This window comes from Stenotrophomonas beteli, from assembly GCF_001431665.1.
Classification (GTDB): Bacteria; Pseudomonadota; Gammaproteobacteria; order Xanthomonadales; family Xanthomonadaceae; genus Stenotrophomonas; species Stenotrophomonas beteli.
Genome location: NZ_LLXV01000055.1, coordinates 114,707 through 277,841, shown reverse-complemented (window position 1 = coordinate 277,841; position 163,135 = coordinate 114,707). Strand labels below are relative to the sequence as shown.

Genomic DNA, 163,135 nt, shown 5'->3' with positions numbered 1-163,135 from the left:
GCCGCGGCCAAGCCCCCATGGGTGAGGGCGCTGTGCTTGCGAAGCACTGCTTCGCAAGCGCCCGAACGCACAGCCGCCAGCGGCTGGGCCGGACCGCGGAGCGGGGTTGACGGCGTCTCCCGCAACCGCCCCCCCCCGCCAAACCACGGAATGCCCACTGTTGCTGTTGCTGTTGCTTCTGAGGTTGCCGGCCAGCGGCCGGCACTACTGCGGGTCGCGGGTGATGTGGATGTCGGTCGGCGTCGACAGCGGTATGTTCCGCTCGGCCAGGATCTGCAGCAGGCTGAAGTACAGATCGCTGCGGGTGGCATAGACCTGTCGCGGGCTGGCCACGTAGGCAAAGCTGTTGATGGTGATCTGGCCACCGCCGATGCCGTCGATGTAGACCGTCGGCGCGGGTTGTTTCAGCACGTTGGTATGTGCGCCGTAGGCCTCCAGCAGCGCCTCGCGCAGGGAGCCGACATCGGTACTGGGCGGCACCGCGAACTGGATCTGGATGCGGCCCTGGTTGTTGCCCATCGTCATGTTGCGCACGGTCTTGGTGACCAGCTCGGAGTTGGGCACGATCAACGTCGACTTGTCGCCCACCTGGATCTCGGTCGAACGCAGGCTGATGCGGCGGATGTCGCCCTCCTGGTCGCCCAGCTTCACCCAATCGCCGATCTTCACCGGCCGCTCGGCCAGCAGGATCAGGCCGGAGACGAAGTTCTGGGTGATCACCTGCAGGCCGAAACCAATACCCACCGACAGCGCGCTGACCAGCAACGCAAGCTTGCTCAGCTGCAGGCCCATGGCCGACAGCGCCCAGATCACCGCGATGATGATGCCCACGTAACGGGCAACGGTACTCACCGAATTGCGTGCGCCCAGGTCCAGCTCGGTCTTGGGCAGGTAGGTGTCGGTCAGCCAGCGCTGGACCAGCTGGGTGATCGCCAGGCCGGCCAGCAGCACCAGCACCGCCAGCACGATCCGTACCGGCTCCAGCTTCGTGCCACCGACATCGAATCCGGAGGTGAACAGCGAAAAGAAGCGCTCGACCACCGCACCGATGTTGCCGAACGGCGCCACCAGCGCCAGCAGTGCCAGCAGCACCACAATCGTGCGCAGCGCGGCCGACAGCAGTACGCCGGCCTGCTCCAGCCGCGACACACTCAGGCCGGTGCTGAGCAGGATGGTCTGGCCGACCTTGCTGTCGGCGTTGAGCATCCAGGTGCTCAGGTCATCGACGAACTTGAACAGCAGGGTCGCGGCCAGCACCACGATGCTGCCGCCGATCAGCTGCTGGTTCACGAACTTGGCAAGATTCAGGTAGCCCAGCAGGGTAGCGATGATGGCCGCCACCACTGCGATGTTGCCCGCTACCCGCGCCAGCACCAGCCAGCTGCTGCGCCGCACCGGCGTACTCGCGCCGAGGCCGTCGGCCTGTGCCTCCAGCTTGGCCTCGGCCTCGGCGGTCTGCCGGCGGTGCAGGCGCGCCAGGGTCACCAGCATGGCCATGATCAGGCCGAGGTAGGTCAGGGCAATCAGGCCGTCCAGCGCCACGGTGGTGACGTCGCTGGTACGCGTGGCCTGATCGAGCGCGACCAGCACCGTGCTCAGCCAGGCCAGCGCCGCCGCGCCCCAGGCGTACTTGCGCAGCTTCAGCGCGGCGGTGTCATCCAGGTTCAACAGCCGCCATGACGGGCGCTTGGGCACCAGCATGCAGGCACTGAGCGCGGCAATGAAGGCCGCGCGGAAGGTGGCGGTCTCCAGGCCGTCCGCCACCACCTGCAACCGCGGCGCGATCGCATCGATGGCATCCAGCGCCGCCATCAGCACCACCACGGCATAACCCGGCAGCAGCGTGCCCACCAGCAACAGCCACATGGCCAGGCCGGAGCGGCGCAGACGGCCGTCAGGGGCGCGCTCGGACGCGGCAAACCGCCGCCCCAGCGCGCGCAGCCACAGCCGCAGCGGGAACATCATCACCAGCGCAGCCAGCAGGCCCAGCAGCGGCGTGCCCCATCCATGGGTGCGGATGCCGGCGGCCAGCGTGTCGCGCCCCTGCTCGGCCAATGGCGCAACGCGGGCGATATCGATCGGCAGGCGCTCGGCCACCTTGCTCCACAACGCCGGCGACAACGGCGAGGCGACCTTCTGGCCCAGCTCTTCGGTACGTTGCGCGGTGCGCTGCTGCTCGATATCGGCGGCCAACTGCTGCGCGCGCACGGCAATGGCCTTGGCCTGCGCGACCGAAGCGGCCAGGCCGTCGCGCTGCTTGGTGATGGTGCGTCGTTGCGCGGCCAGTTCCGGCGGTTCAATAGTGCCTTCCGCAGGCGTGCCCAGCTGCGCCAGCTGTTCGCTGATCCGATCCAGCTGCGGCTGCAGCGCCTTCTCCAGCGCTTCGGCATCGCGCCGAGCCTGCGAGGCGTTTTCGGACAGCATCGCCAGCGTCTCGATCGCCTCTGCATCGCCACGCTTGCGCTCGACGTCCTTCAGGCTCGCATCGATGTCCGCCAGCTGCTGCTTCGGCGTAGGGTCCTCATCCTGCGCCAGCACCGGCGCGGACAGCAGGAAAACGCTGCACAGCAGCAGGGCCAGCCAGGGCCCGCGTTTACGGATCAATTGCAGGAAGGAAGACAAGCCAGCCACACCGGTTCGCGCGGACCACCGCGCCTGCGCGCGACTATACGGCAGCGGCGGTAAAGGGCGGATGCGCAACAGCGGCATCGAGCCGCTCGATCCGCCCCATCGGCAGTCCTCAGTACTTCAGGCGCAGCTCTTCCACCGTGGGCTGTTGCAGCGCGTACCAGTCCTGGAACTCCTCCTCGGTGATCTCATCGGGCGCATACACGGCCACCGGATGCCAGTCGTGGTCGGTCGGCAGCGGCTGGCGCGGCCCGGCGCGCAGGCTGTAGCTGACGCCCTCGTAATCGACCAGGTCATCGACCTGCGGCCACTGTTCGCGCGCGAACGCGGATTCACTCTTCAACAGGATCACCTGGTACATCGGCACCTCCACCTCGGTTGGATCAGGAAAACACGGCGCTGGCGGCAGGATACCGCCGTGCCGATGACAACGGGCATTGCGCAGGGGCGACGCAACGTTCTGGACGCGGCCATCGCCCCGGCTTCACCCGCCCATGGCGAGCCCATCGGCATCGTGGAGGCCCACCCCTGCCACCACTGCCGATGACCGACCACCCGCCGCTGAAGACCGTTGCCGACCTCAAGCTGCCGCGCTACCTGGGCACCTGGTACGAGATTGCCCGCCTGCCGATGCGCCACGAGCCGGAAGGCTGCACCGACGTATCGGCGCACTACACCCTGCTCGACAACGGCAATGTCGGCGTCACCAACCGCTGCCGCATGGATGGCGAGATCGAAGAAGCTACCGGCGAGGCCTGTGCCGTCGACAACGACAGCGCGCGCCTGGAGGTCAGCTTCCTGCCCAAGGGCCTGCGCTGGCTGCCGTTCGCCAAGGGCGACTACTGGGTGATCCAGATCGCCCCGGACTACAGCGTCTCACTGGTCGGCAGTCCCGATCGCAAGTACCTGTGGCTGCTGGCGCGCGAGCCGCGCCTGGATGCGACCGTGCAGGACCATTATCTGGCCGCAGCGCGCCTGCAGGGCTTCGATCTGTCCGAACTGATCCAGACCCCGCACACCGGCCACCCCACCGCCTGACCCGCTCATGGACCTCAAGAGTGGCTACCCCTGGTGGGCAGTGCGCAACGGGCTGCTGCAGGCCTTTCCCCCGCTGGAGCAGGATCTGCGCTGCGACGTGCTGGTGGTCGGTGGCGGCATCACCGGTGCGCTGATCGCCGACGAGCTGTCCCACCATGGCCACGAGGTGGCCGTGATCGAGCAGCGCGACATCGGCTGGGGCAGCACGGCCGCGAGCACCGCGCTGCTGCAGTACGAGATCGATACCCACCTGCTGGAACTGGCCCAGCGCTATGGCCAGGACGCTGCCGCCCTGGCCTACCTGGCCTGTGCCGATGCGATCCCGGCACTGGGTAAGGTGGCACGCGGGCTGAAGGACGTGGACTTCCGGCAGATGGACAGCCTGTACCTGGCCAGCCGCCATCGCGACGTGCCGCGCCTGATGGCCGAAGGTGCTGCGCGCCGTGGCATTGGGCTGGACGCCCGCTGGCTGGACCGCAAAGCGCTTCGCGAGCGTTTCGACGTGGATGCCGGCGGCGCCCTGCTGACCCGCCAGGCCGCCCGGGTCGATCCCTACTGTCTGACCTACGGCCTGCTCAACAGAGTGCGCCGCCGCGGCGGCCACGTGCATGACCGCACCGTGCTGCACACGCTCAAGCCTGGCGCGCAGGGGGTAACCGCGATGACCGAGGCCGGCGCCACGGTCCGTGCCCGCCACGTGGTCCTGGCCATGGGCTACGCCAACCAGCGCTGGCTGGAACAGCGGGTCGCGCGCAACCGCAGCAGCTATGCCTTCATCACCGATCCCATCGAAGCGGACGTGCTCGGCAGGCTTCGCAACACGATGGTTTGGGAAAGCGCCCGACCGTACCTGTACCTGCGCGCCACCGGCGACCGTCGCCTGCTGGTGGGTGGGCTGGACGACGCCATCGATATCCCCGCCCGGCGCGACCGGCGCGTGCAGCGCAAGGCCGAAAAGCTGATGGATCAGCTCCTGCACTGGTTCCCGCGGCTGGACCCGGTGCCCGCCTTTTCCTGGGCCGGCACCTTCGCCGAAACCGCCGACGGCCTGCCGTTCTTCGGCCCGCACGCGCAATGGGGCCCGCGGGTGCATTTCGCCATGGCCTACGGCGGCAATGGCATTACCTATTCGATGATCGGCGCGCAGCTGCTGCGGGCCGGGATCGAGCGGCGCAGGCACGCGCTGGAAGGGCTGTTCGGGTTCGGCCGGTTGCCATAGCGCCCGCCTCTTGTAGAGTCGAGCCATGCTCGACTGCTGTTGGCAGATGCAATCGAGCATGGCTCGACGCTACGGGGCACCGACAGGCATCATTCAAGCAACCCCTGCTAGCGTCGGCCTGTACCGCCGCGAATTGCGTGGCCACCTGTCCGCTGGAGCGCCGTCATGATCCGCCCCCTGACCCTGCTGCTGTGCCTGGCCCTGCCGGGAACCGTGCTGGCCCAGTCCGCCGCTGGCGCCACCGCGCCGCAGGCCGCCGGCCTGGACCTGACCCTGCCGCAGGCGCCGATGCGCTACCTCAACGATCCGTCCGTGCAGCAGGATCCGCCCGGTACCTATTACGGCGACAAGAGCGGCCCGCGCGTGCACGACGATGCGAAGATCGCCGACGTGACCGACGACAAGGTCAAGGTGTCCGGCAGCTTCACTACCGGCATCGGCTATTCCAAGGGCGGCGGCAACAGCCACTACAACGCGGCCACGCTGAACCTGAGCAAGAACTACACCACCGATGAAGGCAAGACCCACGGGGTCAACCTCAACATCCACGTCAGTGAAGGCAAGGGCCCGGGCTTCTTCGGCCCCTATGGCGGCTACTACGGCCGTGGTCCGGGCTGGGATTACCCGCCGCCGTACGGCTGGTAAGCCAGCCCCTGTAGAGCCAAGCCCATGCTCGGCTACGGTTGGCCGCAAAGCCGAGCATGGGCTCGGCTCTACAGAGGCCAACGTCAATCCAGCCAGCCATCGCGCTCGCTGTGCAGGATGCGGCCGTCGTAGCCGCTCAGGCGCACCTCTACCTTCTGGTTGCGGGCATTGCGGGCTTCCAGCGACCAGGTCGCACCATCGCGTTCCAGCGAATGGATCTCGCGCAGGCCATGCGACTGCGCCCGTGCCAGCACCTGCTCGGTAGTCAGCAGCGCGCGGCCGCTGTGCTCATCGAAAATCTCGCCGCTTTTCGGATCCACATAGACCTCGCTGAAGCGGCCATCGGCGCGGCTCACGTCGGCCTCCCACAGGCCATCTTCGCGTTCAATCTCGTGGATCTGGGTGTAGCCGGCCTTGCGCAGGGCCTGTTCGGCCTGGGCCAGGCCCAGCGGCGCGGCCTGCACGGCCGGCGCGAGCAGCAGGGCGGCAACGGTGGCCAGGGTGAGCGACTTCAACATGGGGTTCTCCTGTTCGTGGCCGGACCATCCCGGCAACGCCACGATGCCCGCCCGGGTTAACAGCGCCCTAGCCACGGCTGTTAGCCAACGGTTAGTCGCCATCGGCACACTCGCGCCCGTTCCCCTTCTCTTCCGGCGTGCGCGATGCTCTCCACCCTGCCCTTGCTGCTGGCCCTCTCTGGCCCCCTGGTCGCGGTCGCGCCCATGCAGGACCCTGCCCAGCAGGTCGCACGCCGCGCGGTGCAGGAGGGCCGCTACGTGCCGCTGGAAGGCGTGGTCCGCGATGCTCTGCGGCGCTACCCCGGGCAGCTGCTGGAAGTGGAGCTGGACGACGGCGTCTACGAGGTGGAGATCCTGCGTGGTGACGGCGTGGTGGTGGAGCTGGACTATGATGCGCGCAATGGAAAGCTGCTGAAGACGGAGCTGGACGACTGATGCGTATCCTGCTGGTCGAGGACGATGCCGCGCTGGTGCAACGGCTGGTGCCGTTGCTGGAACAGGCCGGCTATGTGGTGGCGACAGCGCCCGACGGGCGCCAGGCCGAGGAGATCGGCCAGATCGAGGAACTGCAGGCGGCCATCGTCGATCTCGGCCTGCCTGGGCTCGATGGGCTGAGCGTGATCGAGCGCTGGCGCGGCAACGGACGCCACTTCCCGGTGCTGGTGCTGACCGCGCGCGGGCGCTGGCACGACAAACTGGCCGGCTTCGATGCCGGCGCCGACGACTACCTCACCAAACCCTTCCAGGCCGACGAGCTGGTGCTGCGCCTGCGCGCGCTGATCCGCCGCAGCCACGGCCACGCCAGCCCGCGCCTGCACTGCGGCCCGTTGCAGCTGGACGTCAACGGCGGGCGCTTCGAGCTGGACGGCCAGCCGTTGGCACTCAGCCCGCAGGAATTCCGCCTGCTCAGCTATTTCATCCACCACGCCGGCCAGGTGATCGGCCGCGACCGGTTGGGCGAGCAGGTCTTCGAGGGTGGCCTGGATCCGGATTCCAACGCGCTGGATGTCCTGCTGGGGCGGGTGCGCCGCAAGCTCGGCGCCGAGCTGATCCAGACCGTGCGTGGCCAGGGCTGGCGGCTGGCCGCGCCATGACCCGGCAACCCTCACTGCGGCGCCGCCTGCTGCTGGCCGGCGGCCTCGGCCTGATCCTGGTCTCGGTGCTGGCCAGCGCCCTGCTGGGCGAACTGTTCAAGCGAAGCGCGCGCGACCGCCTCGACCACGAACTGCAGCAGGACATGCTGACCCTGGTGGCGCAGATGGAAGTGTCCGCCGACGGCCAGCTGCAGCTGCGCCAGGAACCGAACGACGCGCGCTTCCAGCGGGTGTTCTCCGGCGCCTACTGGCAGATCGCCGATGCCGGCGGGCGGGTGCTGCTGCAGTCACGCTCGCTGTGGGACCAGACGCTGGCCGCCGCTGCCGATGGCGCGGCAGAACGCAACCTGCCCGGGCCGATGCAGCAGTCGCTGCGGGCCAGGGTGCAGCAGGTACGCCTGCCGCGCGCACAGGCGCCGTTCGTCGCCGTGGTCGCCAACGACCGCAGCGCCCTGGACGCCGACGTCGCCACCTTCCGCCAGCGCAGCTTCATCGCCCTGGGCGTGCTGGTGGCCGCGTGGCTAGCGGTGCTGGCCAGCCAGATCCAGTTCGGCCTGCGCCCGCTGCGCGGGCTGGGCCAGCAACTCGAGCGCATCCGCCGCGGCGAGGCCGAACGCATCGACCGTGACCGGCTGGACCGCGAGATCGTGCCGCTGGCCGATGAGCTTGATGCCCTGCTCGATCACCACCAGCGCATGGTCGCGCGCGCGCGCAGCAGTGCCGAAGACCTGGCGCATGCACTGAAGACGCCGTTGAGCGTGCTGGCGGCCGAGGCCCAGGGAGAAGGCCGCGACTGGCGGCGCACCCTGCACGAGCAGAGCGCACGCATGCGTGCCAGCATCGACCGCTATCTGGCCGCCGGGCTGGCGGTGGACCATCGGCAGCGCAGCGAGGTGGCCCCGGCCGCCGAGGCCTTGTGCCGGCTGATGACCCGCGTGCATGCCGGGCGCCACATCCGCTTCCACATGGATGTTGCCCCGGGCCTCACCTTTGCCGGCGCCAGCACCGATCTGGAAGAAATGCTGGGCAACCTGCTGGACAACGCCGGCAAGTGGGCGCGCAGCGAGGTGCGCCTGCGCGCGCTGGCCCAGCAGGATCGCCTGCATATCGAAGTGCGCGACGACGGCCCCGGGCTGGACAAGGCGAAGCTGGAAAGCGTGCTGCAACGTGGCGTGCGCCTGGACGAACGCGTGGAAGGCAGCGGCCTGGGCCTGGCGATTGCGGCCGAGATCGCCGCCAGCCATGGCGGTTCACTGCGGCTGTCGAACGAGAACCCGGGGCTGCGCGCGCGGCTGGAACTGCCGCTGGCGGGGTGATCGCCGGGCGCGGCCAGAACAGCAGCCGAGCGTGGGCTCGGCTCTACACAGGGCATCAACGCGGCGCATATTCCTGTAGCGCCGAGCCGGTGCCCGGCTCAGCGGTGGTGCATCCACCAGCAGTCGATCGCGTCCAGCACGATGTGGATGATCAGACCGATACCCACCAGCCGCGTCTTCTTCGGCACGCACAGGCCCGCGTAGACCGCGATGGCTGGCGCGGTATGCAGTGGGTGGAAACCGATGCTGCAGCGGTTCGGCGCGTAGATCGGGTCGGCCAGCAGATGGTCCAGGTCGATGATCCAGCCCAGCAGCATCAACAACCACGCCGAGGCGAAACGCTTGCGCCAGAACAGCCATGCCAACAGGGCTGGCACGGCGGCATGCAGGAACAGGTGGAAGATCGCGCGTGCGCTCATGGCAGCGGTAGCGCCGGGCCAGGCCCGGCGTTCCCTTGGAGATCAGACCAGCGGTTCGTCGGACAGGTAGGTATAACCGGTCAGGCCCGCTTCCAGCGCCTGCGACAGTTCCTGCGCCCGTTGCGGCGAAAGGCCGGCCGCCGCCACGCGCTGGGCATAGGCCGCACGCAGGTCGTCCAGCTTGTACCCCACGTAGTCCAGCATCACGTCGGTGGTATCGCCACGGCGCTGCTGGGTGATCGCGTAGCCATCGGCATCGGCCAGCACTTCCACCGCGTCGGTATCGCCGAACAGGTTGTGGATGTCGCCCAGGATTTCCTGGTAGGCGCCGACCATGAAGAAACCGATGCGGTAGCTTTCACCGTGCTTGATCGCGTGCAGCGGCAACGAGCTGTCCAGGCTCTCGTTCTCGACGTAGGTCTTGACCATGCCGTCCGAATCGCAGGTCATGTCGGCGATGATGCCGCGACGGTCCGGCGTTTCGTTCAGGCGCTCGATCGGCACGATCGGGAACACCTGGTCGATCGCCCACGCATCGGGAATCGACTCGAACACGCTGAAGTTGACGAAGTACTTGTCGACCAGGCGCTCGTTCAGCTCATCCAGCGCCGGGCGATGGCTCTTCTCGTCATAGCTCAGGCGCGCGCGCACGCCGTGGGCGATGGCATAGAACAGATCGTCGATGCGCGCACGCTGCGGCAGGTCGATCTGGCCCAGCGCGTAGCTGGCCAGGCCTTCGGCGTGGAAGTGCTGCGCTTCCTGGAACAGTTCCACCGCCGGGCGCACGTCCAGTTCCTCATGGATCTCGCGCAGGTGACGGATCGCCGCCGGCTCGTCGTCGTGCTGGTCCGGCACGCGGCCTTCCTGCGCCTGCTCCACTTCAGAGACATTGGCGATCAGCACCGCGTGGTGCGCGGTCATCGCGCGGCCGCACTCGGTGACGATACGCGGCGGGGTCAGGCCATGTTCTTCGCAGGCGTTGGCCAGCGGCTGCACGATGTTGCTGGCATAGGAATGCAGGCCGTAGTTGATCGAGCAGAAGCTGCGCGAACGGGTGCCTTCATAGTCCACGCCCAGGCCGCCACCCACATCGACGTGGGTGATCTTCGCGCCCAGCTGTGACAGCTCGACGAAATAGCGGGTGGCTTCGCGCATGCCGTTGGCGATGTCGCGCACGTTGGAAATCTGCGAGCCCATGTGGAAGTGCAGCAGGCTCAGGCAGTCGGCGTACTCGGTATCGCGCAGCGACTTCCACAGGTCCAGCAGCTGGCGCGGGGACAGGCCGAACTTGGCCTTGTCGCCACCGCTGTTCTGCCACTTGCCGGCGCCCAGCGAGGCCAGGCGCATGCGCACGCCCAGGCCCGGCTTCACGTCCAGTGCCTTGGATTCCTCCAGCACCAGCTTCAGCTCGGACGGCTTCTCGATGACGATGAAGGTCTGCAGGCCCAGCTTGCGGCCGATCAGGGCCAGGCGGATGTACTCGCGGTCCTTGTAACCGTTGCAGACAATCAGGCCACCGGGGCGCGACAGCGCCAGCACCGCCATCAGCTCGGGCTTGCTGCCCGCCTCCAGGCCGAAGCCCTCACCATGGTGGCTGGCCAGGGTGCCGGCCACGCCGCGGTGCTGGTTCACCTTGATCGGGTAGACCGCGGTGTAGCCGCCGCTGTAGTCCCAGTCCTGCTGGGCCTGGGCGAAGGCCGCCTGCAGCTTGCCCAGGCGCTGGCCGAGGATGTCCGGGAAGCGCACCAGCAGCGGCAGCTTGGCACCGGCCGCGCGCGCGGCGTCCACCACCTTGGGCAGCGACACCACCGGGCCATCGGCCCCGGTCGGTCTCACCACCATGTGCCCAGCCTGATCCACATCGAAATAACCATCCGCCCAATGCGGGATCGAGTAGGTCTTGCGGGCTTGGTCGAGGGACCAATCGGTCATTGCAGTCGGCCTTGTGGCAAATAAAAGGGGGGGCATGATAACGCCTATATGCCCACAGGTTCGTTATCATGCGCGCCCGCGCCCGTGGCAGGTCTGAACCTGAACGGGCCGATCCGTCCGGATGTGGCATCTGTGCCACGCGGCCCCGCCCGCCAGCCCGGCTTTACCCCCTCCGAACAGGACCGTACTTCCATGACTGACAGCAACAACTGGTACATCGAACACTTCGAGCGCACCGGCTCGGCCATCGGCTACCGCATCACCGGCAAGCTGGACGAGGTGCAGTCGCCGTTCCAGAAGATCGAAATCTTCCAGACCACCGACTGGGGCAACCTGATGACCATCGACGGGGCCATCATGCTGACCAGCAAGGACAACTTCTTCTACCACGAGATGATCAGCCACCCGGTGCTGTTCACCCACGCCGCACCCAAGCGCGTGGTGATCATCGGTGGCGGCGACTGCGGCACCCTGCGCGAAGTGCTCAAGCACAGCGGCGTGGAGAGCGTGACCCAGTGCGATATCGACGAGCAGGTGACGGTGATGGCGCGCAAGCACTTCCCGGAACTGTGCGACTCCAACGACGACGCCCGCGCCGAGCTGCTGTTCGACGACGGCGTGGCCTACATGGCCAACTGCCCGGCCGGCAGCGTGGACGTGGTGATCGTCGATTCGACCGACCCGGTCGGCCCCGGCGAAGGCCTGTTCAACAAGGCCTTCTACGAGAGCTGCTTCAAGGCCCTGAAGGACGACGGCATCCTGGTGCAGCAGTCCGAGTCGCCGCTGATGCAGCTGGAACTGATCAACGAAATGCGCGCCGAGATGGGCAAGGCCGGCTTCGGTTCGTTCAAGACCCTGCCGTTCCCGCAGCCGTGCTACCCCACCGGCTGGTGGAGCGTGACCATGGCGCGCAAGGGCGAAAGCGGCTTCGACTTCCGCCAGGCGGACTCGGCCGCCAAGACCTTCAACACCCTGTACTACACCGCCGCGCTGCATACCGGCGTGCTGGTGACCCCGCCGTTCGTTCAGGCGGCACTGAAGGGCTGATCCAAACAAGAAACCCGCGCTGGCAGCAGCGCGGGTTTCTGCGTTCTGTAGAGCCGAGCCCATGCTCGGCTGCTCTTCGGACAGGTTGCGATAAATCAAGCCGAGCATAGGCTCGGCTCTACAGTCACAGCGCCCAGATACCGGCAATCACCGCCACCACCAGGCCCCACTTGATCACCTGGTAGGCCACCACGCTGCGCTCGCGCAGCGCCTTGGCCTTCAGGCGCACCTTGTACAGGCCACCGAAGGCCTTGTTGACGCCACCGGTCGGGTCACCCGGCAGGTTCGGCGAGGCGCCACCGGCCAGCAGCGTGGCCGCCACCGCGCGGTTGAACAGCCCCGGCAGGCCGAAGCGCAGCGGGCGGGCGATGTCGCAGAACAGAATCACGCGGTCCTGGTCGGTCTCGTTGTGCGCATGGTGGATGTAGGTCTCGTCGAACATCATCCACTCACCATCGCGCCAGCTCTTCTTCACCCCGTCCACCACGATGTAGCAGCCATCGTCGTTGGGCGTGCTCAGGCCCAGGTGCAGGCGCAGCGAACCGGCGAACGGATCGCGGTGCGGGCGCAGTTCGCTGCCCGGCGGCAGCTGCGCGAACATCGCCGCGCGCACATCGGGAATGGATTCGATCAGCGCCACGGTCTTCGGGCACATGGCCTTGGCCGACGGGTGCGACGGGCCGTACCACTTCAGGTAGAAGCGCTTCCAGCCACGGCGGAAGAACGAATTGAAGCCGGCATCGTTGTAGCTGCTGGAGGCGGCGATCTTCTGCGCATCGCGCAGCGCCAGCGCCTCGTCGCGGATCACCTGCCAGTTCTGGCGCAGCGGCTCCAGCTGCGGCAGCTCCTTGCCCGGGTCCAGGAACGGCGTGGTCGGCACCTTCGAGAACAGGTACATGATCACGTTGATCGGGGCCATGAAACTGGAATGGTCCAGCAGCTGGCGCGACCAGCGCGCACGCACCTTGCCGCGGAAATGGATGTACAGCACGCAGGCGACGAACAGCACTGCAAGGACGATCTTGATGGTCAAAGCACTTTCCTCCAGCCGTGGCCGGAACGGGAAACGGGGGGCGATGCACGGCCTGGCGGCCAGCACCGGTGGGGAACGCGGCAGGGAGCGGGGACGTGCCGAAGGGGGGCGGCCGCCGATGTCGCGGATTAACAGCTTATGGTCGGCAGGGCGTGCGCCGGGGTCAAGCGGGGCGTGCGCCGCATTCAGCCCAGCGCCCTCGGGGTGCCGGCGATTCGACGCAAGTGATTGATCATCAATGACCTGCAGGACAAGTGAGACATAATTGTCCGATCAGGCGCGACGAACTGTTCCAGCCACGACCCCGACATTTCTCCGACAAATCGTGGAATACCGAACTGGCGGGTACTAAAATTAACGAAAGCTTAGTAACTCCCTGTAACACCGGTTCGCTTGACGCTCTGCGCCACCCACCGGGTCGTCCGAGACCCCGACATGTATCTTCCTGCCCTGCCCCCCTCCTCCTGCGGCGATGACGCCGCCGGCCCGCTGCTGCTCAAGCGCGGCGAACGCTTCCTCGCCCCCGATGTCTATCGCACCTGCCTGGACGGGCGCGAGGCGGTGGTCAAGGATTACTCCCGCTATCGCGGCACCCCGGTCTCGCTGATCGCCCGGCTGATGGTGCGCCGCGAGGCGCGCATGCTGCAGCGCCTGGGCGGGTGGAAGCACGCCCCGGCCCTGCTCGGTACCCTGGGCGGGCTGGCGCTGGGCATGGAGTTCATCCCCGGCCAGACCCTGAGCACGGCACAGGCCGTCGGCAACGAGGTGTTCGAGCAGCTGCAGCACGCGCTCAGCCGCCTGCACGCCGCCGGCATCACCCACAACGACCTGCACGGCACCAACGTGGTGGTCAGCGGTGGCGTACCGGTGCTGCTGGACTTCACCTCGGCCTGGCGCGCCCCGCGCTGGCTGCGGCGCAACCCGCTGAGCCGGCAGATGCGCCGCAGCGACATGAAGAACCTGCTGAAGATCCGCCAGCGCGTGACCGGCCAGGCGCCGAGTGCCGCACAAGCCGCACTGGTGGCCGACCCGGGCTGGGTGGCCGCTGTGCGCCAGGGCTGGAAGCGGTTCTATACGTGGGCCAAGCGCCGGTAAATGCTTTGCTTTGGTAGGGGTCGAGCTTGCTCGACCGCACTACCTGCATCACGCGAAATGCAGCCGAGCATAGGCTCGGCTCTACAACATGCCGCCGAACGGGTTACAGCGCGTCCGCGTCCAGTTCACCGGTACGGATACGCACCACGCTGCCCAGATCGTACACGAACACCTTGCCATCGCCGATCTTGCCGGTGCCGGCTGCCTTCACGATGGCTTCGACCACAGCCTCCACCTGGTCGTCGGTCACCGCCACTTCCAGCTTCACCTTGGGCAGGAAATCGACCACGTATTCCGCCCCCCGGTACAGCTCGGTATGGCCCTTCTGGCGACCGAAGCCCTTCACTTCCGTCACCGTGATCCCGGTAACCCCGCGCTCGGCCAGCGCTTCGCGCACGTCGTCGAGCTTGAACGGCTTGATCACCGCCATGACCATCTTCATCGTCGATCTCCTGTATTCCGGCGTGGAGGATAGCGCCTGAACGCGGCCCGTGCGAAACCCCTGCCGCCTGTTCGCAGCCCCGGGGCCGGCAGTATCCTTAGGCCTGAACGCCCTGCCCGCGCAGGATGCACGGGCCCTACCCCCACGGAGCACACCATGATCGACCTGAACCAAATCGATGACCTGGCGCGTCGCCTCAGCGACATGGTGCCGCCGGGCCTGCGCGAATCGCGCGAGGAACTGCAGGCCACCTTCAAGAGCGCGCTGCAGGCAGGCCTGGCCAAGCTCGACCTGGTCACCCGCGAGGAGTTCGAAGTGCAGCGCGCCGTGCTGCTGAAGACCCGCGAAAAGCTGGACGCGCTGGAAAAGGCCGTACGCGAGCTGGAAGGCCGCAGCGCCGCAGAATGAAAAAAGGAGGCGCACGGCGCCTCCCACTTACAGAGTATTTCGCGTATGGGGCCTTGCCGCAAGGCCCTTGCGGCGCCCTAGACTCGCCGGCCTGTCAATCCGGCAGGACAGTGAGGGGCAGTGCCGATGGCACAGGACACCGAATGGACACCCGTTACGCATGACACCTGCGACCAGGTCGCCGGGCCGTTCTATCACGGCACCCGCGCCGATCTGCCGTTGGGCGAGTTGCTGAGCGCGGGCTTCACGTCCAACTATCGCGACAGCGTGGTGATGAACCACATCTACTTCACCACGATTGCCAAAGGCGCCGGGCTGGCCGCGGAAATGGCCCGGGGTGAAGGGCGGCCGCGTGTGTACATCGTCGAGCCGACCGGTCCGTTTGAGGACGATCCGAACGTGACCAACAAGAAGTTTCCCGGCAACCCGACGCGGTCGTACCGAAGTGCGCAGCCGCTGCGGATTGTGGGGGAGATTACCGAGTGGGAGCTCTACGACGCGGAGTTCATCCGGCAGTTGAAGGCGTTTGTTGCTTCGGGCAGTGGGGAGATCATCAACTGATGAGCGCTTGGCGCGGGGCCGTGGGCTCTTCGTCATCGGCATCGTAGATGTCCAGCCCGAGTTCGATGCCGCGCTGCCCCAGGGCGAGCAGCGCACGCGGCGAGAGCGAGACACCATCGTTGCCGCTGCCCATGAAAAGGCCACAGAACAGGTTCGGCCGGAACGGTGCCAGAGACTGCCATGCAGCGAGATCGCCGGTGAGCTGATCGAGGATCTCGAAGATCTGCGCTTCCAGATCCTCAGGCTCACGCCGTGCCGCACTGAGTCGCCAGCTTCCAGTGCTGGCAATGCGCAGGGTGCCGGGTTGGCTGCCTGTGAATTGCTGGCTCTTGTGATGCGAAGCGGTTGGGCTCGCGCCGAGCAAGGCAGTGATCGCGGCTGGAACGAGGTCATCCCCGAAGAACCGGAGGGTTACCAGGGAGTGATCGAATACGGTCATCTGGTTCTCAGTGGCGTGCGCTCTGTTGATGTTGGCTTTCGGCCAGGAGCGCACGCATGACGTCATATCTTCCAGACTTCGCTTCCCGACGGAAAGTCACCTCTATCGACGTCCGTCAGGAACAGAACTAACTTGTATCCAACGAGTCGAGAATAGACGAGCCTGAGCTTGGCCAAAGCTGCGATCAATGATCCGTCAGGCCGCTCGACAAGATCGGAGTACTACTTCTCGCACTCCGGTTGCGATCGCGCAAGCTCAGGCACTAACGCCAGACCCTGATCCTTGAGATCGAAACAGTCTTCCATCTTAAGAAGTAGCTCCCCATCTGCTTCCGCCAGTACCGTCCTGGGCCGAAAGCAAACCTATGCACTGCTGGCCGATCTGCCAAGCTCTAAGGCACCGTTCTCGGCGGATAGCTGCCGCCGCCCCCCACTACATCCATTTAGGCCAACCCGCAAAGTGGTATCTGAACGCCAAGAACTCTGTGGCCCGAGAGCCCGACTATCGGCTTAGTATGGGCATCAACGCCTCAGGAGGCTGATATGCCCAAGTTCGTCAAAGGAGGTCCCGTCGTTCCAGATGAGCTGGTTCAGTCGCTTGAGGATGATCGTGTAGTGATCTTCTGTGGTGCGGGCATCTCAATGGGGGCTGGGCTCCCGAGCTATGTAGGCTTGGTCAAGTACTGCTATGAGGACCTTGCCGAGACCCTCCCTCCAACGAAGGCATCAGATTGGCTCTGGCCCGATCGTATGCTGGGGAGTCTCGAGGGCAAGTTCGGAAGAGCGCAGGTACGAGACGCTGTCCGCAGATGTCTTTCTGCGGCGCCAACTTCGCTAGACATGCACAAAGCCATTCTTCGACTCGCGAAGCTGCGTGGCGAAGCTGGTGTTCGGCTCGTTACGACGAACTTCGATACATTGTTTGAGCAAGCAAGCACCACATGGAAGTTCGGCAAGGACCTTCACTCTGGGCCCATCCTACCAATCCCGCGCAACGACAAGGCAGTAACCTGGCGCAGCGTGGTCTACTTGCATGGGCGACTGGACGAAGCGGGTGCCAACGAGCATCTTGTCATGACGAGTGCTGATTTCGGGCGCTCCTATTTGACCGATGCATGGGCTGCAAGATTCGTCGCTAGGCTCTTTAGCGACTTCACTGTGCTCTTCATTGGATACAGCCTTAACGATCCCGTGCTTCGTTACATGACGGATGCCTTTGCCGCCGAGAACTCATCGTCGCGCGTGGCGTCCAAGCGCTCGCCGGCATATATCTTTGTGCCGCACAAGGGAAGAGGGGATCCGGACGATACACCCTACGGCCATCGTAATCTCAGGCCAATTTTCTACCGAGAAACCAAAGATCATCGGCATCTTCGGAACACGATCATCGGGTGGGCCGATGCTCGGGAAGACTACCTCAAGAACACGCTCGGTCTAATCGCACGGACTGCTCCTAAGCGCCCATCCACCATCAACCCAAGCGATGTCGCGAACCTCGTCTGGGCTGTGTGTGGGCGATCAAGTGACGCAGGCCATGGAGCCAAGGTATTCGCAGACATGAGGACGCCCCCACCCATTGAATGGTTTGACGAGTTCGAGCTTCGTGAGATTGACATTCTGGCAATCCACGAGAAAGCGGAAAAAGCGGCGCGAGACGAGGGCGATTACCCACCTCCCTACCCGAGTCTGATCATTGAACCGCTGTTCCCTCGGGTGCATGACGCTCGCCTCGCACGACTGCCGCCGCAATCGGAGCATTTGGCGCGCTGGCTCGCACAGCTCATTGGCGACTACGGCCTAGCGTCACGTGTGATTCAAAAGCTAGCCAACCATAGAATCTTGCACCCGTTCCTGGTGCAGCAAATTCGGATATCTCTTTCTCAGACGACTGACATAAAGCCCGGACTGTCGAAGCTCTGGAGACTGATCGTATCCCCCTCTGAGGATACCTTGGCGCTAGGGCGGCTGTTCCCCTTCGGGTTGAAGGTACCCGAGACGGTCACCGAAGGACATGAAGCTTTGGCATTCAAGGTCGATCTGCTCGCAGCGCTACGTCCATCCATATCGCTCTCGCAACCATTCAAGTCGTCGCGCCCTGACTTCAATCCGAGTTCCGAGGGCGAAGAAGAGAAATCGAGAGGGACACGATTGTCCGAAGTGGTCAACGCGGAGTTAACTATTCCTGGCGATGCCCAGGTTGATCACCTCGTTAAACGAATCCTGGCGCACAAAGACTCCGCCGTCTTTGCAGCATCTATCCTAAACGAGCTCACCGTGCTACTGAGGCGAACTGGCGACCTATTCGGCCTTATCGAGAAAGCACCCGCGGGGACCGACATCTCCGTCTTTCACCGTCCTTCTATCGTTCCGCACGCGCAGAACCGCGACTACGAGAATTGGACTCTGATAATCACGCTGATCTGGCATGGCTGGCAGCACATTGACTCGGTTGATCCAGTCGCGAGTCGCCGATTCATCGGCGAGTGGCTCAGCAGCGAGATCATCGTTCTTCGCAGGCTGGGTATTGCTGCGCTTAACCACACCGCTGAATTCACTTGGCACGAAAAGATGGAGCATCTCCTCAATGGCTAGTGCACCTGCACTTTGGGAGCCCTCGGCAAGGAAGGAGGTCTATGACCTCTTGGTCGCGTTATGGCCCCGCTTGGAAGAAGAGGATCGTACTACCTTGATAATGCGGATCGTGGGTGGCCCACCGACATGGATGTACGACCATCTGTCCCAGGCTGATAGAGATCAGCTCTGCGCGCGGCGCGTATTCGAGCAATTGCGGATCATGCAACGCTCAGACCCTGAACGGCCACATGCCGCGCTGGAAGCGGAGCTTGCACGCTTGCGCAACATCTATCCTCAGTGGGATGTCGCTCCAGGCGATCAGGCCCACTTCCCGTTCTACAGCCAGTCAGGCTGGCGCACTCCAGACTCCGTGGACGACGAAGTACGACTGCAGTCCATGACCGCGGCTGAGATTGTCGAAGAACTAATTACGGGTTCGCGGGAAGATGCGCTTGATGACTGGCGACAAATGGTCGCGAGCGACTGGGATAGGATGATGGCGGTGCTTCGAGGCGTGACGGAGCGAACCGGGCACGACTCCGAACTCTGGACGGCGACGCTCTGGGGGCTTCGCACTAAGGCTGCGACCCCAACATCCGGCGAGGATGTGCTTAGCCTGGTCGCTGGCATGGACGACCAGGTGGCACGTGATCCCAGTGTTTCTGCGGCCGCCGCATATTTATTGGAGTCGGCGGCTTCCTCCGCGCAGTTTTCCGAAATGTCGCAGGAAGACTTTTGGCGGGCATTTGACGCTGTGTTGCCAGGTGTCGCTCAGGACGATGCCAATTCGCGCCATCCAGAAGATCACGACTGGGTCGCTGTCGCCATCAACACATCAATGGGCAACCTGACACTTGCCTTTCTCAACGCTTTGTTCGCCCGGCGTCAGGTAGTCGGTGGAGGTATCCCAGCGGATCTGACTGAGCGATTTTTCAATCTACTCGGGACCGGGGAGGCACGCCACCGTCCTGCCCGCATCGTCTTTGCCTCGCGTCTTTCCTATATCTTTGCGATTGATCCCGATCTCACGCGCTTGCATCTTCTACCCAACTTCATGTGGGACCGTGACGAAACCGAAGCTCTCGCAGCTTGGCAGGGATTTGGTTGGCAACCTCACCTCGATCCATTGCTATGGAACGAGATCAGGACGGACTTCCTTGCCTGCTTCCAAGAGGATCGGATCAGTCAACTGGGTAGGACCGTTGGCTCTCTGGCCCAGGCTTTGGCTGCCGCTGGGCTCTACATCGGACTTGACGATTTACCCCGCCAGGCTACACAGAATGCTATCAGCCGGATGGATCCTGAGACCCGTGCGGGCATGCTGCACTGGATCGTGGGTGCGCTTCGACGAGCGGAAGGCCGAGAAGTTGGTCCGGACGCGGTTTGGACTGAGAAGGTAAAGCCTTGGATACTGAGGTTCTGGCCCCGTGACCCAAAGATCAAGAGCACTGCAGAAGCCCGTCCGTGGGTAGAGATGGCGCTTGCAACGAGCGATGCATTCGAGGACGCCGTAGCGACAGTGGAGAAGTTCATACGCCCAGACAATAGCGACTTCGTACTCGGTGAGCTGGCGGCCTCAGGACATGTGGACGCGCACCCGCGGCTTGCGTTGAGGCTTATGGATGCATTTCTTTCACCAAATGGTCAGTTCTGGTCCTTCGAAGAGTTGAGAGTCGTGTTAGACAGAATCTTGGCTTCGGACCCCACGCTTCGCGATGAGCCAGCTTTTGTTCGATGGGATGGCTTTGAACGAGCCCGCGCTTAGCGATTGCGGGCGTGGCTGACAAGCGAATTGTATTGCTGACACCAAATGTGGAGCTCGTGAATCTGTTGCGTGGACGTGTCCGCCTTTCGTTGGGGGCAGCAAGTGGAGCTAAGGTGCCCCTCCGGCACCGGACTACGTCCACTCTTGGCAGAGGAACGGACAGTCTCAAAGCCCAGGTCAATCCGCTCCACGAAATGGGCCCGACTTGAAAGGACTGCCAGGCTCACCCCCGATACTCCAGCGTTACATAGCTACGGCCGGCAGCCTTCTCCAGCAGGACAATCAGCCGATCATTGAGCTTAAGGTAGCTTGGGAGGCTGCGACCGACACCAATGAGGCGGATCTGGGAATACTCACCAAATCCGGCAGTGCCATGATAGATCTCGGCCTCATACCGCTCCCCATGCGGGAGCGTGACTAAGACCAGCTTGTGATCGAGTTCGAGGCGGAGCAATTCATCATGGGCAAGCTGACTCTTTGGGATGGTGATTGGATGGCCAGAAGCGTGCAGAAACGATCGGTTTGCCGTGAACTCGAAGCTCGCCACATGTCCTCCAATGAGGCGCAAGGCCGAAGTAAAGCCGGGCCGTGAAACGGCCTCGGCTTGAATGAACTGTCAGGCTTTGCCCGATGCAATTTCGGCCTTGAGTCTCTCGACAGTTGGCTCCCCCCAGTCACGGGGATGCTTGATAACGACCCGGCCACCATTGCCAATTCGTTCTGCCAGCTCGGCAAGAGATCTGGCATGACGTTCGGGCCAGCCATTGGCCGAGGCAAGAGCCTCTACAGTTGCATGGGTTAACGGTACTCCTTCCGCATGGAGTGCCTTGAACAGCTCCTTGGCACGGGCCTCATCCAGCGGGTGGGTGATACCTGTTGCAACATTGACAGTGGAGGTCAATACACCGATGGAGCGTTCCAATAGTTCAGACAATTTCTGCTCTCCAATTAGGACCAATCATCATTTAGGTGGACCCGTAGGTCCAGTCATGCAGACTACCCTCAGAGCATCGCGTGAGGGCTTTCGCCTCGATGATGCTCGATCTTAGGGCGACTGAGTGCAACCAACAAGCCAGCGTATTGCCGGACCCAGCGTCCCGCTCAATGACCATTCAAACCTCGCACGGGCAATAGTCTGGACGCCCATCTTGGGTTGACGGCAGCACTGACCATCCGGCACCGAGTGCCTGGCCGCCAACAGCTGGAAACCTGTTGCTCGCTGGCTGGCCCCCGCCTTGGTTAAGAATCGGGTTTCGCTGCCCGGCCCTGTTCGAGATTCACGGACATCACAGAATGTCGGGCGCAGGACCGACGAGGAAGTCCCCCCCCCCTTGTAATCCCGGTAGCAGAGGGCATACGCTAGCTTCGGCGCCCGCCCTGCTTGCACACGAGCAAAAACAGGCCGTATCCCATGATCGACTCTACTTCTGGCCAGCTGCCGGGGAATTAAACGTGTGCACCAGACCCGGATCGGCTTGGCCGCCGAGGACGAGTCATGAACATCAAGCAATATGCGTTTCAGGTCCATGCGCACCTTCGGGCGCAGGGCTCCACGTCGCTAACCCGTAGCCAGATTCACGAACTGCTGGCGGCAGCCGCTGGCTTTTCTACTCATGCCGCATTCCATCACCAGGCCACATGGTGCGACGTCGCTTGGCGCGATACCGGGCTCGTGGTGGATGGAGGCAGGATCATCCAGCGATGTCTGCAGTTTGGGATCTCACCCGAGGAGGCAAAGCGCGTAGCCCCGTGCTTGGCCAACTTCCTCGAGGCATCCGGCTACGCGCCGGTGCGTTTTGACGAGATCATTGCGGCGCTGGCGAGCGATGAAGGCGAGTGGATGGAGATTGACGAGAGGGAGTCGCCTGTCGTCGACACGTGGATCTCGACCATCCTGATCAGCCGCATGCAGCAAGACTTTGATGCGTTGCGTGGCGAGCTCCCTCTGCTGCTCGAGGGATTGGAGGCGGCCGCGGCGCGGGGCGTTGCCGCAGCGCACTTGGCAACGGCGTACGTGCTCGATGCGTATGGCGATCTGCCAGAAGAAGACGGCCACCGTTTCGGTCGTGAGCTGCGTCGCCGTGGCCAGTGGTCGACCGAGCCCGTGAGTTTCGCGGAGATCGCCGAAGGTATAGACAGCTTCACTCGGATAGTGGCCAAGCATCGGTACCACCTCCTTGAGGCTGCACGGGGCAAGGACAGGCGTGCCCTGTTGCTCACGGCGGAGCGCTACGGAGATCCCGGTGTGCTCGAGCTTGAGCCGTCGGATGACATGGATCCGTATGAAATGGCTGACTTGGCCGATGCGAATGGTCGACCCGAGCTGGCCTATCAGTGGCTGGCCATACGCGCGCGATCGGGAGACGTAGCTGCCATGCGTACGCTTATTGAGGATCGCGACGAATCGCCGTTCCGCGCTTGGGTCTGGATGCATCTTTCGCGCATGCTGGGTCGAGACCTGAGCCAGGATCGATTTGAAGCGATCAACGAATTCGGTAGGCCGTACGACGACGATGTCGGCGGGCCAGCGTATGTAGGGGGAGACGACGGAATCGAGCTGGAGCCCCTTGCAGCCGATGAGAACAAGCGCGCCGAAGAGGAGGCTGCTCAGCTGTTCGCCGAAATCGAAGAGCACTACGAATTGAATTGATCACGCCCGGTCATGGGCAGGCTCCTGCTGAAGGGGCCTGCCCGTGATCTTGCGGCAGGCATGCCTAGCCGGAACGCAGCAACGATCCGATGAAGAACACCGACGCCAGTGCCGCCCAGGACAGTACCGCGATGGTGATCAGCAGCACCTTCCGATGCATCACCTGCGCCTCCTGCCGATAGGGCGCCTTGCGGTCGTACGGCCTGACCAGCCCCGACAGTTCACCCGGGATGCTCAGCGCCCCCAACAGCAACAGGGCGAGCACGCAGAACCCGAACACCGTTCCGACATCACCCACCCGGGCGACGTCGGCGGGGGCATGGGATTGGCTGACAAGAGCTTCGAAGAACACCCCAACCCAGTCGGCCAAGAGCGCGGCCATGATTGCGACGAACCCCAGATGGCTGAAAAGATGCACCCAGAAGCGGGCCGGCAGTTTCATCGCGTGTGGTCCTTCTTGCGGTCACCGGTCACCTTGATCATTGTCTTCACTCTCCGTGTTGCGCAGCCGCTTGCCGCGAAGATGCCTGTGGCCGCGCTGCTCGCCTCGCATAAAACTGCGCCCTCATGACGGACGTCGGCGCTACCCTTGGCAGCGTTCCAGCGGCCACTCAATCCGAGTCCCAATAGCGATTGAAGCTATCTGTTTTCAGATCGTAAAGAAAGAATGACGGACTGCCGGCGAATCGGAAATAGTCGAGCGCCTGGGTGCGGCTGCATACCCTGCCGTCAGCATCGGCGCGATCCAGCGCGTTGTAGTGGTGGCACCCGGGGACGCGTACGTCCAGCGCCATGATGTCATACGCGTCCTCAACTTCATGCTCGACAGGAATGCGGCAGTCAGCCGGGGCGCTTGGGTCCTTCGTTGCCCGATAGGCCGTCAGCCCTGAGCGGTGCGGTTTGGCCAGAAAGAAGCAGTGGGCAGGACGCTACTTGAATTATCTCGTGCCCACCCATCAAAGCGCGGGACGCGTCTTCGTTTCGCCCGAGCCCCGGCGCACCAGATACAGCGCCACCAGGAATGGCCACAGCGAGTTGATCGATGAGAACAGGCGCTGGGTCAGCCCCCGGTACCCCTCAGGATCCGCGCCCACCAGGTTCAACCAGAGATAGAGGATGCCCGCGATGCTCGCCATAGCAGTCACAGCGTACGCCCTCCGGTCGGCAGACCACGCGCTCAACTCGATGTGCGACATCGCCGGTGCAATGATGTTGGCGATACCGATGGCGTAGAATCCGTGCATCGGATGACCCATGGGCCAGAGCCCGTTGGTCAGCATCGAAACGCCAAAAATCATCCAGCAGATCGCGCCTACGGCAATGCGGCGCCCGGATTCGCGCCATACCCCAATGGAGAACACCACGAACCCGACGCCGGAGCCGATGGCGGCGATCCTGCCGCAGATGCTTGCGAGCGTGGGCGCCTGCAGCAGCTCGCTGGCGTGCTGCGCAAGCGGGTTGTAACCCGGTGCGAATACGGCGGCAACGCTGGTCCAGAACAGGAACCACGGAAAGCGGGACCAGACCCGAGCAGAGAAGCAGTCGGCTGCGGCGTGGCACGTGCAGTGATCCTTGTTTTGGCCGGCGCCAGTGGGTGGAATCCATTCGAAAGCTGCAGAACCTTGCTGCTGCGGGCAGGACAGAGCCGAGTGACTACAGCGGTCGTCAGATTGTGCGCGGTGCGCGGTAGCGTCAATGGGTGGAAAGTCACTCCCGCGTGGAGGCGAAGTACGCGGCATCCATCAGCGGCCGTTGGACCAATGCTGTCGCATTTGCCGCACCCAGCGTCACTTCCGGACCGTTTTGACGACTCCGTTGCAGAAGTTCCGTTCCGCCAGGCACGCCAAGGCTCTCGCCTCTTCCGGTGCGATGCGACAATGCCAAAAACGTCTCGGGATTTGGCGTCATTGACCCCAACCCGTTGGCATTCCGCATAACAGCAGGTAATCGTTACTGCGCCACCGTGCATCGGTGGTCGGAACTCAAGAACCGGATTGCTGGACATAAGTTTGCGCCTGCCAGGCGGCTATGGCCGGCGCGGCGTGGGGGCCATGCACGCCGGCTTTGTCTAGCAACCGGTCTTCGAGCCACGCCCCGTCCAGCGCGAACGGTCAAGCCTTTCCCGATCAAGCCATCCGATCCTTAGACCGGTTAGACCTGTCCCCTCTCCTGCACCCCTGTATGGAACGGGCACTTGGATCCTGCAGAACGCCGCGCTGACGGTGCTGAAGTAGTCGACCGTAGTAGAGACGAACCAATGCTTCCGCACTGCCTTGAACTGGGTACTTTCTGTCGGACTAGGAGGCTATGACGTGTTACTCGATCAGCATCTTTCTCCCCGCACCATCACGATGATCACGACCTATGGCTGCACCGCTGAGTGTCGCCAGTGCTGCTTCGAGTCCAGCCCACGGGTCAAAGGCCGCCTATCTCTTGAGGCGATGACGCAGGCCATATCTGACGCCAAACGGAGCTTTCCATCCCTGCTCATGGCGGTGTTCAGCGGCGGCGAGGCTACGATGCTCAAAGCGGATCTGACGGCTGCCATCGCGCATGCAACCCAGGAGGGCCTTTCCACCAGAATCGTCAGTAACGGTTCGTGGGGAAAGACGCTCGCAGGCGCACGCAGAAAGATCGCCGAACTGGCAGGTGCTGGGCTTAGAGAGCTGAATCTGAGCACGGGCAAGGACCACCAGGAGTGGGTTTCAGCCAAGAGCATCATGCATTGCGCCGTTGCCGCCGCCGAGCATGGATTGTTCTGCCTGATCACTATCGAAGCAGATGTTGAGGGGAGCCCACACTTCCGCGCGGTGGTGGAGCAGAAGGAGGTTCAAGCGCTGGTTCGGGACAGGAGGATCGTCATTCAGTCCAACTCATGGATGCCATTCCAGGAGAACAGTGACGTACGCGTCGGCACAGTCGCGAAGCAAGCGCTGCGCAAAGGATGCGATCAGATCTTCGACAACATCGTTGTTACGCCCTACGGCGAGGTCTCTGCATGCTGTGGTCTGGCACTGGAGCACATTCCCGAAATGAAGCTTGGCAACGTCCAGAACGCGTCGGCCTCGGAGATCTATCGGCGACAGACAGGCGATTTTCTCAAGTACTGGATTCACGTGGACGGTCCGTACCGGATTGTCGAGCAGCTTCTTCCCGGCGACACCGTAGGGAATCTTCTGAAGGATGTTGTACATATCTGCCAGGCCTGCGTGATCCTCCACAAGAACGAGAACGTGCGCGCTCGTCTGCGGGAAGGGCACAGGGAATTCATGTCCTCAGTGATGACCCGCTTCTTCCTGGCCAAAGCCGTTGATGCGGCCGGCCTGAAACTCACCCCAAGCGAACCTGCCAAGGAGGCATTGCAATGAAGCGTCGTCGTTTCATCCAGTCCGCCCTCGTTGCCGCGACAGTGGCACCCGCTACAGCCGGGGCAACTGTGTCCAGCGCCGGCAAGCGGCTCTATGGAAAGCCCGGGAGCCTGACAGGTGGGTCCCACGGAGCCGACCGCCTTTTGCTGCCCATTTCGCGGGCTGGAGTTCCAGCTGAGGGTTGGCTTGAGTACGCTCGATTCAGCGCGCTCATTGAAGATCTGCTTCTGGATCGCACGGCCAGTGACGACTTCAACCGAGATCCTTCTGCGTTCCTGAAGACTCGAGGAATGGATGGCTCAGAGCTGGTGAAGAGTGATGTCAACGTGGCGCTGTTGGTCGCGATGTCTCAATCTGAAGTCAAGCAAGCGGTCCAGGATAGGGACTACCGCGCAGTAGTTTCCTATCTTCAGGCAGCCGGGACGTTCTCCCCTGTGTCCACTGATGCACTGACACAGAGGGTCGTTCAGATCATTCAGCGGAATAGGGATTCGATTGCAAACGGGCTCGAACTGACACCAGGCGCCAAGCTGGATCTGAAGACCTACAGAACGTTGCTGGCCACCTCGGGAGGCGGCGCCACGCCATTGGACACTGCGGCGCTGGCCTCTCTCAGTGACAGCAGCAGCACGCCCGAGGTTCTCGGCGCTTTCGCCGTGGTCGTCGCTGCCGTCGTCGCCGCCGTGGGTGTCCATTCAGCGGTTGTTGCCTTCACGCTTGCGGCCATCGTATCCAGCGTGTTGGTCAACGGTGGCGGCGAGGATAACGAGGAGAGCAGGACGGCTCGCCCGTACGGCGAGCTCCTGCAACGCACGGATCCGGGAGCCCGGCAGAACCTCGAGGTCGCGGCCCGCTTGGCGCGGCTTACTGGTTCGGCAGGGATATACGAATTGACCAAGGACCACTTGGCCAGAGCCGAACTTGGTGCGTTCTTTGCCGCGATGAAGGAACAGCATCTGCTCGACTACGACGACGGAGAATTGCCTGATCTGGTTGAAGCGACGCTGCTCCACACCGAAAAGTCATTGGGGCGTTAGCTAGGAGATCCGAACCGATGCAATGTACGATTCCCATCTCATTGTTCACCCGCGGCGTGCTCCTTCAGGAACTTGTTCCCGTCGCTTTTCTCTTTACCTGCGCCGTAGGCTTGGCATTCTACGGCGGCCTGGAGCCAAGGAAGAAGGCAGTCGGAATTGCCGTCCTTTGCGCTATCGGCTTGGCGATGTCAGCCTCGACGGTCATGCTGGCCGTGCGCTCGAAGGTGGTGGTCGACAGAAGTGGTGTCAACCTGCATGCAGGCTTCTGGAGCGCTCATCTCCAACGTGGCTCACTGATTGATATCCAGGCAACCGACCAGATTGGTGCTTCCTTGCGCAAACGCACCAACGGCATGAGCTCGCAAGGAATCAATGCAGGCTGGTTCCAGGATCCAAGCGGGCGGAAGATTTTTGCAATATCTTCTGGCGCCACGCGTGTGCTGGTGCCGACAACCGCCGGGTTCAGCCTGGTACTGGATCGGTCGACATACGATGAGCTGAAGCGATGTGGGGTTACCGCAAGCGACCGCTAGGCGTTGCATCATCGTCATCTGACTACGTGGCTATCGTACCAGGGCAAGGGGATGGATATTCATCCCCTCATCCGCCTTCCGGCACTGTATCGCTTTCCACCGACAGCTCGAGCAAATGCTGTTCCCGCCGCCTCGGGATGGACCCAGGTCGCCAGCCGGAAGGACTCCGTCAAAGACTCCATTGGTAATCCCCCTAGCCGCTTCACCCGCAATTCCCGATGGTTCGCCATAACACACCTGCAGCACCATCAAGCGTCCCTCTGCAGGAAGCAACACATGAGCCTGGCGCTGGTCCACAGCCGCGCCCGCGCCGGGGTTGATGCCCCATTGGTGCGGGTGGAAGTGCATCTTTCCGGTGGCCTGCCCGCCACCCAGATCGTGGGCCTGGCCGAAACCAGCGTGCGTGAATCGCGCGAGCGAGTACGTGCCGCCCTGCTCTGTGCGCGCTTCGATTTCCCGCAGCGGCGCATCACCTTGAATCTCGCACCCGCCGATCTGCCCAAGGAAGGCGGGCGCTACGACCTGGCCATCGCACTGGGCATCCTCGCGGCCAGCGGACAGATCGATCCACAGTCGCTGCTGCAGTACGAGTTCCTGGGCGAGTTGGGGCTGACCGGAGAACTACGCCCGGTGGCCGGTGCATTACCGGCCGCGATTGCAGCCGCCGACGCCGGGCGCATCCTGGTGGTACCCCCGGGCAATGCCGCCGAAGCAGCGCTGGCCGAGCACGCCGATGTGCGGGTGGCGCGCACGCTGCTGGAGTGCTGCGCCGGACTGGGCAACCCGCGCCTGTTGCCACCCGTGGAACGCGTGGACACCACACCGCTGCCGCTGCCCGATCTGGCCGACGTGCGCGGGCAGGCGCATGCGCGGCGCGCGTTGGAGGTGGCTGCGGCCGGTGGCCATCATCTGCTGCTGATCGGCAGCCCCGGCTGCGGCAAGACGCTGCTGGCCTCGCGCCTGCCCGGGCTGCTGCCGGATACCGAAGAAGCCGAAGCACTGCAGCTGGCTGCAATTGTGTCGGTGAGTGGCGAGGGATTGGACCCGAAGCGTTGGCGGCAACGGCCGTTCCGCGCTCCCCACCACAGTGCGAGCGCGGCGGCGCTGGTGGGCGGCGGCAACCCGCCCTGCCCCGGCGAGATATCGCTGGCCCATCACGGCGTGCTGTTCCTGGATGAACTGCCCGAGTGGAACCGCAGCGCGCTGGAGACGCTGCGCGAGCCGCTGGAGTCGGGCCATATCCGAATTTCCCGTGCGGCGCGCAGTGTGCAGTACCCGGCCCGCTTCCAGCTGGTGGCGGCGATGAACCCGTGCCCCTGCGGGTGGGCCGGTGACCGCAGCAATCGCTGCCTGTGCAGTGAAGAGCGCATCAACCGCTATCGTGCGCGGGTGTCAGGGCCGCTGCTGGATCGCATCGACCTGCACATCAGTGTGGCGCGCATGGATGCGGTGGAGCTGCGCGAGAGCACGCCGCTGGGGGAGCCCAGTGCTGCGGTACGTGCACGAGTGGAAGCCGCCCATGCCATGCAGCAGGTGCGTGGCGGGCTCAATGCGCATCTGCCGCCCGCGGCGCTGCGGGCATGCACGCGACTGAGCGAGGCCGATCAGGACTTGTTGGAGCAGGCGATTGAACGCCTGCAACTGTCCGCGCGGGCGATGCACCGGATTCTGCGGGTGGCGCGCACGATTGCAGATCTGGCCGGTTGCGAGGTTATCCAGACTGCGCATCTGGCTGAGGCGATCGGGTATCGGCAGTTGGATCGAGGAAAGCCGGGGGTGTAACAAAGGATCACGTCAGGATGAAGGAGGCACGCCGCGTCTCGTCAAACTGCAGCCTTTTTACTGGCAGAACGCCGACGCTAGGCAGAAGCCTACGACTGTGCCGTTCCCATATCTCCGCCGGCCCTGCGGCACCAGCTTCCACGGCAAGGACGCGATACATCGGCGCGTAGTCATCCCGTTCGTCCTCGAACGGACAGTCGAGCACCCAGTGCTTTGATGCGCTATCGGTCACCAGCATCAGCCGTGGCAGGTCGTGGAATCCGCGGTACGCGAGGATGCGATATTGCCCCGGAAGAAGATCCATCGGAATTCCCTGCAGATGTGCGGGTCAGCGGCCGCGCCCGAACAATACGCCTCGCCGAGCCAGCACCGCCACCCGACGGCTGACCAGCGCGTGGAGCTCCGCCAGCTCCGACGCCCGGCCAGCCGTCATGTTGTCGCCGAAGAGCACCCGCGACAGTCCCGCCGCCTCGCTGTCCTCCGGGTGCTGCCAGCGGTCGCGATAGACCTTCTGGCACACCAACCACGCCTGCGGCAGCCCACCGCCGGGCAGCGGGCGGACCACGCGTTCGTAGACGTGCCAGAACTGGTATTCGGCCCGCAGGTCGATCGCAGGCGCCACGGACAGCGCCTGCCGGGGCCGTCCCGGGCCCCGGATGCCGAACAGCGGTGATTGCGTGTGGTGCTGTGCCATGCCAACAGGATGACGCAGCAACATTGTGGGAACCTTGCGTCGCCGCCAGAAAATCCCTGTTGATTGCGCAAGGCAGGGGTCGGGGGTCAGAGCCCTTTGCTGTGCAAAGGGATCTGACCCCGATCACGGGATGGCAGCGGGGTCGGATCCCTTTGCGCAGCAAAGGGCTCTGACCCAGTCCCTGGTTGCCTCAGAACGCCATCGAGGTACTGAACATCAGCTGCCGGGGCGCACTGCGCTGCAGGGTCTGGTAATCGCCCGAGAACGACGAGCCGGCAATGGTGGCGGTGCCGATGTTGTGGCGGTTGAACAGGTTGCTCACATCCAGCCGCAGCTCCAGCCCGGGCACCGCGCTATCCGCACCAAACCGGTAGGCGGCATAGGTGTTGACCTGCCAGAACGTGGGAACGCGGATGTCGTTCTCGTAGGTGAAGGGCTGGCGCAGGTACGAGGTGCTTGTGGCACCGAAGCGCCAGTCGCCGAAGTGCGCGGAAAGATCACTCACCAGCGAGATCTGCGGGTAGCCCGGCTGGGCGTTGCGCTTGATCGGGTACACCGTGTCGCCCACCACGAAATCGCTGTCGTAGTACGAACGGGCCACGGCCACGCCCTGGTAGAACTGCAGGTGGTCGGTGAGGTCGGCGGTGATGCCCAGGTCGGCGCCGATCACATGCATCTTCGGCATCAGCCGCACGGTATTGATCTGCGCGAACTGGGTGCCGATGGCCGCCGACAACAGGCGGTTGCGGATATCGTTGTAGAACACGTCGCCAGTGATCGTCAGCCGGTCGAAGCGATGCGATGCGCCCACGGTCAGGTTCCAGTTCTTCTCCGGGCGCAGCGTGCCGGCCACGCGGTCGAATTCCTCCTGGTCGGTGATGGTCCACGCCGAGGCGGTGTAGCCGATGTTGCCGCGCTGGGCCACGCGGTAGCCGTTCATCGTGTTGGCCAGGTCGATGAAGGCATCGGTGGATTCAGTCGGGCTCCAGAACAGCGAGACGTGTGGCAGGAAGTTGCTCCTGGCGCGCAGCGTGCCGTTCACCGGCCGGTCCTCGGCATCGCCGAGGCCGCCACCGCGGGTGCGGAAATCCACGGCCTTGAAGCCGACGCCGAGCTTCAGCGTGTCATTCAGCACGATGTCGTCCTGCAGGTAGAACTGGCGCGAGCGGGTCACCCAGCTTGAGGCGTTGTCGGTCTTGAACGCCGGCCCATACACATCGAATGGCCCGGTGGCCTTCAGCGGCGGACCCTCGCCCAGCAGCGGCTGCTGGTACCACTCGGTCCTGGCTGCGGCCTTGCTCTTCTCCTGCCAGAAACCGGCGGTGAACGTATGCGCACCGGCTTCGAACTGCACATTGAACATGCCGCCCAACCGGTTCAGGCGAGGCGTCTGCACCTGCTCGGAGAAGGGTGCACCGTTGGGTGACGGCACGGTGGGGTCGGTCAGCGTGGCCTGGGTGTGGCTGTTGGCGTTGTACAGCTGCACGTTGCCGCTCAGCGCCGGGTTGATCTGGAAGCGATGATTGATCGAGGACACGCGGTCGCGGGTGCTCTGGCCGGTGTCGTAGGGAATCAGCCCCGACAGTTCGCCACAGGTATAGGCGCCGCAGGGCTTGTCTGCGTTCTCCGGCGAGGCCACATAGTACGCGCGGGCGTAATCCGGGTAGAAGCTGTCGGCCTTCCAGCCCAGCTTGCGGATCATGTCGAAGGAGATGTTGTTGTAGCCCCAGACCTTGGCCTTGCTGTCAGAGAGGAACACAGTGAAATCGCCCCAGGCCACATCCTGCTGCAGCTTCAGGTCGCCGCGCAGGAAGTGCTGGGTGCCACCGCCCTGGTACTTGTCGGCCGACACGCGCTGCAGGTCGACCAGCACTTTCGGGCCCTGCGCGCCCAGCTGGCCGCTCTGCCCGGATACGGTGGTGACCAAGGTGCTGTTGCTGCCCACACCCTGCTTCACGCGCAGGCTGGGCGTGTCCTGCAGCTCGCGCAGGCGGTATTCCAGGCTGCCGCCGTTGACGCTGCTGGAAAACACGCTGACCGGTGCGCCGCCGGGGCTGACCGTGATCGCGCCGATGCCATCGGGCACGCCCACGTTCACCACGCTGGTGCCGGTGAGCGAGAGGAAGCCGTTGTCGTTCAGCGGCACGCCTTCGAAGGTGATGCCCATTTCATTCATGCGGAAGCCGCGCACGAACAGGCTGGTGGCCGAGATATCCAGGCCCAGCCCATCGGTGGCGGTGTAGCTGGCGCCGGGCACCTGCTTGAGCATGGCCAGGCCGTTGTTGCCGGTGACCATGGCATCGAGGTCTTCGGCCTTGATGATGTAGCGGTTCGGGCCTACCACCTGGGTCGGTGCAACGGCGGCACCGCGCGGTGTGGCGATGACCTGCAGGGCGTTCAGGGTGGTGGGCGTGTCGTGCGCGGTGTCCGCCGATCCGGCAGCATGGACCGGTGCGGCGATGGCGGTGAGGATCGCCAGCGCCAGGCGCGTCGTGGGTGGGTTGTTCATGGACAGATCCAGCGTGCAGTGGGGAAAGACGGCGCGAGCGCACGCCCAGCGCGGCGCGGCACCGGTGTCGGTGCGCTGGCTGGTGATGCGATGGCGTTGGGGGGTGACGGCGCAGTGCGCGCCGGTCAGCGACGGAGGAAAACGATCCTCAGCCGCTCAATGCGATGGCGTGATTTCGACGTGCGGAATTCTTGCATCGCACTGCCGCACTCGCCATTGCACCGTGGTACAGCGCCGATGGCGATGGGGATGGATGGGCTATACGTGGGTATAGCCTGGCGCTTGCCGTCGGCGTATGCCAACCAGGGTTGGCTGCTACCTGGGCGGATGGGACCTGGTAGAGGCCGACCTTGGTCGGCACTTGCCGTTTGCGTGTACCAACCAAGGTTGGCACCTACCAGAAGATGGCCGCGCGATTTACCGCAGCACGAAGCGCTCAATGGCGCGGGCCACGCCGTCATCGGCATTGCTGCTGGTTTCAAACCGCGCCACGGCCTTCACCACATCGATGGCATTGCCCATCGCCACGCTGGTGCCGGCGTACTGCAGCATGGTCAGGTCGTTCTCCTGGTCGCCGATGGCCATCACGTTGGCGCGGTCGATGCCCAGATGCTCGGCCAGCTTCTGCAGGCTCGGCCCCTTGCCGGCGCGGTGGTCGAACACTTCCAGGAAGAACGGTGCGCTTTTCAGCACGGCAAAACGCTCGGTCAGCGCGCTGGGCAGGCGCGCGATGGCCGCGTCCAGCACCTCGGGCGCATCGATCATCATCAGCTTGATGAAGGACATCGATCGGTCCATGTCGGCCACCCGGCGGTAGGACAGCGGCATCCGCGAGAGATGCGAGTCGGCCACGGTGTAGTCGCTGATGTCCTGGTTGGGGGTGTAGATGCGCTGGCTGTCCAGCGCCTGGAAGTGCACCCCCAGTTCGCGCGCCACCTGCTCGCAGAACAGGAAGTCATCGAAGCTGAGCGGATACTCGACCACGGTTTCGCGCGTGCCGATGCGCTGCACCAGGCCGCCGTTGCAGGCGATGCAGTAGTCGTCGTCGCCGGTGATGCCCAGTTCGTGCAGGAACGGGGCCAGGCCGGGAACCGGGCGGCCGCTGGTCAGCACGATGTGCACGCCCAGCGCGCGCGCCTGTGCGATGGCCTGTTTGGCCCGTGCAGTGAGCGTGTGGGCCGGGTCCAGCAGGGTGCCATCCATATCGATGGCGACCAGTTCGATGGTCGATTGCCTGCGGCCCATGTCCATTGCGTTGCACTCGTGCGGGGCGGGCCAGTTTAGCGCCTCATGCCCGGTTCACCTCTTTGCCCACATTGGCCGGGATACTTCAGGGGCCTGTGCGTCCCCCACCGCAGGACGGCCCCCCTGACCGCCCTTCCCTAAGCCCTTTCGACGCATGACCTACCGTGCCCCCGACCCCAACGACACCGCGCCACTGGCCCAGCAGATCGAGCAGATGATCGACGAACTGCCCGGCGAACGGGTCAGTGTCGGCACCCTGCTCAGCGCCTTGGGCGATGAGGGCCTGCTGCTGGTGGTGATCCTGCTTTCGGCCATCTTCATCATCCCGGTGTCGATTCCCGGGCTGAGCACGGTGTTTGGCGCCTCGATCCTGCTGATCGGCCTGAGCCGGCTGCGCAACCGCCCGCTGTGGGTGCCGCGGAAGCTGGCACGCCGCGAGATCGCCACCGAAACGCTGAAGACCAACCTCGGCCGCGCGTTGAAGTGGGTGCATCGCATGGAGCGGCTGTCGCGGCCGATGCGGCTGGCGGTGATGGTGCGTTCGAGGAAGATGATGCGCCTGAACAACCTGGCGCTGGTGGTGGCTACGCTGCTGCTGATGGCGCCGGCCGGCCCGATTCCCTTCAGCAATACGCTGCCGGCGCTGGCGCTGATGTCCTTCGCCATTGGTTTCATCCAGCGCGACGGCGCGGCGGTGGCGGCCGGTTACGCCTTCGTGGTGGCCACGGTGGTGTACTTCGGCGTGCTGCTGGGCGGCGTGGGCTTTGCCGCCGAATCGGTGTTCAGCGGGTTCCGGGCACGCTGAACCCGGTGGTTGAGCCGACGGGGTGGAGTCGAAGGGAGAGTCGACTGTTAGTCGACTGTTCTTCGCTGCTCACAGGAAAAGCACGCGCTGCGCGCGCGAGTCGACTGACAGTCGACTCTACCGGATGTCCTTCGGCCATGGCTCAATGCTACACAGCTACTTGGCCGACACCCGCCACACCACATCGCCTACGTCGTCGGCCACCAGCAACGCGCCCTCGGCGTCCATCGCCATGCCTACCGGTGCGCCCATCAGGGTCTTCTCGTCCTTCGAGACGAAGCCACTCACCACGGTCTGTGGCCGCCCGGTCGGCTTGCCGTCCTTGAACGGCACATGCACCACCTCGTAGCCGCTCAATGGCGAGCGGTCCCAGCTGCCGTGTTCACCGATGAAGGCACCGCCGTGGTACTGCGCGGGCAGCGCCTGGCCGGTATAGAACAGCAGGCCCAGCGGTGCCACGTGCGAGCCGATGGCGTAGTCCGGCACGATCGCCTTGGCCACCAGGTCGGGGCGCTGCGGCTGCACGCGCTCATCCACATGCTGGCCGTAGTAGCTGTAGGGCCAGCCGTAGAAGCCGTCTTCCTTCACCGAGGTCAGGTAATCGGGAACCAGGTCGGCACCGATCTCGTCGCGCTCGTTGGCCACTGCCCACAGCGTGCCGGTGCTTGGCTCCCAGTCCAGGCCGGTCGGGTTGCGGATGCCCGAGGCGAAAATTCGGCTGCCACGGGTGGCCACGTCCACTTCCAGCACCACCGCACGCCGGTACTCCACCGCCAGGCCGTTCTCGGTGATGTTGCTGTTGGAACCCACGCCCACGTACAGCTTGCGGCCATCGCGGCTGGCCAGCAGTTCCTTGGTCCAGTGGTGATTGATGGTGCTGGGCAGGTCGGTGAACTCGCGGCCCTTGTCGGACATGCGGGTTTCGCCGGGCACGTAATGGAACTGCACGATGTTGCCGGTGTTGGCCACGTACAGGGTGTCACCGATGAGCTGGATGCCGAACGGCGAATGCAGGCCCTCGATGTAGACGTGCTGGGTCCAGGTGTTGGTGCCGGGCGTGCGGCGCAGCAGGGTGACCCGGTTGCCGCCCTTGCCGGCCTTGCCCGAGCGCGCCTTCACCTTGCCGGCGATCCATTGCTTGGGCGTAGTGACCGGCTCTTCGCCGGGGCCGTTGCCCTCCACCACCAGCACATCGCCGTTGGGCAGGGCCAGCAGTCGGCGCGGATGCTGCAGGTTGGCGGCGATGCGCTCGATCTTCAGGCCCTCGGCCACCGTGGGCGATTGGCCCTCGGCCCAGCCGACGCCCTTGGGCACCTGCATGGGCGGCATCAGGAAATTCTGCGGTGCCGGCAGCGGCGGCTTCGCGCCGGACTGGTCAGAGGGGTGGTACTCGGCCTTGCCCGCGCAGGCGGACAGCATCACCGCCAACGAAAGCACCGCCACGGTGGGCAGGAAGAGCTTAGCCATGACGACCTCCATGCCGCACCGGCGGCTGCAGCGACAGCAGGATGAGCCCCAGCGCGATCAGCGCCACGGTCAGCGCTGAAAGGATCGTGCCCGGCACGGCCACGGCGTAGGCGTCGCGGCTGTGCACGAAGGCGTTCCAGATGGCCAGCGCCACCGCCACCAGGTTGAGGAAGAAGTCGATGCGATCGATGCCGGTGGCACTGCCGTTGCGGCGCCAGACCGCGAACAGGTTGATCAGGCGCGGCACGATGGCGATCAGCAGGCCGAAGGTGATCAGCCAGGCGGCGGCCTTGCCCCACATCACCTCGGCGCTGTTGAGGTAGATCGCATCGAAGATCAGGGCGCCGACAAAGAACCCGAACGGAATCGGGTTCAACAGGCTGAACAGGGTGGTGCCAAGGCCGCGATGGGCCTGGGCCAGGGGATTGACCATCATCGTGCTCCGATGCGGAAGGATGCACGGGCTGTAGTAGCACAGTCGGATGTGACGCCACGCGATGAGACCCGGTAGCGCCACGCCATGCGTGGATGCGGGCCACCAACAGAAATGTGTAGTCGTTATTACCGAGTGTCATGAGTGTTTGTGACGCACTTCGCACATCGAAACATCCGTGCCTGTTCGACGTAGGGGGGAGCTCGTGGTGCTGCGTTTGGCTCGTTGCGATGGGGCAGTTCCGCCCCGCCGTCCTGCCATGCCGATTCACAACAGAAGGATTCGTGTATGAAGCGACACACGCAACGCTCCGTGCCACCGCGCTCCGCGCGCCTGGCCCTTGCCACCGCCCTGGTGCTGGGCAGCCTGGCCGTTACCGCCCAGGCCCAGCAGGCCGATCCGCTGGCCTCGATCCAGTGGCATCTGCTCAATACCGGGCAGACGGTGCCGGCCGACACGCTGCCGGTGGCCGGCAACGATCTGAACGTGGATGGCCTGTTCCGCAATGGCATCCGCGGCCAGGGTGTCACCATCGCCATCGTCGATGACGGCCTGCAGATCGCCCACCCGGACCTGGCCGCGAACGTGGCGGCGGTGGCCGGCAAGAACTTCGCCAACGGGTCCAACAACCCGACACCGTCCAACCCCGACGCCGACAACCACGGCACCATGGTCGGCGGCATCGCCGGCGCGGTGGGCGCCAACAACCGCGGCGTGCGCGGCGTGGCCCCGGCGGCGACGCTGAAAGGCTTCAACCCGATTTCGAGTTCGGCCCAGGGCAACCAGCAGAGCAACATCGAGTACGCCTGGTGGGATGGCGCCGAATCGGCCGATGTGCAGGTGTTCAACAACAGCTGGGGCGCCGGCCCGGGCAATCCGAACCTGCCCTTCGCCTACAGCCAGAACGACATCAGCGCCTACGAGCAGGCCCTGTCGGGCACCCGCGGTGGTCGTGGTGGCATCTACGTGAAGTCGGCCGGCAACAACCACAACAACGGCACGCTCTCCACCGGCCAGGACATCTGCACCGCCGACACCAAGAACCGCAACACCGGCTGCGTGCCCGCCGGGCGTGACCCGCGCAACAACCTGTTCAACGTGATCACCGTGGGTGCGGTGCGCGCCGACGGTGTACGTTCGTCCTATTCCTCCACCGGTTCGGCGCTGTGGGTGTCGGCCTTCGGCGGTGAGTACGGCCTGCAGGCGCAGTACGCGCCAGGGCTGGTGGCGCGTGCCTACGACCCGGCCATCGTCACCACCGACGTGACCGGATGCGCACAGGGCAGCAACAAGAACACCAACCGCCAGAACACGCTGGACAGCAATCAGTCGGCCATCGACAGCACCTGCAATTACACGGCCAAGATGAACGGCACGTCCGCTTCGGCACCGATGGTGTCCGGTGTGGCTGCGCTGGTACTGGAAACCAATCCGAACCTTTCCTACCGCGATGTGAAGTACATCCTGGCCACGACCGCCACCCGCACCGACCCGAACCGGGCGGCGGTGACGCTGGCCGATGGCCGCGTGCTGGTGCCGGGCTGGACGGTGAACGCCGCCGGACGCGCCTACAGCAACTGGTACGGCTTCGGTGTGGTCAACGCCGCGCGTGCGGTGCAGGTGGCGGAGAACTTCCAGTCGCTCGGTGCGCTGGTGGACAGCGGCTGGCGCACCACAACGCGTACGGTGGCCATCGGCAACACCTCGGCCGCCGCCGCGCGCCTGACCTTCCAGCTGGCCAATGGCGCGCGCAACATCGAGAGCGTGCAGCTGGGCTTCCGCGTCAACCACAGCAACACCCGCCAGCTGCAGTTCGTGCTGATCTCGCCCAGTGGCACGCGCAGCGTGGTGCAGCCGGCGTTCACCGCCATCGGCTCGGGCACCAATGGTGTACAGCGCAACTTCACCAGCTGGGACCTGTTGTCCAGCAATGCCTTCCTGGATGAGAGCGCCACCGGCACCTGGACGCTGGAAGTCACCGACATGGGGCAGGCCGCGAACGCTGCATCGCGTGGCAACCTCGAATTCTTCAAGATCCGCGTTCTGGGGCACTGATGATGAAGACGACCATTCTGTTGAGCACCCTCGCCTTCGCGGCGATCACCTCCACCGCCTGGGCACAGAGCTCCGGCCAGGCCCCCGCTGCCAGGACCCTGTCGACCGTGGACGCACAGGCACTGAAGGCCGAAGCCACCGGCCGTAGTTTCGATGTGGGCGGCAACCGCTTCCGCCTGGCACCGTCGGCCACCGTGCAGCCAGCCGGTGGTGGCCAGTTCAGGATCACCCCGGCCGCGGACGCCGCTGCGGCAACCACCGGCGCCCGCAGCAAGCGCTCTCTCGATGCCGGCGGCACCGGTGCGGCGGCGCGGCTGGATGCCGGTGCCGGCAAGTTCGCCGCAGCGGTGTCCAACGACGGCGCGCCGGTGGTGGCGACGTCGCGGGTCAAGGTGTTCTTCACCGATGCGGCCTCGGCGCAGCGTGCGGCGACTGCCACCGGAGGCACCGTGGTGAAGGTGTCCAAGGCCTCCGGCCGGGCGATCGTCGAGTACCCCTCGGTGAACGCGGCGCTGGATGCAACCACCACGCTGCTGTCGACCGCCGGCATCAAGGCGGCCGAGCCGGATGTGGTGCAGTGGGAAGAAACCAGGTAAGGCGTTGAGTGGTGCCCCCGGCTGGTTGGCTCTCCTGGCCGGCCGGGGGATTGGTCCTGCGAGGGGCGGCGAGCATGTAGAGCCGAGCCTATGCTCGGCTGCGGTCTGCAGGATGCACGGTGAGCGTTGAGCCGAGCATAGGCTCGGCTCTACAGCTGTGCCAACCAAGGTTGGCACCCACCGGCGTCAGCGCGCGGCGAGTGTGCCGGTGTGCTTGAGGCTGCAGCTGGCCAGTGCATCGTTGCCAGCAGCCGGATGGGCCGGTTCCAGCAGCAGGCGCTGCACATCGGAGAACAGCCTCTCCACCGGCATGCCGTAGGGTGCGAACAGGCGCAGGCGGCCCTGGCGATCGAACACGTAGCCGCCGGCGATGTGGCTCATCGTGTAGGTATCGGGCAGCTGGCCCGGTTCCTTCTCGTAGAACGCCTTGAAGTCACTGGCCATTGCCACCAGCTGCGCTTCGTTGCCGACCAGTGCGATGGCCTTCGGATCGAACGCTTCCACATAGGTGCGCGCGACCTCAGGCGTGTCGCGTGCCGGATCGACACTGACGAACACCACCTGCAGCTGGTCGGCATCCTTGCCCATCAGGTGCTTGACCTGGCCCAGCTCGACCATGGTGGTCGGGCACACATCCGGGCAGCTGGTGAAGCCGAAGAACAGGTAGGTCACCTGGCCCTGCAGGTCCTTCGGGCCATGCACGGTGCCGTGGCTGTCGGGCATCGACCAGTGCTGGCCAAGTTCTTCGCAGGCGATGTCCCTGGCGTAGAAGTCCATGCGCGACTGCGCGCTGCAGCCGGCCAGCAGGCCGAGCAGCAGGCCGAGCAGCAGGCCTGCGGCCAGGCGCAGGCCACGTTGGGGGAACGCAATGCCTTTCACGGTTCGCAGGCTCAGTTGATCATCATGTGGTAGTGCATGCTCCAGATGATCCAGACCGACAGTGCGACGACGATGAACAGGATCACCAGGGTGAACACGAAGCTGGCCAGGTTCCAGCCGCCTTCGGACTTGCGGTCCATGTGCAGGAAGAACACCAGCTGCACCAGGATCTGCGCGACCGCAAAGCCGACCAGCAGGAACAGCGTGAGCGGCCGCGACAGCACCGGATTCATCACCAGCGCGAACGGCACCACGGTCAGCAGCGCGCACAGCACGAAGCCGATCAGGTAGGACTTGGTGGAGCCGTGCGCATTGCCGGCGCGCGAGGTTTCGACGTGGGCCATGTCAGAAGGCTCCGATCAGGTAGACGAAGGTGAAGACGCAGATCCACACCAGGTCCAGGAAGTGCCAGAACAGGCTCAGGCACGACACGCGGGTGATGTTGGTCGGGGTCAGGCCACGGCGGTACACCTGGTGCATGACCACCGCCATCCAGACCAGGCCGCTGGCCACGTGCAGGCCGTGGGTGGCGACCAGCGCGAAGAACGCCGACAGGTAGGCACTGGTGCTCGGGCCCGCGCCTTCGTGGATCAGGTGCGAGAACTCGTAGATCTCCATGCCGATGAACGAGGCACCGAGCACGAAGGTCACGCCCAGCCAGCGCAGTACCGCCGATGCATCGTGGCGGTGCATCGCCAGCACGGCCTGGCCGTAGGTGATGCTGGACACCAGCAGCAGGAAGGTCTCGGTCATCACGAACGGCAGCGAGAACAGCTCCTTGCCGGTCGGTCCGCCGGCGTAGGCGGTGCTGAGCACCGCGTACGAGGCGAACAGCGAGCCGAACAGCACCAGGTCGGACATGAGGTACACCCACATGCCGAACACCTTCATGCCACCCTGTTCATGGGCGTGGTCGTGCGCGGGGTGGTCCTCGTGCGCCTGCGTGTCGCTGGCCAGCTCCGGGCGGGTCAACAGGTTCATGCGCGTACCTCCTTCAGCTTGGCCAGGTTGGCCGCTTCGGTGCGCGCCACCTCTTCGGAACTGACGTAGTAGTCCACGTCCTCGTCGTAGGACCGCACGATCAGGGTCACGATCATCGCGATGAAGCTGGCCGCGGCCATCCACCAGATGTGCCAGACCAGGGCGAAGCACAGCACCAGGATCCAGAGGTTGAGGATCAGCGGCACGCCGGTGTTCTTCGGCATGTGGATCGGTGCGTACGTCTTCGGCGGCGGCGGCAGGCCACGCTTCTTCGCTTCGTGGAAGGCGTCCAGCTCATCGGCCTTGGGCACCACGGCGAAGTTGTAGAACGGCGGCGGCGATGGCGTGGCCCATTCCAGCGTGCGTGCATTCCACGGGTCGCCGGTCAGGTCCAGGTTGCGCTTGCGGTCGCGCACGCTCACGTAGATCTGCACCAGCATCAGGATGATGCCCGCGAACACGAACAGCGCGCCGATGAAGGCAGCGATCAGGTACGGCGTCCACGCCGGGTTGTCGTACTGGTTCATGCGGCGGGTCATGCCCATGAAGCCGAGCATGTACAGCGGCATGAAGGCCAGGTAGAAACCGATCACCCAGCACGCGAACGACCACTTGCCCAGGCGCTCGTTGAGGGTGAAGCCGAACACCTTCGGGAACCAGTAGGCGAAGCCGGCCAGGTAGCCGAACAGCGCGCCGCCGATGATGGTGTTGTGGAAGTGCGCGACCAGGAACAGGCTGTTGTGCAGCAGGAAGTCCGCGCCCGGAATGGCCAGCAGCACACCGGTCATGCCACCGATGGTGAAGGTGACCAGGAACGCGATCGTCCACAGCATCGGCACGCTGAACTCGACCCGGCCGCCGTACATGGTGAACAACCAGGTGAAGATCTTCACGCCGGTGGGAATGGCGATGATCATCGTCATGATGCCGAAGAAGGCATTGACGCTGGCACCGGAGCCCATGGTGAAGAAGTGGTGCAGCCAGACGATGAACGACAGGATGCCGATCGCCAGCGTGGCGCCGACCATCGACTTGTAGCCGAACAGCTTCTTGCGCGCGAACGTGGCGGTGACTTCAGAGAAGATGCCAAACGCCGGCAGCACCAGGATGTACACCTCCGGATGGCCCCAGGCCCACACCAGGTTCACGTACATCATCGGGTTTCCGCCCAACGTGTTGGTGTAGAAGTTGAAGTCCAGGTAGCGGTCCAGGGTGAGCGCGCCCAGCGCCACGGTCAGGATCGGGAACGCGGCGATGATGATCACGCTGGTGACCAGCACGGTCCAGGTGAACACCGGCATCTTCATCAGCGTCATGCCCGGCGCACGCATGCGCAGGATGGTGATGAACAGGTTGACGCCGGTCAGCAGGGTGCCGATGCCCGACGCCTGCAACGCCCAGATGTAGTAGTCCACGCCCACGCCTGGACTGAACTCGATGCCCGACAGCGGCGGATAGGCCACCCAGCCGGTCATGGCGAATTCGCCAACGCCCAGCGAGATCATCATCAGCGCGGCGCCGACCACGAAGATCCAGAAGCTGAAGGCGTTGAGGAACGGGAACGCCATGTCGCGCGCGCCGATCTGCAGCGGCACGATGATGTTCATCAAGCCGACTACGAACGGAGTGGCCACGAAGAAGATCATGATCACGCCATGCGCGGTGAAGATCTGGTCGTAATGTTCCGGTGGCAGGAAGCCATCACTGCCCGGCCCGGCCGCGGCCAGCTGCGCGCGCATCATCAGCGCGTCGGCGAAGCCACGCACCAGCATGACCAGCGCCACCACCACGTACATGATGCCGATCTTCTTGTGGTCCACAGTGGTGAACCAGTCGCGCCACAGCAGGCCCCACAGCTTGAAGTACGTCACCGCGCCAAGCAGCGCGAGGCCGCCCAGCACCATCGCCGCCAAGGTGACCACGACGATCGGCTCGTGCAGTGGCACGGCCTCCCACGTCAATTTGCCCAACATGTTCGTTACTCCTGGGAAACCTGGACGCCAGCGGCAGCGCCAGCCGGGGCCGCGGCAGTGGTGTTCTCACCGACACCGATGAACTGGTCGATGACTTTCTTGAACAACAGCGGTTCAACGCTGGAGAAGTGCTGCACCGGTGCGTTCTTCGACGGCGCGGCCAACGCCTTGAACTGCGTAAAGCTGAGCGCGTCCGGTGCGCTGCGCACCTCGGCCACCCAACGTTCGAAGTCTTCGTTGCTGCTGGCGGTGGCGATGAACTTCATGTTCGAGAAGCCATGCCCGCTGTAATTGCCGGACATGCCGCGGAACTGGCCCGGCTCGTTGGCGATCAGGTGCAGCTGGGTGCGCATGCCGGCCATCGCGTAGATCTGCCCCCCCAGCTGCGGGATGAAGAAGGTATTCATCGTCGAGTTGGAAGTGATGTTGAACGCCAGCGGGCGGTTGGCCGGGAAGTTGAGCTGGTTGACCGTGGCGATGCCCAGGTCCGGGTACACGAACACCCACTTCCAGTCGGTGGCGATCACGTCCACGTGCAGCGGTTCACCGGCGACCTCCAGCGGCTTGTACGGGTCCAGCGCGTGGGTGGACTTCCACACGATCACCGCCAGCACCGCGATGATGATCAACGGCACGCCCCAGACCACGATCTCCACCTTGGTGGAGTGCGACCAGTCCGGGGTGTATTTCGCTTTGGTGTTGCCGGCGCGGTAACGCCACGCGAACACGAAGGTCAGCACGATGGCCGGTATCACCACGATCAGCATCAGGCCGATGCAGATCAGGATCAGGTCGCGCTGGGCGAGCCCAACCATGCCCTTCGAATCCAGCAGCACCCAGTCACAGCCCGACAGGCCGACGCAGGCCAGGGCGACCAGCGCCAGGCGGATGCGGTTCCAGCAGATATTCATTGGAGGTCAACCCTGTTGAAGAAGCGCGCTTGACCGGCTCGCCTGCGCGCAGCGCCCGGGCGTGGAGCGGCTACACTGTGGGTACGAGGCCGCCTACAAGAAGGCGATCCACTCCAATCAAGCCCATACAAGATACATCATTGTATGGACTTGTGCACCTGCACGTATGGAAAACCTGACCGATGACACCACCTGCCGCCGGCCGCCGCCTGAAACACCCCAATCGCACCTGGGTCCGCCCCTTCCGCGAGGGCGCCGGCCCGCTGTACCTGCAGATTGCCCAGCAGGTGCGCGAGGCGGTCGATGACGGCGTGCTGCGCCCGGGCGACCGCCTGCCGCCGCAGCGCGACCTGGCCCAGCAGGTGGGCGTGGACCTGACCACGGTCACCCGCGCCTTCGCCGAGCTGCGCCAGGCCGGCCTGCTCGATGCGCAGGGCGCCGGCGGTACCTTCATCGCGCTGTCGGCCGGCAACCGCAGCACCTCGGTGGACCTGAGCATGAACATCCCGCCGCTGCTGGGCAGCGCGCCGTTCGCACAGGGCATGGAGGCCGGTTTCCAGCACCTGGGCCAGCAGCTGGGCCAGGGCGAACTGATGAGCTACCACGTCGGCGCCGGCACCCGCGAGGACCGCGCCGCTGCGGTGCAGTGGCTGGCGCCGATGCTGGGCACGGTGGGTGCCGACCAGGTGGTGATCTGCCCCGGCGCGCAGACCGCGCTGTGCGCGCTGATCCTGGCCCGCACCCAGCCGGGCGAGCTGATCGCCGCCGAGCAGCTGACCTACCCGGGCCTGCTGGCTGCCGCGCGCGTGCTGCAGCGGGGCGTGGTGCCGGTGGCAATGGACGCCGAAGGCATGCTGCCCGAAGCGCTCGAAGAGGCTTGCCAGCTGCGTCGCCCACGCCTGCTGTACCTGGTGCCGACCATCCAGAACCCGACCACCGCGACGATGTCGGCACAGCGCCGGCAGGCGCTGCTGGCGGTCGCGAAGCGCCACGATCTGACCGTGATCGAAGACGATCCCTACTGGTTGCTGGCCGGCGACGCCGCCCCGCCGCTGGCCGCCCATCGCGACGCCGGCTGCCCGGTCTACTACATCTCCACCCTGTCCAAGTGCCTGGCCCCGGGCCTGCGCACCGCCTACCTGGTGGTGCCGGCCGGCGAACCGATGGAACCGGTGCTGGACGCCCTGCGTGCGATCGCGCTGATGCCGACCCAATCGATGGTGGCGGTGGCCTCGCAGTGGATCCGCAGCGGCCAGGCCCAGGACATGGTGCAGCGCTTCCAGCAGGAGCTGCGCGAGCGCCAGGCCATTGCCGCGCAGTACCTGCCGTCCCGCGCGCGGGCGCACCCGGCGGGCCTGCACGTATGGCTGCCGCTGCCGCCGCGGCTGGACCAGTACCGGCTGATCCAGGCCGCACAGGAACAGGGCCTGGGCATCGCCAGCTCGGACGCCTTCAGCGTGGAAGAGCCGCCGCCGGGCAACGCGATCCGCCTGTCGCTGGGCGGCGCGGTCGACCAGGGCGCGCTGGCCGGGGCGCTGGGCAAGCTGAACGAGATTCTGTCTGAAGCCCCCGAGGCCCGGTACAACGCCATCGTCTGAACCGGGTGCATGGCGCTTCATCCATACACGATGATATTTTGTATGCAATGTATGGATGAAGGGACGTGCATCGATGCGCGCCGAGAAACTGAAGTTCCATCTGGTGATGGCCGGGTGCGGTGGCTTTGTAGTGCTGATGCTGGCCGCGCTGGCCTGGGTCTGCCTGCAGCCGCAGACCGTGGATGTGCAGGCCGCCGAACGCCACGCCATCGAGCAGTGCGAGCAGCGCAGCGAGGATCCATCGCGTAGCGGGATCCAGCGCCGTGCGCAGGCCGACTCCTGCCGCGAGATGCGCAAGCAGTACGTGCACAAGTTCGGCCGGGAAGATTCCTGATGGGCGCAGCCGCGCCGCGCCGCCGCTGGCTGCTGTCGACGATGATCGCCCTCGCCTGCCTGTTCATGGCCGGCGTCGCAGCTGCGCTGTGGCAGTACTTCGGCTACAGCGCGCAGTCCACGTTCACCGAACAGGCCATCGTCTTCGACGATTCGCAGCTGCGCCTGCCGGCCGATCTGGCCGGTGATACCGGCCGCATCCGCGTGGTGCATTTCTGGGACCCGGCCTGCGGCGTGTGCAACCGCGAGACCGGTGCGCACCTGAGCTACCTGATCAGCATGTACCGCCGGGCCGGCATCGACTTCTATGCCATCCGCCGCCCGGGTACGCAGGGCGAGCTGCCCGAGCCGCTGCGCAACAAGGTGATCAACCTGCCGACCATCGATGGCATCGAACACATCCCGGCCAGCCCCGCCGTGGCGATCTGGGACCGGCAGGGCCACCTCGCCTACGCCGGCCCGTACAGCATCGGCATGGTCTGCAACTCGGCCAACAGCTTCGTCGAACCGTTGCTGGACAGACTGGCACGCGGCGAGACCGTGCGCCCGAAAGGACTGCTTGCCGTGGGCTGCTACTGCCCCTGGCAGGCCCAGCGCTGAGGACGCGCAATGACATCACTGACGCTGGCCGGCACGGCCGCTGCAAACAACAACGGCGGTCACCTGCCCGAACCGACCGATGGTTATGGACAGGCTTCCGCCGTTGGAAGCAACGATACGCCCCGACATGCTCCGTACATGCCGCGACCGGATGTCGCAGCCCGCGAATGGGTGCAGGACGTGCTCGCCCACAGCGGGCCGATCTACCTGCGCATCGTCAACTCGCTGGAACGCACGGTGCGCCGCGGCGGCCTCGCACCGGGACAGCGCCTGCCTTCGCAGCGCGCGTTGGCGCAGCAGCTCGGCATCGACCTGACCACGGTGACACGGGCCTTCGATGAAGCACGCAAGCGCGGCCTGATCGAAGCCCGTGGACCCCAGGGCAGTTTCATCGCACCGCCCAAGGCTGGCTTCGACCAGGTGGTGGACCTGAGCATGAACGTACCGCCAGTGCCCGACGCCGATGCGCTGGCCGAGATGCTGCGCCGTGGCGCCGCCGCCGTGCTTGCACGCAGCAACGCGCCGAACCTGATGACCTATCACCTGGGCGGTGGCAATCCCACTGATCGTCACGCCGCAGCGCGCTGGCTGCGACCCATGCTGGGAATGGTGGACGACGCCTGCCTGCTGCTGACCGAAGGTGCACAGGTGGCGCTGGCCGCGATCCTGGTCAGCCAGGGCCGCGATGGCGATACGATCCTCTGCGATGCGCTGGTCTATCCGGGCCTGCTGCAGGCCGCAGCGGCGCTGGGACGCCGGCTGCTGCCGGTGGAAGGTGACGAACACGGGATGTGCCCTGAAGCGCTGGTGCGGCATGCACGCAGCAGCGGCGCACGGCTGGTCTATCTCAACCCCACCTGCCAGAACCCGACCGCGCTGACCCTGCCCTTGCAGCGGCGGGAGGCACTGGCGCGGGTGGTGGAACGCGAGGGCCTGCTGGCGATCGAGGACGATCCTTACTGGCACCTCGCCGAGGAAGCACCGACACCGCTGGCGGCGCTGGCACCGCGCCATGTGTTCTACGTAGCAACGCTGTCGAAGGTGATCAGCCCCGGCCTGCGCACCGCCTTCGTGCACTGCCCGAGTGCCGCACACGCCGAAGCGATGACGGCTTCCTTGCGCGCGACGCGACTGATGGGTCATCCGCTGGTGTCGGCGCTGGCCAGCCAGCTGCTGCTGGATGGTTCGGCGCAGTCGCTGCTGGCCCAGGTACGCACCGAGGCACGCGAACGCATGCGCATGGCGCGCTACCTGCTGGCGCCATCGCTGCTGCAGCGGGCTGAAGGGCTGCATGCCTGGTGCCGGGTGCCAGCGCCGTGGACCGATGCCACGCTGGTGCGTACCGCACAGTTGCAGGGCCTGGCGATTGCGCCGTCGTCGGCGTTCTGTCCGCCGGGGGTATCGCATCAGAGCGGTGTGCGTTTGTCGCTGGGGCTGGCCGCGGATCGCCGGCAGCTGGAAGGTGCGTTGCGGCGTATTGACCGCTTGCTGTTGTCGGACGCGTTGCCGGCGATCGAGCGGTAGCGCCGGGCCATGCCCGGCCGAAGATTCGCCGGCACGGTCGGAATGTGCCAACCAAGGTTGGCACCCACCAAAGCAGGGTCAGTCCAGAGCGGAAAGAGCCTGCACCAGCGCATCCATCTGCTCCGGCCGGGTGAACACCGACGGCGTCACCCGCACGCAGGCGCCGGAGTCCAAGCCGTCGCGATGGGTGGTGAATATCCGATGTTCATCAAGCAGGCGCTTCTGCAGGGCGATGTTGTCTGCCACGCTGGCGTGGCCACGCAGTCGGAAGCTGGCCAACGCGCTGGCCAGCGCCGGATCCGGCGAGGACAGCACTTCGATGTGCGCCATCTGCCGCGCGGGCAGGGTCCAGCGCTCGCGGAGGTAGCGCAGGCGTGCCTGCTTGTTGATCGCGCCGATACGCCGGTGCAGGGCAATCGCCTCCGGCAGCGCCAGGTACGCGGCAAAGTTGACCGTGCCGGTATGCACGCGGCTGCCGACGCGGCCATCATCGGTTTCACCCATGTACGGGTCGAGGTCCGCCACACGGCCCCGCCGCACGTACATGGCGCCGACGCCGACCGGCGCACCGATCCACTTGTGCAGGTTGATGCCAACGAAATCGGCCTTGAGCTGTGGCACTGCATAGTCGATCTGGCCAAATCCATGGGCGGCGTCGACAATCACGTCAATACCGCGTGCGCGCGCACGTTCGGCGATCTCCGCCACCGGCAGCACCAGCCCGTGGCGATGGCTGACCTGGGTCAGCAGCACCAGCTTCAGGCGCGGCAGGCGCGCGAACGCGGCCTCGTAGGCCTGCAGGATCTGCGCGTGGTCGGGCACCGCCGGCAGCGCGATGCGCTCGACCTGCACGCCACGGCGCTGCTGCAGCCAGCGCATCGCGCCGATCATGCTGTCGTAGTCGATGTCGGCGTACAGCACCTGGTCGCCGGGCTGCAGGCGGTTGTAGCCGCCGATCAGCGCCAGCATCGCCTCGGTGGCGCCGCGGGTCAGTGCGATCTCGTCGGCGCCCACGCCCAGCAGTTCGGCCACCTGCCGCTGCACCGCCATGTACTGCGCCGGGAATTGGCGACGGCCATACCACGCGTTGCCACGGTTCACCTCGGCCGTGTGGTGCTGGTAGCTGTCCAGCGTCTCGCGCCCCATCGCGCCCCAGTAGCCGTTCTCCAGGTGGTTCACTTCATCGGTGATGTCGAAGTGGCTGGCCACGGCGGACCAGTAGCCTTCATCGCGGGCCAGCACGTCCGGCGCCACGGTCGTTGCGGGAATCTGCATGGGCGCAGCGTAACGCGTGGCCGCCATGGCCGGCAGTGAAGACAGTGCGGCCGCGGCCGGCAGCAAGGTGCCGGCACGCAGCAGGGAGCGGCGGGTACCGTCCATCAGAAGCTCAGCCGGTACTGCGCGTACAGGTTGGCGCCATCGGTGTCGTACGGTGCGTTGCGCGAGTAAACCAGGCCGCGGCTGGCCTGGAAGATCGCCTCATCCGGATAGCGGTCGAGCACGTTGTCGGCACCCACGCGCAGGCTGTGGTGTTCGTTGATGCGATAGCCCACCGCCAGGTCGAGGAAGCTCATCGCACCAAAGCGCTGGTAGATGTCGCCCACCGCGTTGCCGCTGGCGTCGGTCCAGGCACCGTAGTAGCGCATGCGCGCCATCAGCGACCATGCGCCGATGTCCCAGCTGCCGGTGAGGCTGCCCTTGTGCTCGGGCAGGCGATCTTCGAACAGCACGCGCTGGGTCTCGTTGGTGGCCACCGAAGTGCTGCCGTTATCCACCCCCGTACGGTTGTAGTTGTAGGCCAGGGTCAGGGTCATGCGGCCGGCGCCGAGGTCGCGCAGGTAGTTGCCGACCACGTCCACGCCGGTGGTGGTGGTATCGAAGTCGTTGGTGAAGTAGTTCACCGAGGTATAGCCCATCGGATTCGGCGTGCCGGCCGGAATGGCGAAGCTGGCCGACTGGCTGAAGCGGTCGGTGAGCTTGATCTGGTAGACGTCCACCGAGCCGGACAGCCCCAGGTCTGTGCGCCAGGTCAGGCCCAGCGACGCGGTACGCGATTCCTCCGGCTTCAGCGGCCTGGCACCGAGCAGCTGGGCCAGCGGATCGTTCGGCGACAAGCGGCCACTGGTGAAGATCTGCAGCGTGCGCGTGTCCAGGCCCTGGGTGGTGCTGGTGGTGCTGAGCTGCGCCGGCGTGGGTGCACGGAAGCCGCTGGACACGGTGCCGCGCAGGGCCACGTCCGGGGTGATCGCGAAACGCGCCGAGAGCTTGCCGTCCAGCGTGCTGCCGAAGCTGGAGAAATCCTCGTAGCGGCTGGCCGCACCGATGCTCCAGCGCTCGCCCAGCGGCACTTCCATATCCACGTAGGCGGCCGTGCTGCGCTGGCTCCAGTGCCCGGCCTGGCTGGCCGAGAAACCCGGTGCGCCATTGGAATTGGCCTCCAGGCCCGCCACGGCGCCCGGACCCACCGCGTACGAGGCCGGGTCACCGGCGCGCACCTGGTAGGTCTCCTGGCGGAACTCGCCACCGAAGGCGACGTTGATCGGCCTGGACAGCCCGCCCACCTCCCATTCGTAGTTGAAATCGGCGTTGGCATTCTTCTCGGTCTGGGTCAGGCGGCCGAGATCGAAGTCGGTCGGGCTGGCCGGGCCGAGCGAGGCGTTGATCGAATTCTTCAGGCTGTAGTCGATGGCGTTGCGGCCATACGACGCGCTGACATCCCAGCGCAGCTTCGGGGTGATCTCGCCACGCAGGCCACCGACCAGTTGCAGGTCGTTCTGGACGTTGCCGTACTGCGGGCTGAAACCCACCGGATAGACCGAACGCAGGTTCCAGCCGGGGAAGATCACCGTGGTACGGTAGGCACCGGTGGTGGTGTCCGGATTGCGCCAGTTGAAATCGCTGACGCCATCGCTGTGGCTGTACAGGCCGAACGCATACAACTCCAGCGTGTCGCTGGCATTGGCCTTCACGTTGAAGCCGACGCGGCGGCTTTCCAGTTCCGGCTGGCCCCAGCGCTGCACCGGGTTGGGCACGTCCAGATCCGGGTGCGCAGCCTGGAAGGCGATCGCGTCCGGGCGCTGGCGGGTGCGCGAGGTAGCGTCGGAGTTGGACGATTCGGCGAACAACACCAGGCTGCCATAGTCGCCCAGCGACCAGCCGGTGCGTGCACTGAAATCACGCGACGCACCATCGCCCTGCGCGTACTGCGAGTAGCCGGCGGTGATCTCGGTACCGGGGCCGTCTTCAAGGATGATGTTGATGACACCGGCAATCGCATCCGAGCCGTACTGCGCCGACGCACCATCACGCAGCACTTCGATGCGCTTGATCGCACTGGTCGGAATCTGTGCCAGGTCGGCCGCCTGCGCACCGCGGTTGCCGAGCAGCGCGCTGCGGTGGAAGCGGCGGCCGTTGACCAGCACCAGGGTCTGGTCCGGCGACAGGCCACGCAAGGTGGCCGGGCGCACGAATACCTGGCCATCCGCCATTGGCAGGCGCTGCACCACGAACGACGGCACCAGCTGCGCCAGCACGTCCTTCAGGTCGGTGGATTCAACGGACCTGATGTCTTCCTTGGTGAACACGTCCACCGGCGCCAGCGTTTCGAACTGGGTACGGTTGGAGGCACGGGTACCGGTGACCAGCATCGCATCGAGCTGGGTCGGCGCGGCGCGGCTGCCGCTGCTGGCGTCGACCGCATCGGCCTCCGCTGCGATCGCGCCTCCTGCGCTGGCCATGGAAAGGGCAAGGAGGATGGAACGCGAAAGCTTCGAACGATGCACGGCGGGGCTCCGGGAGGACACGACAGGGCCGGCGCCTGTGCGGACCGCGCAGGGCTGGACAAGGCGCGCAGTCTCGGCGCGATCTGTGAAGAAGGCATGACGTCAGTACGACAGCTTGATGCGCCAACCAAGGCTGGCCCTACCAGAACCCCTCAGCAGATCCGCGCCATGCGTGCATGGCGAGCGCCGCCGCAAGCCCCGTTCCCGCTTACACGGCCAGCCGTTGCCGCCGTCACCCGGAATCGAGGCGGGCCGGCTGCGCCGTTCGCAACGGAACGAACAACATGGCGGCGAACCCCACCAGGGCGGGGCTGGACATGATCCAGATGCCCCGGTTGCGAATCCCGATCCCCATGAAGTCGGCCTGCAGATCGCCGATCCACTGCAGATGCGTCGGCCGGGCGCCACTGGCCGGGCATCCCACGTCGTCGCTCGCATCTGCCTGGCTCTGGGCCTGGTCGGTGATGCGCACATTGCCGCCGCTGCCCAGGCAGGCGCAAAGCCCCGGCAGCGCAAGAACTGCTAAACGTCGTGCCGCTCGATCCGCTACTGTTCCCGGCATCGGCTTCAGGGAACGACAGGATGAGCGCGGCAGGCAAGGCGTTGTGGTACATGGAAACCCATGCGGATTCGCCGCTGGCACTGGCCGACATCGCGGCGGCAGCGGGGCTTTCACCGTTCCATCTGTCACGCCTGTTCCAGGCCCGCACCGGCATCTCGGTGGTGCGCTACCTGCGTGGGAGGCGCCTGAGCACTGCCGCGCAGCGGCTGGCCGATGGTGCGACTGACATCCTGCAGGTGGCACTCGCTGCGGGCTACAGCACCCATGCCGCATTCACCCGTGCCTTCTGCGAACAGTTCGGGCAGACGCCGGAGCGGGTCCGCGAACACGGGATCGATGGATTGGCACTGGTGCAGGCGATCCGCGTGGACGATGCGCCGGTCGCGTGCACGGAAGCCCCGCGCCTGCTCGACACCCCCGCCTTCCAGGTTGCCGGCATCGGCATGCGCCACACCCGGGACAGCAGCGGTGCGATCCCCGGCCAGTGGGTGCAGCTCAACCGCGAATGGCCAACGCCCGCCCCGGTCAGCTTCGGCGTGTGCTGCAACAGCGATGACGACGGTGGCTTTGACTACGTCGCGGCACTGCCGGCCAGCGCGCTGCCGGCGGTACCCGCGCACTGGCAACGGGTCACGGTGCCGGCGCGCCGCTATCTGGTGGCCTGGCACGGCGGGCACATCTCCAGCGTCCGTTCAACCTGGTTCTGGCTGCTGGACCACTACCTGCCCGGCTCCGGCCTGAGCCTGGCCGACGCACCGGATCTGGAACGCTACGACACCCGCTTCGATGAGCACACCGGCCACGGCGGCGTGGAAATCTGGTTGCCGGTGGACGAACGCCCTCGCTGACATGGAGTTGAAGATGCGCATGAAGGCCACTGTGCTGGGAATGATCCTGATCGGCCTGGCGACCGCCGCGGCCGCCCACGGAACCGGGGTGGCCGGCGAACGCCATGGCACCACGACCGTGGTCAGCGCCGCGGTGCGCGATGTACAGCATCGCAACGCGCTGCGCTACACGGTCTGGTACCCGGCGCAGGCCGGCAGCCGTGAAACCGCGCTGACCATCGGGCCGCCCGACGCGCCGCTGTTCGACGCGGGACGTGCAGCACCGGACGCACCGGTTGCGGGCCATCGCCTGCCTACCCTGCTGCTCTCGCATGGAAATGGCGGTAGCGCGCGCATGATGGGCTGGTTGGGCACGGCGCTGGCGCGCGCCGGGTATCTGGTGATCGCGGTCGATCATCCCGGCAACAACGGTGCCGACGAAATGACCTTGAACGGAAGCATGCTGAGCTGGCTGCGCGCTGATGATCTGCGCGCTGCGCTGGCGGCGGTACAGGCCGACCCGGTGCTCGGCGCACACGTCGATCGCGGTCGATTGGGCGTGGTCGGGTTCTCGGCCGGTGGCTACACCGCGCTGCTGGCGGCAGGTGCACGACCCGACCTGCAACGGCTGCTGGCGTTCTGCCATGCACATCCGGATGACGGCGTCTGCCGGCCCCAGCAGGAGGCCGCCTCGCACACGTTGGAAGCGCGCCTGGCCGCCGCGGCCTCCCCTGCGCTGGCCCCCTGGATCTCCCACGCTGACGACGCGCGCGCCCTTCCCGGCGTGCGCGCGGTGTTCCTGCTGGCACCCGCGATCATGCAGGCGTTCGCGCCAGAGCAGCTGTCCTCGTTGCAGGTGCCGGTGTCGATCGTGCTGGGCGCGGCGGACGAGGTTGCCCCACCGACGAGCAACGGCGAAGCGGCGAAGGCATTGATTCCGGGTGCGACGTTGATACGCCTGGCGGATGTCGGCCACTACGATTTCCTGTCCACCTGTACGGCTGCCGACGTGCAACAGCTACCGGCGCTGTGCACCGCTGCGACGCCAAGGGTGGAAACCCACCAGCGGACGGTGGATGCAGCGACCGGGTTCTTCGAAGCGGCGCTGCGAGAGCCGCGCGATGACGAACCGTTGCATCCACGGTGACGCGTGCGCAATCCCTGCAGGATTAAACTCGGCGCATGCGCTCCATGGAGGATCGATCATGCGCCTGCTCCACCTGACCCTGCCGGTGTCCGACGTGGCCACCGTCGCCGCGTACTTCCACGACGTGCTGCAGCAGCGCGTGGTCGGGAACCACGTGCACATCGGCTGGAGCACCCTCGAACTGCAACCGGCTGACGGGCGTCCAGTCGGCGGCGTGCACCTGGCTTTCAATGTGCCCGACAACCGCTTCAGCGAGGCGATAACCTGGCTGCGCGAGCGCACGCCGTTGCAGCGCACTCCTGCCGGGCAGGATTACTTCGCGCTGCAGAGCAGCTGGCAGTCGCAGTCGGTGTACTTCACCGGCCCCGACGGCCTGATCCTGGAACTGATCGGTCGCCGCCGCCTGCCGGCCAGTCCGCGCGAAGGCCCTTTCCACGGCAGCGAGCTGACCTGCCTGAGCGAAGTTGGCCTGCCCAGCCATGATGTCGATGCGGTGCGCGAGCAGTGCCGCCTGCGCTTCGGCCTGCTGCCGATCAGCCCACCGTCTCCGCAGTTCGCACCCATGGGCGACGACGAGGGCCTGCTGATCGTGGTGGCGGCCGATCGCCGCTGGTTCCCGGAACAGAAGGACCTGCCCAATGCACAGGGCCTGCAGCTTCAGGTCGGCGATGTGGCGGGCCCCGGTGTTGTGGACGACGTTGCGCTGGGGTGGCGGGTACAGGCGGCCTGAACTACCAGCTGCCCGATGCGCCGCCACCACCGCTGCGGCCGCCGCCCCCGGACCAACTGCTGGAACCGCTGGAGGATGAACTCGACGATGCGCTGCTGGACGCGCTGCGTTGACTACCGGATGCGCGCCGGCCACTGCGCGCCCTGTCGGCCGGCAGCAGGGTGAAGATCCACACGAAATACAGCACCAGCGTGCCCGCACTCCAGCCGATCGTTGCCGCAAGGCGCGCGGCCGGCTCGGCCCGGTCAATGGCCAGCAGTGCGCAGAGGGCGTAGCCGGCGCTCAGCAGCAGCAACACGGCGAAGCGTACCGCGAAGCTGCTGCGATCCTTGTGCCAGCGCGCGCGGCCGGCCTGTACAACGAAGAACACCAGCATCGCGGCAATGCCCACAGCCAGGTCCAGCAGCGTGTGCAGGGCCAGGCTGGGTGGCAACCGGCCCCGCAGCAGCATCAGCACGAAGAAGGCCGCACTGACCGCAAGCAGGCCCAGCAAGACCCAGCGCAGGCCTCGACTGCGGCGCCAGCACCAGCCGAGCACGCTCGCCACCGGTACGCACAGCGCCAGCACGAAGCAGAGCGCCGCCAGCGCAGCTCGGGGCGCCCACAGCGCCGCCGCCAGCATTCCCATGGCCACGACGGCGGTCACCAGCATCGGGCGGCCCCAGGCCGGCAACCGCTTCGGGCGGGCCTGCGGCGGGGCGGCCGCACGCGATGTTGCGCGCCGGCGCTCGCGATGCCGGCGCGCGAAATCGTCCGCCGTCTTTGCCACGGGCGGCGAGGACGGCGAACGCCAGAGACCGGCGAGGAAGCCGGCCAGCAACGTCAGTGCAACCACCGAATCCGCGCTGCGCCAGTCCGGCGGCAACACGTTGCGTGCCGACGGGTCTTCCCACTCCGGCAGCGCCTCGCCGTCGATCAGCGCGACCACGACCTTGGTGCCCTCCAGCAGGCCCTGGTCGAGGTCGCCTTCGCGGAAGCGCGGCACGATGGCCTTGTCGATGATGCGCGCGGCATAGGCATCGGGAATCGCCCCTTCCAGGCCGTAGCCGGTCTGGATGCGCACACGGCGGTCCTGCACGGCCACCAGCAGCAACACGCCATCATCGACACCGGCGCGGCCCAGCTGCCACTGCTCGAACACGCGCTGTGCATAAGCTTCAATGCCCTCGTCGCCAACGTGGTCGACCACCAGCACCTGCAGCTGCGCGCCGGTGCGCGCCTGCAGCTGCAGCGCCTGCGTACGCAGCGTATTGCGGGTGTCCGCCGACAGCGCATGGGCGGTGTCCACCACCGGATCATCCAGCGCAGGCACCGCAACGGCGGCCATCCCCCCCATCGGCAACAGGCACAGCAGCAGCAACAGCCATGCCCTGGCCCGGGTCCACCCCGCCCACCGCAGCCCGCTCATGCGCCCTGCCCTTGCTCGATCCGCGCGTGCAATGCCCGCAGCCGTCCGGCCAACTGGTTGAACACCTGCAGGTCGGCCTCCACCAGGGCCGGCCAATCCGGCGCCTGCCCCAGCAGTTGTGCCACCTGCTCGTTCGGCGCGCGATCAAAGCCTTCGCCCAGCACGCTGAGGTAGCGCTGGCGGAAGCGCTCCGGGTCGCGCTGATCCTGCACATAGAGCTGCACCGCCAGCAGGCCCGCATACAGGTAATTGACCAGATAGTTAGGGTCGTCGTACATCAGGCGCTTTCCGATCCAGCCGTTGCGCAGCTGCGGATAGCGCTCCGGATCCTGACCGAAGCGCGCCAGCACCCGGCCGGTCAACGCGTCCAGGTCATCGGCGGTACCCAGCGTGTTGTCGGCCACGCCCTGGTAGATCGACTGCTCCAGCTGCGCCTCTTCGGAAGAGGTGAACAGCTGCAGCACCATATCGTCCAGCAGGGATTTCAGGTAATAGGCCTTGGCCCGCGGGTCCTCTGCCTGCTGGTACAGCTGGTCGCGGAAGCGCAGCTCGTTGTAGATGGCGAAGGCCTCGGTCAGCCACGGGCTGCCGTTGCGCTGCAGCGGCGAGGCATGGCCGCGCTGCATCCACTCACCGTGCATGGCATGACCGGCTTCATGGGCGATTTCGACATCGCTTTCCAGATCACCCCTGCGCACCCCGACGTACAGCAGCGCCGGCGCGCCAGGAGCATTCACTGCGAACGCATCCTGGCTGCGATTGCCCTGCCCGGTAGCGAGGTCTATGCGCCGGTTGGCCGGATCGAGCAACGCGCGCAGCTCCGCGACATACGCCGGCCCGAGATTCTGCATCGCCTCTGCGGCGTTGTCGCGCAACTGCACCAGCGTCAGCACCGGCGGCGTGTAACCGGCGTCGGGCACCGTGATATCCCAGATCTGCGGTGCATCGATGCCGGACTGTGCCGCGTGGCGCAGCAGCATGTTCTGGTAGGCGCGACGATCCCCTGCATGGCGTTCGATCGCCTGCAGCGTCGCGTCCACCGCCAATGTATCCAGGCCCATGCGCTGGTAGCCGCGCACTGGCGCGGAGCCCTCCCCCTGCAGGCGCGCGGTCGCATCGTTCACCTGCACCAGCCCCAGCAGCACCGAGGCCATCGGCTCGCGGCGCGAGTGCAGGCCCTGCCAGTAGCCCTTCCAACCGGCCTCGCGCAGCGTGCGGTCGCGATGCTGGGCCAGTGCCTGTCTGTCGCGCCCGGTATCCCAATGCAGCCCGTCACGTTCGATCTGCGGGTACTCGGCCGTGCGCAGGATCTGCCCACGCAGGCGCGCGAAGCTGTCCAGCGCAGGATCGGCCAAGGCATCCACGGCCTGGTCCAGCGCGGGATTGGCCGGAGCGGCGGCCTCCTTCTGCGCGCGCGTGCGAAGGAAGCCATAGGGCCGCGTCCAGGCAGCGTCCGCAGGCGCCTGGCGCAGCGCGGCGCGGGCGGTACGGGCGATGCGGCTGCACAGCCCCATCACCTCGTCCAGCGCCTGCGCCGGACGATGATCGCGCGCATTGCGGGCGGCCTGCAGGTGCAGGTAGCTGTGGTGGCGCAGGCACTGCGCTTCCATCGCCTCGGCCTGCTGGAAGCGCTCCGCAGGTGCGATGCCGGTCGCATGCTGCAGGGTCTCCAGCTGCTTGCCCAATGCATCACGCGCAGACTGTTCAGCCGTGGCGTTGCCAAAGAGGGCGCGATCGTCGGCACGCACCGACTGCGCACGGAGGCCGGTGCAAGGCAGCATCGCCAGCAGCACGGCAATGGCGGTGGCGGTGCGAATCCTGCGAGCCTGCATCGGCGTCTCCCTGCCTGGTCCAGGCTTCAAGCCTAGCAGCCAGCCACTTTCCCTGCCTGTGCCGGGTCAGGCATCAGATCGCCTCATCCTCGCGCCTGACCAGCGTCCAGCACGGCGCCCGCGCGAAGGTATACGTCTGCTGGTCACTGCTGTCCGGTGTGCGGATCTGCACCTGGCGCTGTCCATCGGCCAGCGCGCTGACCTGCAGCTCGCGCCCCTGCCCGGCCAGTGCGGCCGGATCGGGCATCACCGGCCATTCGACGTCCGCCAGCGCCAGACGGCTCTCCACCTTGCGCGGTTCGGGCTCAGCCTCGGGGTCGATGTAACTGTCCAGCAGTGGATCGGCGGTGGCTTTCTCCTGCAGCGCGATCTCGCTGCCGAAGTGCGTCAGGAAGGCATCGAACTCCGGGTACGGGCAGCCCGCGCTCGAGCGCGCCGGTGCAGGCTGCACCACGGCCGCCGTGGTCGCCGGCGCCGCTGCGGCGGATGAGGCTTCAGCGGGAAGCGCCTGCGGTGCAGGCGTGCAGGCCGCCGCACCCAGCCCTGCGGCAAGCACCAGTACAGCGGATGCGCGAAAGCGACGCATGGGATCATCCTGAATCCGGTCCGGTCGCCCCATGCTACCGCGCGCCCTACACTTGCAGCCTTCCGCCTGTCCGAGACCGCCCATGCATCGCGTGCTGCTCCTGATCGGCCTGCTGCTGCCCGCACTGTGGCCGGCTGTGGCGATGGCCATCGACCTCCGCGAAGGCGACCTGCTGTTCGTTACTGCCGGCCACAGCGGCCTGAGCGCGGCCATCGACGATGCCACCGGCAAGCAGGGATCGCCCAGTTTCGATCACGTCGCACTGATCGCCTCCGCGCCGAAGGGCTGGAACGTGCTGCATGCCGATGAGAAAGGATCGCGCCGGCAGTCGCTGTCCGATTTCCGCCAGGACGCGCGCGCAAAGCAGCGTCAGATCGTGGTCTATCGCCTGCGCGCGCCGCAGCAGGCCGCCATCAAGGATGCGGTCGCGACCGCGCGCACGATGCTGGGCAAGCCGTACAACACGTCATATGTGTTGAACGAGGACAGCTACTACTGCTCGGACTTCATCGAACGCGCGTTCCGCGCGCACCACGTGTTCGCGTTGCAGCCGATGAACTTCCGCAATGCGCAGACCGGGCAGATCGCCCAGCACTGGGTCGACCTGTACCGCGGCATGGGCATGGAGGTGCCGCAGGATCAGCCCGGCACTAATCCAAACGACATGTCGGCGGCACCGGTGCTGCAGCGCATCGGCGTGCTGGAATAAGCGAAGCCCCGCACAGGGCGGGGCTTCATCGGTCACACCGCGCGTGCGGCGCGGTCATTCTTCTTCGTCGTGGCCGCCCTGCTGCTGGTTCTGGTTGCGCTTCTGCTGTTCCTGCTGCTGTTGCTGCTGCTGGTCGCGGCCACGGCCCTGCTGCTGATCCTGCTGGTTCTGCTGGCCCTGCTGCTTCTGGTTCGGGTTCTGGTTCTGGTTCTGCTGTGCCATGTCCGATCTCCAAAGCCACACGCGGAATGCGGTGGACGTGGCCATCGTCTGCAGCGGTTGGTTAATCACGCGTGGGTGCGCGGCTACATCCATGTGTACACGCGTGAATGAACACGCACAGGCCCTTGTGGCACAAGCCACTGAAGGATTCATGCGGGTTCGGCATGTGCTGATGCCCGGGTCAGCCGGATACCCATTCATGGCATCCGGGAGCGAAAACACGCGCTGAACGGGCTGGCTTCAGGGCATCACCGGCGGCACATAGGCCAGGGTCATGCCCAGCAGCCACAGCAGGCCCAGCACCAGCGGGATGTGCACCAGCAGCTGGATGAAAGTGAAGCCCACGATGTCGCGAGCCTTCAGCCCCAGCACACCCAGCAGCGGCAGCATCCAGAACGGGTTGATCAGGTTCGGCAGCGCTTCGGCCGCGTTGTAGACCTGCACCGCCCAGCCCAGGTGCGCCTTCAGTTCGTTGGCGGCCTGCATCACGTACGGCGCTTCGATGATCCACTTGCCGCCACCGGACGGCACGAAGAAACCCAGTACCGCTGAGTACACGCCCATCACCAGCGCGAAGGTATCGGTGCTGGCCACGTGCACGAACAGGCTCGACAGCCGGTGCGCCAACGTCTGCCCATCGCCGCCGGCAGCGTGGGTGAGGATCATTGCGATGCCGCCGTACAGCGGGAACTGGATCAGCACGCCGGTGGTGCTCGGCACCGCTTTGGCCACCGCGTTGAGGAAGCTGCGCGGCCGCCAGTGCAGCAGCAGGCCCAACGAGATGAACAGGAAGTTGTAGGTGTTGAGGTTGGCGATGGCGGTGATCACCGGCTTGTTGGCGAACTCGTTGAACAGCCAGCCGAACGCCAGCAGCGAGAGCAGCACGGTCAGCAGCGGGCTGTACTCCAGCCATTCGCCCGGGCGCGTGCGGCGCTGCAGCGGCTCCGCCTCCGCCTGCGCGGCGCCGGGGAACTCCTCGGCCGTGCGCGCACTACCGGCAGCCGGCGCGGTGAGCCAGGCAATCAGCAGCGAGACCAGGATCAATGCCGCGGTCAGTGCGATCGACTGCCACAGGAAGATGGTTTCGGTGAAGGGCAACACGCCCGTGATCTCCACCAGCCCCGGCGGCATGCTGGCCGGATTGGCCTGCAACTGTGCGGCCGACGAACTCAGGCCCATCGCCCACACCGCGCCCAGCCCCAGGTAGGCCGACGCGCCGGCGGCGCGGTAATCCATGTGCAGTTCGGTGCGGCGGGCCAGCGCCCGCACCAGCAGGCCACCGAACACCAGCGAGAAACCCCAGCTGAGCAGCGAGGCCAGCATGCTGACCAGGCCCACGTACACCACCGCGCCACGACCGGTGCGCGGGACCCGTGCCAGGAAGTCGATGAAGCGCGCGACCACCGGCGCGGTGGCCACGGCGTAGCCGCCGATGACCACGAAGGCCATCTGCATGGTGAAGGGAATGAGGCTCCAGAAACCGTCACCGAAGGCGCTGGCGGTCGCCTGCGGGGTCGAGCCGAAGCCCATCGCCGCCAATGCGACGATGACCACGCCCAACACCGCGAACACGTACGCATCGGGGAACCATTTTTCCGCCCAGGCGGCCGAGCGCAGCGCAGCGCGCGCCATCCAGCCGTCCTGTACTGCTGCCGTCGAGGCCATCGCCTACCCTCCCAGGTTCGATGGCCCGATTCTGGGCGGTGGTGCGCGGGCTGTCAGCCACCTATTGGTCGTAGGTGGCGGGATACCTGGCGCTGCGCGCCGCCGCCCGAGCATGGGCTCGGGCGCTACGGATATCCGGTTTCGGGGTGGCCACCTGTAGAGCCGAGTCCACGCTCGGCTGCGCTTCTCAGCGCAGCGCCAGATCCACGGCGAGGCCGGCAAACAACGCGGCGCCGACCCAGTTGTTGTGCAGGAACGCCTTGAAGCAGGGGCCGCGCTCGCGGTTGCGGCAGATCCAGAATTCGTAAACCACCAGCACAGTGGCCACCGCCACGCCGGCCAGGTAGTAGCCGCCCAGGCCACCGCGCACGCCCACCAGGGCCATGGTGGCCAGGAACAGCGCGTACAACACGCCCTGGATGACCAGGTCCAGGTCGCCAAACAGGATCGCGGTCGAGTGCGAGCCCATCTTCAGGTCGTCCTCGCGATCGACCATGGCGTACCAGGTGTCGTAGGCGGTAGACCACAGGATGTTGCCGGCATACAGCAGCCAGCCCAGCATCGGCACCTCGCCCTGCACGGCGGCGAACGCCATCGGGATGCCCCAGCCGAACGACATGCCCAGGTAGACCTGCGGCAGATGGGTGTAGCGCTTCAGGTACGGGTAGCTGGCGGCCAGGAACACGCCGATGAAGCTCAGGCCGATGGTCAGCCCGTTCAGGGTCAGCACCAGGCCAAATGCCACCAGCATCAGTATGGCAAACAGGGCGAGCGCGGCGCGGCCGCTGATCGCGCCGGTGGCCAGCGGACGCGCCTTGGTGCGCTCCACATGCGGGTCGAGCCAGCGGTCGGCGTAGTCGTTGATGACGCAACCGGCCGAGCGGGTCAACCACACGCCAGCGGTGAACACGAACAGCGTCCACAGCGGCGGCAGGCCGCCGGCAGCCAGCCACAACGCCCACCAGGTGGGCCACAGCAGCAGCAGCGTGCCGATCGGGCGATCAGCGCGCATCAGACTCCAGTAATGCCGCCAACGCGGCGTCGCCGGCGACTGCGGCGAAGTGAGGGGGGTATCAGCCATGGCGATAGGATACTCCTGCCCCTCTGCGAGGGCTTTGCCGGTGGGGGGAGATTTGTTCGGCGAAACTGGATAGAATGCCCCTCCCGCACCGCCTCATGGCGCTGCGATGCCCGCCCCGGCACTGGCCGGTGGTGCGGCGGTTCTACAACGCGCCCGTAGCTCAGCCGGATAGAGTAGTGGCTTCCGAAGCCATTGGTCGGGGGTTCGAATCCCTCCGGGCGCGCCATCTTCTTGTCGGCTTCGGCCTGCCAATCACCGGGCAGATTCGCCCGCGCATGTCTCCGTTCTCAGTTTATGAGTCCCGCAGGGCGCAGAATGTGATTCTGTACTCCAGCTCCATTCGGATTGAGTAGACTCGGCGCCATGGGTATCGCCTTGCCAGCACAGGACAGCCTCGGCGTCGGTCTCTATTCCTACGCCGATGCTGCGCGCTTCATTGGCGGCAGTTCGTCGGAACTGCGCCGGTGGCTGAAAGGCTACCAGGGTCGGAAGCACGGGAATCCGAAAGCCCACCCTCCCCTGTGGAAGTCGCAATGGGCCGATTCAGAGATCGACGGCATTGGCTTTCGCGATCTGATCGAGCTGCGCTTCGTCCGCACATTCGTCGCATGTGGCGTGCCACTCAACCTGGTGCGGCGAACCATTGTCGAGCTGAACGAGCGGCTCGGTAAGGAGTACCCCTTCACCAGCACGAGCTTCAAGACCGATGGGCGCCGCATTTTCATGGAGCTCGTGGGCGACAGCGGCGATGCCGCACTGGTGGACGTGGTGAAGCGCCAGGACGTGATGCGCAAGGTCATCGCACCTTCGCTGCGTGACGGCATCGAACTGGGCATCGATGATCGTGCCGAACGATGGTTCCCACTGAAGGGATCCCGTGCGGTGGTATTTGATCCACAGCGCAGTTTTGGTCAGCCCATCCTTGCCGAATCGGGCGTTCCTACCATCGCCATTGTCGAGGCGCTGCGCGCCGAAGGTGGCGACGAGCGTCGCGTGGCCAGGCTGTATGACCTATCTCTGACTGCAGTGAAGAAAGCACTGCAGTTCGAGAATCGAGCCGCGCCTTGAAGGCGCAGATCGATGAGAATCTTCCGCCCGCGCTGGCCCGGGCCATCGACGCCATTGCAGGAACGGACGAACACGAAGTCTTCCACGTAAGGGAGTTCGTGATGCCCGGCACTACTGACCTGGAGCTCTTCGACGCGGCCACTCAGCGTGGCATCCGCGTACACGTTACCCAGGATCATCATCATCGCAAGCCCGCAGAGCGCGAGGCGATCGCACGCCTCGGCCTGACCGTATTCGTTCTGGCCAAGGGCTGGAGCACGTTCAATCACTACGAGCGCGCAGCGCGGCTTCTGGAGTGGTGGCCCAAGATGATGCAGCAGGCCGAACTCGTGCAACCTGGTGCAATGTTCCGCGTACCGCATGCCAGGGCGTCCGGGGGACGGCTGACGCAGATCAAGGTGTCACGGTAACCGCTTCGCGCGTCAACCCTCATCATCCGTGAAACCATGCTGTGCACGCAGCATCGGGTCGGTCTCGATCATGAACATATGGAACAGGTGTTTATGGTCCCGCGACCAGCTCCCCTGCAACAGACGCCACGACGCCACATCCACGCGCGGCAGCTTCCGTTCCAAGTAGTAGACACGGCTGCCATCGCCCGAGAAGTGTCCGTCCAGCAGCCGCCAGCGCGGTTGATCCACGCCGGGCAGAGGCTTCCCGTCGCAGTAGACGCTGCTGTCGTCAACGGCGTACAGCGGGTCCTGCGGGATTGTCTGCAGCAGGTCGCCGCGCAGGCAATGCTTCATGCGTCGGCCGCAGTACCAGCCGCCGTGATCGTCGGCACCGTAGCCGCCGCCCATACTGCGGAAAGTCGCGCAATTGGCTTCGGCCAAGGCTTTCAGCGAAGTCTCGTATTCGAAGTAGACATTGCGCTTGTCCAGCCAGTAATCGCCGCACTGGCGGAAGCTGTCGCGGTCAATCGCAGGCAGGCGCGTCCAGGCGTGGTAGATGGCGTGCGAATCGCGCGCGATGAAATAGTGTTCGGGGATGAACTCGAAACTGGCCGCGTCGGCCTTGCGCAGCAACCGACCCTGGTGGAAGACCTGGCCTTCGTGGATTCGCCAGAATTCCGTGCCGTAGGGGCCGACGAATCGCTGGTCAGGAAGTTCGCTGATCTTCTGCCATGGCATGGTATGGGGCTCCGCCAACGGTGGGGCCGCTAGTTTAATGCGGTCCGCGAGAAAGACAGCCGGGCATGGGTTCGGCTCTACGGGTGCCAATGCACCGATGCAGACAGTAACGCCGGGCATGGCCCGGCGTTGGCTTCAAAGCAGTCGAGCATGGCTCGACTCTACAAGAGCAGATCAGTACCTGCCATCGAACGCGAAGATCGGCTTGCGCTGCTTCCATGCGCCGGCGGTGAAGTCCGGGAACTCCAGCGTCTGGAAACCGTTGGCGATCGACTGCTCGCTCAGTGGCGTGATTGCACTCCAGGTCACTGCGTCGTAGATATCGATCGGCATCGGTGCCTTGGCCTTCAGTGCTTCAACGAAGGCATGAATGACGAACCAGTCCATGCCACCGTGGCCGGCGCTGGCGGCGGTGTCGGCATTCTGTTTCCACAGCGGGTGCTCGTATTCGTCCTGGTACTTCTTGAACTCTTCCCACTGGTGCGGCGGGCTGCGGCCTTCGATGTGGATCGAATGGTTCACGTCCATCCACAGGCCCTTGGTGCCCTGCACGCGGAAGCCCATCGAATACGGGCGCGGCAACGAGGTGTCGTGCTGCAGCAGGATGGTTTCGCCGTTCTCGCAGGCCAGGGTGGTGGTCACGATGTCGCCGAGCTTGAACTTCACCTGGGTGCTGGGGTGGGTGGTGCCACCACTCTTGGCCACGGTGTAGTCGTGCAGGCCGCGCGCCTTGGTCGCGAACGCATTGATATGGGTGAAGCGGTTGCCACGGTTGATGCCGGTGTACATCGCGCACGGGCCGATGCCGTGGCTGGGGTACAGCTCGCCGTTGCGCTGCACCGAATGCTCGGTGCGCCAACGCGCTTCGCTCCAGCCCTTGGGGCCGAATTCCACGCCGCTGTCGTACGGCTGGTTTGGGTCGCCGGAGTTGAACTTCACGCCGCGCAGGTCGTGCTGGTAGCCGGCCTGCAGGTGGACCAGCTCGCCGAACAGGCCCTGGCGCACCATCTGCAGCGCGGCCATCACGTCGCGGCGGTAGCAGACGTTTTCCAGCAGCATGTACGGCGTGCCGGTGCTCAGCTGGGTCTTCAGCACATCCCAGTGATCCTGCAGGGTGATGCCGGCCACCACTTCGCAGCCCACGGCCACGCCGGCCTGCATCGCGGCAATCGCCATCGGCGCGTGGTACTCCCACGGCGTGGCGATGATCACGCCGTCGATGCCCTTCTGCTCCAGCAGGCGATTCCACGCGGTGGTGTCCCGGTCCTGGCCGTAGGTCTTCGGTGCCGGCTTGCCGGCCTTGGCCACCATCTCCATGGCGCGGCCGAGCATGATCGGCTCGATATCGCACAGCGCGACGACTTCCACGTCGTCGCGGCGAACCAGTTCCTTCAGCAGCACCAGGCCGCGCATGCCGGTACCGATCATGGCCAGGCGCACCTTGCGCCCGCGAGCCCAGGCCGGGGTCTGCGGCAGCAGGCTGCTGGCAGCGACTGCGGCACTGGCCGCGATGAATTCCCTACGCTTCATGGCAAACATCTCTCCTCTTGGCAGCGTGCCGGCCGCAGCCGGCACGCCAGGTCACGCAAACGGAATTACTTGAAACGGTAGCCGATGGTCACACTGTAACCACGGCCGAAGATGGTTGCGTAGTCACTGGAGTCACCCAGGAAGCTGTTCGGATCGTAGAACGGCAGGCGATTGAACAGGTTCTTGACGGTAAAGCTCAGGTTCCACGCATCATCCGGGCGCCAGGTGACGCTCATGTTGGCGGTCCACCACGACGGCGCACCATCACACTTGCTCTTCTGCAGGGCCAGGTAGCCGCCGGTGCAGGTTTCCTTGTTGTTGCTCTCTTCGTCGATCTGGTCGGTGGCCCACTTGGTGCCACCGACATAATTGACGAACATGCTGGTGGTGACCTGCTTGTAGGTCCAGTCCGCGTTGAGCGTGGCACGCAGGCGCGGGTTGTTGTAATAGCCCACAACATCGCCGTAGTACCAGCCGCTGGCTTCATCCATGTAGAAGCGGTTGCGGTTGGCGATGGTGGCGGCCAGGCCGAGGTTCAGGTTGCCCCAGTCACCCAGCGGGAAGCGGCTGCGCGCATCGATGTCGAAGCCGTCGATCAGGGTCTTGCCGCGGTTCTTGTACTGGCCCACCACGCTGGCGACGTTGCCGGCCGAGTAGCCCGGCAGCACCGACGGGCAGCTCACGCCGCTGGCCGGGTCCGAGCACATCGAGGCCAGCTGCGCCAGGTTGGCGCGATCGCTGTCGGTGATTGGAGAGCGCGACATCGAGATGATGTCTTCCATGCGGCGGTAATCCGGCGCGACGATTTCATTGTCACGGTAGATGAACCAGTAGTCGGCCGACACCGACAGCCAGGTCGCCGGCTCATAGACGAAGCCGAGGGTGGCGATCTTTGCCTTCTCCGGCTTCAGGTCCTTGTTCGGCTGGGTCATGCGGGCAACGGTGCGGCTGCAGTCGACGTTCAGCAGGTTCTTGCCCAGGTCGACATCACCCGGCCGCTGCGACTTCAGCAACAGGTTGGCGATGGCGTTGGTCTCGTTGCAGCGCAGCTCGTCACGGAAGCCGCCCAGCTGCGCGAACACGCCACCATTGCCGGACTCGGCCAGGCTGGGTGCACGGAAGCCGGTGGAGTACGTGCCGCGCAGCATCAACTGGTCGAACGCCTGGTACTTGAAGCCGATCTTCGGTGCCACGTTGGCGCTGAAGTTCGGGTACTTGTCCACGCGCACCGCCGCATCCAGTTCCAGCTTGTCGGTGATCGGTGCCACGGTCTCGGCAAACAGCGCATAGGTGTTGCGCTTGCCATCGAACCACGAACCACCCTGCTGGGTGATCAGGCCGTTGGCAGCATCGGCATTGCCCGGGGTGTAGAAGGTTTCGCGGCTGGCGTTGAAGCCGAATGCCGCGCGCATCTCACCGGCCGGCAGCTGGAACAGCGGGCCTTCGATCTTGCCGTCCAGGGTGTGCAGGCGGGTCCACGACTGGATGTCGAAGGTCGGGAACGCTTCGCGGATCAGCGCGGCGTTGGCTTCGCTGATCTCGCCGAACTTGTACGCCGGATGGTCGGAGATGATCACGCGGCCGGTGCCCGGATCGATCGTGTACGGGCCGAAGGCCTTCTCGAAGCCCTTGGTGTTGACGTTGATCGTCTGGTAGGTGGTGGAGTGGGTACCGGCACTGGCGAACGCGGTTTCCCAGTTCCAGTCACCGCGGTTGCCACGCGCGCCGGCCAGCACGCGGTAGCTCTTGTCGGTATTGCGCTGGCCGAAATAGTTCGGGCCGGCATCCTGCAGCAGGTAGTTCAGGCCGACCACACCGCCCATCATCGCCTTCATCTGCGGGCTGGCGTGGTTGTACTCGTTGTTCGGGCCCAGGAACGGGTACAGGAACTGGTTGACGGTGTTGCCGGTATTGCGCGAAAACCAGCTGGTCGGGTTGCCGGTGGTGGTGCCGTAGGTGCGCGGCGTGCCGCCGTTGGCGCGCAGGTCGATGTCGGTGTAGGTCGCCTCAGCGAAGATCTCGGTGCTGTCACCGACCAGGAAGGTGCCGTTGAGGTAGGCGGTGTTGCGCTCGGACTTGGCACCGGCGTCGATCTCGTTGTTCATCCAGGTTTCCCAGACGCAACGCGGGCCGGCCGCTTCACTGGTCAGCACGTTCCTGCAGCCCGGCGCAGCTTCCTGCACGCGGCGGCCGGTGACCGGGTCGAAGGCGAAGTAGGTGCCCGGGTTGAACTCGCCAGGCTTGCTGCCCACGCCCAGGCGCAGGTTGTTGAGGTAGTTAGGGTTGTTGACGTAGTACTGGTCGGGGCGCTTGTCGTAGAAATCGCTCAGCGGGATCGCGTCGCGGCGGTACATGTTCACCGCGCCGTAGATGTTGAAGCGGTTCTCGGCCAGGTCACCAAAACCTGCGGTGATGCTGGCCTGGCGCTCTCCGTAGGAATCGATGCGCGACGAAGTGTCGTTGGTGAAGTTGATCTCGGCACCCTGGAAGTTGCGCTTGGTGATCACGTTGATCACGCCGGCCACCGCGTCGGTGCCGTAGACCGCCGAGGCGCCGTCGGTCAGCACTTCCATGCGCTCGATGGCCGCCGCCGGGATCGCATCGATGTTGACGAACTGGGTCTGGAAGCCGGCCGGCGCGCCGTAGTACGACAGGCGACGGCCGTTCAGCAGCACCAGCGTGCCCTGCGCGCCCAGGCCACGCAGGTTGGCCTGCGAGGCACCGTCGGAACCGGTAAACAGCGAACGCGCATCCTGCTGCGCCGGGCGTGCGGCTGGCAGGTTGTCGAGCACCTGCAGCAGCGTGCGCGCGCCCATGTTCTGGATGTCCTGCTTGCTGATCACCTGCACCGGCGAGGCGGTTTCAACGTCGGTGCGGCGGATGTTGGAACCGGTGACCTCGATGCGGGCCAGGTCGGTGGCGTTGTCCTTGCTGTCCTGGGCGAAGGCGGGAACGGCGACCGACAGCAGCGCGCCGGCGATGGCCAGCGACAGCGGAGCGATCGAACGACAGGGGGGGCGGTGGTGGCGAGCGGGCAACATCGGGGTTCTCTCCTGGCAGGGGTGCAGCGCGATAAGTGGGCGCGTAGGCGTTCGGCGGGCAAAACGCTCCCGGGCCACGGCCGTCAGGGCCGCAGTCGGAATGGGCGGGGGAGGAGCGGTGTTACGTGGGGGTCATGGGGCGACGATGCTGGCGGAGTCGCCCTCCTGGCCGATCAGCACGGCGTTGGCCCAGTTGGCACAGACCTGGGCGGGTTGGCTGCCCTGCGCGCCCAGCGTGCGCAGGCTCAGTGTGGAAAGGCCACGGATGTCCAGCTCCGGCTTGACTACGCCGGGCGCCTTCACCAGGCCGCTGTCGTACAGCAGGCGGTTGTCGCCCCAGACCTGGAACTGCAGGCCACCGGCGTTGCGGCAGGCGTCATCGATGCCAAGATCGGCGCGCAGCAGGTGCCAGCCGCCCTGCAGGCGCAGGTCGATGCGGCTGTTGGCGCCAACACCCAGGCCCCGGCGGAACTGCAGGCCGTTCATGCGCATGCCGGCGTCGCCACGGAACGACTGGTCCGCGCGCAGCTGGCTGGCCAGCGCGGCCGGCACCGGCAGTTCGGAGAGATAGCGCTGCCGGGCCGGTCGTTCTGGTTCCTGGTGTTCAAGGATGTGGAAGGTGGACAGTGCGATCGGGCCGACGTCGCGCGGCTGCAGTGCGTCGAACGCGCGGGCGCTGCCCTGGGCAGCGGTCACCATCGGGTCGGTGCTGCTGGCACCGTCGCCTTCCGGGTTCTGCACGCTCAGCACGCGGAAACGCAGCAGGCGGCCGGCATGGGCCGGGAAGTCGATGCGCTGCACGCCTTCCTTCAATTGCAGGCGGCCACGCGCGATCGGCTCGCCCCACTCGCCGTTGCTGTCGCCCAGGTACACCTCGTAATCGCGCACCTGGCCGTGCTTCCAGTTCTTGTCGTTGCGCGGCGCGATGTCGATGCCATCGATCATCTTCCGCTCGCCGAAGCCGATCACCCATTCGTGGGCGCCGGTGCGCACGGCCTGGTTGCGCACGCTGCGGAACCAGGTGGCCGGATCGTCGTCGAAGGCGTTCTCCAGCGCGTGGCCGGGCTCTTCAGCCGGGCGGTTGACCACCAGCAGGCTGTCGGCCGGCAGTTCGCGGCCCAGCACCGGGGCGGCCGGATAGGCATCATCGACGGCTGCGGCAGCGACTGCAAAGTCCAACTGCAGTTGCAGCGGCTGGCGGATGTCCTGGGTGGCGGTACGCACGTGCAGCGTGCCACGGCGTTCCTTGGCATCGAAGTACCAGCCTTCGCTGGCGTTGTTGAACGCTGCCGCATCGGCCAGCACCGGCAGCGCGCGCCCCCCGGCCTGCACCGCACGCGGCGCCTGGCGGCTGAGCACGCGCAGGCCATATCGGCGCTGCGCGAGCTGACCGTTGTACTGGCCCTGCACCGGGTCGATCTGCACCTGCACCGGGCCACTGCCCTGCACCGGCGCCTGCACGCGGATCTGCTGCGTGCTCGACTCGCCCTGCTGGTAGCGGCGCGTGTTGCCATCGTCTTCGTACAACGTGTACTGCGAGTCGCCCTGCGGGTACAGGTCGAACGTCACCTCGTCGAGCGGTTTCTCGCCGTCGAACAGCATCGACGGGTACATCGGCAGGATCGCACCGGCCCGCACGAACAGTGGCAGCGTGGCCAGGTCCACCTGGCGGTCGAGCTGGCGGCCGCCGGCGCCGGCCTGCACGCGGCGGCCATCCCAGTAGTCGATCCAGCCGCCGGCCGGCAGGTGGATGTCGCGGCGCCAGCCACGGCTGGCCGCCTGGCTGCGGTACACCGGCGCGACCAGCAGGTCGCGGCCGAGCAGGAACTGGTACTTGTAGGTCTCATCCTGCGCATGCGGATCGCGCGGGTTGTCCCACATCAGGCCACGCACCGGCGGTGCACCGGTCTGCGCGGCCTCGTGCACCAGCCCATACATGTACGGGGTCAGGCGCATCTTCAGCTTCAGGTAGTCGCGGTTGATGCTGCGGTAGGGCTCGTCGTACCACCATGGATGCTTGCGCGCGTTCGACGACCAGCCGCTCATGCCCATCAGCACCGGGGTGAACGCCTTCCACTGCAGGTCGCGGGTAAAGGTCTCGGCGCTACCGCCGAAGATCGCATCGACGTCGCCGCTGGCGTAAGCCATGCCGGACAGTCCCGAACCAACCAGGGTCGGCACGTGCCAGCGGATGTAATCCCAGCTGCTGCTCTGGTCGCCGGTCCACGCCACCGCGTAGCGCTGGATGCCGGCCCAGCCCATCACCGTCCACAGGAACGGACGCGAATCGGAGTTGTCGAGGATGCCGTTGAACGCCTGGCGGTTGGCGTCCATCGCAAACTGGTAGCCCTTGCCGGTCCAGGCCACGTCCAGCTTCTGCACGCGGCTGCCAGCCTTGCCCACTTCCCAGGCAATCTTGTCGACGCCGTTCTCGGTCCACAGGCCGGTGCGGAAGCCGTACTTCGCCAGGCCTTGCACGGTCTCGGGCAGCTGCTTGTAGCCGCAGCCGTAGCCATCGTTGGGCAGGATCCAGCCGCCGGGCATGTCATTGGCGCGGTACTGCTTGGCCACGCTGTTGATCACATCCGGCGTGGTGCCGGTCGGGCCGTCGCTCCAGCCTTCGGGCACGGTGCCGGGCTTCTTGGCGTTGTCACCGTCGTTGTAGCAGTCGGCATCGCCGTAGGACAGCGCCCAGCGCGCGACCATGTTCGGGCGGCCGGTCAGCTGGGTATAGCGCTCGATCAGCTTGGGCAGATCCGCGCCGACGAAGTAATAGGCATCGAAACGGTCTTCGCGATGCAGCAGCGTGGCCTGGTCGGGCTGGCGGAGGTCGTAGCTGCCATCGCTCCAGGTGTTGCGCAGCATGCCCCAACCACGGCTGCTGAGCAGCATCGGCGCCGGGCTCGGGCGGTCACCCTCTTCCCAGCCGCCGGAATAGGACACCTCCAGCTCGCGGCCCTTGAACTGGTAACGGCCATTCTGCTGGCCACCACCGAAGTAGCCCTCATCGGCCTGCGAGGACAGCACCTGCACGCTCTGCGTGGCATCCAGGTCCAGCGGCTGCAGCTCCTGCCACAGCGCGGTGGGCTGGCCGTTGTCCAGGCGTTCCAGGCGCATGCGCAGCGGCTGCCGCTGTACATGCAGGACCAGCGCGTCGGTACGCAGGCGGATTTCCTGTGCATCTTCTTCCAGCTGCGCCTGCACGTTCGCCTTGGGCTGCGGCAGCACGATCGGTGCCGCCTTGTCGCCGGCACCGGTCAGCGTGCCGTTGCGGCCGGCCTGCACGCGGATGATGTCGGTCGCCGGCAGTTCGATGCGGATGCGTGCGCCCTTGTCGGTCTGCAGGTCCCAGCCCTGCACGCCGTCGCGGCTGGCGCTGGCGGCAACCGAACGCAGGTTGCCGACCGGTTCGGCGTGGGCCGACGTGGACGCCAGCATCAATGCCGGCCACAGGGCCAGCAGCAGCGGCGAGCGACGAACGCAGTTTTCCACGCGGACTCCCAACCCGTTCACCGGGCGTTTCGAAAGCGATTGGGCCGACTCTAGGGCAGCGATTCGAAAGATGTCAACAAATTGAAAGGAAAAAGGAAGATATATTCCCTTGAAACGAAAGTTGTTGCGTTGCAATACTTTGTGTAACCGCTTGCAGAAGCGTGTTAAGCATTGTGCGATACGGCATGCGGCCGCTTCTTTCGTTTTCTGGACCGCGTTGGGCAGGACGAAATCGACGTCGTATTTTCTTTCTTTTTGCTTTCGGTATTTGACATTTCGAAAGAAAACGCAGATGGTGCGCTGGCCCAACTGGAACCTCCGAATGGACGTCACCCTGCTTTCCGATGTGTCCGCCTGGCAGCGCCTGGGCGGAGCCGATACCGCAACCGAAATCGCCCAGCAGCCCGCGCTGTGGGACACCCTCGCCCAGGACCTGTCGCGTGCCCGCGACCGCCTGCAGGCCTTCCTCGGCGACAGCCTCAACGATCCCAAGCAGCGGGTGTTGTTCACCGGCGCCGGCAGCTCCGGCTTCATCGCCGAAATGGTGGCCGATGCGATCAATGCGCAGTGGCCGGCCGAGGTGCGTGTGGTGCACACCACCAGCCTGCTGACCCATCCGGCGCTGTACCTGCAGCGCGATCGCCCGACCCTGCTGGTGTCGTTCGGCCGCAGCGGTTCCAGCCCGGAAAGCGTGGCGGCGGTGGACCGCGTGCGCAGCGACGTGGCTGATGCGCGCTTCCTCGACATCACCTGCAACGCCGATGGCGAACTGGCCCGCCGCGGTGCCGGCCGTGCCGATACCTGCACCCTGCTGATGCCGTCGGCCAGCTGCGACCGCGCCTTTGCCATGACCAGCAGCCTGACCTGCATGCTGCTGGCCGCACTGACCGTGTTTGATCGTTCGCCGTGGGATGCGCGCGTGGCGCGCCTGAAGCAGATCGCCGGCCTCGCCCGCGAAGGCCTGACGCAGTGGGATGCCCCGGTGGCGGCACTGGCGCAGCGCCCATTCAACCGCATCATCTACCTCGGCAGCGGCCCGCTGGAAGCGCTGGCACGCGAGTGCGCGCTGAAGGTGCTGGAGCTGACCGCCGGCCGCGTGCTGGCACTGGCCAACACGCCGCTGGGCTTCCGTCATGGCCCGAAGTCGACGCTGGATGGCAACACCCTGGTGGTGGTGCTGCGCAGCGTGCAGCCGCTGGCGCGCCGCTACGAACAGGACCTGCTGGAAGAGCTGCGCCGCGACGGCGTGGCCGGCCAGGTGCTGGCAATCGGCCCGCATTCGGACATCGGTGCCGATGACGACTACACCCTCACCGTGCCGTCGCTGGACGATCCGTGGCTGGCACCGGTGTGGCTGGGCTTTGCGCAGCTGTTTGCTCTGCAGCGCTCGGCCGCGCTGGGCCTGACCCCGGACAACCCGTTCCCGGACGGCACCGTCAACCGCGTCGTCAAGGGCGTCACCATCCATCATGGCTGAGCTGATCGCCAACGCCTGCTATGGCATCGACATCGGCGGCACCAAGATCGAACTGGTGGCGTGCGATGCGGCGTTGCAGGTCACCTGGCGCCGCCGCGTAGGTACCCCGCAAGGGGACTACGAAGGCTTCCTGCAGGCAGTGGTGGCGCTGGTGGCCGAGGCCGATGCCGCACTTGGCCGCAGCGATGCGGCCATTGGCATCGCCCTGCCCGGCGTACGTGACCGCCGCAGTGGCCGCCAGCTCAGCGCGAACGTGCCCGCACTGACCGGCCAATGCGTGGCGCAGGATCTGCAGGCGCGGCTGCAACGCCCGCTGCACTTCGGCAACGACCTGCAGTGCTTTGCCTTGTCTGAAGCGCACGGCGGTGCGGCTGACGGTTACCCCAGCATGTTCGGCGCCATCCTCGGCACTGGCGCCGGCGGCGGCTTCTGCCTGCAGGGCCGGCTGCTGTCCGGCTTCAACGGCCTGGCCGGCGAATGGGGCCACTGGAGCGTGCCCGGCCATCTGCTGCAGCGTCACGGCTTGCCGCTGCTGGACTGTGGCTGCGGCCTGCAGGGCTGCGTAGAGCGCTATGTATCCGGCAGCGGGTTGGCGATGATCGAACGCCACCTCGGCGGCACTGCCGCCGATGCCAGCGCGGTGATCACACTGGCCCAAGCCGGCGATGCACGTGCGCGCCAGGCGCTGGACATCCACCGCGACCTGCTTGGCCACAGCCTGGCCGCGCTGGTGCTGGCGCTGGACCCGCACGTGATCGTGCTCGGCGGCGGCCTCTCGCAGTACGCACCGCTGTACCAGCAGCTGCCGGCCGCCATCGCCGCCCACCTGTTCAACGGCGTGCAGGTACCGCCGATCGTGCCGCCGCGCTTCGGCGATGCCGGCGGCGCACGCGGTGCCGCCCTGCTCGCCTGCCAACCTTCGTTTTCCTGATTGACCGGAGCTGACCATGTCCCCGCTGCAGACCCTGCTTGCTTCCCACCGCGCCGGCGCCAATGTCGGCCTGTACAGCGTCTGCTGCAGCAACGAGCAGGTACTGCGCGCGGCCATGCACGTGGCGCTGGCGCACGGCACCGTGCTGCTGGTCGAGGCCACCTCCAACCAGGTCGACCAGTTCGGCGGCTACACCGGCATGACCCCGCCGCAGTACCGCGATTACGTCGGCACGCTGGCCGATGAGGAAGGCTTCCCGCGCGAGCGGCTGATCCTGGGCGGTGACCACCTCGGCCCGAATGCCTGGCAGAAGCGCCCGGCGGCCGAAGCGATGGCCCATGCGCGCGTGCTGATCGAAACCTACGTCGCCGCCGGCTTCCACAAGATCCACCTGGATTGCAGCATGTCCTGCGCCGATGACCCGGTGCCGCTGCCCGATGCCATTGTCGCTGCGCGCTCGGCCGAGCTGGCCGTGATTGCCGAACGCACCGCCGCCGAACAGGGCCTGCCACCGCCGGTCTACGTGATCGGTACCGAAGTGCCGATTCCCGGTGGTGAGGCTTCGCTGGCCGAGGGCCTGCAGGTGACCACGCCGGCCGCCGCCGCGCAGACTCTGGCCATCCACCAGCAGGCGTTCGATACACCGCAGCTGCGCGATGCGTGGCAGCGGGTGATCGCGATGGTGGTGCAGCCGGGCGTGGACTTCGACCACAGCAGCGTGCACGAGTACGACGCCGCTGCCGCCAGCACGCTGGCCGACTTCCTCGAACAGCAGCCGCGCATCGTGTTCGAAGCGCACTCCACCGACTACCAGCGCGAAAGCGGCCTGCACGCGCTGGTGCGCGACCACTTCGCCATCCTCAAGCTCGGCCCGGCGGCGACCTTCGCCTACCGCGAGGCGCTGTTCGCGCTGGCCGCGATCGAATCGGCACTGCTGCCCGCAGCGCAGTGCTCGCGCCTGCCGCAGGTGCTGGACGAGGTGATGGTGGCGCAGCCGAAGTACTGGCAGTCCTACTACCAGGGCGATGACGCCGCGCTGCGCCTGCTGCGCAGCTATTCCTTCAGTGACCGCTGCCGCTACTACTGGGGCGAGCCGGCGCTGCTGCAGGCGGTGCAGACCCTGTTCGCCAACCTGGAACAGCACGCGCCGCCGCTGGTGCTGCTCAGCCAGTACCTGCCGGAACAGTACCGTGCCGTGCGCGAGGGCACCCTGGCCAACACGCCCGCGGCGCTGGTGCAGCACCGCATCGGCCTGTGCCTGGGCGAATACGCCCGTGCGTGCAGCGCCAATCAGGCCGGAACCCGCGCACATGCCGCACACTCGGCTGCCGCGGCTGCGGCGAACGGCTAATCTCTACCTTTCCCCGCGAAACCGAGAATGGCCATGCGCAACACCCGCTCCCGCCGGCAACAGATCCTGCAGCTGCTGATCGAGCACGGCTCGGTGCAGGTGGCCGATCTGGTCGAGCGCTTCGGCGTGTCGGCGGTGACCATCCGCGCCGACCTGACCCACTTCGAGGCGCAGGGCCTGGCCCACCGCACCCACGGCGGCGCCACCCTGGTGCGCACGCCGCCGCAGGAACAGGACATCCACGAAAAGGACGCGCTGAACCTGCCGCTGAAGGAATCGATCGGTGCGTGTGCCGCACGCCTGGTACGGCCCGGCGACAACATCATCATCGATTCCGGGTCGACCACGATGACGCTGGCCCGCCACCTGCGCGCGCATCGCGATGTGACGGTGATGACCAACGGGCTGAACATCGCCTGGGAACTGGCCAACGCGCCCGGCGTCAACGTGCTGCTGACCGGCGGCCTGCTGCGCCAGCAGTCGCTGTCGCTGCAGGGCAGCCAGGCCGAGGCCAGCCTCAACTCGTACAGCTTCGACACCCTGTTCCTGGGCGTGGATGGACTGGACCTTCAGTTCGGCCTGACCACCCACGACGAGGCCGAAGCCCGCCTCAACCACCGCATGGTCGAGCGCGCGCGCCGCGTCGTGGTGCTCACCGATGCCTCCAAGTTCGGTCGTGTCAGCCTGCACCGCATCGCCCGGCTGGACCAGATCCACACCATCATCACCGACGCCGGCATCGACGACGCGACCCGTGAGGGCCTGCAGCGCCTGGGCATTGAAGTGATCATCGCCGAGCCACCCGCATGACCGACACCCGCTCCCTCCACGGCCGCATCCTCACCCCGCTGGGCTGGCGCCGCGGCCAGGTTCATTTCGATTCGCATGTGCGCCAGCTGCAGGTGGATGACCACAGCGGCGCAGACGACCTGCAGCTGCCGGTGATCCTGCCCGGTTTCATCGACCTGCACGTGCATGGCGCGGCCGGTGTGGACCTGATGCAGGGTGGGGACGCGGCGCGCACCATCGCCCGCACCCATCTGCGCTTCGGTACCACCACGCTGCTGGCCACCACCATGACCGCCGGCCTGGACGAGATCGAGCACGCGCTGCAGGGGGTGGCCGCAGCCATGGCCACGCCCGACGCCGATGCGGCGTGCATCGCCGGCGTGCATCTGGAAGGCCCCTTCATCAGCCCGCAGCGATTGGGCGCGCAGCCCGATCGCACGATCGAGGCGACGCTGGCGCTGGTGCAACAACTGCATGCGCTGGCGCCGATCCGGGTGATGACGCTGGCGCCGGAGATCGGCGAACATACCGCATTGATTCCCGCCCTGGCGGCGGTGGGCATCCGCGTGCAGCTCGGGCACAGCGCGGGCACCTACGAAGAAGGCGTGGCTGCACTGCAGGCGGGCGCGTCCGGGTTCACCCACCTGTTCAACGGCATGACCGGCGTCGACCACTATCGCCCAGGCATCGCTGCGGCCGCGCTGGCGCATGCGCAGTACGCCGAGATCATTCCCGACCTGCAGCACATCCACCCCGGCGTGATCCGCCTGGCCGCGCGCGCGATTCCGCGCCTGTACGCGGTGACCGATGCCACTGCCGCCACCGGCATGCCCGATGGCGAGTACGCACTGGGCGAGCAGCGCGTGCACAAGTGTGGTGGTTGCGTGCGCCTGGCCACCGGCTCGCTGGCCGGCAGCGCGCTGACCATGGACCAGGCACTGCGCAACCTGGTGCGCGTCGGCCTGGAGCTGGCCGATGCCTCGCAGCGTGTTTCCACCTTCCCGGCCGATTACCTGGGCCTGGGCGATCGCGGCCGCATCGCGCCTGACGCCCGCGCCGACCTGGTGGTGCTGGATGCCGAACTGCGCCTGCAGCAGGTGGTGGTGGGCGGGCGCGTAGTCGATTTGTAGAGTCGAGCCATGCTCGACTCACCGCGCAGCGCGCGCTGCGGGGAACCTCGATATCGGACTGAAGATCAGTCGAGCATGGCTCGACTTACAGAAAGCAATCCGCACCGAAACGCCTCCTGGGATATGCCGATGACTGCAAGCACCGCTCCGCGCTGGCCCGTACGTTACCTGCTCTTCATCGGCGGCCTCGGCGGCCTGCTGTACGGCATTGACATCGGCATCATCGCCGGCGCCCTGCCCTATCTTGAAGCAACTGCAAGCCACGCCTGGCAGCTCAGCAGCCAGCAGCTCGGCTTCGTGGTGGCGGCGGTACTGCTGGGCAGCGTGCTGTCCTCGCTGTTCGCCGGCATGGTCGCCGACCTGATCGGCCGCCGCGGAGCGATGCTGCTGGCCGGCCTGCTGTTCACCGCCTCGATTCCGATCATGGCGCTGGCCTCGGGGTATACACCGCTGCTGCTGGGCCGCCTGCTGCAGGGCGTCAGCGGTGGCCTGATCGGCGTGGTGGTGCCGCTGTACCTGGCCGAAGTCCTCAGCCCCGAGCGCCGCGGTCGTGGCGCGGCGATGTTCCAGCTGCTGCTGACCATCGGCCTGGTGCTGGCCGCACTGATCGGGCTGTACCACGCACATGCAGTGGACGCCGCCGCCGAAGCGGTACGTTCGCTGCCGGTCGCACAGCAGGCACAGGAACTGTTCACGGTGAAGGATCACGCCTGGCGCACCATCTTCTGGAGCTGCCTGGCGCCAGGCCTGCTGTTCTGCGCCGGCATCTTCTGGCTCTCCGAATCGCCGCGCTGGCTGGTGCGGCGCGGTCGCATCGACGACGCCCGCCGCAGCCTGCAACGCGTGTTGCCGGCGGCGCAGGTGGAGACCACGCTGGCGCAGATTCTGGCGCCGGAATCGAGCAGCAGCGATGGCAGGCGCGACCCGCTGCTCAGCCGCCGCTACGTGGTGCCGTTCGTGCTGGCCTGCGTGGTGCTGGCCTGCACCCAGGCCACCGGCATCAACTCGGTGCTGGCCTACGCGGTGAACATCCTCAACCAGGCCGGCCTGTCCGGCTCGGTCGCCAACGGCGCCGACGTGGCGATCAAGCTGCTCAACGCGGTGATGACCGTGGTGGCGCTGCTGCTGGTCGACCGCAAGGGCCGCAAATTCCTGCTGATGCTCGGCAGCGGTGGCATCTGCGTAGCCCTGCTGGCCGCAGCGGCATTGTTCTTCCAGGCCGAACGTGGCCGCGCCGACGTGCAGCCGCAACTGCAGGCGGCGGTCAGCGCCGATGGCCTGCAGCTGGTGCTGGATGACGCGCAGTGGCAGCGTCTGGGCGGCGGCATCGACAATGAAGGCCGGCCCATGCAACTGACGGTGTCATACGCCTATGACGATTTCACCAATGTGCGCGCCCTGCGCAGCGACAACCTGACCGACCGCGAGCTGCGCATCGAACGCGCCGGTACCGTGCAGCCGGACAGCGTGATCGGTGCCTTCTTCCGCAAGCTCCATCTGAACCCGTTCGCCGACCCCGCCAGCGCCGCCCAGGCGCCGCTGCGCATCGAACAGGCTCGCATCGGTCCGGTGCCGCCGCCGGCACACGGCTGGGCCGTGGCCGCCTGTATCCTGGTATTCGTCGCGTTCTTCGCGGTCGGCCCCGGCGTCTGCGTGTGGCTGGCGTTGTCGGAGCTGATGCCCAACCGCATCCGTTCCAACGGCATGAGCATCGCACTGCTGATCAACCAGTTCGTGTCGACCACCATCGCCGCCATCTTCCTGCCTACGGTGGGCCACTACGGCTACGCCAGCATGTTCGTGTTCTGGGCGGCATGTACTTTTGTGTTCTTCCTGGTGGCCGCGTTGTGGCTGCCGGAAACCAAGGGCAAGTCACTGGAGGAGATCGAAGCGCGGTTTGCGGCGAAGCGCGGTTGAGTAGCGCGTCGTAAATGCACAGCCTGTTTCCCGGGAGTTTGTCGCGAACAGCCTGATCTGATGTCGGCAAGCGTGATGCACTCCACAGGAATGGGCTAACACGCCGCCAGTGGTGGCTTCCTGCCCAACAGTTCTCCCACTACCCAGGGGGATCCTGCATGGGCACGGAAGCCGCTGTTGTCGCACTGGCGCGGGCGATCACACTCGACGCCCGCCAACCCCGCTTGCTGCGTCTGCAGGGATTGCAAGAGGCGTGGGTCGTCGAACGCTTCGAAGGCATCGAATCGGTGTGCGGCGACAACCGCCTGCAGATCGACTGCCTGTCCACCGACGCGTTCCTGGACCTGGAGCCGTGGCTGGAACAGCCGCTGACCCTGCAGCTGCGCCAGGCCGACGGCGCGCTGCGCCAGTTGCACGGGCTGTGCACCGAAGCGGCGCAGCTGGGCAGCGACGGCGGCCTGGCCCGCTACCGCCTGATCCTCGAACCGTGGACCGCGCTGCTGCGCCTGCGTCGCAACGCGGTGATCTTCCAGGACCTGGATACCCGCGCGATCTGCGAACAGATCTTCGCCGACTACCCGCAGGCGGTGTTCCGCTTCGACGTGCAGGCCGAACTGCCGGCGCGCGCGATCACCACCCAGTACCGCGTCGTCACCCGCCTGCTGGCCGAGGCCGGCCTGGCCTGGCGCATCGAGCAGGCGCAGGGCGATGAGGCCAATGCGCGAGCGCAAGGGATGGCAGGCTGGTTGGGTGGACCGTGGGCACTAACCAACGGCGATCTTAGCGTTGCAACTCCAGAGCTAGCCCAAGAAGAGGCTTTCAGGACTGATTCGACGCATGTGCACCATATCCATATAAGCACAGGAACCGACCAGCCGTGAACATGACCGTACTCTCTCTAGTTGTAGCACTTGCAGGCGCGCAGATGGATTTTGATCGACTACCCGGAAATGCACTCGGCCCCATCAACTGCCCGGAACCACCCGCTACCATCCGTACTGTGGAAGGACGCATCTATGAGTGCCGGCCCGAGGAAGGCCAGGATCCGTATGTTGACGTCACTCCGCCAGACGAGCGCGCTCACTGGAACCTTCCCTTTGGTTCGATAGCACCTCCGCCTTATGGAACAGGCAGCTATCACCCTCCTGCGGACTGGCCCTATCGCGCCATCATTTCCCACGGCAATCCGGCGGCGCACAATCGAGAGTACTTCTACATCTTTGACCGGGAAGGTGTGGTCATTGATTCGAACGAGCCTAACGCAATTGGCGATCAATTGATGGAGATTCGCGTCTCTGGCATCCGCCTCTGGCCCACTGCGAATGTCTACTACCTGATGCCGTCATTAGGCTCTGAAACAAGGCTTGGACAGATACGCTCCGCCGGTCGAACGGGCGATCCTGGAGCGTACGCATACGTAGTTGACGGCGGAATGCTCTGCCCGGCCCTGGACGAAAGCTACATCACCGACTGGCCGCTACCGAGGGCAGATCCATCGCCGTCGCGTCAGTACATCAATGGTCACTGCGCCAGGGCCTATCGGATGACGTCGCGATTTTCCGAGGACGACGTTCGCAATCCACGCTACTACACCTACCCGGGATTCAAGGCCGGTGGACTCGATCTTCTATGGAGCTTCCAGCGCCACGACGAGCCGGAGCGTCCTGTCCTCGACCGAAAAGGAGAATGTGTCGCCCTCTGCACGCACCTTCCCGCTCCTACCGCTCCACCGGCGCAGCCCCGGTGATGTGCTTCTCCAGCGCCTTGGCATCACCATCGTTCAAGCCACTCAGATTCATCGATTCAGAGAACGGTCCCTGCACCGTCGCCACCATCAGCACCCGGCCATCCACGCTGATCGCGATGCGCTGGCCGACCATCGCCGCCGTCCCATCGTGAATGCGCTGGTGCGCCTCGGCTCGATAGCGGATCTGCAACGCCGTCTGGCCGTAATCATCCTGCACAGAGCGCACATCGGCGATGTCCGCGCTGCTGGCAATCGGGGGCTCTCGCAGGGCCAATGTCTCGTCACGCCACCGCGCCGGCGCGCCCTTGCCGGCAGCGTCGACTGCGCTCAGGCGCACATCCACACCGGGAAGTGGCGGGCGATCCGGCTCCACCGGGGCGCTGGGCGTGGCCGCCGGCATGCAGCCGGCCAGCACCAGCGCCACCGCCAGCAACACCGCACGCGCGGGCCTCATTTCAGCTTTCGCAGCTTGAACGCCACCAGCACCTGCAGCAGCCCGTACAGCAGGCTGCCGATGCCGATCCACAGCGTGGTCACCGCCACGCCTGCATACGGATTGGCGGCAAACAGCAGGCCCAGCACCACCGCCAGCACACCGCTGAGAATCAGCAGCCACTCACCCTGGATCTGCTTGCGCACGCGGATCGCGAACACGATGCGATAGATGCCGGCCACCAGCAGCCACGCCGCCAGGAACAGCACCAGCACGCTGGCGGTGGCCAGCGGATTGATCACCGCCAGGATGCCGAATCCCAGCGAGGCGATGGCATACAGCGCCAGCCAGCCACGCGAAGCGCCGCTACCGCCGCTGATCAGTGCGAACAGGCTGATGACACCTTCAACGATGGCCATCACCCCCAGCGTCCACGCCAGTGCCATCGCTGCCGACAGCGGCCGGCCAATGGCAACGATGCCGAAGCCCAGTGCGACGAGCCCATACAGCAGCAGGATCCACCAGCTGCGCCCAACTGCCGACAGCAAGGGAGACAAGGGGGAATTCATGGCCACTCCTTCGATCCGGAATCGGTCCCATCCTAGCCGCTCCGCATGAAAGCGGCGATCACGGCACCCGCGCGCAGACCCACACGCGTACCTCGCCAGCGCCCGCCAGGCGCAGCGTCTCGGCAATCTCCATGACAGTGCTGCCCGTGGTCATCACATCGTCCACTACGGTCAACCGTGCAGGCACTGGCCCGCGTACATCGAAGGCATCGAACAGGTTCTCCCGGCGCTGTTCGGCGCTGCGCTCGGACTGCGGAGCGGTGTGCCGACGCCGGTATAGGCCATGCCAGACCGGCATCGGCAGCAGGCGGCACAGTTCCGCGGCCTGGTTGTAGCCGCGCTGGCGCAACCGACGATGGTGCAGCGGCACCGGCACCAACGGTGGGCATGACCAGGGCGGCGGTGCGCGCTGCATCAGCTGTGCCAGCAGGCGGCCTGCCGCCAGATCCTGGCGGAACTTGTAGCGCACCAGCAGCTGATCCACAGGTGGCAGGTACAGCAGGCTGGCATGCGTGGCGGCCTGGGGCGGTACCTCCTCGCGGCAGGTGCCGCAGACGATCAACGCGGTGTCGGGCAACGGCAACGCGCAGCGCAGGCAGGCCCGGCCGGACCAGGGCAGCCCGGCCAGGCAGGCATCACAGAGATCAAGTCCATCGTGGCCCGGGTCGCCGCAGACCAGGCAGCGCAACGGCATGAGCAGATGAAGCAGCGTGTGGAACATGCCGTGGAGGGCGTTGGTGGGCGACAGGCGCATGGCCCAGCCTTCCATGACATCACGCGCGCAACCATCGGCAGACGCCGCATCCCGCTGTCAGGCCGCTCTGCCAATGCCATCGGTGAGTGCCTGGTCGACACTCCCTCGATGCGACTAGCTCGCGCGGTCGCGCTCTACCGCTGGCGCCATCAGCACTTCCGCCAACCCCCGATAGATCGGCACCCGGCACACCAGTCCGGACACGCCGCGGGCAATCAGCACCGTGGCCAGGATCGGCAGCAGCAGATCGCCACTGTCGGTCAGCTCCAGCGAGATCACCGCCGAGGTCAGGGGCGCCTGGGTAACGCCGGTGAGGTACGCACACATGCCCAGCAGTACGAACGCGCGCGGATCCACGCCGGGCATCAGCACCGCGAGGTTGTGGCCCAGTCCCGCGCCGACCGCCAGCGCCGGCGAGAACAGGCCGCCGGGAATTCCGGCCACGTATGACGCGAGGTTGGCCAACAGCTTCATCAACCCGAACTCATGGCCGACCGTGGCCTGGCCCTGCACCAGGCTGCGCGCCTGCTCGTAGCCGGTGCCGAACGCGCCTTCACCGAAGGCCAGGGCCAGCAGCACCACCACCAGACCGCAGCCTGCGGCCAACAGAACCGGATGCCGCTGCCGCAGGTGCCCGAGCCAACGCGGGCGGCCCGCCGCACTGGCCAGCACAGCACGCGCGAACAGGCCGCCCAGCAAGCCCGCCACCACGCCGCACAGCAGGATGGCCAGCCAGCCCTGGCCCAGCGGCAGGCGCGCGCTCACATGGCCGAAGTAGGTGTAGTTGCCGAGCAGGCCCAGCGACACCACGCCACCGACGATCACCGCGGTCAGCAGGGTGCCGGAGAAGCGATGCTCGAAGCGGCCGCTGAGTTCTTCGATGGCAAACACAATGCCGGCCAACGGCGTATTGAATGCGGCGGCGATACCGGCAGCACCACCTGCCAGCAGGAAGTGCGAGAGCTCGCGGGGATCCTTGAAACCGAACCCGCGGCCGAACAGGTACATCAGGCTGGCGCCCACGTGCACCGTGGGCCCCTCGCGCCCGACCGACGCGCCGCCGAGCAGCGACAATGACGTCAGCAACAGCTTGCCGGCCGAGACGGCAGGCGAAAGATGGGTCCTGCGGAACGACTCATCGGGCTTGTCCAGCGCGGCGATGACCTGCGGAATGCCACTGCCGCGGGTGGGTTTCAGCACACCGGCGGTCAACCAGGCCAACAGCGCGAAGATGCCCGGCGTGAGCAGCAGGGCCCACCACGGCGAGTGCGCGGTGATGCGCTGGAACAGGTGAAAGGCCGCGTCGCTGGCCTTGGCGAACAGGATCGCCACCAGCGCGACGGCCACGGCGCCGCCCCAGAGCGCGGCACGGCGGCGCCAGGATTCACTCAGGACCAGCGTGGTGATGCGGTCGCGGAGTCGGTGAAGACCAATCATGGGAGAGAGTCTGCGCGCCAGCGCTTGCGTTGGGCAGCGGCCACTGTGGCCGGACGCATTGCAGGATGCGGTGAAAAGTGGCGCATCCGCCGAATCCGCAACAGGATCGAAATGTAAACCTATCGTCAAACATTATGGTTGACAGCCCGAACAAGCCCACCCACACTGCCGCCCTCGCTCTACTCGTACCCAAGGTCCCGCCATGGCCGCCGCCATCCGCCACGACTGGCAACACGACGAACTGCAGGCGCTGTTCGAGCTGCCGTTCCCCGAGCTGCTATTCCGCGCCGCTGCGGTCCATCGCGAGCACTTCGACCCTGCCCAGGTACAGGTCTCCACGCTGCTGTCGGTGAAAACCGGCGGCTGCCCTGAAGACTGCGCGTACTGCCCGCAGGCACAGCGCTACACCACCGGGGTGAACGCGCAGAAGCTGATGGACACCGACGCGGTGTTGGCCAAGGCGCGCCAGGCCAAGGCCGCCGGTGCCTCGCGCTTCTGCATGGGCGCGGCGTGGCGTTCGCCGAAGGACCGCGACATTCCGAAGGTGGCGGCGATGATCGCCGGGGTGAAGGCGCTGGGCCTGGAAACCTGCGCCACGCTGGGCATGCTCAGCGGCGAGCAGGCACGTGCGCTGAAGGACGCCGGCCTGGACTACTACAACCACAACCTCGACACCGCGCCGGACTACTACGATTCGATCATCCACACGCGCCAGTACCGGGACCGCCTGGATACGCTGGAACACGTGCGCGATGCCGGCCTGAAGACCTGCTGCGGCGGCATCGTCGGCATGGGCGAGACGCGCGCGCAGCGCGTCGGCCTGCTGCTGGCGCTGGCCACGCTGCCGGCGCACCCCGATTCGGTGCCGATCAACAAGCTGGTGCAGGTGGCGGGCACGCCGCTGCATGGCAGTCCCGAGCTGGATCCGTTCGAGTTCGTGCGCATGATCGCCGTGGCGCGCATCGTCATGCCGCGCGCGATGGTGCGGCTGTCGGCCGGGCGCGAGGCGATGAGTGACGAACTGCAGGCGCTGTGCTTCCTGGCCGGTGCCAATTCGATCTTCTACGGCGACAAGCTGCTGACCACCGGCAACCCGGAAAGCGAACGCGACCTGGCCCTGTTCGCCCGGCTCGGCCTGCAGCCGATGGCGGTACAGGTGGATGCCGAAGGCCATGACCACGGCGGCACCGTGCACACCGATATCAGTGCCGATACGCCCGGCTGTGGCTGCGCTCACGCGGCCTGAGACGGGCCGCAAGCAGGCGCCGCGGCAACGCGCTACCCTAGCCGCCCCGTCGACGCATTCAGCCGCCATGGCCCGCCCCGACCTGACCGCCCGTCTCCACGCCCAGCGCGCCCTGCGCGATGCCCAAGGCCGACGCCGCGCGCGGCGTACGGTCAGCCGCCGTGACGGCGTCCGCCTGGAAGTGGACGGCCAGTGGCTGACCGGCTTCTGCAGCAACGACTATCTGGGCCTGGCCCAGCAGTTCAGTGTGGTCAACGCACTGCAGGACGCCGCCGCGCGCGAGGGCGCCGGTGCCGGTGCTTCGCACCTGGTCTGCGGCCACCACGCAATGCACGACGCGCTGGAACGCGAGGTGGCCGAGTGGCTGGGCTACCCGCGTGCGCTGCTGTTCGGCAGTGGCTTCGCCGCCAACCTGGCGGTGCAGCAGGCGCTGCTGAGCGAAGAGAGCGACGTGTGCGTGCAGGACAAGCTCAACCACGCCAGCCTGCTGGATGCGACACGGTTGGCCGGTGCGCGCCTGCGCCGCTATCCGCATCTGGATGCGGAAGGGGCGATGCGCCAGCTCAAGCACGCGCCCGATGGCGCGGCGATGCTGGCCACCGATGGTGTCTTCAGCATGGATGGCGACATCGCACCGCTGCGCGCTTTGTCGCTCGTGGCACGCCTGCAGCAGGCGCTGTTCTACGTCGATGATGCGCACGGCGTGGGCGTAGTCGGCGACGGCCGTGGCGCAGTGGCTGCCGCCGGGCTGGGCGTGGACGACGTTCCGCTGCAACTGGTGACGCTGGGCAAGGCGCTGGGCGGTTCCGGCGCACTGGTGCTGGGCCGCGACGACCTGATCGAACATCTGGCCGAGACCGCGCGCCCGTACGTCTACACCACCGCCCTGCCACCGGCGATGGCTGCCGCTGCACTGGAAGCGGTGCGCCTGGCGCGCCGTGACAACTGGCGCCGTTCGAAACTGACCGATCTGATCGCGCTGTTCCGCGGCGAAGCCCGTCGCCATGGCCTGGATCTCATGGCCTCGGAAACGCCGATCCAGCCGCTGCTGTGTGGTGACGATCATCGCGCTGTGGCGATGTCCAAGGCACTGGAACAGGCCGGCTGGCTGGTCGGCGCCATCCGCCCGCCGACCGTGCCGGAGGGCAAGGCACGGCTGCGCGTCACCCTGTCCGCGCTGCACACGCCGGAACAGGTGCGCGGCCTGGTCGAAGCCATCGCCAGCGCGCGCGACCGCGTGGCCCTGCCCACGCGCGAACCCGCGCCGCCGCCACTGCCCGCCTTTGCCTGAGTCTGCTGTCGTTCCCCCATGCATATCGAAGTGACCGGCCAGGGGCCGGACCTGGTACTGATCCACGGCTGGGCCCTGCAGGGCGGCGTGTTCGCGCCGCTGGTCGAACGCCTGGCGGATCGGTTCACCCTGCATCGTGTCGACCTGCCCGGTCACGGCCATAGCCGCGAAGACACCACGCCGCTGCGCCTGCCATTCGTGGTCAACGCCATTGCCGCGGCCACGCCGCCGGCGGTGTGGTGCGGCTGGTCACTGGGCGGCCTGTTCGCACTGCACGCCGCCGCGACGCTTCCGAAGGTGCGCGGGCTGGCGATGATTGCGGCCACGCCGCGGTTCGTGCGTGGCCAGGACTGGCCGCATGCGGTGGAACCGGCGGTGTTCGAGCAGTTCGGGCGCGAGCTGGCCACTGATTTCGGCGGCACCCTGGAGCGCTTCCTGGCACTGGACGTGTTGGGTTCGGCGCATGCCCGCGAGGAACTGCGCACGCTGCGCCAGCGCCTGGTCGAGCGCGGCGCGCCAACCGAACGCGCCTTGCAGGACGGCCTGCGCCTGCTGGAAAGCACCGATCTGCGCGGCGCGCTGCCGACGCTGGGCAGACCCAGCCTGTGGATCGCCGGCCAGCGCGACCGCCTGGTCTCACCGGCGGCGATGAACGCGGCGGCGGCGCTGGCCCCCGGCGCGCAGGCGCTGACCATCGCCCACGGCGGCCACGCGCCCTTCCTCGGCCATGCCGACGAGGTGGCCGCCGCCCTGCAACACTTCGTTGCCGGCCTGTCACCGGCCGATGGCGGACAATGAGCGCCCTCCTAACTCGCCAGGACTGACGCATGGATCTGGGTATCACTGGCCGCTGGGCACTGGTCTGCGGCGCCAGCAAGGGGCTCGGCCTGGGCTGCGCGCGTGCGCTGGTGCGCGAGGGCGTGAACGTGGTGATCGTGGCCCGGGGCGAAACCGCCCTGCAGGCCGCCGCTGAAGCACTGCGCGCCCTGCCCGGCGCCGCCGAAGTCCGCGTGGTCGCCGCCGACGTGACCACCGAGACCGGCCGCTCCGCAGCGCTCGCCGCGTGCCCGCAGGTGGACATCCTGGTCAACAACGCCGGTGGCCCGCCACCCGGCGATTTCCGCAGCTTCGAGCGCGATGACTGGATCGCCGCACTGGACGCCAACATGCTGGCACCGATCGCGCTGATCCGGGCCACCGTGGACGCGATGATCGAGCGCGGCTTCGGCCGTATCGTCAACATCACCTCGTCGGCAGTGAAAGCGCCGATCGACATCCTGGCACTGTCCAACGGCGCGCGCAGCGGACTGACCGGTTTTGTCGCCGGCCTGTCGCGCCGCACTGTGGCCCACAACGTCACGATCAACAACCTGCTGCCCGGCCAGTTCGACACCGACCGCCTGCGTGCCAACTTCGCCCACAGTGCGGGCAGGGACGGCGACGCGGGTGAAGTGGCCGAGCGCCGCCGCCAGCAGATTCCCGCCGGCCGCTTCGGCACGCCGGACGAATTCGGCGCCGCCTGCGCCTTCCTGTGCAGTGCGCAGGCCGGCTACCTCACCGGGCAGAACCTGCTGATCGATGGCGGCGCCTACCCCGGTACGTTCTAAGAGACTCTCGCAATGCCGTCCCACTTCGATGCCCGCCATGTCCGCCGCGCGTTTGCCCGCGCCGCCAGCAGCTACGACGCCGCCGCCGCCCTGCAGCGCGAGGTGCAGTCGCGGTTGATCGAATCGTTGGACTACCTGGAGGCGCGCAAGCCGGAGGTGGTGCTCGATATCGGTGCCGGCACCGGCCACGCCAGTGCGCTGATGAAGAAGCGCTGGCCGAAGGCGCAGGTGATTGCCCTGGACGTGGCGTTGCCCATGCTGGACCAGGCCAAGCGCCAGGCCGGCTGGTGGAAGCCGTTCCAGCGCCTGTGCGGCGATGCCGCCGCGCTGCCGCTGGCCGACAACAGCGTGGACGTGATCTTCAGCAACCTGTGCCTGCAGTGGGTGGACGACCTGCCGGCGGTGTTTGCCGGATTCCGTCGCGTGCTCAAGCCCGGTGGCCTGCTGCTGTGCTCGACCTTCGGCCCGGAAACGCTGGTCGAGCTCAACGAGGCCTTCGCCGCCGCCGATGAGCGCCCGCACGTGAGCCGCTTCGCGCAGATCGCGCAGTTCGGCGATGCGTTGATGATGGCCGGTTTCCGCGACCCGGTGCTGGACCGCGACCTGTTCACCCTGACCTATGACGACCTGCCTTCGCTGATGCGCGAACTGCGTGCGATGGGTGCCACCAACGCCCGCGTGGACCGCCGCCATACGCTGACCGGGCGCGGTCGTTTCGCCGCTGCTGCGGCGGCGTACGAACCGATGCGCCGCGCCGACGGCAAGCTGCCCAGCAGCTGGGAAGTGATCTATGCCCACGCCTGGGCGCCGGACCCGGGTGCGCCGATCCGCGAAGGCGGGCATGACGTGGCCTCGGTGCCGGTGTCGGCGATTCCGATCCGGCGCAAGCAGACCTGATCGCGCTACCGCCGGTCACGCGCCGACCCAGGTCGGCACCGACCCTGATGCAGGCTCCCGCCTCAGGTATTGGCCGGTGAACTCAGCGGCGGGCGCACCAGGTCGCGGTGGAAGAAGTAGATCTCCTGCACCAGGAAGCGCCAGCTGGTGTGGAAGCTGCGGAAGCGCGTGCTGGGCGTGGACGAGGCCAGCGCATCGATGCCCAGCGCCCTGCTCAGGCGCAGTGCGCGCGCCATGTGCAACGGGTCGCTGACGATGATCACCCGGCGCAGATGGCGCTGGTCCATCAGCCGCTTGGCTTCGACCAGGTTCTGCACCGTGTTGCGCGAAGCGGTCTCGATCAGGATCGCGTCGTCCGGCACGCCGTGCTTGAGCGCGTAGCGGCGTGCCACCTGCGACTCGGAGAAGCGCGCACCGGTGCCGCCATAGCCACCGGTGAAAATCAGCAGCGGCGCGTAGCGGGCCTCATACAGGTCCAGTCCATGGCGGATACGCTCCTCGAACACCGGCGACGGCTTGGCGTCATACGCCGCAGCACCCAGCACGATGATGGCGTCGGCCTTGGCCGCCTGGTCACGCTCACCGATCCAGACGATCCAGGCCGTCACACCCAGCAGCCAGATCACCAGCACCACGAACAGCCGCCAGATCCAGCCCAGCAGGCCGGTACGCCGTCGCTGCCGGTCGCGGCTCATGGCGCGCCCCAACGCAGTGCGGGCAGGTCGACATTGCCGCCGGACAACACCAGCCCCACGCGCAGCCCCGCAAAGCGCTGCGGCTGCGCCAGTACCGCTGCCAGCACGGTGGCCGAAGACGGTTCCACCACCTGCTTGAGGACCTCCCACAGCAGGCGCATCGCCGCCATCGTGGCCGCGTCATCGACCACGATCACCTCGGCACCTGCCGCGCGCAGCAGCGCGAAATTGGGCGCGCCGATCAGGGTGCGCAGGCCGTCGCAGATCGTGTCCGGGGTGAATGCGCCCTGGCGCTCGCCGGCGGCCAGCGAGCGTGCCGTGTCATCGGCACCGGCCGGTTCGGCCAGCACCAGCCGGGTCTGCGGGCTGGCGTGCTGCAGGGCCAGGGCGGTGCCGCTGGCCAGCCCTCCGCCGCCCACCGGAACCACCAGCACGTCGAATGGACCGTCGCTGTGCAGCAGTTCCAGTGCGGCGGTGCCCTGTCCGGCCATGACGGCCGGGTCGGCATAGGGATGGACCAGGGTTGCGCCGGTATCGGCCTGCACTCTGGCGCAGGTGGCCTCACGGTCGGCGATGGTCGGCGGGCAGCGCCAGAGCGTGGCGCCGTGGCGGGCGATGTTGGCCAGCTTGGCCGCCACCGCCCCGTCCGGCACCACCACATGGCAGGGAATGCCCCGGGTGCGTGCGGCCAGCGCCAGGGCCGCGCCGTGGTTGCCGGAGGAATGAGTGACCACGCCGGCACGGGCGCGATCGGCATCCAGCGACCACACCGCATTGCACGCGCCGCGGAACTTGAATGCGCCGCCGCGCTGCAGATGCTCGGCCTTGAACGCCAGCTGCGCGCCGGCCAGCGCATCGAGCGTGCGCGAGCGCAGCACCGGGGTCACGCTGGCGTGCGGCGCGATCCGCGCAGCGGCAGCCAGGACATCGTCGGCACGGGGCAACAGTGAATCGCTCATGACGCAAGATTAACGTATGGCTCCCCGCTGGCGACCCCGGCACAGGTCATGCCAGCATGAGGGCCTTCACCTCCATTCATCCTGATGGGTGAAGTTAAGGGCTGATTCAATGCCTGCGCACGAAGCTGACCGCACAACCCGTCCTCTGGGGGGACCCACCATGAAAACGCGCCTGATGCTTGCCGGTGGCCTGATGCTGGCACTGACCGGCTGCACCACTTACGACTATGTCGGCGGTGGCCGCAGCGGCAGCTACTACCACGGTGCGCCGTCGGTGGAGTACCGCTACCCGGCCGGCTATCCCTACAACTACGGCTATCCGTACTACGGCGGCTATGGCGGCTACTACGGCGGCTATGGCAATCCGTACTACTCGCGCCCGATCTACCGCCCGCCGCACAATCACCGCCCGCCGCCGCGCCCACCCGGCAACGGCGGCGAGAACCGTCCGCCGCCGTCGCGGCCGTCGTACAACGGTGGCTCGCCGTGGCGGAACATGGATTCGATGCGTCGCCCGCCACAGTCGAACGTCCAGCCATCGGCACCGCCGCCGCAGGCCCGGCCGGCGCCGGCGCCCAGCGCGCCGAGGATGAACGGTTCCCCCTGGCGGAACATGGATCGTGGGACGCAGCGCACAGTTGAGCGCTGAACCGTCTTGCATTTCACACGGTCCAAGCCGCAATCTACGGGGACAGTGACGGCCCGCGTCACAAAGTGACAAAAACGACACGGGCCGCCGCAAAAAGCTCTACGTCGATATCCGACAGGAACATCTGGATCCCCCCTGTTCCGGCCCTGTCGGATGTCGGCACCTCTGATGGCAGACGGCCCCGCAATGCGGGGCCGTTTGTTTTGCCGGGTCGGCAACCGGCGAGAGCCCCCGCGTCAGTGGATCCACGCCATGCGTGATGGGGCCTTTCCGACAGCCCAAAAAAACAGGGCCGGACAGTCCCCCGACTGCCGGCCCTCTGCTCCCCCACCGTGCGCCTGTACCGGCCCCTGTTCCAATTCCGGTCACGGGCGCCCGCGGCGCCAGCCACGGTGGGTGCTATTGGGTTATCTGCAAAAAACCCGCCAACTTTAGCGCTGATTTCCGCGCCGGCCCGATGGCGCCGGCGCGTTACCCCCGATTGGCGCTAAAATCGCCACCCCGGCGCCACCTCCGGTCGCGCCCGCCCCCAGCTGAACAGCCCCCATGAACCCGTCCTTCCATCGTTACGACGTCATCGTCATCGGCGGTGGCCACGCCGGCACCGAAGCCGCGCTGGCCGCGGCCCGCACCGGCGTGCGCACCCTGCTGCTGACCCACAACATCGAAACGGTGGGCGCGATGAGCTGCAATCCGGCCATCGGCGGGATCGGCAAGGGCCATCTGGTCAAGGAGATCGACGCGCTGGGCGGCGCGATGGCGCATGCCGCCGACCGCGCCGGCATCCAGTGGCGCACCCTCAATGCCTCCAAGGGCCCGGCCGTGCGCGCCACCCGCTGCCAGGCCGACCGCAACCTGTACCGCATGGCGATCCGCGCCATTGTCGAAGGCCAGGCCAACCTGACCGTATTCCAGGCTGCCGTCGATGACCTGGTCATCGAAGGCGACGCCGTGCGCGGGGTCATCACCCAGACCGGCCTGCGCTTCGATGCCGAGGCCGTGGTGCTGACTGCTGGCACCTTCCTGGCCGGCAAGATCCATGTCGGCCCGACCCAGTACGCCGCAGGCCGCATGGGCGACCCGCCGGCCACCACGCTGGCCGCGCGCCTGCGCGAGCGTCCGTTCCAGGTGGACCGCCTGAAGACCGGCACGCCGCCACGCATCGATGGCCGCTCGCTGGACTACAGCATGATGGATGAGCAGCCGGGCGATTCGCCGCGGCCGGTGATGTCCTTCCTCGGCTCGGTGGACGAGCATCCGCAGCAGGTCAGCTGCTGGATCACCCACACCACCGAGCAGACCCACCAGATCATCCGCGACGCGCTGCACCGCTCACCGCTGTACAGCGGCCAGATCGAGGGCATTGGCCCGCGCTACTGCCCGTCGATCGAAGACAAGGTGGTGCGTTTTGCCGAGAAGGCCAGCCACCAGATCTTCGTCGAACCCGAAGGCCTGGGCATCGTCGAGATCTACCCCAACGGCATCTCCACCTCACTGCCGTTCGATGTGCAGCTGGAGATGGTACGCAGCATCGTCGGCTTCCAGAACGCGCACATCACCCGCCCCGGCTACGCGATCGAGTACGACTTCTTCGACCCGCGCGGGCTGAAGGCCTCGCTGGAAACCAAGCTGGTCAACGGCCTGTTCTTCGCCGGCCAGATCAACGGCACCACCGGCTATGAAGAAGCCGCCGCGCAGGGCCTGCTGGCCGGCCTCAACGCTGCCCGCCAGGTACGCGGGCTGGACGGCTGGTGCCCGCGCCGCGACGAGGCGTACCTGGGCGTGCTGGTGGATGACCTGATCACCCACGGCACCAACGAACCGTACCGCATGTTCACCAGCCGCGCCGAGTACCGCCTGCAGTTGCGCGAGGACAATGCCGACCAGCGCCTGACCCCGGCCGGCCGCGAAATGGGCCTGGTCGATGACCGCCGCTGGAGCGCGTTCGAAACCAAGCAGGCCGCCGTCGCCGCCGAGCGCGCGCGCCTGGGCGCGCTGTGGGCGACCCCGGCCAATGCACTGGGCCGCGAGGTACAGGAAACGCTGGGCGTGGCGGTCAGCCGCGAAACCAATGTGCTGGACCTGATCAAGCGCCCCGAGCTGGACTACGCGCAGCTGATGCAGGTGCCGTCGCTGGGCCCGGCCGTGGCCGACGGCAAAGTGGCCGAGCAGGTGGAGATCGGCGTGAAGTACGCCGGCTACCTGGACCGCCAGCGCGAGGAGATCGAGCGCCAGCAGCGGCATGAAGCCACGCCGATTGCCGAAGCCTTCGATTACGCAACGGTGCGGGGGCTGTCAGCCGAGGCCCTGCAAAAGCTGGAGCGCGTGCGCCCGCAGACCATCGGCCAGGCGCAGCGCATCCCGGGCATGACCCCGGCGGCGATCTCGCTGCTGCTGGTGCATCTGGAGCGCGCGCGCCGCGGCCGCGTGGCGTAGGCAATCGGACCTGTTCCTGGCAGGCGCCGCCCAAGGTTGGCGCCGACCAGAGCGAACGCACGCGTTACCGTGCGTCCGCGCCGCCGCCCAGCACCTTGAACAACGTTACCCGGTTGCCCGCCTCCTGCTGCTGCAGCGCGATCAGATCCTGCTGCGCGGCATACAGGCTGCGCTGCGCATCCAGCGCCTGCAGATAGCCGTCCAGCCCGGTGCGGTAACGCGCATCGGCCAGCGTGTAGCTGCGCTGGCTGGCGGCCACCAATGCGCGTTGCGCATCCATCTGCGCGCGCAGGTGATCACGCGTGGCCAGCGCATCGGCCACTTCGCTGAAGGCCTGCTGGATCGCCTTCTCGTACTGCGCGATGCCGATGTCCTTGCCGATCTTCGAGGCATCCAGCGAGGCCTTCAGTGCACCGGCATGGAAGATCGGCGCGGTGATGCTGGGCGCGAACGACCAGCCACGGGTGCCGGCCGAGAACAGCGTCGACAACGCGGTGGAACTGTGGCCGTAGTTGGCGGTCAACGCCAGCGTCGGGAAGAATGCGGCGCGCGCGGCACCGATATCGGCGTTGGCTGCCTGCAATGCATGCTCGGCGGACAGCACGTCCGGGCGCTGCAGCAACACGCTGGACGGCAGGTTGGCGGGCAGCGGCGCCAGTGCGACGCTGCCATCCAGCGCCTGCGCAGTTGGCAGCAGGGCCGGATCCAGCGGCGCCCCCACCAACAGCTGCAATGCATCGCGATCCCGCGCCTGCTGGGTCTGCAGCTTCGCCAGCGCCCCGCGCGCGGCTTCCACGCTGGTCTGCACCTGCGACAGGTCCAGGCCCGAGGCCAGCCCCTGTGCATGGCGGGCCTCGGTGCGCTGCAGCGTCTGCTGCTGGCTGTCCAGGGTTTGTTGCGTGAATGCCAGCGACTGCTCATCGGCGGCCAGCGCCAGCCAGGCCGTGGCCACTTCGGCGACCAGGCTGGTGCGCGCCGCCCGCTGGTTCTCGGCGCTGGCCAGCCAGTTCTGCAGGGCCTCGTTCTTCAGGCTGCGGATACGCCCGAACAGGTCCAGCTCCCAGCTGCTGATGCCCACCTGCACGGCATCGGATTCGGTCACCTGGGTGGCGCCGGTTTCGCTGCTGGCATCGCTCATCCGCGCACGGGTGACGCTGCCGCTGGCATCCACCGACGGCAGCAGCGCCGCACGCTGGATGCGGTACTGCGCGCGCTCCTTCTCCACCTGCAGCACCGCCACCCGCAGGTCGCGGTTGTTCTGCAGCGCTAGCGCGATGACCTGCTGCAGGCGCGGTTCGAGGAACACCTCGCGCCAGGCCGGCATCGCCAGCGCCGGCTCGGCCTCGCCGGTGGCCGCATTGCCGAACTGCACCGGCACCGGTGCCTCGGGCCGCTGGTAATGCGGCGCCATGCTCACGCAGCCACCCAGCACCGTGGTGATCATTGCGGCCACCAGGGCGCGCAGCAGCATCGGCTTCATGGGCTTGCCTCCGGTACAGCGGCGTGGGCCGGCGCGCGGCCCGGGAACATCCGCCGCACCAGCAGGTAGAACAGCGGCACGAAGAACATGCCCAGCACCATCGAGGCGACCGTACCGCCGGCCACGCCGGTGCCCAGCGAGCGGCGCGCGGCCGAACCGGCGCCGGTGGCGAACACCAGCGGCAGCACACCCATCAGGAACGCCAGCGAAGTCATCACGATCGGCCGCAGCCGCAGGTAGACCGCCTGCAGGATCGCCTCGCGGGTGCTCCTGCCCTGTTGTTCGAGGATGCGCGCGAACTCGACGATCAGGATGCCGTTCTTCGCTGCCAGACCAATCGTGGTCAACAGGCCGACCTGGAAGTACACATCGTTGTTGAGGCCACGCAGGTTCATCATCAGCACCGCACCGAACACGCCCACCGGCACCGCCAGCATCACCGCGAACGGCACCGCCCAGCTTTCGTACAGCGCGGCCAGGCAGAGGAACACGAACAGCAGCGAGATGGCGTACAGCATCGGCGCCTGGTTGCCCGACAACTGTTCCTGGTAGGCCATGTCCGACCAGGCATGGCTGAAGCCTTCCGGCAGCGTGTCGGCCAGGCGTGCGATCTCGGCCATCGCCTCGCCGGAGCTGACGCCCGGCGCCGGCTGGCCGGTGACCTCCATCGCCGAGACGCCGTTGTAGCGCTGCAATGCCGCCGGTGCGCTGGTCCAGTGCGCACTGACCAGCGACGACAGCGGCACCATCTGCCCGGCCTGGTTGCGCACGCTCCAGCGCTCGATGTCCTGCGGCTGCATGCGCGCTTCGGCGGTGCCCTGGATGAATACCTTCTTGATGCGGCCCTTGTAGATGAAGTTGTTGACGAAGTCGCCGCCCAGCGCTGCGTTCAAGGTGTCATTGATGTCCTGCGGATTCACGCCCATCGCCTGCGCCTTGGCGTCGTCCACCTTCACCGCGTACACCGGCGCGTCTTCCAGGCTGGCGTAGCGCACGTTGACCAGCTTCGGGTCGCTGGCGGCCTTCTTCAGCAGTGTGTTGCGCGCGGCCACTGCGGCGGCATGGCCGGCACCGCCTTCGTCCTGCAGTTCCAGGGTGAAACCGCCGGCATCGCCCAGGCCGAGGATGGCCGGTGGCGAGGTGATGAACACCTGCGCATCGGGCACGCTGGCCATGGCCCGGGTGAGTCGTGCGGCGATGGTATCGGCGTCATCCTTGCGGTCGTCCCAGTCCTTCAGGCGGATGAACGCCTGGCCGACGTTCTGGCCACTGCCGGTAACACTGAAACCTGCGGTGGCCTGGATCGACAGCACGCTGTCGTCCTTCACCGCGACGGCACTCAGACGATCCATCACCGCCCGCGTCTGCTCCAGCGTGGAACCGGCCGGCAGCTTCACCAGCGCGTTGAGCATGCCCTGGTCCTCATCGGGCAGGAACGCGCCGGGCAGGTGCCACAGCAACAGGCCGGTGGCCACGCTCAGCACCAGGTAGAACACCACGCCCAGCGTGCGCCGGCCGAGGAAGCCATCCACACGTCGCCGCAGGCCGTTGGAGGTGCGTTCGAAACGGTGGTTGAACCCGATGAAGAACTTGCCCAGCAGGCTGGGCTCGCCCCCGTGGTCGCCATGCGGATGGCCGCCCTTGGGAATCTGGTGCAGGATGCTGCCGCACAGCGCCGGGGTGATGGTCATCGCCACCAGCACCGACAGGATCATCGCCGCAGCAATCGTCACCGAGAACTGGCGGTAGATCACGCCGGTGACACCGCTGAAGAACGCCATCGGCAGGAACACCGCAGTCAGCACCAGCACGATGCCGACCAGCGCGCCGGTGATCTGGCCCATCGCCTTCAGCGTGGCTGGCTTCGGCGCCAGCCCTTCGAAGGCCATCACCCGCTCCACGTTCTCCACCACCACGATGGCATCGTCCACCAGCAGGCCGATGGCCAGCACCAGCGCGAACATGGTCAGGGTATTGATCGAATAGCCGAAGGCGGCCAGCACGCCGAAGGTGCCCAGCAGCACCACCGGCACCGCGATGGTCGGGATCAGCGTGGCCCGCCAGTTCTGCAGGAACAGGTACATGACCAGCACCACCAGGATGATCGCTTCGATCAGGGTGATCACCACTTCCTTCAGCGAAATGGTCACAAATGGCGTGGTGGTGAACGCCACGTGGTAGCTGTAGCCGTGCGGCCAGTACTTCTGCAGCTGCTGCAGCCGGGTCTCGATGGCCTTGGAGACGGCGATCGCGTTGGCACCGGCATTGAGTTCAATGCCCAGCGACGCCGACGGCTTGCCGTTGAACGTGCTGATGCTGTCATAGCTTTCCGGCCCCAGGCCGATCGTCGCCACGTCGCCCAGGTGCACCACGCTGCCATTGGCATCGGCCTTGAGCACCACCTGCGCGAACTGCTCGGGCGTGTGCAGGCGGCTGCGCGCGGTCACGGTCGCGTCCAGCTGCTGGCCCTTCAATGCCGGCTGGCCGCCCAGCTCACCGGCCGATACGTCGGTGTTCTGCGCCTGCAGTGCGCTCTCGATGTCCGACGGCATCAGTGCGTACTGGCGCATCTTCTCCGGGTCCAGCCAGATGCGCATGGCGTATTCCTGGCCGATCGGCTGGATGTTGCCGACGCCGCTGACACGGCTGATCTGGTCGTCGATGCGCGCTTCCATGAAGTTGGCGACATCGAAGTTGTCCATGCTGCCGTCTTCGCTGGTGAACGACAGCACCTCGAAGATCGAACCACTGGACTTGGTGATGGTCAGGCCGTTCTGCTGCACGGCCTGCGGCAACGTGGCCATCGCCGCCTGCAGCTGGTTCTGCACCTGCACCTGGGCGGTGTCCGGGTTGGTACCGGTGGCGAACACCAGGTTGACCTGCGCCGAGCCATCGGAGGCACTGGTCGAGGTCATGTACATCAAGTGGTCCAGGCTCTGCTGCGACTGCTCGATGACCTGGGTGACCGCGTTCTCCACGGTCTGCGACGAGGCGCCGGTGTAGGTGGCGCGGATGGTGATGGTGGGCGGGGCGATCTGCGGGTAGCGGTCCACCGGCAGGATCAGGATCGCCAGCAGGCCGAGCAGGCTGACCGCGATGGCGATCACCCAGGCGAAGATCGGCCGGTCGATGAAGAAACGAACCATGCGCGGCAGGCCTCAGTGCGACGTTTCGTCGGTGTTGCCGTTCGGCTCGATCGCGGGCATGGCAGCCAGCTGCGCGGTAGTGGCCGCCACCGCCTTGACCTGCTGGCCGAGCGATACCGCACTACCGTTGCTGACGATCACCCGCTCGCCGGCCTTCAGCCCCTGCGTGATCTGCCACTGGTTGCCGACCACCTGGCCGGTGCTGACCCGGCGCTCGACCACATGGTCCCCGGCATCAAGCAGGCGCAGCAGCGGCTCGCCGCGTTCATTGCGCAGCACCGCCTTCTGCGGCACCAGCAGCGCGCGCGCGTCGGTGGCCATCGGCAGCACCGCCTTCAGGTACATGCCCGGCAGCAGCAGGCCCTCCGGATTGGGGATGACCGCGCGCAGCACCACGTTGCCGGTACCCGGATCCACCGCGCTGCCGACGAACTCCAGCGTGCCTTCATGCGCATAGGTGCTGCCGTCCTCCAGCAGCACCTTCACCTGCGCCTTGCCATCGATGGCCTTCACCAGGCCCGCATCGAGCTGCCTGCGCAGCGCCAGCATCTGCGTGCTGGACTGGGTGACATCCAGGTACACCGGGTCCAGCCGCTGGATGGTGGCCAGCGCGGCGTCCTGGCCGGCGGTAACCAGCGCGCCGGCGGTAACGCTGGAGGTGCCGATGCGGCCCGCGATCGGTGCGGTCACCCGGGTGTAGCCAAGGTTGATGCGCGCAGCCTGCAATGCAGCGCGCGCGGCGATCACGTTGGCCTGCGCCTGCTTCAGCGCCGAGGTGGCATCGTCGGCGTCCTGCTTGCTCGCTGCATCCATGCTCGCCAGCGCGCGGGTGCGCTCGGCCTTCGGTTGCGCCGACAGCACGGTGGCCTCGGCCTGCGCCAATTGGCCACGCGCGGTATCGAAGGCGGCCTGGTAGGGCGCCGGGTCGATCTGGTACAGCAGCTGGCCGGCGCTGACCTGCTGACCTTCGGTGAACAACCGCTGGCGGACCAGCCCACCGATCTGCGGCCGCACCTCGGACACTTCGAACGGCACCGCCCGGCCCGGCAGCGTCTGCTGCAACGCCAGCGGCCGCGCAGTTGCGGTAATCACGCGCACCTCGGGCATGGCCGGAGCGTCGGGCCTGCCCGCCGAGCAGGCCGCCAGGGCCAGCAGCAGGGGCAACAGCAGCGGTCGGGAAGAACGGAAAAGCGGGCACAGGAGTGGCATGGGGGGCGTGGGGGCCTTGCGTTGACCCCGGCACGCTGCCGTGAAACTGTGCAGAGAATATGGAGATTGTGCGGCCGGCTCAGCTGGCGCTTGCTTTCAGCGCTGCATGCGCCGCTAATGGCCCGGCAATGGCGAAGATTCGACTCACATCCGGCCTGACCGCGAAGACCTTCCTCGCGATCTTCACCGCCTGCCTGCTGGTGCTGGCAGTGAACGGCATTGCCAGCCGCGTGGCCTTCCAGACCGGCTTCCTGGATTACCTCAACGACCAGGGCGACCTGCGCATGCAGCGCCTGATGCCGCACCTGCAGCGCGAGTTCCGCGAGCACGGCGGCTGGGAGCAGCTGCGCGGCAACGCCGATCGCTGGGCACGCATGTTGCGGCCGGATCTGGGCCATGCCCACGAAGGCCCGGTGCCACCGCTGTCGGACCAGACCGGCGTGCCTTCGCGGCTGGGCCTGTTCGATGCGCAGCACCACTGGGTGGCCGGCAACCCCGACGCCACCAGCGATGACGAGCCGCATGCGGTGCAGGTGGATGGGCAGACCGTGGGCTGGCTGGGCATGGTGCCGTTCCAGACCGTCATCGCCACCAACGATCTGAACTTCTACAACACCCAGGTGCGCGCCTGGTGGGTGATCGGCATCTCACTGCTGCTGGTGACCGTGCTGCTGGCCTGGCTGGTCTCGCGCGCGCTGCGGCAGCGCCTGGCCAAGCTGGCCGCAGCCACGCACCGTCTGGCCGCCGGCGACTACGCCACCCGCATCGAGCGCACCAGCGATGATGAACTGGACGCGCTGGTGAACGACTTCAACCGGATGGCACAGGCGCTGGACGATACCGAACGCAACCGCCGGGCCTTCATTGCCGACATCTCGCATGAGCTGCGCACGCCATTGGCAGTGGTGCGCGCCGAGCTGGAGGCGATCGAAGATGGCATCCGTCCGCTGGACCGGGCCAACCTTGGCGCCCTGCAGGGCGAGATCCGCCAGCTGGGCAAGCTGGTGGACGATCTGCACGACCTGTCGATGACCCAGTCCGGCGGCCTGGCGTACCGCTTCGCGCCGCTGGACCTGGGCGCGCTGCTGCGCAGTGAACTCAATGGCATGCGTGTGCGCTTGGCCACTGCGGGACTGGCGCTGGAGGAAGCGCTGCCAGAGGGCCCGCTGCGGGTTTCCGGCGATGAGCGGCGGCTGCAGCAGGTGCTGGCCAACCTGCTGGAAAATGCGCTGCGCTACACCCACGCCGGTGGCCGCGTACTCGTGCAGGCAGCGCGCGTGCCGGCCGGCGTGCAGCTGATCGTGGAAGACACCGCACCGGGCGTGCCGGCCGACAAGTGCGCCCTGCTGTTCGAGCGCTTCTACCGCGTGGAAAGTTCGCGCAACCGCGCCAGTGGCGGCAGCGGGCTGGGCCTGGCGATCAGCCACAACATCATCCTCGCCCACCACGGCCACATCCACGCCGAGCCGTCGCCACTGGGCGGCCTGCGCGTGGTCATCATCCTGCCGGAGGCTGCATGAGCACGTCGCCCGCCGACGCCGCGAAGATCCTGATCGTCGAGGACGAGCCGCGCCTGGCCTCGGTGCTGCGCGACTACCTGGCCGCGGCCGGCATGGCCAGCCACTGGGTGGACGACGGTGGCCAGGTGATCGAGGCGTTTGCGCACTACCAGCCGGACCTGGTGCTGATGGACCTGATGCTGCCGCAGCGCGATGGCGTGGACCTGTGCCGCGAACTGCGCGCCAGCAGCGATGTGCCGGTGATCATGGTGACCGCGCGGGTGGAGGAAATCGATCGCCTGCTGGGCCTGGAGATCGGTGCCGACGACTACATCTGCAAGCCGTTCAGCCCACGCGAGGTCGTGGCGCGGGTGGTGGCGGTCCTGCGCCGCTACCGCCCCGATCCGGCCACGCGTGCCAGGGCCGGCCTGTGCATCGACGAGCCGGCCGCGCGCGCCACCTGGAACGGCAAGGGGCTGGACCTGACCCCGGTGGAGTACCGCCTGCTGCGCACGCTGCTGGCCACGCCCGGGCGGATCTGGGCGCGTGATGAACTGCTCGACCGGCTGTACCTGGATCATCGGGTGGTGGTCGACCGCACCGTCGACAGCCACGTGCGCAACCTGCGCCGCAAGCTGGCCGACGCCGGCATGGACGAAGATCCGATCCGTTCGGTGTATGGCATGGGTTACAGCTACGAGCCCTAGCTGGCAGGCACCACCGCGCGATTCGCACGCGGCGTACGGACCCCGCAGGTATCATCGGCGCGAATGCCCTGATTTCCGGAGACGCCGATGAACCCGCTGCGCCCCTTCCGCGACACGTTGCCCGTCCTCGGCGAGCGTGTGTACATCGACCCGGCCTGCACCATCATCGGTGACGTGGAGCTGGCCGAAGACGTGTCGGTGTGGCCGGGCACGATCATCCGCGGCGATGTCAATTACGTGCGCATCGGCGCGCGCACCAACGTGCAGGACGGCACCATCATCCACGTCAGCCACCACAGCCCGTACAACAAGGCCGGCTACCCGACCCTGATCGGCGAAGGCGTGACCGTCGGCCATGGCTGCATCATCCACGCCTGCACCATCGGCGATTACAGCCTGATCGGCATGGGTGCCTGCATCCTCGACGGTGCCCGGGTGGAACGCCATGCGTTCGTGGGTGCCGGTGCGGTGGTCGGCCCGGGCAAGGTGGTCGGCGAGGGCGAGCTGTGGGTCGGCAACCCGGCGCGTCCGGCACGCACGCTCAGCGACAAAGAGATCGAATCGCTGCACTACTCGGCCGACCACTACGTGCGGCTGAAGGACCAGTACCTGGCCTGAGGGGCCAACAGCGCCACGCCGCTCTGCTAAAGTCTGGGCCCGACCAGGACCTGTCGAGACCCCCATGCCTGTGGCTGCCTGCCGGAGAGGACTCCGGTGCCCACAACGAAGGCCATCGCACTGATGGCCGCGCCGATGCTCGATACCTACCGCGAGGTGGTGACGCCGGAGGGTGTGCTGCTGCAGTTGCCGGCCGCCGGCCCGCTGCCGCGGGCGATGGCCTGGCTGGTGGATCTCGGTGTGCGCATCGCGGTGCTGGTGCTGATGTCGATCCCGCTGGCACTGCTGGACAAATTCGGCTCCGGCCTCTACCTGGTGCTGATGTTCCTGGTCTACTGGGCCTACCCGATCATCTGCGAGGCACTGTGGGGCCGTACCCTCGGCAAGCGCGCACTGGGCCTGCGGGTGCTGTCGCGCGATGGCGCACCGGTGGGCTGGATGGCGTCGATCACCCGCAATCTGCTGCGTACCGTGGACATGCTGCCGTTCGGCTATGCATTGGGCCTGATCAGCAGCCTGTTCGACCCGCATGGCCGGCGCCTGGGTGACCTGGTGGCCGGCACCGTGGTGGTGCACGCGCCTGCGCTGTACCTGCCGCCGCCCCTCACCATCGACAGCGTACTGGCCCCGCCACAGCCGCTGCGCCCGGAAGAACAGGCCGCGCTGATGGCCTTTGCCGAGCGCGCGCCACGGCTGTCGGCGGCACGCCAGCAGGAGCTGGCCGGCATTGCCGAGCCCCTGACCGGTACTCACGGCCAGGTCGCCGTGCTGCGCCTGTACGCCATGGCCAACTGGCTGCTGGGACGACGATGAAGCAGGAACAGTTCGTCGCCCGCTATCAACAGGAGTGGCAGGACCTGGAGCAGTGGCTGCTGCTGCGCGCTGGTGCCTCGCGCCGCACGCGCCGCAAGGCCAGCGGCCTGGCACTGGACGACACCGCCTTCCCGCAGCGGTACCGGCGCCTGTGCCAGCAGCTGGCCCTGGCCCGCGAGCGTGGCTACAGCCCGCAGCTGGTGCAGCGCCTGCAGCAGCTGATGCAGCAGGGCCACAGCGTGTTGTACCGCACGCGGCCGACGCGCTGGCGCGCGGCACTGGAGTTCCTGGTGGCCGACTTTCCGCTGCTGGTCCGCAGCCAGGCACACAGCATGTGGGTGGCACTGGCGATGTTCGCGCTGCCGGCCGTGGCCTGCTTCGTGCTGGTGCAGCTCTACCCGGACCTGATCCACCAGCTGATGGACAACCGCCAGATCGCCGAGATGGAGCGCATGTACGACCCGGCCGCCGAGCGCCTGGGCCGCGACAGCGGCACCGACTGGATGATGTTCGGCCACTACATCATGAACAACATCAGCATCGCCCTGCGCACGTTCGCCAGCGGACTGCTGGCCGGGCTGGGTACGCTGTTGGTGCTGCTGTTCAACGGCGTGATCATCGGTTCGGTGGCCGGCCACCTGCAGCACATCGGCCATGGTGATCCGTTCTGGCGCTTCGTGGTCGGCCACGGCGCCTTCGAACTGACTGCGATCGTGATCGCAGGCGGTGCCGGCCTGCAGCTGGGCATGAAGCTGCTGGCACCGGGCCGGCGCAGCCGCTTGGACGCGCTGGTCGAAGGCGGACGCATCGGCGCACGGCTGTGCCTGGGCGTGGCCTTCATGCTGCTGGTCGCGGCCTTCATCGAGGCGTTCTGGTCGTCGATCGCCGAAGTACCGGCATGGGGCAAGTTCAGCGTGGCCGGCGTGCTGTGGGCTGGCGTGCTGCTCTGGCTGTGGCGTGGTGGGCGCGGAGGCGGCGATGCGGATTGACCGCCTGGACGTGGTGCTGCGTGCACGCAGCGGCTGGGAGGCGATGGAGCTGGGCAGCGCCCTCGCCCGCCGCCATGCCCGCGCGGTGTGGGGCAGCTGGCTGCTGGCCAGTGCGCCGCTGTTTGTGATCTTCAACGCGCTGGGCTGGTGGCTGGATGCCTTCGGATGGGCGTGGCTGGCGATGTGGTGGTGCAAGCCACTGTTCGAACGCGCGCCCCTGTACGTGCTGTCGCGCGGCATCTTCGGCGAACCGGTGACGGCGACGGGCGCCCTGCGCGCGCAGCGCAGCTGGGGCCACAGCGGATTCTGGGGTTACCTCGGCTGGCGCCGCTTCAGTGTGCTGCGCAGCCTGTGCCTGCCGGTGAACCTGCTGGAAGGCAACGCGCCGAACCAGCGTGGCCCCCGCCGCCGTGCGGTGGCCGCCGGTGCGGCCGGCGCCGCGACGGCGCTGACCGTGCTGTGCATGGTGTTCGAAGCGGTGCTGGTGTCCGGCGCGATCGGTGCGGTGTTCATGTTCATGCCGCTGGAGCTGATGTCCGAATCGTGGCGCGCGGCCTGGGACATGATCGGCCAGGACACGCCAGCCTGGGCACGCTTCGGTTTCAACCTGGCGTGCTGGCTGGCCTCGGTGCTGATCGGCCCGTTCTTCGTCGGTGCGGGCTTCGGCCTGTATCTGAACCGGCGCACGCAGATGGAAGCCTGGGACGTCGAAATCGCCCTGCGCCGCCTGCGCGAGCGGCTGCTGCCGGCGGCATCGACGCTGGCGCTGCTGCTGTGGCTGGCACTGCCGCTGGTCTCCGCACCGGTGCATGCGCAGGACGCGCAGCCGGTCGCTGAGCAAGCCGACGATGCCGAAGAGGACGAAGACAGTGCGGAAGAACCGGCCACCGCGGCCAACGACCCCGCCAATACGCCGGCAATGATCTTCGGTACAGCACCGGTGGACACCGCCGGTTTCCGTCAGGCAGTGAACCGCGCCTATGAAGATCCGCTGCAGCGCCCGACCCGCGAGGTCACCCGCTGGAAGCCGATCGAGCAGGCCGAGGAAAAAAAGAAGGACGACAAGCCGCTGCAGAGCGACAGCCGCAACAACGGCGAGCGCAAGGCCCGCAGCAGTGGCATCGCCTGGCTGGCACGGCTGGCCGAATGGGGCCTGTGGGGCCTGCTCGGTATCCTGCTGCTGGTGCTGCTGCTGACCGTGCGGCTGTGGCTACCGTGGCTGCGTGGCAGTGGCCGGCGCAAGGCCGACGCTGCACCGAAGGTGCTGGAGGAGCAGGTGGAGCTGCCGGTGGTGCTGCCGCCGGACGTGGCCACCCAGGCTGGCCTGCTGTGGGACCAGGGCCGGCCGCGGCAGGCACTGGCCCTGCTGTACCGCGCCAGCGTGCGTACCGTGGGCGAGCGCAGCGGCATCGCCCTGCCCCCCGGCGCCACCGAAGCGCAGTGCCTGCGCGCATCGCGGCGCATGCCCGAGGCTGCCGACCGTGACCTGTTCGCGCGCATCGTGCGCATGTGGCAGTACGCCGCCTACGGTGGCCGCCTGCCCAGCCGCAGCGACTTCGACGCGCTGGCCGCAACGCTGCGCGAGCAGTACCGGTGGCAGGCATGAGCCCGCGCCTGTTCTGGTCGTTGTTGCTGGGCATGCTGGTGCTGCTTGGCGTGCCGCTGACCATCCTCTACCTGCGCACGCATGAGCGGGTGACCGAGACCATCACGCTGCCCGCGCAGGGCGAGGCCGCCTACAACCCGCTGTATGTGCTCGGCCAGGCGCTGCGCGCCGACGGCATCGACGTGCATGCACGGCCACGGCTGGAGCTGCAGCAGATGGCACTGGGCCCGTACGACACGGTGGTGCTGCTGCAGGACAGCAGCGAACTGCCCGCACCGTCGGTGAAACAGCTGCTGGACTGGGTGGACCAGGGCGGCCACTTGCTGGTGCGCACGCCACCACCGGCCGAGGATGACGCCAGCAGCACGCAAGGCCCCTTGCTGGACCAGCTGGGCGTGGACAGCCTGTACCAGCGCAGCGAGTGCCAGCCGTTCCACGTCCAGGATGATCCCGGCCACGTGGAATTCTGCACGGGCAGGCGCTTCACCCTGGGCTTTGCCGCCAGCGAGCAGGCCGAGCGTCGCTGGGGCAGCGATCATGACCTGGTGTTCGCACGGCTGCGCCATGGCCAAGGCAAGGTGAGCGTGCTGGCCGACATGGAATTCATGCGCAGCGAGGTCGATTCGCCCGCCGCGCGCATGGCGACCGCCACCGGCAACGCCAGCGACGGACTGCACGATCGTGCGCATCGCGACCTGACCCGCTACCTGCTCGATCCGAACTACGGCAAGGGTGCGGTCTGGCTGGTCTATGCCAGCCGCCCGCCGTCACTGTGGTCGCGCATGTTCTACCAGGGCTGGCCGCTGTGGGCGCCGCTGCTGCTGGCCCTGCTGGGCTGGTTGTGGGGCCGTTCGCAGCGCTTCGGCAGCCTCCTGCCGCCACCGGTACTGGAACGCCGTTCGCTGCTGGAACACGTGCGTGCCAGTGGTGAACTGCTGCTGCGTTTCGGCCACGGTAGGCGCCTGTACGAGGCCGTACTCGCCCTGTTCCTGCAGCGCCTGCGCCTGCGCGCACCGGTCGCCGCCGCACTGGAGGGCGCACCACGCGAACAGGCCATCGCCGAGCTGCTGAAGTGGCCGCAGGGCCGCGTCGCCAGCGCGCTCACACCCCCTCCGCCGCACGATTCCTCCGCCCTGCGCGAGCGCATCCGCTTGCTGCTCCAGATGAGATCCCTGCTATGACCGAAGTTCCTGAACTGCCGACGGCGGCCCACGCCCGCCTGATCGAACGCGTCGATGCCATCCGCCAGGCCGTCGGCCAGGCCTTCATCGGCCAGGCCGACGTGCTGGACCAGATCCTGGTGGCGCTGCTGGCCGGCGGCCATGTGCTGATCGAGGGCGTGCCCGGGCTGGGCAAGACCCTGCTGGTGCGCGCACTGGCCCAGGCGCTGGAGCTGGACTACGGCCGCGTCCAGTTCACTCCGGACCTGATGCCCAGCGACGTCAGCGGCCACGCCGTGTACGACCCGAAGAGCGAAAGCTTCAAGATCCGCCGCGGGCCGGTATTCACCCACCTGCTGCTGGCCGACGAAATCAACCGCGCGCCGGCCAAGACCCAGTCGGCTCTGCTGGAAGTGATGCAGGAGGGCCAGGTGACCATCGAGGGCAAGGCCTTCACCCTGGCGCCGCCGTTCATGGCGCTGGCCACGCAGAATCCGCTGGAACAGGAAGGCACCTACCCGCTGCCGGAAGCGCAGCTGGATCGCTTCCTGTTGAAGGTGCTGATCGACTACCCGCAGCTGGAGGACGAGAAGCGCATGGTGGCCGCGATCACCCGTGGCCGCGCCGCCAGCGATTTCGACCTGAGCCAGGTGCCACGCGTGCTCGGTGCCGGCGAGCTGCTGGAACTGCAACGTGCCACTGCGGCGATCAGTATCGATGACGAAGTGATCGACTACGCGGTGCGGATTGTCGCCGCCACCCGGCAGTGGCCGGGCATCGCAGTGGGCGCTGGCCCACGCGGCAGCATCGCGCTGGTGCGCGCATCCCGGGCGCAGGCGGTGCTGGCCGGTCGTGACTTCGTCACCCCGGACGACGTACGCGACATCGCGCGCCCGGCGCTGCGCCACCGTATTGCGCTGGCACCGGAACTGCAGATTGAAGGGCAGGATGCCGACGATGTGCTGGGCGCGCTGCTGGCCAAGGTGGAAGCACCGCGCCGATGAGGCCGGCCCCGCTGCTGCTGGCGCTGTTGCTGGGATGGGCCGCGCTGGGCGGTCTGGTGCTGGGCGGGTTGCTGCCCCGCTGGAGCTGGGCACTGGCGGCGCTGGTGATTGCCGTGCCGGCGTTGATGGATCTGTGGCGGCAGTGGCGGCGTCCGTCGCCGCAGGTGCAGCGCGAACTGCCCGAAGCGCTGGCACTGGGCGTGCGCCGCGAGGCTGCACTGCGGCTGCAAGCGGACGCATCGATGACGGTGCAGGTGTTCGACCTGGTGCCGGGCGGCTGGCCGTTGGAATCGCTGCCGCAGCGCGTGCGCCTGCAGGCCGGCAGTGCCTCCACCCTGCACTATCATCTGCAGCCGCTGCAGCGTGGGAGCTTCCGCTTCGAAGGCGTGCACCTGCGCATGCGCTCGCCGTGGCGGCTGTGGTGGCAGCAACGCACGCTGCCCCCCGCGCTGGACGTGCGGGTCTATCCGAACTTCGTGCCGCTTACCCGGTTTGCGTTGTTCAGTGCCGACCAGGCCTCGCGGCTGGTCGGCGCACACGTGAAGCGTCGCCGCGGTGAAGGCACCGACTTCCATCAGATGCGCGAGTACCGGGTGGGCGACAGCCTGCGCCAGCTCGACTGGAAGGCCACCGCGCGGGCGCGCAAGCTGATTTCGCGCGAGTACCAGGACGAGAAGAACCAGCAGCTGCTGCTGATGCTCGACAGTGGCCGGCGCATGCTGGCCAGCGAAGGCGGGCTCTCGCACTTCGACCATGCCTTGAACGCGTCGCTGGTGGTGGCCTACCTGGCGCTGCGCCAGGGCGATGCTGCCGGCTTTTTCGCTGCCGGTGGCGAACGCCGCTGGGTGGCGCCGCAGCGTGGCATGGGCACGGTCGAGCACCTGCTGCGCGCGAGCTACGACCTGCAGCCGCGCGCGGTGGCCACCGACTATCTGGCGGCCGCCACCGACGTCTCGCTGCGCCAGCGCCGGCGCGCGCTGGTGATGCTGGTCAGCAACGTGCGCGACGAGGACATCGAAGACCTGCTGGCGGCCGTGCGCCTGCTGCAGCGACGCCACCTAGTATGCGTGGCCAGCCTGCGCGAGCGCGAGCTGGACGGCGCGATGGAGGGCGACGTGCAGACGCTGGAGGAGGCCGCGCGCGCCGGTGCCGCCGCCCTGTACCTGCAGCAGCGCGCGAAGGCACACGAGGCACTACGCAGCGAAAAGGTGATGGTGCTGGATGTAACCGCCGACGCCCTGCCCGGTGCGCTGGTGGAGCGCTACCTGGCGGTGAAGCGCGAAGGGCTGCTGTAACCCTGCGATTGACCGCAGCCGAGCATGGGCTCGGCTCTACAGAAGGCCTGATTCCTGTAGAGCCGAGCCCATGCTCGGCTGCCGGCCAGCGGCCGGCACTACCCCTGCAGCAACCGCCGCTGCAACCGCTCCACCGCACGCTGCAGCAGCACCCGGTTACGGGCCAGCTTCATCCACTGCGGCAGACGCGAGAACATCGATCGGTGATGGCCGCGGCTTTCCCGCAGTGTCGCGCTCGCGTACTCGTGCAGTGCCTGCAGATGCTCAGCGTTGTAGGCCCAGAGCAGGCCCGCGCGGGTCGGTTCAACCAGGTGCAGCGGCAATCCGAAGTGCGGATCGGCAGGCTCGGCATCACGCAACGGACGCACCGAGACCGAAACATCGGTACTACGATCACATTGCGCACATCGAGCAGCGAAGGACGCCGGTGCAGGAACGCCAGCGGGAACCCGACGACGCACATGCAGCCACTGATGCCCACAGAATCCACAAGGTTGGCGGCCCAGCATGTAGACCGCACCGACCCAGTCACCACTGTCCAACGCAGAACTGCAGCCGGTACAGCGGAATCGCGCCGTCCACCGATAAGGTTTCCAGCTGGCGATCACCCAGCCGGGGGTGTCGCAGCGATGGCAACGCACAGCGACGCGGTCCGCGAAGGCCTGCAGGCTGCGCCCGTCATCGAAATGCCGGCCCGGCACGGGCGTGGGACGCCCATGCCGGCCAGGCCAACGCTGCACCGCCATCAGACGTAGATCCGCGTCGGCGCCTCGTCAACGATCGCGTGCGGCACAAAGCGCGCACTGTCGCGGGTGATCGCGCTGTCGTCCTCGCGGATGCCGATGCCGCAGGCGTGGTCACCCACCACCCAGCTGCCGATCAGCGGATAGCCGCCTTCGAAGCGGGTCAGCGGATGGGCACGCTGGATGATCGCCGGGCCATCGTAGGGACCGTCGCTGCGCTGGGTGCTGCCATCGGCCAGGTGCATTTCGATGTTCGCGCCTTCGCGCGAGAACAGCGGCTTGCGCACCCAACCCGAGGCCAGCGCGCTGCCGTCGTCGAAATGCGCTTCCAGCAGGTTCGGATGACCGACGTTGCGCTGCCACAGCAGCGGCAGGATGCCCTTGTTGCTCAGCACCGCCTTCCACGCCGGTTCCAGCAGCTGCACGCCCGAGCCGGGCAACGCGCGGCCGAATTCCTCGGCCATCAGGTCTTCCAGCGGGTACAGCTTGAACAGCGTGCCGATCACCGAATCATCCAGCGCAGTGAAGCGGCCATCCTCGGACAGGCCGATGTCTTCGATGGCGATGGCCTGGCCATGCAGGCCGGCCTGCGAGGCGCAGTCGCGCAGGTAGTCGACAGTGCCGCGGTCTTCTTCGGAACTGCCCACCGCGCTGAAGTAGAGCGGCGGCGGCAGCTGCGTGGCCAGTTCGCCGAAACGCTCGACCAGCGCTTCGTGGATGGCGTTGAACTGGTCGGCATGCTGCGGCAGGCGACCGGCATTGCGCTGGTCTTCCAGCCACTGCCACTGGAAGAAGCTGGCCTCGAACAGCGAGGTCGGCGTGTCGTAGTTCAGTTCGTACAGCTTGGCCGGGCCGGTACCGTCGTAGGCCAGGTCCAGGCGACCGTACAGATGCGGCTGGCGCTGGCGCCAGCTGTCGGCGATCCAGTCGCGGTAATGCGACGGAATCGCCAGCTGGTCCATCAGCCGTTCGCTGCCGATGACATCACCGACCAGGTCCAGCGCCATCTGGTGCAGCTCGGCGCTGGGGTCTTCGATGTCCTGCTCGATCTGGCGCAGGGTGAAGGCGTAGTACGCGCGTTCATCCCAGTACGGCTGGCCGTCGATGGTGTGGAAGCGGAAACCCGCCTCTTCCGCGCGTGCCCGCCACTGGGCACGCTCGGCAATACGGATGCGCTGCATGGGTCGATCAGCCGCCGTAGCTGCCGCTGGTGCTGCGGCGCGCGCTGGTGTTGCCGAAGCCACCACGGCTGGCAGTGACCGCACGGTTCGGCTCGCTGGTGACCGGGGCCAGGCCGGCCTTGCCGGCGCCGATGCCGCTGGCGGTGTTCAGGCCACCGGTACCGCCCGGTGCCGGACGCGCCCAACCAGCGTTCTTGTCCTGATAAGCCGGTGCCGACGCCGGCGCCTGCGGGGCGAGGCCGCCGCGGTTGCTCAGCATCTGCGACATGAAGAAGCCCATCATCATCGGGCCGATGAACGAGGTACCGGCCGAGGTGTGCTGCTGCACGCACTGTTCCGGCTTGTAATCCTGCTCGCAGGCTTCCTTGCTGGCGTACTTCGGCGCCGCATCGGCGGCCTGCTTCTGCGCTTCGGCAAAGGCGTTGCGGCACGACGACGGGTCGCCGGTGGCCTCGGTGCAGGCCTCGACCGAGGTATACAGGCCTTCCTGCACCTTCACCTCCGGCTCCTTCTGGCAGGCGGTGAACAGCAGCGGCGCGGCGCTCATCAGCAGCAGCGCGGTGGTGCGGGAACGTTTCATGGCCTCATGCCCTGTCGACGGATCAATGCCCCAATGATGCCAAATCCGGGCCAGCAACCGGAATCGGCAAAGCGCGAAAGATGAACGGCCTTTCATTTTCGTCGTTCCAATCAGGAATCGGGGTCAGAGCCCGTTGCGCAGCAACGGGATCCGACCCCGACAGATCGCAGGAAACTGCCGAAGGCGGGGTGGATCCGGTTGCGGGGGCGTGGGCGCCATGGGCCCGAGGCATGCCTCGGGCGGGTTGGGCAGGACGCCCAACCCCGGTCTTGCCGTGTGCGCACGACAGCGCACACGAGCAAGACGCGACCGAGGCTACATGGGTGAGGGCGCTTTGCTTGCGAAGCCCTGCTTCGCAAGCGCCCGAACGCACAGCCGCCAGCGGCCGGCACTACCGTGGGTGCCGGGCAAGCCTGGCCGGACCACCTCCGGTGGTTGCAGCAGCAACCGAAAAAATTGGCCATGATCGGCCGACCCCCACGTTGTACGGCCCGCCCGTTCCGCCCGCCATGCCTGAATACCGCTCCCGCACCTCCACCGCCGGCCGCAACATGGCCGGCGCCCGCGCCCTGTGGCGTGCCACCGGCATGAAGGATGGCGATTTCCACAAGCCGATCATCGCCATCGCCAACTCTTTCACCCAGTTCGTGCCCGGCCACGTGCACCTGAAGGACCTCGGCCAACTGGTCGCGCGCGAGATCGAACGGGTTGGCGGCGTCGCCAAGGAATTCAACACCATCGCCGTGGACGATGGTATCGCGATGGGCCATGACGGCATGCTGTATTCGCTGCCCAGCCGCGAGATCATCGCCGACTCGGTCGAATACATGGTCAACGCGCACTGCGCCGACGCGCTGGTGTGCATCAGCAACTGCGACAAGATCACCCCCGGCATGCTGATGGCCGCGCTGCGCCTGAACATCCCGGTAGTGTTCGTTTCCGGCGGGCCGATGGAGGCGGGCAAGACCCGGCTGTCCGAGCACAAGCTGGACCTGGTCGATGCGATGGTCATCGCCGCCGACGAGAGCGCCAGCGATGCAAAGGTGGCCGAGTTCGAGCGCAGTGCCTGCCCCACCTGCGGCTCCTGTTCGGGCATGTTCACCGCCAACTCGATGAACTGCCTGACCGAAGCGCTGGGCCTGTCGCTGCCCGGCAACGGTTCCACCCTGGCCACCCACGCCGACCGCGAACAGCTGTTCCTGCGTGCCGGCCGCCTCATCGTCGAACTGTGCCACCGCTGGTACGGCGGCGAAGAAGAAAGCGCGCTGCCGCGGGGCATCGCCACCCAGGCCGCGTTCGCCAATGCGATGACTCTGGACATCGCCATGGGCGGATCGACGAACACCATCCTGCACCTGCTGGCGGCCGCGCAGGAAGCCGAGGTCGACTTCGACCTGACCCACATCGATGCGCTGTCACGACGCGTGCCGCAGCTGTGCAAGGTCGCCCCGAACACGCCCAAATACCATATGGAAGACGTGCACCGCGCCGGCGGCGTGTACGGCATCCTGGGCGAACTGGCGCGCGGCGGCCTGTTGGATACCACCGTGCCGACCGTGCACAGCCGCACCCTGGCCGACGCCATCGAGCGCTGGGACGTGGTGGCCAGCAACGAACAGAGCGTGCATGACTTCTTCCGTGCCGGCCCAGCCGGCATTCCCACCCAGGTCGCCTTCAGCCAGGCCACGCGCTGGCCCACGCTGGACGTGGACCGCGCCGAAGGCTGCATCCGCAGCGTCGAGCATGCCTATTCGGCCGAAGGTGGGCTGGCGGTGCTGCGCGGCAATCTGGCCGTCGATGGCTGCGTGGTGAAAACCGCGGGTGTGGATGAGTCGATCCACGTGTTCGAAGGCACGGCGCGCGTGTATGAAAGCCAGGACGCGGCCGTGGCCGGCATCCTCGCCGACGAAGTGAAGCCCGGCGATGTGGTGGTGATCCGCTACGAAGGCCCGAAGGGCGGCCCGGGCATGCAGGAAATGCTGTACCCGACCAGCTACCTGAAGTCGAAGGGGCTGGGCAAGCAGTGCGCGCTGCTGACCGATGGTCGTTTTTCCGGCGGCACGTCGGGCCTGTCGATCGGCCATGTTTCGCCGGAGGCCGCCAGCGGCGGCACGATCGGCCTGGTGGAAGACGGCGACCGCATCCGCATCGACATTCCCGCCCGCCGCATCGAGCTGCTGCTGGACGAAGCCACCCTGAACCAACGCCGCGCCGACGCCGACGCACGTGGCTGGAAGCCGCGTGAGGCGCGCCCGCGCAAGGTCACCAGCGCGCTGAAGGCCTATGCCCTGTTGGCCACCAGCGCCGACAAGGGCGCGGTACGCAACACGGCCCTGCTGGGCGATTGAATGGCCCTGGGGTCGGAGCCCTTTCGCAGAAAGGGCTCCGACCCCATTAGCGCACTTCCATCCGCGCCCCTGCACTCGCCAGTACCTCCAGCGAGGAACGACTCAGGATCGCCTTCCAGCACCACGCCGTGCCTGTCCAGGAAGGCGGAGCGGAACCGGGCATGCAGTGCCCCCTGTGATCGGGGACGCCCAACCGACTTCAGGCATGATCATCGATCTCCGTTGGTCCGCCACGCGGATTAGTGCGAAGGAGCGCCTCGGCCGTGCCAAATCTCTTTTCCTCACCCAGTGGCTGCGAAAAAGTACTCATCCGCAGGAAACTGCCAGTAATCTGGAGACGGCTCTCCAGGCATGGTCAAGAGAAGTGTCCCAGGCAAGTCAAATGCCACAGCCCAGAAGAATCGACCGTCCGCAAAACGCAAACGAATGCCGGAGTCAACGATCAGTCCTGCGCCCTGCCAGCGAACGATCTCGACCTGGACAACCTCGCGACCTTCCGACAACTCAAGACTGTGCCATTCGCACTCCAGTCCAACCGCTGCCCCGGACGCAACTTCCACATTTATTGTTCCAAACTCTTCCCAGCCTTGAGCAACCGTGCTGGAAGATGTCAGTTCAAGAGACGTACCCTGGTCAAACCTCAAGATCACCTGCGAAGCTGATCTGGCTGCCTGCATCCGGGGAACTCTACATTCAAGGAGGCGACGCCCTTGGACCAGAGCCGCCAGCGTATCCAGATGCACGCCCTTCAATTGCAGCGGCAGGTAGCGTACGCCGTCGGAGAGCTGCTCAATCGTAGTGTAGGGTTTCATGTGGCTTTTCATCGTTTGCAGGGATGTCGATACTTTGACCGCCGGAACTGTTTGTTTGGCGGCTAGAAACGCCATCTTCTCCGATCTGTGCCCCAGGCTCGTAGTCATAGCGCTTGATCACGTTGCCGTTGGCATCGGTCTCGGCCACCACCGAGCCCAGGGCATCGGTATGGATGTAGGTGACCGTCTGGGCCGCGGCAGACCCTGCCCCGAGAAGCCCCAGCAGCACAACGCCACAGATCCATGCGCAGATGGCTGCCGCAGGACGGAAGAAGTGTTCAGACGCCATCCCGGATCTCCAGTACCTGGGTCATCGGAGGGGTGGACCACGGCGAGCATCCACCCGCATTGCACGCGCGCACCTGGTACGTGGTGGCGCAGTAGTTGGTGTTGGCAGCGGTCACGCGGGTTTCCGGACCGGTGTACGCGATGTTGTTGCCATCCCGCAGCAGCTCGTAGGTCGTGGCGTTTGGAACAGCGGTCCACTGCGCGTTGCAGGTGATCCGGATGCGGTCGCGAGGCTAGCTTCGCAGCCCCTTGGTAACCTCAAGGAGAAATCCATTCAAGCCCACAGGATCCCCCGTTCCCGGATCAAAGTCTTCGATCATTCGTGCCATCACATCAGTCAGGCCGCCCAAACGCGCCAGCACTTCCGAAACAAAATCCACCTTGGCCGCGAAGAGATTCACATCCTGATCGAGACGAACCATCCACTCACCCGAGCGGGACAGTACATAGTGGTCAGCAAGGAAGCGCGCATCCTCCGCAAGGAATCCATGCAACGAACAAAGGCTGGGCACGGTGAAGAATCCGTCCCTGTCCGCTTCAACATCCTCGAATGAAACAATCTCGATCTGTTTCGAGGATGATGGGCGGCTCACGTGTACATCCAACCACGCAATCCAAACGTCTTCAGGAGCGAAGTACTCATAGCGATTTCTTTCGAAGGCAATCCCAGCCCAGCCTTCAGCAACAATAGGACTTTCAGGCGGCTGCGCATCAGACAGGGTTCGCTGCAGAAATCTTTCGATGAGCCTGCAGCCATATCACCTGATCCTTCTCATATCTGATCGTCGTGGTTGGAACGTTACTTCCCGCCGGGTGATGCCAAGTGGTGTCAGAGCCCTTTGGCGGGCCATCCCTGCAAGGCAGGTTGGTGGCATGTCGATTCGCATTGCTGCCATCCTCACCGGACTGCGCAGATCGGACGACCTGACCCGCCCACACCCCACCGACAGGACCAGCTCGCGCTGGTAACAAGAAGCCCACTCGGTGAGCGGGCTTCCTTGCATGACGTGGGAGCCTTCCCGCAGTCAGTTCCTTGTCATGAAACCTCCATCTACGCGCGCGGTCGGCTCATTGAGTTCATCATTGAACCTTTCCCTGATTGCACTCAGAGCAATCCGCGCATCCACGCCATAACCCGACTCAAGCGCTTTCGAAAGATGGCGCGCAACATCTGCCAGTATCACTCCCCATGCCATCTCCTCCGGGATCTTGGAGGTCTCTTTGTACATTCCAACCTTCATCGAGCAATGGAGCTTTTTTGCAGCAATCCACACCCGGAGCATTTCAACTGAGTTCTCATCTTCCAGGGCCGCTTCCGGAACAGGACGCTCATTCATGGCGTGAATCCCCACTTGCCTGGTGACACTTCATTCCGCTGAAGTAGATGACGCTGATCATTGTCCATGCCCGTTCCCTGGAAAGAGTGGCTACCAGAAATTCACGATTCCGCCATCGGCGGAGCGCATTCGAATCCGTGCATCTTCTATCCGATTCCCCCACACCCGGCAATCAGGCAATTCTGAAACCGCAATCCCGGTGCGCCCATCCGTTGCCCGGCCCGGCATGACCCAACGCCCGCCGCGCCAGCGCCTCATCGATGCCCTGCGCGGATTCGCGCTGCTCGCCGGGTTCCTGGTCAACCTGCGCTTCTTCTCGCTCGACGCGCTGATGATGGAATGGCTGTGACGCAGCGTCAGCGGAGGAACGTGGCTGCCGCTGCGCCGGTAGCCACCGGAGGCGGAAGGGATGAGGTCGCTTGTGCCGCAAACGACTTAATCCCCTCCGTCCCCTTTTTTTCAGCCGATCACGCGCTTGAACGGGGGCAGCGCGTCGATGATGCGCTTGCCGTAGCGGCGGGTCAGCAGCCGCGAATCGAGGATGACCACGCGCCCGGTGTCGGTGGAGGTGCGGATCAGGCGGCCGGCGAACTGGGTCAGCGTGCGCAGCGCGTGCGGAATCGCGATCAGGTTGAAGGCGTTGAGCCCGCGCCCTTCGAACCATTCGCTGAGGGTGGCGGTCTGCGGGTCGGTCGGCACGGCAAACGGCACCTGGGTGATCACCACCGTGGTGCAGGCCTCGCCGGGCAGGTCGAGGCCTTCGCCGAACGAATTCAGGCCGAACAGCACCGAGCCCTCGCCGGCCGCCACGCGGCGCAGGTGCTCGTCGATCAGCCGGGTCTTGGACATCTCACCCTGTACCAGCACCTGCTTGCGGCGCGCGGCCGACATCAGGCCGGCCACCTTCTCCATCTTCCAGCGCGAGGTGAACAGCACCATCGAGCCCTTGGCCCAGTCCAGCTCCGTGTCGAGGTAGCGCGCCACCTCGCGGGAATGGCCTTCGCGGTCGTCCGGGGTGACCGGGAACTTCGGCACGACCAGCTCGGCCTGGTTGGGCAGGTCGAACGGCGAGGACAGCGAGACCATCTCGGCCTCTTCGGGAATGCCGTTGTCGATGGCCAGCGACTGGAAATCGCCACCGCCGGTCAGCGTCGCCGAGGTCATCACCACCGAATCCACTTCATCCCACAGCAGCTTGCGCAGCACGTGCGCGGCCGATACCGGCGAGCCGTGCAGCACCAGGTCGCCGTCGCGGGTGGCAGTGACCCAGCGCGCCATCGGCGGCGCGCCGTCCTTGTCCTCGCGGCGCCAGGCCTGCCACAGGTTGTACTGCTGCTCGATCATTTCCAGCGCCATGCCGAGGTTGCGCTGCAGGCGCTCGCGCGCGGCATCGTCCGGCTTGCCCTTGGCCACCTGTGCGGTGGCCGCATGCGCCCAGTTGTAGAGGCTGCGGGTGTCGTCGGCCAAGGCTTCGATCGGCTCGCGCCAGGCCTCGGGCAGGCGCCCATTGGCGGCGCGCCACATCGGTTCCTCGTCGGCCGGCGCCGGCATCCACACCCGCTCGATGTGGTCACGGAACGCACGCAGCTGCTTGGCCACGTTGCTGGCAATGTCGATTGCTTCGTTCGGCAGCAGGTTGCCGAGGCGGTCCTTGTCGACCGCGCGGTACGCACCGGCGATCAGGATCTGCAGGCGGCCGGTGCGCTTGGCCATCTCGTCCAGGGCCAGGCTGGCCGCGCCCTGGTCGATGGCCACGTTGCCGATGTGATGGCCTTCGTCCAGCACCAGCAGCATGTCCGACGGCGCCGCAATCAGCGGTTGGCCGTTGTCACTGTCGCCGATCGACAGCGCCGACAGCAGCAGCGCATGGTTGGTGACCACGATCTGCGCATCGCGCACGGTATTGCGCGAACGCAGTACCGCGCACTGTGCCGAGTACGCACAACGGCGCCCTGCGCAACCCGAGGCCGGCGTGGTGATGCGGCTGCGCAGGCCGGGGCTGATCGTCTCCGGTGCGTTGTCGATATCGCCGTCCCAGCTGCCGCCGGTAAAGGCGTCGGTCAGGCGCTTGGCGATGTCCATCTCGATCGGCGCGAGCGGCCGGTCGAACAGCGGCGCGTCATCCTCGAACATGCCGCCCTGCGAGCCCTCGCCCTGCGCCTCGGCAGCATTGCGCGTGCACAGGTAGCGGGTACGGCCCTTGGCCAGCGCCACGGTCGCTTCCAGGCCGGTGGCCTTGAGGAAGTTGGGGATATCGCGCTCGACCAGCTGCGACTGCAGCGCCACGGTGCCGGTGCTGATCACCAGCTTTTTCTTGGTGGCCAGCGCAATCGGTACGCCCGCGGTGAGGTAACCCAGGCTCTTGCCAACGCCGGTGGGCGCCTCGACCACGCCGACGCCACCGCTCTTCGATAGCGCGCGCGACACCACGCCGATCATCTGGCTCTGCGAGCGGCGGGTGGAGAAGCCGGGGGTGTTGGCCTGCAGCGTCGTGTACGCCTTGCGGATCGCGTCCTTCAAGGTGTCATCGAGCGTGCGCGGGGCAGCGACAGTTTCGGTCACGCCGGGAACTACCGTGGCTGGATCAGGCCGGTCATTGTCGCATGGCCGGCCGTGTTCACCGTTGCCGGCACCCTGAACGAGCCAGCGACGACGCCCACCGGCGCGCACGGTCCGAAGCCCGCGCCGCGCAAGGGCGAAATACGCCGGGCATGGCCCGGCGCCAGCACTCAGGCGGCCGCGGCGGGACGGGCGCGCAGCAGGCGCACCAGCGCCCACACCAGCAGCACCACGCCCAGCGCCTCGATCAACGCCAGCGCGAAGTGCAGCACGCCCAGGATGGCGCTCAGGCTCGACACGGCGCTGAAATCACCGCTGCGCACCATCCACATCGGCAGGATGCCCGCCGCCATGCCGCCCAGGCTGGCCAGCAGCAACAGCAGCAGGCCGACCAGCGCGCCGGTGCGGGTGGCATCGCGTGGTGCACCGACCACCCAGACCAGGCCGACGCACAGCGCGATCAGCACCGGAAGGCGCACGCCCACCATGCTCAGCACCGTGATCAGCAGGGTTGCGTTGTCCATCGCTCAGTCCTCGCCGGCCAGCACGGCCGAGCCCTGGCGCAGCGACTGGTAGACCGGGTCGGTCTGCGGGCGCACCCCATGCCACTGCAGGAAGCTCTCGGCCGCCTGCTCGACCAGCATGCCCAGGCCATCGACCGTATTGCGGCACTCCGCGGCGCGCGCCCAGGCCAGGAAGGCGATGGCGGCTTCGCCGTAATTGAGGTCGACCGCGGTGGTCATCGAGTTGACCAGCGACAGCGGCAGCTTGAACTCGACGTCACGGTCGCGGCCGGCCGAGGTGGCATTGACGATCAGTTCGAAGTCGCCCAGCTCGCGAAGGTCTTCCCAGTAGCGGCTGATCGCGCGGCCCGGCTCGCCCATCGCGTCGATCAGTTCATCGGCGCGCTCCGGCGTGCGGTTGACCACCACCAGTTCGGTGATGCCGGCATCGAGCAGCGCCGGGGCGACGCTGCGCGCCGAACCACCGGCGCCGATCAGCAGCACGCGACGGCCACGCAGGTCCAGGCTGTGGCGGTCGGTCAGGTCGCGCACCAGGCCGATGCCATCGGTGGTGTCGCCGTGCCAGCGGTCGCCCTTGCGCAGCAGCGTATTGACCGAGCCGGCGCGGCGTGCCCGGGCGGTCAGCGTGGTGCACACCGAGAACGCGGCCTCCTTGTGCGGCAGGGTGACGTTGGCGCCGACACCGCCCTCGGTGGCGAAGGCTTCCAGGCCGGCCAGGAACGCCTCCGGGGCCAGGTCGATCGCGCGGTAGTCGATGGCGATGCCTTCCTGGCGACCGAACGTCGCATGGATCTGCGGCGACTTCGAGTGGGCAACGGGGTGTCCGAAGACGGCGTAACGGTCGGTCATGGAATCCTCAAGCTGGCTAGACTGATGCTCTTTCGTGCACGGACCTGGATGATGCGCATCACCCCGCCCCTGCTGGTGCTCGCCGCCAGTCTACTCTCTGCCCCCGTGGCGATGGCGTTGAACGAGTACGGCATCGAAGGCATGGGCGTGGTCTCCACCCGCGCCGACGAGGGCCGCGCCACGATCAGCGCCGATGGCCAGCGCATCGTTTTCGCCCGCCGCGGCGAGGCTGGCTGGGGCCTGTGGCAGGCGCGCGTGGCCGACGGCCGCTGGCAACAGGCGCAGCCCCTGCCGGTGGGCGTGGCCGGCGAGGTGGTCGATCCGTACTTCAGCCGCGATGGGCGCTGGCTGCTGTTCGCGGCCGGGCGCGAAGGCCGGCTGGCGCTGTACCGGGCCGCGCTGGCGCGCGATGGCCAGGTGGGCAGCGCGCAGGCGTTGGTGGGCGATGCCGGGCGCCAGGCAGAGCGCGGGCCGGCCCTGAGCGCCGATGGCCAGCGGCTGCTGTTTGCCCGCCAGCAGGGACGTGGCACCGGCTGGGACCTGTTCGTAGCGACGCTGGACGCGCAGGGCGCACGTGGCCCGGCCCGCGCACTGACCGCGTTGAACAGTGCGGACGACGAGACCGACGGTGACTGGCTGGGCAACGACGGCGCGGTGGTGTTCAGCCGTGGCAGCAGCGCGACCGCGCAGGTGTGGAGCAGCGGCTGCGCCTGGAGCGGCGCGGCGCTGCAGCCACTGGGCCTGTCGTTCAACCGCCCCGGGGGCTGGACCGGCGCGCCGGTGATCGACAACGCCAAGCCAGCCGAGATGATGGTGGCCAGCAGTGCAGCGAAGGCGCCGCGTGCCGGTGGCGTGGATGTGTACCGGTTGGCAGTGCCGAAGCTGGCGGCCGTGGCCGGGTGCGTGCGGTAGATCCACGCCATGCGTGGATGGCGCCCGCGAAGGGGTCAGAGCCCTTTCCTGCGGAAAGGGATCCGACCCCGGGCATTGCCCGTCAGCGCGCCAACACCTTCGCACGCTGCTGCTCGTACTCGACCTCGCTCAACTGGCCGTTGTCCTTGCGCTGGTTCAGCGCGGCCAGCTCGGCCTGCACGCTGTCCGGCAGGGCCTGCTCACGGGCGACGTGGCGGGCAGCGGAGAGCTGCTCCGGCGGGCGCTTGCCGGCCCGCCAGGCGGCGATGAAGACACCGACGATGATGGCGCCGAACACCAGCGTGCCGGTGCCCCAGATCAGCCATTGCATCCATCCCAGTTCGGGTCCCATCGCGCACTCCTCCGTCTATCGTGGCGCTATTGTCAGCGCTCGCGCAGCCATCGCGCCACCTGCGGCGCGAAATAGGTCAACACGCCGTCGGCACCGGCCCGCTTGAAGCCCAGCAGCGACTCCAGCACGCAGGCGCGCTCGTCCAGCCAGCCATTGGCGAAGGCGGCCTTCATCATCGCGTACTCGCCACTGACCTGATAGGCGAAGGTCGGCACGCCGAATTTTTCCTTCACCCGGCGCACCAGGTCCAGGTAAGGCATGCCCGGCTTGACCATCACCATGTCGGCGCCCTCTTCCAGGTCCAGCGCGATCTCGCGCAGGGCCTCGTCGCCGTTGGCCGGGTCCATCTGGTAGGTCTTCTTGTCGGCCTTGCCGAGGCTGGCGGCGCTGCCCACCGCATCACGGAACGGGCCGTAGAACGCCGAGGCGTACTTGGCCGAGTACGCCATGATACGAACGTTGATGTGGCTGTCGGCATCCAGCGCACGGCGGATCGCGCCGATGCGGCCGTCCATCATGTCCGACGGCGAGACGATGTCGACACCGGCCTCGGCATGCGACACCGACTGCTTGACCAGTGCGTCGACGGTGATGTCGTTCAGCACATAGCCCTTGTCGTCGATGATGCCGTCCTGGCCGTGGGTGGTGTACGGATCCAGCGCCACGTCGGTCATCACCCCCAGCTCCGGGAAGCGCGACTTCAGCGCACGGATCGCGCGCTGCGCCAGGCCGTCTTCGGACCACGCCGCCGATGCGTCCAGCGACTTCAGCGACGGGTCGATCACCGGGAACAGGTCGATCACCGGAATGCCCAGCTCCAGCGCCTCTTCGGCCACCTTCAGCAGTTCCTCGATCGACAGCCGCTCCACGCCCGGCATCGATGGCACTGCGGTGCGGCCCGCCCGTTCGTGCACGAACACCGGGTAGATCAGGTCATCGGTGGTCAGCGTGTTCTCGCGCATCAGGCGACGCGAGAACTCGTCGTGGCGCATGCGGCGCGGGCGGTAAAGCGGATGGGACATGGCAGGCTCCGAGGAGTGGCTATTGCAACAGGTAGCCCTGCGGCAGCAGGGGTTCGGGCAAGGGGCGTTCGCCGAGCGCGTCGAGCTGGTCGATTTCGATGGTGCGCACCAGCGCGTCCAGCGGCAGGTCGTTCGGCTCCAGGCCGAACGGGTCTTCCATTTCCTCGCCCAGCTGGTCCAGGCCGAAGAAGGCGTAGGCCAGCACCGCCGACAACACCGGCGTGCCCCAGCCCAGCGAGCTGGCCAGGCCGAACGGCAGCAGCACGCAGAACATCCACGCGCAGCGGTGCAGCAGCAGGGTGTAGGCAAACGGCAACGGGGTGGTCAGGATGCGCTCGCAGCCGGCCTGGATCGATGACATCGCATGCAGGCGCTGTTCCAGCTGGGTATAGAGGATCGGGTCCAGTTCGCCGCTGCGCAGCGACTGGGCCAGTTCGGCGGCAATCATCGCCAGCAGTGCGTCGGGGACGTTCTCGCGCTGGCCCAGCTGCTCGCGCTGCGGCTTGTCCAGCCATGGCACTGCCGCCAGCGCCACCACGCGCCCGCGCAGGCGCGCCGCCAGGGCATGGGCAAAGGCGGTGGTGAGGTAGGCGATGCGGCGGCGGCGGCCCGCGTCGCCAGGCAGCAGCAGGTGCACCTGGCGGGCCAGCGAGCGCGATTCGTAGACCAGTTGGCCCCACAGCTTGCGACCTTCCCACCAGCGGTCGTAGCAGGCGCTGTTGCGGAAGCTGAGGAAGATCGACAGGACCAGGCCAAGCAGGGTGAACGGGGTCACCGAGAAGCGCTCGATGCCGGTCGGCGGCGCCAGCTCCACCACTGCCGCCACGGCGATGGACAGGATCAGGATGGCCAGCACCTTCGGTGCGATCGCCGGAACGATCGAGCCGCGCAGGATGTACAGCAGTTGCCAGCCGTGGGGACGGGGTCGGATGATCATCGGGCAGCCGCGCCGGGCGCGGATTCACAGGCACGCGGGGGGCTCGCGCAGTCATTCATTGTACGCCCCTGCCCGGCCACCGGCTGTGCGCCTGCGACGCCCGGTCGCACCCGCCGGCAGGTTCAGATCACGCCGCCGCCCAGGCCCAGGCGCAGGATGCCGACCACCACCACGATGCCGTTCAGCACCAGCCCGGCCCAGGCCCGGCCGCGCTTGCTGGGGTGGGTGAACAGGATGCCCAGCGCGGCGATCACCGCGCCAACGGCGGCAAACGGGATCAGGAACCAGTTGCCCCAGCCCAGCAGCGGAATCAGCGCCAGGATCATCCACAGCAGCGCCAGCACACCCCACAACAGACTGATCACACCCATGCCGCCCTCCTGCAGTTGGTTCCTGGCCCCACCATAATCGTTCCCGGGGCCGCCGCCTACTGCCGTTGGCAGGGCTGTCACCGGCACCGTGCTAGCGTCTGCGCTGCCTGCCCACGGGCGGGTGTTGGCGCCGATTCAGAGTGGCCCGCCGATGATCGCAACCAGTCCTACAGGGGTCGTGCCATGAATATCCGTTGGGCCGCGGTGGCGGCCATCCTGCTGGTCAGCGCCGGCTGCGCCAGTACGTCCAAGGTGATGCTGGGCCGCGCCCGGGCACCGATCGATCCGGCACTGGTGCAGATCTATTCGACGCCACCGGCCGGCTCGCAGGAGATTGCCCAGCTGGAATCCGCCTCGGCGGTCGGCTTCGGCACCCAGGGCCAGACTGACGCCGCCGTGGCCCGCCTGAAGCGCGAAGCCGCCGCGCTGGGCGCCAACGGCGTGGTGTTGATGGGTGTGGGCAGTAGTGGCTCGCCGGTGGGCATGTCGGTGGGCGCCGGCACCTTCGGCTCGCACGTGGGTGGCGGCGTTGGCATCGGCATTCCGACCACGCAGAAGCGCGCCGCCGGCGTGGCGATCTGGGTGCCGAACCCGGCACCGCCGGCGCGATTGCCGACACAGGTGATTACCCCGCAACCGCAACGCTGACCCGTTCGGGTCAGCGCCGGTAGTGCCGGCCGCTGGCCGGCAACCTCGGGACTCCTTCCTGGGGCCAAGGCAATGCCGGCCAGCGCCGGCACTACCCCTGCAACAACCGACGCATCGCTCTGCTGGGTGCCAACCTTGGTTGGCACGAAACCACAGCGCCGACCAAGGTCGGCATCTACCAACAGCGGCTGCCGGCCAGCGGCCGGCACTACCGGGGCCGTTCAGCGCTTGTACTTCGGCACGAACACCTTGTTCACCGCGTCGGCCAGCTGGTCCGGCGGCAGCAGGCCCTGGTCGAGCAGGAAGTTGTTGAACGCCAGGCGGTCGAATTTCGCGCCCAGTGCCAGCTCGGTCTGCATGCGCAGTTCCAGGATGCGGGTGTAACCGTAGAAGTAGCTGCCCGCCTGACCCGGCATGCGCACCATGTAGCGGTCCAGTTCCTGGGTGGCCATCGCCTTGGACAGGCCGACCTGCTCCATCAGCACGCGTTCGCCGTTGGCGCGATCGGTCAGGCCCAGGTTGAGCATCGGGTCGAGCATGGCGCGTGCGGCACGCAGCAGGCGGAACTGCAGGGCGATCATCTGCCCGTCCAGCGGCTCGTACGGCACCATCTCGGCTTCGGCATACAGCGCCCAGCCTTCCACATTCACCGAATTGAACGCGAACATGGTGCGCGCCAGCGACACGCCCCGCTCGACCATCGCGGTGAACTGCAGCTCGTGGCCGGGGCGACCTTCATGCGCACTCAGGGTCCAGGCGGCCGAACCGAAGTTGAAATCGTCGTACTGCGCGCCCGGGCCCGCCGCCGGGTTGCCCAGCGGCAGCACGAAGGTGCCCTGCTGCCCGGTGTTGTTGACCAGCGGCGCCGGCAGGAAGTGCGGAGCCGGGCTGGCCGCGCTCTCGGCCGCTGAACCCAGGCGCATCTGCATGGCGCGCTTGGGTACATCGACGATGGCGTGCTCGCGGATCAGCGGATCGATCGCATCGATCACCTTGCGGTAGTGGCCTTCCAGCTGGTCGTCGGCGATCTTGTCGGCCTTCAGCGCGCGGATCACCGCCACCGGGTCGCTCGGATCGGCCACCTTCAGGCCCTTGTCCTTCACCACCAGCGGGGCCAGCTGCTGCATCGCCGAACGGGTTTCCATGAACTCCAGCTGCGCGCGCTGCATCAGCAGCTTCGGGTCGATGTCGATGCCGACCTGCTTGAGCTGGTAGGCGTACAGCGGCGCCGGCAGGCGTGCGTCGGCGCGCGCCTTCGGCAGCACGGTCGAGCGCGTCCAGCTGGCGTAGTCCTTCATCTGCCCGGCCAGGGCCTTCATTGCTTCATCGGCACCGGCGATCTGGTACTTCTTCAGCAGCGACTCGATACCGCTGATATAGGTCTCGACGTTATCCAGCGACTGCTGCACTTCGATCTTCGTCGGCTGCAGCAGGCTGCTGTCCTTCAGCCGTTCCTCGTAGCGCTGGCGGGCCAGCGTGGTGAAGGCGGTGGTGCCCGGCTGCAGGCCGGCGTAGGCCTTGAGGCGGTCGATCGCCCTGGCGCGGCGCTCGGCTGGTACCTGGTCGGACAGCAGCAGGTTGAGGCCGCTGAACACGGTCTGCGGTGCGTCGGTCCACGGCAGCAGGTACTTCTCGTTGAGCTCGCTGCCTTCGATGTTCTGGTTGGCGGCGTGGATCATGATCTCCAGGTCCTGGCGGACGTTGGGATCCTTCTCGGTAGCCAGCTTCGCCTTCAGTTCGTCGCGCGCCTTGGCCATCGCCGCGCGGTAGCGCTTGTCGTTGTCGGGGCCGAGATCGGCCACCTTGTCGTCATAGCCAGGCACGCCGAAGAAGCCGGTTTCCTCTGGCTGGAACGGGCCCTGGGCATCGAGCAGGATCTGCGCCAGTGCATTGCTGCGGGCCACCCAGGCCGGGCTGGCCGGCGTGGCGGCCTTGGCGGTGGGTGCGGCCAGCGCCGGCGGGGCGGACAGCAGCGGGGCGGCGGTCAGGGCCAGGGCAACGGCCAGCGCGATCGGCTTCATGGTGCACTCCAGGACAGGGTTGCCCGCACCCTACGCGCTCAGCGCGATGACGACAATCGGCCGGAGGTCACAACGCTGCGGCCAGCGGGCATTCGCCGCGTTCGCGGCAGGCCTGCAGTTCGCATTCCTGCGCGGCCTCATCGTCATCCAGCGCGGTCAGGTCGAAGGTCTGCTTGTTCTCGCCCAGCACATACATCACCGGGTAATCCCACACGTCATCGCGGCGGCTGCCCTGCACGAACAACCGGCCGTGCGCGCGGGAGCCCTCCAGGGCCACGGTCAGGCCGACGTCGCGCTGGCCGTTGATCGCGGTCTGCATGCTGCCCAGCGGCATCGATCCGGTACGCAGTGGCTCACCGAACGCTTCCACCAGCTCGACACTGCAGCCGGCGCGCCGCAGCGCCTCGCGCATCGGCGGGCTCTCGCGGGCCGCCTCGCTCCAGCGCAGAACGCTCCAGGCAACGATGCCGCCGGCCACGCCCAGCACCAGCACGACGGCCAGGGGCATCGCCCAGCGCCAGTGCCGGCTCCACCATCCGGCGGGTCGGGTGCAGTGGCTGGGAATGGGCGGTGGCAGGATCATCGGCGGGCTCCTTCCCGGCTGTGGATCAGGGTTTCAGGCAACGCCCCAGGAAGGCTTCGGCTACACGGTAACGATGCAGGGCATCGGCGCCGGACAGGCCATGCTTGGCACCCGGGTAGGTCATCAGTTCGAACGGCTGGCCGCGCTTCTGCAGTGCGCTCATCAGGCTGGTCGAATTGGTGAACAGCACGTTGTCGTCGGCCATGCCGTGGATCAGCAGCAGCGGCGAGCGCAGGCCGTCGATGTGGGTCAGCACGCGCGCTTCCCGATAACCGGCATCGTTGCGCGCCGGCAGATCCATGTAGCGCTCGGTGTAATGGCTGTCGTACAGGCCCCAATCGGTGACCGGCGCGCCGGCCACGCCACAGGCGTACTGGTTCGAGGCCTTGGCCAGCAGCATCAGGGTCATGTAGCCGCCGTTGGACCAGCCCTGCACGCCGATGCGCGCCGGGTCCACCCACGGCTGCTGCTTCAGCCACGCCACGCCGCGCAGCTGGTCGGTCACTTCCACCGTGCCCTGCTTCGCGTACAGAGCACCACCGAAGTCGCGACCGCGGCGCGGGGTGCCGCGGTTGTCCAGCGAGAACACCACGTAGCCCTGCTGGGCCAGGTACTGGTTGAACAGGTGGTCGCCACGGCCGGGCCAGCTGTCGGTGACGGTCTGGCTGGCCGGTCCGCCATAGACATACACCGCCACCGGGTAGCGCTTGGACGGATCGAAGCCGGCCGGCTTGATCAGGCTGTAGTTCAACGGGGTCTTGCCGTCGGCAGCCATCAACGTGCCGAACTCGACCGGGCGCTGCGCATCGCGGTAGCGCGCATACGGGTGCTTGGGATCGGCCAGGTCGTTCTCGACCAGGGTGGCGATCTTCTCGCCATTGGCGCGGAACAGTTCGATCTGCGGGGGCGTGGTGCTGTTGGACCAGCTGTCGACGTAGACACTGGCATTGCGGGCGAAGCTGGCGCTGTGCATGCCCGGCGCCTTGGACAGGCGCTGCGGCTGGCCGCCCTGCAGCGATACCGCGTAGATCTGGCTTTCGCGCGAGCTCTCGATGCCGGCGCGGAAGTAGGCCTTGCCGGCCTTCTCATCGACCGCCAGCAGCTCGTCCACCGGCCAGTTGCCGTGGGTCAGCGCGGTGGCCTTGCCCTTGCTGTCGAGGCGGTACAGGTGCTGGAAGCCGGTGCGCTCGGACGACCACAGCACGCTGCCGTCATCCAGGAAACGCAGGCTGTTGTGCAGCGGCACCCAGGTCGGGCTGGTCTCGTGGGCGAGCACGCGCTGGCGGTTGGAGTCGAGTGCCACTTCCACCAGGTCCAGCTGCTTCTGGTCACGCGACTGGCGCTGGAAGCTCAGGTGCTGCGGATCGCGCCAATCGACGCGGGCCAGGTAGATGTCCTGTTCCCTGCCCAGGTCGACCCAGCGCGGCTGCGCGTCGGCGGCCGGTGCGATCACGCCCAGCTGCACCCGTACGTTGGCATCGCCAGCGGCCGGGTAACGCTGTTCGATCACATCGGTGCGGTCGGCGTAGACCTCGTAGCGCTTCTGCACGGGCACCGGCGCTTCGTCGATGCGCGCGAAAGCGATGGCCGAATCATCCGGTGCCCACCAGTAGCCGGTGTGGCGATCCATTTCCTCGTCGGCGACGAATTCGGCCACGCCATTGCCGATGGTGCTGCTGCCGTCGCGGGTCAGCTGCAGCTGCCTGCCGCTGGCCAGGTCGATCACCCACAGGTTGCGGCCGCGGATGAAGCTGACGAAGCCGCCCTTGGGCGACAGCTTGGCGTCGGTGGCGAAGCCTTCGCCGTGGGTCAGCTGGCGCACCGCCGCCGCACCCTGCTGCTTGAGGTCGTACAGGTAGAGTTCGCCGCCCAACGGGAACAGCAGGCGCTGCGCGTCCGGCGACCACTGGTAATCGACGATGCCGGTCATCGCGGCGATTCGCTGGCGCTCGCGGCGGGCCTTTTCCTCATCGCTGAGGGTCTCGGTGCCCGGGAGCACGACCTTGGAATCGACCAGCAGCCGGGTCTGGCCGCTGCCGATGTCGTAGCTCCACAGGTCCAGCTGGTTGCGATCGCTGTCCTTGCCGCGCAGGAAGCTGACCTGCGAACCGTCCGGTGCCACCTTCGGCTTCATCAGGGTCGGGCCGGACAGCGGCAGCGGGCCGGTGATGGCTTCCAGGGTGAGCTTTTCGGCGTGGGCGGCGGTCGAGGTGGCGAGCATGAGGGCGAGCGAAGCGAACAGGTGGCGCATGAAGGATCCCGGCAAACGGCAGGTCCGCCCGCGCGGCGGACGCGGAGCGGTCGTCCCCCATCCTAACCAAGCCCGTGCGGGAAGGCAGCATGACCTTCTGCCCATGGCGGCGCACTGGAGGGTCAGAGGCCTTTGCGCTGCAAAGGGATCCGACCCTCTGGGGCCACCTGCCGGGGTCAGCGCTGGCCGAACAGGTGCTTGCGCTCCTCGTCACTGAGCGGCTTGCCGGCGTTGGGGTTCACCTGCTGGCGCAGGGCGTAGGCACGCTGGGTGGCCGGGCGCGCGGCGATGGCCTCGTGCCAGCGCTTGAGGTTCGGGAACGCGGCGAAGTCCACCGGCAGCTTGTCGTAGGCGCCGATCCACGGGTAGCTGGCCATGTCGGCGATGGTGTACTCATCGCCGGCCAGGAACGCATGCTGGGCCAAGCGCTTGTCCATCACCCCGTGCAGGCGGCGCACTTCGTTGTCGTAGCGCTCGATCGCGTAGGGGATCTTTTCCGGTGCGTACACGTTGAAGTGGCCCATCTGGCCACTCATCGGGCCCAGCCCGGCCATCTGCCAGAACAGCCATTCCAGGGTGGTCACGCGGCCACGCGCGTCGCTGGGCAGGAAGCGGCCGGTCTTCTCGGCCAGGTACAGCAGGATCGCGCCGGATTCGAACACGCTCTGCGGTGCGCCGCCATCGGCCGGCGCGTGGTCGACGATCGCCGGCATCTTGTTGTTGGGCGAGATGGCCAGGAATTCCGGCTTGAACTGCTCACCCGAGCCGATGTTGACCGGGTGGATGCGGTACTCCAGGCCGGCTTCCTCCAGCAGCAGGGTCACTTTGTGGCCGTTCGGGGTGGGCCAGTAATACAGGTCGATCATGGCAGCGGCTCGGGGTACGGAAGGGAACCTGAAGTCTAGTGCGTGAGTTGGGTTGGCACCGTCATGACGGGCCAGTAACCTCGCCACTCCCCCGCAACGCAGCATCCCCCGCATGAGTGCAAACCGTCCGCCGATCTCCCCCATGTCGACCCTGATCTTCGCCTCACGCTGGCTGCAGCTGCCGCTGTACCTGGGCTTGATCGTGGCGCAGTGCGTCTATGTGTTCCTGTTCGGCAAGGAACTGTGGCACCTGATCTCGCATTCGGTGACGATGGGCGAACAGCAGATCATGCTGATCGTGCTGGGCCTGATCGATGTGGTGATGATCTCCAACCTGCTGGTAATGGTGATCGTCGGTGGCTACGAGACCTTCGTTTCGCGGCTGCGCCTGGAAGGCCACCCGGACCAGCCCGAATGGCTGAGCCATGTCAACGCCAGCGTGCTGAAAGTGAAGCTGGCGATGGCGATCATCGGCATCTCCTCGATCCATCTGCTCAAGACCTTCATCGCCAGTGGCGCGCTGGGCGGCATCCCGCTGTGCCCGCCGGAGCGGATGGCGTCGGCCGCCGCCAACATCGGCGAGCAGACCTGCTCGACCTTCACCGCCGAAGGTGTGCTGTGGCAGACCATCATCCATTGCGTGTTCATCCTGTCGGCGATCGGCATCGCCTGGACCGACCGGCTGATGTCCAGCAGCCACAGCAAGCCGCACGACCACTGATGTCGTTGCCGGCAGCGGCATGGCGCCGTTGCCCCGTCCCGGCCACTGCCCCTTGTACGCGGCGGTGGCCGGGATGCTAGATTGCATCCTCGCTGTTGCCGGCGGTGGCGTCGGGAAACGTCACCCTGCCGCGCCCGGACCGCAGGTCCCGGCCATGCGTATCAATGATTTACGTCACGTCGTCTTCTAGAGGGGAGCAGGATGTCGCACGTCTCAACGATCACCGCCGCGCGCCGGTGGCTGCCGGTTGCCCTGGCACTGGCGCTGGCCGCCTGCTCGGGCAAGGAAGAAACCGCTGCACCGGCCCCGGCCGCCGCACCCAGCGCTGCTGCACCGGCCGCACCGGTGGTCGCCGCCAAGGTGCAGTCGATGGGCACCGAGCAGCTGCGTGAATCGGCCAGCCAGGCCCTGCGCGAGAACCGCATGTACGCCCCGGCCGGCGACAACGCCATCGAGTACTACCTGGCCCTGCGCGACAAGACGCCGGACGACGCGTCGGTGAAGAGCGCACTGACCGATCTGCTGCCCTACACCCTGATCGCTGCCGAACAGCACCTGGGCCGCGAGGATTTCGACGAAGCGCAGCGGTTGGTGGCACTGATCGAGAAGGTGGATGCGTCCGCGCCGGCACTGCCGCGGCTGAAGGATGGCCTGGCCAAGGGTGTGCAGAACGCCGCCAAGCGCACCGAGGCCGAAGCCGAAAAGGCGAAGAAGGACGCCGAGGACCGCAGCAAGCAGCAGACCGAACAGCAGCGCCTGGCCGAGCAGCGCGCCAAGGAGGCCGACGCCGCCAAGCAGATCGCCGCGCAGCAGGAGGCCACGCGCCGTGACAGCGAGCGCCAGGAGGCCGAGCGCCAGGCCGCCGCCCGTCGCGAGGCCGAGCAGAAGCAGCAGCAGGCTGCTGCCCAGCAGGCCAGTGCCGCACGCCAGGCGGCCGCACCAGCCGCTGCTGCCGCACCGAACCTGCGCCCGGTCAGCACCCCGGCGCCGCGCTATCCGGCCGAGGCGCTGCGTGCGGGTACCTCCGGCGAAGTGCTGGTGGAAATCACGGTCGGCACGGACGGTTCGGTGACCAACGCCCGCGTGCTGCGTGCAACCCCGTCGCGCGTGTTTGATCGCGAGGCGCTGAACGCGGTGAAGCGCTGGCGCTTCGAGCCGGTCGGCGCGCCGGTCACCACCCGCCGCACGCTGGTATTCGCACCGGGCGGCTGACCGCAAAAAAGGGGACGGAGGGGATTAAGTCGTTTCCGCCCCGCAATGACGACACGGCCCGGCATGTCCGGGCCGTATTCGTTTCACGAGAGGCTGTCGATCAGGTGCTGCAGTGCCGGATCGCGCGCGGCCAGCACCTGGAACAGGCCGAGCGCATGCAGGCCCGGCAGCAGCGCACGCAGGTCGGCTTCGGCGGTGGCGCGGGTGGCGTCATCGCTGGCGGGGTCCTGCCAGTCACGGACGCTGGCGAGGAAGGCGCCGACGCTGCCCTTGCGCACGGAGAGGCCGTTTACCTGCACGTCGTTCTGGTGGTCGGGAAGGATGTCCTGGGGCTGCATGGGGGCTGCTCGTGTCGGAATGGGCGTTCAGTGTGGCGCGCGCAGATCGGCGTTTCTGCCGTATAACTGCCATTGGATATGGCAGATCAGACACCGACCGACCTGATTGATCCGGCATTGGCGGACGCCGACGACGGTCCCATCGTGCTGGCCGCCCGGTTGCGCATGCCCGGAAGGCGGCGCACTGCCCGCCATCAACACCTGCGCGGTCAATTGCTGGGCGCCCACCAGGGTCTGCTGAGGATTGAAGCCGGGAGTCTGCAGTGGCTGCTTCCGGCAGGACACGTTGCGTGGATACCGCCGTTGCTGCCCCATGCACTGGTCGGCGCGGACGGGTTCGATGGCTGGAGCCTGTACATTCGCGCCGATGCCGGCCTGGATCTGCCCGAGCTGCCCCGTATTTTCCAACCCGATGCACTGTTGCAGGCGGCGATCACGCGCGCACTATGCTGGCCGCATCAGCCACTGGACGCCGCGCAGGCACGCCTGGCCGGCGTCATCGCCGATGAGATCCGTGCCAGCACTCCCTTGCCACTTGCCCTGCCACAGCCGCGGGATCGCCGGTTGCGGCGGATCGCGGCGGCACTGGCGCGATCGCCGGACGACCTGCGCAGTGTCGAGGCGTGGGCAGCGGCCAGCGCCCTGTCCAGCCGCAGTCTCGCCCGCCGTTGGCAGGCCGAAACAGGCATGACCCTGGGCCACTGGCGGCAACGCCTGCGCGTGCTGCTGTCGCTGCCACGCCTGCTGGCGGGCGAGCCGGTGATCAGCGTTGCGCTGTCGATGGGCTACGACACACCCAGTTCCTTCATCAACGTGTTCAAGCGCGAGATGGGGGTGACGCCCGCGCGGTATGGCAAAGGCTGACGTAATTGACACTCCCGCCGCAATTCCTCGCGACCTAAGCTGGTTGTCAATTTCAAAAGGAAAACAAATGAAGTACGACGACGCCAGCTGGCATTCCGACGGTGATTTTCCTGCCGAGCTTCCGCCCGAGGCCGGTGCAACGCATATCGGCATGTACGTGGCATGGCTCCTTCTGCGGGGTATGGCAGGCGAAGAACTGGCCGACGACATGCAGGAGGAGCTGAGATCCTTGACCCGGCGTGCTATGACACCCGGTCAGTTTCTGCTGGTGTGTGATGGCAAGTTCCTTGACGAAATGATCAACGATGAGGCGAACGCATTCACGCTGGAGTACTACCAAGCGGATGACTGCCTGTATCCCGATGACTACAACGAATTCCTGGCAGACGATCTTCCTTCGCTGTACCACGTTGCCGATACTTGGGAAAACTTCGACCGACTGGCACCGGTGATCGCCCAGCGCTTCGCTGCTTGGCAGGCAACGCGAACCTGAGAACAACGAGGCCCGGAATGACCGGGCCTCGTTCCCCATCCGCCGGGCATGGCCTGGCGCTACCGGTTGCAGTCAACCCGAGATTGCCAGGCGCTCGTTGTGGTAGCGGCGCACGGCGGCGAACCACAGCACGGCGGCCAGGCCGAGGCTGGCGCCGAGGTAGATCGCCCACACCGCGGGGGTGATGGACTCGTGACGGATCACCTTCAGCAGCATCTGGTTCTGCGACAGGAACGGCACCGCGTACTGCCACAGTTCGCTCTTCAGCGGATAGGCCACCAGTGCGTAGCCGGGCAGCATCGGCAGCAGCATCAGCCAGGTCATGTGGCTCTGCGCTTCCTTCATGCTCTTGGCCGCGGCCGACAGGAAGGTCAGCAGCGAGGTGCCGATCAGCAGCATCGGCAACATCACCAGCAGCATCTGCAGCATCGAACCGATGTTCATGTTGAACTGGCGACCGACATTGCCCGGCGCGATCTGCGCGCTCACCTTGAACGCGACCAGGGTCAACAGCAGCGACACGAAACCGACCACGCAGGCGGCGGCGATCTTGCCGCTGACGATCGCGCTGCGTGAGCCGGGCGTGGCCAGCAACGGTTCCAGCGACTGCCGCTCGCGTTCACCGGCGGTGGCATCCATCACCAGATAGGCACCGCCGATGAACGAGGTCAGGGTCAGCAGTACCGGCAGCAGCATCGACAGGATCATGCCGCGCTTGGCTTCGGCACTGGCCATATCCTGGCGTGCCACATCCAGTGGGCGTGCCACCTGCGCATCAATGCCGCGCGACATGAGCCGCAACGCGCCCACCTGGCCGTTGTAGGTGGCCAGGGCAGCTTCCAGGCGCGCACTGGGGACTTCAGCGGCGCGACGGGTGCTGTCCTTGATCACCTCCACCAGTGCCGGCTTGCCGTCGGCCCAGTTGCTGCCGAAGTCATCGCTGATGCGCAGTGCCACGTCGATGTCCTGGCTGCGGATCGCCTCTGCCAGCTCCTTCGGTGCCGGGGTAGCATTGAGGCCCTGTGCAGCGAGGAAGCGGACCAGGTTGGGCGCGTTCTCCGCACCGATGGTGGGAATCTGCAACGGCTGTTCGATCTGCGTGCGCACCCGGCTTTCGGCCAGCTTGCCCATGCCCAGCAGCAGCACCGGGTACAGCAGCGGCCCGAACAGCAGGGTCAGCAGCAGCGTGCGGCGGTCACGCGACAGGTCGCGCAGCTCCTTGCGCATCACCGTCATCAGGGTCGACATCATGCTCATGCGTGCAGGCCCTCTTCGCTGCCGATCAGTTTCACGAACGCGTCTTCAAGGTTGGCTTCGCCGGCCTGCGCACGCAGATCGTCTGCGCTGCCGGCGGCCATCACCGTGCCCTTGGCGATGATCACGATGTGGTCACACAACGCGCCCACCTCCTGCATGATGTGGCTGGACAGGATCACGCAGCGCCCCTCCTCGCGCAGGCCCAGCAGGAAACGGCGCAGTGCGCGGGTGGTCATCACGTCCAGGCCGTTGGTCGGTTCATCGAGGATGACGTTGCGCGGGTCGTGCACCAGCGCGCGCGCGATCGCGGTCTTGGTGCGCTGGCCCTGCGAGAAGCCGTCAGTCTGCCGGTCGAGGATGTCGGCCATGTCCAGTGCATGGGACAGCACCTCGATGCGTTCGCGGATCTTCTGCGCGGACAGGCCGTGCAGTTCACCGAAGTAGGCGATGTTCTCGCGCGCGGTCAAGCGCTTGTAGACGCCACGCGCATCGGGCAGCACGCCAAGGTGGCGGCGTACTTCCACCGGGTCGCGTGCGGCGTCGATGCCGTCGACGGTGATGCTGCCCTGGTCGGGGGTCATCAGCGTGTAGAGCATGCGCATGGTGGTGGTCTTGCCGGCGCCGTTCGGGCCAAGCAGGCCGGTGATGCGGCCATCCTCGGCGCGGAAGCCGACGTTGGATACCGCCTGGATGCGCCCGCTGCGGGTGTCGAAGGCCTTGTGCAGGTTGTCGGCGACGATCATGGTTCCCATCCGTTGAACGAGGTGAACGCCGGCACGTAGCTCAGCGTGTCCAGGCAGCTGGCGTCGAGCGCCTTGGCGTCGGTCTTGTCGATGAACTGGCCGAGCAGGCGCGGCATGCAGCCGGCGGCGAGGGTGCCGTGGCCCTGACCGCGGGCAACCAGCGCGCGGCCGTTGGGCAGGCCCTTGAGGACCTGTTCGGCGTAGCGCGGCGGGGTGACCGGATCCAGCTCACCGGACAACAGCAGCGCGGGTACCTTGCTGCGCAGGGGTTCGGCATTGGCCGGCGCCGCTGGCTGGCGCGGCCATACCGGGCAGGCGGCGAAGAACGCGCTGGCCACTTCGTTGCCGAACAGGCGGTCCGGGTTCACAGGCGGTGCGCGGTAGCGCGGTGCATCCTCGCTGCAGATCACCGACCACTGCATGCCGTGGTTGATCTGGAAATTCATGCTGCGGTTCGCACCGCGCGCCAGCGACGCCAGCGGCGCATAGCGTCCCTGTGCGGCTTCATCCAGCACCAGCGGCAGCAGCGAGGAGAACTGCGGCACATAGGAGAAGGCGAACGCCAGGCCGACCACGCTGTCCGGGCTCAGCACGTCCTGGCGTGGCGCGTTGGTGCCCGGGTCGCGATAGTCGACGGTCACCGGTGCGCGGCGCAGGGTTGCAATCACGCTGCGCAGCTGGGCAGTGGTATCGACGGGGAAGCGCTTGCTGCACGCCGTGTTCTTGCGGCACTGCGCCGCCTGCAGCGTGATCGCGTCCTCGAAAGTGTTGGCGAAATCGCCGCCGACCACCAGCTCATTGGGCACCACACCGTCGATGACGATGCTGCGGGTGTGCTGCGGGTAGGCGCCGGCATAGCGCTGGGCGACCCGGGTGCCGTAGGAGCCGCCGACCAGGTTGAGCTGGTCCACGCCCAACGCCTGGCGTACTGCGTCCAGGTCGGCGATTGCCTCGCGGGTGGTGTAGAAGCGCGGGTCGGCACGCCCCTTCAGCGATGCGGCGCAGCGCTGGGCGTAATCGCGCAGCAAGGCCTCGCTGGGAACGGCCTCCTCGTCGATGGGCAGCGGCTTGCCGTCCGCGCCGAGGCAGCTCAGGGGATTGGAGCCGCCGGTGCCGCGCTGGTCGATCAGGAAGATGTCGCGCTGTTTGCGGACCTGGCGCAATGCGGTGTCGACGACGACCGCCACTTCGCTGGCGGCCTGGCCGGGGCCGCCGGCAAGGAAGAACACCGGATCGGGTTGACTGGCGCCATTGTCGCCCGACTCCAACCAGGCGATGCGCAGGTCGATGCGGCGGCCATCGGGCCGGGCACGGTCTTCGGGCACCTGCAGCGTGGTGCATTGGGCGGCGACGTTGGCGCTGGCGCCTTCGCTGGACAGCGTGCAGGGCTGGAAAGCCAGCGTGCCGTAGCGGCGGTTGGGGGCATCGGCACCACCGTCGGGGTTGGCCGAGGGTGATGGACTGCAGCCGGCAAGCATCAGGCTGGCCAGCATGGTGGCCAGTGCGAGGTGGTGTCTTTGCATCGTGTTCGTTTCCCCTGGAGGACGTTCCTGCCGACCACGACGGGCTGCCGCGGGAGATGTGACCCAACTTACACGGGCACGGCGTCGGCGGCGATGGGCAAAGGCGAAACCGCCTCCGGTGCTGCACAGACCAGGCGGTCGCGTCCCTCGGACTTGGCACGGTAGAGGGCGGCGTCGGCGGCCGCCAGGAGCTGCCCCAGCCCGCCCTGCCCGGCATCCACGGCCAGGCCGACGCTGGCCGTGACGGCCACCGGCCCCTGGGCCAGGGGCGCCGGCCACTGCTGCAGGTGCACGCGGATCATCGCCGCCAGGTCCATCGCTTCGCCTTGCGAGCTGCCTGCCAGCACCAGCACGAACTCCTCGCCGCCGTAGCGCCCCAGCAGGTGGTCGCGTCCGCGCAGGCACTGCTGCAGTACGCCGGCGAAGTGGCGCAGCACCTCGTCGCCGGCCGGATGGCCCCAGCGGTCATTGATCTGCTTGAAGTGGTCCACGTCGATCAGCAGCAGCACCAACGATCGTCGCTGGCGGCGCAACTGCTGCAACCGTGCCTGGCCATCGGCCAGCACCGCGCTGCGGTTGAGCAGGCCGGTCAGTCCATCCGTACGCGCGGCACGGCGCAGATCGACCAGCATGCGCTCGACCAGCAGCAGCACCATGGCAAAACAGCGCGCCAGCTCCAGCATCACGCCGGCCAGATAGGTGGCGAACATCGGTGATCCGGTGCGCATGATGTCCTCGCCAGCGCCAGGCGCAACCGGCAGCCACAGCCGAACCGCATACAGCATGGCCTCGGCCAGGAACACCGCCGCGGCCAGCCGGCAACTGGTGCGCTGCTGCGGCGGCGCGTAGCGCAGCAGCAGCACGGCAATCCAGCCGTTGACCAGCACCGCGAACACACTGAACACCTGCAGGCGGATGCCCAGGTCGGGCCACATCACCAGGAACGCGAAGATGCAGGCCATGAACGTGGCCGCCAGCAGCAGCGGGCGCCACAGCGGCAGCGGCCGTTCCAGATGCAGGGCCACGCCACGCAGCATCATCAGGCCGCAGGCCGCCATCGCCGCGTTGCCGGCCAGCACCGCAGGGACCAGCGGCAGATGCGGGCGCATGGCCAGCAGGGTCACGCCCAGCGTCATCAGCCACAGGCTGATCGTCCATTGTCGCAGCACCGGCTGCCCTCGCAGCACCAGCAGCAGCAGCGAGAATCCCATCGCGATGCCGATGCAGAGCAGGAAGCCAAGCACGGTGATGGTAGGGAAATGCAGGGACATTCGCCGCTCGTCGGCAGGGGTGCGCGCGCATCTTAGCGCCTTGCGGCCACCGGCTGAGGCCGCTGCCCCGGCCCGTGCAATGCGAGGTCGGAAAACGGCGAGCAGCCTCCGCACGCCCCGCGCAGAATGCGGCGCACACACAAGGAGACCGGCATGCACACGTGGTACCTCGGTGGCCTCGACCACCGCCCGTTCCTGCACCTGTTCGAGATGAGCGACAGCGCGCTCGCCGCGCTCGGCATCCAGCGTCGCTGGGCCGGCGCCAATGGCGGACATCCCTGCCGGATCAGCCTGAGCGATCCCGCGCCTGGCAGCGAGCTGCTCCTGCTGTCCCACGTCCACCTGCCGCTGCATTCGCCGTACCGCGCCGCCGGCCCGATCTTCGTGCAGCGCGGCGTGACCCGTTGCGTCCTGCCGCCGCGCGAGGTGCCCCCGTATGTGCAGCGCCGGATGATTTCGATGCGTGCCTATGACCACGCCGCGTTGATGTGCGGTGCGCGGGTCTGTGCGGGCACCGAGGTGGCCGACCACCTGGATGCGCTGTTTGCCGACCCGTCGGTGGCGTTCGTCCAGTTGCACAACGCAGCGCATGGCTGTTTCTCGTGCCAGGCCGATCGGGTGCGTACCGGGCCTGCATGACGTGATCTCCATGACGTGATCGATGCCACGCCGGTCACGTGACGTCCAGCGCATCCGTTCAGCCCTGCGTGAAGCCTGCGGGAAGGGCTTCACATGCGCAGTCACGGATCGGCACTGCGATGGTTCCGTCGCCTGCAGCGCGACTCGATACTCGCCGTGGTGCCGCCGAAAGTCCGCCGCGCAGCGCAGCTCCTGCGGTCACCGTTCCCTTTCGACGACCACAAGGATGCGCCATGTCATTCCGATCCACACCGCTGCTGCTGGCCACCGCGATCACCGCCGCAGGATTGGGCCTGGCCGGCACTGCGGCCGCCCACGGCACCATGACCACACCGGTCAGCCGCGTCTATGCCTGCTTCCAGGGCAATCCCGAGAATCCGACCAACCCGGCCTGTGCCGCCGCCAAGGCGATCGGCGGCTCACAGGCGTTCTACGACTGGAACGGCATCAACCAGGCCAACGCCAACGGCAACCATCAGGCGGTGGTGCCCGACGGCAAGCTGTGCAGCGGCAACAACCCGACCTTCCGCGGCCTGGACGTGGACCGCAGCGACTGGCAGGCCACGCCGATCCAGCCCGATGCCAATGGCAGGTTCACCTTCGTGTTCAAGGCCACCGCGCCACATGCCACGCGTGACTGGCGCTTCTTCGTCACACGCGAGGGCTGGCAGCCCGGCAGCCCGCTGCGCTGGGCCGACCTGCAGGAATTCTGCACGCTGGGCAACACGCCGCTGTCGGCCGATGGCACCTACAAGCTGCAGTGCACGCTGCCACAGCGCACGGGCCAACACGTGATCTACAACACGTGGCAGCGTTCGGATTCAACCGAGGCGTTCTATACCTGCATGGACGTGCGCTTCCAGGGTGGCGGCACCGCGCCAGCACCGCAATGGCAGGATGCCGGCCCGGTAACCGCACGCGGCGAACTGCCGGTCGGTACCACCCTGGCGCTGCGCGTGTTCAATGCCAACGGCAACGATGTCGAGCGCGTGGACGCCACCCTGGCCAGCGGCCAGACGGGCGCCACGCAGTGGCCGCTGGTGCTGGCGCGCAAGGTCAATGACAGCGCCCAGCACGCGCGCGTGGGCGTGCTCGACAATGGCGTGATCACGCCGACCGCGTCGGCCACCGCCAACCGCGTGTACCTGAAGAGCGGCAACCGCTTCCAGCTCGACACGAAGGTGCCGGACCCGGGCACGCCGGCGCCGGGCGGCGATTTCGACCACCTCTACCCCGCGGGCATCGGCAGCTATGTGCCCGGCCAGACCGTGGTGAAGAGCAGCGACGGCAAGCTGTATGCCTGCCGCCCGTTCCCGGAAGGCGCGTGGTGCAACGTCAATGCCGAGGCGTACCGTCCAGGCGTGGGCGCGGCCTGGCGCGATGCGTGGGTGCCATACTGAGTCCCAAGGTGGAGGCGGTGCTGCGGCACCGCCTCCACCAGCCGCCGCGATCTGAGCGCTCGGTTGCAGATGCGGTGCCACAACCACGGCTTTCGTACACATCCGATGGTGGTCGCGCAGACATCGCTGAAAACTCCACGGGACGTCTTCCCTCCCAAAGGAGTTCCTGCATGCATCTGTCCCAACGGACCGTCCTCGCACTGTCCGCCATCGCTGGCCTGGCTCTGTCCGGCAGCGCTTTCGCCCACGGCACCATGTCCAAGCCGCTCAGTCGCGTGAAGCAGTGCCACCAGGGCAATCCCGAAAACCCGACCAACGCCGCCTGCGCCGCAGCCAAGGCGATCGGCGGCGCACAGCCGTTCTACGACTGGAACGGAGTCAACCAGGCCGCAGCACATGGCAATCACCAGGCGGTCGTCCCGGATGGCCAGTTGTGCAGCGGCGGCAACAGCAAGTTCCGGGGCCTCGACCTGAACCGCAGCGACTGGCCGACCTCACCGATCCGTGCCGATTCGCGTGGTCGTTACACCTTCGAATTCCTGGCGCCGGCCCCGCACGCCACCCGCGAGTGGAAGTTCTACGTCACCCGCGATGACTGGCAGCCGGGCAGCCCGCTGCGCTGGGCCGACCTGCAGGAGTTCTGCACGCTGGGCAACGTGCCGATTTCGGAAGGCAAGGTCTACAAGCTGGACTGCCCGCTGCCCAAGCGCACGGGCCAGCACATCATCTACAACACCTGGCAGCGTTCGGATTCGGGTGAAGCGTTCTACAGCTGCATGGACGTGCGCTTCGAGGGAGGCGGTGGCGTCATCCCGCCGCCACAGTGGCAGGATGCCGGTCCGGTCACCGCCCGCGGTGCGTTGGACGTGGGCACCACCGTGACCCTGCGCGTGTTCAACGCCCAGGGCAACGATCTGGAACGCCCGGAGATCACCCTGGCTGCAGGTCAGACCGCTGCGAACCAGTGGCCGCTGACGCTGGCCCGCAGGGTCAACAGCAGCGCCCAGCACGCCCGCGTCGGTGTGATGAAGAACGGCGTGATCACGCCGGTGGCTTCGGCCACCGAGAACCGCGTCTACCTGAAGCCGGGCAACCGCTTTGAACTGGAAACCCAGATTCCGGGCCCGGTCGATCCGGTCGATCCGCCGGGTGGCGATTTCGACTTCGTGTATCCGGCAGGCCTCGGCAGCTACAAGCCGGGCGAGACCGTGGTGAAGGGCACCGACGGCAAACTGTACGCCTGCCGCCCGTTCCCGGAAGGCGCGTGGTGCAACATCAATGCCGATGCCTATCGTCCGGGCACCGGTTTTGCCTGGCGTGATGCCTGGGTCGCGTACTGACATGACGGGGGTGGCACTTCGGTGTCACCCCTGCTGCATGACGTTCCTTGCGATGGAGATCGCATGGAAAAGGTCGATGGGTTCCCAGCCTCGCTTTTTTCGGAGTTGTTGAATGGAGAACGCTCTTTGCTGCGTGGAGACTCGACGGGCCTTCCACACATCAAAGGACGTCATCGATGCAAGCCCACCTTCTTGCAGCAGTTGCTGCCTCCCTGTGCGCGGGTCTCTTCGCCTCACAGGAGGCCCAGGCCCACGGCACCCTTTCCAAGCCGATCAGCCGCATTTATGCCTGCCGTCAGGCCAACCCCGAGAATCCGACCAATGCGGCCTGTGCGGCAGCCAAAGCCATCGGTGGTGCACAGCCCTTCTACGATTGGGCCGGCATCAACCAGGCCGAAGCGAATGGCGACCATCGCCGGGTAGTGCCTGATGGCGAACTGTGCAGCGGCGGCAATGCCAAGTATCGCGGCATGGATCTCAATCGTACGGACTGGGCGACCAGCCCGATCCGCGCCGATGCCCGTGGTCGCTACACCTTTGAGTACCTCGCACCGGCACCCCACGAGACCCGCGACTGGGTCTTCTATGTGACACGTGATGGATGGCAACCGGGTAGCCCGCTGCGTTGGGACGATCTGGAGCAGTTCTGCTCGCTGGGCCACGTGGACGAGGATGCCAATGGCATCTATCGACTGGACTGCCCGCTGCCCAAGCGCAGTGGCCAGCACATCATCTACAACACCTGGCAACGCTCGGATTCGGCCGAAGCCTTCTACACCTGTGCCGACGTACGTTTTGAAGGCGGCGACATCCTGCCCCCGCCGGAATGGGAGGACGCAGGGGCCATCACCGCGCGCGGTGAACTGGACGCCGGTACCACCCTCACCCTGCGCGTGTTCAACGCCAGCGGCAATGACCTTGAAAGCCCGAAGATCACCCTTGCCTCCGGGCAGACATCCGCTACGCAGTGGCCGCTGGCCTTGGGCCGCAAGGTCAACGCTTCTGCCCAGCATGCCCGGGTGGGCGTACTGAAGAACGGCATCATCACACCCATCGCCTCGGCCACCGAGAACCGCGTCTACCTGAAGCCGGGCCATCGCTTCCAGCTCGATACCCAGCTGCCGGATCCGGTCGATCCGCCGCCGGGCGACTATGACTTCGTGTATCCGGACGGTATCGGCAGCTACACGCCGGGGGAAACCGTGGTCAAGGGCACCGACGGCAAGCTCTACGCCTGCCGCCCGTTCCCGGAGGGCGCGTGGTGCAACGTCAATGCCGAACCCTACCGCCCGGGCACCGGCTCTGCCTGGCGCGACGCCTGGATCGCGTACTGAGGCAGGCGACCGGGGGCGGCGTGATGCCGCCTCCGGTTCATGGGGTTGCCGGCCAGCGGCCGGCACTATCCAGGCCTACTTGCTGCTGACGTACTTTTCGCGGCGGATCTGCGGGTTGCCCAGGCCGGCGGCCTTGAGCAGCTCGGCGCAGGCATCGACCATGTCCGGGTTGCCGCAGAGGTAGGCGATGTCGGTGGCCGGGTCCGGGGTGAAGCCGGCCAGCCCCTGCTGCACGTAGCCCTGCTGCACGTCCGGGTGCGGATCGGCCGGAAGTTCGCGCGACAGGCACGGAACATAGCGGAAGTTCGGGTGCTTTTCGGCGAAGCTGTAGAAATCTTCGCTGTACAGCAGCTCGCCCGGGCTGCGCGCGCCCTGCAGCAGCACGATCTGCACACCGCGTTCGGCCATGGCCTTTTCCAGCAGCGGCAGCATCGAGCGGTAGGGGGTGACGCCCGTACCGGTGGCGATCAGCAGGTAGCGGCCATTGTGGTCACCGGGGTGCAGGCAGAACCGTCCATACGGGCCGGACGCGTTGATCCGGCCGCCGTGCTCCAGTGCCTCGAACAGGGCCGTGGCGGCCCCGCCGGGCACGAAACTGACTGCGATATCCACCGCCTCGCCCGGGCCCAGCGCGTGGTCGTGGATGGTCGCCAGCGAGTAGCTGCGCTTGGTTTCGGTGCCGTCGGCGTAGCTGAAATGGACCTGGATGAACTGGCCGGGCTGGAAATCCAGCGGCTGTCCATCATCACGCACGAACTGGTAGTGGCCGACGGTCGGGGCCAGCATGCGGCGGCCGACCAGCTTGAGGGGGAATTGAACAGGCACGACTTTTCGGGACAGTGTGTAGCCGGGGCAAGCCCTCGGGGTCTTCTATAATAGCCGCTCCCCGCCCCCTCTCCAGCGCCAGCCCATGGGCGCGAAGGCTTCGAGCTTGGCATCCCAGAACGATATGGCGCCCGCCCTGCGCGTGCGCGACCTGCGCAAGACCTACGACAACGGCACCCAGGCCCTGAAGGGCATTTCCCTGGAAGTGGCCCCGGGCGACTTCTTCGCCCTGCTCGGCCCCAATGGCGCCGGCAAGTCGACCCTGATCGGCATCATCAGCTCCCTGGTCAACCTCAGCGAGGGCCAGGTGGAGGTGTTCGGCAGCGACCTGGTGCGTAACCGCAGCGCCACCATGCGCCTGATCGGGCTGGTGCCGCAGGAGATCAACTTCAACCTGTTCGAGAAGCCCTTCGACATCCTGGTGAACTACGCTGGTTTCTACGGCGTGCCGCGCGAGGAAGCCGAGCAGCGCGCCGAAGAGGAACTGAAGCGGGCGCACCTGTGGGAGAAGGCCCAGGTGATGAGCCGCACGCTGTCCGGCGGCATGAAGCGCCGGCTGATGATCGCCCGCGCGATGATGACCCGCCCGCGCCTGCTGATCCTGGACGAGCCGACCGCCGGCGTGGACATCGAGATCCGCCGCGACATGTGGCGGGTGCTGAAGGAAATCAACGCGGCCGGCACCACGATCATCCTCACCACGCATTACCTGGAAGAAGCCGAGTACCTGTGCCGCCACCTGGCGATCATCAACCACGGCCAGATCGTCGAACAGGGGCCGATGCGCACCCTGCTGGCCAAGCTGGACGTGGAGGGCTTCCTGCTGGACATCGATGGTGACCTGCCGGCACAGCTGCCGGTCATCGAAGGCGCGACGCTGACCGCGCCGGACCCGCACACGCTGGACATCGACATGCCGCGCGCGATGGATCTCAACCGCGTGTTCGCCACACTGAACGAATCCGGCATCCGCGTGCGTTCGATGCGTACCAAGAGCAATCGCCTGGAGGAGCTGTTCGTGCGCCTCACCGGCAACCTGGAGACCTCCGCATGAGCACCACCGAGCTGACCGACGGCCAGCGCAACCGCGTCGCACTGATGACCATCGTGCGCCGTGAAGTCGCCCGCATCATGCGCATCTGGGGCCAGACCCTGGTGCCGCCGGCGATCACCATGACCCTGTACTTCCTGATCTTCGGCCGCCTGATCGGCTCGCGGGTGGGCAACATGGGCGAGTACAGCTACATGGAGTTCATCGTGCCGGGCCTGGTGATGATGAGCGTGATCCAGAACAGCTACGGCAACATCAGCTCCTCGTTCTTCGGCGCCAAGTTCGGCCGCCACGTGGAAGAACTGCTGGTCAGCCCGATGCCGAACTGGGTGATCCTGTGGGGCTACGTGGCCGGCGCGGTGCTGCGCGGCCTGATGGTGGGCGTGATCGTGCTGATCATCGCCATGTTCTTCACCCCGGTGCGCATCCCGCATCCGCTGGTGACGCTGAGCACGGTACTGCTGGGTGCGACGATCTTCTCGCTGGCCGGCTTCATCAACGCGGTGTACGCCAAGAAGTTCGACGACGTGGCGATCGTGCCGACCTTCATCCTGACTCCGCTGACCTACCTGGGCGGCGTGTTCTATTCGGTGAAGCTGCTGCCGACCTGGGCCGAGGCCGCCACCCATGCCAACCCGATCTTCTACATGGTCAACGCATTCCGCTATGGCCTGCTGGGCAGCAGCGATGTGCCGTTGTGGGTGGCCTATGCGCTGATGATCGGTTTCGTGGTGATGCTGACCGCGGTGGCGCTGTGGCTGCTGCGCCGTGGCGTGGGCATGCGCAGCTGAGTTTTACGTGCAGGGCCTGCGGCCCTGCACCCGCTGAATCAACTTCAACGGCAACGTCAAAAGCTGGCATTCCTTGGGTTGGCGGGGTGGGTCCGGTTGCGGGGGACGCTGCAAGTACGTCCTTGTAAGCCCGGTCGCCGCATCCATGCGGCTCATGCCCCCGCAACCGGACCCACCCCGCCTTCGACAGGCTCCTGCGATCTGTCGGGACGGCGTTCTCCGCTGCTGCTGGTAGGTGTCGACCTTGGTCGACACGATGGATCCAAGCCATGCGTGGCTGAAGCGGTCTCTGTAGAGCCAAGCCGACGCCCGGATCTTTTCGTCCGGGATTGCGGCTAGGCTGTGGCGATGAAGATCACTTCCATCGCGCTGGACAAAGCCGTGTCGGACGGACCCATCGATGCCTTCAGCCATGCGTTGCTGGGCGATTCACCCACGCTGGATGAGGTGCTGGAATACCTGGCCTCACAGCACGCGGCTGATCCCCGGTATCGCTACCTGTGCACGCTCGATGATGCCGGCCAATGCCGCTACACCAGCATGCACGCGTCAGACGACGCGCGCATCGCGCTCTACGAGGACGAAGACCCGGCAACCCCCAACGATGCGTTGGCGGCACGCGGGCGGTTGCTGGCGCATGTGGTCGCGCAGCTCGAGCATTCCTCTGATCGGCTGGAATGGAGCGCGCTGGCGGGCACGCTGATGTGCAATGACGCAGACATCGAGGCATTGGTCGCGGCCAATGCCGCACCGGACCTCATCGTCGACGAGGTGGTCTGCGTGCAACAGGTGCCCGTGGATCGTGACGACCTGCTGATCGCCGCCCTGCCCAACGGCTACTTCAGCGCGGACTGGAACATCTTCCAGAACCACGCCCTGATCCGGCACCTGCAGAAGCACTACGACTACCGCCTGTTCGGGCTTGGTGCATCGTGGCTGGGCTTCCAGCGTGACAGCGCGCCGTCGCCTGCGGAAGCGGACGCTCTGGTCGCGGACCTGCAGCGCGTCTACGCTGCCGGAACGCACGACACCTGGTCACACCTGGCTGCAACGCTGTCCTCCCGCACCACGCTTCTATTGGGATACACCGAAGGCTTCAGCGAACAGCTGCCCTGAGCGCGGCTCTACACCCGCTTCCGCTCCTGATCTGTTTTCCGTGGTGGCCGCACCCGGCCAACCCCACTGATCCGTGCCTTCCGCGAACCACCACGAGGGGCACCGCCGTTGGCCGCGATCTCCGGCACAATCGAAATCCTGATTCCCCAGAAAACGGTGAACGTGCAATGCGCATCCTGATCCTCGGCGCCGGCGGTACCGGCGGTTACTTCGGTGGTCGCCTGGCCCAGGCCGGTGTGGACGTGACCTTCCTCGTGCGCCCCACGCGTGCCGCCCAGCTGGATCGCGACGGCCTGGTCATCCGCAGCCCGCTCGGCGATGCCAGCTTCCCCGTGCAGCATGTCACCGCTGATGCACTGCCCGCATTGGCTGCAGAGAAGCCGTTCGATCTGGTCATCCTCAGCTGCAAGGCCTACGACCTGGACAGCTCGATTGACGCCATCGCCCCGGCGGTCGGCGCAGGTACCACCGTGCTGCCGATCCTCAACGGCCTGCATCACTACAACGCACTGGACGCGCGCTTCGGCCGCGACGCCGTGCTCGGCGGCCTGTGCTTCATCAGCGCCACCAAGGCGCCCGATGGCGCGGTGCTGCATCTGGGCAAGCCGGCCAGGCTGACGTTCGGCGAGCGTGATGGCGGTGCGGTCTCCGCACGCGTCCAGGCCATCGCCGCCGCCTGCGCGCAGGCCGGGCTCGACCACCTGGCCAGCGACCACATCGGCCAGGAACAATGGATCAAGTACACCTTCCTGACCGCACTGGCCGCCGCCACCTGCCTGCTGCGGGCGGACATCGGCACCATCGTCGCCACCGATGATGGCCAGGCCATCGTGCGCGGCCTGTACGACGAATGCCTGGCGGTAGCCGAAGCGGCCGGTGAACCGATTCCCGAAGCCGCGCAGGAGACCGCGCGTGGCACGCTGACCCAGGCCGGATCGGCGCTGAAGGCATCGATGCTGCGCGACCTGGAAGCGGGCCAGCAGGTGGAAGCCGAGCAGATCGTCGGCGACATGCTGGCGCGCGCGCGCAAGGCCGACCTGGAAGGCCTGCTGCTACAGGTGGCCTACAGCAGCCTGCAGGCCTACCAGGCGCTTCGCGTCGCGTGAGCCTCACCGCGCAGGCGAGCGCGCTGCCGGCGCGGGTGCTGATCCTCGGCCTGGGCTGGAGCGGACGCGTGCTGGCCGCGCAGCTGCAGGCACGCGGCGTGCAGGTTGCCGGAACAGTGCGCGATCCGGCAGCGTCGCCCGACGATGGTCTGCGTCGGTACCGGTTGCAGGCCGGCACCTCGCCTGCGCCCGACCTGCTCGAGCAGATCGCGCAGGCCGAGGCCGTGCTGTGCAGCGTACCGCCCGATGCCGAGGGTGATCCGGCGCTGCGCCTGCTGCTGCCAGCGCTGCACGCCAGCCCGGCCTTGCGCTGGGTGGGCTATCTGTCGTCCACGTCGGTGTATGCCGACCGCGCCGGCGGCTGGGTTGACGAGCGCAGCGCAGCCGATGCCACTGAAGCCGCCGGCGTGCAGCGCCTGCGTGCCGAAGCACAATGGCGTGCGCTCGCAGATGAACGTGGCATCGCCTCGGCGGTGCTGCGCCTGCCCGGCCTGTACGGGCCGGGGCGCAATGCGTTGCTGCAACTGTCGCAGGGCCGTGCCCGCCATGTGACCCGGCCGGGCCTGGTGTTCAATCGCCTGCACGTGGAGGATCTTGCGGCAGTGGTCATCGCGGCGATGCAGCGACCGACGCACCAGGGCCTGTACCTGCCCTGCGACGACGAGCCGGCACCGCCTCAGGATGTGCTGGCCTTCGCCGCGCAGCTGGGCGGGTTTGCGATGCCACCGGCGGTGGCGTGGGACGATCCGGCGCTGAGCCCGACACTGCGGCGCTTCTACCAGAGCAGCAAGCGCATCGACAGTCGCGGCACGCGTGCCGCGCTGGGCTGGCAGCCGAGGTTTCCGACATATCGGGAAGGGCTGAAAGATCTGCTGACAATGCTCTGACGGACAGGCGATTGCTGGCCACCGCTGTAGAGCCGAGCCCATGCTCGGCTGCTTCTTGCGCCTTTCGCGCTGCGAGTGATGAGCCGAGCGTGGCCTCGGCTCTACAGATCAACCCGCGTCGGGCAGCCGGAAGAACGCACGCGTGGCGGCAGTGGCATTGGCCGCAGTCACGGCCACGTCCTCGCCACGGTCGCGCGCCAGTTCTTCCACGATGTGCGAGAGGAACATCGGTTCGTTGCGGCGATCCTTCGGCATCGGCTTCAGCGTGCGCGGCAGCAGGTACGGTGCGTCGGTCTCGATCATCAGGCGGTTGGCCGGGATGTTCTTCACCAGTTCGCGCAGGTGCGCGCCACGGCGTTCGTCGCACAGCCAGCCGGTGATGCCGATGTACCAGTCCTGGTCCAGGTAATCGAACAGCTCGTCGCGTTCGCCGGTGAAGCAATGCACCACCGCCGGGCCGATCCGCCCTTCGAAGTTCTTCATCTGCGCCATGAAATCGGCGTGCGCATCGCGCTGGTGCAGGAACAGCGGCTTGCCGTTGTCCGCGGCCAGCTGCAGCTGGCGCTCGAACGCGCGGTGCTGGGCCGGGCGCGGCGAGAAATCACGGAAGTAGTCCAGCCCGCACTCGCCCACCGCCACCACTTCCGGGTGCGTGTGCAGCGCGCGCATTTCCGCATCGCATTCCTCGGTGTATTCCACCGCGTGGTGCGGATGCACGCCGGCGGTGGCGTACAGGAAGCCCGGATGCTGCTGCGCCAGCTGCACCGCCAGCGGCGAGTGCTCGCGGCTGGCCCCGGTGATCACCATCTGCACCACGCCGGCCTGGCGCGCGCGGTCCAGCACGGCATCGCGGTCGCGATCAAAGGAGTCGTGGGTCAGGTTGGCGCCGATATCGATCAGGTGCATGGTCATCGCGGGGGAAAAGTGCCCGCGCATTGTACCTGCGCCCGCCGTGGCCCCTTATCCTTTGCACATGAACGCCCCGCTCTTCCCGATTTCCCCGCTGCTGCCGCAGATCCAGCACCAGCTGGCCGTGCAGCCACGGCTGGTGCTGGAGGCCCCGCCCGGCGCCGGCAAGACCACCCAGGTGCCGCTGGCGCTGCTGGATGCGCCGTGGCTGCAGGGCCGCAAGATCATCCTGCTGGAGCCGCGCCGGGTCGCCGCACGCAGCGCCGCGCTGTTCATGGCACGGCAGCTGGGTGAGGAGGTCGGCGGCACGGTCGGCTACCGCATCCGCTTCGAGAACAAGGTTTCGGCGCGCACGCGCATTGAAGTCGTCACCGAAGGCATCCTGACCCGGATGCTGCAGGACGACCCGATGCTGGAAGAGGTCGGTGCGATCCTGTTCGACGAATTCCACGAGCGCCATCTCAGTGGGGATCTGGGCCTGGCGCTGGCGCTGGACGTGCAGGCGCAGCTGCGCGACGACCTGCGCCTGGTGGTGATGTCGGCCACGCTGGACGGCGAGCGGCTGGCACGCTTCCTCGATGCGCCGCGGCTGAGCAGCGAGGGCCGCAGCTACCCGGTGGCGATCGGCCATTTCCCGGCGCGCCGCGACGAAGCCCTGGAACTGCAGGTCCGGCGCGCGGTGCAGCAGGCACTGGCCGAGCACCCGGGTGACCTGCTGGTGTTCCTGCCCGGCCAGCGCGAGATCGCGCGCGTGCAGGCCGGCCTGCAGGAGTCGCTCGATGGCAACGTCGAGGTGCTGGCGCTGCATGGCGAGCTGCCGGTCGAACAACAGGCGCGCGTGCTGCAGGCCGCCAGCGACGGCCGCCGCCGCGTGGTGCTGGCCACCAACGTGGCCGAATCATCGGTGACGCTGCCTGGCGTGCGCGTGGTGATCGACAGCGGCCAGGCCCGCGAACCGCGTTATGACCCCAACAGCGGTTTCACCCGGCTGGACGTGGTGGCCATCGCCCAGGCCTCGGCCGACCAGCGTGCCGGCCGCGCGGGACGCGTCGCCGAAGGCGTGGCCTGGCGGCTGTGGCCACAGTCGCAGCGACTGGAACCGCAGCGCCGCGCCGAGATCGACCAGGTGGAGCTGGCCGGCCTGGCGCTGGAACTGGCCGCGTGGGGCAGCAGCGACCTGCGCTTCCTCGACCCGCCACCGGCCGGCCCGATGGGTGCGGCGCGCGAGCTGCTGCAACGCTTGGGTGCACTGTCGGGCTCGGGCGCGATCACCGCACTCGGGCGCCGTGTACTGGCACTGGGTACGCACCCGCGCATGGCGGCGATGCTGCTGGCAGCGCCCGATGCCCGCGCGCAGGCGCTGGCCGCCGATCTGGCCGCCCTGCTGGAAGCGCGCGACCCGCTGCGCCAGGGCGGTGACGCGCTGGCGGCCCGCTGGCGCGCACTGGCCGCGTTCCGCAATGGCCGCGCACCGGGCGATGCCAACCGCAGCGGGCTGGCCGCCATTGATGCCGCCGCCAAGCAGTGGCGTCGCCGCCTGCGCTGCGAGGCCACGCCGCCGGCCAGCATCGAGGCGCACGAACTGGGAGACCTGCTTGCGCACGCCTTTCCCGACCGGATCGGTTTCCAGCATCCCAGCGATCCGCTGCGCTACCTGCTGGCCAATGGCCGCAGCGCACGCCTGCACGAGCTGAGCGATCTGCGCGGCGAGCCGTGGCTGGTAGCCAGCGAACTGCGCTTCGAGGCGCGCGATGCATTGCTGCTGCGCGCCGCGCCGGTGGACGAAGATCAGCTGCGCAAGGCATGGCCGGAACGCTTCGTCACCGAAGACGTGGTGCGCTGGAACAGCGAGCGGCGCGCCCTGGTGGCGCTGCGCGAGACCCGTTTCGACCGGATCGTGCTGGACAGCCGCTCGGCCGGCCGGGTCGATCCGCAGCACGCCGCGCAGGCATTGACCGATGCGGTGGCCGAACTCGGCCCGCAGGCATTGCCGTGGACCGAGGGCCTGCGCCAGTGGCAGGCGCGGGTCGAATCGTTACGGCGCTGGATGCCGGAGCTCGGGCTGCCCGATTGCAGCGACGCGGCCCTGCTGGCCAACCGCACGCAGTGGCTGCAGCCGGCCTTCGCCGGCAAGAGCCGCCTGGATGCGCTGGACGAGGCCAGCTTCGGCGAAGCGCTGAAGTCGCCGCTGGAATGGTCACAACGGCAGCTGGTCGAACGCCACGCACCCACCCGCATCACCGTGCCGTCCGGACTGGAGCGGCCGATCTCCTATGCGCTGGACAGCGAGAGCGGCGATCCGCTGCCACCGGTGCTGGCGGTGAAGCTGCAGGAACTGTTCGGCCTGGCCGACACGCCGCGCATTGCCGATGGCCGCGTGCCGCTGACCCTGCATCTGCTCTCCCCCGGTGGCCGCCCGTTGCAGGTCACCCAGGACCTGCGCAATTTCTGGGAAAACACCTATGCCGAGGTGAAAAAGGAAATGAAGGGCCGTTACCCGCGCCATCCGTGGCCGGATGACCCGTGGACGGCCACGGCCACGCATCGGGCCAAGCCGCGCGGAACCTGAAGGGTGGGGTCAGAGCCCTTTCCCAATGGAAAGGGATCCGACCCCACCCCTGCCCGATCCTGAATGGCTGGGGTAGAGTCACGCCACGCGCGACGCCGACTGACATACCGTTTACGGGCAACACGCGACACTGGACTTCGACCCGAGGCAAAGGACCCCCCGCATGAGCAAGCTGACCGTAATCACCGACCGCGCTCTGGAGCGCGCCCTGGAACTGGCACACACGGCCGGCGATGGCCTGAAGAGCGCCGGTGGCAGCCTGCGCAATGCGGACTGGATCAAGACCGGTGCCGCCATCGGCGCGGTGAAGACCGGCGGCAAGGTCGCCACCAAGTTCGTGCGCCGCAACCCGGCAGTGGCGGTGGCCGCCGCAGCGGTCGGTGTCGGCCTGCTCGGCTATGCGCTGTACCGCAAGCAGCAGAAGAAGAAGGCGGCCAACGGCCATGTGGTGAACGGGCAAGCGCAGCGCATCAACGCGCGTGACCGCCGCAACGACACCGTGGTGGACGAGCACAGCGATATCGGCAGCGACGCCTGAGTCTGCCGGGTCAGGTCCCTTCCGCAGGAAGGGCTCTGACCCCACCAGCTACGAGAGGGCCGGATGCCGCGAGGTATCCGGCCCTTTCTGTTTCAACCGATCTGCCGCCACTGCCCCGGCTGCAGGTCGTCCAGCCGGTAGGGGCCCATCGATACGCGCACCAGGCGCAGCGTCGGCAGGTTCACCGCCGCGGTCATCCGCCGCACCTGCCGGTTGCGGCCCTCGCGGATCGTGATCGCCAGCCAACTGTCGGGCACGGTCTTGCGGAAACGTACCGGCGGATCGCGCAACCACAACGAGGGGGCCGGATCGAGGCGCTCGATCTTCGCTGGCAGGGTCGGCCCGTCATTCAGCTCCACCCCGTCGCGCAGCCGCTGCAACTGCTCCTCACCGGGCGTGCCTTCCACCTGCACCCAGTAGGTCTTGTCGGCCTTGTGCCGGGGGTCGGTCAGCTTGTGCGCCAGCGTGCCGTTGTCGGTCAGCAGCAGCAGGCCCTCGCTGTCATGGTCCAGGCGGCCGGCGGCGTACACGCGCGGCGGCAGGTCGAAACCGGCCAGGGTCGGCCGCGGCGGCACGCTGCGGTCGGTGAACTGGCAGAGCACGTTGAAGGGCTTGTTGAAGGCGATCAGCATTGCGGGCACGGCAGTCGGCGGGTTGAGCATTGTCCCATTCCCGCATCGCCGCCGCGATCACCACTCAGCCGAAGACCCTCCTTTCCATCAACAGCGCAACGAGCACCACCACGACGCCGCACGTAGCGGCAGCGTTGGCGCGGTACCGCAGCCGCGCTACCGGTGGGTAGGCCCTGCGCGCACGTTCGTCCCACAGGCAACCCACGAGCAGCACCGCAAAACCTGCCGCCGCCACGAGGTCATGCACGTGACCCGCATGAAACACGAAGTCGTACAACCGCGGCAGCGCCATCAATGCGAAGGCGAAGTACAGCACTTTCTTCAACAGCACACTCCATTGAAGGCAGCGTCGGGCATTGCCCGGCCGCTACCCATTCCGTCCACCACCGCGCTGCGTGCTCACCAGGCGCAGCCCGCCCCCCCCTTACGGCTTGATGAAGCGCAGGGTCATGCGGTCGCTTTCGCCGATCGCCTGGTACTTCGCATCATCGGCCTTGTCGTGCTGGTTGGTCGGCGGCAGCGTCCACACGCCGTTCGGGTGGTCCTTGGTGTCACGCGGATTGGCGTTGACCTCGCTGCGCGCATCCAGCCTGAAGCCGGCGGCCTCGGCCATCGCGATCACCTGCTGCTGGCCGACATAGCCGGTGTCATCGTCGTCGGCCACGTCGGCCTTGGCGCGATGCTCGACCACGCCCAGCACACCGCCCGGCTTGAGCACGTTGAAGAAGCCCTGGAACATGCCCTGCGCCTGGCCGGCCTTGCGCCAGTTGTGCACGTTGCGGAACGTCAGCACCACATCGGCGGAACTGGCGGGGCCGAACACCGGCTTGGCCGGATCGTAGGCCACCACGGCGGTCTTGCCGAACTGCGCCGGTGCAGCGGCGTACTTCTTTTCCAGGCTGTCGCGGCTGCGCTGCTGATAGTCACGGCCGCGACCCTCGGGCACCGCCATCGGGTCGACCACAGCGGCAACATAGCGGCCCTTGTCATGCAGCAGCGGCGCCAGGATTTCCGAGTACCAGCCGTTGCCGGGGGTGATCTCGATGACGGTCTTTTCAGGCGTGATCTTGAAGAACGACAGCGTTTGCGCGGGGTGGCGATAGGTGTCGCGCTTGGCATTGTTGGCGTCGCGGGTCGGCGCCTTCACTGCCGCATCGATGGCCGGTGAGACCTGGATCGTCGCCGGCGCCACCGTGGCCGGCGCGGCGAATGCGGGAACGGCGGCTAGCAGGGCCGAAGCAAGCAGCAGGCGGCAACCACGCAGGGACGAAGCAGGCATCATCGGAGCGACTCCAGCGGAAGATGCGGCGAGACTAGCAGCCGCAGCGCCCCAGGTGTTCACAAAACGTTAGCGGCGTGCGCGTTGCGGAACACAGTTTTGTGGCCATCGCCGCAGCACGGTCACACAACGCGTTCTATTCTGGAACACTTCCCCCAAGGAGTCCGTGCCCATGACGGCAACCCGCGAACTGGGCCGTTCCGGCCTGCATGTGCGTCCGCTCGCCTTCGGCGGCAACGTGTTCGGCTGGAGCGCCGATGAAAAGGCGAGCTTCGCACTGCTCGATGCCTTCGTCGATGCCGGCTTCAACCTGGTCGATACCGCCGATGTGTATTCGGCGTGGGTGCCCGGCAATGCCGGCGGCGAATCGGAAACGCTGATCGGCAAGTGGTTCGCGCGCAGCGGCAAGCGCGACAGGGTGGTGCTGGCGACCAAGGTGGCCAAGTGGGCCGAGCGCCCCGGGCTGACCCCGGACAACATCAATGCGGCGGTCGAGGATTCGCTGCGCCGGCTGCAGACCGACGTGATCGATCTGTACCAGGCCCACGAGGACGACGAGTCGACGCCGCTGGAAGCCACGCTTGCCGCATTCGGCCGGCTGATCGAGGCCGGCAAGGTACGCGCCATCGGTGCCTCCAACTACAGCGCCGCGCGCCTGGCCGATGCGCTGAAGGTGTCCACTGACTACAAACTGCCGCGTTACGAAACGCTGCAGCCGGAGTACAACCTGTACGACCGTGCCGGCTACGAAAAGGAACTGGAACCGCTGGTGCAGCGCGAACAGATCGGTGTGATCGGCTACTACGCGCTGGCCAGTGGCTTCCTCAGCGGCAAGTACCGCACACCGGCCGATGCGGCCAAGAGCCCGGCACGTGGCGAAACGGTGGTGAAACGCTATCTGAACCCGCGCGGCCTGCGCATCCTGCAGGCGCTGGATGACGTGGCCAGCAAGCACAGCGCGACCGCCGCGCAGATCGCGCTGGCGTGGCAGATCGCCCGCCCGTCGATCACCGCGCCGATCGTCAGCGCCACCCGCGTCGAGCAGCTGCACGAGCTGCTGGCGGCGGCGAACCTGTCGTTGAGCGTGCAGGATGTCGCGCAGCTCGACGCTGCCAGCGCGGAAGGCTGAGGCCCGGTGGTGCCGGCCGCTGGCCGGCATTGCACGCATGCCGAAGAAAATAATTGAACAAAATGGTTGCACGCGACTAAATCGTGGTTTATCGTGCGCACCTCGTTTCAACAACCACTGGAAACTTCCCTTGAACGCGCATTCCGTCGCCATCGCCAAACTGCTGCCATGCCTGCGCATGGACGTGCTGGCGCGCGCGTTCGGCAAGGAAGACCAGCTGACAACGGCCTGATGCCCGCCCTGCGGAGATCGGCCACCCCGATCTCCGAGGCCTGACGACGCCCTCGGAACGCAAGTCCCCGGGGGCGTTTTCGTTTGCGTCGGCACAAGGACCCGCGATGCCAGAACTACACCCCGCGCGGCAGCCCGCCGCTCACTGACCCAGGCTTTTCCCGCCGCGACGGAGGATTTACTTCGCGCTGGTGGCGGCGCCTGGACATTATCTGCATCGCACCCAAACATTATCGCTCACCGATAATGTCGGTGGCCTGTACCCTCGATTTTCCAACGGTCCCGTTTCAACCACGGGCTGGTGCGCGCGGCGTTGCCGTGGCGTATGCCGGAGGTCGCGGACATGCCATCGCCTGGATCGCCTGCTGCAGGCAGGCGCCGGTTCGCCGGTACGCGGTTCGATTCCGCGCGGTCCCCAACTGGATAGCTCAGCTTGGTCAGAGCAACGGATCCGTAATCCGTCTGTCGTGGGTTCGATTCCCACTCCAAACCCCATGACCTGTCACGTCATGACTTGAAGCAACACCCGGGGCGCAAGCCCCAGCGGCCATCGTCGCCGTCCACCGTCATCGCCTTCGGGCGGGGCGTGGAAGGCAACGGACCGCACGCCGGGCCCCGGTCCGCCGCCACTGCCAGCGACGTTCCGCACCGGTGCTACCTGCCGGCAACGACGATGGCAGCAGTGCCGGCGCACCGAAGGCTCCGCGCGCGGACCGTCCACCGATGGCCGCCCTCTTCCGCTGGCTGCACATGGTGTGCAGGCGGTTGTGCCACGACCTGTTCGACCCGGGTCAGGGCGATGCATCCGCAACGGGTCGAACCACCAGAGCCATACAAGGAGAGACTCCCATGTTCTGGACCATCAAGGTCGTGATCGGCGACGGCGAGCGCGGCCTGGTGTATCGCAACCGTCGTTTCCAGCAGATCCTGCTGCCGGGCGTGCACCGCCTGTCGCCGTTCGGCGGCCGGCCGCACGTGGACATCCACACTGCATCGAAGGGCGCGGCCTACACCGGCAGCGACCAGGACAGCCTGATCGAAGCGCTGGGCGCACAGCTGGACACGCACTTCGTGCTGGCCAACGTCGGCGCCAGCGAGGTCGGCCTGGTGCTGCGCAACGGCCGCATCGATGAAGTGCTGCCGCCGGGCAGCCGCCGTCTGTACTGGCGCGGTTCGGTCGATACCCAGGTGCAGGTGATGGCGTTGGGTGACGAGCCGCGCATTCCGGCGGACGTGCAGCAGCGCCTGGGCCAGTTGGGCGTGCTGCCGCGTGTGGCGGTGATCAGCACCGTGCCGAGCGAGTCGGTGGGCCTGCTGTTCATCGATGGCACGCTGCGGCAGACGCTGGACGCCGGCCTGCATGCGTTCTGGAACTTCAACGGCAACGTGTCGGTGGAGCGCGTGGAACTGCGCGCACGGTCACTGGACGTGGCCGGCCAGGAGCTGCTCAGCCGCGACAAGGTGACCCTGCGGGTGAACCTGGCCGCGACCGTGCAGGTGATCGACCCGGTGCGTGCACACCGCACGCTCAGCAACGCCGATGAGTTCGTCTACCGGCAGCTGCAGTTCGGCCTGCGCCAGGCGATTGCCGCGCGCAGCCTGGACGAGCTGCTGGGCGACAAGGCGGCGCTGGACGGCGAGATCGCCTCACATGTGCAGGCGGCAATCGAGGGCCACGGCGTGCACTTGCTCGGCGTCGGCATCAAGGACGTGATCCTGCCGGGCGAGATGAAGGAGATCCTCAACGGCGTGGTGCTGGCCGAGAAGCAGGCCCAGGCCAGCGTGATCCGTCGCCGCGAGGAGGCCAACGCCACCCGTTCGCAGCTCAACACCGCAAAGCTGATCGAGGACAACCCGGTGCTGATGCGCTTGAAGGAGCTGGAGGCACTGGAGAAGGTCACCGAGAAGATCGACACGCTCACCGTGTTCGGCGGCCTGGATGGCGTGCTGAAGCAACTGGTGACGATCAGGTAGGGGGTCGCGGCGGCGCAGGGACGCGCCGCCGGCCCATCAAGGACACACACGAAGACATGGACACTCAACAGAACTATCAATGGCTGCACGCCGAGGGCACCACGCCGATCAAGGGCTGGGTCAACGGTGTGCCGCTGGAAGCGCAGGCACACGAGCAGCTGCGCAACATCGCCGCGATCCCGTTCGTCGGGCCGTGGGTGGCCGTGATGCCGGACGTGCACCTGGGCAAGGGCGCGACCGTGGGCTCGGTGATCCCGACCCGCGGTGCGATCATCCCGGCCGCGGTCGGCGTCGACATCGGCTGCGGCATGGCGGCGGTGCGCACTACGCTGCGCGCCAATGACCTGCCCGACGACCTGCGGCAGCTGCGCAACAGCATCGAGCGCAGCATCCCGGTCGGCAATGGGCGCGGTGGCGAACATCACCGCATGCCCGACAGCATCCACACCCGGCTGGTGCAGTCCGGGCTGGCCGCCGGCCTGGAGAAGATCAAGGACAGGCACCGCAGGATCCGCACCGACAAGCTCGACCGCCAGCTGGGTACGCTGGGCGGCGGCAACCACTTCATCGAACTGTGCCTGGACGAGACGGATACGGTGTGGGTGATGCTGCACAGCGGCTCGCGCGGCACCGGCAACCTGATCGGCACCTACTTCATCGAAAGGGCGCGCGAGGAACTGGCCCGGCGCGTGCTGGGCTTCCACCTGCCGGACAAGGACCTGGCGTTCTTCATGGAAGGCGAGCCGCTGTTCGACGACTACGTTGAGGCGGTGTCGTGGGCGCAGGATTATGCCCGGCAGAACCGCGAGGCGATGATGTCGCGCGTGCTGGCCGAGATGCGCCACCGCCTGCCGAAGTTCCAGCTGGCGGCGATGGCAGTGAACTGCCACCACAACTACGTGCAGAAGGAGACGCACCACGGCCAGGAGCTGCTGGTGACGCGCAAGGGAGCGGTGAGCGCGCGCGAGGGCGAGCTGGGCATCATTCCCGGCAGCATGGGTACGCGCAGCTACATCGTGCGCGGCAAAGGCAACGCGGACAGCTTCCACAGCTGCAGCCACGGCGCCGGACGTGTGATGAGCCGCGGTGCCGCACGCCAGCAGATCACGCTGGCCCAGCACCGTGAAGCCACCGCGCACGTGGAATGCCGCAAGGACAGCGGCGTGCTGGACGAGTCACCGGCGGCCTACAAGTCGATCGACGATGTGATGGCTGCGCAGCTCGACCTGGTCGAGGTGGTGCACACGCTGCGGCAGGTGCTGTGCGTGAAGGGGTAATGGGGTGGTGCCGGCCAAGGCCGGCCTCTACCAGAGCAGCACGTCGCGTCGGGGGTCAGATCCCTTTCTGCGAAAGGGATCTGACCCAGGCACATTCAGCGCGCCACGCTGTCTTCGGCCACCAGCGCGTGGTGCACGCCAATGCCCGCACGCACGCCTTCGGCCATGGCCAGGGTGATGTTGCCGACCGTCGTGGCATCGCCTGCGGCATACACGTTCGGCACCGAGGTCTGCTTCATCATGTCCACTTCGATCAGCACGCCCAGCGGGCTTTCGGCCAATGCGCAGCCGAGCTGCTGTACCAGCGGCGTGGCCATCGCCTGGGTGGCCGGTACGAACAGTGCGCGCTGGGCGATGCGGCGGCCATCGGCCAGCTCCACCTCCAGCCAGGTCGGCTGGTCGCCCTGCACGCCCACCACCGGCGTGGTTTCGATCTGCACCCCACGCTGCTGCATCGCGGCCCGTTCCTCCCCCGAGATCGGCAGGTCCTGGCTGAAGAAAGTGACATTGCCCCAGTCGGCGAACAACGGCGCCTTGGCGGCCGACATCGGGTGCCCACCGAGCAGGCCGATGGCGCCGCCACCGACTTCATAGCCGTGGCAGTACGGGCAGTGCAGCACGCTGCTGCCCCAACGCTCGGCCAGCCCCGGCAGTTCCGGCAGCTGGTCGGCAATGCCGCTGGCCAGCAGCAGCTTGCGCGCGGCCAGCACCTGGCCATCGGCGGTGTGCACCTGCACCCCGTCGGCGCTGGCGCTGGCCTGCACCGCCTGCGCATTGACCCAGCGCACGCTGGGGTACTCCAGCAGTTGCTGGCGCGCCGTCTTCAGCAGCTCGGCACCACTGATGCCGTCGAGCCCGAGCACACCGTGCGAGTGGCTGGCGAAGCGATTGCGCGGGGAACCGGCGTCGATGACGGTGACCGGGCGGCGGGCACGGGCCAGGATCAGGCCGGCGGCAATGCCGGCGTAGCTGCCGCCGACGATGAGCACATCAGGATTCATGATGACCTTCCAGGGAGCGGTGATGGGCAAGGTGGCGTGCGAAGTCGGCGCCGAGCTGGTCCAGCGTGGTCGCCTGCAGGCGCGCTTCCAGCAGCCGCTGCGCCTCGCGCGCGCCCTCCAGCAGGGCGTTGTTGACCAGTTGCTGGATCGGGCAACCACGGCCGGCATCGCGCGTGCCGGCCTGGACCAGCGCAGGCGCCCCCACCGCGAGGTAGATGTCGTGCAGGGTGATCGCCGCGGCATCGCGTGCCAGCTGGCTGCCGCCACCATGGCCGCGCGTGCTGTGCACCAGCCCGGCCCTGTGCATCTGGGCCAGCAGGCGGCGGATCACCACCGGGTGGGTTGGCAGGCACGCGGCCAGCTGTTCGGAGGTGCGCGGCCCGGGCTGGCCAACCAGATGGGCCATCACGTGCAGCGCGTCGGAGAGCGGGTTGGCTGATTTCATGTAACAACAATAGTTACATTTAAATCCCCTGTCGAGAGTCTGCTTTCGTTCCATATGGACACATCTGTCCTATGAAACATCTCCTTCACATCACTAAACGAAACGCTAATGTGATGTCTATCGCACTTCAGAGGCGGTCGACTCCGGTCGATACCGCATCGCCCCTTCCCGAGAGTGCCCCCATGAATGCGTCCACCCGTGCGCCGCGGCTGCAGTCCAAGCTGCTCGGCGCGGTTTCCATTGGCTTGGCTGTGGTTC

The 163,135-nt window shown here is 66.8% G+C and carries 153 protein-coding genes, 1 tRNA gene and 1 pseudogene (1 of these 155 only partly in view); 78 read left to right on the top strand and 77 right to left on the bottom strand.

Annotated elements, in window-relative coordinates; translation table 11 throughout:
- Positions 1 to 204: 204 nt before the first annotated feature.
- Positions 205 to 2,631 (bottom strand): DUF3772 domain-containing protein, encoded by a 2,427-nt coding sequence (locus ARC23_RS15255; protein WP_057497973.1) that lies wholly within the window; start codon positions 2,629 to 2,631, stop codon positions 205 to 207.
- 109 nt (positions 2,632 to 2,740) lie between these two features.
- Positions 2,741 to 2,989 carry a hypothetical protein gene (locus ARC23_RS15250; RefSeq protein WP_006474562.1) on the bottom strand — a complete coding sequence of 83 codons (249 nt, stop codon included), beginning with the start codon at positions 2,987 to 2,989 and terminating at the stop codon, positions 2,741 to 2,743.
- Positions 2,990 to 3,171: 182 nt separating this feature from the next.
- Here ARC23_RS15250 and ARC23_RS15245 point away from each other — a divergent pair, with 182 nt between their 5' ends.
- The 3 genes from ARC23_RS15245 to ARC23_RS15235 all read left to right on the top strand — a co-directional run bounded on the left by ARC23_RS15245 (position 3,172) and on the right by ARC23_RS15235 (position 5,530).
- Entirely contained in the window at positions 3,172 to 3,666 is a 495-nt protein-coding gene (locus ARC23_RS15245; RefSeq protein ID WP_053461609.1) for a lipocalin family protein, read from the top strand.
- 7 nt (positions 3,667 to 3,673) lie between these two features.
- Positions 3,674 to 4,885 (top strand): NAD(P)/FAD-dependent oxidoreductase, encoded by a 1,212-nt coding sequence (locus ARC23_RS15240; RefSeq protein WP_057497972.1) that lies wholly within the window; start codon positions 3,674 to 3,676, stop codon positions 4,883 to 4,885.
- A 165-nt stretch (positions 4,886 to 5,050) separates the two neighbouring features.
- A complete protein-coding gene (locus ARC23_RS15235) occupies positions 5,051 to 5,530 on the top strand; it encodes a hypothetical protein (RefSeq protein ID WP_057497971.1) in 480 nt (159 codons plus the stop codon).
- Positions 5,531 to 5,613: 83 nt separating this feature from the next.
- Here the strand turns inward: ARC23_RS15235 and ARC23_RS15230 are convergent, their stop codons facing one another.
- The gene (locus ARC23_RS15230) at positions 5,614 to 6,048 is read right to left on the bottom strand and encodes a PepSY domain-containing protein (RefSeq protein ID WP_057497970.1); all 435 of its coding nucleotides are present in this window, start codon (positions 6,046 to 6,048) and stop codon (positions 5,614 to 5,616) included.
- Between the two features lie 144 nt (positions 6,049 to 6,192).
- On the opposite strand from ARC23_RS15230, the gene ARC23_RS15225 reads away from it, so the two are divergent.
- From ARC23_RS15225 to ARC23_RS15215, 3 genes are read left to right on the top strand one after another with little or no spacing between them, the layout of a single operon-like run.
- Positions 6,193 to 6,483 carry a PepSY domain-containing protein gene (locus ARC23_RS15225; protein WP_057497969.1) on the top strand — a complete coding sequence of 97 codons (291 nt, stop codon included), beginning with the start codon at positions 6,193 to 6,195 and terminating at the stop codon, positions 6,481 to 6,483.
- Complete coding sequence (locus tag ARC23_RS15220; protein ID WP_057497968.1) at positions 6,483 to 7,142, top strand: response regulator transcription factor; 660 nt, start codon at positions 6,483 to 6,485, stop codon at positions 7,140 to 7,142. The genes ARC23_RS15225 and ARC23_RS15220 overlap by 1 nt, the downstream gene beginning before the upstream one ends.
- Positions 7,139 to 8,458 (top strand): ATP-binding protein, encoded by a 1,320-nt coding sequence (locus ARC23_RS15215; protein ID WP_057497967.1) that lies wholly within the window; start codon positions 7,139 to 7,141, stop codon positions 8,456 to 8,458. Before ARC23_RS15220 ends, ARC23_RS15215 begins: the two co-directional genes overlap by 4 nt.
- A 98-nt stretch (positions 8,459 to 8,556) precedes the next feature.
- Here the strand turns inward: ARC23_RS15215 and ARC23_RS15210 are convergent, their stop codons facing one another.
- Both ARC23_RS15210 and speA read right to left on the bottom strand, forming a co-directional pair.
- Entirely contained in the window at positions 8,557 to 8,877 is a 321-nt protein-coding gene (locus ARC23_RS15210; protein ID WP_049417052.1) for a DUF6122 family protein, read from the bottom strand.
- A 42-nt stretch (positions 8,878 to 8,919) separates the two neighbouring features.
- On the bottom strand, positions 8,920 to 10,809 hold the full coding sequence (gene speA, locus ARC23_RS15205; protein WP_057497966.1) for an arginine decarboxylase: 1,890 nt from the start codon (positions 10,807 to 10,809) through the stop codon (positions 8,920 to 8,922).
- Positions 10,810 to 11,001: 192 nt separating this feature from the next.
- Here speA and speE point away from each other — a divergent pair, with 192 nt between their 5' ends.
- A complete protein-coding gene (gene speE, locus ARC23_RS15200; protein ID WP_057497965.1) occupies positions 11,002 to 11,856 on the top strand; it encodes a polyamine aminopropyltransferase in 855 nt (284 codons plus the stop codon).
- Between the two features lie 124 nt (positions 11,857 to 11,980).
- Here the strand turns inward: speE and ARC23_RS15195 are convergent, their stop codons facing one another.
- Positions 11,981 to 12,889 (bottom strand): aspartyl/asparaginyl beta-hydroxylase domain-containing protein, encoded by a 909-nt coding sequence (locus tag ARC23_RS15195; RefSeq protein ID WP_057497964.1) that lies wholly within the window; start codon positions 12,887 to 12,889, stop codon positions 11,981 to 11,983.
- Between the two features lie 435 nt (positions 12,890 to 13,324).
- Here ARC23_RS15195 and ARC23_RS15190 point away from each other — a divergent pair, with 435 nt between their 5' ends.
- Positions 13,325 to 13,984 carry an RIO1 family regulatory kinase/ATPase domain-containing protein gene (locus ARC23_RS15190; protein WP_057497963.1) on the top strand — a complete coding sequence of 220 codons (660 nt, stop codon included), beginning with the start codon at positions 13,325 to 13,327 and terminating at the stop codon, positions 13,982 to 13,984.
- Positions 13,985 to 14,087: 103 nt separating this feature from the next.
- On the opposite strand, the gene ARC23_RS15185 is transcribed toward ARC23_RS15190, so the two are convergent.
- A complete protein-coding gene (locus ARC23_RS15185) occupies positions 14,088 to 14,426 on the bottom strand; it encodes a P-II family nitrogen regulator (protein ID WP_005411374.1) in 339 nt (112 codons plus the stop codon).
- A 156-nt stretch (positions 14,427 to 14,582) separates the two neighbouring features.
- On the opposite strand from ARC23_RS15185, the gene ubiK reads away from it, so the two are divergent.
- Together ubiK and arr are read left to right on the top strand one after the other, a co-directional pair.
- Positions 14,583 to 14,834, top strand: coding sequence for a ubiquinone biosynthesis accessory factor UbiK (gene ubiK / locus ARC23_RS15180; protein WP_057497962.1), 252 nt, complete (start codon positions 14,583 to 14,585; stop codon positions 14,832 to 14,834).
- A gap of 126 nt (positions 14,835 to 14,960) precedes the next feature.
- Positions 14,961 to 15,395: an NAD(+)--rifampin ADP-ribosyltransferase gene (gene arr / locus ARC23_RS15175; protein WP_057497961.1), complete on the top strand. Its 435-nt coding sequence runs from the start codon at positions 14,961 to 14,963 to the stop codon at positions 15,393 to 15,395.
- On the opposite strand, the gene ARC23_RS15170 is transcribed toward arr, so the two are convergent.
- Positions 15,388 to 15,834: a DUF4279 domain-containing protein gene (locus tag ARC23_RS15170; protein ID WP_057497988.1), complete on the bottom strand. Its 447-nt coding sequence runs from the start codon at positions 15,832 to 15,834 to the stop codon at positions 15,388 to 15,390. The two genes, arr and ARC23_RS15170, sit on opposite strands and share 8 nt — an antisense overlap.
- Positions 15,835 to 16,376: 542 nt before the next feature.
- Here ARC23_RS15170 and ARC23_RS20540 point away from each other — a divergent pair.
- Both ARC23_RS20540 and ARC23_RS15160 read left to right on the top strand, forming a co-directional pair.
- Positions 16,377 to 18,425, top strand: a complete 2,049-nt coding sequence (locus ARC23_RS20540; protein WP_080393089.1) for an SIR2 family protein — start codon at positions 16,377 to 16,379, stop codon at positions 18,423 to 18,425.
- Positions 18,426 to 18,555: 130 nt separating this feature from the next.
- Positions 18,556 to 20,172: a hypothetical protein gene (locus ARC23_RS15160; RefSeq protein WP_152985277.1), complete on the top strand. Its 1,617-nt coding sequence runs from the start codon at positions 18,556 to 18,558 to the stop codon at positions 20,170 to 20,172.
- Between the two features lie 223 nt (positions 20,173 to 20,395).
- Here the strand turns inward: ARC23_RS15160 and ARC23_RS15155 are convergent, their stop codons facing one another.
- Positions 20,396 to 20,719, bottom strand: coding sequence for a hypothetical protein (locus tag ARC23_RS15155; protein ID WP_152985276.1), 324 nt, complete (start codon positions 20,717 to 20,719; stop codon positions 20,396 to 20,398).
- 69 nt (positions 20,720 to 20,788) lie between these two features.
- Positions 20,789 to 21,106: a DUF1889 family protein gene (locus ARC23_RS20845; protein WP_160321663.1), complete on the bottom strand. Its 318-nt coding sequence runs from the start codon at positions 21,104 to 21,106 to the stop codon at positions 20,789 to 20,791.
- Positions 21,107 to 21,667: 561 nt separating this feature from the next.
- On the opposite strand from ARC23_RS20845, the gene ARC23_RS15150 reads away from it, so the two are divergent.
- Positions 21,668 to 22,822, top strand: coding sequence for a hypothetical protein (locus ARC23_RS15150; RefSeq protein WP_057497957.1), 1,155 nt, complete (start codon positions 21,668 to 21,670; stop codon positions 22,820 to 22,822).
- A 64-nt stretch (positions 22,823 to 22,886) separates the two neighbouring features.
- Here the strand turns inward: ARC23_RS15150 and ARC23_RS15145 are convergent, their stop codons facing one another.
- The 3 genes and pseudogenes from ARC23_RS15145 to ARC23_RS15135 all read right to left on the bottom strand — a co-directional run bounded on the left by ARC23_RS15145 (position 22,887) and on the right by ARC23_RS15135 (position 24,427).
- Positions 22,887 to 23,264, bottom strand: a complete 378-nt coding sequence (locus ARC23_RS15145; RefSeq protein WP_057497956.1) for a hypothetical protein — start codon at positions 23,262 to 23,264, stop codon at positions 22,887 to 22,889.
- A 169-nt stretch (positions 23,265 to 23,433) separates the two neighbouring features.
- Entirely contained in the window at positions 23,434 to 23,616 is a 183-nt protein-coding gene (locus ARC23_RS15140) for a hypothetical protein (protein ID WP_057497955.1), read from the bottom strand.
- Between the two features lie 162 nt (positions 23,617 to 23,778).
- A pseudogene (locus ARC23_RS15135) lies at positions 23,779 to 24,427 on the bottom strand (DUF998 domain-containing protein).
- 707 nt (positions 24,428 to 25,134) lie between these two features.
- Here ARC23_RS15135 and ARC23_RS15130 point away from each other — a divergent pair.
- The 4 genes from ARC23_RS15130 to ARC23_RS15115 all read left to right on the top strand — a co-directional run bounded on the left by ARC23_RS15130 (position 25,135) and on the right by ARC23_RS15115 (position 29,542).
- Positions 25,135 to 26,190 (top strand): radical SAM/SPASM domain-containing protein, encoded by a 1,056-nt coding sequence (locus tag ARC23_RS15130; protein WP_057497954.1) that lies wholly within the window; start codon positions 25,135 to 25,137, stop codon positions 26,188 to 26,190.
- Positions 26,187 to 27,227 (top strand): hypothetical protein, encoded by a 1,041-nt coding sequence (locus ARC23_RS15125; RefSeq protein ID WP_152985274.1) that lies wholly within the window; start codon positions 26,187 to 26,189, stop codon positions 27,225 to 27,227. Before ARC23_RS15130 ends, ARC23_RS15125 begins: the two co-directional genes overlap by 4 nt.
- A 17-nt stretch (positions 27,228 to 27,244) precedes the next feature.
- Complete coding sequence (locus tag ARC23_RS15120) at positions 27,245 to 27,760, top strand: hypothetical protein (RefSeq protein WP_057497952.1); 516 nt, start codon at positions 27,245 to 27,247, stop codon at positions 27,758 to 27,760.
- 276 nt (positions 27,761 to 28,036) lie between these two features.
- Positions 28,037 to 29,542 (top strand): YifB family Mg chelatase-like AAA ATPase, encoded by a 1,506-nt coding sequence (locus ARC23_RS15115; protein WP_057497951.1) that lies wholly within the window; start codon positions 28,037 to 28,039, stop codon positions 29,540 to 29,542.
- Positions 29,543 to 29,549: 7 nt separating this feature from the next.
- Here the strand turns inward: ARC23_RS15115 and ARC23_RS15110 are convergent, their stop codons facing one another.
- The 4 genes from ARC23_RS15110 to yidA form a co-directional block, all read right to left on the bottom strand.
- A complete protein-coding gene (locus tag ARC23_RS15110) occupies positions 29,550 to 29,846 on the bottom strand; it encodes a hypothetical protein (RefSeq protein ID WP_057497950.1) in 297 nt (98 codons plus the stop codon).
- 24 nt (positions 29,847 to 29,870) lie between these two features.
- The gene (locus tag ARC23_RS15105) at positions 29,871 to 30,260 is read right to left on the bottom strand and encodes a hypothetical protein (protein WP_057497949.1); all 390 of its coding nucleotides are present in this window, start codon (positions 30,258 to 30,260) and stop codon (positions 29,871 to 29,873) included.
- A 166-nt stretch (positions 30,261 to 30,426) separates the two neighbouring features.
- Positions 30,427 to 32,745 carry a TonB-dependent receptor gene (locus ARC23_RS15100; RefSeq protein ID WP_057497948.1) on the bottom strand — a complete coding sequence of 773 codons (2,319 nt, stop codon included), beginning with the start codon at positions 32,743 to 32,745 and terminating at the stop codon, positions 30,427 to 30,429.
- A gap of 417 nt (positions 32,746 to 33,162) precedes the next feature.
- Positions 33,163 to 33,996: a sugar-phosphatase gene (yidA, locus tag ARC23_RS15095; RefSeq protein WP_057497947.1), complete on the bottom strand. Its 834-nt coding sequence runs from the start codon at positions 33,994 to 33,996 to the stop codon at positions 33,163 to 33,165.
- 148 nt (positions 33,997 to 34,144) lie between these two features.
- Here yidA and ARC23_RS15090 point away from each other — a divergent pair, with 148 nt between their 5' ends.
- Positions 34,145 to 34,795 (top strand): exopolysaccharide biosynthesis protein, encoded by a 651-nt coding sequence (locus tag ARC23_RS15090; protein ID WP_057497946.1) that lies wholly within the window; start codon positions 34,145 to 34,147, stop codon positions 34,793 to 34,795.
- Positions 34,796 to 34,951: 156 nt separating this feature from the next.
- Here ARC23_RS15090 and ARC23_RS15085 read toward each other — a convergent pair whose 3' ends face one another.
- Together ARC23_RS15085 and ARC23_RS15080 are read right to left on the bottom strand one after the other, a co-directional pair.
- Complete coding sequence (locus ARC23_RS15085) at positions 34,952 to 36,262, bottom strand: PQQ-dependent sugar dehydrogenase (RefSeq protein WP_057497945.1); 1,311 nt, start codon at positions 36,260 to 36,262, stop codon at positions 34,952 to 34,954.
- Entirely contained in the window at positions 36,255 to 36,695 is a 441-nt protein-coding gene (locus tag ARC23_RS15080) for a DUF2231 domain-containing protein (RefSeq protein WP_057497987.1), read from the bottom strand. Before ARC23_RS15080 ends, ARC23_RS15085 begins: the two co-directional genes overlap by 8 nt.
- Before the next feature lie 288 nt (positions 36,696 to 36,983).
- On the opposite strand from ARC23_RS15080, the gene ARC23_RS15075 reads away from it, so the two are divergent.
- Positions 36,984 to 38,750 carry a S8 family serine peptidase gene (locus tag ARC23_RS15075; RefSeq protein ID WP_057497944.1) on the top strand — a complete coding sequence of 589 codons (1,767 nt, stop codon included), beginning with the start codon at positions 36,984 to 36,986 and terminating at the stop codon, positions 38,748 to 38,750.
- Positions 38,750 to 39,346 (top strand): hypothetical protein, encoded by a 597-nt coding sequence (locus ARC23_RS15070; RefSeq protein WP_057497943.1) that lies wholly within the window; start codon positions 38,750 to 38,752, stop codon positions 39,344 to 39,346. Before ARC23_RS15075 ends, ARC23_RS15070 begins: the two co-directional genes overlap by 1 nt.
- A gap of 186 nt (positions 39,347 to 39,532) precedes the next feature.
- Here ARC23_RS15070 and ARC23_RS15065 read toward each other — a convergent pair whose 3' ends face one another.
- From ARC23_RS15065 to cyoA, 5 genes are read right to left on the bottom strand one after another with little or no spacing between them, the layout of a single operon-like run.
- Complete coding sequence (locus ARC23_RS15065) at positions 39,533 to 40,225, bottom strand: SCO family protein (protein ID WP_057497942.1); 693 nt, start codon at positions 40,223 to 40,225, stop codon at positions 39,533 to 39,535.
- Positions 40,226 to 40,236: 11 nt separating this feature from the next.
- A complete protein-coding gene (gene cyoD / locus ARC23_RS15060; RefSeq protein ID WP_006474871.1) occupies positions 40,237 to 40,569 on the bottom strand; it encodes a cytochrome o ubiquinol oxidase subunit IV in 333 nt (110 codons plus the stop codon).
- Position 40,570: 1 nt separating this feature from the next.
- A complete protein-coding gene (gene cyoC, locus ARC23_RS15055; protein WP_080393088.1) occupies positions 40,571 to 41,206 on the bottom strand; it encodes a cytochrome o ubiquinol oxidase subunit III in 636 nt (211 codons plus the stop codon).
- Positions 41,203 to 43,179, bottom strand: coding sequence for a cytochrome o ubiquinol oxidase subunit I (gene cyoB / locus ARC23_RS15050; RefSeq protein ID WP_057497941.1), 1,977 nt, complete (start codon positions 43,177 to 43,179; stop codon positions 41,203 to 41,205). The genes cyoC and cyoB overlap by 4 nt, the downstream gene beginning before the upstream one ends.
- 5 nt (positions 43,180 to 43,184) lie before the next feature.
- Positions 43,185 to 44,090: a ubiquinol oxidase subunit II gene (gene cyoA, locus ARC23_RS15045; RefSeq protein ID WP_057497940.1), complete on the bottom strand. Its 906-nt coding sequence runs from the start codon at positions 44,088 to 44,090 to the stop codon at positions 43,185 to 43,187.
- Positions 44,091 to 44,272: 182 nt separating this feature from the next.
- Between cyoA and ARC23_RS15040 the strand changes: the two genes are divergently transcribed.
- Genes ARC23_RS15040 through ARC23_RS15025 form a run of 4 tightly spaced genes read left to right on the top strand, consistent with a single transcriptional unit; the run spans position 44,273 to position 48,145 of the window.
- The gene (locus tag ARC23_RS15040; RefSeq protein WP_057497939.1) at positions 44,273 to 45,688 is read left to right on the top strand and encodes an aminotransferase-like domain-containing protein; all 1,416 of its coding nucleotides are present in this window, start codon (positions 44,273 to 44,275) and stop codon (positions 45,686 to 45,688) included.
- Between the two features lie 55 nt (positions 45,689 to 45,743).
- On the top strand, positions 45,744 to 46,022 hold the full coding sequence (locus ARC23_RS15035) for a hypothetical protein (protein WP_238985250.1): 279 nt from the start codon (positions 45,744 to 45,746) through the stop codon (positions 46,020 to 46,022).
- The gene (locus ARC23_RS15030; RefSeq protein WP_057497938.1) at positions 46,022 to 46,621 is read left to right on the top strand and encodes a DUF6436 domain-containing protein; all 600 of its coding nucleotides are present in this window, start codon (positions 46,022 to 46,024) and stop codon (positions 46,619 to 46,621) included. Before ARC23_RS15035 ends, ARC23_RS15030 begins: the two co-directional genes overlap by 1 nt.
- 9 nt (positions 46,622 to 46,630) lie before the next feature.
- Entirely contained in the window at positions 46,631 to 48,145 is a 1,515-nt protein-coding gene (locus tag ARC23_RS15025; protein WP_057497937.1) for an aminotransferase-like domain-containing protein, read from the top strand.
- A 78-nt stretch (positions 48,146 to 48,223) separates the two neighbouring features.
- On the opposite strand, the gene ARC23_RS15020 is transcribed toward ARC23_RS15025, so the two are convergent.
- From ARC23_RS15020 to ARC23_RS15010, 3 genes are all read right to left on the bottom strand, one after another.
- Positions 48,224 to 49,525 (bottom strand): aminotransferase class V-fold PLP-dependent enzyme, encoded by a 1,302-nt coding sequence (locus tag ARC23_RS15020; RefSeq protein WP_057497936.1) that lies wholly within the window; start codon positions 49,523 to 49,525, stop codon positions 48,224 to 48,226.
- Positions 49,525 to 51,927, bottom strand: a complete 2,403-nt coding sequence (locus tag ARC23_RS15015; RefSeq protein ID WP_080393087.1) for a TonB-dependent receptor plug domain-containing protein — start codon at positions 51,925 to 51,927, stop codon at positions 49,525 to 49,527. The genes ARC23_RS15020 and ARC23_RS15015 overlap by 1 nt, the downstream gene beginning before the upstream one ends.
- A 232-nt stretch (positions 51,928 to 52,159) precedes the next feature.
- Complete coding sequence (locus ARC23_RS15010) at positions 52,160 to 52,399, bottom strand: hypothetical protein (protein ID WP_057497934.1); 240 nt, start codon at positions 52,397 to 52,399, stop codon at positions 52,160 to 52,162.
- A gap of 110 nt (positions 52,400 to 52,509) precedes the next feature.
- Between ARC23_RS15010 and ARC23_RS15005 the strand changes: the two genes are divergently transcribed.
- The 3 genes from ARC23_RS15005 to ARC23_RS14995 are packed head-to-tail and all read left to right on the top strand — an operon-like array spanning position 52,510 to position 55,193.
- Positions 52,510 to 53,337, top strand: coding sequence for an AraC family transcriptional regulator (locus ARC23_RS15005; protein WP_057497933.1), 828 nt, complete (start codon positions 52,510 to 52,512; stop codon positions 53,335 to 53,337).
- A gap of 13 nt (positions 53,338 to 53,350) precedes the next feature.
- A complete protein-coding gene (locus ARC23_RS15000) occupies positions 53,351 to 54,463 on the top strand; it encodes an alpha/beta hydrolase family protein (RefSeq protein WP_057497984.1) in 1,113 nt (370 codons plus the stop codon).
- Between the two features lie 58 nt (positions 54,464 to 54,521).
- The gene (locus ARC23_RS14995; RefSeq protein ID WP_057497932.1) at positions 54,522 to 55,193 is read left to right on the top strand and encodes a VOC family protein; all 672 of its coding nucleotides are present in this window, start codon (positions 54,522 to 54,524) and stop codon (positions 55,191 to 55,193) included.
- A 1-nt stretch (position 55,194) separates the two neighbouring features.
- Here the strand turns inward: ARC23_RS14995 and ARC23_RS14990 are convergent, their stop codons facing one another.
- From ARC23_RS14990 to ARC23_RS14980, 3 genes are all read right to left on the bottom strand, one after another.
- On the bottom strand, positions 55,195 to 56,601 hold the full coding sequence (locus ARC23_RS14990) for a TPM domain-containing protein (RefSeq protein WP_057497931.1): 1,407 nt from the start codon (positions 56,599 to 56,601) through the stop codon (positions 55,195 to 55,197).
- Positions 56,598 to 58,433, bottom strand: coding sequence for a M3 family metallopeptidase (locus tag ARC23_RS14985; RefSeq protein WP_057497930.1), 1,836 nt, complete (start codon positions 58,431 to 58,433; stop codon positions 56,598 to 56,600). Before ARC23_RS14985 ends, ARC23_RS14990 begins: the two co-directional genes overlap by 4 nt.
- Positions 58,434 to 58,506: 73 nt before the next feature.
- On the bottom strand, positions 58,507 to 59,019 hold the full coding sequence (locus ARC23_RS14980; RefSeq protein WP_057497929.1) for a hypothetical protein: 513 nt from the start codon (positions 59,017 to 59,019) through the stop codon (positions 58,507 to 58,509).
- An 82-nt stretch (positions 59,020 to 59,101) separates the two neighbouring features.
- Here ARC23_RS14980 and ARC23_RS14975 point away from each other — a divergent pair, with 82 nt between their 5' ends.
- On the top strand, positions 59,102 to 59,728 hold the full coding sequence (locus ARC23_RS14975; protein ID WP_057497928.1) for a YiiX/YebB-like N1pC/P60 family cysteine hydrolase: 627 nt from the start codon (positions 59,102 to 59,104) through the stop codon (positions 59,726 to 59,728).
- 54 nt (positions 59,729 to 59,782) lie between these two features.
- On the opposite strand, the gene ARC23_RS21240 is transcribed toward ARC23_RS14975, so the two are convergent.
- The 3 genes from ARC23_RS21240 to ubiA form a co-directional block, all read right to left on the bottom strand.
- Positions 59,783 to 59,950: a hypothetical protein gene (locus tag ARC23_RS21240; RefSeq protein ID WP_180836313.1), complete on the bottom strand. Its 168-nt coding sequence runs from the start codon at positions 59,948 to 59,950 to the stop codon at positions 59,783 to 59,785.
- Between the two features lie 240 nt (positions 59,951 to 60,190).
- On the bottom strand, positions 60,191 to 61,615 hold the full coding sequence (locus tag ARC23_RS14970; RefSeq protein WP_080393086.1) for a short-chain fatty acid transporter: 1,425 nt from the start codon (positions 61,613 to 61,615) through the stop codon (positions 60,191 to 60,193).
- A gap of 187 nt (positions 61,616 to 61,802) precedes the next feature.
- Complete coding sequence (gene ubiA, locus ARC23_RS14965) at positions 61,803 to 62,696, bottom strand: 4-hydroxybenzoate octaprenyltransferase (RefSeq protein ID WP_057497926.1); 894 nt, start codon at positions 62,694 to 62,696, stop codon at positions 61,803 to 61,805.
- A 149-nt stretch (positions 62,697 to 62,845) separates the two neighbouring features.
- On the opposite strand from ubiA, the gene ARC23_RS14960 reads away from it, so the two are divergent.
- The 3 genes from ARC23_RS14960 to ARC23_RS14950 all read left to right on the top strand — a co-directional run bounded on the left by ARC23_RS14960 (position 62,846) and on the right by ARC23_RS14950 (position 64,174).
- Positions 62,846 to 62,922 (top strand) — tRNA-Arg (locus tag ARC23_RS14960).
- A 137-nt stretch (positions 62,923 to 63,059) separates the two neighbouring features.
- Positions 63,060 to 63,764, top strand: a complete 705-nt coding sequence (locus tag ARC23_RS14955) for a DUF433 domain-containing protein (RefSeq protein WP_057497925.1) — start codon at positions 63,060 to 63,062, stop codon at positions 63,762 to 63,764.
- A complete protein-coding gene (locus tag ARC23_RS14950) occupies positions 63,761 to 64,174 on the top strand; it encodes a DUF5615 family PIN-like protein (protein ID WP_033832463.1) in 414 nt (137 codons plus the stop codon). The genes ARC23_RS14955 and ARC23_RS14950 overlap by 4 nt, the downstream gene beginning before the upstream one ends.
- Positions 64,175 to 64,186: 12 nt before the next feature.
- Here the strand turns inward: ARC23_RS14950 and ARC23_RS14945 are convergent, their stop codons facing one another.
- The 4 genes from ARC23_RS14945 to ARC23_RS14930 form a co-directional block, all read right to left on the bottom strand.
- Complete coding sequence (locus ARC23_RS14945; RefSeq protein WP_057497924.1) at positions 64,187 to 64,894, bottom strand: DKNYY domain-containing protein; 708 nt, start codon at positions 64,892 to 64,894, stop codon at positions 64,187 to 64,189.
- A gap of 174 nt (positions 64,895 to 65,068) precedes the next feature.
- Positions 65,069 to 66,424 (bottom strand): Gfo/Idh/MocA family protein, encoded by a 1,356-nt coding sequence (locus ARC23_RS14940; RefSeq protein WP_057497983.1) that lies wholly within the window; start codon positions 66,422 to 66,424, stop codon positions 65,069 to 65,071.
- 65 nt (positions 66,425 to 66,489) lie between these two features.
- On the bottom strand, positions 66,490 to 69,465 hold the full coding sequence (locus tag ARC23_RS14935) for a TonB-dependent receptor domain-containing protein (protein WP_057497923.1): 2,976 nt from the start codon (positions 69,463 to 69,465) through the stop codon (positions 66,490 to 66,492).
- A 132-nt stretch (positions 69,466 to 69,597) separates the two neighbouring features.
- Positions 69,598 to 72,957 carry a TIM-barrel domain-containing protein gene (locus tag ARC23_RS14930; RefSeq protein ID WP_057497922.1) on the bottom strand — a complete coding sequence of 1,120 codons (3,360 nt, stop codon included), beginning with the start codon at positions 72,955 to 72,957 and terminating at the stop codon, positions 69,598 to 69,600.
- Between the two features lie 322 nt (positions 72,958 to 73,279).
- On the opposite strand from ARC23_RS14930, the gene ARC23_RS14925 reads away from it, so the two are divergent.
- The 8 genes from ARC23_RS14925 to ARC23_RS20840 all read left to right on the top strand — a co-directional run bounded on the left by ARC23_RS14925 (position 73,280) and on the right by ARC23_RS20840 (position 82,299).
- Positions 73,280 to 74,434 (top strand): SIS domain-containing protein, encoded by a 1,155-nt coding sequence (locus ARC23_RS14925; protein WP_057497921.1) that lies wholly within the window; start codon positions 73,280 to 73,282, stop codon positions 74,432 to 74,434.
- Positions 74,427 to 75,365, top strand: coding sequence for an ROK family protein (locus ARC23_RS14920; RefSeq protein WP_057497920.1), 939 nt, complete (start codon positions 74,427 to 74,429; stop codon positions 75,363 to 75,365). The genes ARC23_RS14925 and ARC23_RS14920 overlap by 8 nt, the downstream gene beginning before the upstream one ends.
- A 16-nt stretch (positions 75,366 to 75,381) precedes the next feature.
- Positions 75,382 to 76,716 carry a D-tagatose-bisphosphate aldolase, class II, non-catalytic subunit gene (locus ARC23_RS14915; RefSeq protein WP_057497919.1) on the top strand — a complete coding sequence of 445 codons (1,335 nt, stop codon included), beginning with the start codon at positions 75,382 to 75,384 and terminating at the stop codon, positions 76,714 to 76,716.
- A 33-nt stretch (positions 76,717 to 76,749) separates the two neighbouring features.
- Positions 76,750 to 77,526 (top strand): DeoR family transcriptional regulator, encoded by a 777-nt coding sequence (locus tag ARC23_RS14910; protein WP_057497982.1) that lies wholly within the window; start codon positions 76,750 to 76,752, stop codon positions 77,524 to 77,526.
- Positions 77,523 to 78,635, top strand: coding sequence for an N-acetylglucosamine-6-phosphate deacetylase (gene nagA / locus ARC23_RS14905; RefSeq protein WP_057497918.1), 1,113 nt, complete (start codon positions 77,523 to 77,525; stop codon positions 78,633 to 78,635). The genes ARC23_RS14910 and nagA overlap by 4 nt, the downstream gene beginning before the upstream one ends.
- Positions 78,636 to 78,764: 129 nt before the next feature.
- Complete coding sequence (locus ARC23_RS14900) at positions 78,765 to 80,552, top strand: MFS transporter (RefSeq protein ID WP_057497981.1); 1,788 nt, start codon at positions 78,765 to 78,767, stop codon at positions 80,550 to 80,552.
- A 158-nt stretch (positions 80,553 to 80,710) separates the two neighbouring features.
- Complete coding sequence (locus ARC23_RS14895) at positions 80,711 to 81,433, top strand: type VI secretion system Vgr family protein (RefSeq protein WP_238985249.1); 723 nt, start codon at positions 80,711 to 80,713, stop codon at positions 81,431 to 81,433.
- Positions 81,430 to 82,299, top strand: coding sequence for a hypothetical protein (locus ARC23_RS20840; protein ID WP_152985273.1), 870 nt, complete (start codon positions 81,430 to 81,432; stop codon positions 82,297 to 82,299). Before ARC23_RS14895 ends, ARC23_RS20840 begins: the two co-directional genes overlap by 4 nt.
- Here ARC23_RS20840 and ARC23_RS14890 read toward each other — a convergent pair.
- From ARC23_RS14890 to ARC23_RS14875, 4 genes are all read right to left on the bottom strand, one after another.
- Positions 82,271 to 82,753, bottom strand: coding sequence for a SecDF P1 head subdomain-containing protein (locus ARC23_RS14890; protein ID WP_057497916.1), 483 nt, complete (start codon positions 82,751 to 82,753; stop codon positions 82,271 to 82,273). The genes ARC23_RS20840 and ARC23_RS14890 overlap by 29 nt on opposite strands.
- A complete protein-coding gene (locus tag ARC23_RS14885) occupies positions 82,750 to 83,301 on the bottom strand; it encodes an HdeD family acid-resistance protein (RefSeq protein ID WP_057497915.1) in 552 nt (183 codons plus the stop codon). The genes ARC23_RS14890 and ARC23_RS14885 overlap by 4 nt, the downstream gene beginning before the upstream one ends.
- A 58-nt stretch (positions 83,302 to 83,359) precedes the next feature.
- Entirely contained in the window at positions 83,360 to 84,055 is a 696-nt protein-coding gene (locus ARC23_RS14880) for a ComF family protein (RefSeq protein WP_057497914.1), read from the bottom strand.
- 114 nt (positions 84,056 to 84,169) lie between these two features.
- Positions 84,170 to 85,492, bottom strand: a complete 1,323-nt coding sequence (locus tag ARC23_RS14875) for a chloride channel protein (RefSeq protein ID WP_057497913.1) — start codon at positions 85,490 to 85,492, stop codon at positions 84,170 to 84,172.
- Between the two features lie 202 nt (positions 85,493 to 85,694).
- Here ARC23_RS14875 and bioB point away from each other — a divergent pair, with 202 nt between their 5' ends.
- The 5 genes from bioB to bioC all read left to right on the top strand — a co-directional run bounded on the left by bioB (position 85,695) and on the right by bioC (position 90,533).
- Positions 85,695 to 86,738: a biotin synthase BioB gene (bioB, locus tag ARC23_RS14870; RefSeq protein ID WP_057497912.1), complete on the top strand. Its 1,044-nt coding sequence runs from the start codon at positions 85,695 to 85,697 to the stop codon at positions 86,736 to 86,738.
- Between the two features lie 67 nt (positions 86,739 to 86,805).
- The gene (bioF, locus tag ARC23_RS14865) at positions 86,806 to 88,029 is read left to right on the top strand and encodes an 8-amino-7-oxononanoate synthase (RefSeq protein WP_057497911.1); all 1,224 of its coding nucleotides are present in this window, start codon (positions 86,806 to 86,808) and stop codon (positions 88,027 to 88,029) included.
- Between the two features lie 18 nt (positions 88,030 to 88,047).
- Complete coding sequence (gene bioH / locus ARC23_RS14860) at positions 88,048 to 88,827, top strand: pimeloyl-ACP methyl ester esterase BioH (protein ID WP_057497910.1); 780 nt, start codon at positions 88,048 to 88,050, stop codon at positions 88,825 to 88,827.
- Positions 88,828 to 88,856: 29 nt separating this feature from the next.
- On the top strand, positions 88,857 to 89,636 hold the full coding sequence (locus ARC23_RS14855) for an SDR family oxidoreductase (RefSeq protein ID WP_057497909.1): 780 nt from the start codon (positions 88,857 to 88,859) through the stop codon (positions 89,634 to 89,636).
- Between the two features lie 12 nt (positions 89,637 to 89,648).
- The gene (bioC, locus tag ARC23_RS14850) at positions 89,649 to 90,533 is read left to right on the top strand and encodes a malonyl-ACP O-methyltransferase BioC (protein ID WP_057497908.1); all 885 of its coding nucleotides are present in this window, start codon (positions 89,649 to 89,651) and stop codon (positions 90,531 to 90,533) included.
- 62 nt (positions 90,534 to 90,595) lie between these two features.
- On the opposite strand, the gene ARC23_RS14845 is transcribed toward bioC, so the two are convergent.
- The gene (locus ARC23_RS14845; protein ID WP_057497907.1) at positions 90,596 to 91,240 is read right to left on the bottom strand and encodes a YdcF family protein; all 645 of its coding nucleotides are present in this window, start codon (positions 91,238 to 91,240) and stop codon (positions 90,596 to 90,598) included.
- The gene (locus ARC23_RS14840; protein ID WP_057497906.1) at positions 91,225 to 92,187 is read right to left on the bottom strand and encodes a pyridoxal-phosphate dependent enzyme; all 963 of its coding nucleotides are present in this window, start codon (positions 92,185 to 92,187) and stop codon (positions 91,225 to 91,227) included. Before ARC23_RS14840 ends, ARC23_RS14845 begins: the two co-directional genes overlap by 16 nt.
- A 160-nt stretch (positions 92,188 to 92,347) precedes the next feature.
- Between ARC23_RS14840 and ARC23_RS14835 the strand changes: the two genes are divergently transcribed.
- Together ARC23_RS14835 and mnmG are read left to right on the top strand one after the other, a co-directional pair.
- Positions 92,348 to 92,836: a hypothetical protein gene (locus ARC23_RS14835; RefSeq protein ID WP_057497905.1), complete on the top strand. Its 489-nt coding sequence runs from the start codon at positions 92,348 to 92,350 to the stop codon at positions 92,834 to 92,836.
- Between the two features lie 546 nt (positions 92,837 to 93,382).
- The gene (gene mnmG, locus ARC23_RS14830) at positions 93,383 to 95,272 is read left to right on the top strand and encodes a tRNA uridine-5-carboxymethylaminomethyl(34) synthesis enzyme MnmG (protein WP_057497904.1); all 1,890 of its coding nucleotides are present in this window, start codon (positions 93,383 to 93,385) and stop codon (positions 95,270 to 95,272) included.
- A gap of 64 nt (positions 95,273 to 95,336) precedes the next feature.
- Here the strand turns inward: mnmG and smeC are convergent, their stop codons facing one another.
- The 3 genes from smeC to smeA are packed head-to-tail and all read right to left on the bottom strand — an operon-like array spanning position 95,337 to position 101,107.
- Entirely contained in the window at positions 95,337 to 96,752 is a 1,416-nt protein-coding gene (smeC, locus tag ARC23_RS14825) for a multidrug efflux transporter outer membrane subunit SmeC (RefSeq protein WP_057497903.1), read from the bottom strand.
- Positions 96,749 to 99,898, bottom strand: a complete 3,150-nt coding sequence (gene smeB / locus ARC23_RS14820; RefSeq protein ID WP_057497902.1) for a multidrug efflux RND transporter permease subunit SmeB — start codon at positions 99,896 to 99,898, stop codon at positions 96,749 to 96,751. The genes smeC and smeB overlap by 4 nt, the downstream gene beginning before the upstream one ends.
- Before the next feature lie 12 nt (positions 99,899 to 99,910).
- A complete protein-coding gene (gene smeA, locus ARC23_RS14815) occupies positions 99,911 to 101,107 on the bottom strand; it encodes a multidrug efflux RND transporter periplasmic adaptor subunit SmeA (protein ID WP_057497901.1) in 1,197 nt (398 codons plus the stop codon).
- Positions 101,108 to 101,235: 128 nt separating this feature from the next.
- Here smeA and baeS point away from each other — a divergent pair, with 128 nt between their 5' ends.
- From baeS to ARC23_RS14770, 9 genes are all read left to right on the top strand, one after another.
- Positions 101,236 to 102,627 carry a sensor histidine kinase efflux regulator BaeS gene (baeS, locus tag ARC23_RS14810; protein WP_057497900.1) on the top strand — a complete coding sequence of 464 codons (1,392 nt, stop codon included), beginning with the start codon at positions 101,236 to 101,238 and terminating at the stop codon, positions 102,625 to 102,627.
- Entirely contained in the window at positions 102,624 to 103,313 is a 690-nt protein-coding gene (locus ARC23_RS14805; RefSeq protein WP_057497899.1) for a response regulator, read from the top strand. Before baeS ends, ARC23_RS14805 begins: the two co-directional genes overlap by 4 nt.
- A gap of 87 nt (positions 103,314 to 103,400) precedes the next feature.
- Positions 103,401 to 103,931 (top strand): gamma carbonic anhydrase family protein, encoded by a 531-nt coding sequence (locus tag ARC23_RS14800; protein WP_057497898.1) that lies wholly within the window; start codon positions 103,401 to 103,403, stop codon positions 103,929 to 103,931.
- A 123-nt stretch (positions 103,932 to 104,054) separates the two neighbouring features.
- Complete coding sequence (locus ARC23_RS14795; protein WP_057497980.1) at positions 104,055 to 104,744, top strand: RDD family protein; 690 nt, start codon at positions 104,055 to 104,057, stop codon at positions 104,742 to 104,744.
- The gene (locus ARC23_RS14790) at positions 104,741 to 105,733 is read left to right on the top strand and encodes a stage II sporulation protein M (RefSeq protein ID WP_057497897.1); all 993 of its coding nucleotides are present in this window, start codon (positions 104,741 to 104,743) and stop codon (positions 105,731 to 105,733) included. The genes ARC23_RS14795 and ARC23_RS14790 overlap by 4 nt, the downstream gene beginning before the upstream one ends.
- Entirely contained in the window at positions 105,723 to 107,339 is a 1,617-nt protein-coding gene (locus ARC23_RS14785) for a DUF4129 domain-containing protein (protein WP_057497979.1), read from the top strand. Before ARC23_RS14790 ends, ARC23_RS14785 begins: the two co-directional genes overlap by 11 nt.
- Positions 107,336 to 108,520, top strand: a complete 1,185-nt coding sequence (locus ARC23_RS14780; RefSeq protein WP_057497896.1) for a DUF4350 domain-containing protein — start codon at positions 107,336 to 107,338, stop codon at positions 108,518 to 108,520. Before ARC23_RS14785 ends, ARC23_RS14780 begins: the two co-directional genes overlap by 4 nt.
- Positions 108,517 to 109,503 (top strand): AAA family ATPase, encoded by a 987-nt coding sequence (locus ARC23_RS14775; protein WP_057497895.1) that lies wholly within the window; start codon positions 108,517 to 108,519, stop codon positions 109,501 to 109,503. The genes ARC23_RS14780 and ARC23_RS14775 overlap by 4 nt, the downstream gene beginning before the upstream one ends.
- Positions 109,500 to 110,798, top strand: a complete 1,299-nt coding sequence (locus ARC23_RS14770) for a DUF58 domain-containing protein (protein ID WP_057497894.1) — start codon at positions 109,500 to 109,502, stop codon at positions 110,796 to 110,798. The genes ARC23_RS14775 and ARC23_RS14770 overlap by 4 nt, the downstream gene beginning before the upstream one ends.
- Positions 110,799 to 110,896: 98 nt before the next feature.
- Here ARC23_RS14770 and ARC23_RS14765 read toward each other — a convergent pair whose 3' ends face one another.
- From ARC23_RS14765 to ARC23_RS14755, 3 genes are read right to left on the bottom strand one after another with little or no spacing between them, the layout of a single operon-like run.
- Positions 110,897 to 111,544 carry a hypothetical protein gene (locus ARC23_RS14765; RefSeq protein WP_057497893.1) on the bottom strand — a complete coding sequence of 216 codons (648 nt, stop codon included), beginning with the start codon at positions 111,542 to 111,544 and terminating at the stop codon, positions 110,897 to 110,899.
- Positions 111,544 to 112,722: a glutathionylspermidine synthase family protein gene (locus tag ARC23_RS14760; protein WP_057497892.1), complete on the bottom strand. Its 1,179-nt coding sequence runs from the start codon at positions 112,720 to 112,722 to the stop codon at positions 111,544 to 111,546. The genes ARC23_RS14765 and ARC23_RS14760 overlap by 1 nt, the downstream gene beginning before the upstream one ends.
- A 7-nt stretch (positions 112,723 to 112,729) precedes the next feature.
- A complete protein-coding gene (locus tag ARC23_RS14755) occupies positions 112,730 to 113,302 on the bottom strand; it encodes a DUF1190 domain-containing protein (protein ID WP_057497891.1) in 573 nt (190 codons plus the stop codon).
- Positions 113,303 to 113,811: 509 nt separating this feature from the next.
- Between ARC23_RS14755 and ilvD the strand changes: the two genes are divergently transcribed.
- On the top strand, positions 113,812 to 115,650 hold the full coding sequence (ilvD, locus tag ARC23_RS14750) for a dihydroxy-acid dehydratase (protein WP_057497978.1): 1,839 nt from the start codon (positions 113,812 to 113,814) through the stop codon (positions 115,648 to 115,650).
- Between the two features lie 281 nt (positions 115,651 to 115,931).
- Here the strand turns inward: ilvD and ARC23_RS20835 are convergent, their stop codons facing one another.
- The 5 genes from ARC23_RS20835 to ARC23_RS14735 all read right to left on the bottom strand — a co-directional run bounded on the left by ARC23_RS20835 (position 115,932) and on the right by ARC23_RS14735 (position 118,087).
- Positions 115,932 to 116,462: a hypothetical protein gene (locus tag ARC23_RS20835; protein WP_057497890.1), complete on the bottom strand. Its 531-nt coding sequence runs from the start codon at positions 116,460 to 116,462 to the stop codon at positions 115,932 to 115,934.
- Positions 116,440 to 116,751, bottom strand: coding sequence for a hypothetical protein (locus ARC23_RS20535; RefSeq protein ID WP_341271527.1), 312 nt, complete (start codon positions 116,749 to 116,751; stop codon positions 116,440 to 116,442). Before ARC23_RS20535 ends, ARC23_RS20835 begins: the two co-directional genes overlap by 23 nt.
- Positions 116,741 to 116,866, bottom strand: coding sequence for a hypothetical protein (locus tag ARC23_RS21325; RefSeq protein WP_275044133.1), 126 nt, complete (start codon positions 116,864 to 116,866; stop codon positions 116,741 to 116,743). Before ARC23_RS21325 ends, ARC23_RS20535 begins: the two co-directional genes overlap by 11 nt.
- A 117-nt stretch (positions 116,867 to 116,983) precedes the next feature.
- Complete coding sequence (locus tag ARC23_RS14740) at positions 116,984 to 117,343, bottom strand: hypothetical protein (RefSeq protein ID WP_057497889.1); 360 nt, start codon at positions 117,341 to 117,343, stop codon at positions 116,984 to 116,986.
- Between the two features lie 432 nt (positions 117,344 to 117,775).
- Positions 117,776 to 118,087: a DUF5076 domain-containing protein gene (locus ARC23_RS14735; RefSeq protein WP_057497888.1), complete on the bottom strand. Its 312-nt coding sequence runs from the start codon at positions 118,085 to 118,087 to the stop codon at positions 117,776 to 117,778.
- A gap of 226 nt (positions 118,088 to 118,313) precedes the next feature.
- Between ARC23_RS14735 and ARC23_RS21320 the strand changes: the two genes are divergently transcribed.
- Positions 118,314 to 118,436, top strand: coding sequence for a hypothetical protein (locus tag ARC23_RS21320; RefSeq protein ID WP_275044132.1), 123 nt, complete (start codon positions 118,314 to 118,316; stop codon positions 118,434 to 118,436).
- Between the two features lie 110 nt (positions 118,437 to 118,546).
- Here ARC23_RS21320 and dinG read toward each other — a convergent pair whose 3' ends face one another.
- The 3 genes from dinG to aroE all read right to left on the bottom strand — a co-directional run bounded on the left by dinG (position 118,547) and on the right by aroE (position 122,019).
- Complete coding sequence (gene dinG / locus ARC23_RS14730; protein ID WP_057497887.1) at positions 118,547 to 120,649, bottom strand: ATP-dependent DNA helicase DinG; 2,103 nt, start codon at positions 120,647 to 120,649, stop codon at positions 118,547 to 118,549.
- 167 nt (positions 120,650 to 120,816) lie between these two features.
- Positions 120,817 to 121,170, bottom strand: a complete 354-nt coding sequence (locus ARC23_RS14725; RefSeq protein ID WP_057497886.1) for a hypothetical protein — start codon at positions 121,168 to 121,170, stop codon at positions 120,817 to 120,819.
- A gap of 3 nt (positions 121,171 to 121,173) precedes the next feature.
- Positions 121,174 to 122,019, bottom strand: coding sequence for a shikimate dehydrogenase (aroE, locus tag ARC23_RS14720; protein WP_057497885.1), 846 nt, complete (start codon positions 122,017 to 122,019; stop codon positions 121,174 to 121,176).
- A gap of 48 nt (positions 122,020 to 122,067) precedes the next feature.
- On the opposite strand from aroE, the gene ARC23_RS14715 reads away from it, so the two are divergent.
- Positions 122,068 to 122,931, top strand: a complete 864-nt coding sequence (locus ARC23_RS14715) for a TolB-like translocation protein (protein ID WP_057497977.1) — start codon at positions 122,068 to 122,070, stop codon at positions 122,929 to 122,931.
- Positions 122,932 to 123,013: 82 nt separating this feature from the next.
- On the opposite strand, the gene ARC23_RS14710 is transcribed toward ARC23_RS14715, so the two are convergent.
- The 4 genes from ARC23_RS14710 to ARC23_RS14695 form a co-directional block, all read right to left on the bottom strand.
- On the bottom strand, positions 123,014 to 123,283 hold the full coding sequence (locus ARC23_RS14710) for a hypothetical protein (RefSeq protein WP_057497884.1): 270 nt from the start codon (positions 123,281 to 123,283) through the stop codon (positions 123,014 to 123,016).
- A 32-nt stretch (positions 123,284 to 123,315) separates the two neighbouring features.
- On the bottom strand, positions 123,316 to 124,305 hold the full coding sequence (hemB, locus tag ARC23_RS14705) for a porphobilinogen synthase (protein WP_057497883.1): 990 nt from the start codon (positions 124,303 to 124,305) through the stop codon (positions 123,316 to 123,318).
- 19 nt (positions 124,306 to 124,324) lie between these two features.
- The gene (locus ARC23_RS14700) at positions 124,325 to 125,242 is read right to left on the bottom strand and encodes a bestrophin family protein (protein ID WP_057497882.1); all 918 of its coding nucleotides are present in this window, start codon (positions 125,240 to 125,242) and stop codon (positions 124,325 to 124,327) included.
- A 122-nt stretch (positions 125,243 to 125,364) separates the two neighbouring features.
- Complete coding sequence (locus tag ARC23_RS14695; RefSeq protein ID WP_006475755.1) at positions 125,365 to 125,613, bottom strand: hypothetical protein; 249 nt, start codon at positions 125,611 to 125,613, stop codon at positions 125,365 to 125,367.
- A 183-nt stretch (positions 125,614 to 125,796) separates the two neighbouring features.
- On the opposite strand from ARC23_RS14695, the gene ARC23_RS14690 reads away from it, so the two are divergent.
- Positions 125,797 to 126,261 carry a hypothetical protein gene (locus tag ARC23_RS14690; protein ID WP_057497881.1) on the top strand — a complete coding sequence of 155 codons (465 nt, stop codon included), beginning with the start codon at positions 125,797 to 125,799 and terminating at the stop codon, positions 126,259 to 126,261.
- 221 nt (positions 126,262 to 126,482) lie between these two features.
- Here ARC23_RS14690 and ARC23_RS14685 read toward each other — a convergent pair whose 3' ends face one another.
- The 4 genes from ARC23_RS14685 to ARC23_RS14670 form a co-directional block, all read right to left on the bottom strand.
- A complete protein-coding gene (locus tag ARC23_RS14685; protein ID WP_057497880.1) occupies positions 126,483 to 128,282 on the bottom strand; it encodes a DUF885 domain-containing protein in 1,800 nt (599 codons plus the stop codon).
- Between the two features lie 67 nt (positions 128,283 to 128,349).
- Complete coding sequence (locus ARC23_RS14680; protein WP_057497879.1) at positions 128,350 to 128,865, bottom strand: cytochrome c oxidase assembly factor Coa1 family protein; 516 nt, start codon at positions 128,863 to 128,865, stop codon at positions 128,350 to 128,352.
- Positions 128,866 to 128,890: 25 nt separating this feature from the next.
- Positions 128,891 to 131,116 (bottom strand): S9 family peptidase, encoded by a 2,226-nt coding sequence (locus ARC23_RS14675; protein ID WP_057497878.1) that lies wholly within the window; start codon positions 131,114 to 131,116, stop codon positions 128,891 to 128,893.
- 176 nt (positions 131,117 to 131,292) lie between these two features.
- Positions 131,293 to 131,982: a glutathione binding-like protein gene (locus ARC23_RS14670; RefSeq protein WP_057497877.1), complete on the bottom strand. Its 690-nt coding sequence runs from the start codon at positions 131,980 to 131,982 to the stop codon at positions 131,293 to 131,295.
- 112 nt (positions 131,983 to 132,094) lie between these two features.
- Between ARC23_RS14670 and ARC23_RS14665 the strand changes: the two genes are divergently transcribed.
- Both ARC23_RS14665 and ARC23_RS14660 read left to right on the top strand, forming a co-directional pair.
- The gene (locus ARC23_RS14665; RefSeq protein ID WP_057497876.1) at positions 132,095 to 132,703 is read left to right on the top strand and encodes a TIGR00645 family protein; all 609 of its coding nucleotides are present in this window, start codon (positions 132,095 to 132,097) and stop codon (positions 132,701 to 132,703) included.
- Between the two features lie 201 nt (positions 132,704 to 132,904).
- Positions 132,905 to 133,915 (top strand): energy transducer TonB, encoded by a 1,011-nt coding sequence (locus ARC23_RS14660; RefSeq protein WP_057497875.1) that lies wholly within the window; start codon positions 132,905 to 132,907, stop codon positions 133,913 to 133,915.
- Positions 133,916 to 133,998: 83 nt separating this feature from the next.
- Here the strand turns inward: ARC23_RS14660 and ARC23_RS14655 are convergent, their stop codons facing one another.
- Complete coding sequence (locus tag ARC23_RS14655) at positions 133,999 to 134,253, bottom strand: hypothetical protein (RefSeq protein WP_057497874.1); 255 nt, start codon at positions 134,251 to 134,253, stop codon at positions 133,999 to 134,001.
- Positions 134,254 to 134,331: 78 nt separating this feature from the next.
- On the opposite strand from ARC23_RS14655, the gene ARC23_RS14650 reads away from it, so the two are divergent.
- Together ARC23_RS14650 and ARC23_RS14645 are read left to right on the top strand one after the other, a co-directional pair.
- Positions 134,332 to 135,117, top strand: a complete 786-nt coding sequence (locus ARC23_RS14650) for an AraC family transcriptional regulator (protein WP_057497873.1) — start codon at positions 134,332 to 134,334, stop codon at positions 135,115 to 135,117.
- A gap of 67 nt (positions 135,118 to 135,184) precedes the next feature.
- Positions 135,185 to 135,610, top strand: a complete 426-nt coding sequence (locus ARC23_RS14645; RefSeq protein ID WP_057497872.1) for a DUF7832 domain-containing protein — start codon at positions 135,185 to 135,187, stop codon at positions 135,608 to 135,610.
- A 72-nt stretch (positions 135,611 to 135,682) separates the two neighbouring features.
- Here ARC23_RS14645 and ARC23_RS14640 read toward each other — a convergent pair whose 3' ends face one another.
- The 4 genes from ARC23_RS14640 to ARC23_RS14625 all read right to left on the bottom strand — a co-directional run bounded on the left by ARC23_RS14640 (position 135,683) and on the right by ARC23_RS14625 (position 140,404).
- On the bottom strand, positions 135,683 to 136,867 hold the full coding sequence (locus tag ARC23_RS14640; RefSeq protein WP_057497871.1) for an ABC transporter permease: 1,185 nt from the start codon (positions 136,865 to 136,867) through the stop codon (positions 135,683 to 135,685).
- Positions 136,864 to 137,610 carry an ABC transporter ATP-binding protein gene (locus ARC23_RS14635; protein ID WP_057497870.1) on the bottom strand — a complete coding sequence of 249 codons (747 nt, stop codon included), beginning with the start codon at positions 137,608 to 137,610 and terminating at the stop codon, positions 136,864 to 136,866. Before ARC23_RS14635 ends, ARC23_RS14640 begins: the two co-directional genes overlap by 4 nt.
- Positions 137,607 to 139,133 carry an alpha/beta hydrolase gene (locus tag ARC23_RS14630; RefSeq protein ID WP_057497869.1) on the bottom strand — a complete coding sequence of 509 codons (1,527 nt, stop codon included), beginning with the start codon at positions 139,131 to 139,133 and terminating at the stop codon, positions 137,607 to 137,609. The genes ARC23_RS14635 and ARC23_RS14630 overlap by 4 nt, the downstream gene beginning before the upstream one ends.
- 68 nt (positions 139,134 to 139,201) lie before the next feature.
- On the bottom strand, positions 139,202 to 140,404 hold the full coding sequence (locus ARC23_RS14625) for a GGDEF domain-containing protein (RefSeq protein ID WP_057497868.1): 1,203 nt from the start codon (positions 140,402 to 140,404) through the stop codon (positions 139,202 to 139,204).
- Positions 140,405 to 140,557: 153 nt separating this feature from the next.
- Here ARC23_RS14625 and ARC23_RS14620 point away from each other — a divergent pair, with 153 nt between their 5' ends.
- The 4 genes from ARC23_RS14620 (at position 140,558) to ARC23_RS14605 (ending at position 145,117) form a co-directional block, all read left to right on the top strand.
- Entirely contained in the window at positions 140,558 to 141,043 is a 486-nt protein-coding gene (locus ARC23_RS14620) for a DUF1203 domain-containing protein (protein ID WP_057497867.1), read from the top strand.
- 233 nt (positions 141,044 to 141,276) lie between these two features.
- The gene (locus tag ARC23_RS14615; RefSeq protein WP_057497866.1) at positions 141,277 to 142,443 is read left to right on the top strand and encodes a lytic polysaccharide monooxygenase; all 1,167 of its coding nucleotides are present in this window, start codon (positions 141,277 to 141,279) and stop codon (positions 142,441 to 142,443) included.
- Between the two features lie 170 nt (positions 142,444 to 142,613).
- Positions 142,614 to 143,783, top strand: a complete 1,170-nt coding sequence (locus tag ARC23_RS14610) for a lytic polysaccharide monooxygenase (RefSeq protein ID WP_057497865.1) — start codon at positions 142,614 to 142,616, stop codon at positions 143,781 to 143,783.
- A gap of 176 nt (positions 143,784 to 143,959) precedes the next feature.
- On the top strand, positions 143,960 to 145,117 hold the full coding sequence (locus ARC23_RS14605) for a lytic polysaccharide monooxygenase (RefSeq protein ID WP_057497864.1): 1,158 nt from the start codon (positions 143,960 to 143,962) through the stop codon (positions 145,115 to 145,117).
- Between the two features lie 75 nt (positions 145,118 to 145,192).
- Here ARC23_RS14605 and ARC23_RS14600 read toward each other — a convergent pair whose 3' ends face one another.
- A complete protein-coding gene (locus ARC23_RS14600) occupies positions 145,193 to 145,942 on the bottom strand; it encodes a ferredoxin--NADP reductase (RefSeq protein ID WP_080393084.1) in 750 nt (249 codons plus the stop codon).
- Between the two features lie 85 nt (positions 145,943 to 146,027).
- Here ARC23_RS14600 and ARC23_RS14595 point away from each other — a divergent pair, with 85 nt between their 5' ends.
- From ARC23_RS14595 to ARC23_RS14575, 5 genes are all read left to right on the top strand, one after another.
- Positions 146,028 to 146,996: an ABC transporter ATP-binding protein gene (locus ARC23_RS14595; RefSeq protein WP_057497862.1), complete on the top strand. Its 969-nt coding sequence runs from the start codon at positions 146,028 to 146,030 to the stop codon at positions 146,994 to 146,996.
- Positions 146,993 to 147,784 carry an ABC transporter permease gene (locus ARC23_RS14590; protein ID WP_057497861.1) on the top strand — a complete coding sequence of 264 codons (792 nt, stop codon included), beginning with the start codon at positions 146,993 to 146,995 and terminating at the stop codon, positions 147,782 to 147,784. The genes ARC23_RS14595 and ARC23_RS14590 overlap by 4 nt, the downstream gene beginning before the upstream one ends.
- A gap of 348 nt (positions 147,785 to 148,132) precedes the next feature.
- Positions 148,133 to 148,900 carry a hypothetical protein gene (locus tag ARC23_RS14585; RefSeq protein ID WP_057497860.1) on the top strand — a complete coding sequence of 256 codons (768 nt, stop codon included), beginning with the start codon at positions 148,133 to 148,135 and terminating at the stop codon, positions 148,898 to 148,900.
- A gap of 167 nt (positions 148,901 to 149,067) precedes the next feature.
- On the top strand, positions 149,068 to 150,006 hold the full coding sequence (gene panE / locus ARC23_RS14580) for a 2-dehydropantoate 2-reductase (protein WP_057497859.1): 939 nt from the start codon (positions 149,068 to 149,070) through the stop codon (positions 150,004 to 150,006).
- Positions 150,003 to 150,893 (top strand): NAD-dependent epimerase/dehydratase family protein, encoded by an 891-nt coding sequence (locus ARC23_RS14575; RefSeq protein ID WP_057497858.1) that lies wholly within the window; start codon positions 150,003 to 150,005, stop codon positions 150,891 to 150,893. The genes panE and ARC23_RS14575 overlap by 4 nt, the downstream gene beginning before the upstream one ends.
- Before the next feature lie 108 nt (positions 150,894 to 151,001).
- Here ARC23_RS14575 and ARC23_RS14570 read toward each other — a convergent pair whose 3' ends face one another.
- On the bottom strand, positions 151,002 to 151,799 hold the full coding sequence (locus ARC23_RS14570; RefSeq protein ID WP_057497976.1) for a TatD family hydrolase: 798 nt from the start codon (positions 151,797 to 151,799) through the stop codon (positions 151,002 to 151,004).
- A 67-nt stretch (positions 151,800 to 151,866) separates the two neighbouring features.
- Between ARC23_RS14570 and hrpB the strand changes: the two genes are divergently transcribed.
- Together hrpB and ARC23_RS14560 are read left to right on the top strand one after the other, a co-directional pair.
- A complete protein-coding gene (gene hrpB, locus ARC23_RS14565) occupies positions 151,867 to 154,371 on the top strand; it encodes an ATP-dependent helicase HrpB (protein ID WP_057497857.1) in 2,505 nt (834 codons plus the stop codon).
- Positions 154,372 to 154,534: 163 nt separating this feature from the next.
- On the top strand, positions 154,535 to 154,909 hold the full coding sequence (locus tag ARC23_RS14560) for a hypothetical protein (protein WP_057497856.1): 375 nt from the start codon (positions 154,535 to 154,537) through the stop codon (positions 154,907 to 154,909).
- 92 nt (positions 154,910 to 155,001) lie between these two features.
- On the opposite strand, the gene ARC23_RS14555 is transcribed toward ARC23_RS14560, so the two are convergent.
- The 3 genes from ARC23_RS14555 to ARC23_RS14545 all read right to left on the bottom strand — a co-directional run bounded on the left by ARC23_RS14555 (position 155,002) and on the right by ARC23_RS14545 (position 156,823).
- Complete coding sequence (locus tag ARC23_RS14555; RefSeq protein WP_057497975.1) at positions 155,002 to 155,541, bottom strand: pseudouridine synthase; 540 nt, start codon at positions 155,539 to 155,541, stop codon at positions 155,002 to 155,004.
- Between the two features lie 64 nt (positions 155,542 to 155,605).
- A complete protein-coding gene (locus ARC23_RS14550) occupies positions 155,606 to 155,872 on the bottom strand; it encodes a hypothetical protein (protein ID WP_238985247.1) in 267 nt (88 codons plus the stop codon).
- A gap of 93 nt (positions 155,873 to 155,965) precedes the next feature.
- Positions 155,966 to 156,823 carry a class I SAM-dependent methyltransferase gene (locus ARC23_RS14545; RefSeq protein WP_057497854.1) on the bottom strand — a complete coding sequence of 286 codons (858 nt, stop codon included), beginning with the start codon at positions 156,821 to 156,823 and terminating at the stop codon, positions 155,966 to 155,968.
- Between the two features lie 169 nt (positions 156,824 to 156,992).
- On the opposite strand from ARC23_RS14545, the gene ARC23_RS14540 reads away from it, so the two are divergent.
- From ARC23_RS14540 to ARC23_RS14525, 3 genes are all read left to right on the top strand, one after another.
- Positions 156,993 to 157,949, top strand: coding sequence for an aldo/keto reductase (locus ARC23_RS14540; RefSeq protein ID WP_057497853.1), 957 nt, complete (start codon positions 156,993 to 156,995; stop codon positions 157,947 to 157,949).
- A gap of 1,080 nt (positions 157,950 to 159,029) precedes the next feature.
- Positions 159,030 to 160,154: a slipin family protein gene (locus tag ARC23_RS14530; RefSeq protein ID WP_057497852.1), complete on the top strand. Its 1,125-nt coding sequence runs from the start codon at positions 159,030 to 159,032 to the stop codon at positions 160,152 to 160,154.
- 56 nt (positions 160,155 to 160,210) lie between these two features.
- Positions 160,211 to 161,431 carry an RtcB family protein gene (locus tag ARC23_RS14525; protein WP_057497851.1) on the top strand — a complete coding sequence of 407 codons (1,221 nt, stop codon included), beginning with the start codon at positions 160,211 to 160,213 and terminating at the stop codon, positions 161,429 to 161,431.
- Positions 161,432 to 161,526: 95 nt separating this feature from the next.
- Here the strand turns inward: ARC23_RS14525 and ARC23_RS14520 are convergent, their stop codons facing one another.
- Together ARC23_RS14520 and ARC23_RS14515 are read right to left on the bottom strand one after the other, a co-directional pair.
- Positions 161,527 to 162,432 (bottom strand): NAD(P)/FAD-dependent oxidoreductase, encoded by a 906-nt coding sequence (locus tag ARC23_RS14520; RefSeq protein WP_057497850.1) that lies wholly within the window; start codon positions 162,430 to 162,432, stop codon positions 161,527 to 161,529.
- Complete coding sequence (locus ARC23_RS14515) at positions 162,422 to 162,877, bottom strand: Rrf2 family transcriptional regulator (RefSeq protein WP_057497849.1); 456 nt, start codon at positions 162,875 to 162,877, stop codon at positions 162,422 to 162,424. The genes ARC23_RS14520 and ARC23_RS14515 overlap by 11 nt, the downstream gene beginning before the upstream one ends.
- Positions 162,878 to 163,059: 182 nt before the next feature.
- On the opposite strand from ARC23_RS14515, the gene ARC23_RS14510 reads away from it, so the two are divergent.
- Positions 163,060 to 163,135 carry the 5' end (the start) of a methyl-accepting chemotaxis protein gene (locus tag ARC23_RS14510; RefSeq protein WP_057497848.1) on the top strand. Its footprint extends 2,045 nt past the window's final position, so the window shows 76 of its 2,121 coding nt (coding positions 1–76); the start codon lies at positions 163,060 to 163,062; the stop codon falls past the right edge of the window.

Coding starts and splice junctions, on each gene's coding strand:
- ARC23_RS15125 (WP_152985274.1), top strand. CDS start 26,187: ATGAAGCGTCGTCGTTTCATCCAGTCCGCCCTCGTTGCCGCGACAGTG.
- ARC23_RS14945 (WP_057497924.1), bottom strand. CDS start 64,894: ATGCCATGGCAGAAGATCAGCGAACTTCCTGACCAGCGATTCGTCGGC.
- ARC23_RS14755 (WP_057497891.1), bottom strand. CDS start 113,302: ATGAAACGTTCCCGCACCACCGCGCTGCTGCTGATGAGCGCCGCGCCG.
- panE (WP_057497859.1), top strand. CDS start 149,068: ATGCGCATCCTGATCCTCGGCGCCGGCGGTACCGGCGGTTACTTCGGT.
- ARC23_RS14760 (WP_057497892.1), bottom strand. CDS start 112,722: ATGCAGCGCATCCGTATTGCCGAGCGTGCCCAGTGGCGGGCACGCGCG.
- ARC23_RS14675 (WP_057497878.1), bottom strand. CDS start 131,116: ATGCGCCACCTGTTCGCTTCGCTCGCCCTCATGCTCGCCACCTCGACC.
- ARC23_RS14775 (WP_057497895.1), top strand. CDS start 108,517: ATGACCGAAGTTCCTGAACTGCCGACGGCGGCCCACGCCCGCCTGATC.
- ARC23_RS15075 (WP_057497944.1), top strand. CDS start 36,984: ATGAAGCGACACACGCAACGCTCCGTGCCACCGCGCTCCGCGCGCCTG.
- ARC23_RS14880 (WP_057497914.1), bottom strand. CDS start 84,055: ATGCGCCTGTCGCCCACCAACGCCCTCCACGGCATGTTCCACACGCTG.
- ARC23_RS14765 (WP_057497893.1), bottom strand. CDS start 111,544: ATGGCGGTGCAGCGTTGGCCTGGCCGGCATGGGCGTCCCACGCCCGTG.
- ARC23_RS14665 (WP_057497876.1), top strand. CDS start 132,095: ATGAGTGCAAACCGTCCGCCGATCTCCCCCATGTCGACCCTGATCTTC.
- ARC23_RS14715 (WP_057497977.1), top strand. CDS start 122,068: ATGATGCGCATCACCCCGCCCCTGCTGGTGCTCGCCGCCAGTCTACTC.
- ARC23_RS14690 (WP_057497881.1), top strand. CDS start 125,797: ATGAATATCCGTTGGGCCGCGGTGGCGGCCATCCTGCTGGTCAGCGCC.
- ARC23_RS14525 (WP_057497851.1), top strand. CDS start 160,211: ATGGACACTCAACAGAACTATCAATGGCTGCACGCCGAGGGCACCACG.
- baeS (WP_057497900.1), top strand. CDS start 101,236: ATGGCGAAGATTCGACTCACATCCGGCCTGACCGCGAAGACCTTCCTC.
- ARC23_RS15210 (WP_049417052.1), bottom strand. CDS start 8,877: ATGAGCGCACGCGCGATCTTCCACCTGTTCCTGCATGCCGCCGTGCCA.
- ARC23_RS15000 (WP_057497984.1), top strand. CDS start 53,351: ATGCGCATGAAGGCCACTGTGCTGGGAATGATCCTGATCGGCCTGGCG.
- bioC (WP_057497908.1), top strand. CDS start 89,649: ATGCCGTCCCACTTCGATGCCCGCCATGTCCGCCGCGCGTTTGCCCGC.
- ARC23_RS15170 (WP_057497988.1), bottom strand. CDS start 15,834: ATGACCGTATTCGATCACTCCCTGGTAACCCTCCGGTTCTTCGGGGAT.
- ARC23_RS14635 (WP_057497870.1), bottom strand. CDS start 137,610: ATGATCGTCGCCGACAACCTGCACAAGGCCTTCGACACCCGCAGCGGG.
- smeB (WP_057497902.1), bottom strand. CDS start 99,898: ATGGTTCGTTTCTTCATCGACCGGCCGATCTTCGCCTGGGTGATCGCC.
- ARC23_RS21240 (WP_180836313.1), bottom strand. CDS start 59,950: ATGGCACAGCAGAACCAGAACCAGAACCCGAACCAGAAGCAGCAGGGC.
- ARC23_RS14910 (WP_057497982.1), top strand. CDS start 76,750: ATGCGCAACACCCGCTCCCGCCGGCAACAGATCCTGCAGCTGCTGATC.
- ARC23_RS14975 (WP_057497928.1), top strand. CDS start 59,102: ATGCATCGCGTGCTGCTCCTGATCGGCCTGCTGCTGCCCGCACTGTGG.
- ARC23_RS15030 (WP_057497938.1), top strand. CDS start 46,022: ATGGGCGCAGCCGCGCCGCGCCGCCGCTGGCTGCTGTCGACGATGATC.
- ARC23_RS14530 (WP_057497852.1), top strand. CDS start 159,030: ATGTTCTGGACCATCAAGGTCGTGATCGGCGACGGCGAGCGCGGCCTG.
- ARC23_RS14970 (WP_080393086.1), bottom strand. CDS start 61,615: ATGGCCTCGACGGCAGCAGTACAGGACGGCTGGATGGCGCGCGCTGCG.
- ARC23_RS14995 (WP_057497932.1), top strand. CDS start 54,522: ATGCGCCTGCTCCACCTGACCCTGCCGGTGTCCGACGTGGCCACCGTC.
- ARC23_RS14670 (WP_057497877.1), bottom strand. CDS start 131,982: ATGATCGACCTGTATTACTGGCCCACCCCGAACGGCCACAAAGTGACC.
- ARC23_RS14795 (WP_057497980.1), top strand. CDS start 104,055: ATGGCCGCGCCGATGCTCGATACCTACCGCGAGGTGGTGACGCCGGAG.
- ARC23_RS14615 (WP_057497866.1), top strand. CDS start 141,277: ATGTCATTCCGATCCACACCGCTGCTGCTGGCCACCGCGATCACCGCC.
- hrpB (WP_057497857.1), top strand. CDS start 151,867: ATGAACGCCCCGCTCTTCCCGATTTCCCCGCTGCTGCCGCAGATCCAG.
- smeC (WP_057497903.1), bottom strand. CDS start 96,752: ATGAAGCCGATGCTGCTGCGCGCCCTGGTGGCCGCAATGATCACCACG.
- ARC23_RS14545 (WP_057497854.1), bottom strand. CDS start 156,823: ATGATGCCTGCTTCGTCCCTGCGTGGTTGCCGCCTGCTGCTTGCTTCG.
- ARC23_RS15160 (WP_152985277.1), top strand. CDS start 18,556: ATGTACGACCATCTGTCCCAGGCTGATAGAGATCAGCTCTGCGCGCGG.
- ARC23_RS14790 (WP_057497897.1), top strand. CDS start 104,741: ATGAAGCAGGAACAGTTCGTCGCCCGCTATCAACAGGAGTGGCAGGAC.
- ARC23_RS14890 (WP_057497916.1), bottom strand. CDS start 82,753: ATGAGGCCCGCGCGTGCGGTGTTGCTGGCGGTGGCGCTGGTGCTGGCC.
- ARC23_RS15100 (WP_057497948.1), bottom strand. CDS start 32,745: ATGAACAACCCACCCACGACGCGCCTGGCGCTGGCGATCCTCACCGCC.
- ARC23_RS14940 (WP_057497983.1), bottom strand. CDS start 66,424: ATGAAGCGTAGGGAATTCATCGCGGCCAGTGCCGCAGTCGCTGCCAGC.
- ARC23_RS14710 (WP_057497884.1), bottom strand. CDS start 123,283: ATGGGACCCGAACTGGGATGGATGCAATGGCTGATCTGGGGCACCGGC.
- ARC23_RS15240 (WP_057497972.1), top strand. CDS start 3,674: ATGGACCTCAAGAGTGGCTACCCCTGGTGGGCAGTGCGCAACGGGCTG.
- ARC23_RS20835 (WP_057497890.1), bottom strand. CDS start 116,462: ATGAAACCCTACACTACGATTGAGCAGCTCTCCGACGGCGTACGCTAC.
- ARC23_RS15020 (WP_057497936.1), bottom strand. CDS start 49,525: ATGGACGGTACCCGCCGCTCCCTGCTGCGTGCCGGCACCTTGCTGCCG.
- ARC23_RS14660 (WP_057497875.1), top strand. CDS start 132,905: ATGTCGCACGTCTCAACGATCACCGCCGCGCGCCGGTGGCTGCCGGTT.
- ARC23_RS15120 (WP_057497952.1), top strand. CDS start 27,245: ATGCAATGTACGATTCCCATCTCATTGTTCACCCGCGGCGTGCTCCTT.
- ARC23_RS14735 (WP_057497888.1), bottom strand. CDS start 118,087: ATGAATGAGCGTCCTGTTCCGGAAGCGGCCCTGGAAGATGAGAACTCA.
- ARC23_RS15235 (WP_057497971.1), top strand. CDS start 5,051: ATGATCCGCCCCCTGACCCTGCTGCTGTGCCTGGCCCTGCCGGGAACC.
- ARC23_RS15085 (WP_057497945.1), bottom strand. CDS start 36,262: ATGGCTAAGCTCTTCCTGCCCACCGTGGCGGTGCTTTCGTTGGCGGTG.
- cyoA (WP_057497940.1), bottom strand. CDS start 44,090: ATGAATATCTGCTGGAACCGCATCCGCCTGGCGCTGGTCGCCCTGGCC.
- ARC23_RS14695 (WP_006475755.1), bottom strand. CDS start 125,613: ATGGGTGTGATCAGTCTGTTGTGGGGTGTGCTGGCGCTGCTGTGGATG.
- ubiK (WP_057497962.1), top strand. CDS start 14,583: ATGATCGACCTGAACCAAATCGATGACCTGGCGCGTCGCCTCAGCGAC.
- ARC23_RS15230 (WP_057497970.1), bottom strand. CDS start 6,048: ATGTTGAAGTCGCTCACCCTGGCCACCGTTGCCGCCCTGCTGCTCGCG.
- ARC23_RS15150 (WP_057497957.1), top strand. CDS start 21,668: ATGAACATCAAGCAATATGCGTTTCAGGTCCATGCGCACCTTCGGGCG.
- ARC23_RS15190 (WP_057497963.1), top strand. CDS start 13,325: ATGTATCTTCCTGCCCTGCCCCCCTCCTCCTGCGGCGATGACGCCGCC.
- ARC23_RS14560 (WP_057497856.1), top strand. CDS start 154,535: ATGAGCAAGCTGACCGTAATCACCGACCGCGCTCTGGAGCGCGCCCTG.
- ARC23_RS15140 (WP_057497955.1), bottom strand. CDS start 23,616: ATGGCGCTGGACGTACGCGTCCCCGGGTGCCACCACTACAACGCGCTG.
- ARC23_RS14725 (WP_057497886.1), bottom strand. CDS start 121,170: ATGGACAACGCAACCCTGCTGATCACGGTGCTGAGCATGGTGGGCGTG.
- bioF (WP_057497911.1), top strand. CDS start 86,806: ATGGCCCGCCCCGACCTGACCGCCCGTCTCCACGCCCAGCGCGCCCTG.
- ARC23_RS14855 (WP_057497909.1), top strand. CDS start 88,857: ATGGATCTGGGTATCACTGGCCGCTGGGCACTGGTCTGCGGCGCCAGC.
- nagA (WP_057497918.1), top strand. CDS start 77,523: ATGACCGACACCCGCTCCCTCCACGGCCGCATCCTCACCCCGCTGGGC.
- ARC23_RS14770 (WP_057497894.1), top strand. CDS start 109,500: ATGAGGCCGGCCCCGCTGCTGCTGGCGCTGTTGCTGGGATGGGCCGCG.
- ARC23_RS14540 (WP_057497853.1), top strand. CDS start 156,993: ATGACGGCAACCCGCGAACTGGGCCGTTCCGGCCTGCATGTGCGTCCG.
- ARC23_RS14640 (WP_057497871.1), bottom strand. CDS start 136,867: ATGAGCATGATGTCGACCCTGATGACGGTGATGCGCAAGGAGCTGCGC.
- ARC23_RS15185 (WP_005411374.1), bottom strand. CDS start 14,426: ATGAAGATGGTCATGGCGGTGATCAAGCCGTTCAAGCTCGACGACGTG.
- cyoD (WP_006474871.1), bottom strand. CDS start 40,569: ATGGCCCACGTCGAAACCTCGCGCGCCGGCAATGCGCACGGCTCCACC.
- ARC23_RS14785 (WP_057497979.1), top strand. CDS start 105,723: ATGCGGATTGACCGCCTGGACGTGGTGCTGCGTGCACGCAGCGGCTGG.
- ARC23_RS14780 (WP_057497896.1), top strand. CDS start 107,336: ATGAGCCCGCGCCTGTTCTGGTCGTTGTTGCTGGGCATGCTGGTGCTG.
- ARC23_RS15035 (WP_238985250.1), top strand. CDS start 45,744: ATGAAGGGACGTGCATCGATGCGCGCCGAGAAACTGAAGTTCCATCTG.
- ARC23_RS14990 (WP_057497931.1), bottom strand. CDS start 56,601: ATGAGCGGGCTGCGGTGGGCGGGGTGGACCCGGGCCAGGGCATGGCTG.
- cyoC (WP_080393088.1), bottom strand. CDS start 41,206: ATGAACCTGTTGACCCGCCCGGAGCTGGCCAGCGACACGCAGGCGCAC.
- aroE (WP_057497885.1), bottom strand. CDS start 122,019: ATGACCGACCGTTACGCCGTCTTCGGACACCCCGTTGCCCACTCGAAG.
- mnmG (WP_057497904.1), top strand. CDS start 93,383: ATGAACCCGTCCTTCCATCGTTACGACGTCATCGTCATCGGCGGTGGC.
- ARC23_RS14925 (WP_057497921.1), top strand. CDS start 73,280: ATGGACGTCACCCTGCTTTCCGATGTGTCCGCCTGGCAGCGCCTGGGC.
- ARC23_RS15250 (WP_006474562.1), bottom strand. CDS start 2,989: ATGTACCAGGTGATCCTGTTGAAGAGTGAATCCGCGTTCGCGCGCGAA.
- ARC23_RS15070 (WP_057497943.1), top strand. CDS start 38,750: ATGATGAAGACGACCATTCTGTTGAGCACCCTCGCCTTCGCGGCGATC.
- ARC23_RS14680 (WP_057497879.1), bottom strand. CDS start 128,865: ATGATCCTGCCACCGCCCATTCCCAGCCACTGCACCCGACCCGCCGGA.
- bioH (WP_057497910.1), top strand. CDS start 88,048: ATGCATATCGAAGTGACCGGCCAGGGGCCGGACCTGGTACTGATCCAC.
- ARC23_RS14885 (WP_057497915.1), bottom strand. CDS start 83,301: ATGAATTCCCCCTTGTCTCCCTTGCTGTCGGCAGTTGGGCGCAGCTGG.
- ARC23_RS14840 (WP_057497906.1), bottom strand. CDS start 92,187: ATGAGCGATTCACTGTTGCCCCGTGCCGACGATGTCCTGGCTGCCGCT.
- yidA (WP_057497947.1), bottom strand. CDS start 33,996: ATGGACATGGGCCGCAGGCAATCGACCATCGAACTGGTCGCCATCGAT.
- ARC23_RS14610 (WP_057497865.1), top strand. CDS start 142,614: ATGCATCTGTCCCAACGGACCGTCCTCGCACTGTCCGCCATCGCTGGC.
- ARC23_RS14520 (WP_057497850.1), bottom strand. CDS start 162,432: ATGAATCCTGATGTGCTCATCGTCGGCGGCAGCTACGCCGGCATTGCC.
- ARC23_RS15110 (WP_057497950.1), bottom strand. CDS start 29,846: ATGGATCTTCTTCCGGGGCAATATCGCATCCTCGCGTACCGCGGATTC.
- ARC23_RS14650 (WP_057497873.1), top strand. CDS start 134,332: ATGGCAGATCAGACACCGACCGACCTGATTGATCCGGCATTGGCGGAC.
- ARC23_RS14515 (WP_057497849.1), bottom strand. CDS start 162,877: ATGAAATCAGCCAACCCGCTCTCCGACGCGCTGCACGTGATGGCCCAT.
- speE (WP_057497965.1), top strand. CDS start 11,002: ATGACTGACAGCAACAACTGGTACATCGAACACTTCGAGCGCACCGGC.
- ilvD (WP_057497978.1), top strand. CDS start 113,812: ATGCCTGAATACCGCTCCCGCACCTCCACCGCCGGCCGCAACATGGCC.
- ARC23_RS14595 (WP_057497862.1), top strand. CDS start 146,028: ATGGGCGCGAAGGCTTCGAGCTTGGCATCCCAGAACGATATGGCGCCC.
- ARC23_RS14875 (WP_057497913.1), bottom strand. CDS start 85,492: ATGATTGGTCTTCACCGACTCCGCGACCGCATCACCACGCTGGTCCTG.
- ARC23_RS14935 (WP_057497923.1), bottom strand. CDS start 69,465: ATGTTGCCCGCTCGCCACCACCGCCCCCCCTGTCGTTCGATCGCTCCG.
- speA (WP_057497966.1), bottom strand. CDS start 10,809: ATGACCGATTGGTCCCTCGACCAAGCCCGCAAGACCTACTCGATCCCG.
- ARC23_RS14590 (WP_057497861.1), top strand. CDS start 146,993: ATGAGCACCACCGAGCTGACCGACGGCCAGCGCAACCGCGTCGCACTG.
- ARC23_RS15225 (WP_057497969.1), top strand. CDS start 6,193: ATGCTCTCCACCCTGCCCTTGCTGCTGGCCCTCTCTGGCCCCCTGGTC.
- ARC23_RS14920 (WP_057497920.1), top strand. CDS start 74,427: ATGGCTGAGCTGATCGCCAACGCCTGCTATGGCATCGACATCGGCGGC.
- ARC23_RS14570 (WP_057497976.1), bottom strand. CDS start 151,799: ATGCACCTGATCGATATCGGCGCCAACCTGACCCACGACTCCTTTGAT.
- hemB (WP_057497883.1), bottom strand. CDS start 124,305: ATGTCCCATCCGCTTTACCGCCCGCGCCGCATGCGCCACGACGAGTTC.
- ARC23_RS15105 (WP_057497949.1), bottom strand. CDS start 30,260: ATGTTGCTGCGTCATCCTGTTGGCATGGCACAGCACCACACGCAATCA.
- ARC23_RS15080 (WP_057497987.1), bottom strand. CDS start 36,695: ATGGTCAATCCCCTGGCCCAGGCCCATCGCGGCCTTGGCACCACCCTG.
- ARC23_RS14915 (WP_057497919.1), top strand. CDS start 75,382: ATGTCCCCGCTGCAGACCCTGCTTGCTTCCCACCGCGCCGGCGCCAAT.
- ARC23_RS14805 (WP_057497899.1), top strand. CDS start 102,624: ATGAGCACGTCGCCCGCCGACGCCGCGAAGATCCTGATCGTCGAGGAC.
- ARC23_RS15245 (WP_053461609.1), top strand. CDS start 3,172: ATGACCGACCACCCGCCGCTGAAGACCGTTGCCGACCTCAAGCTGCCG.
- ARC23_RS14645 (WP_057497872.1), top strand. CDS start 135,185: ATGAAGTACGACGACGCCAGCTGGCATTCCGACGGTGATTTTCCTGCC.
- smeA (WP_057497901.1), bottom strand. CDS start 101,107: ATGCCACTCCTGTGCCCGCTTTTCCGTTCTTCCCGACCGCTGCTGTTG.
- ARC23_RS15005 (WP_057497933.1), top strand. CDS start 52,510: ATGAGCGCGGCAGGCAAGGCGTTGTGGTACATGGAAACCCATGCGGAT.
- ARC23_RS14605 (WP_057497864.1), top strand. CDS start 143,960: ATGCAAGCCCACCTTCTTGCAGCAGTTGCTGCCTCCCTGTGCGCGGGT.
- ARC23_RS14835 (WP_057497905.1), top strand. CDS start 92,348: ATGAAAACGCGCCTGATGCTTGCCGGTGGCCTGATGCTGGCACTGACC.
- ARC23_RS15145 (WP_057497956.1), bottom strand. CDS start 23,264: ATGAAACTGCCGGCCCGCTTCTGGGTGCATCTTTTCAGCCATCTGGGG.
- ARC23_RS14625 (WP_057497868.1), bottom strand. CDS start 140,404: ATGTCCCTGCATTTCCCTACCATCACCGTGCTTGGCTTCCTGCTCTGC.
- ARC23_RS14630 (WP_057497869.1), bottom strand. CDS start 139,133: ATGCAAAGACACCACCTCGCACTGGCCACCATGCTGGCCAGCCTGATG.
- ARC23_RS15115 (WP_057497951.1), top strand. CDS start 28,037: ATGAGCCTGGCGCTGGTCCACAGCCGCGCCCGCGCCGGGGTTGATGCC.
- ARC23_RS15220 (WP_057497968.1), top strand. CDS start 6,483: ATGCGTATCCTGCTGGTCGAGGACGATGCCGCGCTGGTGCAACGGCTG.
- ARC23_RS14800 (WP_057497898.1), top strand. CDS start 103,401: ATGAACCCGCTGCGCCCCTTCCGCGACACGTTGCCCGTCCTCGGCGAG.
- ARC23_RS14955 (WP_057497925.1), top strand. CDS start 63,060: ATGGGTATCGCCTTGCCAGCACAGGACAGCCTCGGCGTCGGTCTCTAT.
- ARC23_RS20540 (WP_080393089.1), top strand. CDS start 16,377: ATGCCCAAGTTCGTCAAAGGAGGTCCCGTCGTTCCAGATGAGCTGGTT.
- ARC23_RS14900 (WP_057497981.1), top strand. CDS start 78,765: ATGACTGCAAGCACCGCTCCGCGCTGGCCCGTACGTTACCTGCTCTTC.
- ARC23_RS15025 (WP_057497937.1), top strand. CDS start 46,631: ATGACATCACTGACGCTGGCCGGCACGGCCGCTGCAAACAACAACGGC.
- ARC23_RS14985 (WP_057497930.1), bottom strand. CDS start 58,433: ATGCAGGCTCGCAGGATTCGCACCGCCACCGCCATTGCCGTGCTGCTG.
- ARC23_RS14700 (WP_057497882.1), bottom strand. CDS start 125,242: ATGATCATCCGACCCCGTCCCCACGGCTGGCAACTGCTGTACATCCTG.
- ARC23_RS14620 (WP_057497867.1), top strand. CDS start 140,558: ATGCACACGTGGTACCTCGGTGGCCTCGACCACCGCCCGTTCCTGCAC.
- ARC23_RS14685 (WP_057497880.1), bottom strand. CDS start 128,282: ATGAAGCCGATCGCGCTGGCCGTTGCCCTGGCCCTGACCGCCGCCCCG.
- ARC23_RS15040 (WP_057497939.1), top strand. CDS start 44,273: ATGACACCACCTGCCGCCGGCCGCCGCCTGAAACACCCCAATCGCACC.
- ARC23_RS21320 (WP_275044132.1), top strand. CDS start 118,314: ATGACCCAACGCCCGCCGCGCCAGCGCCTCATCGATGCCCTGCGCGGA.
- ARC23_RS14585 (WP_057497860.1), top strand. CDS start 148,133: ATGAAGATCACTTCCATCGCGCTGGACAAAGCCGTGTCGGACGGACCC.
- bioB (WP_057497912.1), top strand. CDS start 85,695: ATGGCCGCCGCCATCCGCCACGACTGGCAACACGACGAACTGCAGGCG.
- arr (WP_057497961.1), top strand. CDS start 14,961: ATGGCACAGGACACCGAATGGACACCCGTTACGCATGACACCTGCGAC.
- ubiA (WP_057497926.1), bottom strand. CDS start 62,696: ATGGCTGATACCCCCCTCACTTCGCCGCAGTCGCCGGCGACGCCGCGT.
- ARC23_RS14555 (WP_057497975.1), bottom strand. CDS start 155,541: ATGCTGATCGCCTTCAACAAGCCCTTCAACGTGCTCTGCCAGTTCACC.
- ARC23_RS14655 (WP_057497874.1), bottom strand. CDS start 134,253: ATGCAGCCCCAGGACATCCTTCCCGACCACCAGAACGACGTGCAGGTA.
- ARC23_RS20535 (WP_341271527.1), bottom strand. CDS start 116,751: ATGGCGTCTGAACACTTCTTCCGTCCTGCGGCAGCCATCTGCGCATGG.
- ARC23_RS15215 (WP_057497967.1), top strand. CDS start 7,139: ATGACCCGGCAACCCTCACTGCGGCGCCGCCTGCTGCTGGCCGGCGGC.
- ARC23_RS14895 (WP_238985249.1), top strand. CDS start 80,711: ATGGGCACGGAAGCCGCTGTTGTCGCACTGGCGCGGGCGATCACACTC.
- ARC23_RS14980 (WP_057497929.1), bottom strand. CDS start 59,019: ATGCGTCGCTTTCGCGCATCCGCTGTACTGGTGCTTGCCGCAGGGCTG.
- cyoB (WP_057497941.1), bottom strand. CDS start 43,179: ATGTTGGGCAAATTGACGTGGGAGGCCGTGCCACTGCACGAGCCGATC.
- ARC23_RS15090 (WP_057497946.1), top strand. CDS start 34,145: ATGACCTACCGTGCCCCCGACCCCAACGACACCGCGCCACTGGCCCAG.